The following is a 162131-nucleotide window of genomic DNA, read 5'->3' as shown; positions in this document are numbered from 1 at the left end:
CGAATGAAGGAGCCAAAACAAAATAAATTGGCACTGACATTCATCGGCACACTGTTGAGTTCTCAAAGAACACACGCACACCCAAAAACCTCGGCCTATTCAGCCGGTGCATCCGGGGGCTTGTTCGTACTTGTCCTACTGTACACGCACCCGAAGGTGCTCAGTACCGCAGGTGGTCCGCTACCGGCGTCCAACCTCGTGACCGTCGTAGTGACCGGTTCGGCGTCCGCCTCGCTGACAAGGAGAAATTTACGCACTCCGCGGGGCCACGTCAAATCGCCTGGACAGCACCCCGCGGGCGGGGCGAACCTGCTGGTCAGAGCCCGGCAGCGCCGCTCCCGCTGGTCTCATGCTGGCACGAACCGCCCCACCGGGCGATATGGCCTGCGTCACCGGCCTACGGACGCGCCTCGCGCGGCAGGCCCAGCACCCGCTCGGAGATGATGTTGCGCTGCACCTCGTTGGACCCGCCGTAGATGGTGTCGGCCCGGGTGAACAGGAAGAGTCGCTGCAGCTCGTCGAGCTCCAGGTGCTCCGGGTCGTGCAGGTTGTTGGGCACGCCCTCGCTCGTGGCGTCCGGGCCGACCAGCGACGCCGCACCCTGCACCTGCATGGCCAGCTCGCCGAGGTTGCGGTGCCAGTTCGCCCAGAGCAGCTTGGCGGCCGAGGCCTCCCCGCCACTGCCCCCGGTGTCCACCGTCGCGAGGGTGCGGACGGCGTGGGCCCGGATGACGTGCAGCTCCAGCCAGGCGCGGGCGATGCGCTCGCGCACCACCGGGTTGGTGTCCGCCCCGTTGGCCCGGGCGAGCGCCACGACCGCCTCGAGCTCCCGGCGGAAGCCGATCTGCTGGCCGAGCGTGGATACCCCGCGCTCGAACTGCAGCAGCCCCATGGCGACCTTCCAGCCCTCGCCGGGCTCGCCGACCACCAGCTCGGCCTCGGTCTCGGCGTCGTCGAAGAAGACCTCGTTGAACTCCGAGGTCCCGGTGAGCTGCTGGATGGGGCGGATGGTGACGCCAGGCTGGTCCAGCGGGACGAGCAGGAAGCTCAGCCCCTTGTGCCGCTGCGAGCCGGGCTCGGTGCGGCAGATGACGAACGCCCACTGCGCCACGTGGGCCAGCGACGTCCACACCTTCTGCCCGTTGATCACCCACTTGCCCCCCTCCAGGCGGGCGGTGGTGGAGACGTTGGCGAGGTCGGAACCGGCGCCGGGCTCGGAGTACCCCTGCGCCCAGAGCTCGGTGACGTTCTTGATGCCGGGCAGGAAGCGCTTCTTCTGCTCCTCCGTGCCGAAGGCGATGAGCGTGGGCCCGAGCAGCTCCTCGCCCACGTGGCTCACCCGTGCCGGCGCGTTGGCCCGGGCGTACTCCTGGTGGAACAGCACCTGCTGCTCCAGCGTCGCGGCCCGCCCACCGTGCTCGGTGGGCCAGCCCAGGCACGTCCAGCCGGCCGCGGCCAGGTGGCGGTCCCAGGCCAGCCGGTCCTCGAAGAACTCGTGCTCGCTGCCGGGCCCGCCCTTGCCACGCAGGTCCGCAAACCTGCCGGTCAGGTTCTCCTCGAGCCACTGCCCGACCTCGTGGGCGAGGACCTCGTCCTCCGCACGCTCCTGGGTCGTCACCGTCTGATCCTTCCGCCTGAACCGCTCGCCAGTCACCCCGGCAATGCCCTGCTACGGTAACCTACCAAGCACTTGCTAGGTATCGGAGGAACGGTGGCTACGGACACAGGGGATGGCGCTGTCCCGACCACGCCGCACGCGCTGCGGCGCGCCGCAGCACGGTGGGGCGGACGCACGGCGGTCGCGGACGTCCAGCCCGGACAGGACGTGCGGCTGACCTGGTCGGAGCTGCTCGAGGAGGTTCGCTCCTTCGCCGGCGCGCTGGTCGGCAGCGGCGTGCAGGCCGGGGACCGGGTGGCGGTCTGGGCGCCCAACACCCACCACTGGATCATCGCGGCGCTGGGCGTGCACTACGCCGGCGCGACGCTCATCCCGGTGAACACCCGGTACACCGGCGCCGAGACGCTCGACCTGGTCCAGCGGTCGCACTCCGTGGCGCTCGTCGTGGCCGGGACGTTCCTCAGGTCCGACCGGCTGGCCGAGCTGCGCGCCGCCGCGGACGGTGACCTCGCCGCCGCCGCCGAGCTGCACACCATCGTGCGCGTCCCGCTGGGCGCTGCCGACGCCCCGGTGGAGGGCGTGCTGGAGTGGGACGACTTCCTGGCCACCGGCACCGACGAGCTGCGCACGCAGGCCGACGGCCGCGCCGACGCCCTCACCGGTGACGACATCGCCGACATCCTGTTCACCTCCGGCACCACCGGACGCAGCAAGGGCGTGCTGGCCACCCACCAGCAGGGTGTCACCGTCGGCCGGCTCTGGGGCGCCATCGGCGACATGACCGAGGACGACCGCTACCTCATCGCCAGCCCGTTCTTCCACTCCTACGGCTACAAGGCCGGGATCCTGGTCTGCCTCTACTACGGCGCCACCATGATTCCGCTGTCGGTGTACTCCCCCACCGCCGCCATGGCACTGATCCAGGACGAGCGCGCCACCGTCTTCCCCGGCGCCCCGACCATCTTCCAGACGATCCTGGACGCCCCCGAGCGGGCCGACCACGACCTCAGCTCGCTGCGCTTCGCCACCACCGGCGCGGCCATCGTCCCGGTGGTGCTCATGGAGCGCATGCAGGCCGAGCTGGGCTTCGAGGTGGTCGTCACCGCCTACGGGCTGACCGAGACCAGCGGGTTCGTCAGCACCTGCCTGCCCGGCGACGACGACGTCACCGTGGCCACCACGTGCGGCCGAGCCATCGAGGGCATGGAGATGCGGCTGTCCGAGCAGGGGGAGCTGCTGGTGCGCGGCCCGCTGGTGATGAAGGGCTACCTGGACGACCCGGAGGCGACGGCGCAGACCATCGACCCGGACGGCTGGCTGCACACCGGCGACGTCGGCACCATCGACGAGCAGGGCTACCTGCGCATCACCGACCGGCTCAAGGACATGTACATCTCCGGCGGGTTCAACGTCTACCCCGCCGAGGTCGAGCAGGCGCTCGCCCGCCTCGACGGCGTGGTGGAGTCCGCGGTCATCGGCGTGCCCGACCACCGCCTGGGCGAGGTGGGGCGCGCGTTCGTGCGGGTCCGGCCCGGCTCCGCACTCACCGCGGACGACGTCATCGCCTACAGCAAGGAGAAGCTCGCGGGCTTCAAGGTGCCCCGCTCGGTGGTGCTCGTGGACGAGTTCCCCCGCAACGCCGGCGGCAAGATCCTCAAGCGCGAGCTGCGCCGGGACTGACCATGGTGGTGCCGGCGGAACCGCCGTAGCATCCCAACCAAGCACTTGCTAGGTAGTAGTTGTGCACGGCACACGGAACGGACGGACATGACCCACGCTTCCATCCCCGCCCCACTGAGCCAGGACGAGCTCGGGCCCGACACCCAGCCCGTCGCCTACGAGGTGGCCGACGGGGTCGCCTACGTCAGCCTGAACCGCCCCGAGTTCCGCAACGCCCAGAACTCGGTGATGACCTACTCGCTGGACAACGCCTTCATCAAGGCCGTCGAGGACGCCTCGGTCAAGGTCATCGTGCTGCGCGCCAAGGGCAAGCACTTCTCCGCCGGCCACGACATCGGCACGCCCGAGCGCGACCTCCACGTGCAGTACGAGAACAAGGCCGCGCTGCACTGGGACCACACCGACCGCAGCGGCGGAGACCAGCGCCTGGCCCGCGAGCTCGAGGTCTACCTGGGCATGTGCCGCCGCTGGCGGGAGATCCCCAAGCCGGTGATCGCCCAGGTGCACGGCGCCTGCATCGCTGGCGGGCTGATGCTCGCCTGGATCTGCGACTTCATCGTGGCCTCCGACGACGCCTTCTTCTCCGACCCTGTGGTGCGGATGGGCATCCCCGGCGTGGAGTACTTCGCTCACGCCTTCGTGCTCGGCCCGCGCCGGGCCAAGGAGATCCTCTACACCGGCGAGCGCTTCAGCGCCGCCAAGGCCGAGCAGTGGGGCATGGTCAACCACGTCGTGCCGCGCGAGGAGCTCGAGGCCAAGGTCGCCTCCATCGCCGCGAACATCGCCGAGATGCCGCAGCTGGGCCTGTCGCTGACCAAGAAGGCCGTGAACATCTGCGAGGACCAGATGGGCCTGCGCAACGCGATGGACTCGGTGTTCGGGTGGCACCACTTCGCCCACTCCGCCAACGCCGAGGCCGACGGCGACTCCCTGGGCGGGATGGACGCCCGCTCCATGCGCGACTCCGCGAAGAAGGGGCAGTAACCGTGGACCTGCAGTTCGACGACGCCACCACGGCGTTTCGTCACGAGGTGCGCAGCTGGCTGCAGGCGAACGTGCCTGCCGAGCCGCTGCCGTCGATGGACACCGCCGAAGGCTTCGAGGCCCACCGGCAGTGGGAGCGCCGGCTCGCCGACGCCGGCCTGGCCGTCGTCTCCTGGCCCAAGGCCTACGGCGGCCGCGACGCGTCGCTGCTGGAGTGGGTGATCTTCGAGGAGGAGTACTACCGCTCCGGTGCCCCCGCACGGGTGAGCCAGAACGGCATCTTCCTGCTGGCCCCCACCCTGTTCGAGCACGCCAAGCCCGAGCAGCTCGACCGGATCATGCCCCGCATGGCTCGCTCGGAGGACATCTGGGCGCAGGCGTGGTCGGAGCCGGAGTCCGGCAGCGACCTGGCCAGCCTGCGCTCCACCGCCAAGCGGGTGGACGGCGGCTGGGTGCTCAACGGGCAGAAGACCTGGAGCTCGCGCGCCAGCTTCGCCGACTGGGGGTTCGGGCTGTTCCGCAGCGACCCCGAGGCCGGCAAGCACAAGGGCATCACCTACTTCATGTTCGACCTGCGCGCGCCGGGCGTCACCGTTCGCCCGATCGCCCAGCTCGACGGTGAGCCCGGCTTCGCCGAGCTGTTCCTGGAGGACGTGTTCGTCCCCGACTCCCCCGAGGACCCCGCGTCCTCCGGCGTGATCGGCGAGGTGAACAACGGCTGGAAGGTGGCCATGAGCACCGCGGCCAACGAGCGTGGCCTCTCGCTGCGCTCGCCCGGCCGCTTCCTCGCCACCGTCGACCGGCTGCTCGCGCTGCGGGCCCGCCAGGCCGACACCGTGAGCACCGCCGTGGACGAGCAGATCGTGGACGCCTGGATCGGCGCGCGCGCCTACCAGCTGTCCACCTTCGGCACCGTGACCCGCCTGGCCGACGGTGGCCAGCTGGGCCTGGAGTCCTCCATCAACAAGGTGTTCTGGTCGGAGTGGGACATCGCGACCCACGAGACCGCCCTGGAGCTGCAGGCCGCCGACGCCGAGCTGGCCGACGGCTGGACCGACGGCTACCTCTTCTCCCTGTCCGGCCCGATCTACGCCGGCACCAACGAGATCCAGAAGAACGTCATCGCCGAGCGGCTGCTCGGCCTACCGAGGGGCGACCGATGAGATTCGTCCTTGAGCCGGAGCACAAGGAGCTCGGTGCCAGCATCGACTCGATGCTGGCCAAGTCCGACCTGCCCGCCGTGGTCCGCGCCTGGGGCGCTGGCGACACCGAGCCCGGCCGCAAGGTCTGGGCACGGCTGGCCGAGACCGGCGTCAACGGCCTGGTCATCGACGAGGACCACGGTGGCTTCGGCGCCGGGGCCGTGGAGATGATCGTGGCGGTGGAGCAGCTGGGCCGCCACTGCGTGCCCGGACCGGTCGCCGAGACCGTCGCGGCCGCGCCGGCCCTGCTGGCCGCCGCGGGACTGACCGACCGCCTGGAGAGCCTGGCCGAGGGCCAGCTGGCCACCCTGGCGTGGGCGCCGCACGTGCCCTTCGCGGTGGACGCCGGCGTCGCCGACCTGACCCTGCTGGTGGACGCCGACGGCGCGCTGGCCGTGGGTGAGCCCGGTGCCGCGAAGCAGTCGGTGGACCCGGCGCGCAGCCTGTTCCCGCTGACCGCGGGCGCGAGCCTGGCCACCGGTGTGGACACCACCCGGGCGTTCGACCTGGCCGCGCTGGCCACCGCCGCCCAGCTGCAGGGCCTGGGCCAGACCATGCTGTCGATCAGCACGGAGTACGCCAAGGCGCGCAAGCAGTTCGGCCGCGAGATCGGCAGCTTCCAGGCCATCAAGCACCACCTGGCCGAGGTCGCGATCGCCCTGGAGATGGCCCGCCCGCTGCTGCTCGGCGCGGCACTGGCCGTGGACGGCGTCAGCGACGTGGAGCGCGCTGCGGACGTCTCGCGGGACGTCTCCGCCGCCAAGATCGCCTGCGGCGCTGCGGCCAACCGCGCGGCCCGCACGGCGCTGCAGGTGATGGGTGCCATCGGTTACACCCAGGAGCACGACCTGTCGCTGTACCTGACCCGCACGCGCGCACTGCTCACCTCGTGGGGCACCCCCGCGGTGCACCGGGCCCGCGTGCTGGCGGCGGTGTCCGCGGCGGAGCCGGCATGAGCTCACCGGTGACCGACTCCCCGGGCATCGACACCGAGGAGCAGGCCGACCTGCGCGCGTCCGTGCGCGACCTGCTGAGCAAGCACTCCGACTCCGCCGCGGTGCGCAAGGCCATCCAGGCCGAGCAGCGCCACGACACTGCGCTGTGGGAGCGGCTGTGCCAGCAGGTGGGGGTGGCTGCGCTGGCCGTCCCCGAGACCTACGACGGCGTGGGCGCCACGTTCATGGAGTGCCACGTGGTGCAGGAGGAGCTGGGTCGCCGGCTCGCTCCCACCCCGATGCTGGGCTCGGCGGTGCTGGCCGTGCAGGCCCTGCTGCTCTCCGGCGACGACGCAGCCTGCGCCCGCCTGCTGCCCGGCATCGCCTCCGGTGAGTCCACCGTGGCGGTGTGCTGGGCCAGCGCGGCCGGCTGGGACACCCCTGGGGTGGCGGTGCGGGATGGCGTGCTGCACGGCAGCGCCCACTACGTGCTCGACGGCGAGCATGCCGACGTGCTGCTGGTGCTCGCCACCGACGGCGCGGCGATCTCGCTGCACGAGGTGGCGGCGGACGCCGAGGGCGTGCGCCGGACGGCACGACCCAGCATGGACCCCACCCGCGGGCTGTCCACGGTGGACTTCGACGGCGTGGCCGCCACCCGGCTGTCCGCACCGGAGAACCTGGCCGAGAAGCTGCGCACCGTCGCGGTGGTGGCGGTGTCGGCCGAGCAGGTCGGCGGCGCGCAGGCCGTGCTGGACCTGACGGTGGCCTACACCAAGGACCGCAGGCAGTTCGGCCGGCAGATCGGCTCCTTCCAGGCGCTGAAGCACCGGATGGCGGACATGTACGTGCTGGTGGAGAGCGCGCGATCGATCTCCTACGCCGCTGCCGACGCCGTCTCCCGGGGCACCGCCGACGCTGCAGAGCTGGCGGCGACGGCCAAGGTGTACTGCTCCGAGGCGTTCAGCACGGTGGCGGGCGAGGCGATCCAGCTGCACGGCGGCATCGGCATCACCTGGGAGCACGACGCGCAGCTGTACTTCAAGCGCGCACACGGCACCGCCCAGCTGTTCGGCCAGCCGTCCGAGCACCTGCTGCGGCTGGAGTCGATGGCCGGGCTGTAGGTGGTGTGCACGTCCCCTGGGGCGGCGTCTGGGCAGCGGTTGCTGCTGCCTGGCGCCGCCCTTGGTGCGTCTGCAAGTACACCCAAGCCCTGTCGCTGGACAGGTGTCTGGACTAGGGTCTGGAAAAGCCCCTGAGCACCGAGGAGAGCACGTGAAGCACGGCATCACCCTGTTCACCAGCGACCGGGGCATCACCCCGGCTGCTGCGGCGCGCGCCGCCGAGGAGCACGGGTTCGACTCGTTCTACGTCCCCGAGCACACCCACATCCCGGTCAAGCGGGAGGCGGCGCACCCACGCACCGGTGACTCCTCGCTGCCCGACGACCGCTACATGCGCACCCTGGACCCCTGGGTTGCGCTGGCCACCGCAGCGTCGGTGACCGAGCGCATCCGCCTGGGCACCGGGGTGGCGCTGCCGGTGGAGAGCGACGCCATCACCCTGGCCAAGACGATCGCCTCGCTGGACCACCTCTCCGGCGGCCGGGTGACCCTGGGCGTCGGCTACGGCTGGAACCTCGACGAGCTCACCGACCACGGGGTCCCGCTGGCCAAGAAGCGGACCATGCTCCGGGAGTACCTGGAGGGGATGCAGGCGCTGTGGTCGCAGGAGCAGGCCTCCTACGACGGGGAGTTCCTCAGCTTCGGACCGTCCTGGGCGTGGCCCAAGCCGGTGCAGCAGCCGCGCGTGCCGGTGCTCGTGGGCGCGGCGGGCACGGACAAGAACTTCGCGTGGATCGTGCGCTCGGCCGACGGCTGGCTCACCACGCCGGCCCAGGAGGGCGTGGAGGAGCGGGTGCCGGTGCTGCAGCAGATGTGGCGCGACGCCGGACGGGAGGGCGCCCCACAGGTGGCGGTGCTCGACGGCAAGCCCGACCCGGAGAAGCTGGCGCGCTGGGCCGAGCTGGGTGTCACCGAGACCATCTACGGCCTGCCGGACAAGCCGGAGGCCGACGTGGTGGCCTACCTCGGCCGGCTGGCCGGCAAGCTGGGCCGAACCCCGGTGGCCAGCGCCTGACCCTCCGCTTGGTGGTACTTGCAGACGTACCGTGCCGCAGGTTGGTACGTCTGCAAGTACCCCCTAGAGCACGGTGAGCGGCAGCGGGATCCCGCGATCGGCGAACGCGAAGTCGGCGCCGGTGCTGAAGCGGGTGATCCGCACCTCCGACGCCTCCTTGGCCGGCTCCTCCGCCACCCGCACGCCGACGGTCAGCGCCTGCTCGTCCTCCGCCAGCACCTCCACGGCGAAGTGCGGGTTGACCCCGCGCACCAGCGCGTGCAGCGCCTCGAGGTGCTCGCCGTCCACCAGCGTGGGCCAGGCACCGTCGGCGTCCGCGGCGGCCTGACGGCCCAGCCGGAGCTCGAGGCGGGCGCCGTGCACCACCTCGGCGTCCACGTACTGGTGCGGGTTGACCAGCGGGTGCACCGTCAGCACGGTGGCCAGCGCGGCGAGGTCGTCGCCCAGCTCCAGCGCGTCGCGCAGCCGCTCGGCGGTGAGCCCGGCGATGCCGGTGAGCTGCTTGCGGGCGATCTCCCGCACGCTGGCCTCATCGGTACGAGCCCGCAGCGAGCGCAGGAAGCCCAGCGTGAGCAGCTGCTGCTGCAGGCACACCTCCTCGGCCATCCGCACCAGCGCCGATTGGGAGAAGTCGCCGAAGCGCAGGTCGCTGAGGAGCGGCCCGGCGTAGTCGTGGTGGCCCTCCCCCGCGGAGCTGATCGGAGTGAGCTCCAGCCCCGCGGCCGCGGACTTCTCGATGGCGCGCAGCCCGTCGGGCACGGCTGGCGGCGTGTGCGACTCGTGGATGACCACCGTCCACGCGCAGTGCGGGTGCCGGCCCGCCGGGTCGCGCGGCGGTCGGTGGATCGGCCGCACCTGGGCGCGGTCGTTGGTGGCCAGCGCGGTGGCGTCGAAGGTGGGATCCTCGATGTCGTGGCACATGCCACGGACGTACTCCTCGCCCATCGGCTCCACGTCCATCAGGGCACCGCAGTGGTCCAGCCAGAACTCGCCGTGGTCGTGGTCGTCCACCCGGAAGCGGAAGTCCATGAACTGCGGTGGCGCCCCGATGTCCAGCTGCAGGCCCTTGAAGATGGTCTCCACGCTGTCGCCGGTGAAGCCCAGCGCCTGCTGCATGCGCCGGGTGTAGATGGGGCTGGAGCTCTGCCACTCCTCGATGGCCACCTCGACCATGGCCTCCCGGCCGAACGCGCCGATGACGTGCGCCATGCCGGAGCGGTCGATGAGCTGCCCGGTGAGCAGCAGCTCGGGCAGCAGCACCGCCAGCTGCTCGCGGCTGAGCGCGGCGAACGGCGACGTCGCGGCGGGAGCCGCGCGCAGCGGGCTCACCACAGCGGGACCGGGGCCTGCCCCACCCGGTACCAGCCGGGCAGTCGGCCCTTGCCGGAGCGCGCGATCCGCTCGTTCATCCCGTCCGAGAGCGCGTTGGCGGTGATCATCTCCAGGAACAGGTGGGAGACGTTGCCGAAGTCGAAGAAGTCCCGCTGCCAGGACCACTGGAAGTTGCCGCCGTAGCGGAACCAGCTGCCGCCGATGCCGTGCACCTCGTAGGGCGTCCCGTCCGGGCGCCTCCGGTCTGCGGTCTGCTTCCACAGCCCGATCACGTTGCCGGTGCGATCGTCCACCACCACCTCCTGGTACGGGTACTCCCAGCCCTCCAGGCCGAACATCTCCTGGCCCAGGGCGATCTCCCGGATCTCGTCCCGGCCGACCGCCATGAAGTCGTCCTTGGGGCCGTAGTTCCAGCCGTAGGTGGCGTCCTCGGTGTACATCTCGGCCAGCGGCTTCCAGTCCCGCTTCTCCTCGCAGCGCTTGTTCTCGTCGATCCAGCGCTGCACCATCTCGTCGAGCTCGGCGCGGTCAAACGGGGCCATCGGGGGTCTCCTTCAGGTTGGCGTCGCCGGACTCCTCCAGGCGCAGCGCACGGGTGGGGCAGTAGCGGACGGCCTGCTCGACGTCCTCGCGCAGGCTCTCGGCCGGTTCCGGCTCGAGGATGTGGACCTTCTCGTTCTTGGGCACGGTGAACACGTCGGGCGCCTCGAGCGCGCACATGGCGTGGCCCTGGCAGAGATCGAGGTCGACGGTCACCTTCATCAGCTCACCCGCCTCCGGTACCGCACCCGGCAGGGCTGCTCCAGCTGGACGACCATCTTGGAGTGGTCGTTGCGGTAGGACTCCGCGGGCTGGGCCATCTCGAACTCGTAGTCGCGCAGCAGCCCGGAGAAGATCGCCTTGAGCTGCATCATCGCGAACGCCGCCCCCACGCAGCGGTGCCGTCCGGCCCCGAACGGGATCCAGGTCCACCGGTTGACGATGTCCTCCTGGTTGGGGTCGATGTAGCGCTCCGGGTTGAACAGGTCGGGCTCGGGGAAGTCCTCGGCGATCCGGTTGGAGATGGCCGGGGTGGCCGCGACCAGGTCGTTCTCCGCGATCCGGTAGCCACCGACCTCGAAGTCACCCCGCGCCAGGCGCAGCAGGATGATCAGCGGCGGGTGCAGCCGCAGGGTCTCCTTGAGCACCGACTCCAGCACCGGGATCTGCCGCAGCGCGCGGAAGCTGATGTCGGAGCCGTCGGAGTAGAGCTCGTCCAGCTCGGAGACGACCTTCTTCATCTGGTCGGGGTGGCGCAGCAGCTCGATCAGCGTCCAGGCGGCGGTGCCGGAGGTGGTGTGGTGCCCGGCGAACATCATCGAGATGAAGATGCCGGTGATCTCGTCGGCGGTGAAGCGCTCCGTGCCGTCCTCGTCCTTGATGGACACCAGGACGTCGAGCATGTCCCGGTCCTCCTTGCCGGCGGGCGGGTTGGCGATGCGGCCGACCATGATCTCCTGCACCAGCGCGACCAGCGCCACCCGCGCCTGGTCCCGGCGGCGGAAGCTCTCGATGTCGGCGTAGGGATCGACGAAGGCCAGCGCGTCGGTTCCCTGCTCCAGCTCGTGGTACAGGTGGGCGAAGCGGTCGTCGAGCTGCTCCCGGAACTTCTGCCCGATGAGGCAGGCAGAGGAGGTGTAGATGGTCAGCTCGGCGAAGAAGTCGAGCAGGTCGATCTCCCCGGACTCCCCCCACTGCGCGACCATCCGGTCGACCTCAGCGGCGATGGTGGCGGCGTGGCCGCGCATCTGCTCGCCGCGCAGGGCCTGGTTGTGCAGCATCTCCTTGCGCCGCTCCGGGCTGGCGTCGAACACCACGCCCTCGCCGAAGATCGGCTTCATGAACGGGTAGGCCGCCTGCTGGTCGAGGTCCTCGTCGGAGGAGCGGAAGAAGAACTCGTTGGCCTCGGCGCCGGAGAGCAGCACCACGTTGCGCTCGGCCAGCTGGAAGGTGCCGACGTCGCCGCACTCCTCGCGCACCCGCCGCATCAGGGCGATCGGGTCGGTGCGGAGCTCGTCGAGGTGGCCGTGCTCGGTCTGTCCGCCGGAGACACGCTGGGGAACGGAGGTGGTCATCGGTTGTCCTTTGCTGGGTCGTCCTGGCGCAGGGGCGCCTCGGGCTGGACCTCGACGAGGACCAGGTGTGCCCCGCGCGGGGTGGAGACCACGGTGGCCACGGCCGCCGCGATGTCGCTGGCGCGCAGGAAGTACGGGTGGCGGGCGAAGCCCCACTTCTCCCAGTCCGCGATCAGCGGGTCGATCACCTCCGACGGTGCGTTCATGCCCATGGCGGTCTGGGTGGGCCCCGGCCGGACGACGGAGGCTCGGACGCCGGTGCCCTCCAGCTCCATCCGCATCTGGTGGGCGAGCGCCTCGACACCGGTCTTGGCCCCGTTGTAGGCCCCCATCCGGGGGCGGGGCTGGTCGGCGCAGTCCGACCCGATCACCACGAAGTCGCCCCGGCGACGCTCGATCATCCCCGGCAGCAGCCGGTGCGCCAGCCGCTGCGTGCCCACCAGGTGCACGTTCACCTGGAGCTCGAAGCGCTCGGGGTCCATCTCGTGCACCAGCGCGAAGTCCTGGTCGCCGGCCCCGGAGAGCACGATCTCGGCCGGGCCGATCGCGGCCTCCGCCGCGGTGGCGAACTCCTGCACCGACTCCGTTGAGGAGACGTCGAGGTAGTGCGCGAAGGCCTCTCCGCCGTCGGCCCGGATCTTCTCCGCGAGCACCTGGCACTCGGCCACCCGGCGAGCCCCCAGGGCGACGGGATGGCCCAGCTCGGCCAGCGCGTGCGCGGTGGCCGCGCCGATCCCCGACGACGCACCGGTGATGTAGGCCGGGCGCCGGGGTGGGTTGGGCTGGAACCTAGGCATCAGTCACCTGCTGTTCTGGACACATGTCTGGACAGTAACCCAGTTACTCGGGCCGGGCAACGGTTTCCGCAGCGCCGAACCTCAACGCGCGTGGATGCGCACCGGCATCTCCTTGATGCCGTTGATGAAGTTGGACCGGAGGCGGCGCACGGGGCCGGTGGGCTCCACCCGGTCGATGCGCTCAGCCATCACCTCGAAGAGCACCTTCAGCTCCAGCCGAGCCAGGTGGGTGCCCAGGCAGTAGTGCGCTCCACCGCCGCCGAAGGCGAGGTGCAGGTTGGCGTCGCGGCTGATGTCGAAGCGGAAGGGGTCGGGGAAGACCGACTCGTCCCGGTTGGCGCTGGGGTAGAAGATGACCACCTTGTCGCCGGCTGCCACCGGCTGCTCGCCGATCAGGCAGTCCCGGGTGGCGGTGCGCCGGAAGTCCATCACCGGGCTCACCCAGCGCAGCACCTCCTCCACCGCCGAGCCGACCAGCTCCGGGCGCTCCTGCAGCAGGCGCCACTGCTCGGGGTGGTCGATGAAGGCCTGCATGCCGCCGGCCGTGGCGTTGCGAGTGGTCTCGTTGCCGGCGATCACCAGCAGGACGAAGAACATGTTGAACTCCATCTCGCTGATCACGTCGCCGTGCTCGTCCGGCTGGACCAGCTTGGTGACGATGTCCTCGCGAGGCTCCAGCCGGCGCTGGGCCGCCAGCTCGTTGGCGTAGAGGAAGATCTCCATCGCCGCCATCTCGCCGTCGGCCTCGGTGGTGCCGAACTCCGGGTCGTCGAAGCCGATCATCCGGTTGGACCAGTCGTAGAGCTTGTCCACCTCCTCGGCGGGTGCGCCGAGGAGGGCGGCGATGACCTCCAGCGGAAGCGGCGAGGCGGCACCCCGCACGAAGTCCACGTCACCCTGCTCCAGCAGGCGGTCCACGATGCGCGTGCAGATCTCCCGGATGTGCTCCTCCAGCGTGGCGATCACCCGCGGGGTGAAGCCGCGGGAGACCAGCAGCCTCAGGCGGGTGTGGTCCGGCGGGTCGAGGTTGATCAGCATGGCGGCCTGCTTGGCGCGGGCCTCCTCGTCGAAGTCGTCGATCTGGGTGGTGCCCGCGGCGCAGGAGAACGTGGCGATGTCGCGGGAGACGGCCACCACGTCGGCGTGACGGGTGACGGCCCAGAAGCCGCTGCCGCCCTCCTCCGGCTGCCAGTACACCGGGCAGCTGGTGCGCAGCTCGGTGAAGAAGTCGTGCGGCACGGCCTCGGCGTAGACGCCAGCGTCCTTCAGGTCCGGCACGGGGGTTCGGTCAGAGACGAAAGCAGTCATGGTCAACCTCGGCAGCGTGGGGTGTGATCTAGCCAACACCGTTAAACTACACAGATTAGTTTAGAAGGGAAGGCATGCTGACCCTGAACGAGCCGGGAGGCCACCGATGAGCGCACCGCGCGCGCCGCGACGCCGAACCCTGAACCGCGACAAGGTTATCCGCGCCGCGGTCGAGGTGATTGACGAGCTGGGCTGGGACCAGCTGTCGATGACCAGCCTCTCCGCCCGCGTCGGCGTGGTGGTCCCGTCCCTGTACAACCACGTGCGCAGCCTGGACGACGTGCGCGGCGCCGTGCAGGTGCGCACCATGGCCGAGCTGGGCGAGCAGCTTCGCGCGGCTGCGCTCGGTCGCACCGGAACCGAGGGCATCACGGCCCTGGCCGACACCCTGCGCACGTTCGCCACCACCCACCCGCAGCGCTACCAGGCGCTGACTGCCGCCCCGGTGGAGCGCACCGAGCTGGTGGTGGCGGCGCTGGACGTGAACACGGTGCTCAGCGAGATGCTCCTGTCCTGCGGTGTGCCGCCGGAGGAGTCGCTGCAGGCCGCGGTGTCGCTCTTTGCCGCGCTGCACGGCTTCGCCACCCTGGTCAACAGCGGCTTCCTGGGTGACGAGCTGGACCTGGAGCTGATCTACGACACGGTGCTGCGCGCCGCGCTGAGCGGCATCGCCCCCGCGCGCGCCACCGACCGGCGACCCCCACCGGTCGGCTAGGCGCGCACCGTCACCCGCACCGGCAGGGTGGCGAAGCCGCGCACGTTGGAGGAGTGCACCCGGCGGGCGCTGGCCTCGTCCACCTCGAAGCTCTCCACCCGGCGCACCAGCTCGGTGAGCGCGATGTTGGCCTCCAGCCGGGCCATGTGCGCACCCAGGCAGAAGTGGGTGCCGCCGCCGAAGCTGGCCAGGTTGTTGTCGTGGTCGCGGCCGATGCGGAAGGTGTCGGCGTCGGCGAAGACGGTGGAGTCCCGGTTGGCCGAGCCCACCAGCAGCAGCACCTGGGCTCCGGCGGGCACCGTCTGTCCGTAGTAGGTGAGGTCGACCTTGGCGGTGCGCGCCAACATCTGGCTGGAGGTGTCGTAGCGCAGCGTCTCCTCCGTCCACTCCGGAACCCGGGCGGGGTCGGCGAACGGCTTGGCCAGCTCGTCGGGGTTGCGGAAGCCCCAGCTGAGCGCGTTGCCCAACAGCTTGGTGGTGGTCTCGTTGCCGGCCACCACCATGAGGAACATGAAGCCGATGATCTCGTCGTCGGTGAGCCGGTCACCGTCCAGCTCGGCGTCCAGCAGGGCCGAGGTGAGGTCGTCGGTGCGCTTGGTGCGTCGCTCGGCCAGCATGTCCGCGTAGTAGCCGACCAGGTGCAGGGACGCCTCCATCGCCGGCACCGGGACGTCCTGCACGCCCTCCTCGCGATGCATCACCAGGTCGGCCAGGCGACGCAGCTCGGCCCGGTCAGCCTCGGGCACGCCCATCAGCTCGGAGATGACGTCCATCGGGAGCTTGCCGGCCACCTCCTCGATGAAGTCGAACTCCCCCTGGGCCAGCGCAGGCTCGAGGTGCTGGCGGGTGAGCTCGAGGATGCGCCCGGACAGCTCCTGCACCCGCCGCGGCGTGAAGCCCTTGGAGACCAGCCGACGCATCCGCTGGTGGCGGGGGTCGTCCAGGGCGAGGAAGGACATGGTCTTGTGCGCGTGCGGACCGTAGGCGGCCGGGTCGAGCGAGACACCGTTGGCGCTGGAGAGCCGCTCGGCGTCGCGGAAGCCCGCCATCACGTCGACGTGGCGCGACAGCGCCCAGAAGTCGAGGTCGGGGTTGTAGTACAGCGGCGCCTCGTCGCGCAGCCGCTCGTAGGTGGGGTAGGGGTCCTCGTGGATCGCGTAGTCGTACGGGCTGAAGGCCAGCGGCGGTCTGGTGGTCGTGGTGCTCGCGGTCTCGGTCATCGTCACTCCCCTGTCGGGCCGGCCCGGGTGCCGACGCCTGCGGTGTTGGGCACGACCAGGGCGGCCGCAGCCTCGAGCCGGTCGGCCACGGTGGTGTAGGACCCGTAGCCCATCCCCGCGCGCACCAGGGCGCCGGAGTAGAGCATCTCCAGCGTCTCCAGCTCGGCCGGCGTGTGGTCGGGACCGAGCGCGTCGGCCAGCTGGCGGCGGATGGTCAGGCCGATGCGGGCGCGCAGGTGCTCCACGTCCGGGTCACCACCCAGCAGCGCCGCCGTCACCGCCCCGGCCAGCTCGGGCTCGTCGGCCACCAGCAGCGCGATCTTGCGCAGCACCGCCGCCACCCGGCCGGTGCGGTCGTCGGTGGCGGGCTCCGGGTCCGGTGCGGCCGCCAGGGTGCGCCAGAACATCTCCGCCACCAGGTGCTCCTTGGAGGAGAAGTACGTGTAGGCCGTGGCCGGGGCCACCCCGGCGCGGGAGGCGACCAGGCGCACGGTGAGCCCGCTGAAGCCGACCTCGCGCAGCACGTCGAGGGCGGCCTTGGTGAGCCGGTCGACGGTGTCGGCCTGCTTCTCGGTGAGGCGCCTGCGGGTCGACTCGTTGTTCACACTACTAGACACGTGTCCAGACACTACTACAGCGCATGCGCCTGCGCACCATTGCGCGGCTCTCACCCGTGGACTACGGTCCAGACACATGTCCAGAAACCACGGCGGTGCGCGATGACCACGACCACGACCCCGCTCCGGCCGGGCCCCACGGAGAGCTCCTTCCTCCTCGTCGACGGCAAGCTCGTGCCCGGCGCGGGCGGGGTGTTCGACATCCTCAACCCAGCCACCGAGGAGGTCATCGGCCAGGCCGCCGACGCCACCGCCCAGGACATGGACGCCGCGATCGCCGCCGCCCGCCGCGCCTTCGACGAGACCGACTGGTCCCGGGACGTGCAGCTGCGGGTGCGCTGCCTGCGCCAGCTGCAGCAGGCGCTGCTGAACCACCTGGAGGAGCTGCGGGAGATCACCATCGCCGAGGTGGGCGCACCCCGCTTCCTCACCTCCGGCCCCCAGCTGGAGCTGCCCATCCAGTACCTCGGCTACTACGCCGACCTGGCGGAGTCCTACGCGTGGCGGCAGGAGCTCGGGGTGGCTGAGCCGATGGGGGTGCGCACCAACCGCTACGTGCTCAAGGAGCCGGTGGGCGTGGTCGGTGCCATCACCCCGTGGAACTTCCCGCACCAGATCAACTTCGCCAAGCTGGCCCCCGCGCTGGCCGCGGGAAACACGGTGGTCCTCAAGCCCGCCCCGGACACCCCGTGGTGCGCCGCCCTGGTCGGCCGCATCATCGCCGAGGAGACCGACATCCCCGCCGGGGTGGTCAACGTGATCACCTCCACCGACCACTCCGTGGGTGCGCAGCTGGCCACCGACCCGCGGGTGGACCTGGTGTCGTTCACCGGTTCCACCGCCACCGGCACCGCGGTGATGACCGCGGCGGCCCAGACGCTGAAGAAGGTCTTCCTGGAGCTGGGCGGCAAGTCCGCGTTCATCGTGCTCGACGACGCCGACGTGGCCGGCGCCTGCACCATGGCGGCGTTCACCGTGTGCACCCACGCGGGCCAGGGCTGCGCCCTCACCACCCGCCTGCTGGTCCCCCGGGAGCGCTACGACGAGGCGGTCAAGGCCACCGCCGACACCATGGCGGGACTGCGTGCCGGCGACCCGGACAGCAGCCGCACCATCTGTGGTCCGCTGATCTCCGCCCGCCAGCGCGACCGCGTGGAGGGCTACCTGCGCCTGGCCACCGAGGAGGGCGGCACCATCGCCGCCGGCGGCGGCCGGCCGGCCGACAAGGAGCACGGCTTCTTCATCGAGCCCACCCTCGTCGCCGGGCTGGACAACACCGCCCGCACCGCCCGCGAGGAGATCTTCGGCCCGGTGCTGGTGATCCTGCCGCACGACGGCGACGAGGACGCCGTGCGCATCGCCAACGACTCCCCCTACGGCCTCTCCGGCGAGGTCTACGGCACCGACCCCGACCGGCTCGCCGCGGTCGTCGCCGGGGTGCGCACCGGAACCCTGGGGGTCAACGGCGGGGTCTGGTACGGCATCGACGCGCCCTTCGGCGGCTACAAGGCCTCCGGCATCGGCCGCGAGATGGGCGTGGCGGGCTTCGAGGAGTACCTGGAGACCAAGCTCGTCGCCGAGCCGGCCTCCTGATGCGCCCGCGCGCAGCCACGCACACCCCCGACCACCGCCCCACCCAGTGCACCAAGGAGATCCACGGATGAACCGCTTCGAGGGAAAGACCGCCATCGTGACCGGCGCCGCGCAGGGCATCGGGGAGGCCTACGCCCGCGCGCTCGCCGCCGAGGGCGCCTCCGTGGTGGTGGCCGACCTCAACCGCGAGCTGGGCGAGGCGGTGGCCAAGCAGATCACCAGCGACGGTGGCACCGCGGTGTTCCAGGAGGTCGACGTGGCCGACGAGGCCTCCGCGAAGGCGCTGGCCGAGGCGGCGGTGCAGGCCTACGGCGGCATCGACTACCTGGTGAACAACGCCGCCATCTACGGCGGCATGCAGCTGGACTTCCTGATCACCGTGCCGTGGGACTACTACAAGAAGTTCATGAGCGTGAACTTCGACGGTGCGCTGAACGTGACCCGGGCGGTGTACCCGCACATGGCCGAGCGCGGGGGTGGCGCCATCGTCAACCAGTCCTCCACCGCGGCGTGGTTGTACTCCGGCTTCTACGGCCTGGCCAAGGTGGGCGTGAACGGGATGACCCAGCAGCTGGCCACCGAGATCGGTCCGGCCAACGTGCGCATCAACGCCATCGCCCCGGGTCCCATCGACACCGAGGCCACCCGCACCGTCACCCCGGGCACCATCGTCAAGGACATGGTGAAGGCGCTGCCGCTCAAGCGCATCGGCACCCCGCAGGACCTGGTGGGCATGTGCCTGTTCCTGCTCTCCGACGAGGCCGGCTGGGTCACCGGGCAGATCTTCAACGTCGACGGTGGCCAGGTCATCCGGTCATGACTGCGGCACAGCGCCCGGTGGGCTACATCGGCCTGGGCAACATCGGTGCGCCGATGGCCAAGCGCCTGCTGGCGTGGCCCGGCGGGCTGGCCGTCTTCGACACCCGCACCGAGGCGGTCGAGCCGTTCGTGCAGGCCGGCGCCACCGCCGCCGCCAGCCCCCGTGAGGTGGCCCAGGCCGCCGACCTGGTCTGCGTCACGGTGGTCAACGACGAGCAGGTGCGCCAGGTGCTCACCGGCCCGGACGGGATCCTGGCCGGCGCAGCCCCGGGCACGGTGGTGGCGGTGCACTCCACCATCAGCGACGCCACCGCGGTCGAGCTGGCCGCGGTGTGCGCCGAGGCCGGGGTGGACCTGGTGGACGCCCCGGTCAGCGGCGGCGCGGCCGGCGCGGCCACCGGCGCCCTCGCGGTGATGGTGGGCGGCAGCGAGCGGGCCTTCGCGGCCGTGCGCGAGCCCTTCGGCCTGATCGGTGAGCTGGTGCTGCACGCAGGGGAGGTGGGCGCAGGAACCCGGATGAAGCTGGCGCGCAACCTGTTGCACTTCGTGGCCTTCACCGCCGTCACCGAGGCCGCCCAGCTGGCGGAGGCGGCGGGGCTCAACCTCGTCGACCTCGGCAAGGTGGTGCGCCACTCCGACGCCCTCACCGGCGGCGCCGGGGCGATCATGCACCGCGACACCGCGGCACCGGTGGCCGACAGCGACGGCTGGCACGCCATCCTCAGCCACGTGCGCAACCTCGGCGAGAAGGACCTGTCCCTCGCGCTGGACCTGGGCGAGCGCACCAAGGTGGACCTGCCCCTGGCCCGGCTGGCGCTGGCCCGGCTCGGGCCCGGACTCGGGGTGGGCCAGGGCAGCACCGCCCGAGAAGCAGCAGCAGACCAGGAGCAGCAGTGAGCGGAGAAGCAGCAGTGGACGCACCAGGCACAGAGACCAGCGCCGAGCGGCGGGCTCGCGGGCTCGAGATGATGGAGCAGGTCTACGGCTTCACCATGCAGGACGGCCCCGGCGCGCACTTCGCCGCCACCGCCGACCACCTCTTCGCCGACATCTGGTCGCGGCCGGGGCTGAGCATCCGGGACCGCCGCCTGCTGCTGCTCGGAGCACTGACCGCACAGGGCCAGATCGACGTCGCGGAGATCCAGGTGGGTGCGGCACTGCACAATGAGGAGCTAGACGAGACGCAGCTCCGCGAGATCGCGCTCTTCCTGTGCCACTACGTCGGTTGGGCGCAGGGGACCAAGCTGGACGCGATGGTGGGGCGCGTGGCCGCCAACCGAAAGTAGGACCGCTGACCGTGAGCACCCAGACCCTGCCCATCGAGCTGGTGGACCTGGCCGAGCAGACCCCGGGCTTCATGCCGATCGACGAGGGCACCGCCCTGCACGAGGCGGCCCTGGCCTACCTGGGCGACGGGGTGGGGGTGGAGATCGGCACCTACTGCGGCCGTTCCACCGTCTACCTCGGCGCCGCGGCCAAGGCGGTGGGCGCCACCGTGGTGACGGTGGACCACCACCGCGGCTCGGAGGAGCACCAGCCTGGCTGGGAGTACCACGACCCGACGTTCATCGACGCCCACACCGGCCGGTTCGACACCTCCACGCGGCTGCGCCACACCTTGGCCGACGCCGGGCTGGAGGAGCACGTGGTCACGGTGGTGGCCGCGTCCACCCAGGTGTCGGCGTTCTGGCGCACCCCGCTGTCGCTGCTGTTCATCGACGGCGGGCACAGCAGCGAGGCAGCGCAGGCCGACTTCTCCGGCTGGGCGCCGTGGGTGGCGGTGGGTGGCGCGCTGGTCATCCACGACGTCTTCCCCGACCCCGCCGACGGCGGCCGTCCCCCGTACGAGATCTACCAGCGCGCGCTGGCCACCGGTGACTTCAAGGAGGTCTCCGTGCAGGGCTCGCTGCGGGTGCTCGAGCGCACCAGCGGTCAGACCGGGGAGCCGCTGGCGTAGCAGTGGTCGCCGCAGCTGTCCGGCCCGAGCTCGGCGGCCGGCAGCGCGGCGTCGCGGAACAGCCCGGCACCAGGAGTGGCGCCGGCGAGCGCGTCGGCGGCCAGGATGACCGCAGCGCTGGTCCAGGAGCTCTTCTCCTCGGGCCAGCGCTTGCCGTCGGCGTAGACCAGCCCGGTCCAGTAGGAGCCGTCCGGGTCGCGCAGGTGCTGCATGTTGGTGAACAGCTCCAGCGCCTCCCCCCGCCGGCCCATGGCGTCCAGCGCCAGCACCAGCTCGCAGGTCTCCGCACCGGTCACCCACGGCTTGTGGTCCACGCAGCGGATGCCCAGGCCGGCCACCACGAAGTCGTCCCAGCGCTCGGCGATCAGCTCGGCGGCCTGCTCACCGCGCACCGCTCCGCCCAGCACCGGGTAGTACCAGTCCATGGAGAACTCGGGCTTGGGCGTGAACGCCTCCGGGTGGCGGCGCAGGGCGTGGCCCAGCTGGTACAGCGCCACCTCCCACTCCGGCTGCGGGTCGTCCAGCTCCTCGGCCAGCAGCACCGCGCAGCGCAGGCTCTGGTGGATGCTGGCGGAGCCGGTGAGCAGCGCCTCGGTGAGCACCCCGCCCGGGCCGCAGGCCCAGTAGATCTCCCCGCCCGGGGCCTGCAGCTGCAGCACCAGGTCGATCGCTGCCCGCACCGCCGGCCACAGCCGGGCCGTGCGAGCGGCGTCGCCGCGCACCAGGTGCTGGTGCCAGGCCGCCACCGCGAGGTAGGCACAGAAGTTGCTGTCGGTGCCGGCGTTCTCCACCGTGGTGCCGCGCACCTGCATCGGCCAGGAGCCGTCGGCGCGCTGGGTGCGCAGCGACCACTCCAGGGCCGCGTCGGCCTCCTCGTCCAGGCCCAGCGTGGTCAGCGCCATGGCCGACTCCAGGTGGTCCCACGGATCGGTCTGCCCGCCAGGGAACCACGGGATGGCACCGGAGGGCTCCTGCATGACCGCGATCGCCCGTCCGGTCTGCACCGCCTGCTCGGCGGTGAGCACTCCGGGCACCGCGGGCGCCGGGTGCCGGTCCGACCGGGGCGTCGGCTGTCGACGCCGCAGGTCAGACGGCCGCAACGGGGACCTTCGGCTTGCTGAGGTAGAACACCACGCTCTTGCCGATCACCGGGTTGAGCAGCTTCTCCGCGGTCCGGGTCAGCCACGGGCCCTTCATCAGGTCCCAGACCAGCATCTGGTGGTAGGCCTTGGGCAGCGGGTGCTCCTGCTTGTCCACCCCGACGGCACACTTGAGCCACCAGTACGGCGAGTGCAGCGCGTGGGCGTGGTGGACGTGCTCCACCGTCAGGTTGGCCGCCTCCAGCTTGGCGGCGAGCTCGTCGGCGCGGTAGATGCGGACGTGGCCGCCCTCCACCTCGTGGTAGGCGTCCGAGAGCGCCCAGCAGATCTTCTCCGGGAAGTACCGCGGGACGGTCACCGCGGCCACGCCGCCGGGCTTGAGGATGCGGGTGAGCTCGGCGATGGCCCGCTCGTCCTCGGGGACGTGCTCGAGCACCTCGGAGATCAGCACCACGTCGAAGGACTCGTCCTCGTAGGGCAGGGCGAGGGCGTCACCCACCTCGGTGCGAGCCGTGGCCCCCTCGGGGACCTCGCCCTCCAGCTCCATGGCCCCGAACATGTCCGCGACCGCGGCCATGTCCGACTCGCTCTGGTCGAAGGCGATGACGTCGGCGCCGCGGCGGTACAGCTCGAAGGAGTGCCGTCCGGCTCCGGCCCCGATGTCGATGACCTTGTCTCCCGGCTTGACGCCCAGACGATCGAAGTCGACGGTCAGCATGCTGTGCGTGGCTCCTTCTGCTCCCCAGTGCCGTTCTCCTGGTGGAACCGGTCGATGGTGGTGGCGTAGAACTGCGCGGTGCGGGCCGCCACGGCGGCCCAGCTGTAGCGCTCCAGGACGCGGGCGCGTCCCGCGGTGCCCATCCGCTCCCGCAGCGCGGCGTCGTCGAGCAGGGTGGCCAGCGCGCCGGCCAGCGCCTCGGAGTCGCCGGGCTCCACGAGCAGGGCCGCGTCACCGTGCTCGCCGACGACCTCGGGCAGCGCCCCGGTGCGGGTGGCTACCAGCGGGGTACCGCAGGACATCGCCTCCACGGCGGGCAGCGAGAACCCCTCGTACAGCGAGGGCACGGCGGCGACCTCGGCCGAGGCCATCAGCCGACCCAGCTCGTCGTCGTCCACCCCGGACACCGTCTGCACGATGTCGGCGATGCCCAGCTGCTCGATCAGCCGCGCGGAGCGACCCGCCGGGTCCAGCTTGGACACCAGCACCAGCTCCACGGTGCGCTCGGTGCGGAGCTTCGCCACGGCCTCCAGCAGGTTGGCCACGCCCTTCAGCGGCATGTCCGCGCTGGCGATGCAGGCGATGCGCCCGGGCACCCGGGGCGTGCTCGGCGGGGCGAAGATCTCGGTGTCCACGCCCAGCGGGATGGTCTGCAGCCGACCGTCCGGCACGTCGAAGGCGGTGCGGATGTCCTGCTCGGAGGACTTGGAGACGGTGAGCAGCGCGGGGATCCGCCGGGCCACCCGGCCTTGCATGCGCAGGAATCCGTACCAGCGGCGCAGGCTGAGCTTGCGGCGGCCGCGCGCGGCAGCGAGGTCGACGTCGCGGTCGCGGGTGATGGGGTGGTGGATGGTGGCCACCAGCGGCAGCCCGGCCTTGACCAGGCGGAGCAGGCCGTAGCCGAGGCTCTGGTTGTCGTGCACCACGTCGAACTCCGCGGCCCGCTTCCCCAGCAGCCGCGCGGCCCGCAGGCTGAACGTGAGCGGCTCCGGGAACCCGGCAGTCCACATGGTGGCGACCTCGAGCACGTCGATGCCGTCACGGATCTCCCGCAGGTGCGGCGTGCGGAACGGGTCGGGGTCGCGGTAGAGGTCCAGGCTGGGGACCTTGGTCAGCGCCACGCCCGGGTCCAGCTCGGGGTAGGGCTGGCCGGAGAACACCTCGACGGTGTGGCCCAGCGAGACGAGCTCACGGCTGAGGTGGCGCACGTACACGCCCTGTCCCCCGCAGTGCGGCTTGCTTCGGTAGGACAGGAGTGCGATCCGCACTGCTCACCTCAATCCCTCGGGTCGGTGTGATCGGCTCCACTTTAGAACACGTTCACCCTGGGTCCGGGCATCGCCCTGGGCCAGTCAGCCGCGCGGCGCTGCCCGTCGACCCGCGGCAGGTGGGGCCACGAGTCCGGACTAGACCCAGTCGTCGTGCCGCGGCCAGGTGAGGAAGGCCTCCAGGTCGGTCCGCTCGGGCGCGGGGCCGGTGTCCCCGAGGTCCACCGAGGTGTACGCGCCCCGGTAGAACAGCAGCGGACGCTCGTGCCCCAGCTGGCCCAGCGTCTGCACCCGGCCCACCACGATGTCGTGGTCTCCGCCAGAGTGCACGTCCTCGATCACGCAGTCCACCCAGGTCAGCACGCCGTCGAGCACCGGAGAACCGCCCGGCGACGGGAACCAGGTCAACCCGGCGAACTTGTCCTCGGCGCGGGAGCCGAACACCGAGCTGACGTCGCGCTGGTGGTCGGCGAGGACGTTCACGCAGAACCGGCCCGAGCTGCGGATGGCCGCCCAGGCCCGGGACAGCCTGCCCGGGCAGAAGGTCACCAGCGGCGGGTCCAGCGAGAGCGCGGCGAAGGACTGGCAGGCGAAGCCCACCGGCACCCCGTCGGCGACCGCAGTGACCACGGTGACGCCGGTGGCGAACTGGCCGAGGACGGTGCGGAAGCGGGTGGAGTCGAAGGCAGCGTCGGTCAGGCTCACTGCTGGCCCCGGACGCTGAAGTCGTGTCCCCACAGCGACACCGCGGTGCTCTCCCTGGCGATCCAGCCCTCGTCCTCCACCTGCAGGCCCTCGCAGCCGAACTCGACGTCGAAGCCGCCCGGGGTCTTCATGTAGAAGGAGAGCATCTGGTCGTTGACGTGCCGGCCCAGCGTCGCCGACATCGGCACCTTGCGGCGCAGCGCGCGGTCCAGGGTGAGTCCGACGTCGTCGGAGTGCTCCACCTCGATCATCAGGTGCACGATGCCGCTGGGGGTGGGCATGGGCAGGAAGGCCAGGCTGTGGTGGCGCGGGTTGCAGCCGAAGAAGCGCAGCCACGCCGGCTCGCTGTCCGGGGCCCGGCCGACGAACTCCGGAGCCAGCCGCATGGAGTCGCGCAGCCGGAACCCGAGCACGTCGCGGTAGAAGGTCAGCGCGGCGGCGTCGTCGCCGGTGGACAGCACCACGTGGCCCAGGCCCTGCTCGCCGGTGACGAAGCGGTGCCCGTAGGGGCTGACCACCCGGCGGTGCTCCAGGGCCGCGCCGTGAAACGCCTCCAGGGTGTTGCCCGAGGGGTCGGCGAAGCTGATCAGCCCGACCACCCGACGGTCGGCCAGCTGCTCAGCGGTGCCCTCCTTGAACGGGACCCCGGCGGCGTCCAGGCGGGCGCGGACGTCGTCCAGCTCGGCAGCGTTGGCGGTCTCCCAGCCGGAGAGCTGCAGCCGGTCGTGCTCGCCGGGGACGATGACCAGCCGGGCCGGGAAGTCGTCCATCCGCAGGTACAGCGCCGCCGGATCGGCACCCTTGCCCTCCACCATGCCGAGGACCTTGAGGCCGTACTCCCGCCACGCGGCCATGTCGGTGGTCTCGATGCGCATGTACGCCAGCGAACGGATCCCCATCACGTCACTCCCACTCCGAAGTCGGTCGAACGGTCGGCGAGCGCGGACGGGCCGGCTCGGTCCTGCGTGGCCCCTGTCTAGACCATCGAGTCGGTGATCGGCAGCCCGAACTCGCCACTGCCGTACATCACGTAGGCCCGCTCGGGCTCGTTGGCGGCGTGCACCCGGCCAGCGTGGGCGTCGCGCCAGAAGCGCTGGATGGGCGTGCCGTTCTGCAGCGCGCTGGCGCCGGAGTTCTCGAACAGCCGGTCCACCGCCCCGATGGCGCGGCCGGTGCCGCGCACCTGGTCCCTGCGGGCCCGCAGGCGCAACGACATCGGCACCTCCTGGCCGGCAGCGAGCAGCGCGTGCTCGGCGGCCACGTTGCCCGCGAGCTGCAGCCAGGCGGCGTCGATGTCGCTGGCGGCCTCGGCGATGCGGACCTTGGCGAACGGGTCGTCCCTGGCCTTCTCCCCCGCGAACGCGGCCCGCACCCGCTTGCCCTGGTGCTCCACGTGTGCGGCGTAGGCACCCGCGGCCATGCCCACGATGGGAGTGCTGATGGTGGTGGGGTGGATGGTGCCCCAGGGCATCTTGTACAGCGCGGCGGTGTTCTCCACCAGGCCCGGGGCGGTGCCGCTGCTCATGTCCATGAAGCTGAGCACGCGGTGGGCCGGGACGAAGACGTCGTTGATGACGATGTCGTTGCTACCGGTGCCGCGCAGGCCGACGACGTCCCAGACGTCGTTGACGGTGTAGTCCGGCCGGGGCACCAGGAAGGTGCAGAAGTCCACCGGCTTGCCGTCACCGTTGAGCACCGGGCCCCCCACCATCACCCAGGTGGCGTGGTCGCAGCCGGAGGACCACGACCACTTGCCGGTGAGCCGGTAGCCGCCCTCGGTGATCACGCCCTTGCCCATGGGGGCGTAGGAGGAGGAGATGCGGGTGTCCGGGTTCTCCCCCCACACGTCCTCCTGCGCCTGCCTGGGGAACAGCGCCAGGTGCCAGTTGTGCACCCCGATGATGGAGGAGACCCAGCCGGTGGAGCCGCACGCGGCGGCGATCTCCTTGACCACCGAGTAGAACGTCACCGGGTCTGCCTCGTGGCCGCCGTAGGTCTTCGGCTGCAGCAACCGGAAGAAGCCGAGCTCCTGCAGCTCCTTGATGCTCGCGTCGGGGATGCGACGCAGGTCCTCCGCCTCCTGCGCACGCACCCGAAACGCCGGGAGCAGCGTGCTCACACCGGCCAGGACGTCGTGTCCGACTACTTCGCTCATCCCGTGCTCCCGTGTCTGGCCGGGGTGCCTGGCGACCGTGCGGCACCGTCTGCTGCGGCCCAGACTAGAACATGTTCCAATTCGTGTCGAGGCCACTCGCGCTGGCGATTTGGCCACCCATTCTGTAACGTGTTCTACCACCAGATCGGCCCTAGCTCGGAGGCACCAAGATGACCCAGACCAGCAGCACCGCACACGACACCGACGAGGTGCGGCAGATCGACGTCGGCGAGCTGCAGACGCGCTTCGCCCGCGGCTGGCACTGCATCGGCCTGGCCGACACCTTCCGCGACGGCAAGCCGCACTCCATCGAGGCCTTCGGCCAGAAGCTCGTGGTCTTCGCCGGCGAGGACGGCAAGATCAGCGTGCTCGACGCCTACTGCCGCCACATGGGTGGTGACCTCTCCCAGGGTGAGGTCAAGGGCAACACGGTGGCCTGCCCGTTCCACGACTGGCGCTGGGGCGGCGACGGCAAGTGCAAGGCCGTGCCCTACGCCAAGCGTGTCCCGCTGCGCGCCCGCACCGCCGCCTGGACCACCATGGAGCAGAACCAGCAGCTCTTCGTGTGGAACGACCCGGAGGGCAACCCGCCACCGGCGGAGGTCACCATCCCCCGCATCGAGGGCGCCTTCAGCGACGAGTGGACCGACTGGACCTGGGAGACGCTGGTCATCGAGGGCTCCAACTGCCGCGAGATCATCGACAACGTCGTGGACATGGCGCACTTCTTCTACGTGCACTACGCCTTCCCGCTGTACTTCAAGAACATCTTCGAGGGCCACATCGCCTCGCAGTACATGAACAGCCGCGGCCGCCCCGACATCGGCATGTCCACCCAGTACGCCGGCACCGAGACGCTGGTCGAGTCCGAGGCCGCCTACTACGGCCCCTCGTACATGATCAACCCGCTGGTCAACAAGTACGGCGGCTACGAGGTGGACAGCGTGCTCATCAACTGCCACTACCCCGTCTCCGCCAACAAGTTCGTGCTGCAGTACGGGGTCATCGTCAAGAAGCCCCAGGGCGTGAGCGACGAGACCGCCGCGAAGCTCGCCCGCAAGTTCGCCGAGGGCGTGGGCGAGGGGTTCATGCAGGACGTGGAGATCTGGAAGAACAAGACCAAGATCGAGAACCCGCTGCTGACCGAGGAGGACGGCCCGGTCTACCAGCTGCGTCGCTGGTACGAGCAGTTCTACGTCGACGTCGACCAGGTCACCGACGAGATGACCCAGCGCTTCGAGTTCGAGGTGGACACCACCCACGCGAACGAGAACTGGGAGGCCGAGGTGCAGGAGAACATGCGGCGGATGCAGGCCGAGGCCGAGGCCGCCAAGACCTCCCAGGAGGTCTGAGCACCATGGCCGACACCGCCACCTGGGCCAAGGCACCCAGCTTCGCCAACCAGCGCGAGGTCGCCGAGCGCCTGCACGCTGAGACTGAGGCTGACAAGCTGCTGTACACCACGGCAGGATTGCAGCCCGTCGACTGCGGGACCTGCGGGACGCGCGTGCTGGTGAAGAAGAACAGCAAGCAGCACACCAGCATCCAGTGGACGACACGCGCGAAGGAGAGCTGTCCCGAGCTGCGGGCCGGAACGAGCACGGGGTCGATGACCGCGCTGCCCGACACCTGCCCCAGACTGAGGGCCAGCATCAGCTACGCAGTGGCCGAAGGCATGCTGCAGGTGGGCGACCCCGACGGGGAAGCCGGAAACAGGAGTGACAGTGACTGAGACGGTGACCGCCGAGTCGGTGCCCACAGGGGCACACTCGCACCTGCTGCGAGTGCTCGACGTCGTCGAGGAGACCCACGACGCCCGGTCGCTGGTCTTCGAGATCCCGGCCGAGGCCAAGGAGCGCTTCGCCTACGAGCCGGGGCAGTTCCTCACGCTGCGCATCCCCAGCGACCAGACCGGCTCGGTGGCGCGCTGCTATTCGTTGTCCAGCTCGCCCCACACCGACGGCGTGCTCAAGGTGACTGCCAAGCGCACCTCCGACGGCTACGGGTCCAACTGGTTGTGCGACCACGTGACCGTGGGCATGACCATCGAGGTCCTGCCGCCCGCCGGACTGTTCGTGCCCAAGTCGCTGGACGACGACTTCCTGCTGCTCGCCGCGGGCAGCGGCGTCACCCCGGTGATGGCCATCCTCAAGTCGGCTCTCGCCAAGGGCGACGGCCAGGTGGTGCTGCTCTACGCCAACCGGGACGAGAAGTCGGTGATCTTCGCCGACGAGCTGCGCGAGCTGGCCGCCGAGCACCCGCACCGGCTGCGGGTCATCCACTGGCTGGAGAGCGTGCAGGGCCTGCCCTCCCGCGCCCAGCTGGAGGAGCTGTCCCGGCCGTTCATCGGCTACCAGGCGTTCATCTGCGGGCCGGGCCCGTTCATGGACGTGGCCACGCACGCGCTGCGCGAGCTGGGCATGGACCGACACCAGATCCACGTCGAGCTGTTCAAGTCGTTGATCGGCGACCCCTTCGCGCCGACGCAGCAGGAGGTGTCCGCCGAGGATGCCGGCACGGCAGCCACCGTCGAGGTGGACCTCGACGGCACGGTGCACAGCCTGGAGTGGCCGGCCGACACCCTGCTGCTGGACCTGCTGCTGGAGAAGGGCATCGACGCGCCGTTCTCCTGCCGCCAGGGCGCGTGCAGCGCCTGCGCCTGCATCGTCAAGGAGGGCGAGGTGAAGATGCTGGTCAACGAGATCCTGGACGACCAAGACCTCGCGGACGGCTTCGTGCTCGCCTGCCAGGCCCTGCCGATGACCGACACGGTCAAGGTCACCTACTCCGAGTAGGCCGCCACGCGGTCGGCCGACCACCGCGGGACGCCCGGTTGCCGCACGGCGACCGGGCGTCCTGCGTGCCGGCCCCGCCGCCCCCAGGCCACCCGATACTGGAACAGGTTCCACTGCCTGCGCAGGGCCATCGTGCCTGTTCGTGCGCCTAGGATGGCGATCCTGAGCGCAACAGCTACAACCTGTTGCAGCCCGACCAAGTGGAGGATCCATGGGTGCGAACGAGGCCGAGCAGACGCCGACCGACACCAGCAGCGCGGCGCCCGCGCCCGCGCCCGCGCGCGGCCAGGACGAGACCTACGACGTGGTCGTCGTGGGCAGCGGGGCGGCTGGCATGACCGCGGCGCTCGCGGCGGCCAAGCAGGGCCTGTCGGTGGTGCTGGTGGAGAAGGCCAAGCACTTCGGCGGCTCCACCGCCCGGTCCGGCGGCGGCGTCTGGATCCCCAACAACGAGGCGCTCAAGGCCTCCGGGGTCACCGACGACACTCCCGCGGCGGCGCGCACCTACCTGCTGAGCATCATCGGCAAGGACGTGCCCGTGGAGCGCATCGACGCCTACCTCGACCGCGGCCCGGAGATGCTGTCGTTCGTGCTCCGCAACAGCCCGCTCAAGCTGACCTGGGTGCCCAACTACTCCGACTACTACCCCGAAGCGCCCGGTGGTCGCCTGGGCGGCCGCTCCGTGGAGCCCAAGCCGTTCGACCTGAAGAAGCTGGGCAAGGAGGCCAAGAACCTCGAGCCCGACGTGGCGAAGGCACCGCTGGGCGTGGTGGTGACCCAGGCTGACTTCAAGTGGCTGAACCTGATGATGCGCAACCCCCGCGGTCCCGCACGGGTGCTGCGGGTGGGTGCCCGCTGGATGTACAGCCGCGCCACCGGCAAGGCTCTCGTCGGACGCGGCCAGGCGCTGGCCGGTGGGCTGCGCGCGGGGCTGCTGGACGCCGGCGTGCCGGTGCTGCTGGACACCCCGATGCGCGACCTGGTGAGCACCAACGGCCGGGTCACCGGCGTGGAGGTGCTGCGGGAGGGCGCGATGTCCGTGCTGCACGCCCGTCACGGCGTCATCGTCACCAGCGGCGGCTTCGACCACAACGACGAGATGCGCAAGAAGTACCAGCGCGCCCCGATCGGCACCGAGTGGACGGTGGGCGCCAAGGCCAACACCGGTGACGGCATCCTGGCGGGACAGAAGCTGGGCGCTGCGCTGGACCTCATGGACGACGCCTGGTGGGGCCCGTCCATCCCGCTGACCGGCGGGCCCTGGTTCTGCCTGGCCGAGCGCACCCTGCCCGGCGGCATCATGGTCAACACCCGCGGCAAGCGGTTCTTCAACGAGGCTGCGCCCTACGTGGAGGCCGTGCACCGCATGTACGGCGGTGAGCACGGCCAGGGCGAGGGTCCGGGCGAGAACGTGCCGGCCTGGATGATCATCGACACCCGCTACCGCAACCGGTACATGTTCGCCGGCCTGCAGCCGCGCGCACCGTTCCCCGGCCGCTGGCTCAAGGCGGGTGTCATCGTCAAGGGCGCCACCATCGCCGAGCTGGCCGAGCGCATCGAGGTGCCCGCCGACGTGCTCAGCGAGACCGTCGAGCGCTTCAACGGCTTCGCCGCCAAGGGCAAGGACGAGGACTTCGGCCGCGGTGACAGCGGCTACGACCTGTACTACGGCGACCCCCGCAACAAGCCCAACGCCACGCTCGGCGCGCTCGAGGTCGGACCGTTCTACGCGGTGAAGATCGTGCCCGGTGACCTCGGCACCAAGGGCGGCATGCGCACCGACGTCAACGGCCGAGTGCTGCGCGAGGACGGCTCGGCCATCGAGGGCCTCTACGCTGCGGGCAACGCCTCCGGGCCGGTGATGGGCCACACCTACGCCGGGCCGGGCGCCACCATCGGCCCTGCGATGACCTTCGGCTACCTCGCCGCTCTGGACATCGCCGCCCGCAAGGCCGGCAACAAGCCCGACAACAACGACACGAAGGCGGCCACCAGTGCCCATTGATCTCTCCGTCGCACTCGGCGCGGAGCTTCCCGAGCAGACCTTCTCCTGGACCGCCTCCGACGTCCAGCTCTACCAGCTGGGCGTGGGAGCCGGGGCGCACAGCCTGGACCCCCAGGAGCTGGCCTACGTGCTGGAGGACCGGCTGCAGGTGCTGCCGACCTTCGCCACCGTGGCCGCCAGCTTCCACGCCACCGAGGCCCCCAAGGTCTCCTTCCCGGGCGTGGAGATCGACCTGGCCAAGGTGGTGCACGGACACCAGAAGGTGACGGTGCACCGCCCGATCCCCACCGCGGGCACGGCGACCACCCGCACCCGCATCGCCGAGGTGTGGGACAAGGGCAAGGCCGCCGTCATCATCCAGGAGGGCGAGACCGTGGACGCCGACGGCAACCCGCTGTGGACCACCCGGTCGGGCATCTTCGCCCGGGGCGAGGGCGGCTTCGGCGGCGAGCGGGGCCCCTCCGACAAGGTGGAGCTGCCCGACCGGGCGCCCGACCACGTGGTGGAGTCGCCGATCCTGCCGCAGCAGGCGCTGCTGTACCGCCTGTGCGGCGACCGCAACCCGTTGCACTCCGACCCCGAGTTCGCCAAGGCGGCCGGCTTCGACAAGCCCATCCTGCACGGGCTGTGCTCCTACGGGGTGGCCGGCAAGGCCGTGGTGGACGCCGTGCTCGGGGGCGACACCAGCAAGGTGGCCTCCTTCGGGGTGCGCTTTGCCGGCGTGCTGTTCCCGGGCGAGACGCTGCGCACCCGGATCTGGGAGGACGACGGCCAGTACCTGGTCACCGCCAGCGTGGTGGAGCGCGACGACGCCCCGGTGCTCGCCGACGGTGTACTGACCACCGCCTGAGCCTGCGAGGCACCACCGCCGACCTGACTGCGGCCCCCACCCGATCCGGGCGGGGGCCGCAGTCGTCGGTCGGGCCGCACCATGGCCGGCCGCGAGCTCAGGCGTGCGCGCGCGAGGGCAGGGTGAGGATCTCGGCGCCGTCACCGGTGATGGCGATGGTGTGCTCGCTGTGGGCGGTCCGGCAGCCGGTCGCGCTGCGCAGCGTCCACCCGTCGGCGTCGGTGACGAGCTCTGCGGTGTCGGCCATGACCCACGGCTCCAGCGCGAGCAGCAGGCCGGGGCGCAGCTTGTACCCACGGCCGGGCCGTCCGGTGTTCGCCACGTGCGGGTCCTGGTGCATCGTCGAGCCGATGCCGTGACCGCCGAACTCGGTGTTCACCGGGTACCCCGCCTCGCGCAGGACCGTCCCGATGGCGTGGGAGATGTCCCCGATGCGGGCTCCCGGGCCGGCAGCGGCGATCCCCGCGTGCAGCGCGCGCTCGGTGGCCTCGATCATCGCGACGCTCTCCGGGGGCTGCGCGTCGCCCACGATGAAGCTGATGGCGGCATCGGCAGCGACGCCGTCCTTGGTGACGGCGAGGTCCAGCGTCAGCAGGTCGCCGTCGGCGAGGGCGTAGTCGTGCGGCAGGCCGTGCAGCACGGCGTCGTTCACTCCCGTGCAGATGTAGTGGCCGAACGGCCCGCGCCCGAAGGACGGCGCGTAGTCGACGTAGCAGGACAGCGCCCCGGCGTCGGCGATCAGGGCCTGGGCCCACCGGTCGATCTCCAGGAGGTTGGTGCCGACTGCGCTGCGGCCCCTGAGGGTCTGCAAGATGTCCGCGACCAGCGCACCCGCCTCCTTCGCGCGGGCCAGCTGGGAGGGGTTCAGGATCTCGATCACGTGGCGCGTTCCTCACGGGTAGCCAACAACTATCCCGGCCATGGTATCCCGGTACTAGAATTGGCGTCATGGTCAGGTTGCCGCTCACCCCCGCAGAGCTCGAGCGCGGACAGCGCCTGGGTGCGGTGCTCCGCCGGGCCAGGGGGGCGCGCTCGATGCTGGAGACCGCGCTCGATGCCGGTGTGTCGCCGGAGACCCTGCGCAAGATCGAGTCGGGCCGCGTGGCCACCCCGTCCTTCCCGACTGTCGCCGCGATCGCCGGCGTTCTCGGCCTCTCCCTGGACGCGGTCTGGGGCGAGGTCAACCAGCCCGAGGGCGGCGGGGGGCCAGCTCGCGCCAAGCGACTGGCCTCGCAGCTCGCAGTCCCGCTGCCGGACTAGCGGGGCAGGCCGAGGATGCGCTCGGCGGCCACGTTGAGCAGGATCTGGGTGGTGCCGCCGGCGATGGACAGGCAGCGGTCGTTGAGGAAGGTGCGCAGCAGCGGGCCCGCCTCGGCGGCGTCCGGGCCGAGCAGCTCCAGCGCTGCCTCCGACAGCGCCTGGCGGTGCCGCACCCCCACCAGCTTGCGCACGCTCGACTCCGGGCCGGGGTCCTGCCCGTCCAGCTGGCGCAGCGTGGTGCGCACCTCCAGCACCGACTGGGCCTGCCCCTCGCTCACCAGCACGCCCAGGGTCTCCCGCACGCTCTGGTCCGTGTCCAGCCCGCGCTCGGCGACCAGCTGCAGCAGCGCCTCCACCCCCTCCCCGAGGCTGGAGCCGCCACCCATCGCCACCCGCTCGTTGGCCAGCGTGGTCCGGGCCAGCTTCCAGCCGCCGTCGACCTCGCCGACCACCGCGTCGTCGGGCACGAGGACGTCGTCCAGGAACACCTCGTTGAACAGGGCGTCGCCGGTGATCTCCCGCAGCGGGCGGATGTCGATGCCCGGAGTGCTCATGTCCACCAGGAAGTAGGTGATGCCGCGGTGCTTGGGCACGTCGGGGTTGGTGCGGGCCAGGCAGATGGCCCAGGTGGCCTGCTTTGCCAGCGAGGTCCACACCTTCTGCCCGGACAGCCTCCAGCCGCCGTCCACCCGCACCGCCCTGGTGCGCAGCGCGGCCAGGTCCGAGCCCGCGCCGGGCTCGCTGAACAGCTGGCACCAGCGCACCTCGCCGGTGAGGGTGGGCCCCACGAAGCGCTCCACCTGCTCCGGGGTGCCGTGCTCCAGGATGGTCGGCACGGCCCAGGCGCCGATGACGATGTCCGGCCGGCTCACCCCGGCCCGGGCCAGCTCCTCGTCGATCAGCAGCTGCTGGGCAGGGCTGGCGTCCAGGCCCTGCGGGCGCGGCCAGTGCGGGGCGAGGAAGCCGGCGTCCACCAGGCCCTGGCGCTGCTCACCGGGTGCCATCGCCGCGATCTGCTCGGCCTGCCGGCGCACGTCGGCGCGGCCGGCCTCCGTCTGCTCCCCCAGGTCGACGCCGAGCGAGCGCCGGGTCCCGCCGAGGGCGAGGTCGGCGGTGCGCCGGCGCCAGCGGCCGCTGCCGCCGAGCAGCTGGCGCAGCACCAGCGCACGGCGCAGGTAGTAGTGCGCGTCGTGCTCCCAGGTGAAGCCGATGCCGCCGAGCACCTGGATGCAGTCCTTGGCGTTGTCCACCCCCGCGTCCAGCGCGGCGGCCGCGGCGACCGCCACGGCCAGCGCCCGCTCGGCGGCGGCGTTCCCGGTGCCGGGCCCCTCGGTGGCGGCGTCCCAGGCCGTGGCCGCGTCCCAGGCGACCGCGGTGGCCAGCGACTCCCGGGTGAGCATCTCCGCGCACAGGTGCTTGACGGCCTGGAAGGAGCCGATCGGCCGACCGAACTGCTCGCGCACCCGGGCGTACTCGGTGGCCGTCCGCAGGCACCAGCCCGCGACGCCGGCTGACTCCGCGGCGAACAGGCAGGCGGCCAGGTCGCGCACCTCCGCCGAGCTGATTCGCTCCAGCTGCCGCTCGGCCGGCACGCGCACCTGCTCCAGGCGCACGTGGGCCAGGCTGCGGGAGAGGTCGCTGGCCTGGCGCGGGTCCAGGTGCACCCCCGGCGTTCCGGCGTCGAGGACGAACCACACCTCGTCGGCGCCGACCGCGGTGCCCAGCACCAGGGCGGTGTCCGCGTCCGCGCCCAGCACCGGCCCGACCGAGCCGCTCACCACCAGCGCGCCGTCGGCGTCCCGCTCGGCGACCAGGGAGCCCGCCTCCAGGGCAACCGCCAGGCTGAGCGCACCCTCGGCCAGCGCGGGCAGCAGCTTCTGGGCGGCTGGGGCCCCGGAGCGCAGCAGCACCTGCCCCGCCAGCACGGTGCCCACCAGCGGGCCGGGCACGAGCGCGGCGGCGGCCGCCTCCACCACCACCGCCAGGTCCACGGTGGTGCCGCCAGCGCCACCGAGCTCCTCCGGCAGCCCCACCGCGAGGAACCCCAGCTCGGCGAAGGAGCTCCAGGCGGCGCGGGGCGCGTCCTGCTCAGTGCGGACCGCGTCCGCCGGGTGCGCCCGGTCGGCCCAGGCCTGGATGGCGTCCTGCACGGCGCGCTGCTCGTCGGTGGTGGCGATCGACACTGAGTTCACTCCTGATGAGGAATTGCACGGAGAGAGCGATAAGATTTCCCCACAGGGTAGAACGTGTTCCAGTCTTCTGCCGGGCAGTGCCACCCCACGCGTGTTAGGAACTCAGCATGGCTACCAAGCCGACCGACGACGGATCGGGCTCCTCGGCCCAGCGGGAGCGGCGCAAGCGAATCCTGGACGCCACGCTCGCGCTGTCCTCCAAGGGTGGCTACGACGCCGTGCAGATGCGCGCGGTGGCGGAGAAGGCCGACGTCGCGGTAGGCACGTTGTACCGGTACTTCCCCTCCAAGATCCACCTGCTGGTCTCCGCCCTGGAGCGCGAGCTGCAGCGGCTGCACGAGCGCGCCTCGCGGCTGCCCGCCCCCGGCGACACCGCCTACGAGCGGGCCCGCCGCATCCTGCGCCAGACCACCAACGGCATGCAGCGCGACCCGAACACCACCGAGGCCATGACCCGGGCGTTCATGTTCGCCGACGCCTCGGTGTCCGCCGAGGTGGATGCCGTGGGCCGGCTGATGGACACGATGTTCGCCAAGGCGATGTTCTCCGCCGAGCCCACCGACGAGCAGCGCGCGGTGGCCCGCGTGATCAGCGACGTGTGGCTGGCCAACCTGGTTGCCTGGGTCACCCGGCGGGCCTCGGCCACCGACGTGGCCAACCGACTCGACCTCACCGCCCGCCTGCTGCTCAGCCACGAGGACGTCACCTCGCCCCCCGAGTCCACCGCGCCCGCACACCCCACTGCGCCCGCCGAGTCCACCGCGCCCGCCGACCCCACTGCCTGAGCCACCCGGGCGGTCACCGCCCAGCCGGTTCGGGCGCCCTCGCGGCCCAGCCCACGTAAGTTCTCTGCCATGGGACTGCCCGTCGACCTCTGTGCCGCGCTCGAGACGATCGCCGCCACCCCGCGGCTGCTGGTGACGTCGGACTACGACGGCACCATCGCGCCGTTCGTGAGCGACCCCAGCCAGGCCTTCCCGCGCGAGGACGCCATCGAGCTGCTCAACGCCCTGGCCGACCTGCCCGACACCGCCGTGGCGCTGGTCTCCGGGCGCGCCAGGGACGACCTGGCGGTGCTGTCCGGCGCCGGTGCCGACGTGCAGCTGGTGGGCAGCCACGGCGCGGAGTTCGCCGCGGGCTTCACCCGGCCCCAGGGGCCCGCCGAGCGGGACCTGCACCGGCGGCTGCACGCCACCCTGCAGGCCATCGCGGCTGACCGACCCGGAGTCAGCCTGGAGGTGAAGCCGGCCAGCATCGCCGTGCACGTGCGCAACGCCGCCATGGACGTGGGCAAGCAGGTGCTGGAGCTGGTGCGCCTGGGCCCCGCCACCTGGTCAGGGGTGCAGGTCACCGAGGGCAAGGCGGTGATCGAGCTGGCCGTCATCGAGACCGACAAGGGGCTGGCCCTGAACCTGCTGCGCGAGCAGCACGAGGCGACCGCCGTGGTGTTCTTCGGCGACGACGTGACCGACGAGAAGGCGTTCCGGGTGCTCCGCGCGGACGACGTGGGCGTGAAGGTCGGCGAGGGCGTCAGCGCCGCCCGCTACCGGGTGGGCGAGATCGACGACGTGCTGTCAGCGCTGCGGGTGCTGCTGGACCTCCGCAGCGCCTGACCAGCCAGCGCCTGCCCCGCGCAGCGCCTGCCCCGCGCAGCGCCTGACCAGGCTCCGCAGGCCCGCCGGGGGTCAGGCCTGTCGGCGGCGCCGGGCGATCTCGGCCAGCACCACGCCGGTGGCCACCGACGCGTTGAGGCTCTCCACCGGGCCGGCCATCGGGATGCTCAACGTGGCGTCGCAGCTCTCCCGCACCAGGCGCGAGAGCCCCTTGCCCTCCGAGCCCACCACGATGACCAGCGGCTCGGTGGCGGCGGCGAAGTCGTCCAGGCTGGTGTCGCCCTCGGCGTCCAGGCCGACCACGGTGATGCCCTTGCCCGCCCAGTCCTTGAGGGTGCGGGTGAGGTTGGTGGCGCGGGCGACCGGCAGCCGGGCGGCGGTCCCGGCGCTGGTGCGCCAGGCCACGGCCGTGACGCTGGCGCTGCGCCGCTGCGGGATCACCACGCCGTGGCCGCCGAACGCCGCCACCGAGCGAATCACCGCCCCGAGGTTGCGCGGGTCGGTCACGTTGTCCAGCGCGACCAGCAGCGGGGCCCCGCCGTCGGCCCGGGAGCGGGAGAGCAGGTCGTCGGGGTGGGCGTAGGTGTAGGCCGGAACCTGCAGACCCACGCCCTGGTGCAGCCCGTTGTTGCTCATCCGGTCGAGGTCGGTGCGGGGCACCTCGAGGATGGCGATGCCGTGCTCGGAGGCGTAGCGCACGCTCTCGTCCAGGCGCTCGTCGGACTCGGTGCCCACTGCGATGTAGAGCGCGGTGGCCGGCACGCCGGCGCGCAGGCACTCCACCACGGGGTTGCGGCCCAGCACGGTCTCCGGCCCGTCCACGGGCTTGCCCGCGGGGCGGCCCCGGCCACCGCTGCTGGGGCGGCCCCCGGTCTGCGCGGCCTTCGCCTTGGCCTTGGCGCGGCGGTGCGCGGCGTGCTTGGTGCGCTCCTCCGCGGGCGGGGTGGCGCCGCGGGGCTCGAGACCCCGGCGGCGCTGACCGCCGGAGCCGACGGTGGCGCCCTTCTTGGCGTCGCCCTTGCGCACCGCGCCGCGGCGCGAGGAGTTGCCTGCCATCAGTGGACCTCTTCCTGTGGTGCTGCAGTCCGCTGCTGAGCATCTGTGTCTGGTTGCCCGGGGGAGCCCGGTGCGGGGGTGGTGGTGGTGCTGAGTGCCGGGGCCGCGTCGCGGATGCTCCACTGCGGGCCGTCGGGGGTGTCGGTGACCTCCACGCCTGCGGCCGCGAGGCGGTCGCGCACGGCGTCGGCGGTGGCGAAGTCCCTGGCGGCACGGGCGGCCTGCCTGCGCTCGAGCTCGGCGCCCACCAGCACCTCCAGCGCGTGGTCGGTGCCCGCGGAGTGCTCGGCCGCCGCCCAGTGCGGGTGCAGCGGGTCGACGCCGAGGATGTCCAACATGGCCCGCACGCTCGCCGCCGCCTCCAGGGCCGCGGCGTGCTCGCCGGCCTCCAGGGCGGTGTTGCCCTCCCGGACGCGCCCGTGCACCACGGCCAGCGCGGCCGGGACACCGAGGTCGTCGTCCATGGCAGCGGCGAACTCGGCCGTCACCTCGCCGACGGGCGGGGCGCTGACGCGCTCCCGCACCCGGTGCACGAACGACTCGCAGCGCCGGTAGCCGGCCGCGGCCTCCTGCAGTGCCTGCTCGGAGAACTCGATCATCGAGCGGTAGTGGGCGCCGCCGAGGTAGTAGCGCAGCTCCTGCGGCCGGATGCGCTTGAGCACCTCGGGCACCGAGAGCACGTTGCCCAGCGACTTGGACATCTTCTCCCCGCCCAGGGTCACCCAGCCGTTGTGCATCCAGCAGGAGGCGAACCCGTCACCGGCCGCGCGGCTCTGCGCCTGCTCGTTCTCGTGGTGGGGGAACACCAGGTCCAGGCCGCCGCAGTGGATGTCGAACTGCGGCCCGAGGTAGGCGCGTGCCATCGCCGAGCACTCCAGGTGCCAGCCGGGACGACCGTGGCCCCACGGGGTGGGCCAGGAGGGCTCGCCGGGCTTGGCGGCCTTCCAGAGGGTGAAGTCGCGGGGGTCGCGCTTGCCGGCGGCCGAGGTCTCGCCCTGGTGCACGTCGTCCAGGCGGTGCCCGGAGAGCTCCCCGTAGGCGGGGTAGCTGACCACGTCGAAGTACACGTTGCCCTCGGCGGCGTAGGCGTGGCCGGTGTCGAGGAGGCGCTGCATCAGCTCGATCATCTGGGTGACGTGTCCGGTGGCGCGCGGGGACACCGAGGGCGGCAGCACCCCGAGGGCGGCGTAGGCGTCGTCGAAGGCGCGCTCGTGCGTCGCGGCCCACTCCCACCACGGCCGGCCGTGGTCGGCGGCCTTGGTGAGGATCTTGTCGTCGATGTCGGTGACGTTGCGGACGAACAGCACGTCGCTGCCGTTGTGCGCCAGCCAGCGGCGCAGCACGTCGAAGGCGACGCCGCTGCGCACGTGCCCGATGTGCGGGACCCCTTGCACGGTGGCGCCGCACAGGTAGATGGACGCCTGCCCCGGCTTCAGCGGGACGAACTCACGCAGCGTGCGCGTGGCGGTGTCGTACAGGTGCAGGCTCACAACGGGCCATGCTACCGGCCTGCCTCAGCCCGCAGACGCCACCAGCAGCGCGGTTGCGGTGGCAGCCACGCCCTCGCCGCGGCCGGTGAGCCCCAGCCCGTCGGTGGTGGTGGCCGAGACCGACACGGGCCCACCGAGGACCTCCGACAGCAGGGTCTGCGCCTCCACACGGCGCGGACCCACCTTGGGGGTGTTGCCAATCACCTGGACGGCGGCGTTGCCCAGCTGCCAGCCGGCGTCGGTGAGCAGTCGGCGCACCTCGGTGAGCAGCTGCACGCCGGAGGCGCCGGCCCACTCGGGCCGGCCGGTGCCGAACACCGCACCCAGGTCACCCAGGCCGGCGGCCGACAGCAGGGCGTCGCACAGCGCGTGGCAGGCGACGTCGCCGTCGGAGTGCCCGGCCATGCCGTCCACCCCGGGGAACAGCAGCCCGGCCACCCAGCACTCCCGACCGGGCTCCACCGGGTGCACGTCGGTGCCGATGCCTACCCGCACGGGGTCGTCCTCACTGCTCGGCCAGCAGGGCCTGGGCCAGCCGCAGGTCCAGCGGGGTGGTGATCTTGAAGGCCAGCGGGTCGCCGGGCACCGTGTGCACCGGCGAGCCGCCACGCTCCACGAGCGCGGCGTCGTCGGTGGCGATCAGCTGTTGGGCGTGGGCCGTGCGCAGCACGTCCACGTGAAATCCCTGCGGGGTCTGCACCGCCCGCAGGGTGGCTCGCTCCGGGGTGGCGGTGACCAGCCCGGCGGCGTCCACCACCTTGATGGTGTCGGCCACCGGCAGGGCCGGCACCACGGCCACGGCCCCGGCGCGCAGGGCGTTCACCACGTCACAGGCCAGCTCCACCGGGGCGAGCGCACGGGCGGCGTCATGCACCAGCACGTACCGGGCACCCGGCACCGCCTGCACGGCAGCGGCTAGCCCGGCGCGCACCGACTCCGAGCGCTCCGCACCGCCGGCGACCACCAGCGTCGCCTCGTCCGCGTACTGCTCGGCGACCTCCGACACGAGGTCGGGGGCGACGACGATCACCACGAGGGCGAGGCCGTCGACGCCGAGCAGCACGTCGACGCTGCGTCGCAGCAGCGTCTTGCCCGCCAGCTGCACGAACGCCTTGGGCACGTCCGAACCGAGCCGCAGCCCGAGACCCGCGGCCGGCACGACCGCGACGACCTCACCCACGCCGGGCGTCCGGCTAGGAGGCCTCGACAAGAATCTCGTTGAGGATGCTGGTCGCCTTCTCCTCGTCAGTGCCCTCGGCGAGCGCGAGCTCGCCCACCAGGATCTGCCGAGCCTTGGCCAGCATGCGCTTCTCGCCGGCCGACAGCCCGCGGTCCTCCTCGCGCCGCCAGAGGTCGCGCACGACCTCGGCCACCTTGTTCACGTCACCAGAGGCGAGCTTCTCGAGGTTGGCCTTGTACCGCCGGGACCAGTTGGTCGGCTCCTCGGTGTGCGGGGCGCGGAGCACCTCGAACACCTTGTCCAGGCCCTCCTGGCCCACCACGTCACGGACGCCCACGTACTCGGCGTTGCCGGACGGCACGCGAACGGTCAAGTCGCCCTGTGCAACCTTGAGAACTAGGTATTCTTTTTCCTCACCCTTGATGGTGCGCGTCTCGATTGCCTCGATGAGCGCAGCACCGTGGTGGGGGTAAACGACAGTCTCGCCGACCTTGAAAATCATCTGCTCGCAGCCCCTTTCGCTCCCAGCAGTCTAGCATGCGGCTGACCTGCAGGTTGAACGTCTTCGCAGGTCAGGGGCCTAGGATCGGGAGCGTGGCCCCTGCGACGGGGGTTGACAACCCGCCCCGAACGTGCCTAATCGACCCGGTCTGACCGATGCACTACCACAACCACTAGTCTGCCTGTTCGAGTCGAGGCGCAACCGCGCTCGTACGGCGATCGATCGGCCCCGGGCCGCGCACCGTCTGAGAGGACGCACAGTGATCTGGTTGGGAAGCTCGGCGAGCCCCATGAGAAGTTCCGTGAAGGCCGCCATTGGCGCCGCGCTGGCCGTGGGTTCGGTCACCCTGCTTGCCGGCTGTGGCGCCGGGCAGGTCAACACCATCGGCAGCCAGGTTGCCGCCGTCAACGGCGCCACCGCCCGCGTCGGCGAGCTGACGGTGCTCGACGCCACCATCGCCGCCCCGGTCGGCGAGCAGTACTACTACCGGTCCGGCGAGAGCGCCCCGCTGCTCTTCACCATCGCGAACCCCAGCGTGCAGGGCGACAAGCTGGTCTCGGTCAGCAGCGCTGCCGCCCAGGAGGTGACGCTCTCCGGCGCCACCGACATCGGCGCGGGCACCAACCTGGTCGCCACCGCGCCGAACAGCTCCCAGCCCAGCGCCGCCGCAGTGGCCCCGGGCCGCTCGACGGACAAGGAGGGCCAGCTCACGGCCACCCTCGAGGGCCTCAAGCAGGACGTCGGCCCCGGCCCGACGGTGGACGTCACCTTCACCTTCGAGCGCGCCGGCCAGATCACGCTGCCCGTGCCGATGGGCGCACCGGCCACCACCGAGCGCCCCACCCCCAAGGCATCGACCGGCGAGCACTCCGACAGCAAGGGCGGTCACTGACCGCCGCTCGACCCCAGCTGAAGACGCAGCCCCGACGCCCCACGGCGCCGGGGCTGTGTCAGTTCAGTCGGGCATTGCGTCTGGGTGGGGCATTGCGTCTGGGTCGGGCACGGCGTCTGGGTCGGGCACGGCGTCCGGGTCGGGCACGGCGTCCGGGTCGGGCACGGCGTCCGGGCCTGTCGGGGGCGCCGCCTAGCCTGACCCGGTGGCCAAACCCCGGAGCACCTTTCGCTGCGCCCAGTGCGCGCACACCCTGAGCAAGTGGGTCGGCCGCTGCCCCGAGTGCGGCGAGTGGGGCTCGATCGCCGAGGCCCCGGCGCTGACCTCGGTCGGCGGTCGCAGCTCCGCCACCGCACTGGTCCCGGCCACTCCCGCGGTCCCGATGACCGAGGTCGACCTGCAGACCGCGACGGTGCGGCCCACCGGGGTGGCCGAGCTGGACCGGGTGCTCGGGGGCGGCATGGTGCCGGGCGCGGTGGTGCTGCTGGCCGGTGAGCCCGGCGTGGGCAAGTCCACCCTGCTGCTGGAGGTGGTGCGCCAGTGGGCACCGGGCAGCAAGGCCCTCTACGTCACCGGCGAGGAGTCGGCCGCGCAGGTGCGGCTGCGGGCCGAGCGGACCGACGCCGTGCACCCCGAGGTGTACCTGGCGGCGGAGACCGACCTGGCCACCGTGCTCAGCCACGTCGACCAGGTGCAGCCCGAACTGCTCATCGTCGACTCGGTGCAGACCATGTACGCCGCCGACGTGGACGGCGTGCCCGGCGGCGTCACCCAGGTGCGCGCCATCACCGCCGCGCTCACCTCGCTGGCCAAGGCCCGCGGGCTGCCGATCATCCTGGTCGGCCACGTCACCAAGGACGGTGCGGTGGCCGGGCCCCGCTCGCTGGAGCACCTGGTGGACGTGGTCCTGCACTTCGAGGGCGACAAGCACTCCACCCTACGGATGGTGCGGGGGGTGAAGAACCGCTTCGGGGCTGCCGACGAGGTGGGCTGCTTCGAGCTGCGGGCCGACGGCATCCACGGCGTCAGCGACCCCTCCGGGCTCTTCCTGCACCACCAGGGGGCCGCCGTGCCCGGAACGGCCGTCACCGTGGCCGTGGAGGGCAAGCGGCCCCTGCTGTGCGAGGTGCAGGCCCTGGTGGCCCCGTCCAGCCAGGCCACCCCGCGCCGCGCGGTGAGCGGGCTGGACTCCTCCCGCGTGGCGATGATCCTGGCCGTGCTCGAGCGCCGTGGCGGGGTGAAGGTCTCCGACGCCGAGGTCTACACCGCCACGGTCGGCGGCATGCGGGTCACCGAGCCGGCCGCTGACCTGGCCCTGGCGCTGGCCGTCGCCTCGGCCGCGAGCGACCGGGCCCTGCCCAGCAACCTGGTGGTCATCGGTGAGCTGGGCCTGGCCGGCGAGGTCAGGAGGGTCGCCGGCACCGATCGCCGGGTGACCGAGGCGCGCCGGCTGGGATTCACCCACGCCCTCGTCCCGCCCGACTCCGGGCCCATGCCGCCGGGGGTGCGGACCACCGTTGTGGCCGACATCCCTAGCGCGCTACGAGTGCTCTTCGGCTGATCAGGCACGATAGGCAACAACGCGGCGCCCGGGGGCGCCTGACCGGGTGCAACGAGGGGACAGTGAGTGGCTGAGCAGCCGATGTCGGCGCTGCGCACGACCTTGGCCCGCCTCGCGCCGGGCACGGGGCTGCGGGAGGGCCTCGAGCGCATCCTGCGGGGCCGCACCGGGGCGCTCATCGTGCTGGGCTACGACGAGCTGGTGGAGACCATCAGCGACGGCGGGTTCGAGCTGGACATCGAGTTCGCCCCGCCCCGCCTGCGCGAGCTGTCCAAGATGGACGGCGCCGTGGTGCTCTCCACCGACGCCACCCGCATCCTGCGCGCCAACGTGCAGCTGGTGCCCGACTACACCGTGCCCACCGGCGAGACCGGTACCCGGCACCGGGCCGCGGAGCGCACCGCGGTGCAGACCGGTTACCCCGTGGTCTCGGTCAGCCAGTCCATGGGCATCATCAGCGTCTACGTCGACGGCGTTCGCCACGTGCTGGACGACTCGGCCACCATCCTGTCCCGCGCGAACCAGGCGCTGGACACCCTGGAGCGGTACAAGTCACGCCTGGACGAGGTCACCCAGCAGCTGTCCGCGCTGGAGATCGAGGACTTCGTCACCCTGCGCGACGCCATGACGGTGGTGCAGCGCCTGGAGATGGTGCGGCGCATCTCCGCCGAGATCACCGGCGACGTGGTGGAGCTGGGCACCAACGGGCGGCTGCTGGCCCTGCAGCTGGCCGAGCTGGCCGGCGGCACGGACAACGACCGCGAGCTGGTGGTGCGCGACTACCTGCCCGGCGACGACGTGCAGCACGCCGCCCTGGGGCCGGTGCTCGACGCGCTCGACGCGCTGACCCCGCAGGACCTCATCGACCTCACCACCCTGGCCCGGGCGTTCGGGCTGCCCGGCTCGGTGGACAGCCTGGACATGCCGATGTCGCCGCGCGGCTACCGGCTGCTGGCCCGAGTCCCCCGGCTGCCCGGCCCCGTCATCGAGCGGCTGGTGGATGCCTTCGGCTCGTTGCAGGCGCTGCTGGCCGCCACCGCCGACGAGCTGCAGACGGTGGACGGGGTGGGCGAGGCGCGGGCCCGCTACGTCCGGGAGGGGCTGTCCCGCCTGGCGGAGTCCAGCATCGTGGAGCGCTACGGGTAGCAGCACTGCTGCTGCACTCGCCCCCACTGGGTTCACTCCACTGGGTTCACTCCACTGGGTTCACTCCACGATCGCGAAGGGCACCGGCGGGCTCTGCCGTGCCCCCAGCACCGCCATCACCAGGTAGCGGTCCGGCGGGACCGGCGTGCGCGGCGTGGCGCACCCCTCGGTGGAGGTGTTGGTGGACCACTGGGCGCTGTAGACCACCTGCTCCCCGGGAGCCAGCGCGCGGGCCTCGGTGGTGGTGCCTGGCGAGCAGTCGCTGCTCGACCACACCCGGGCCTTGTCGGCGGCGCGGTAGACCACCACCTGCTGCCGGTTGGGGCTCACGTCCAGCGCGCAGGGCTCGGTGCTGGTGTTGCTGAAGAGCAGCCGGAACACCGGCTGGGTGCCGCGCGGGTAACCAGGGGCGGCGGACTCGGCCCGGACCTCCACCGCGGAGTCGCTGCAGGGCGGCACCGGCACCCCGTCGCTGCCCAGCACCACCGGCGCGGGGCGGGGTGCCGTCGGGGGCTGCGTGGGGGCGGCTGCAGCGGTCTCCGAGGGCGCCGTGGCGGTGCCCGCGGTGGACGGGGCGGGGGTGTCCGAGGGCGCGACGGGGGTCGGCGGCAGGGTGAGTCTTGCGGTGGCGGGCTGCGGAGCTCCTGGCGAGGAGCCGAGCACGGACGTGAGCAGCCACACCACGGCCACCATCACGACCACTGCCGCTCCGACCAGCGCAGCGCGTCGTCGCAGGTAGACGTCTCGGGACTCCGGTCCCACGGGCTTGAGCACGAGCCGAAGGTAGCGTCCGACCCCCGGGTGCAGGGTGCAGCACCCCCGCGTGTCGCACGTACGGTTCTGCCGTGGACTCCGACGTGCTCAACACCTGGTTCGCCGCGACGGCGCGGGCGCTGCCGTGGCGGGAGCCCGGGACCACCGCCTGGGGGGTGCTGATGAGCGAGGTGATGCTCCAGCAGACGCCCGTGGCGCGGGTGGCGCCGGTGTGGCTGCAATGGGTGCAGCAGTGGCCGACGCCCGCCGACATGGCCGCGGCGTCGCCGGCCGAGGTGCTCCGCGCCTGGGGCCGGCTGGGCTACCCGCGCCGCGCCGTCCGGCTGCACGCCTGCGCCACCGCGATCGTCGAGCGCCACGACGGGGTGGTGCCCAGCGACGTGGACACCCTGCTGACCCTGCCCGGCATCGGCGCCTACACCGCCAGGGCGGTGTGCTGCTTCGCCCACGGTCAGCGGGTGCCGGTGGTGGACACCAACGTGCGCCGGGTGGTGGCTCGGGCCGTGCACGGGCGCGCCGAGCCCGGCCTGCCCTCGACCACCCGTGACCTGGCCGACGTGGCCGCGATGCTGCCCGAGGACGTGCCCAGCGCCGCCGTGTTCTCCGCGGCGCTGATGGAGCTGGGCGCCACCGTGTGCACCGCCCGCAACCCCGGCTGCCCGCAGTGCCCGGTGCGTCAGGAGTGCCGGTGGGTGGCGCTGGGCCGCCCGGCCAGCACCGAGCCCCGCCGTCCCGGGCAGCGCTTCGCCGGTACCGACCGACAGGTGCGCGGGCTGCTGATGGAGGTGCTGCGCACCAGCACCACGCCGGTGCAGCGGACGCAGCTGGACGTGGTCTGGCCGGCTGACCCCGTGCAGCGCGACCGTGCGCTGGGTTCCTTGCTCACCGACGGGCTGGTGGAGCAGACCGCCGCCGGTCTGTTCGCACTGGCCGGCGAGGGCGAGCCGGCCACCAGCTAGCCCGCTGGCAGCGAGCGCAGCAGCCCCTCCACCGCCGCTTGGTAGGCCTGTGGCGCGTCGTCGTGCACCAGGTGCCCGGCGCCGGCCACCACCAGGTGCGTGCACGGCGCCGCAGCCACCTCAGCCATCTGCGCCATCTGCCCGGGCGGGGTGAAGGAGTGCTCCGCCTCCAGCAGCAGGCTGGGCGCCCGCACGGCCTGCCACTGCGCCCAGTGGTCCCGGCTGCCCCAGTGCTCGGCGATGGCGAACCAGTGCGCCAGCTCGCCGTGCAGGTGCCAGCCGTCGGAGCGGTGGTCGAAGCTCTCCAGGAAGTAGCGCCCGGCCACCGGACCGAAGAACGCCAGCACCTCGTCCGGGTCGGTGAAGGGCACGGGCCACTGCTCCAGCTGCGCCATCCAGCCCACGGCGGTGCGCCCCCGGAAGTCCGGTGCCATGTCCTCCACCACCAGCGCGCGCACCAGCTCGGGGCGGGTCCCCGCCAGGCACCAGGCGTGCAGGCCACCCATGGAGTGCCCGAGCACCGCGACCGGGCCGGCGTCGATGCGCTCCACCGCGGCGGCGGCGTCAGCGACGAAGCGCTCGGTGTGCCAGGGGCCCCGCGCTGGCGCGTCGCCGTGGCCGGCGGCGTCCAGGGCCCAGACGTGGCCGTGCTCGCGCAGCCACGGCAGGCAGCGAACCCAGGTGCGGGCCCGTCCCATCAGCCCGTGGAGCAGGAGGATGGGCGGGCCGGCACCCCCGTAGTCGTGCAGCACGAGGCAGGACGCTACCCACCACCGGCGCGCACCCGCCCGCAGGTAACCTCGCGCCATGGCTGTTGTGAAGATCAACGCGATCGAGGTCCCCGAGGGCGCCGGAGCCGAGCTGGAGAAGCGCTTCGCGGCGCGGGCCGGAGCGGTGGAGGGCTCACCCGGCTTCCTCGGCTTCGAGCTGCTGCGCCCGACCGGCGGCGACAGCCGGTACTTCGTCTACACCCGCTGGGAGGACGAGGCCTCCTACCAGGCCTGGGCCGAGGGCTCGGGCATGGCGGCACACGCCGGCGAGCGGGCCAAGCCCGTGGCCACCGGTGCCTCGCTGCTGGAGTTCGACGTGGTGCTGCACGTCGACCCCAGCTGAGCACACGCTCACCCCTGGATCCGGTTGCGGTGGGGGGCAGGTAGTTCCGTCGCTGCGCGCGCCTTATCGTGTGCCGACAAGTCCTCAGCCCCTGAAGGGTCCTCCGATGCACCTGCGCCCTGCGGCAGCCGCGCTGCTTGCTGCCACCACCGTGCTCGTCGGCGCGGGTTGCAGCTCCGCCGAGCCGGGCGAGGCGGTTGCCGACCCCGCTGCGGCGGAGACGAGCCCCGCGGCACCGGCTGGCGAGGTCGGCCGGGCCCAGGCCGGCGGCTGGAAGGCGAGCGTGCTCGGCGTCGAGGACCCGTACACCAACCCGACGTCGATCTTCAAGCCGGCGGCCGGCACCCGGTGGATCGCCCTGGACGTGGAGGTCACCAACCTCACCGGGCAGGTGAAGATGGTGCCCACCATGCTCGGGTTCGGTCTCTACGACGGTGACACCAGGCTGACCGCGCCGGTGGGCCAGGGGTCTCTGTCGGACACCCTGGAGCCCAACGCCTCCAAGCGCGGCAAGCTGGTCTACCAGCTGCCGGCGGAGCAGCCCACCCGCGGGCTCACGCTGGTGGTGCGCGGCGACCTCGGCACCAGCAGCGAGCGCTCCCCGATCACCCTGCCCTGACGGCGCCTACAGCTTGCGCAGCTCGGGCAACAGCTCGGCCTCGGCCCACCGGATGAAGTCGGCCTGGGATCCGCGCCCGACCTGCGCCAGCGCCACCTCGGTGTACCCGGCCTCCACGTAGGGCCGCACGGCCTCGACGAAGAGCTCCACGTCCGGGCCACAGGCGATCGACTCGGCCACGTCCGCCGGACGAGTGTTGGCCGAGGCCGCCGCGAACGCCGCGGTGCCGGGCAGCTCGGAGTTGACCTTCCAGCCCAGGCTGAACCAGCGCATCAGCTCGTGCGCCCGCTCCACCGCGGTGTCCCGGTCGGGGTCGTAGCAGACCGGAACCTGGCCGACCCGGGGCTTGCCGGCACCGCCGGCCAGGTCGAACGCCTCCCCCAGCGAAGCCTTGGGCTCGGTGCCGATCATCACGTCGGCCAGCTCGCCGGCCAGCTCGCACGACTGCGGCCCGGAGACCGCCACCCCGATCTTGGGTGGCGGCGTGCCCACGTCCCACAGCTTGGCCGAGTCGACCTGGTAGTGGTCGCCGCGGTAGCTGAGGTACCCGCCGGTGAACAGCGCCTGGATGATCTGGATGGCCTCGGCCAGCATCTCGTGGCGGACGTTCACCGGGGGCCACCCACCACCGGTGACGTGCTCGTTGAGGTTCTCCCCGGAGCCCAGCCCCAGGGTGAACCGGCCGTCGGCGAGCAGGTCGACGGTGGCGGCCATCTGGGCGACCACCGTCGGGTGGTAGCGCTTGATGGGGCAGGTCACGTAGGTCATCAGGTCGATGGTGTCGGTGGCCTGGGCGACCGCGCCGAGCACGGAGAACACGAACGGCGCGTGGCCCTGGGCGTCCAGCCACGGGAAGTAGTGGTCGCTGGCGACGGCGAGGTCGAAGCCGGCCTGCTCCGCAGCCACCGCGTTGGCCACCAGGTCCTTGGGCGATGCCTGCTCCCCGAGCAGGGTGTAGCCGATGCGCACCATCAGGGCTTCCTCCCCAGCAGCGCCACCAGCTGGTCCATCGGGTTGTCCGAGCTGGTCTCCACCGGCGGGCCGAACACCGACGCACCGGCGAGGTTGTTGTCGCGGACGTAGGCCAGCACGTGCAGCACCGCAGCCGGGTCTGGCGTGTCGTCCGGCACGCCGGCGCCCCTGGCCAGGTCCCAGGCGTGCACGGTGAGGTCCAGCAGCATCTGCTCGGCGTACTCCCCGGCCGGGGTGGGCCCGAAGGACAGGTCCACCGTGGTGTCGTCGGACGCCGCCGCCCACGCCTCCCGGGAGGCGATCTCCACGGTGTCCCACGTACCTGCCGGGTCGTCGCCCAGGACGTCGCCGTCGTAGGCGTCACCCACCTGGGCCATGGTCTCCCCGGCGAGCAGGCGCGGCGCCCACAGGTGCTCGGCCGTCACGTGGTTGAGCAGGTCGCGCACCGTCCAGTCCGTGCACGGCGTCTGGTTGGTCCACGCGTCGTCGGGCAGCTGGTGCACCACCCTCGTGAAGTGGTCGAACCCCTCCTGGAGCAGCTCGCGGGCAGGGGCTTCGTCGGGAGTTGCCATGTCCCCTGTCTACCGGTGCCGAGCTGCGCACGCATCCGGAGGCGCCCCAGGCACCGGCCACGGCGGCGTGCCCGGACGCACGACACCGCCGCACCCTCGAAGGGGTGCGACGGTGTCGGGTTCGTGCAGGCGCCGCGGGTGGCTACTCGGAGCTGGACTCCGAGGTGTTGCCGCCCTCAGCCGCCTTGGCCAGGTCGATCGGCGGTGCGTCGGGAACCGAGTCGGGCTTGGCCTCGCCGCGGAAGGTGAACTTCGCGTCCTCCCCCGTGCCCTCGCCGTCCCAGTTCTCCACGTCCACGACCACGATCTGGCCGGGCTGGATCTCGCCGAAGAGGATCTTCTCCGACAGCTGGTCCTCGATCTCGCGCTGGATGGTGCGACGCAGCGGCCGTGCACCCAGCACCGGGTCGAAGCCCCGCTTGGCGAGCAGCTGCTTCGCCTGGTCGGTGATCTCGATCCCCATGTCCTTGTTCTTCAGCGCCGTCTCGACCCGGGTGATCATCAGGTCGACCATCTGCACGATCTCGTCCGAGGTCAGCTGGTGGAAGACCACGATGTCGTCGATGCGGTTGAGGAACTCCGGGCGGAAGTGCTTCTTCAGCTCGTCGTTGACCTTCTGCTTCATCCGGTCGTAGTTGGAGTCAGCACCCGATCCGCTGGAGAACCCGAGACCGACCGCCTTGGAGATGTCGCTGGTGCCCAGGTTGGACGTGAAGATGAGCACGGTGTTCTTGAAGTCCACCGTGCGGCCCTGACCGTCAGTGAGACGGCCGTCCTCGAGAACCTGCAGGAGCGTGTTGTAGATCTCCTGGTGCGCCTTTTCGATCTCGTCGAACAGCACCACGCTGAATGGCTTGCGGCGCACCTTCTCGGTGAGCTGTCCGCCCTCTTCGTAACCGACGTATCCGGGCGGGGCGCCAAACAGCCGAGACGCTGTGAAGCGGTCGTGAAACTCGCCCATGTCGATCTGGATGAGTGCGTCGTCGTCACCGAAGAGGAAGTTCGCCAGCGCCTTGCTCAGCTCGGTCTTTCCCACACCGGACGGGCCGGCGAAGATGAACGAGCCACTGGGCCGCTTCGGGTCCTTCAGTCCGGCGCGCGTGCGACGAATTGCCTTGGCAACAGACGTGACTGCCTCACGCTGACCAATGATGCGCTTGTGGAGCTCGTCCTCCATGCGCAGCAGCCGAGTGGTCTCCTCCTCGGTCAGCTTGAACACCGGAATACCGGTCCAGTTGCCCAGGACCTCCGCGATCTGCTCGTCGTCGACCTCGGCCACGACGTCCAGGTCACCGGCACGCCACTGCTTCTCGCGCTCGCTCTTCTGGCTGAGCAGCTGCTTCTCGGTGTCCCGCAGGCTGGCGGCCTTCTCGAAGTCCTGCGCGTCGATCGCGGACTCCTTCTCCCGACGCGTGTTCGCGATCTTCTCGTCGAACTCCCGCAGGTCCGGCGGCGCGGTCATCCGGCGGATGCGCATCCGGGCACCGGCCTCGTCGATCAGGTCGATCGCCTTGTCCGGCAGGAAGCGGTCGGAGATGTAGCGGTCGGCCAGCGTGGACGCCGCCACCAGGGCGCCGTCGGTGATGGAGACGCGGTGGTGCGCCTCGTACCGGTCACGCAGACCCTTGAGGATCTCGATGGTGTGCTCGACGCTGGGCTCGCCCACCTGCACGGGCTGGAAGCGCCGCTCCAGGGCGGCGTCCTTCTCCACGTACTTGCGGTACTCGTCCAGGGTGGTGGCACCGATGGTCTGCAGCTCACCGCGAGCCAGCATCGGCTTGAGGATGGAGGCCGCGTCGATCGCGCCCTCGGCCGCACCGGCACCGACGAGGGTGTGGATCTCGTCGATGAACAGGATGATGTCGCCGCGGGTGCGGATCTCCTTGAGCACCTTCTTCAGGCGCTCCTCGAAGTCGCCGCGGTAGCGGCTGCCGGCCACCAGCGAACCGAGGTCCAGGGTGTACAGCTGCTTGTCGGTGAGCGTCTCGGGGACCTCGCCGGTGACGATGGCCTGCGCGAGGCCCTCGACCACGGCGGTCTTGCCGACGCCCGGCTCACCGATGAGGCACGGGTTGTTCTTGGTGCGCCGCGACAGCACCTGCATGACCCGCTCGATCTCCTTCTCCCGCCCGATGACCGGGTCGAGCTTGCCCTCGCGGGCAGCCTGGGTGAGGTTGCGACCGAACTGGTCGAGCACCAGCGACGTGGACGGGGTGCCCTCGCTGCCGCGCCCGCCGGACTCCGCGGGCTCCTTGCCCTGGTAGCCCGACAGCAGCTGGATGACCTGCTGACGGACCCGGTTGAGGTCGGCGCCGAGCTTGACCAGCACCTGCGCGGCGACACCCTCACCCTCGCGGATGAGACCGAGCAGGATGTGCTCGGTGCCGATGTAGTTGTGGCCGAGCTGCAGGGCCTCCCGGAGGGAGAGCTCCAGCACCTTCTTGGCACGCGGGGTGAACGGGATGTGCCCGGACGGCGCCTGCTGGCCCTGGCCGATGATCTCCTCGACCTGGCTGCGCACACCCTCGAGGGAGATGCCGAGCGACTCCAGCGACTTGGCGGCGACACCCTCACCCTCGTGGATGAGGCCGAGCAAGATGTGCTCGGTACCGATGTAGTTGTGGTTGAGCATCCGGGCTTCTTCTTGAGCCAGGACGACGACGCGCCTGGCGCGGTCAGTGAACCTCTCGAACATGGCGCTCCTCACACTCCTGCTGCGGTGTCCGCCACGACGTGTCTCGCCACGGGGAACGTCCGCCTACTCTAGTGGGCCGCTTGCAGCCACGTGGCGCTCACGGGGTCTTTAACAGCGACTCACCGGTCCAACGCACCGGCCCCACCAAGCGATCCCGTTCTCGCTACGCCCAGGGCGAACAGCGAAGGACCCCCGCCCAGGAAGGGCAGGGGTCCGTCGTGCTGCTGCTCGGGAGCGCTCAGCTGGCCTGGTGGTAGGCCTCGATGATCGCGGCCGGGATGCGGCCGCGGTCGGAGACCTCGTGGCCGGAACGGCGGGCCCACTCGCGGATCGCGGCACTCTGCTCGCGGTCCACCGAGGCGCGGCCCTTGGTGGTCGATCCACGAGAAGTGCGCTTGCGTCCACTTTCCTTGCGGGCGTGCGCAATCCACATTGCGAAGTCGTTGCGGAGCTTCTGCGCATTGTCCGCGGATAGGTCGATCGAGTAGTTCACACCGTCCACAGAAAACTCGACAGTCTCGTCAGCAGCGAGCTCGTCGTCGATGTCGTCAACGAATGTGACGGTGACCTTTTGCGACATTAGTCGACTTCCTTTTCCCTCATGTTGATCGGTGTCACCGAGAGTAGCGCAATTCAGCCGCCGGGTCGAACCAGCGGAAACAGGATCGTGTCCCGGATCCCGCGCCCAGTAAGCGCCATCAGCAACCGGTCGACACCCATTCCGGTTCCCGTTGTGGGCGGCATCGCATACTCCATGGCGGTAAGGAAGTCCTCGTCCAGCCGCATGGCCTCGTCATCACCTGCTGCAGCCAGGCGCATCTGCTGCACAAAGCGCTCTCGCTGCACCACTGGATCAACCAGCTCGGAATATCCGGTGGCGAGCTCGAAACCGCGCACATACAGATCCCATTTCTCGACAACACCGTCAATTGTGCGGTGCTGCCGAGTCAAAGGTGAAGTCTCCACAGGGAAGTCGCGCACGAAGGTGGGTGCGACGAGGTCGTCGCCGACCAGGTGCTCCCACAGCTCCTCGACCAGCTTGCCGTGCCCGTGCGCCGGATCGACCGGCATCTCCACCCGCTCGGCCAATGCACGCAGCTGCTCCACGCTGGTGGCCGGCGTCACTTCCTCGCCGATCGCGGCGGAGAGGGAGGGATACATCTCCAGCGTGGTCCACTCACCACTGAGGTCGTACTCCGTGCCGTCGGCGAGAGTGACCACCTGGGTGCCGAACGCAGCCTGCGCCACTTCCTGCACCAGCTCGCGGGTCATTCGGGCGGAGTCGTCGTAGGTGCCGTAGGCCTCGTAGGTCTCCAGCATCGCGAACTCCGGGGAGTGCGAGGAGTCCACACCCTCGTTGCGGAAGTTCCGGTTGATCTCGAACACCTTGTCGATGCCCCCGACCACGCACCGCTTGAGGAACAGCTCCGGGGCGATGCGCAGGTAGAGGTCCAGGTCCAGGGCGTTGGAGTGGGTGACGAACGGGCGTGCGGCCGCGCCCCCGTGCAGGGTCTGCAGCATGGGGGTCTCCACCTCCAGGAAGCCGCGCTGCTCCAGGGAGCGGCGCAGCTCGCGCACCACGGTGCTGCGGTGGCGGACCATGTCGCGCGCGGCCGGGCGCACGATCAGGTCCACGTAGCGCTGGCGGATGCGGGTCTCCTCGCTCAGCTCCTTGTGCGCCACGGGCAGCGGCCGCAGGCTCTTGGCCGCCATCCGCCACTCGTCGGCCATCACGCTGAGCTCACCGCGGCGGGAGGTGATCACCTCGCCGTGCACGAAGACGTGGTCGCCGAGGTCGACGTCGGCCTTCCAGGCGGCGAGGGACTCCTCACCGACGCCGGCCAGGCTGAGCATCGCCTGCAGCTGGGTTCCGTCGCCCTCCTGCAGGGTGGCGAAGCAGAGCTTTCCGGTGTTGCGGATGAACATCACCCGGCCGGCGACCCCGACCTGCTCGCCGGTGGCGGTGTCCGGCTCCAGGCCCTGGTGGGCGGCGCGGACCTCGGCGAGGGTGTGCGTGCGGGGCACCGCGACCGGGTAGGGGTCGAGGCCCTCGGCGAGCATCCGTTCCCGTTTGCCCTGCCGGATCCGCATCTGCTCGGGAAGGTCGTCAGAGGAATGCGGCTGCGCGGCGTCGGTCACGGGTCCCCAGCCTAGCTACGGTGCGTCAGCGTCCTGCACCACACGCACCCCGGGCACCGCGAGCGACGTCAGCGGTCGGTGAGCACGTCCACCAGCCCCGCGGCCTGCAGCTGCTGGTAGCCGCCGACGAGGTCGGTGGCCCGGTGCAGGCCCAGCTGCTGCAGGGCGGCGGCGGCCAGGCTGGAGGTGTAGCCCTGCGAGCACATCACCACCCAGGCGACGTCGTGGTCGACGGCTTCCGGCAGCCGGGCGTCGCTGGCGGGGTCACAGCGCCACTCCAGCACGTTGCGCTCGATCACCAGGGCGCCGGGCAGCTCGCCCTCCTCGGCGCGCTGGGCGGCGGGGCGGATGTCCACCACCACCGAGCCCGCACGCACGGCCGCGGGCAGCTGCTCCGCGCTGAGTCGGTCCAGCCGGGCGCGGGCCTGCTCCAGCAGCTCGTCGATGGTCATGGTGGTGGCCCTCCCGGTCGGCGGTGTGCGCGGGTCAGGCACGGTGCTCAGACCCGAGCGGAGATGCGGTCCAGGTTGCGCTCGTAGACCAGCCGGAGGCCGGTCAGCGTCAGGAACGCCTCGTGGTGGGTGATGGTGCGGCACTCGGTGACCATCAGCGGTGCCAGGCCCCCGGTGGCCAGCACCGTCACCGGCGGTCCAGCCGTGCCGAGCTCGGCGATGATTCGCCCGACCAGCCCGTCGACCTGTCCGGCGAAGCCGTAGACCACGCCGGACTGCAGGCACTCGACGGTGTTCTTGCCGATCACCGAGCGGGGCCGGACCAGCTCCACCTTGCGCAGCGCCGCGGCGCGGTTGGTGAGGGCGTCCATGGAGACCTCGATGCCCGGGGCCAGCGCCCCGCCGAGGAACTCCCCGCGGGCGGAGACCACGTCGATGTTGGTGGAGGTGCCGAAGTCGACGACGACGCAGGCGGTGCCGAACAGGTGGTGCGCGGCCAGGGTGTTGACCACCCGGTCGGCACCCACCTCCTTGGGGTTGTCCACCAGCAGCGGCACCCCGGTGCGCACCCCCGGCTGCACGATGACCTGGGGGATGCCGGCCCAGTAGCGCTCGAGCATGCTGCGCAGCTCGCGCAGCAGGGACGGCACCGTGGACAGCCCGGCCACCCCGGTGATCTCCGGCAGGTACCTGCCGATGAGCCCGCGCATGATCAGCGCCATCTCGTCAGCGGTCATCCGGGCGTCGGTGCGCATCCGCCAGTTGTGCACCAGGACCGCGTCGGCGCCGGTCCCCTCGAAGAGCCCGAGCGCGACGTTGGTGTTGCCGATGTCGACGGTGAGCAGCACCGGGCTAGACCGACAGCAGCTCGTCAGCGGGTCGACTGCCGGAGGTGAGACCGGAGCCGGCCGGGGCGTGCGCCGGGTCGGCACCGAGCTCGACGACCTGGTTGTCACTGCCCACGAAGACCACCTTGGGCTGGTACGTGCGGCACTCCTCGGCGTCCATCACCCCGTAGGAGATGAGGATGACCAGGTCGCCGGGGTGCACCAGGTGCGCGGCAGCACCGTTGATCCCGATCACGCCGCTGCCTCGCGGGCCGGGGATGACGTAGGTCTCCAGGCGGGCGCCGTTGGTGACGTCCACGATGGCCACCTGTTCACCCTCGAGGAGGTCGGCGGCATCCATCAGGTCCTGGTCGATGGTGACCGAGCCGACGTAGTGCAGGTCAGCCTGGGTGACGGTGGCGCGGTGGATCTTGGACTTCAGCATGGTGCGGAACATGGGTTTTCCTCCCGGTCAGAGCTGGTTCGCATGGTGTTCGTTGCCCAACGCCACTCCGACGTTGTCGATGAGGCGGGTGGAGCCCACCCGGGCTGCCACCAGCAGCCGACCGGCTCCGTGCTCGGGCGGCGGTCCGAGGTGCGGGTCCCGGACCTCCAGGTAGTCGACCGATATGTCCGGTTCAGTGTCGAGCACGGCACGCGCCGTGGCAACAGCTTGGGCCGCCCCGTCTCGGGCGGCGTGCGCGCCGGCCACCAGCGCGGCCGACAGCACCGTGGCCGCACGCCGCTGGTCGGCGGTGAGGTAGGCGTTGCGCGAGGACAGGGCCAGCCCGTCGGGCTCGCGGATGGTGGGCACCCCGACGACGCGGACGTCCATGTCCAGGTCGCGCACCATCTGCCGGATCAGGGTGAGCTGCTGGTAGTCCTTCTCCCCGAAGAGGGCGACGTGGGGACCGACGATGTTGAAGAGCTTGTTGACCACGGTGAGCATGCCGGCGAAGTGGGTGGGCCGCGAGACGCCCTCGAGCTCGGCGCCCAGCGGGCCGGGCACCACGGTGGTGCGAGCGCCTCCGTGCGGGTACATCTGTGCGGCCGACGGCGCGAACACCAGCTGGACGCCGGCCTCGCGGAGCAGCTCCACGTCGCGGTCCAGGGTGCGCGGGTAGGCGTCGAGGTCCTCGCCGGGCCCGAACTGCAGCGGGTTGACGAAGATGGAGACCACCACCACCGCCGCGGGCACGCACCTGGCCTCGCGCACCAGCTCCAGGTGACCGGCGTGCAGCGCGCCCATGGTGGGCACCAGGACCAGCTGGCGGCCGGTCCCCCGCAGCGCTCGGGTGACCCGCCGGAGCTCGGCCGGGTCGTGGTAGACGGTGGTCGCCGTCAGGTCGAGCGTCATGCCAGCTCCTCCAGGATTGCGCGCGCCGCGGTGGCGCTGATCAGGCCGTCCTCGCGCGCCCGCTGGGCGGTGCGCCGGGACAGGGCACGGTAGGCCGCGCCCACGCCGGCGTCGGCGTCGGTCAGCACGGCCAGGTGGGTGGCCACCGCCTCGGCGTCACCGCGGGCGACCGGGCCGGTGAGCGCGCGGTCGCCGTGGCGCAGGGCGTTGTCCAGCGCGGCGGACAGCAGCGGGGCCAGCACGCGCTCGGCTGGGGTGGTGTTGCCGGCGGTGATGGACTCCAGCACGCTGACCGCGTCACGCACCAGGGTGACCAGGTGGTTGGCGCCGTGAGCCAGGGCGGCGTGGTAGAGCGGGCGGTCGGTCTCGGCGATGCGCACCGGCTCCGCCCCCACCTCCAGCACCAGCGCCTCGGCCACCGTCCAGCCCGCGTCGTCGGCGGCGGTGACGCCGAAGCAACAGCTGGCCAGGCGGGCGGTGTCCTCGTCGCGGCCGGTGAAGGTCATCGCGGGGTGCAGGGCCAGCGGCAGCGCCCCCAGTGCGGCGAGCGGGGCGAGCACGTCCACCCCACGGGCACCGGCGGTGTGCACCACGATCTGGCCCGGGCGCACCGAGCCGGTGGCGGCCAGGCCGCGGACCAGGCCAGGCAGCTCGACGTCGGGCACGGCCAGCACCAGCAGGTCGGCGCGGGCGGCCACCTCGTCCGGCGTGGTGACCTCGGCGCTGGGCAGGCGCTGCGCGGCGCGGCGCAGCGACTGCTCGGAGATGGCGGAGGCGGCGACGACGCGGTGTCCGGAGAGCTCGAGAGCGGCACCGAGGGCAGTGCCCACCCGGCCGGCTGACACGACCCCCACCGCGAGGCGGGGCCGACCCTGGGCGCGGCGGTGCGCACCAGTGAATTCGGCTGAACTCACCGTTGTCCTCTCTGTCGTTCCAGTCCTGCTGAGCAGGTACCGGACGTCGTCGGGGCAAAGCGTAGGCCCACCCGCCGCGTCGTGGCGGCCCGAGGTGACTCGACTCACTGGGGCAGAGTTGATCTCGTGCCCCCCACCCCGCGCTGGACCGACTGGGAGCAGGCGTGGGAGCAGGCGCTGTACGGGCCCGCCGGTTTCGTGCACGCCGCCGGCCCGCCCGAGGCGCACTTCCGGACCTCGGTGCACGTGGGCACGGTGCTGGCCGAGGCAATGCTGGAGCTGCTGCGGCGCACCGACCACGCCCTGCAGCGCCCGGCCCGCCTGGACGTGGTGGATCTCGGCGCCGGTGGTGGGCAGCTGCTGGCCGCGGTGTGGGAGCTGGCCGAGCGGGACCTGCGTCGCCGGCTGCGCCCGGTGGCGGTGGACCTGCGCGCGGCGCCGCCGGGGTGGGCGCTGCCGTGGCGCTCGACCCTGCCCGCGACCATCACCGGCCTGGTGGTGGCGCACGAGTGGCTGGACGCGCTGGCCTGCCCGGTGGTGCAGCGCCACGGCGCGGTGGTGCACCGGCTGGAGGTCGCCCCCGACGGCCAGGAGCGGCTCGGCCCACCGGTGGCCGCCCCCGAGCTGGCCTGGCTGCGGCGCTGGTGGCCGCTGGCCGACGGCGAGCGCGCCGAGGTGGGCCTGCCGCGGGAGCGGGCGTGGGTGCAGGTGCGGCGGCGGTTGCGCGCCGGGGCGTCGCTGGCGGTGGACTACGGGCACGTGCGCGGCACCCGCCCGGCCGCGGGGACGCTGTCGGCCTACCGCGCGGGGCGGCAGGTGCGGCCGGTGCCCGACGGCACCTGCGACCTCACCGCCCACGTCGCGCTGGACGCGGTGGCCGCGCTCGCCCCCGGCAGCACCACCACCCAGGCCGAGGCGCTGGGGTCGCTGGCCGGGGGGACGCTGGCCGGGGGGTCGCTGGCCGGGGGGACGCCGCCGGGGCAGCCGTGGCTGCAGCAGGCCGTGCGGGCCGGGCAGCTGGCCGAGCTCACCGACCCCGACGGGCTTGGCGGTTTCGGCTGGGTGCTGCACCCCACCCACGTGGACCTGCGGCTCTAGCCTGGGGCACGATCGCGGATGTGGACCGCACCCTCACCGTCGGCATCGGCTCCGCGACCGAGCACCTCGGGGTGGACCAGGTGGTGGACCTCGGACCGCTGCACCCGGCCGCGCACGGCGCCTACCGGTTGCGCCTGCGCGTGGGTCCGGACGCGGTGGTGCGCGAGGCGGTGCCGCTGGTGGGCCACCTGCACCGTGGTGCGGAGAAGCTGTACGAGGTGCGTGACTACCGCCAGGTGATGGCGCTGGCCAACCGGCACGACTGGTGGGCGGCCTTCGCCAACGAGCTGCTGGTGGCGCACGCCGTGGAGCAGATGACCGGCATGACGCCGCCGCCGCGGGCGGTGCAGCTGCGGGTGCTGCTGTGCGAGCTCACCCGCGCCATGGCCCACCTGGGCTTCCTGACCCCGCTGACCCGCGACCCCACCGCACCCGGCACCAACACCGCCGGCACCGACGCCGCAGTGGCAGGGCGCGAGGCGCTGCAGCGGGTGCTGGAGGAAGCCTCCGGCGGGCGCATCCACTTCATGGCCAACCGGGTGGGTGGGCTGCGCGAGGACGTGCCCGCCGCCTGGTTCGACCACGTCGCCGCCGCGCTGGACACGGTGACCACCGCCGCGGCAGCCATCAGCGCGTGCACCGTCGAGGACGCGGAGTTCGTGGGCAGGCACACCGGGGTGGGGGTGCTGAGCCTGGCCGACGCCACCGCACTGGGCGTGAGCGGTCCGGTGGGGCGGGCCAGCGGCCTGGACGTGGACCTGCGCCGCGACGACCCCGCGCCCGGCTACGACCAGCTCGCCCCGCTGCGCACCATCACCCGCACCACCGGCGACGCCCTGGCCCGGGTGGCCTGCCAGCTGGACGAGGTGACCCTGGCGGTGCAGCTGGCCCGGCAGTGCCTGGTCGACGTCCCCGACGGGCCGGTGAACGTGCGCCTGCCCAGCACCATCGCCCCGCCGGAGGGCTCGGTGTACGTGTGGGGCGAGGCACCGCTGGGCATCGCCGGGGTGCACCTGGTGTCGCGCGGCGAGCGCACTCCCTGGCGGCTGCGGCTGCGCACCGCGTCGTTCAACAACGTGCAGGCGCTGTCGTGCCTGCTGCCCGGGACGTCGCTGGAGCACCTGCCGGTCGCGCTGGCCTCGTTCGCCGTGGTGGTCGGCGACATCGACAAGTAGCGGTGGCGGCTGGTGCTCAGTCGCCGGTGCGGCGGCGGCGACGGCCACCGGGGACAGAGCCGCCGTAGGCCGCGATCAGCTCGGTGACCGACCGGCCCGCCGAGTGCGCCCCGTCCGGCTCGTCGGTGGAGGGCTCCGCGGTGGTGGGCTCGTCGGTGGCGGGCTCCGCGGTGGTGGGCTCGTCGGTGGCGGGCTCCGCGCTGGTGTCCAGGTCTGCGGTGTCCAGGTCTGCGGTGTCCAGGTCGGCGGGGTCCAGGTCTGCGGCCGGCTCGGCGGACCACCCCGGCTCGGTCGGCTCGGAGTACTCGGTGGGCTCGACGTCCACCACGTCGTCGTCGATGCCCACGCCGTGGGCCTCCAGCGTCGCCGGTCCGGTGGTGAGCAGCGTGGTGTCGCCGCGGGAGAGCACCCGGGTGGACTCCGCGTGCAGCGACACCCGCTCCACCAGCATCTGGCCGTCGAACAGCGCCGAGAGCGTCTCGCGCAGCGCCCTGATCTCCGCGCGCAGCTCAGCCAGCTCGTCGGTGGCCTCCGCCCGCACCTGCTCGCTGATCTCCGCGCGCAAGGTGCGCTGCAGCACCAGCTGCTGCTCCTGGCGGGCGTTCAGCTCACGGGCCAGCTCCAGCTCGTAGATCTTCTGCTGCTCGTCTGCTCGCGCGTCGCTCAGCGCCGCCTCCCGGCGGTACCGGGTGAGGGCGATGCCGCACAGCATGGCCACCCAGGCCAGCACCACGACCGCCAGCCGCAGCAGCGGGGCCGAGCTGGAGAACACCAGCAGCGCACTGCCGGCCACGGCGAGCACGAGGGCCGCTCCCAGCGCGAGCTGGGCGGGGGTGCGAGCCGGGGCGCCGGCTGCGGCACGGGGGTGTGCGCGGTCGGCGAGCTGCGTCATGCGCGTGACGATACCTGCGGGAGAAGCGATTTGGGCTTGAGAAGTGGCTGGCAGCGGGCTTGGGCCGGTCAGTCGTCGCGGTCGTCGGGGCGGGCCGGCTCGTCGTCGTGCGGCGTCCGGCAGCACTGCTCCAGCCACAGCGCCGCGGCCACCAGCAGCAGCGAGCTGACCACGCCGATGGCTGCGCCGGGCAGGTCCTGGGCCGCCGCGGTGAGCACGGCGCGGTTCTGCGCGGTGTAGAGCAACAGCCCGCCCCACAGCCCGGCCATCAGCGACCCCACCAGGGACGACGCCTTGGCCAGCGCCACCGAGCGGGCGGCCATCAGCGGATCGAGCAGCCGGGCGTCGTCGCGGCGCTCGCCCCGGCGCTGGATGCGCGAGCGCAGCACGAAGGCCAGCACCAGCTCGGCGACGGCCAGCGCCAGCAGGGTGAGCCCGGCGAAGCGGGGCAGCGGGGGGATGGAGCCGTAGCTGGTGCGCACCAGCAGCCAGCTCGCCAGCGCGGCCACCACCAGGATGGTCAACAGGTCCTGCCAGCGGGTGAACCTCACGCCAGCACCAGCCGCTGGTCGTCGCTGCGGTGCACCCCGGCGCGCTCGGCGGCGGGCAGGGCGGCCAGCAGGTCGGCGACCGGGCCACGGCCGGTGAGCACCGCGGCAGGGTCGACCTCCAGCCAGGGCAGCAGCACGAAGGCCCGCTCGTGGGCACGTGGGTGGGGCAGCAGCAGCCGGGGGTCGTCGCTGTGCAACCCGTCGCAGTCCAGCACGTCGACGTCCAGGCTGCGCGGGCCCCAGTGCTGCACCCGCTCGCGGTGTGCGCGGGCCTCCAGCTGCTGGCCCCGCCGGAGCCAGCCCCAGCAGTCGGTGCCGGCGTCGGAGACCAGCAGCACGGCGTTGAGGAAGTCCGCCTGCTCCACCCCGCCCCACGGAGCGGTGACGTACACCGAGGAACAGGCGGTGACGGCGGGGCCGAGCTCGTCCAGCACCAGCTGCAGGTGAGCGAGCCGGTCGCCGAGGTTGGAGCCGATGGACAGCACCGCGGTGCTCACGGCTGCACCGGCCCGCGGGTGCGGTGCACCACCACGGCCACGTCGGCGAAGGTCAGCGGGATGGGCGCCGACGGCTTGTGCAGGCGCACCTGCACCCCGCGCACCCGCGGGTCGCCGGCCAGCACCGCCTCGGCGATCTCGTGGGCGACCGTCTCGATGAGGTCGCGGCTGGGTCCGGCCACCACGCTCGCTGCCTGCTGGGCCAGCGCGCCGTAGTCGAGGGTGTCGGCCAGGTCGTCGGTGCGCGCAGCCGGGGCGAGGTCGGCCCACACGGTGAGGTCGACCAGGAAGTCCTGGCCGTCGCGCTTCTCGTGGGCGAACACGCCGTGGTTGCCCCGCACCCGCAGGCCGGTCAGCTCGATGCGGTCGCCGTCGGCGCTGGGAGCGCTCATGCGGTGGCCGAGCCTCGTTGCCAGGCGCCGGCCACGGCCACCGCGTCCACCGAGGCCTGCACGTCGTGCACCCGCACGCCCCAGGCGCCGTGGGTGGCCGCCAGCGCGCTGAGCACCGCGGTGGCCACCTCCCGGCCGGCGGCCGGGCGCGGGGTGCCGTCAGCGTCGGCCAGCAGCGCACCCAGAAACCGCTTGCGAGAGGCGCCGACCAACACGGGCAGCCCGGTGGCGACGAAGTCAGGCAGCGCGCGCAGCAGCGCCCAGTTGTGGTCACCGGTCTTGGCGAAGCCCAGGCCGGGGTCGATGACCAGCCGGCTGGGGTCCACCCCGGCCCGCACCGCCTCCTCCACCCGGGCCATCAGCTCGGTCCGCACGTCGGCCACCACGTCGTCGTAGGTGGCCAGCTGGGCCATGGTGTCGCTGTGCGCCCGCCAGTGCATCAGCACCCAGGTGGCGCCGGTCTCGGCCACCACCCGGGCCATGTCCGGGTCGGCCTTGCCGCCGGAGACGTCGTTGATGATGGTGGCGCCCGCGGCGACGGCGGCCGCGGCGACGCTGGCGCGCATGGTGTCCACGCTCACCGGCACACCCTCGGCGCACAGCGCCGCCACCACGGGAACCACCCGCTCGGTCTCGGCCGCGGCGTCCACCCGCTGCGCACCGGGCCGGGTGGACTCCCCGCCGACGTCGACCACGTCCGCACCGGCACGGCGCAGCTCCACGCCGTGCGCGATCGCCGCACCCCGGTCGAGGTAGCGGCCACCGTCGGAGAACGAGTCGGAGGTGACGTTGAGGATGCCCATCACCTGGCAGCGCTGCCCGGCGGTGCTCGTGGCGAAGGTCATCGGCCGCGGATCAGCGACAGCGCCTCCGCGCGGGAGGGCGCCGAGGTCTTGAACTGCCCGCGCACCGCCGAGGTGGTGGTGGTGGAACCAGGCTTGCGGATGCCGCGCATGGCCATGCACAGGTGCTCGGCCTCCATCACCACGATCACCCCACGCGGGTCGAGGCGGCGCATCAGCGCGTCGGCCACCTGACCGGTGAGCCGCTCCTGCACCTGGGGCCGCTTGGCGTAGAGGTCCACCACGCGCGCCAGCTTGGACAGGCCGGTGACGCGGCCGTGGTGGCCGGGGATGTAGCCGACGTGGGCCACCCCGTGGAAGGGCACCAGGTGGTGCTCGCAGGTGGAGTACATCGGGATGTCCTTGACCAGCACCAGCTCGTCGTGGCCCTCGTCGAAGGTGGTGGCCAGCACCTCGTCGGGGTCGGTGTAGAGGCCGGCGAACATCTCCCGGTACGCGCGGGCCACCCGTTCCGGCGTCTCCTTGAGCCCGGCGCGGTCGGGGTCCTCCCCCACCGCGAGCAGCAGCTCGCGCACCGCGTTGGCCGCGCGGACGTGGTCGAAGGTGTCACTCCCCGGCACCGCGGGCCCCCTCACCGGCACGGCAGGCGACTCGGCAGGGACAGGGGTGGGCACGTCGGGCCTCCAAGTTCGATCGGCTGTCAGCAACGGTCCCCCGGACCAGCACCACGACCATCAGTCGCGGCGGTGCTGGGCTCCCCCACCGTCGCCGGCGTCGCCCTGCCCCCCGTTGCCCTCGGGGGCATCGTAGTAGCCGTTGCCGGCGGGCTGGCCGTTGTCCTGCCGGCCCTGCCCCTGGTCGCCGTAACCCTGGTCGCCATGACCCTGGTTCCCGTAGCCCGGGGTCGCCGGCTGCTGTGCGTCGCCCTGCCACGGCCCGTTCGGCTGGGGACGGTCGTTGCCTCGCTGCGGGGGCCAGCCGGGGGCCGACCACCCGGGAGGGGCGCCGTAGTCCGGGCGGGAGCCGCTGCGCGGCGGCGAGCTATAGCCGCCGGGCGAGCTGCCGTAGGAACCCTGGTTTCCGGGAGAGCCCTGGTTGCCGTAGGAGCCCTGGTTGCCCTGCCCCCACTGGCCGGTCTGGCCGCCCTGGTTGGGGTAGCCGCCCTGGTTGCTCTGCTGGCCGTAGCTGCCGGCACCCACCGGCTCCGTCTGCTTGCGGAAGTACGGCTCCGGCGGGGCCGGGGGCCACGGCTCGCCGCGCTCCATCGCCAGCTCGCCCGGAGTCTTCACCGGCGGCTTGTCCGAGGGGGTGCGTCCACCGAAGTCGTTGAACGCAGTGATCCGCGGACGCTTCTGCACGTCGGCGAAGACCCGCTGCAGGTCCTTGCGGTTGAGCGTCTCGGTCTCCAGCAGCTCTGCGGCCAGCTCGTCGAGCACGTCCCGGTAGGTGTTCAGGATCTCCCACGCCTCGGTGTGCGCGGCCTCGATGAGCGCCCGCACCTCCTCGTCGATCTCGTGGGCGACCTCGAGGGAGTAGTCGCTCTGGGTGCCCATGGTGCGGCCCAGGAAGGGGTCGCCCTGCTCCTGGCCGTAGCGCACCGCGCCGAGGCGCGAGCTCATGCCGTACTCGGTGACCATGGCGCGGGCGATCTTGGTGGCCTGGTCGATGTCCGACGACGCTCCGGTGGTGGGCTCGTGGAAGACCAGCTCCTCGGCGGCGCGGCCACCCATGGCCATCACCAGCCGAGCCAGCATCTCCGAGCGGGTCATCAGGCCCTTGTCGTCCTCGGGCACGGCCAGGGCGTGGCCGCCGGTGCGCCCGCGGGCCAGGATCGTCACCTTGTACACCGGCTCGATGTCCGGCATCGCCCACGCAGCCAGCGCGTGACCACCCTCGTGGTAGGCGGTGATCTTCTTCTCGTGCTCGCTGATGATGCGGCTCTTGCGGCGGGGCCCGCCGATGACGCGGTCGACCGACTCCTCCAGCGCGGCGCCGGTGATGACGTTGCCGTTCTCGCGCGCGGTGAGCAGGGCCGCCTCGTTGAGGACGTTGGCCAGGTCGGCGCCGGACATGCCCACGGTGCGCTTGGCCAGGCCGTCCAGGTCGGCGTCGCCGGCGATCGGCTTGCCCGCGGAGTGCACCCTGAGGATCGCGCGGCGCCCGGCCAGGTCGGGTGCGGCCACCGGGATCTGCCGGTCGAAGCGACCCGGGCGCAGCAGCGCGGGGTCGAGGATGTCGGGCCGGTTGGTGGCGGCGATGAGGATGACGCCAGTGCGGGCACCGAAGCCGTCCATCTCCACCAGCAGCTGGTTCAGGGTCTGCTCCCGCTCGTCGTGGCCGCCGCCCATGCCGGCGCCGCGCTGGCGGCCGACCGCGTCGATCTCGTCCACGAAGATGATGCAGGGGCTGTTCTGCTTGGCCTGCTCGAACAGGTCACGCACCCGGGAGGCACCGACACCGACGAACATCTCCACGAAGTCCGAGCCGGAGATGGTGAAGAAGGGCACGCCCGCCTCGCCGGCGACGGCCCGAGCCAGCAGCGTCTTGCCGGTTCCGGGCGGACCGTAGAGCAGCACGCCCTTGGGGATCTTGGCGCCCAGGGCCTGGTAGCGGCCCGGGTTCTGCAGGAAGTCCTTGATCTCGTAGAGCTCCTCCACCGCCTCGTCGGCACCGGCGACGTCGGCGAAGGTGGTCTTGGGAGTGTCCTTGCTCAGCTGCTTGGCCTTGGACTTGCCAAAGCCCATCACGCCGCCGCGGCCGCCGCCCTGCATGCGGTTCATGACGAAGAACAGCAGACCCATGATCAGCAGGATCGGCAGCATGAACGACAGGATCGAGACCAGGAAGCTCTGCTGGGTGACCGTGGTGGAGTAGCTGGCGAGCCGGGCGTCCTGGACGTCGTTGAAGATCTCCTCCGCCGCACCCGAGGGGTACTTGGTGATGATCTTCTCGTCGCCGTCGACGGGCTGCTTCAGGGTCAGCCGCAGCTGCTGCTCGCGGTCGTCGATCTGGGCGGACTCGGCGTTGCCGTCGGCGAGCTGCTGCAGCGCCACCGAGGTGTCCACCGACTTGTAGCCCCGGGTGTTGTCGCCGAAGTAGCTGAACGCGAAGATGACCAGCAGGACACCGGCAACGATGGCCAGGGTGCGGTACAAAGGCTTACGTGTCATACAGCTGCGGCCGGTGCGGCCTCGTCCTTCCAGGAGCCAGGATCTCCGGAGACATCCAGAGAGATTCCCAGGCTACCTTGATGGCGGGAACCTGACATTTCAGTCGCTGTACACCTTGGGGTCCAGGGTGCCGATGTAGGGCAGGTCGCGGTAGCGCTCGGCGTAGTCCAGGCCGTAGCCCACGACGAACTCGTTGGGGATCTCGAAGCCGACGTGCGCGACGTCGACCGCGGCGCGCACCGCGTCGGGCTTGCGCAGCAGGGTGCACACCTGCAGCGAGGCGGGGTTGCGCGAGGCGAGGTTGCGCAGCAGCCACGACAGCGTCAGCCCAGAGTCGATGATGTCCTCCACGATGAGCACCCGGCGGCCGGTGATGTCGCGGTCGAGGTCCTTGAGGATGCGCACCACGCCCGAGGACGAGGTGGCCGAGCCGTAGGAGCTGACGGCCATGAACTCCAGCTGCACCGGCACCGGCAGGATGCGGGCGAGGTCTGTCATGAACATCACGGCACCCTTGAGCACCCCCACCAGCACCAGGTCGTCAGCGGCGTCCGCCGGCTCGTTGGCGGCAATGGCCGCGGCGAGCTCGTGGGTCCGCTCGCGGATGCGCTCCTCGGAGATCAGCACCGAAGAGATATCGCCCTCATACACCGCGTCGACTCCTTGGCTGTTCGTGTGAGACTTGTTGGGCTGCAGGTTCTTCGCCTGCGAACGGCGCGGATCCGGCCTGCCGGGGGGCGCGAACCGTCTCCGACCGCGCCGGCTGGGACTGCACCGAGAGCCTGCCATGCCGGCGCGACACCACCAAGTGGCCACCGACGGAGACCCCGCCCTGCCCGCGCCACGCGCCCAGCAGCTCGTCGGCCCAGCGCAGCTGGCGGTCGGTGAGCGCGGTGGCGCCGTGTGCGGTGAGCCACTGCCGCAGCACCCGGCGGCGGAGGGCGGCCGGGGCGGGGGTGAGCACCTCGGCATCCAGCTCGGGCCCGCGCAGCGCCTGGGTGGCCAGCTCGGCAGCCAGGGCGTCGAGGGCGTCGCAGTCCTCGCGCAGCTGGGTGGCGGTGCGCCCCAGCGCCTCGGCCACGCCGCCGGCGAGCACGTCCTCCAGCAGCGGCAGCACCTCGTGGCGCAGCCGCACGCGGGTGAAGCCTGGGTCGTCGTTGTGCGGGTCGTGGTGCGGGTGCAGCCCCAGCGCCTGGCACGCCGCCAGGGTGACGCCACGGTGCACGCCCAGCAGCGGGCGACCCCACGGCGCGTCCCAGGGCCGCATGCCGGCCACCGAGCGCGGCCCCGAGCCACGGCCCAGCCCCAGCAGCACGGTCTCGGCCTGGTCGTCGAGGGTGTGCCCCAGCAGCATGGGTGAGCCGGCGGTGCGCAGCGCCTGGTAGCGCGCGCGGCGGGCGGCGGCCTCGAGCCCGCCGGTGCCCACCACCTCCACGGTGCGCACCTGCACCTCGGCGGCACCCAGGGCGCGCGCCTGTGCCGCGGCGGTGGCGGCGGTGCGGGCGCTGTCCGGCTGCAGCTGGTGGTCGACCACCAGCACGCTCACCCGTGGCGCCTCGTGCACGGCGGCGGCGGTGAGCGCCAGGGAGTCGGCGCCGCCGGAGCAGGCCACCACCACCGGGGCCTGCGGGGCGTGCTCGGCCAGCCAGCGGCGCACCGCCACCCGGGTCTCCGCGACGGCCGGGTCCGGCCCCCTCATGCCAGCACCCGGTTGATCCAGCGCTGCGGGTCGGTGATCTCGGCGTCCACCGGCAGTGCGGCGGCGCTGGACCACACCTGGTTGAACCCGGCCATGCCCTCGCGGCCCACCACGTGCTCGACGAAGACCTTGCCCCGCTCGTACTGGGCGATCTTGGCGTCGATGCCGAGCAGCGCCCGGAGCACCCGCTGCACCGGGTTGGCCGGGCGGGCGCGACGCCGGTCGAAGCCAGCACGGATGTGGCGCACCGAGGGCACCACCGCGGGCCCGACGGCGTCCATCACGTGGTCGGCGTGGCCCTCCAGCAGGGTGCCCAGTGCCATCAGCTTCTGCAGGGCCTCCCGCTGGGGTGGCGCCTGCAGCGCGCCGAGCAGCCCCACCACCCCGTCCGGGCCGGTGCCCTCCCGCGCCACCGAGCGCAGCACTCCGCTGAGCCGGCCGGCCAGCTCGCCCAGTGGCGCGTCCAGGCCCGTGGTCAGGGTGGTGACGGTGGCGGCCATGTGGTCCACCAGCCACGGGGTGGCGGTGAACTGCACCCGGTGGGTCACCTCGTGCAGGCACACCCACAGCCGGAAGTCGGCGGGGTCGACCTGCAGGGCGCGCTCGGTGGCCACCACGTTGGGCGCCACCAGGAGCAGGGAGCCGCCGCCGACCGGGTCGTCGTCGGCGCCGGTGGCCGGGGCGAACGGGTCGTACTGGCCGAGCACGGCCGAGGCCAGGTACGACAGCACCACCCCCACCTGCAGGCCCGCGGTGCGTCCGGACAACCCGGGGCCCGGGCCGCCCGGACGCACGGCGGTACCGGTCAGCGCGCCCATCGAGGTGGCGGCCGCGGCGGCCCAGCGCGGCCGGTCCAGGACCTGGGCGGCGGGCACGGGCACGCCGTCGGCCAGGCCGGTGACCGCACGCACCGGGAGCTCGGCACGGCCGGCGGCGTCGTGCAGCTCGGCGACGACCTCGGTGGCCTGCTGGGGGCTGACGACCGGGCCGGGGCGGACCAGCCGCTGGGCCGTGCGGCCCGCGAGCCGCCAGTCCACCACCGGGGCCTGGGCGGTCATCGGCAGCCGCAGGTCCGCAGGGTGGCCGCGATGGCGTCGAGGGCGGGGCGGGTGTCCGCGGTGGCCGCGCCGTTGGCGATCAGGGCGAAGGTCAGCACCCGGCCGTCGACGTCGGTGACGGTTCCAGCGAGGGAGTTCACCCCCGTCAGTGTGCCCGTCTTGGCCCGCACCCACCCGGCGCCGGTCTTGGCGACGGGGCCGCCGTAGCGGTCGGTCAGCGTGCCGCTCACCCCGGCCACGGGCAGGGAGGCGAGGATCGGGCGCAGCGCGTCCGCGTGCGGGCCGTTGCCCGCGGCCATCCGCACCACGTCGGCCAGCACCCGCGCCGGCGCACGGTTGAGGATGGAGAGGCCACTGGTGTCCTGCATGATCAGGCTGTTGGTGTTGACGCCCACCTCGGACAGCGTCGTGGCCACGGCCGATGCCGCCCCCACGAAGGACTGGGGCTGACCCTTGGCGGCGGCGATCTCCCGGCCCAGCGCCTCGGCGACCACGTTGTCGGACCGCTCGGTGAGCTGCTGGATGCGGATCCGCAGCGGCGCCGAGCTGACCACGGCCAGCTCCTGCGCCCCGGGTGCGGCCACCCCGGCGGTCACCGCCTGCGCGGGCACGCCCAGCCGCTGGGCGAAGACCCGGGCGGTGTCCAGGGCGGGGGTCGCCGAGCGCGGCGACTCCTCCTTGCTCGGGTCGAGCCGGCCCCCCTCCAGCATCAGCGGCTCCATCGGCGCGATGTAGCCCTCGCCGACGTCGGCGCCGATCCAGCCGGTGGCCAGCGGCGGGCCGGCGTACGCGCTCGTGTCCACCACCACCGAGGACACCTGGATGCCCTTGGCCCGCACCTGGTTGACCAGGTCGTCCAGGTGCGCCGCCTGCGGGTAGTACCCCTGGGTGCCCACCGGGGCTGCGGTGAGGGTGACGTCACCGCCGCCCACCAGCACCACCTGGCCGGGCACCGCAGAGCTCATCACCCGGGTCTGCACGGTGTGGTCCGGGCCCAGCGCCAGCAGCGCGCCGGCCACGGTCAGCACCTTGGAGGTGGAGGCGGGCAGCTGCGGCACGTCGGGGCTGGACTGCCACAGCACGGCGCCGGTCTCGGCGTCGTCCACCCGCCCGGTCAGCGTGCCCAGCGAGGGATCGGTGACCAGCGGGGCGAGCGTGGCGGCCAGCCCGGCTGGGGTGGGGATCGGGGCGTCGGAGGACGCAGGCTTGATCTGCGGGCTGACCTGGACCGGCGCCGGCGGGGCACTGGTGCCCGCCGCCGAAGCCGTGCTGGAGTCCCGGTCGGAGGTGCGCACGACCACCAGGACGGCGATCACCACCACCAGCACCACGAGGACCAGTCCGGCGGCTTGCCGGAGCGCCCGTCTACGCCGCACGAACCCACCTCTCACACCTGGGCCGCGCCGTTTGCCGACCTGCTTCACCGTTCGGCGACCCTGGTACGTCAGACTAGCGTCGAGAAGTCACATCCCAGTCAACCCACTCACTAAGCGAGGGCGCGTGGAATTCGACGTCACCATTGAGATCCCCAAGGGTCAGCGCAACAAGTACGAGATGGACCACGAGTCCGGGCGGATCCGGTTGGACCGCACGCTCTTCACGGCCACCCAGTACCCGGCTGACTACGGGTTCATCGACGACACCCTCGGCGAGGACGGCGACCCGCTGGACGCCCTCGTCCTGCTGCCGGAGCCCACGTTCCCCGGCTGCCTGATCCGCTGCCGCGCGGTCGCCATGTTCCGGATGACCGACGAGGCCGGCGGCGACGACAAGGTGCTCTGCGTCCCCGCCACCGACCCGCGGTTCTCCTACATGCAGGACATCGACGACGTGTCGAGCTTCTACCGCCTGGAGATCAAGCACTTCTTCGAGGTCTACAAGGACCTGGAGCCGGGCAAGAGCGTCGAGGGGGCCGACTGGGTCGGTCGGGCCGACGCCGAGAAGGAGATCGCGGCGTCGTTCCAGCGCCAGAAGGACAACCCGGGGCACTAGCCGGCACTGAGCCGGCGCGGCTCCACGCCCGCCGCACCGCCCGCCGAGGGGCTGGGCACGCCGATCACCGGCTGCCCAGCCCCTTCGGCGTGCCTGGGGCTTGCTGGAGCCTGGGGCCTGCTCAGGCGGTGCTGCTCCCGCTCTGCGGCGCCGCGGCGGCCGCGTCCCGCTCGGCCTGCTGGGCGGCGAGGCCGGACATGGTGCGCAGCGGCACCTCCTTGACGAGCCAGACCAGCACGAAGCCGACGATCATCAGCGCGCTGACGGCCAGGAACACGTGGTCCATCGCAGCCGAGAAGCCGACCTTGAACGGTTCGGCCAGCACCGGGTCGAGGCGCTGGATGAACGAGGTGTCCACCAGGGCCGCCCCGGCCACCGCGGGGTCACCGGCCGCCATGCCCTGGGCGAGGTGTGCCTGTGCGGGGTCCGCGCCCTGCGCCGCCGCCTGCACCGCGCTGCGGAAGCCGGGGTCGGTCGAGGCGGTGGTCAGCGCTGCCGACGTCGCGGGCGTGAGCTGGGAGAACAGCAGGGACAGGAACACCGCGACCCCCAGCGTCGCGCCGATCTGGCGGAAGAAGGTGGCCGCCGAGGTGGACACCCCCATGTCCCTGGGCGGCATGGCGTTCTGGATCGCCAGCGTCAGCGGTTGCATCATGCAGCCCAGTCCCAGTCCGAAGGTGGCCATCATGGTCATGGTCAGCCAGAGCGGGGTGTCCGCGCGCACGAGGTGCAGGGCGAACATGCCCGCGCTCATCAGTGCCGTGCCCACCAGCGGGAAGATCTTGTAGCGCCCGGTCCGCGAGATCAGCTGCCCGGAGACGATGGAGGCGAGCATCATGGCGCCGACCATCGGCAGCACCTGGTAGCCGGCCAGCGTGGGCGAGGAGCCCTTGACCACCTGCAGGTACTGCGGGATGAGCGAGATCCCGCCGAACATCCCCGCTCCGGCGATCACGCTGACGGCGATGCACAGCGAGAACAGTCGGTTGCGGAAGAAGCGCAGGGGGATCAGCGCCTCGTCGCCCATCCGGACCTCGGCCAGCACGAAGGCAGCCACCCCCAGCACCCCCACCGCGTAGCAGCACAGCGCAGCCGGGGACGACCAGCCCCAGGTGCGGCCCTGCTCGGCGACCACCAGCAGCGGAACCACCCCGACGCTCAGCAGCGTCGCTCCCCACCAGTCGACCTTGGCCTCGCGGTGGTGCACCGGCAGGTTGAGCACCCGCCACACCACCAGCAGAGCCAGCACGCCCAGGGGCACGTTGAGGTAGAACACCCAGCGCCAGCCGGTGACGCCGAGCAGCGACGGCTGTCCGGCCAGCACCCCGCCGAGCACCGGGCCGAGCACGCTGGCGGTGGCGAACACGGCCAGGAAGTACCCCTGGTACCGCGCCCGCTCCCGCGGCGGCACGATGTCGCCGATGATGGCCAGGGCCATGGACATCAGCCCGCCGGCACCCACTCCCTGCACCGCGCGGAAGGCGGCCAGCTCGTACATCGACGTGGCGATGCCGCAGAGCATCGACCCCACCACGAAGATCGTGATGGCCAGCATGAAGAAGGGCTTGCGCCCGTGCAGGTCGGAGAGCTTGCCGTACAGCGGCGTCGTGATGGTGGACGTGACGAGGTAGGCGGTGGTGACCCAGGCCAGCACCGAGTAGCCCTGCAGGTCGTCGGCGATGGTGCGCACCGCGGTGGAGACGATGGTCTGGTCCAGCGCGGCCAGGAACATGCCCAGCACCAGGCCGGACAGGATGGTGAGGATCTGACGGTGGGTGAAGACCCCGGTCTCCGGCGAGCCCGGTCCGGACGCCGCTGGCGTCGCCTGGGTGGTGGGCATGGATCCCCTTCCGGGACCGCGGACTACAGCAGCTGTCCGACGCAAGGGTGCGTGCGGATCGGCGACCGTGCAAGGTGGTCAGGTGTCCTAGATGGGCAGACACGCCGACCGTTGGGGCCGCGGGCAGGCGCGCTCTAGGCTGAGCGCATGGAAGATGTCCTGAACGTCCTGCACGTCGTCACCGGCGTCTTCATCGTCGGCCCCATGGCGATCCTGCCGCACACCGCGCTGCGCGCGGTCCGCAACGGAGATGCCGCGCAGGTGCGGTCGCTGGCGCAGTCGACCAACATCATGACGCTGGCCTCGGTGCTGGTGGTCATCTTCGGGTTCGGGCTGGTGTCGGTGGTCGACTACGACCTCTCGTTCACCACTCCGTGGATCCTCATCTCGATCATCCTCTACGTGATCGCCCTGGTGCTCAGCCTGGTGATGGTGGTTCCGGCGCTGCAGAAGGCCGCCGACACCCTGCAGCCCGCGGGCGTGGCAGCCACCGCCGGCAGCGAGGCCACGGCACCGCGTGGCGGCAGCCCGGACTACGGCCGCATCGCGATGAGCTCGGGGATCGTCTCGCTGCTGCTCGTCGCCATCGTGGTGCTGATGGTGGTCAAGCCCGGCTGACGCCGCTCGCTCGGCCCGGGGCGGGTTGGTAGCAGCTGCAGACGGTGCGGGGCGCGCTTGGTGGTACTTGCAGACGCACCTACCGGCGGATGAGCCCGCGGGCAGTCGCGGCGGCGACCGCGGCGGTGCGGGAGTCGACGCCCAGCTTGGTGTAGATGTGCACCAGGTGGGACTTAACCGTCGCCTGGCTGAGGAACAGCCGGCGGCTGATCTCCAGGTTGGACAACCCGTCCGCCACCAGCTGCAGCACCTCGATCTCGCGCAGGCTCAGTGCCGTGTCGGGCGAGCGGACCCGCTCCATCAGCCGCAGCGCGATGGCCGGGGCCAGCGTCGACCTCCCCTCCGCAGCCGCCCGCACCGCCGCGCCCAGCTCCTCCGGCGGGGCGTCCTTGAGCAGGTACCCGACGGCGCCTGCCTCAATGGCCGCCACGATGTCCGCCTCGGTGTCGTAGGTGGTCAGCACCAGCACCCGGGGTGCCTGCTCACTCGCGGTGATCAACCTGGTGGCCTCGCTGCCGTGCATCCCCACGCCGAACTGCAGGTCCATCAGCACCACGTCCACGTCCAGCTCGGCGGCCAGCTCGACCGCCTGCTCCGCCGTCGTGGCCTCGGCGAGGACCTCGAAGTCAGACTCGGTCTCCAGCACCGCGCGCAGGCCCGCCCGCACCACCGGGTGGTCGTCGGCCAGCAGCAGCCGGATCATCGGACGACGCCGACCGGCAGGGTGACGGCCACGGCGGTCCCCCGCCCCGGCGCAGACTCCACCGCCAGCGTCCCCGCCAGCGCGGTGGCCCGAGCACGCATGGACGACAACCCGAAGCCGCGCAGCTCGTCCCCGCCGACCGGCACGGGCCCCTCCGGCTCGAACCCGACGCCGTCGTCCACCACGTCCAGGGCCACCTCCGACTCCATGTAGCTCAGCGTCACCCCGATCCGGGTGGCCTGGGCGTGCTCCACGGCGTTGGCCAGCGCGGCCTGGGCGATGCGCAACAGGGCCACCTCGTGGCTGGCCGGCAGCTCGGTGACCCTGCCGGACACCCGGCACTGCACGAGCAGCCCGCTGTCTCGCTCGGTGCGGGCGCACAGCCGTTCCAGCGCGGCGGGCAGCGCGTCGCGCTCCAGGTCGGCCGGGGTGAGGGCGCGGACGAAGCGGCGCGCCTCCTCCAGGTTGTCCACCGCGGTGCGACGCGCCTGCTCCACGTGCCCCAGTGCGACGCCGGGATGCTCGGGCAGCGTTCGCTCGGCGGCCCGCAGCAGCAGCTGGATGCTGGACAGCCCCTGGGCGAGGGTGTCGTGGATCTCCTGCGCCAGCCGTTGCCGCTCGGAGAGCACCCCGGCGGTGCGCTCGGCGGTGGCCAGCTCCTCGCGGGCCGCGGTCAGCTCGTCCACCAGCCGCCGGCGCTGCTCGCTCTCCCGGTACAGCGCCTGGTAGCCGAGCACCACCGCCACGGCCACCGCCGCACCCAGCGTCGGTCCGATGACGATGCCCAGCGCCAACCGGCCCTGGTGCCAGGCGATGCCGACGATCGCCGCCGCGTCGGAGACGACCACTGCGGCGAGGCCCCAGCGCAGCGGGAGCAGGTGCAGCTGCAGGAAGAACAGCGGGAAGACGAGGTAGGCCGCCTCCCGGCTGAGCCCGAGCAGCACCAGCCACACCCCGCAGACCAGCACCAGCCAGGCGGCGGCCGCGGACTCCGAGCGACCGACGGCGGGCCAGACCGCCCCGGCGGCGTAGAGCACGCCGAGCAGCACGGCCACGGCGACGGTGGCCCCCAGGTGCGGTGAGCCCTCCGTGACCGCACGGACGACGACCAGGACCAGCAGCCCGGCGACCAGCAGGTGCATGCAGTACCGCAGCACGCGCAGGACCGGGGTGAGCGAGGAGGGATCCACAACGGCTCAAGGCTAGGCGCGGTCCTGTGCCGGGGCATCAACCGAAAGGTGGAGCGCCAGGACGTCACTGCGGCCACCCAGGGGCAACCTCTGGCTCGATGCCCAGCGCCCCAGTGCACGGCGAGGGTTGACCTGGTCGCCGGGCACCCCGCCCGGCCCGTCAACGGAAGGGTCGCGAGTCGTGTTCGTCGCCTGGAGAGATCTTCGTTCTGCCAAGGGGCGCTTCGCCCTCATGGGCACCGTCATCGTGCTGATCACCCTGCTGGCCGGTCTGCTGTCCGGCCTCACCGCAGGTCTGGGCAAGGAGACCACCTCCGCCGTCACCGGCCTGTCCGCAGACCACCTGGCCTTCTCGGCCCCGGCCGACGGCCAGGAGGTGTCCTTCACCGACACCGTCGTCACCGAGTCGACCTGGCGGCAGTGGGCGCAGGTGCCGGGCGTGAGCCGAGCCGATCCCCTCGGTATCGCCACCGTCAAGGCCGTGGCCGGACCCCGCAGCGCAGCCGTGTCCGCGTTCGGCGTGGAGCCCGGCTCACCGCTGGCCCCCAGCGCCACGCAGATCGACCCCACCACCACGGTGCTCTCCACCCACGCTGCGGCCGAGCTCGACGTGCGTGCGGGCGACCGCATCAGCCTGGGCGGGCAGCAGGTCACCGTCGGGGCAGTCTCCGGGGACGCCTCCTACAACCACGTCCCGGTGGTGTTCACCGACCTGACCACGTGGCAGCGGCTCTCCGGCGGGTCTCCAGCCGGGGAGCAGCGAGCCACGGTGGTCGGGCTGACCACCAGCTCCACCGACGGGCTCGCCGCCGCGGACGCCCGGTTGGGCACCCAGACCGTGGCCCGCGACGACGCCAAGGCCGCGATCAGTGCCTACAACGCGGAGAACGGCTCGCTGAAGCTGATGCGCATCTTTCTGTTCGCCATCTCCGGCCTGGTGATCGGCGCGTTCTTCACGGTCTGGACCATCCAGCGCAGCGGTGACGTGGCGGTGCTCAAGGCACTGGGCGCGTCCACCGGGTACCTGCTCTACGACGCGCTGGGCCAGGCGCTGGCCCTGCTGCTGGTGGGCACCGCGGTGGGTGCCGGGCTGGCCGCACTGCTCGGCGTCGCCATCGGCGGCACCATCCCCTTCCTGCTCACCGCGGGCAGCATCGCGCTGCCGGCCGTGGTCATCGTCGCCCTCGGCCTGCTCGGAGCCGCCCTGTCCGTCAAGCGCATCACCTCTGTCGACCCCCTCACCGCCCTCGGGAGCGCACGATGAGCCTCACCCTCGACCACGTCACCCTCACCTACCCCGACGGCCGCTCGCGCCTGACCGCCCTGGACGACGTCAGCCTCCAGGTGCCTGCCGGGACCATGACCGCCGTCATCGGCCCTTCCGGCTCCGGCAAGTCCAGCCTGCTGGCGGTGGCCGCCACGCTGATCACCCCGGACCGCGGCGAGGTGGTGCTGGACGGTGCCTCCACCGCGGGGCTGTCCCGCGCCGCGCTCACCGCGCTGCGCCGGGAGAAGGTGGGCATGGTCTTCCAGCAGCCCAACCTGCTGCCCGCGCTGACCGCGGCCGAGCAGCTGGAGGTGATCGGCCACCTCGACCCGCGTGCCACCGAGGACCCGGCCGTCCGCGCCAGGGAGCTGCTGGAGGCGGTGGGACTGAGCACGCAGGCCGGCCGGCGCCCGCACCAGCTCTCCGGCGGTGAGCGCCAGCGGGTGAACATCGCCCGGGCGCTGATGAACAACCCCGCTGTGCTGCTGGTGGACGAGCCCACGAGCGCACTGGACACCGAGCGCGGCGCGGCCATCCTCGAGCTGATCCTGCGGCTGACCCACCAGAACGCCACCGCCACGGTGCTCGTCACGCACGACCGCTCGCACCTGGTGGCGCTGGACCAGGTGGTGGAGATGACCGACGGACGCCTGCGCACCCCGGCCGCGGCCTGAGCACCCCCGTCGCCCCCACGTTCCCCTGAGCACAAAGGACTCGTCTTCCGTGAAGAAGCTGTACTACGCCGCACTCACCTACCTGGTGCTCGGTCTCCTCGCCGGGCTCTACTACCGCGAGCTCACCAAGGGACACCCGGACTTCGCGGGCTTCACCCAGCTGTCCGTGGTGCACACCCACCTGCTCGCGCTGGGCATGCTGTTCTTCCTTGCGCTGCTGTCGCTGGAGAAGCAGCTCGCCCTCTCCGCGCACAAGCTGTTCGTGCCGTTCTTCTGGGTCTACAACGCCGGGCTCGCCCTCACCGTGGCGATGCTGACCACCCACGGCACCATGACCGTGCTGAGCACCGCGGAGGAGGACATCTCCCCGGCCATCTCCGGCATGGCCGGCATGGGCCACGTCGTCCTGACGGTCGGGCTGGTGCTGCTGTTCGTGCTGCTCAAGCAGACGGTGCTGACACCGGGGGGCGGCCGGTCGCGCCTCTCGGACGGCCCACGAGCGCGCGGCCAGCTGAGCCGCTCAGCACTGCACCCACCAACGCCCAACCGCCGTCCCAGCTCGAGCCGGGACGGCGGTTGGTAGCGGTTGCAGACCCCGCGGGGGCAGGTAGGGCGTACTTGCAGACGCCCCTACTTGCCCTTGAACTCGGGCGCGCGCTGGGCGAAGACGGCCTGGATCGCCTCGCCGAGGTCCTCCGAGGCGAGGAACGCGGAGTTCCACGCGGCCACGTAGCGCAGCCCCGAGGCGACCCGCGCGGCGCGCTCCTGGTCCAGCACGTCCTTGATGCCGTGCACCACCAGCGGCGGGTTGCCCGCGATCTCCTTGGCGGTGGCGTGCGCGGCGGCGAGCACGGCCTCGGCGTCAGGGAGCACGTCGTTGACCAGGCCGATGCGCTCGGCGCGGGCGGCGTCGATATCGCGACCGGTCAGCGCCAGCTCGCGCAGGTGGCCGTCGCCGATGATCGCCGGCAGCCGCTGCAGGCTGCCCATGTCGGCCACGATGGCCACCTTCACCTCGCGGATGCTGAAGGACGCGTCGGCGCTGGCGTAGCGGACGTCGCAGGCGGCGATGAGGTCGACGCCGCCCCCGATGCAGCGGCCCTGCACGGCGGCGATCACCGGCTTGCGGCAGTCGGCGACGGCGTTCAGCGCCTTCTGCATCTTCTTGATGTCGTCGTAGAGCGCGGTGCGCGGGCCGGCGAGCAGGTTCTCCCCGCTCATCACCGGGCCGAGCGTCTCCCCCATCGCTGCCAGGTCGAGCCCGTAGGAGAAGTTGCGCCCGGAGCCGGCGACCACCACGGCGCGCACCTTGGGGTCGGCGTCGAGCTCAGCGAACACCTGCGGCATCTCGGCCCAGAAGTCCGGGCCCATCGCGTTGTGCTTGCCCGGCCCGACCAGGGTCACCTGCGCGACGCTCCCGGTGCGGTCGACGGTTACGGACTTCCAGGCGCTCTCAGTCATGCGGACACTGTATTGGGGGCACGGAGCCCCACGTCCACCGGCGAGCGTCCACCCAGCACCGTCCTTCCCGCCCGCCCCACCGGTTGGGGCGACTTTGGTTGCGGCACAACGCAGCACCGTTGGGTGGCGCGTCGCGGCCCGGCTTGCGCCGGGTCGCCCACCGCACTGGCTTGTACGTTTGGTGCAGAGCCCCTGCGTTCTGGTGAGTGCAACACCCTCGAGCGAGCGCCCCGGGCGAGCGGTGGCGAGGCGGGGGAGACCGACATGGCGACTGACCACGGCGACCGCTCGGCGACGGCCGAGCTCGAGCTGGCACCGACCCGGGACACCGGGCGCACGGCGATCGTCCTCGGCGGCCTGGTGGTGCTGGGCGTGCTGATCCTGCAGCTCGGCTTCATCCTCAGCTACGTGGGTGCGTTCCACGACCCAGCACCGCGGGACGTGGACATCGCCGTGGTGGGCCCGGCTCCGGCGGCGGAGCAGACCGTCGCGGCGCTGGGGTCGCTGCCCGGGCACCCGCTGAGCCCGAGCACCACCACCAGCGTGGAGCAGGCCCGCTCGATGGTGGCCAACCGCGACGTGGAGTCGGCACTGGTCCTGGGGCCGGACGGCAGGGACACCCTGCTCGTGGCCAGCGCCGCCAGCACCTCGGTGGCCGACGCCGTGGAGACCGTGGTGACGCAGTTCGCCGCCGCCCAGCAGCGCACCGTCACCGTGGACGACCTGGTGCCCATCAGCTCCGGGGACAACCGCGGCCTCTCCGACTTCTACATCGCCGTCGGCTGGGTGGTGGGCGGTTACCTGCTGGCCACCGTGATGGAGCTGGTCGCCGGCAGCTCCCGCGCCCCTCGGACGGCAGCGCGGCGGCTGCTCGTCGCCGTCGGCTACGCCGTGCTGTCGGGCATCGGCACCGCCATCATCGTGGAGCCGGTGCTCGGTGTGTACTCCGGGCACTTCTGGTCACTGGCTGCGCTCGGCGCCCTGGTGGTCTTCGCCACCTTCGCCTTCACCCTCTTCCTCGAGGCGGCGCTGGACTTCGTGGGCATCGGGCTGGTGATCGGGCTGTTCGTGGTGCTGGGCAACCCCAGCGCCGGCGGCGCCTACGGCACCCAGCTGATCCCCCCGTTCTGGGCCGCGATCGGTCCGTGGCTCACGCCCGGCGCCGCCACCAGCGGCGTCCGCAACATCGCCTACTTCCACGGAACCGAGATGGCGCAACCGCTGTGGGTGCTCTTCGGCTACGCCGTGGTCGGCGTGGTGGGGGCGATGGTGGCCGCGACGTACTTCGATCGCCGCGCACGACGGAAGCAGTCGCCGAGCGACACCACCGCGGCCACCGGGGCCACCGTCGCGATCTGAGGGCGTGGCGAGGACGGCTTGCCAGGCGCCGGGAACAGATCCTTATCGGGTATCGTTGTCATCACCAATAAGGCAGGTGTCTCAGACACCTGGTGTCGACGTGCCGCCAGTGCAGGAGCAAACCGTGCGAAAGATCCACCGGGCCGCGTGCGCCGCCCTCGTCGGGACCGTGCTGGTCCTCACCGGGTGCGCCACCAGCCCCTCCACCCCGAGCGCCTCCGGCAGCGAGCCCGGCAAGACGATCACCGTGGTGGCCGCGGAGAACTTCTGGGGCCTGCTGGCCGACCAGCTCGGTGGCGACAAGGTGGACGTGCACAGCATCGTCAGCTCCCCCGGCGCCGACCCGCACGACTACGAGGCCACCGCCTCCGACGCCCGCGCCATCGCCACCGCCGACCTGACCGTGGTCAACGGACTCGGCTACGACGGCTGGGCCGACGACCTGGCCGCAGCCAACCCCGCCCCCAACCGGGCCAACCTCAACGTGGGCTCGGTGCTGGCGCTGCCCGACGATGCCAACCCGCACCGCTGGTACAACCCCGCCGACGTGGCCAAGGTCGCGGAGAGCATCACCGCCGCCTACAAGAAGATCAGCCCCGACCAGGCCGGCTACTTCGACACCCAGCTGCAGGCCTTCAGCACCACCGCGATGGCGGAGTACGACAAGGTGGCCACCGAGATCCGCACCACCTTCGGCGGCACCCCGGTGGGCGGCTCGGAGAGCGTCCTGGAGATGCTCGTGCCCTCCCTCGGCCTCGACCTCGTCACCCCGCCCGGCTTCCTCAGCGCGGTGAGCCACGGCGACGAGCCGACGGTGGCGGACAAGACCACCGCGGACCAGCAGATCCGCAGCGGCGCCATCAAGGCCTACGTCTACAACGCCCAGAACGCCTCCCCCGACGTGCAGCAGCAGGTGGACGCCGCCCGCGCCCAGGGCATCCCGGTCACCACCGTCACCGAGACCCCGCCCGCGGGCACGCAGAGCTGGCAGCAGTGGCAGACCGACCAGCTCGTGGCGCTGCGCGACGCGCTGTCGGCCAGCAGCGCACGATGACGAGCGGCGCCACTGCCACTGCGGACCCGGTGCTGCAGCTGCGCGGCGCTGCGGTGCGCCGCGGCGCCACCACGCTGTGGGACGGCCTGGACGTCACCGTCGCCGCCGGGGAGTTCGTCGCGGTGCTGGGCCCCAACGGCGTCGGCAAGTCCACCCTGGTCAAGGCCGCGCTCGGGCAGGTCCGCCTGTCCGCCGGCGAGGTCAGCGTGCTCGGCCAGTCCCCGCCCGGGGCGAACCGGCAGATCGGCTACCTCCCGCAGCGGCGCAGCTTCGACCGCAGCCTGCGGGTGCGCGGCACCGACGTGGTGCGCCTGGGCCTGGACGGCAGCCGGTGGGGCTTCCCGCTGCCGGGCCGCCGCCGCTTCAGCGCCGCCGCGCGCGCCGCGGAGGAGCGGGTGCGCCACGTGGTGGAGATGGTGGGGGCGCAGGACTACGCCGACCGCCCCATCGGCCGGCTGTCCGGTGGTGAGCAGCAGCGCCTGCTCATCGCCCAGGCACTGGTCTCGCGCCCCCGGCTGCTGCTGCTGGACGAGCCGCTGGACTCCCTCGACCTGCCCAACCAGGCGTCGGTGGCGGCCCTGATCTCCCGCATCTGCCACGAGCACGACGTGGCGGTGGTGATGGTCGCCCACGACGTCAACCCGATCCTGAGCTACCTCGACCAGGTGGTGTACCTCGCTCAGCACGGCGCCGCCGCCGGCCCCGCCCACGAGGTGATCACCAGCGACACCCTCACCCGGCTGTACGGCACCCAGGTGGAGGTGCTGACCACCTCCGACGGTGGGCTGGTGGTGGTGGGTGAGCCCCAGGCGCCGTCGCTGCACGCGCCGCGGCACTCCGACCCGGCCGGACACCGCCACTGATGCAGCCGGTGCTCACCTGGAACCTGGTGGAGGACGTCCGCCAGATGTTCCAGTTCCCGTTCATGGTCAACGCCTTCCGCGCCGGCACCATCGTCGCGGTGCTGGCCGGGCTGGTCGGCTGGTTCATGGTGCTGCGCCGGCAGAGCTTCGCCGGCCACACCCTGGCCGTGGTGGGCTTCCCCGGTGCCGCGGGCGCGGTGCTGCTGGGCGTCAGCGCCACCTACGGCCTGCTCGCCTTCGCCGTGGCGGCGGCCCTGGTGATCGCCGCCATCCCGGGCTCGCGCTCCGGCGGCTACAGCGAGGAGTCCGCGGTCACCGGCACCGTGCAGGCCTTCGCGCTGGCCTGCGGCTTCCTCTTCCTCAGCCTGCACGGCGGCCAGCTGGGCGGGGTGAACAACCTGCTGTTCGGCAGCTTCCTGGGCATCACCGCGGCGCAGGTGCAGGTGCTGGCCGTGATCGCCGTGGTGGCGGTGGCCATCCTCGCCGCCATCGCCCGGCCGCTGCTGTTCGCCTCGGTCGACCCGGACGTGGCCGCCGCGCGCGGGGTGCCGGTGCGGGCCCTGGGTGCGGGCTTCCTGGTCCTGCTCGGCGTGGCCGCGGGCGCGGCCGCCCAGATCACCGGCAGCCTGCTGGTGTTCGCGCTGCTGGTGGCGCCCGCCGCCACCGCCCAGCTGATCACCGCTCGCCCAGTGGTCAGCGCCGGCCTGGCCGTGCTGATCGGGGTGCTCACCACCTGGGCCTCGCTGTTCGTCGCGTACTACCTGGACTACCCCATCGGCTTCTTCATCACCTCCATCGCCTTCGCCGGGTACCTGCTGGTCGCCGGCGGCACCTGGGCGCGGGGCGCCCTCGCCGGGGACGACCGGTGAGCGCCACCGTGCTGGCCGCCGAGGGCGGTATGCTGGCCCAGCCGTTCGTGCGGCACGCGCTGCTGGCCGGCATCCCCATCGCCGCGCTGTCCGGAGTGGTCGGGTTCTTCATGGTGCTGCGCAACCAGGTCTTCACCGGCGACGCCCTCAGCCACGTGGCCTTCACCGGGGCGGCGCTGGCCCTGGCGCTCGGGGTGGACCTGCGGCTGGGCCTGGTGGTGGCCACCGTCGCGGTGGGTGCGCTGCTCGGCGTGCTGGGCAACCGCGGCCGAGCCGACGACGTGGTCACCGGCACGGTGTTCGCCTGGATCCTGGGCATCGGCGTGCTGGCCCTGTCCCTCTACACCGCCAGCGAGCGCTCCGCGGTGGGCGGGGCCGCCGGGGTGAGCGTGCTGTTCGGGTCGATCTTCGGCCTCAGCGCCGCCAGCGCGTGGACCGCGGCCGGGGTGGCCGGGGGGCTGCTGGTGCTCACCCTGCTCATCGCCCGCCCCCTGCTGTTCGCCAGCCTCGATCCCGCGGTGGCTGCGGCGCGACGGGTGCCGGTGCGAGCGCTGGGCGTGGGCTTCCTGGTGGTGGTGGGCCTGACCGCCGCCGAGGCCACCCAGGCCGTGGGGGCGCTGCTGCTGCTGGGTCTGCTCGCGGCCCCGGCCGGCGCGGCGCTGCGGCTCGCCGACCGGCCGTGGGTGGCGCTGGCGCTGGCCCCGGTCATCGCGGTGGGCTCCATGGTGGGCGGGCTGGTGCTCAGCTACGCCTTCCCGTCGCTGCCGCCGAGCTTCAGCATCCTGGCCCTGGCCACCGCCTGTTACGCCCTGAGCTTCCTGCGGGGCTCCGGCCGGGCCGCGCGGGCCTGACCGTCAGGCGGGAGCAGGCCGGACACACCCGGCTCCCGCTGCCAGGATCGGCGCACGGCGTCCACGTGGCGCACCGGTCGACCTGAGGAGCCCCCCGTGGGACCACTGTCCGGCTACACCGTGCTCGAGATGGCGGGCATCGGGCCGGCCCCGTTCGCCGGGATGGTGCTGGCCGACCTGGGCGCCGACGTCATCTGCCTGCACCGTGCCAGCGCAGCGGGTAGCCGACCCACCGACGAGGAGGTGACCGGGCGCGGTCGGCGCTCCGTCGCGGTCGACCTCAAGCACCCGGACGGCCCGGCCACGGTGCTGCGGCTGGTGGAGAGCGCGGACGCGCTGATCGAGGGCTTTCGGCCCGGGGTGATGGAGCGCCTGGGCCTGGGGCCGCAGGAGTGCCTGGCCCGCAACCCCAGGCTGGTGTTCGGCCGGATGACCGGCTGGGGCCAGGACGGCCCGCTCGCCCACACCGCCGGGCACGACATCAGCTACATCTCGCTGTCCGGCGCGCTGTCGGCCATCGGCCGCGCCGGACAGGCCCCGGTGCCGCCGCTGAACCTGGTGGGCGACTACGGCGGCGGCGCGATGCTGCTGGCCACCGGCGTGCTGGCCGCGCTGCTGGCGGTGGCCCGCGGGGGCGAGGGGCAGGTGGTGGACGCGGCCATGGTGGACGGCTCGGCGCTGCTGCTGGCGCCCATCATGGGCGGGCACTCCCGCGGCGCGTGGGGCCCGCGCGGGACCAACCTGCTGGACACCGGCAGCCCGTTCTACGACGTCTACGAGACCGCCGACGGCGAGCACGTGTCGGTGGGGCCGATCGAGCCGCAGTTCTTCGCCGAGCTGGTTGCCCGCCTCGGCCTGGGCGAGCTGCCCGCCCCGCAGCACGACCGCGCCGGCTGGCCCGAGCTGCGGGCCCGGCTCACCGCGGCCTTCGCCGCGCAGCCCCGCGCGCACTGGGAGGAGGTCTTCGCCGGCAGCGACGCCTGCGTGGTGCCGGTGCTGTCGATGGCCGAGGCCCCGCAGCACCCGCACAACGTGGCCCGCAACACCTTCTTCACCGCCGACGGCATCACCCAGCCCTCACCGGCCCCGCGGTTCTCCGCCACCTCGCTGGACACCCCGACACCGCAGCCGGTGGTCGGCGCCGACACCCGTGCGGTGCTGCTGGGCAGCGGCTTGTCCGAGGAGCAGGTGCAGGCGCTGCTGAGCTCCGGCGCGGTGGCCGAGGGCTAGCCAGGCAGGTCGGCGTCAGGCGCTCTCGGAGCCGGCGCGCTCGGCCGACACCTCGCTCTCGGCCTGCTCCTCACCCACCACGTCCGGGGCCGCCTCGTCGGCCAGCGCCACCGCGTTCTCCACCGACTCCCCGCGGCCCAGCGCCTCGTCCCACACCACCATCCAGGCCGCGCGCTGCTCGTCGGTCCAGTCCGAGCGCTCCTGCAGCGCCAGGTCCTTGAGCGACTCCGCCGCCTGCACCCGCTCGGCGGCCAGCGCCTCCACCCGGGCGATGACGTCGGCCGGCCACACCGCGCGGGACTCGTGGCTGTAGTGCATCCACACCGCGTCGATCACGTCCTGGTGGGCGAAGCCGTCCAGCAGCGCCAGCCACGGGTGCGGGCCGCTGCCGGGGTCCTGAGGTTCTCGGGCGGACTGGTCGACACCCCCGCGGATGCGCAGCACCTCGGCGATGGTCTCGTTGTCGACCTGCTTGACTCCGCCGATCATGGCTGTCCCCCAACGCCGGTCCGACTCAGTGGCGTGACCGTACCGCCGGACCGGCGCCCGCGCAGGGCTAGCCGTTGATCAGCTACTCGTTCATCTCGTAGGTGCCGGAGAGGGCGGCCACCTGCTGCCACACGCGGTCGAAGCGGGCGGTGTCGGTGGCGGGCTTGCGCACGTGCGCCAGCGCCCAGCGCTGCTGCGCCTCCGTGGACGACGCCTTGCCGTGCAGCTGCACCGCGCAGGCGGAGAAGTCGCGCACCAGCACGTCGAAGACCTGGTCCAGCACGTCGTGGTCCAGGCCGGCCAGCTCGGCCTGCTCCAGCACCAGCTGGCCGTAGACCACCAGGGTGAACAGCTGGCCCACCACCAGCTGGAAGTCCAGGTCCTTGGCCTGCTCGGCGTCCGGGGCGCACTCGGTCAGGAAGCGGACCAGGCCGTCGGCCTGCTCGGTGAACACCGCGACGTTGGGCACCTCGGCAAAGCCCTGGTAGGCGGTGCGCCAGTCGTGGAAGGTGACCTTGCCCAGCCCCCGGGCGGGGCCCTGGCGGAAGAAGAACGCGTCGTCACCGGCGTCGTGGCGCTGCGGCACCGGCGGGTAGTCCTGCGGGTTGAGCAGGTAGCTGGGCATGAACTTCAGCACCAGCGCCAGGTTCACCTGCACGGTGCCCTCCAGCTTGGGCAGTGCTCGGATGTCGCGGGTGGCCATCCTGAAGTAGGCGTCCTTCTCGAAGCCCTTGGCCGCGATGACGTCCCACAGCAGGTCGATCACCCGCTCGCCCTCGCTGGTCACCTTCATCTTGGTGATCGGGTTGAACAGCAGGTAGCGGCGGTCCTCGGGGGTGGCGGTGCGGAAGTAGTCCACGGCGCGGTCGCTGAACAGCTTCATGGCCACGGTGCGGGCGTAGGCGTCGACGAAGCCGGCCCGCACGTGCGGGAAGTCGGTGACCGGGTGGCCGTAGAGGACGCGGTTGTGCGCGTGCGTGATCGCCTCGTAGAAGGCGTGCTCGCTGATGCCGATGGAGGCGGTGCAGAGGTTGAACTTGCCGACGTTGACGGTGTTCAGCGCCGCGCTGAAGGCCTCCGGCCCGGTGTGCAGCACGTCGACCTCGCGCACCGGGTAGTCGCGCAGCTCGAAGGCGCTGACGAACATCTGGGACGGGACCACGTTCTTGACCAGGTGGAAGGCGGGGTGCTGGCTGTCCACCGCGAAGAACACGTAGCCGTCGGGGCCCTCGACGTCGGCGCGACGGCCGAACACCGACACCATCCCGGCGACGTTGCCGTTGCCGATGTAGTACTTCTCGCCGCTGGCGGTGAATCCTCCGTCTGGCTGGGGGGTGAGCACCATGTCGGTGGAGTAGACGTCGGCGCCGTGGGACTTCTCCGACAGCCCGAAGGCGAACACCGCGCCGTCGTCGAGCAGGGCGGCGGCCCGGCGGCGGGCGTCGGCGTTCTCGCTCATCCAGATGGGGCCGAGGCCGAGGATGGTGACCTGCCAGGCGTACCAGTACTGCAGGCCGTAGAAGCCCAGCACCTCGCTGAGGGCGGCGTTGCGGGTGGCGTCCCAGCGCTTGTCCGGGTGCCCGTCGGCCTCGGCGGCCGGGGTCTGGAAGGTGGCGAAGAGCTTCTCCCGCCGCACGAAGTCCAGGAACTCCGTGTACCAGACGCCGCTGAGGTCGTCGGCGATCAGCTGGTCCTTGCCCCGCGCCTCGAACCAGTCGATGGTGGCCCGCAGCAGGCGCCGGGACTCGACGTCCAGGTGCGTCGGGTCGTAGGTGCTCGGGTTGAACAGCAGCTCGCTCACGGGGGCCTTCCTCAGTGGTCGTCCGGGGTGGGGACGACCCGAGGTTACCCGCCGGTAACTTCGCTGCTGCCGGCCGCGGGGCGCCGGGTCAGAAGCCGGTGGAGCTGACGCCGGCGAGCTGCTCCACCACCAGCGAGACGTGCTCCACCATGCGCTCGGTGGAGATGGTGAAGCCGTCGCGCAGCCACCGCTGGTAGAGGTAGGCCACTGCCCCGAAGGTGGCCAGCGCGTCCAGCTCCACGTCCAGCTCGTCCACCCGGCCGCGCTCGGTGCCGAAGCTGGCCGCCACCGCGGCGATGGGGGCGGTGAACTCGCTGACCAGCTCCGCGCCACGACGGATCAGCTCCGGGGCGGCCAGCGACTCCACGAACATCACCCGGGCCCGCCGGGGGTCGTCGCGGACGTAGCGGGTGAACACCCGCACCAGCTCGCGGATCAGCTCGGCCCGGTTGCTCGCTCCCGCCGACAGCGTCTGCAGCACCGCGTCCCGGGCCCGCAGCGCCACCATGTCCAGCACCGCCACCAGCAGCTGCTCACGGTTGCGGAAGCTCTCGTAGAAGTAGCGCTCGGTGAGCTCGGCCTCGCGGCACACCCCACGCATGGTCACCGCGGCCGCGCCCTCGGTGCCCAGGATCTGCAGGCCGGCCTCGAGCAGCTTGGCGCGGCGCTCCGCCTGGCGCTGCTCGGGCTGCTGCCCGCGCCACGGCCGCTTGGGGCCGGGTTCCACCGCCGCCTCCCGCACCGAGTCCATCAGCCCATCCTCCCACCGGCACCTGGTGCGGCCGGCGGTCCCGGCAGCCGTGGCGGTGGGGGTGTCGGCGAGGTCACGCCGAGACGGTCGCGGTGGCCGGGGTGGTGGCGCTCGGCGTGCGCACCCGGCCGCGCAGCAGGTCCGCGGCCCGCTCCCCGATCATGATGGCCGGCGCGTTGGTGTGGCCGCGGATGATCTCCGGCATCACCGAGGCGTCGGCCACCCGCAGGCCGTCGATGCCGCGCACCCGCAGCTCGGGATCGACCACCGACTGCTCGTCGCTGCCCATCCGGCACGTGCCCACCGGGTGATACAGCGTCTGGGTGTAGCGCTCCGCAGCAGCCACCAGCCGCTCCACGGGGTCACCGCCGGGGGGCTGCAGGTACTCGCCGGTGCAGTGCCGGGCCAGGGCGGGCATGCTCAGCAGCTCCTCGGCCAGGCCCAGCCCGGTGAGCAGCGCCTGCCGGTCCAGTCCCTCGGGGTCGGACAGGTAGCGCGGGTCGATCTTGGCGGCGGCGAACGGGTCGGCCGAGGCCAGGGTGATCTCGCCCCGGCTGTGCGGGCTCAGCAGGATCGGGCCGACGGTCATCCCGTGCGCGGTGGGCTCGGTGAGGCCCTGCCCGACGAACGGGGCTGGGGCGAAGAGCATCTCCAGGTCGGGCAGCGCCAGCTCGGGGCGGCTGCGGACGAAGCCGTAGGCCTCGCCGACGTTGGAGGTGAGCATCCCGCGGCGCCGGGTGAAGTAGGCCAGCAGGTGCTTGGCCTCGGTGGCGGTGAACATCGACTCCGGCCCCTGCGAGCCGACCACCAGGGCCGCGCACAGGTGGTCGGCCAGGTTCTGGCCCACCTCGGCGGCGTCGCGCACCACCTCGATGCCGTGCGAGCGCAGGTGCTCGGCCGGGCCGATGCCGGAGAGCATGAGCAGCTGCGGGGTGTTGATCGACCCACCGGAGAGCACCACCTCGCGGCGCACCTGCGCGCGGCGGTGCACGCCGTCGAGCACGTAGGTGACGCCGGTGGCGCGCCGGCCGGTGAGGTTCACCCGGGTGACGTGCGCGCCGGTACGCACCGTGAGGTTGGGGCGGCTGCGGGCCGGCTTGAGGTAGGCCGCGGCGGTGCTGCAGCGCTGCCCGCGGCGCTGGGTGACCTCGGTGGCGGTGAAGCCCTCCGGGGTGTCGCGGTTGGCCCGGTCGTCCACCCGGTGACCCGCCTCGCCCGCGGCGAGCAGGAAGGCGGTGGTCAGCGGGTTGGTGGAGCGCTGCGTGCTGACGGGCATCGGACCGCCCACGCCGTGCCCCTCGCCCGGCAGGTTGTTCACGTCCTCGATGCGCTCGAAGTAGCCGCGCACCGACTCGTAGGACCAGCCCGGGCCGGCCTGCTCCGCCCAGCCGTCGTAGTCGGCGGCGGAGCCGCGCACCCACATCATGGCGTTCATCGACGAGCTGCCGCCGAGCATCTTCCCGCGCGGCCAGTACAGCCGGCGCCCGGCCAGGCCCGGCTGCGGCTCGGTCCAGTAGTCCCAGTCGCGCTCGGTGCGGAACAGCTGGGGGAAGGCCGCAGGGATGCTCACCGCGGTGACGTTGTCCCGCGGGCCCGCCTCCAGCAGCAGCACCGAGGTGGCGGGGTCCTCGCTGAGCCGGGCGGCGACGACGGCGCCAGCCGACCCCGAGCCCACCACGACGTAGTCAAAGGTGTCGGACACGGACGATCTCCTCATGGTCGGCGAACGGGTCGGGCCAGGGCAGGACGCAGTGGGGCAGGACGCAGTGGGGCAGGACGGGCGAGCTCAGGAGCGGCGCACGTGGCGCAGCCCGATGACGCGAGGCAGCAGCGCGGTGATGGCCTTGGCCCGCCCGAAGCTCAGCAGCTTCACCCCGGGCAGCGGAAAGCGCTGGGAAGCAATGCCCTTGGTGCGGGAGAACTCGCGCAGACCCTCGGGACCGTGGATGCGCCCGAAGCCGCTGGCCCCGGTGCCGCCCAGCGGCAGCGACGGGATGCCGGCAAAGCCGATCACCGAGTTCACCGACACCACGCCGGTGTCCAGGCGCCGGGCCAGCTCGGCGCCGCGCGCCTGGGAGAACACCGCCCCACCCAGCCCGTACTGGGAGTCGTTTGCCAGGCGCACCGCCTCGTCCATGTCGTCCACCGTGGTGACGGTGAGCGTGGGGCCGAAGGTCTCCTCCCGCACCGCGAGGCTGTCCTCGGGGGCGTCCAGGATGACCACCGGGGAGATGTAGCGCTCGCCGACGGAGTCCAGCCCACCCACCACGGCCGTGCCGCCGCGCTCGAGGGCGTCGGCGACGTGGCTGCGGACCACGTCCACCTGCGCGGGCATGGTCATCGGCCCGTAGCTGGCGCCGTCCTCGGAGCCCGGGTGCACCTGCGCCAGCGCCTTCTGCAGCTCGGCCACCAGCTGGTCACGCACCGAGCGGTGCACGTACACCCGCTCCACGCCGACGCAGGTCTGCCCGCTGTTGCCCATGGCGCCCCAGGCGATGGCGTCGGCGGCGGCGGGCACGTCGGCGTCGGCGGCCACCAGCGCGGCGTCCTTGCCGCCCAGCTCCATCACCACCGGGGTGAGGTTCTGGGCCGCGGCCATCATCACCCGGCGGCCGGTGGCGGTGGAGCCGGTGAAGGCCACCTTGTTCACCGCCGACGCTGCCAGTGCCGCCCCGGTGGGACCGAAGCCGTGCACCACCGACAGCACCCCCTCGGGGGCGTCGGGGTTGGCCGCGGCGAAGGCCTTGACGTACCAGTCGCCCACCGCGGGGGTGTGCTCGCTGGGCTTGAACACCACGGTGTTGCCCGCCGCCAGGGCCAGCGCGATGGAGCCGGACGGGGTGTACATGGGGTAGTTCCACGGCCCGATCACTCCGACCACGCCGTAGGGCACGAAGGAGGTGGTGGCGGAGAAGTTCGCCAGCAGCAGGCCCGGGCGGTGGCTCTGGTCGGCCAGCACCTTGGCGGCGTGCTTGGCCGCCCAGTCCAGGTGCTCCAGCGTCATCAGCAGCTCGATCGTGGCGTCGGGGCGGGGCTTGCCGTTCTCCCGGTGCAGCAGGTCCACCGCCTCGTCGCGGTGCGCCGCCATCCACGACGCCCAGCGCAGCAGGTGCCGGCGCCGCCCGGCGAAGCCCTGCTCCTGCCACCACGGCGCCGCCTCGTGTGCGCGGGCGACCGCGGCGTCCACGGCGGCCGGCCCGTCCACGGCGAAGCGGGCCACGCTGGCGTCGGTGGCGGGGTTGAGGGACTCCACGAAGGCGGGACCCTGCTCGGTGCCGTCCTGGGCAGGGCTGGCCTGGGCGGCGCTCGTCTGGGTGGGCTCGCTGACGGTGCTCATGCCACATCTCCATCGTCGGATCGGGTGGTGCTGGTTGGTGCAGGTGAGGGCAGCGCTGGTGAGGCGAACGCCTCGGCCGGGGCGAGCACCACGTCGGCGCACAGCGACGGGTCGTCGGAGAAGGGCAGGTGCCCGCACCCGCGCAGGGTGACGTGCCGGGCCTGCGGCAGCAGCGCCCGGGCCACCTCGGCCTGGCGCGGCAGCAGCACCGCGTCCCTGCTGCCCCAGGCCACCGTCACCGGGATGTCGGCGAGCCCGCCGGCCGGGCGCGGGTGACGCGTGAGGTCGTAGGTGGCGAAGCCCTTGCGGGCCTCGGTGAAGCGGGTGGCGCCGATGAGCCCGTCGAGGTCACCCACGGCGGCCTCCGGCGAGACCTGCCACGGGCGGCCGAAGAACGGTCCGAAGAGCGCGGCGCGGCCGGCGGCGGTCTGCGCGGCGGGGGTGATCACCGGACGCAGCGCCCGGCCCACCACCCGCATGGTGGTGACCACCGACTGGCACCACACCCGGCCGGGGCCGGTCCAGTACCCGACCGGCGCAAAGGCCGTGACCTGGCCGGCCGCCCCGCGCCGGCCGAGCTCCATGGCGATGCCGCCACCCATCGAGCTGCCCACCACGTGCGGGCGGGTGATGCCGAGCTCGTCGAGCAGCTGGGCGACCCACGCGGCGTAGCCGTCCACGGTGGAGGCGACCCCGGCCACCGCGGGGGTGGCTCCGAAGCCGGGCAGGTCCAGGGCGAGCACCTCGTGCTCGGCGGCCAGGGCGTCGATGATCGGCTCGAACACCTGCCAGCGGCTGCCGATGCCGTGGATCAGCACGATCGGTGGGCCGTGGCCCGCCCGGTGGTAGCTGGTGCCGTTCGGCAGCGCGTCGGTGCGCCCCATCGCGTCCTCCCAAATGTTGACATCACGCACTGTTGACAGCGGGTGATGTCGATGTCATGTTAGTCGACACCACTGCCTCGATTGATGTCAAGCATGGCGCCGAAGAGCCGTGGGTGCGCGCCGCAGGAGGACTGCATGAACCAGCGACAGCCGACCTACCGAAAGCCCACCGCGCTGATCATCGGCACCGGCTTCGGGGGGATCGCGGCGGCCATCGAGATCGGCACGGCCGGCTACGACTACACCGTCCTGGAGAAGGCCGACGACGTGGGCGGGGTGTGGCGGGAGAACACCTATCCCGGCGCCGGCTGCGACATCCCCTCCCCGCTGTACTCCTTCTCCTACGAGCCCAATCCCGAGTGGCCCAAGCGGTTCTCGCTGCAGCCGGACATCCTGGCCTACCTGCAGCGCACCGCCACCAAGCACGGCGTGCGCGAGCGCACCCACTTCGGGGTGGAGGTGACCAGCGCGGAGTTCGACGCGGCGGCCGGGCAGTGGCGGGTGCACACCAGCACCGGGGAGACCTTCTCCGCCGACGTGCTGGTCCCCGCCGTCGGCCAGCTCTCCCGTCCCGCCATGCCCCGCATCCCCGGGATCGACACCTTCACCGGGCACTCCTTCCACTCCGCCCGCTGGGACCACAGCCGCGACCTCACCGGCGACCGGGTGGCGGTGATCGGCACCGGCGCCAGCGCCGTCCAGCTCGTGCCGCAGATCCAGCCCCGCGTGTCGCACCTGAGCCTGTTCCAGCGCTCGGCGCCGTTCGTCCTGCCGCGACCGGACCGCACCTACACGCGGGCGCACCACGCCGCCTTCCGCCGGCTGCCCACCACCCAGCTGCTCGGCCGGGGCACGGTGTGGGCGCTGGCCGAGGCGATGACCCTGGGCTTCACCACCGTGCCCGCCCTGGGTGCAGCCATCCGCCAGACCTGCCTGACCCACCTGCGCATGACGGTGCGGGACAAGACGCTGCGGGCCAAGCTGACGCCGGACTACCCGGTGGGCTGCAAGCGGGTGCTGTTCTCCAGCAGCTACCTGCCCGCGCTCACCCAGCGCAACGTGGAGGTGGTCACCGACGCCATCACCGAGATCACCCCGCGGGGCGTGCGCACCGCCGACGGCGCCGAGCACGAGGTGGACACCATCATCTACGGCACCGGGTTCACCGCCACCGAGTTCCTCGCCCCGATGACCATCACCGGGCTGGACGGCCAGCAGCTGAGCGAGCACTGGCGCGACGGCGCGCGGGCCTACCTGGGCATGACCGTGCCGGGCTTTCCCAACCTGTTCCTGATGTACGGGCCCAACACCAACCTGGGCGCCGGCTCCATCGTCTACATGCAGGAGTGCCAGGCCCGCTACCTGCGCCAGGCCATGCGCCGGCTGGAGGTGGGCGGACCGGGCTACCTGGACGTGCGCCCGGAGGTGGAGGCGCGCTTCGACGCGGAGATCCAGGGCCGGGTGCAGGGCGGGGTGTGGACGCTGTGCGACAGCTGGTACCGCAACCCCAGCGGCCGGGTGACGGCGAACTGGCCGGGCCGGGTGGCGGAGTACCGCGACCGCACGGAGGTCTTCGACGCCGACAGCTACCGCCACGTCAGCGTCGACGCCCCGGTGGCCGTGGCATGAGCGCGGTGTCGAACGTGGCGGCGACGGACGTGGCGGCCACCAGCACCGAGCCGCGCCCGCTCGGCCCGGAGTCGATGACCTGGTACCGCTTCGGCGACTGGCGCACCACCCTGCTCACCCTGTGGGCCGGTGCGCTGCAGGCGATGCACCCGGTGATCGACACCGCGCTGGTGCAGCACTCGGACGTCTTCGACAACGAGACCGCGCGGCTGGCCCGCTCGTCGGCGCCCATCGTCGGGGCGCTGTACGACCCCACCGGGGAGGTGGCGCGCCGGGTGCGCAGCTTCCACACCGAGATCCGGGGCGAGACCGCCGAGGGGCAGCGCTACCACGCCCTGGCGCCGGAGCCCTTCTACTGGGCGCACGCCACGTTCCTCTACACCCAGTACGTGTGGGCGGAGTACTTCGGCGACCCGCTGACCGAGGCGCAGAAGGAGCAGCTCTACGCCGAGTCGGTGCAGTGGTACGCCCTGTACGGCATGCCGATGCAGGACGTGCCCGCCACCTGGGCCGACTTCCTGCGGTACTGGGACCACGTGGTCACCGACGTGCTGGTGGACTCGGAGACGGTGCGCCGGTCCCGGGCCCTCAACGACCGGATGCCGGAGCGGCCCACCGAGCGCATCCCGCGGCTGGTGTGGCTGCTGGCCGGGCCCAAGCTCAACCGGCTGCTGGCCTGGGTCACCCGGGGCACGCTGCCGCCGGTGGCTCGACGCAAGCTCGGCTGGGACTGGAGCGCCGAGGACGAGCGCCGGCTGCGCCGATTCGGCACCGTCGTCCGCGTCGCCTTCCGGCTGCTGCCCCCCACGTGGCGGCTGTCACCGGCGGCCCGCGCCGCCATCCGCCGCCACTCCTGAGCGCAGCCCCGGCCAACCCGGTGGCAGGATCGGCGAAACACCACCGCAGATGACGGCCACGGACGGTGAGGGAGACCGACGGTGAGCACCGAGAGCCTCCTGCCCCGCCCAGGCCGACCGGGTCCCTCGTCGCGGGTGACCGTCCCGCTGCCCTACCTGTCGGAGTCGGTGCGCCGCTTCATGGCGCGCGAGTCGGGCAGCGCGGCGCTGCTGCTCGGCGCCACCCTGGCCGCGCTGGTGTGGGCCAACCTCCCCGGCCACACCTACGCCTCCTTCTGGCACACCGTGACGTCGGTGCAGGTGGGGTCGTGGTCGTTGGCGCTGGACCTGGAGCACCTGGTCAACGACGGGGCGATGGCCCTCTTCTTCCTGGTGGTGGGCCTGGAGATCAGCCGGGAGCTGACCGTCGGGGAGCTGCGCGACGCCCGCACGGTGGTGGTGCCCGCCGTGGGCGCGCTGGGTGGCCTGGTGCTGCCGGCACTGATCTACCTGGCCTTCGAGCCCAGCGGTCCCGCCGCGGCCGGCTGGGGCATCCCCATGTCCACCGACACCGCGTTCCTGCTGGGGGTGCTGGCCCTGTTCGGCCCGCGCTGCCCCGACCAGCTGCGGCTGTTCCTGCTCACCCTGGCCATCGTGGACGACATCGGCGCCATCGTGGTGATGGCGGTGTTCTACACCGACCACGTCTCGGTGGTGGCGCTGCTGGTGGCCGCGGCGCTGGTGGTGGCGCTGGTGGTGCTGCGCCAGGCGCAGGTGTGGCAGCTGACGCCGTACCTGCTGGTGGGGCTCGGGCTGTGGCTGGCCGTCTACGAGTCGGGCGTGCACCCCACGCTGGCGGGCGTGCTGGTCGGCCTGCTCGTGCCGGCCGCCGCGGTCGGGCCCGAGGCCCGCAAGCACCTGCCGTTCTACGGGCGGGCGGTGCTCGAGAACGCCGATCCGCGGCGGGTGCGACTGGCCACCGCCGCCGCCCGGGCCACCGTCTCGGCCAACCACCGGCTGCAGGACGCGCTGCACCCGGTGAGCGCGTACCTGGTGCTGCCGCTGTTCGCGCTGGCCAACGCCGGGGTGCTGCTGAGCTGGGACGCGCTGCGGGACGCCGCGCAGTCCGGGGTGACCATCGGCATCGTGGTGGCCCTGGTCGCCGGGAACGCGGTGGGCATCTCGCTGACCGCGGGGCTGGTGCTGCGCATGGGGGTGGGCACCCTGGCCGGGCGGGTGCGCTACGGGCACCTGGTGGGTGGGGCGATGCTGGCGGGCATCGGGTTCACCATCTCGCTGTTCATCACCGGGCTGGCCTTCGACGACCAGCAGCTGCGCCAGGAGGCGAAGATCGGCGTGCTCGTCGGGTCGCTGGTGGCGGCGGTGCTGGGCTCGCTGGTGCTGCGCGTGCTGGGTGAGCGGCTGCCGCTGTGCGAGGTGAGCGACCCCGACGGCCCACCGCCGCTGCCGTCCGGGCCGTGGGTGGACCCCACCGCCCGCACCCGGTCGTGAGCCCTCAGACCAGCGCGGCCTGCAGCGCCCGCAGCTCGGTGCGCCCGGTGTAGATGCGCCCGTTGATGAACAGCGTGGGCGTGCCCCGCGCGCCGTCGGCGATCCCCGCCGCGTAGTCGGCCTGCACTGCGGGCTGGAACGCCTGCGCGGCCTCCCCCGTCACCGGACCCGCGCCCACCTTGTCGGCCAGGCTCTGCAGGTCCGGGTCGCGCAGGTGGTCCTGGTGGGTGAAGAGCAGCGCGTGCAGCTGCCAGAAGTGCTCCCCGGACGCCTCCGCCGCCAGCGCTGCGGTGAGCGCGAAGGGATGCACCTCGAACAGCGGGAAGTGCCGGAACACCAGCCGCACCGCGCCGTCGGAGGTGTCCACCAGCTCGCGCAGCACCGGCGCCGCCGCCCCGCAGTACGGGCACTCGAAGTCGCCGTACTCCACCACGGTGATCGGGGCGGTCACGTTGCCGTAGACGTGCCGGTACAGGTCGATCTCGCCGTTCATCAGCCCACCGTATCGCCGGTGAGCGCGTCCACCAGCCCCCAGGCGAGCGCGGTCGCGGCGTCCAGCGCCACGCCGGTGGCGCACAGGTGGAAGGCTCGCCACCGGCCGATGCGGCGCGGCAGGCTCGCCGTTCCACCGGCCCCTGGGATCAGCCCCATCCCCACCTCCGGCAGCCGGAACACCGTGCCGGGGTGGGCGAGCACCCGCCCGGCCAGGGCCGGCAGCTCGATCCCCGCACCGATGCAGCTGCCGTGCAGGTGCACCGTGGTTCGCTCGGCCAGCCGGTGCAGCAGCCGGCCGGCCCCGCCGCGGGTGCGCACCAGGTGGGCGGTGGCCAGGTCGGGCGTGGTGCCGAACTCGTCCAGGTCACCGCCGGCGGAGAACACCGGACCGGCCCCGTCGAGCACCACCTGCAGCGTCTCCTCGTGCACGGCCAGGCGCAGCGCCTCCACCAGGCTGTCGCGCAGCTGGGCGCCGTAGGCGTTGCGCCGCTCGGGCCGGTTGAGCGTCAGGTGCAGGGTGTCGCCGGCACGGCGCACCAGCAGCGGCGGCCGCACGGCCGGTGGTGGCAGCGGCCGCGGTCCGCGCTCGCCCAGCCAGTGGGCGAAGTCGGGCCCGCCCAGCAGGGTGGAGTACGCGTAGGACTCCACGTCCAGCGCGGCGTCCACGCTGAGGTGCTCCGAGGTCCGCAGCACCTGGCCGAGCACCAGCACCGGCTGGGGGTGGACGGTGACCGCGGCCTGCAGCAGCGTCAGCGCGGCGGCGGGGTCAGCGCTGGGCACGACGGTGCGTCCGCCCGTCGGGGCCAGCGTGGTGTCCAGGGCCTCGGTCAGCACGGCGAGCGCCGGGGGCACCTGGCCCCGGGTGCGCACCCCCACCAGCAGCCGGTCGACGCTGCCGGCCCGCTCGGCGGCCCGGCGGGCGGTGTCGGCGCCGGTGGGCACGTCGAGGTCGACGACCACCAGGGGGTCGACGAGGCCAGCGCCGTCCAGCAGCGGCGGCCACTCGGCGGCGCCGTCGGCCAGCTCGCGTGGGGTGAGTCGTCGCAGCGGGGACGCCATGCGCGAACCCCCTTCTCCGGCCGACTCGCGGTGCCTGACCTGTGGCGGAGCGTAACATCGCCGCTGTGCCGGGACCGCTGCCCACAGGTCCACACCAGACTGCACCGGGCAGCCGAGAAGTGGTGCGCGACTGGGCCGCCAGCGGGGTCCTCGCGCTCACCGGGCACCGGGACGGGCCGCCGCTGCTGCCGCCCGGCCACGCCGCCACCACCGCCCGCCGGCTCGCCTCCTGGATCGCCGACGCCACCTGCGGGACGGTGCAGGTGGACGGGGGCGCGCTGCTCGCCGAGCGCGCCGCCCTCACTGGCCACCAGCGCCAGGGCGCGACCTCGCTGGGCGGCAGCTGCAGGCTGCTGCCCACCGCCGACGGCTGGGCGGCCGTCTCGTGCGCCCGGCCCGGCGACCCGCTGCTGCTGGGTGCCCTGGTGGGCGAGACGCTGGGCGAGGACCCGTGGCCCACGGTGGCGGCCTGGCTGCGCGTCACCGCCGGCGCCGAGCTGGCCGAGCGAGCCGAGCTGCTGGGCGTGCCGGCCGCACCGGTGCACCCCCGCGCTGCGGCGCCGCTCTGGCCCGCGCGTCCCCGACCGGTGGCCGGGCTGCTGGTGGTGGACTTCAGCGCGCTGTGGGCGGGACCGCTGTGCGCGCACCTGCTGGGCCTGGCCGGGGCGCGGGTGGTCACGGTGGAGACCCCGCAGCGTCCCGACGGCGCGCGCCGCGGCAACCCCGACTTCTACCGCCTGCTGCACGGCGGGCACGCCTCGGTGGTGCTCGACCCCGCCACCGCCGGGGGCCGCCAGTCCCTGCAGGCCCTGGTGCGACGGGCCGACATCGTCATCGAGTCCTCTCGTCCGCGGGCACTGACCCGGTTCGGGTTGAGCGCCGCGGAGCACGTGTCCGGCGGCGGCACCTGGGTCTCCATCACCGCGGCCGGTCGGGCGAGTGATCGCGTCGGCTTCGGCGACGACGTGGCGGCGTCCAGCGGCCTGGTGGCCCACGACGCGGCCGGGCGTCCGGTGTTCGTGGGTGACGCCCTGGCCGATCCGCTCACCGGCCTGACCGCGGCGGCGCTGGCGATGTCCGACCCACCGGGCGGCGGCGGGGCGCTGTGGGACGTGTCGATGGCCGACGTGGTCGCGGCCACCCTGAGCGGGCCGGCACCGGGGGGACGAGTGGTGCGGGGCGAGCACGGCTGGGTGGTGCGGGGTGAGGAGGACGTGCCGGTGGCGCTGCCGCGGGCCCGGCCGCCACGCGGGCTCGCGCCGACCAGCGGGGCGAGCACCAACGAGGTGCTGCGCGACCTCGGGATCGCCGCACCGTGACCAGCCTGCTGCTGCGCGGCTGTGAGGTGGACGGCCAGGCCGGGGTGGACGTCCAGGTGGTGGCGGGAGTGGTGGCCGAGGTGGGCCGTGGCCTGCAGCCGGCCCCAGGGCGCCTCGTGGTGGACGCCCGCGGCGGTGCCCTGCTGCCCGGGCTGGCCGACCACCACCTGCACCTGCATGCTCTGGCCGCCCACGCGCAGTCCGTCCGGTGTGGACGGTGCACCGACGCCACCGGCCTGGCCCGGGCCCTGCACGCCGCGGCCGGTGACCCCCACGGCTGGGTGCGCGGGGTCGGCTACCACGAGGGGGTGGCCGGCGACCTCGACCGCGACACCCTGGACGCCCTCTGCGCGCAGCGCCCGGTGCGGCTGCAGCACCGCAGCGGCGCGCTGTGGGTGCTCAACAACCTGGCCGCCGCCGCCGTCGGGCTGGACACCGCCGCCCACCCGGGGGTGGAGCGCGACACCGCCGGACGGCCCACCGGACGGGTGTGGCGTGCTGACGACTGGCTGCGCGAGCGGCTGCCGGCCAGCGGTCCGCCCCCGCTGTCGGGCGTGGGCGCGGACCTGTCCCGGTTGGGCATCACCGCGGTCACCGACGCCTCCCCCGACCTGGCCGAGCAGTCGGTGCGCGCGATCGCCGAGGCGGTGCAGGGTGGTCAGCTCCCGCAACGGGTGCAGCTGCTGGGCGCCCCGACCGGGATGGCTGCGACCGAGCGCCTCACCGTGGGCCCGTACAAGATCGTGCTCGCCGACTCCGGGCTGCCCGAGCCGTCCGCGCTGGCCGCGCTGGTGACCGAGGTGCACGGCCAGGGGCGGCCGATCGCGGCGCACTGCGTGTCCCGGGAGGCGCTGCTGATCCTGCTCGCGGCGCTCGAGGAGGTGGGAGCGAGACCGGGCGACCGCGTCGAGCACGCGGCACTCGTGCCGGTGGAGAGCCTCACCGAGCTGCGCCGGCACGGCCTGCGGGTGATCACCCAACCGGGCTTCCTCGCCGACCGCGGCGATGACTACCTCGCCCACGTCGACGCCCGCGACCTCCCCGACCTGTACCGCTGCCGCATGCTGCTCGACGCCGGGGTGCCACTGGCGCTGTCCAGCGACGCCCCCTACGGGCCGCTGGACCCGTGGGCGGCGCTGGCCGCGGCGGTCACCCGACACGCAGAGTCCGGCGCGGTGGTCGGTGCCGCCGAACGACTGACCCCGGCCGAGGCGCTGGCCGGCTACCTCGGGCCGCTGGACGACCCCGGCGGCCCGGCGCGCCGCGTCCGTCCGGGCGTACCGGCTGACCTGGTGCTGCTGCACGCCCCGCTGGCCGAGGTGCTGGCCGCACCCCGCGCCGACGCCGTGCGGATGACCCTGGTGGGTGGCGAGCGGGTGTTCGGCTGAGCTACTGGTGGCGCACCTGGAGGTGGTGGTGGTCGGCCAGCGAGATGGTCGCCACGCCCACCACGGCGCCGACGAGCACGCCCACCAGGGTGTCGCCCACCCGGTCCAGCGCCATGCTCGGGCCGAACGGGCTGCCCAGCGACGCCAGCAGCAGCGCCATCGGCGTGACCCCCACCTGCACCAGCAGGTAGCTGCGGGCGACCATCAGCTCCACCAGCAGCTGCAGCAGCACGGCGATCGCGGCCAGCGGCCAGTAGCCCAGGTCCAGCGCCAGCAGACCAGCCGCGACCAGCCCGCCGACCACGTTGCCGGACAGACGCTGCACGCCCCGCTGCAGGGTGCTGTGGTAGGTCAGGCCCTGCAGTGCCGCCATCGCCCCCATCCCCGCCCACAGCGGGTGAGCCAGGCCCAGCTCCACCGCGAGCAGCCCGGCCAGTGCCGCGCCCGCCAGCACCCGGACGGACCCGCGCAGCAGATCCGCGTCCGCCAGGCGGCGCAACGACTGGGCGAGCAGTCCCGGTGTGCGGGCCGGGGTGCCCAGCTGGTCGGCGTGGGCGAGCAGGTCCGCGTCCAGGTGCTCGGTGTCCAGCGGGGTGGGGCGCAGCCGGCGCAGGGCCGGCTCGTGGCGGGTGAGCCGCTGGCGCTCCGCGAGGTCGTCGGTGGCCAGCACCTGCTCGGCCTGGTCCAGCAGGGCCCACAGCACGCGGCGGCGGGGGTCGGTGCGGGGGCCGGCCGGGCTCCACGCGACGGTGGTGCGAGCAGCAGCGATGGCCTGCCGCACCGGCTCGACGCTCGCCCCCGGCGCGTGGCGGTCGAGGGCACCGAGCGCTCGGGCCACGGCCAGGCGTGCAGGCCCCAGCGGCAGCCAGAGCGCCCCGACCAGGCAGCAGGCCGCGCCCACCGCCACGCCCAGGCCGGTGGCCAGGGTGACCCGTCCGACGTCGGCGGCGCTGTCGGCGAAGCCGGCTCCGGCCGAGGCGGCGAACATCATGATCACCGGTCCGGGGCCGAGGATGCGGAAGGCCGTGAGCACCACCAGCGCCACCGCGCCCAGCACGGCGAGCACCCCCACCTGCACGCCGATGGGCGCCTCCACGGCACCCAGCCCGCCGCCCACCGCGGTGCTGACGACGAGCAGCAGCCCCACCAGCACCAGGCGCCGCGCCAGGTAGGGGTAGGCCTCGTAGCGGCAGAACGCCGAGCACAGCGAGCCCAGGGTGGCGATGGCCGCCAGCTGCTGCTCGCCCACCAGTCCACCGACGCACAGGGTCACCAGCATGGCCACGGCGACCCGCAGGGCTGGCACGATGGCCGCGTCGGCGGGGCGGACAGCGAGCACGTCCCGCCAGGCGTGCGGGGACCAGGCGTGCGCCAGGGCGCTCCGGGTGTGCTGGACTCGGGCGGTGGTCATCGACGCGGGAACCGGCACTCCGCTAATAATACACCGGTAAACTATCCCTGAAACGTATTCGCGCCGCCGTGCTGGAAGCAGGACCTCCCATGACTACCGACTCCGGCTCCACCGGGGACTTCGTCGACCGCGCCCGGGCGGCGTGGGCCGAGGCCAGCCCGACGCTGGACACCTCGTCGATGGAGCTGATCGCCCGGATGGGGCGCATCGCGGCACTGTGGCACCAGGCGCAGGAGCGTCGGCTGCGCCCGGCCGGCGTCTCGCGCACCGAGCTCGACCTGCTGTGCTCGCTGGCCCGTGCGGATCGTCCGCTGCGGGCCAGTGAGGTCACTGCCGCCACGCTGCTGAGCAACGCCTCCACCACCAAGCTGACCACCCGGCTGGCCGAGGCGGGCCTGGTGCGGCGCTCGCGGGGTGAGCGCGACGCCCGGGTGGTGCTGCTGGAGCTGACCGAGGCCGGGCGCACGCTGGTGGAGCGGGAGCTGCCGGCCTGCCTGGCAATGGACGAGAGCCTGCTGGCCGGGCTGGACACCGGTGATCGGGAGCAGCTGGAGGCGGCGTTGCGGCTGGTGCTGCGCCACACCGAGGATGCCGCGCGGCTGGACTAGTCGTCAGCGAACGCCTCGACCCGCTGCAGCGTCACCTCGGCCCGGTCTCCCGACCACCAGGCCGCCCGTCCCGGCGATTGCAGTGCCAGCGCGGCCACCGTGGCGTCAGTGCGAGCCCAGAGCTGGTGGCAGAGGCCGATAATCATGTCGCGGGACTCCTGGGCGGTGGACCAGAGGTCCGTGTTGGGCTCGGCATCAGCATCCGCCCACGGCGCGGCGACCCCGGACGGTCCGGCGAACGTCTCGCCGAAGTAGCCCAGCTCTACGTGGGCGAGGTGCTTCACCAACCCAGCAGGTTGGTACCGGTGGGGGTGAGCGGCCGTCGTACGTCGCGCTCGGACAGCCCGTCCAGCTTCCACAGCATCGTGTCGCGTGCGCTCTGCAGGTAGCTCTGCAGCACGGCCTTGTCGTCGGCGTTGCCCATGACTGGAGCAGGACACCTCGCATCGCCAGAAGGGTCGTGGCACACGAGATGATGCGGAGCCGGAGCGGGATCGACCACCCAACCCACGGATTTCTAACACGACAGCCTTCATGCTGGACCCTGGCTGCTATCCCAAAGCAAATGTTGATCGAAAATTCTTACGACACAACCAGTTTCCCGTTAATTGGTCGTTGAAATGCGGCAGGCTGACGCCATGGTTCTGAACTTGACACTCGCCGACCGAGTTGACGCCCCACCCGGGCAGGCATTCGCCCGCGGTCGCACCTGGTACGGGTGGGACCCTTCGAGGAGTCCGACAGAGGTCTGGGAGGCCAACCGAGGCGAGTGGCGACTCGGCGAACCGTTCGAGCACGAGACCTACGTGAGCTGGGCATACAGAGGCGAGGTTGTGCTGGTCGGCTACCTGACCGGCAAGGAGCCCGTCGGCACCGGCAGAGGGAGCAAGTGGGCCGTCACTGGCGGCGTTCTCCCAGTCGACCACCCGGCATCGGCTGCACTCATGGGGCACCCAATGCCGAGCAACCGGAACCCGGTCGCATACGTCGACCTGCCCGCGATCGACAGCATCCCCGTCGACTCTCCTAGCGCTCCGCCCGACCCACACCGGCCAAGCTGGTTGCTGACGTGGAACCCTGCCAAGGGTGGCTTTCAAGGACTTGAGGAGATTATCGAGGCAGTCGCCCTAACCGGACGGTTCCGCGACCGCTGGAGCGTGGGATCACGCAAGACTGGAGTCAAGGTCGGCGACCGATTGTTCCTGCTGGCTTTGGGTCCCGAGGCAGGCATCGTCGGCACCGCGTGGGCAACATCCCGCGTCTTCGAAGGCGACCACTGGGACGAGGAGCACGGCGGCGTAGCCAACTACGTCCGCCTCGACTGGGACACGCTGGTTCCCCTAGCCGAGCGCCTTCCGCGTGACCTCCTACGTGGAACGTTGCCCAACGTCGCGGCTGACTGGAGTCCCCGTGGGGGCGGCGTCGAACTCGACCACCACGAGGCGACCGTACTCGCCAAGGCGTGGGCCGACCATCTCAACGACCCCGATGCGGGAGCGACCATCCGTGGAGGCGATGGCCCCGACGAGGCAGGTGGCGGACAGGGATACCAAGGCGACGCCGAACGCCGCAAGAAGTGTGAAGACGCCGCCCAGGCGCGGCTCGAACAGCACTACCGCGACTTGGGGTACGAAGTCCGGGACGTCCGGTACAAGGAGCATTACGACGCGCTCGCCACCCGACAGGACGAGGTGGTCTACCTCGAGGCCAAGGGAACCACCACCGCTGGAAAATCGGTCATTGTCTCCAAGCACGAGGTGGAGTGGGCGCGGGAGCATGCCGGACAGTGCGTCATGGGGGTTTGGTCAGGCATCGTGTTCGACTGCACCGGCGATGTCGATCGCGCTCGGGGCGCCTTCAGTGTCTTTCCATGGGAGCCAGACGGCGGAACGCTCACGCCGCGCGACTTCGACTGGTCGCCACCCGATGCTCCTACGACATAACGCGCTAGAAAGCCCCTGGTCCGGGGATGACCCAAGGACGCAACGTGTGCCGAGCAGCGCCCGGTTGAGTTCGTGAAGGCCCGCGGACGCAGCGCGGCTGGACTAGCGGGGGGATGGGGATGGTGGAGCCGCCTGTCGGAATCGAACCGACGACCTTCTCATTACGAGTGAGATGCTCTACCGACTGAGCTAAGGCGGCGTGCCCCTGAGGGCGCGGCAAGTGTAGCGAGCCCCTGGGCTGCGGGCCCAACCCGGGCTCCTAGCGGACAGCTGATCCCAGCGTGGCCACCATCGCGTCCACCGCGATGCGCGGCTTGACGTTGGCGGCGAGGGCCTCCCGGCAGGCCAGCACGGCCTCCAGGCAGCGCAGCAGCCCCTCCGGCGTCGACCGGGCCACCAGCTGGCCCACCGCGTCCGCCTGGTCGGGGTGGGTGGCGCTGACCTGGGCTCCGCAGGCGCGGGCGAGGGCGTCGCGGTAGTAGCCGGCCAGGTCCACCAGGGCGCGGTCCATGGCGTCGCGCTGGGCCCGGGTGGCCCGCGACTTCTGCCGACGCTCCAGGTCCTTGAGCACCCCGGCCGAGCCGCGCAGCGCCCCCACCGCCCCCTTGCCGGTGCCGCCGGCGCCCAGGGCGGTGCGCATCTCCTCGGTCTCCGCGGCGTCACGGCCGGCGGAGGCGGCCTTGGCCTCCGCCTCGGCGGCCGCCACCAGGTCCTCCGCCGCGGCGTAGGCGGTGCGCGGGCTGGTGGCGGCGTGCGGGATCTGCAGCACCGCGGCGCGGCGCTGGCGGGCGTCGCCGTCGGTGGCCAGGCGCCGGGCCCGGCCCACGTGCCCACCGCCGACCGAGGCTGCCCACTGCGCACGCTCGGGCTCCAGGCCGTCGCGCTCGCGCAGCACCTGGGCGATGGCGTCAGCCGACGGGGTGCGCAGGGCCACGTGCCGGCAGCGCGAGCGCAGCGTCACCGAGATGTCCTGCGGGTCCACCGACGGCGCGCACAGCAGGAACACGGTACGCGGCGGGGGCTCCTCCACCACCTTGAGCAGCGCGTTGGCCGCGCCCTCGGTGAGCCGGTCGGCGTCCTCCACCACCACCACCTGCCAGCGGCCGGTGCTGGGCCGGCGCGAGGCGATCTGCACGATGGCCCGCATCTCGGCCACCCCGATGGTGAGGCCCTCGGGGATCACCCGGCGCACGTCGCCGTGGGTGCCGGCCAGCACGGTGTGGCAGGCCTGGCACACCCCGCAGCCAGGCTCGCCCGGTGCGGTGCACTCCAGCGCCGCCGCGAAGCACAGCGCGGCCACCGAGCGACCGGAGCCGGGCGGGCCGGTGAACAGCCAGGCGTGCGTCATGGCCGAGTCGCCACCGGCCGCGGCGGTCGCCGACCGGGCGGCCGTGGCAGCAGCTGACAGTCCGTCGACCACGGCCTGCTGGCCGACGAGCCGGTCGAAGACTCCGCTCACCTGAACTCCACCTCTTGCCTCGTGCCCGTGCTACTTCTCGGCAGCGACCTTCTTGGCTGCAGCCTTCTTGGCGGGCGCCTTCTTGGCCGCCGCCTTCTTCGCCGGGGCCTTCTTGGCGGGCGACTTCTTGGGTGCCGGACCCCGGGCCCGACGCTCGGCGAGCAGCTCGATGGCCCGCTCGTCGGTCAGGCTCTCCACCGCGTCGCCCTTGCGCAGGCTGGCGTTGGTCTCACCGTCGGTGACGTAGGGACCGAAGCGGCCCTCCTTGATCACCATCGGCTGGTCGGTGTTGGGGTCCTTGCCCAGCTCGCGCAGCGGCGGCTTGGCCGCACCCTGCCGCCCCCGCCGCTTGGGCTCGGCGTAGATCTTCAGCGCCTCCTCCAGGGTGACGGTGAACATCTGCTCCTCGTCGGTGAGCGAACGGGAGTCGGTGCCGCGCTTGAGGTACGGGCCGTAGCGGCCGTTCTGCGCGGTGATCTCCTCTCCGTTGTCCGGGTCCACGCCCACCACCCGGGGCAGCGACAGCAGCCGCAGGGCGTCCTCCAGCGTCACCGTGGACAGGTCCATCGACTTCAGCAGCGAGGCGGTGCGCGGCTTGGGGCCGGTCGCCTTCTTCGCCGTCTTCTTGGCCGGTGTCTTCTTGGCGGCGGTCTTCTTGGCTGCGGTCTTGGTTGCCGTCTTGGTCGCGGTCGTCGCGGCCGGCTCCTCGGCCGCCACCGCCGGCGCCTCTGCCTCGGCCGGTGGCTCGGGCAGCAGCTCGGTGACGTAGGGGCCGAAGCGGCCCTCCTTGGCCACGATCTCGTGCCCGCTGATGGGGTCGGTGCCGAGCTTGCGGCCCTCCTGCGGCGTGGCGAACAGCTTCTCCGCCACCTCCAGGGTCAGCTCGTCGGGCGAGAGGTCATCGGGCAGGTTGGCCCGCTGCGACTCCGGCTCACCGGACTCGCCGGTGACGGTGCGCTCCAGGTACGGGCCAAAGCGCCCCACCCGGACGTAGACCGCTCGGCCCTCGGAGTCGTCGAACATCCGGATGGAGTTGACCTCGCGGGCGTCGATGCCCTCCAGGTTCACCCCCACCAGCTTCTTCAGCCCACCGGTGCGGGCCACGGAGTCGGCGTCGCCGTCCTGGCCGCCGAAGTAGAAGGAGGTGAGCCAGTCGATGCGGCTCTCCCGGCCCCCGGCGATGCTGTCGAGGTCGTCCTCCATGGAGGCGGTGAAGTTGTAGTCCACCAACCTGCCGAAGTGCCCCTCCAGCAGCCCGATGACGGCGAAGGCCACCCACGACGGCACCAGCGCGCTGCCCCGCTTGTAGACGTAGCCGCGGTCCTGGATGGTCTTGATGATGGCCGCGTAGGTGGAGGGGCGACCGATGCCCATCTCCTCCATCGCCTTGACCAGGCTCGGCTCGGTGTAGCGCGCCGGGGGGCTGGTGGTGTGGCCGTCGGCCTCGAGGTCGGCGGCGGTCACCACGTGGCCCTCGGTCAGCTGCGGCAGCCGCGACTCGGCGTCGTCGGCGGCGGCGTCGGAGCTGTCCTCCACCGTCTCCACGTAGGCCTTCAGGAAGCCGGCGAAGGTGATGGTGCGGCCGGAGGCGGCGAACACGCACTCCTCGCCGGTGCCGGCGGTGCCGCTGATGCGCAGGCTCAGCGTGGTGCCGCGCACGTCGGCCATCTGGGAGGCGATGGTGCGCTGCCAGATCAGCTCGTAGAGGCGGTACTCGTCCTGGGTGAGCGTGGAGTGCAGCTCGCCCGGGGTCTGGAAGCGCTCCCCGGCGGGGCGGATCGCCTCGTGCGCCTCCTGGGAGTTCTTCACCTTCTTGGTGTACTGGCGCGGCTGCGGGTGCACGTAGGCCTCGCCGTAGAGCTCGCGGGCCTGGGTGCGGGCTGCGCTGATGGCCGACTCCGACAGCGTGGTGGAGTCGGTGCGCATGTAGGTGATGTAGCCGTTCTCGTACAGCCCCTGGGCGATGCGCATGGTCCGGTCGCTGGAGAAGCGCAGCTTGCGGCCGGCCTCCTGCTGCAGCGTGGAGGTCATGAACGGCGCGTAGGGACGGCGCGTGTACGGCTTGTCCTCGGCGGAGGTGACGGTGAGCCCGACACCCTGCATCGCCTCGGCCAGCCGGCGGGCGTGCGCCTCGTCCAGCACCGTGACGGTGGAGGAGGACTTCACCTGGCCGTCGGGGCCGAAGTCGCGGCCGGTGGCCACCCGGGCGCCGTCGACGCTGTACAGCCGCGCGCCGAAGGTCTGCGGGGTGGCGTCGGCGCCGGCGTCCATGGTGGCGGAGATGTCCCAGTACGAGGCGGAGCGGAACGCCATGCGCTCCCGCTCGCGCTGCACGATGATGCGGGTGGCCACCGACTGCACGCGGCCGGCCGACAGCCGCGGCATGACCTTCTTCCACAGCACGGGGCTGACCTCGTAGCCGTAGAGGCGGTCGAGGATGCGGCGGGTCTCCTGGGCGTCGACCAGGTCGGTGTCCAGCTCGCGGGTGTTGGCGGCGGCCTCGCGGATCGCGCTCTCGGTGACCTCGTGGAACACCATGCGGCGCACCGGCACCTTGGGCTTGAGGGTCTCCTGCAGGTGCCAGGCGATGGCCTCGCCCTCGCGGTCGGGGTCAGTGGCGAGGTAGAGCTCGTCCACGTCGGCCAGCAGCCGCTTGAGCTCGGCGACCTTGCTCTTCTTGTCCGGGCTGACGACGTAGAGGGCGGCGAAGTCGTGGTCGACGTCCACGCCCAGCCGGGCCCAGCCCTCGCCCTTGTACTTGGCGGGAACGTCGGCGGCACCACGGGGGAGGTCGCGGATGTGCCCGCTGGAAGCCTCGACGACGTAGTCAGCACCCAGGTAGGGGGCGATCTTGCGCGCCTTGGTGGGTGACTCGACGATCACCAACCGGCGCGTGCCGCTGCCTGCCGCCTTGCTGCGTGTTGCCAACTAGATCCGCACCTTCCTGCTGCCCCCGACGTGCCACGCGCTCACTGCCCGAGCCCTGCGGCAAGCACAGAGTGGCACACGACGCCCACAACCACAGTAGGCGGCCGGGTGCGGTGCGCTCTGAGTCTCAGCGCTTCGCGACCGGCCAGTACCCGCTGGCGGGCACTGCCGACGGTGCCGAACCCAGCATCTCGCTCAGGCGCAGCACCCGTCGCCGCCCGCTCACCCGCAGGCTCGGGCCACCCCCACGGGCGCCCAGCAGGATGGAGGCGAGGCCGGCGCGGGCCAGCGCGGCGGCCGCGGCCTGGTGGGTGTCCGGCGCGTGCGGGTCCAGCCCCAGGACGTAGTCGTTGTCCTGGCAGCGGCCCGCTGCCAGGGCCCACGCGCGCAGCGCCCGGCCGTCGGGCACCCAGCCGCGGGGCACGGCCTTGACCGCCCCCTTGGTCCAGGCCCGGCCCAGCGCGGCCAGCCCGTCGGAGCCACCGGTGCGCACCAGCGGCGCACCCTGCTCGGAGACGTCCGTCTCAGCCGTGAGTCCGGTCTCCCGGATCAGCTCAGCCACCGCGACGGCACGCCACGGGGCATCGAGCACCACCGACACGCGCGTGCGCCCCCCAGCGCGGAACGCCTGCCCGTGCGCGACCAGCAGCCCCGCCAGGTCGCTCACCGCGGGCACGGCCATGTCCGCAGAGAAGAAGGACAGCTGGTCGGTCACCGCCGGCCCTGCCCTCGACAGCTGGTGTTGCCCCGCATCGTTCATGTCCCCCGGTTGTGTGCTGAGCTGACGCGGCACGGTCGACGGGCCCGCCGGCGCCCGTGCCCAGAAATGACTGAGCCCCCACCGTCGAGGACGGTGGGGGCTCAGTGAAGCTGAGTGGGAAAACTCAGAGGGCGCGGACGCCCGTCGCCTGGGGACCCTTGGTGCCCTGGCCGACCTCGAACTCCACGCGCTGGTTCTCCTCGAGGGTGCGGAAGCCGCTGCCCGAGATCTCGGAGTAGTGCACGAAGACGTCAGCCGAACCGTCCTCGGGGGCGATGAAGCCAAACCCCTTCTCCGCGTTGAACCACTTCACAGTTCCCTGTGCCATGCCTGTATCTCCTCTTGCAAAATGATTTCAGTCGGCCGCACGTACGACCTACCGGGTCGGTAACGAGTGGGCCCCCCGAAAGACACCACACCCGCAACACCGATCCTGCGAGCGCGTGTGCTTTCTCAAGACCTCACGAACACAGAAGCTGCGACCGAGTACAAGTGAACCACGATCTTCGCCTCGGCGACACCCCACGGGCAGAAATCACCCCAAATCTCTGTGATGCACACCCCATCCGCGCCGCTCGGGGGTGCTCGTGCAGGGGTGCGGGCGGGACTAGGGTCGCACCCAGATGACTACCTCTCTGCCCTGCTCACCCGGCACGTACGGCTCCGAGCTGCTCGACCGGGTGCTGGCCGGCGTTCCCGGCGCACAGTCACCTGTGACGCACGTCGCACAGCTGCCTGCCCGGGTGGCTGCCCACACCGCCTGGCCCGGCTGGGTGACGCCCGCCCTGGTGTCCGCGCTCGGCAAGCGAGGGGTGGCCCAGCCGTGGACCCACCAGAGCACCGCGGCCACGCTGGCCCACTCCGGGCAGCACGTGGTGGTGGCCACCGGCACCGCGTCGGGCAAGTCGCTGGCCTACCAGCTCCCTGTGCTCACCGCGCTGGCCCAGGACCCGCGGGCCACCGCGCTGTACCTCTCTCCCACCAAGGCCCTGGGCGCGGACCAGCTGCGCTCGGCGCAGGCGCTGGGCGACCGGGAGGTGCGGGCGGCGATGTTCGACGGCGACACCCCGCTGGACGAGCGCGACTGGGTGCGGGCGCACTCGCGCTGGGTGTTCACCAACCCGGACATGCTGCACCGCGGGGTGCTGCCCCGGCACGAGCGCTGGGTGCGCTTCCTGCGCCGGCTGCGCTACGTGGTGGTGGACGAGTGCCACTCCTACCGCGGGGTGTTCGGCTCGCACGTGGCCCTGGTGCTGCGCCGGCTGCAGCGGCTGTGCGCGCGCTACGGCTCCGAGCCGGTGTTCATCCTGGCCAGCGCCACCTCCGCCGACCCAGGTCCCGCGGCGTCGCGGCTGGTGGGTGCACCGGTGGTGGCGGTGACCGAGGACGGCTCGCCGCACGGACCGCGCACGGTGGCGCTGTGGGAGCCGCCGCTGCTGGCCGAGGTGACCGGGGAGAACGGCGCCCCGGTGCGCCGGCCCGCGGGCACCGAGGCCGCACGGATCATGAGCGACCTGGTGGTGGAGGGCGCCCGCACCATGACGTTCGTGCGCTCCCGCCGGGGGGCGGAGCTGACCGCCCTGGGCGCGCAGCGCGCGCTGGCACAGGTCGACCCCGCGCTGGCCGGGCGGGTGGCCGCCTACCGGGCCGGCTACCTGGCCGAGGACCGCCGCAAGCTGGAGCGCTCGCTCAACGACGGCACGCTGCTGGGGGTGGCCACCACCAACGCGCTGGAGCTGGGGGTGGACGTGGCCGGCCTGGACGCGGTGGTGGTGGCGGGCTTTCCCGGCACGGTGGCGTCGTTCTGGCAGCAGGCCGGCCGGGCCGGACGGCGCGGCGAGGGCTCGCTGGTGGTGCTGGTGGCCCGGGACGACCCGCTGGACACCTACCTGGTGCACCACCCCGCGGCGCTGCTGGACCGCCCGGTGGAGGCGGCGGTGACCGACCCGACCAATCCCTACATCCTCGGCCCGCACCTGGCCTGCGCCGCGGCCGAGCAGCCGCTGACCGACGCCGAGGTGGAGCAGCTGTGGGGCTCGCCCACCGAGCTGCTGGCCGAGCTGTGCGAGCTGGGCGTGCTGCGCCGACGCCCGCGCGGCTGGTACCTGGCCGCGGGGCAGCACCCGCACCAGGAGCTGGACCTGCGTGGTTCCGGTGGCCTGCTGGTGGCGGTGGTGGAGGAGTCCACCGGCCGGATGCTGGGCACGGTGGAGAACGGGCAGGCGCCGGCCCAGGTGCACCCCGGCGCGGTGCACCTGCACCAGGGTGAGTCGTACGTGGTGGACGCCCTGGACCTGGAGCACGGGGTGGCGCTGGTGCACGCGGAGGACCCCGACTGGTCCACCTCGGCCCGGGAGGCCAGTGACATCGCCATCGTCAAGGTGCTGGAGCAGACCAACCACGGCGAGGTGTCGGTGGCACTGACCGAGGTGGACGTGACCAGCCAGGTGACCGGCTACCTGCGCCGGGCGCCGTCGGGGGAGGTGCTGGAGTCGGTGGAGCTGGACATGCCGGCGAACACGCTGCGCACCCGCGCGGTGATGTACACCGTCACCGAGGAGCTGCTGTCCCGCGCCGGGGTGGCCGCGGCCGACGTGCCGGGCTCGCTGCACGCCGCCGAGCACGCCGCCATCGGGCTGCTGCCGCTGGTGGCCACCTGCGACCGCGGCGACATCGGCGGGGTGTCCACGGCGCTGCACCCCGACACCGGGCTGCCCACGGTGTTCGTGCACGACGGCCACCCCGGTGGGGCGGGCTTCGCCGACCGCGGGCACACCGAGCTGCCGCGATGGCTGCAGGCCACCCGGGACGCGATCGCGGCGTGCGAGTGCACCAGCGGCTGCCCGTCCTGCGTGCAGTCGCCCAAGTGCGGCAACGGCAACAACCCGCTGGACAAGGCGGGCGCGGTGCGGGTGCTCGACGCCGTGCTCGCCGCGATCTCCGCCTAGCCACCTCCGCCCAGCCCCCGCTCACTCGCCCTGCACCGGGCCGGCGCGGGCTCGGCCGTGGGCGGAGCCCAGCGAGGCGGGTCCGGCGGCGTCCACCTCCACCACCGCGTCCCAGCCGTCCAGGCGGCACGACGCCAGGCTCACGTCCATCCCGTCGGTGACCACCGCCGCCCGCCCACAAGCAGCGGCCTCCCCCTCCAGCACGTGGCTCGCCGCGGCCAGCGCCGCGAGGTCGGCAGCGGCCTCCGCACGGTGGCGGGCGCCGACTGCAGCACCGAGCTGCACCACCACGCCGACCACCACCAGCAGCGTGGCCATGCCCAGCACCGTCCACACGGTGGCCGAACCCCGCTCGTTCACGGCCCGACCAGCGCGGCGCTGGGTTCTCCGGCAGAGGGCTCCAGCACCGCCACCGCCTCCCCGGAGATGTCGACCGCGGGCAGCAGGGCACTGGTGGCCTCCACTCGCACCACCACGGTGTCACCCTCGGTGCGCACCGACACCGCCGCTCCGCGGGGCGCCACCTGCTCGGCCACCGACACCGCCCGCTCTCCCTCTCCCCGCGCCGTCAGCCGGGCCGCCTCCCGCGCAGCGTCGAGGCACTGCACGTGCATCGCCACCGCGAGCACCGCGCCCATCCCCGCCACCAGCACCACGGTGAGCGAGGACAGCGCGATGGCTGCCTCCACCGTGACCCCGCCACGGTCATCGCGGACGGCGGCCCGACCGACGGCTCGCATCAGACGCTGGTGGACAGCGCTCGCTGCACCAGGCCGGTGAGCGCACCGACCACCGAGTCACCGGTGACCACGGTGTAGAGCACCGCCCCGAAGGCTGCGGCGGCGATGGTGCCGATGGCGTACTCGGCCGTGGACATCCCGTCGTCCTGCGCCGCTGCCAGCAGCAGCCTGGTGGTCAGCCGCTGCTTGAGGCTGATCGTCTCCCCCGTGCCCTTCGCTCCTGCACCGTCCTGCTTCCGCACGTCCTGCGTGGTTCTGGTCATCACGTCCCCCTTCTGCGCACCGTGGACCGTCCACGGTGGACAACTCGTGGCTCAGACAAGCCCGCCCTGCAGCAGCGGCCCGGCCAGCCCCACCACCACCGGCGCGACGCCGAGGCAGACGAAGGCCGGCAGGAAGCACAGCCCCAGCGGCCCGGCCACCAGCACGCCCGCGCGTTCGGCCCCCGCGGCCGCGCTGTCCTCGGCGGCCGCCCGCTGCAGCTCGGCCAGCTCGGCCACGCCCCCGGCCAGCGACGCACCGGAGCGCCCGGAGCGGCGGGCGAGCCGGGCGAGCGGCTCGGTGTCCTCCTGCTCCGCCGCCGCGGCCCAGGCCGCTGCCGGGTCGGCACCCAGCCGGAGCAGCTCGCCCGCCTGGCGCAGCGCCGCAGCCATAGCCGGGGGCGCCGAGGGGGCCACCACCAGCACGGCGGTGGCCACCGGCAGCCCGGAGTACAGGCACGCGGCCAGCAGGTCGTAGGCACCCGCCGCACCCAGCCGGTCTGGCGGAGTGGCGGGACCGCGACTGACTCGGCGCATCCCCACGTAGCCACCCGCCGCCAGCAGCACCCCGCAGGTCGCTCCGGCAGCACCGCCGACGCCCAGCACGGCCGCGAGCCCCAGCAGTACAGCCACCACCACCGGGGCCACCGCGTCAGCCCGACTCGACCGGCTCGGGTCCGCGGCGCTGAGCAGGGCCTGCACCCGGGCGCGGGACGGCACCGTGGGCGCCGCCAGCAGAGCCAGCGCGAGCAGCACCGCCGTGGCCGTCACCGCACGGCCCTGGCCGTGATGCGCCCGGTCCAGGCCAGGCCCGCGCAGATCAGCACCGTGCCGGTGACCAGCAGCAGTCCGCCGGTGGTGTCGCGCAGCAGCAGCCGCACGGGGTGCGCGCCGATCGCCTGGCCCAGCGCGATGCCCAGCAGCGGCAGACCCGCGAGCACCGCGGCCGTGGAGCGGGCACCGGCCAGCCCGGCCTCGGTGCGGCTGCGAAAGCGCAACCGGCCCGCGAGGTCGCGGCGCACCGCCTCGAGCAGCTCGGCCAGCGCCACCCCGCGCTCGTCGGCCACCCGCCACGCGGCGGCCACCCGGTCCAGCTCGGCGTCCAGCCCGGGTCGGCGCGAGCGCAACCCGGACGCGGCGCTGGCACCCAGCCGGGCGCGGGCAGCGGCCTCGGCGAGCACCACCGACACCGGACCACTGACCTCCGCAGCCGCCGCGGCGCACGCTGCTGCCGGGTGGGCGCCCACCCGCAGCTCGCCGACCAGCACCTCCAGCGCCGCGACCAGCGTGGCAGAGGCCAGCGCGTCCTCGCGGGACCGTCGGCGCAGCCGCCAGCGCCGGTGGGCGGTGACCGCCAGCAGCAGCGCCGCCACGGCCGGCAGCGGTCCGCCCGCCAGCACGCCGACGCTCGCAGCGGCCACAGCCACCCCGGCCGCCGACAGCGTCGGGAGGCGGCGTGCCGCAGCTGCGTCGTGGCCCAGCCCACGCAGCCGCGCTCGGGCACCGCTGTCGGGCAGCACGAGCAGGGCGGCTGCGAGGGCGAGGGTGGCGGTCACAGCGGCACCCCGCGCTGGGCGAGCAGCTCGACCAGCAGCCCCATGCCCGCGCCGGCGCCGTCGTCGCGGGTCCACGCCCGCAGCACCGAGACGGTGCCGCCGGGTGAGCGGGTGAGCACGCCGATGCCGGTCAACCCCCTGGCCCCGTCGGCGCCGCGGTGCACGTGCAGCACCACCTGCACCGCGGCGGCCAGCTGGCTGTGCAGCGCGCTGGCCCCCAGCCCGCCCAGCGCGGCCAGTGCCTCCAGCCGGGCGGGCACCTCCTGCGGGGAGTTGGCGTGCACCGTGCCCGCTCCCCCGTCGTGCCCGGTGTTCAGGGCGGTGAGCAGGTCCACCACCTCCGCGCCGCGGACCTCCCCCACCACCACCCGGTCCGGCCGCATCCGCAGGGCTTGGCGCACCAGCTGGCGCACGGTCACCTCACCGACGCCCTCCACGTTGGGCGCACGCGCGACCAGGCGGACCACGTGCGGGTGCTGGGGCGCCAGCTCGGCAGCGTCCTCCACGCAGACGATGCGCTCGGCGGCGTCCACCCGGGCGAGCAGGGCGGCCAGCAGGGTCGTCTTGCCGGCGCCGGTGCCGCCGACCACGAGGAAGGCCAGGCGCGCGGACACGATGGCCGCCAGCAGCTGCGCGCCCTCCACGCTGACGGCGCCGCCGGCCACCAACGCGTCCAGGCCCTGGGTTGCCGGGCGCAGCACCCGCAGCGACAGGCAGGTGCCATCGGCGGCGACGGGTGGCAGCACCGCGTGCAGCCGAACCCCGGCCCCGCCGTAGCCCGCGTCGGGCAGCCGACCGTCCACCCACGGCTGAGCCTCGTCCAGCCGGCGCCCGGCCGACAGCGCCAGCCGCTGGGCCAGGCGGCGGACGGCGGCCTCGTCGGCGAAGCGCACCTCGCTGCGCCGCAGCCCGGCGCCGCGGTCCACCCACACCGCGTCCGGCGCGGTGACCAGGACGTCGGCGACGTCAGGCTCGTGCAGCAGCCCCTCCAGCGGCCCGGCACCGGAGAGCTCGGTCTGCAGCATCCGCAGCGCGGCGAGCAGGTCGGTGTCCCCGAGCACCCCACCGGACTCTGCGCGGATCGCCGCGGCCACCACCGCCGGGCTCAGCTCCCCGGGAACCTCGGCCAGGCGGTGGCGCACCCGGTCCAGGAGCTCCTCGCGCTCCAGCAGCGCGCTCACGCCGCCCACCCGCGGCCACCGGCGGTCTCCAGCGCGGCGAGCACCTGCCGGGCCGCGCTGAACAGCGGCGAGCGCCGCGTCTCGCTGAGCCCACCCCGCTCCAGCGCTGCACCCAGCCCCGGCTGCGGGCGCATGGTCGTCAGCAGCGGCAGCCCCAGGGCCTGCCCGACGTCGACCGCGCGGAGACCACCGGGTGCCGGGCCGCGCACCACCAGCTGCAGCCCTGCGCCGTGCGCCCCCAGCGCCTGCACCAGGGCGGCGGCTGCGGCGCACGCCCGCACCTCGGCCGGTACCACCAGCACAGCCAGGTCCGCGCGGTCGAGCACTGCGGCGGTGACCGGGCCCGGGTCTCGCGGCAGGTCGCACACCACCACCTCGCCACCCCTCGCCCCGGCGTCCACCACTGCCGCCACCGCCTCGGCCGAGGGGACGCTCTCCTGCCGCCCGCAGGAGAGCACCGTGAGCAGACCGCGGGCGTCGGCGCTGGGCAGCGCCTCCCGCAGCGCACCGGCCGCCACCCTGCCGCCGGTCAGGGCCACCCCGGACCACCGCAGGCCCGCGCGGTCCTCGGCTCCGAGCACCAGGTCCAACCCGCCGCCCAGGCGGTCGCAGTCGACCAGCAGGCAGCGGTGAGCCTCCGCCACCGCTGCGGTGGCCACCGCAGCCGCGAGCACCGAGGCCCCCGCTCCGCCGCGTCCGCCGAGCACGGCGACCACCAGCCCGGCGCCAGCCGAAGTCTCCTGCTGCTCGCTCATCAGGTGCACCAGGAACCGCTCGCCCTCGGGCAGGGTCACCACGTGCTCCGCCCCCACCGCCACGGCGCTGCGCCAGGGCTCGTCGCCCACCGGTCCCTCGCCCAGCACCACCACCCCGGGTCGGCGCGGCAGCCCGGTCGCGACGCAGCCCTGTGCCGCCCGGTCGTCGAGCAGCACCAGCGGCGCGCTGCCCCAGGACAGCCGCGCCCCGCCGGGGTCCAGGCAGAGCTCCAGCTCGCAGCCCGCGGCGGCAGCCAGGCGCAGCGCCTCCTCCTGCAGCGACTCGGCGGACAGCAGAGCGAGGATCCGTGGGGCCGTGGTGGTCATGACAGTCAGCGTGGGCGGACTCCCCCGCGAGCCCTGTGGTGCGGCTGTGACCTGTGGATGACTCCGCCCGCTGTGGACAGGGCCACCCGGCACGCCCCAGAAGTCCCCGTCCCAGTGATCACTGAGGCACCGCGGCACCACGACGAGCGCTGAGTGGCAGGATCCGGACGATGGAGCTGCAGGACTTCCTGGACCACGTGAACCGCGGCGCGCTGATCGAAGCCGGCTCCGAACAACACCAGTTCATGCACGGCGCCGCCCAGGAGGCGCTGCGGACCGTGGCCGAGATCAACACCGGATACCGCACCCCCGAGGAGGTGCGCGCCCTGCTGGCTCGACTCACCGGAAAGACCGTGCACGAGTCAGTCGCTGTCTTCCCGCCGTTCTACAGCGAGTTCGGCAAGAACCTCACCCTGGGCAAGGACGTCTTCATCAACATCGGCTGCCGCTTCCAGGACACCGGCGGCATCACCGTTGGGGACGGTGCGCTCATCGGCCACGGCAGCACCCTGACGACGCTCAACCACGGGATCAACCCCGACCAGCGCGCGGACATGTCCCCGGCGCCGGTCGTGATCGGCCGCAAGGTGTGGCTCGGTGCTGGGGTGACCGTCGTCCCGGGCGTGACGGTCGGTGACGGCGCGATCGTGGGAGCTGGTTCGGTCGTGACCAAGGACGTGCCGGCCAACGCGATCGTCGCTGGCGTGCCGGCCAAGCTCATCCGCATGACCGGGTACGACGCCTTCCCGAGCGGGTGAGCGAGCAACGCGCCGTCGAGCGGCTGATCAGCTACAGCGACGCGGTCGTGGCCATCGCCGCCACGCTGCTGGTGCTGCCGCTGGTGGACATCGCGCCCGAGGTGCAGGCCAGACCGCTCGGTGAGGTGCTCGCCGACCACCGCAGCCAGCTGCTCGCGTTCGTGCTCAGCTTCGTGGTGATCGGCCGCTTCTGGGCGGCCCACCACCGCCTGTTCCAACCGCTGCGGGGACACACGCCGGCACTGGTGTGGCTGAACATGCTGTGGCTGCTCAGCATCGTGTTCCTGCCGTTTCCCACCCAGGTGGTGGCCACGCTCGACGGTCAGCACCGTGGAGCGGTGGGCCTCTACATCGGCACCATGCTGGTGACCAGCGCGGCGGGGTTGGCGATGGCGGTGCTGATGAGTCGTGACGAGGCACTGACGGCCCCGAGCGAGCGCACCGGGCTCGGCGTCCTGCACGCAGCGAGCGCCGCGGTCGCGCTGGCCGCAGCGCTGGCGCTCGGGGTGGCCGTGCCGACCGTGGGGCTGTGGGCCCTGCTCCTGCTGGTCCTGCAGGGGCCGCTGCTGCGGCTGTTCCTGCGGATGCGGTAACGCTGGAGGTCGGGACTCCGAAATACAGGAGAACTCGTCCTTGACGACAGCGTCCGGAAGTTAAGGGACGACCCCCGCCAGGGGGGAGGGGCGGGGGTCGTCGAGCTCAGCCCCGGGGGGTCGGGCTGAGCACACCTGGAACAAGTCCAGGCGACGTCGACTCTACCCCCAAAACTTCGACACATGCACCACCCGTGTCGATACTTCCCCGGCCGATGTCGGGGCCGCGCCCTATGCTGCCTCGTGTGACCGCTGCCGTGCCCACCAACCAGCGCCCGGTAGCGGCGTTCTTCGACCTGGACAAGACGATCATCGCCAAGTCCAGCACGCTGGCCTTCAGCCGCCCGTTCTTCCACGAGGGCCTGATCAACCGCCGAGCAGTGCTCAAGAGCAGCTACGCGCAGTTCCTCTTCCTGCTCGCCGGCGCCGACGCCGACCAGGTGGAGCGCATGCGTGCCCACCTCACCTCCCTCTGCGCGGGCTGGGACGTCAAGCAGGTCCGGGCCATCGTCGAGGAGACGCTGCACGACGTGGTCGACCCGCTGGTCTACGTCGAGGCCGCCGAGCTCATCACCGAGCACAAGGCGCGGGGCCACGACGTGGTGGTGGTGTCGACGTCGGGCGACGAGATGGTCACCCCCATCGCCCGGATGGTCGGTGCTGACCACAGCGTGGCCACCCGCATGGTGGAGGCCGACGGGCGCTACACCGGCGAGGTCGACTTCTACTGCTACGGCGAGGCCAAGGCGGAGGCGATCCGACGGCTCGCCGACGAGCGCGGCTACGACCTCGAGGCCAGCTACGCCTACAGCGACTCCTCCACCGACCTGCCGATGCTCACCGCGGTCGGGCACCCCACCGCCGTCAACCCCGACCGGCTGCTGCGCAAGGAGGCCACCCAGCGGGGCTGGCCGATGCTCACCTTCTCCGCACCGGTGCCGTTGCGAGCCCGCATCCCCACGGCCTCCTCCTCCGCCGTCGCCACCGCCGCGGTAGGGCTGGGCGCCGCGGCGGCCGGCGCCACCTGGTACGGCCTCGCCCGCCGTCGCCGCGGGCGCTGATCCGCCACCAGCACGGGGCAGGAGTCGTTGCCCGAAGAGTCTTGATGTGGGCGAAATCACGGCGTAGAACTGAGGGCAGAGCCGCGAACCGGCCACGGTGGGATCGGATGAGAAGGTCTCACCCCCCACTCGAGGCTCGACGCGAAACGCTCGGAACCCACGCGCAGGCCGACGACAAAGGCAGCGTGGCAGGGCCTGCGACAGTCGACAGATGTCCTCTGACGCCGAGGCCTACCAACTCCGCGCACCGTGCACGCTTGGTACCCGAGCTGCTCGTGACCGTGAACGGCGTCCCGGCCACCCCTGGCGGGGCGTCGTTCCGCGTGCGCGGGGCGAGGCGGGCTAGCGGCCCAGCTCGGCGAGCTTGCGGAAGTCCCAGCTGACGATCTTGGTCGGCACCAGCCGGTGCCACGCGTGCTTGCCGTCGTGCGGCAGCTCGTCCAGACCGAAGTACTTCTGGGCGAAGCTGCGCTCCATCGGCACCAGCACCTCGTCGGGCGCACCGGTGCGGGGCACCTCGCCCACCACCTCGACGCTGCCGTGCAGCTCCACCCCGCGCAGCTCCAGGTAGTCGTGACCGTCGTCCACCACCACCGCCACCCGGGGGTCACGAGCCAGGTTCGCCCAGCGCTTGCTGCGGGTGATGCTCTGCATCCACAGCGCCTCGCCGTCCCAGATGAACCACAGCGGTGACACGTGCGGGGCGCCGTCGGCGCTGACGGTGGCCATCCGGCAGGTGCGCTGCTCGGCCAGGAACGCGTCTCGCTCGGGCGCAGACATGGCGATCTTGCGGCCGCGCTTCTGCTCTGCAGCACTCACGGAAATCTCCTTCACGTCCGTGGCCGATCCTGGGTGACGCGGACCACAACTGCTCCGGAGCGTAGGGCACTAGCCCGGGTGGGCGTCGGCGATGGAGGTCGCCTCGCGCGCACCGGCCTCCAGCGCGGCACAGCAGCTGAGCACCCACGTGGCGATGCCGTCGGCACTGCCGGCGGCGAAGGCGGCCGCCTCGTCGCGGTACTGGGCCGGACGGCGCATCCAGTACACCTCGGGCACCGTGAGGTTCTTCGGGTCCAGCCCGGTGCTCACCGCCACCAGCCGGGAGGCGGCACGGGCGACCACCCCGTCGGCGGTGCCGAAGGGCGCCAGCGTGACCAGCTCGCCGTGCAGCACCGCGGCGAGCACCGCGGCCGGGACCTTGGTGCCCCCGGTGACCAGCTGGGCCAGCAGGTCCAGCCGCTGGGCCACCCCGGCGCCCGGGCGCGGCCGGCCCAGCGCGTCGGGATCGCTCAGCCCGGACGCGGCCAGCAGGTGCAGCCGCGCCAGCACCTGTAGCGGGGCCCGGCTCCACACCCGCAGGGTGGCCTCCAGGGCGGTGCCGTCCAGCGCCGCTGCCACCCGCACCGAGCCGGCGAGCACGGGGTCGGCCACCTCGCCGTCGGAGTCCTCCGCCGGCAGCTCGGGCGCACCACCATCGAGGGTGGCCGACGCACGGGCGGCCCGGATGGAGGCCTCGGTGGCTGAGAGCGGGAAGCCCCGCCGGTTCGCGCGGTGGCGGTGCACCTCGGCGATCGCCGCCCCGGCAGACTCGGCGGCCTCGGCCACACCAGGAAGCCGCAGGATCGGCACCAGGGGGTCGTCGGCGGAGGGTTGCGCGGAGGAACGAGCGGCGGCAGACACGTCGAGTAACGCTACCGGCGTGCACCGCCACTACCGCACGGAGTTGCGCCACGTCACCCCCACCTACGGTCGCCGGTGTGACGCACGACGCATATGTTGATCTCATGACCCCCAGCGCTGAGACCCCCCACGCCGAGACCGAGGTGTTCGCACCGACCCCCGAGTTCGCCGCGCAGGCCAACGCCGGCACCGAGCTGCAGGCGCTGGCCGACGCCGACCGGGACGCCTTCTGGGCCGAGCAGGCCCGGCGCCTGCACTGGCACGAGCCGTTCGAGCAGGTCCTGGACTGGACCGACGCCCCGGTGGCCAAGTGGTTCGTCGACGGCAAGCTCAACGTCGCCTACAACTGCGTGGACCGCCACGTGGAGGCCGGCAACGGCGACCGGGTGGCCATCCACTGGGAGGGCGAGCCCGGCGACTCCCGCGACATCACCTACCGCGACCTGCTCGCCGAGGTCAGCCGCGCCGCCAACACCTTCGTCGAGCTGGGCCTGGTCACCGGCGACCGGGTGGCCATCTACATGCCGATGATCCCCGAGGCCATCGTCTCCATGCTGGCCTGCGCCCGGCTCGGCCTCACCCACTCCGTGGTGTTCGCCGGGTTCTCCGCCGGCGCGCTGCGCTCCCGGATCGACGACGCCGAGGCGCGCCTGGTCATCACCACCGACGGGCAGTGGCGCCGCGGCAAGGCTGCCCCGCTCAAGGCCGCGGTGGACGAGGCGGTGGACGGAGCCAAGTCGGTCGAGCACGTGCTGGTGGTCAACCGCACCGACTCCGAGGTGGCCTGGACCGAGGGCCGTGACCTGTGGTGGCACGAGACGGTCGCACAGGCCTCACCCGAGCACACCTGCGAGGCCTTCGACTCCGAGCACCCGCTGTTCGTGCTCTACACCTCCGGCACCACCGGCAAGCCCAAGGGCATCATCCACACCTCCGGCGGGTACCTGACGCAGACGTCGTACACCCACCACTACGTCTTCGACCACAAGCCGGGCCAGGACGTCTACTGGTGCACCGCCGACATCGGCTGGGTCACCGGGCACTCCTACATCGTCTACGGACCGCTCAGCAACGGTGCCACCCAGGTGGTCTACGAGGGCACCCCCAACTCCCCCGACGAGCACCGGCACTGGAACATCGTGGAGAAGTACCAGGTCTCCATCTACTACACCGCCCCCACGCTGGTGCGCACGTTCATGAAGTGGGGCCGCGAGATCCCCGACGCCCACGACCTGTCGTCACTGCGGGTGCTGGGCAGCGTGGGCGAGCCGATCAACCCCGAGGCCTGGCTCTGGTACCACGAGGTGATCGGTGGCGGCCGCTGCCCGATCGTGGACACCTGGTGGCAGACCGAGACCGGCGCCATCATGATCTCCCCGCTGCCCGGCGTCACCGCCTGCAAGCCCGGCTCCGCCATGGCCACCGTGCCCGGCATCTCCGCCGCCGTGGTGGACGAGGAGGCCAACGTGCTGCACGCCGAGGACGGCGAGGTCTCCGGCTACCTGGTGCTCGACCAGCCCTGGCCGGCGATGCTCCGCGGCATCTGGGGTGACATGGAGCGGTACAAGGACACCTACTGGTCGCGCTACGCCGAGCAGGGCTGGTACTTCGCCGGGGACGGCGCCAAGATCGACACCGACGGCGCCATCTGGCTGCTCGGCCGGGTGGACGACGTCATGAACGTCTCCGGGCACCGCATCTCCACCACCGAGGTGGAGTCGGCGCTGGTCAGCCACCACGCCGTGGCCGAGGCCGCCGTGGTGGGCGCCTCGGACGAGACCACCGGGCAGGGCATCGTGGCGTTCGTGATCCTGCGCGGCGGCCAGGACGACGGCGGCGAGGAGCTGGTGGCCGAGCTGCGCAACCACGTCGGCAAGGAGATCGGCCCCATCGCCAAGCCCCGCCAGGTCCTGGTGGTGCCGGAGCTGCCCAAGACCCGCAGCGGCAAGATCATGCGCCGGCTGCTGCGCGACATCGCGGAGAACCGCGAGGTGGGCGACGTGTCCACACTGGCCGACTCCACCGTGATGGACCTCATCTCCTCTGGACTGAACAAGCCCTCCTGAGCCGCGATGCACACCACGGGTTGGTCGCGGGCAGTGCCTGATCGGCTTGTCCGCGACCAACCGTGGCACCATGACCCCTGACGAGCGGTGGCCGGGCCTTGCGCCGTGGCGCCCACAAGACGCACGTGGAGGGGCGAGTTGAGCACTAGCGACCGCAGCACCGGCCAACGCAGCACGGGAGAGGGAGTGCCCACCACGGTGGCCTCCATCCCGCTGTCCGAGATCGACCGGGGCAACCCCAGCATCGGGACGCTGGTGAAGGACGCCACCGCGCAGGTCTCCACCCTGGTGCGCGCCGAGGTGGAGCTGGCCAAGCAGGAGGTGACCGCCGAGGTCAAGAAGGGCGTGCAGGGCAGCATCTTCTTCGTCATCGCCCTCACCGTCGCGCTGTTCAGCGCGTTCTTCCTGTTCTTCACCATCGCCGAGGTCATCGACATCTGGCTGCCGCGCTCGGCTGCCTTCGGCATCGTCTTCGCGCTCATGGTCGTGGTGGCCGCGGTGTTCGGCCTGCTCGGCTACCGCAAGGTGCGCAAGGTCCGCAAGCCCGAGAAGACCATCGACGCGATCAAGGACAACGCGAAGATCGTCAAGCGCGCGAGCTGAGATGTCCCCGCTGGATCCCTCCAGCGTCCGGATCGAGGGTCCCTGGACGCACCGCGACGTGCACGCCAACGGGATCCGCTTCCACGTCGCCGAGGTTGACGGCCGTGACGGCTCCGGCCCGCTGGTGCTGCTGCTGCACGGGTTCCCGGAGTTCTGGTGGAGCTGGCGGCACCAGCTGACCGGGCTGGCCGAGCAGGGTGCCCGGGTGGTCGCGGTGGACCTGCGTGGTTACGGCGACTCCGACAAGCCGCCCCGCGGCTACGACGGCTGGACCCTCGCCGGCGACGTCGCCGGGCTGATCCGGGCCCTGGGCGAGACCAGCGCGGTGCTGGTCGGCCACGACTGGGGCGGGCTCATCGCCTGGTCCACCGCCACCCTGCACTCGCGGCTGGTCCGTGGGCTCGCCGTGCTCGGGGCCCCGCACCCGGTGGCCCTGCGCCGGGCGCTGCGCAGCGGCGGCGCCCAGGCCAAGGCACTGCGCCACGCCGCCGCCTACCAGCTGCCTCGCTGGCCGGAGCGCACGCTGCCCGCCGACGACGCCGCCGCCATCGGACGGGTGCTGCGGGAGTGGTCCGGTCCGGACTGGGCCGCCTCCCCCGAGTTCGCCGAGGTGGCCCGCTGCAACCAGCAGGCCATGCAGGTGCCCGGGGTGGTGCACTCCGCGATGGAGTACTACCGCTGGGCCATGCGCAGCCAGCTGCGCAGCGACGGCCACCGCTTCAGCGTGGAGCTGGACCGGCCGCTGACCATCCCCGTGCTGCAGCTGCACGGCGAGCTCGACCCCTGCCTGCTGCCCGCGACCGCAGCGGCGTCCGGCCCGTGGGCGCCCTACCGCGACTACCACCTGCTGCCGGGCGTGGGCCACTTCGTGCACCAGGAGGCCCCGGAGCGCACCAACGCGCTGCTGGCCGGCTTCCTGCAGCGACTGCCCTAGCGCCGGTCGGGCGCGGCGCTCCCGGCTCAGGACGCGGTGCAGGTGCCGGTGGCCACCGGGCGGTCCAGCCCCGCTGCGGCCGCCACCTCGTCGCGCACCTCCGGGCCGGTGAGCACGTAGCCGGTGTCGGCGTTGTCCAGGGCAGCGCCGAACACCACCCCCAGCACGAAGCCGTTGGTGTCGATCATCGGCCCGCCGGAGTTGCCGCTGCGAATCTGGCCGCGGACGGTGTAGACGTCGCGCACCACGGTGGAGTCGTCGTAGATGTTGGGCCCGCGCAGGGAGATCTCCGAGCGCACCCGGGCCGGGGTGGCGGTGTAGGGCCCGTCCAGGGGGTAGCCGAGCACGATCGCCGACTCCCCGGTGGTGGCCGGTTCCTGGGCCAGGGAGAGCACCGGCGCCGTGAGCCCCGGCACGGCGAGCACCGCGAGGTCGCTCTGCGGGTCGTAGAGCACCACGGTGGCCGACAGCTGGCCGCCGGCGGTCTCCACCGCCACCTTGTTGGCCCCGGCGATCACGTGGGCGTTGGTCATCACCCGCTGCGGGGCCACCACGAACCCGGTGCCCTCCAGGCCGCGCGAGCACGACGGCGCGGCGGCCCGCACCTTGAGCACGCTGGCCCGGGTGCGCTGCACCACCTGGCTGGCCTGCACCTCGGTGTCCGGGGCCTCCACCTCGGTGATGGGGGTGCGGGCGAACGGGCTGAGCACGGTGGGCAGCCCGGAGGTGTCCAGCAGGTCGCCGAACTCCGAGGGCAGCCGCTGAGCGCTGTCGGGCAGCACGTCGTTGACCTCGCCGAGCACCCGCGAGTCACGCACCGCGCTGGCCAGGTCGGCGTCGCCGGCGGAGGCCAGCGGGACCGCCAGCAGCCACGCGGCGATGAGCACGGCCGCCGCCTGCACCGCCGCGCCCAGCGCGCTGTCCACCACTCGCACTGCGGCGACGCGCATGGTGCCGCGGATGGTGCGCCCCACCAGCACCCCGAGGGTCTCCCCCACGGCGATGAGCATCACCACCACGCCGACACCGACGGCGATCCGGGCGGCGGCGCCGTCCACCATCTCCACGAAGGTGGGCGCCAGCCGCAGGCCGACCACCGCGCCCAGCAGCACGCCGGCGAAGGCCAGCAGCGAGACGGCCACCCCCTGCCGCCAGCCCGACGCCGCGGCCAGCAGCGCCAGCACGATGACCAGCAGGTCCACCCAGTTCACGCGGTCACCTCGGGCTCGGGGTCGGTGCCGGTGCGCCGCAGCACGGTGTCCAGGTCACGGACGTCGCCGGTGTCCCAGGGGCGGTCCCAGCCGGCCAGCGACGACAGGGTGGCCAGCAGACCGCCGGTGAAGCCCCAGACCAGCAACCCGTCCACGGTGAAGGCGGGGCTGGTGTAGCCGGAGGGGTGGTGCAGCTGGAAGCGGTTGGCCGGGTCGAGCAGGGTGCGCAGCGGGATGCGCTCCACGCGGGCGGCCTCGGCAGGGTCGACCACGCGGACCGGGCTGGGCTGGGCCCAGTGTGCGAGCACCGGGGTGACCCGGAAGCCCGACGGCGGGACGTTCAGCTCGGGCAGCAGGGCCAGCGGGTGCACTCCCGAGGCGTCCAGGCCGGTCTCCTCCTCCGCCTCGCGCAGCGCCGCGCCCACCGGTCCGTCGTCGCCGGGATCGAGGGCTCCGCCGGGGAAGGCCACCTGGCCGCTGTGGGTGCGCATCGAGCTGGCGCGCTCCAGCAGCAGCACGTCGGCGTCGTCCACGTCGTGACCGGAGAACAGCATGAGCACGGCCGCGGGACGCGCGGAGACCGGCGGCGTGCGCATCCGGGTCAGGTCGGCCATGGACACGTCCTGCAGGGTGCGCAGCAACCCCTCGAGCAACGGAGGAACGTGCACCTCCGGCCCAGCCAGCCGCACGGTCATACCTGCACCCCCAACCACCGGTCGACTGCGCTGGCGACCTGGTCCACGCTGCTGAACGCGACCGCGAGCACTTGCGCGACAGTTCCATCCGCCCGCAGCAGCACAGTAACGGGGTAGGCCGCCGGCGCCCCGGCAAGCGCGCCCAGGCGTTGCTGGGAGTCCTGCACCGAGGCCAGGTGCACCCCGTAGTCGCGCATCGCCTGCAGCCCGCGCAGCTGGTTGGGGTCGCTGTGCACGGTCAGCACCGCCACCTCCGGCTCGGCTCGCGCGGCGAACTCGGCCATCACCGGCAGCTCCTTGGCGCAGGGGCCGCACCACCAGGCCCACAGGTTGAGCACCGCCGGTCGTCCACCCAGCGCGGTGGCCAGGTCCACCGTCTGCCCGCCGGCCAGGCACTGCAGCCGCAGGTCAGCCAGCGGGCCGGTGCTGCGCGGGCCGTCGGCGGCAGGACAGGGGTCGAGGTTGGCGGCCGCCGCGACCTCGGCGAGCCGGGCAGGGTCTTGCTGCTGGGTGGCCTGGGTTCCGGCGGAGCCCGGCACCGGCGCGGAGTCGGTCCGGGGCCACAGCGCGGCCACCAGGGCCAGCACCACGGCCACGCCGACGATGTTCCACCGCACCGTGGGACTCAGCAGCGCGGCTCGCAGTCGCGTCATGCAGGCTGCTGCCCGGCGAGCGCCAGCAGGTGCTCAGCCTCCGGCCCACGCACCAGCTTGGCGGCGGCGGCGGGATCGGTGGGGCCGGTGCCGTAGGCGGGGCAGTCAGCCGCCAGCACGCACACCCCGCACGCCGGGTTGCGCGAGTGGCACACCCGGCGGCCGTGGAAGATCACCCGGTGCGAGAGCACTGTCCAGTCGCGACGCTCGAACAGCGCGCCCACGGCGTGCTCCACCTTCACCGGGTCCTCCTCGGCGGTCCAGCCCCAGCGGCGCACCAGCCGTCCGAAGTGGGTGTCCACGGTGATGCCCGGCACCCCGAAGGCGTTGCCCAAGATCACGTTCGCGGTCTTGCGGCCGATGCCGGGCAGCGCCACCAGCTCGGGCAGCGTGCTCGGCAGCACCCCGTCGTGCTGCTCCACCACCGTCTGGGCCAGACCGAGCAGCGACGACGCCTTGTTGCGGTAGAAGCCGGTCTGGCGGATCAGCTCCTCCAGCTCGGTGCGGTCGGCCCCGGCCAGGGCGTACACGTCGGGGTAGCGGGCGAACAGCGCCGGCGTCACCTGGTTGACCTTCTTGTCGGTGCACTGGGCGGACAAGATGGTGGCCACCGCCAGCTGCAGCGGCGTGCTGAAGTCCAGCTCGCAGTAGACGTGCGGGAACGCCACGCCCAGCGCCCTGTTCATCCGGCGCGCTCGGCGCACCAGCCCCAGCCGCGTCTCCGCAGCGCGGCTGCGGGCCAGTCCTCTCGTCACAGCCACACAGTACGTAGCCGTGGCCGCCGCGGGTCACGGCTCGGTCACCGTGCGCCCTCCGCGGGAGAGCGGCCAGTGAGATGGGGGATACTCGCAAGCATGGAGGGCCTCGCTGTTGTCATCTTCCCGGTGCTGCTGATGTTCTTCGCGCTGTCCATGGAGCGGGTCGAGTCGCGGTTGCGTCGCAGCTCCGTGGGTGGTGAGGACCTCGAGCAGTTCTTCGCTCAGGCGAGCGACGACGAGGTCAACACCTTTGTCCGCGAGGGGCTGCCGCGCAGCATGGACGTCTTCCGCATTCGCCGTCGCCGGGCGGGCCGTCGGGCGCGCCGTCGCCAGGCCAAGGTCGCGGCCACCGCGACCGGGCTGGGTGCGCAATCCCACTGACCGACGTGGTGTGATGCCAGTGACATCAGCGCACTAAGATGGTTGGTCCCGGCATCAACGTCGGCGCGCACCCGGGCAAAACCTGTGCGGCTGGTGATCGAAAGAGGAGTGGTAGTGGACACGGACACGGACGAGGTGCTCGCCAGGGCGGGCATCTTCCAGGGCGTCGAGCCCGCAGCGGTGCAGGCGCTGACGCATCAGCTGCAGCCGGTGGACTTCCCCCGCGGTCACACCATCTTCAACGAGGGTGAGCCTGGCGACCGGCTCTACATCATCATCTCGGGCAAGGTGAAGATCGGTCGGCGCTCGCCGGACGGCCGCGAGAACCTGCTGACCATCATGGGCCCCTCGGACATGTTCGGTGAGCTGTCGATCTTCGACCCCGGCCCCCGCACGTCCGGCGCCACCACGGTCACCGAGGTGCGCGCGGTGAGCATGGACCGCTCCGCGCTGAAGTCCTGGATCACCCAGCGCCCGGAGATCGCCGAGCAGCTGCTGCGCGTGCTGGCCCGCCGGCTGCGCCGCACCAACAACAACCTGGCGGACCTCATCTTCACCGACGTCCCCGGCCGCGTCGCCAAGGCCCTGCTGCAGCTGGCCCAGCGCTTCGGCACCCAGGAGGCTGGCGCGCTGCGGGTCACCCACGACCTCACCCAGGAGGAGATCGCCCAGCTGGTCGGCGCCTCCCGCGAGACGGTCAACAAGGCCCTCGCCGACTTCGCCCAGCGCGGCTGGCTGCGCCTGGAGGGCAAGAGCGTGCTCATCTCCGACCCCGAGCGCCTGGCTCGCCGCGCGCGCTAGCCGCTGACGTCCGGGAGCCGGTGAGCACCACCCCCGCTCAGGCTCCCGGTCGGGCCGCGCCCGCCACCCAGGGCATTCGGCACCACCGCACCACCCGTGCTCTCATTGGGCACATGACAGCTGAGAACCCCGTGCAGAACGTCACCTTTCCGAGCAACGGCTCGACCGCCCACGGCTACCTGAAGCTCCCGGAGTCGGGCAGCGGCCCCGGTGTGATCGTGATCCAGGAGTGGTGGGGCCTGACCACCCACATCGCGGACGTGACCGACCGGCTGGCCGCAGCGGGCTTCGTGGCGCTGGCACCCGACCTCTACGGCGGTGCCACCGCCCACGACGCCGACGAGGCCGGCGAGCTGATGCAGAAGCTGCCCGTGGACCAGGCCGCCCGTGACCTCTCCGGTGCGGTGGACTTCCTGCTGGGCAACGACGCCGTCACCTCCGACAAGGTCGGCGTGGTCGGCTTCTGCATGGGCGGTGGCTTCGTCATCTCGATGGCGGCGCAGCTCGGCGACAAGATCGCCGTGGCCGTGCCCTTCTACGGCATCCTGCAGACCGAGCCGGACTTCACCAACCTCACCGCCCGGATGGTCGGCCACTTCGGCACCCACGACCAGATGATCTCCGAGGAGGCGCTGGGCGAGCTGGAGGCCAAGATCACCGAGGGCAGCGGTCGCGCCCCGGAGTTCTACCGCTACGACGCCGGGCACGCGTTCTTCAACGACGAGAACCTGATGGGCACCTACGACGCCGACAAGGCCAAGCTGGCCTGGGACCGCACCCTGGACGCGCTGCACGCCGAGCTCGGCTAGGGGCGTCTGCAAGTACCACCAAGCGCGCCCGGTCGCGTCTGCAACCGCTACCCACCGCCGTCCGCGCACCCCGCGGGCGGCGGTGGCTGCGTGCGGGGCCACCCAGGACGGTGCGCGCTAGCGCAGGTAGTCCAGCTGGGCCCGCACCGACCACTCCGCCGCCGGCCACAGCGTCTGGTCCACGTCGGCGTACACCAGCTCCACCACCTGCCGGGGCGTGGCGTCGGCGCCCAGCGTCTGCAGCGCGCCGCGCACCTGCTCGAGGCGCTCCTCGCGGTGGGCCAGGTAGTACTGCACCGCGGCACGGGCGTCGGGCAGGTCGGGCCCGTGCCCGGGCAGCACGGTGGCCCCCTCGGGCAGCTCGGCCAGCATCCGCAGCGACTCCAGGTACGGGCCCAGCGCACCGTCCGGCGGCGCGATCACCGTGGTGCCGCGGCCGAGCACCGTGTCCCCGGTGAGGACGCTGCCGCGCTCGCCGTCGCCGTCGAGCACCAGGCACACCGAGTCCGCAGTGTGGCCCGGAGTGGCCAGCACCCGCAGCTCCACACCCGCGGCGGCCACCACGTCCCCCTCCGCGAGCCCCTCCGAGCCCAGCCGCAGCGCGGGGTCCACCGCGCGCACCACGGAGCCGGTCAGCTCGGCGAACCGCTTGGCTCCCGCGGCGTGGTCGACGTGGCCGTGGGTGAGCACCGTGGCCACCACGTCACCGACCGCCGCCACCCGCCGCAAGTGCGCCTCGTCGTCCGGTCCGGGGTCCACCACCACGCACTGCTCGGAGCCGGGCGCGCGCAGCACCCAGGTGTTGGTGCCCTCCAGGGTCATCACCGAGGGGTTCTCGCAGAGCAGCACCGCCGCGCTGGGGGTCACCTGTCGCAGCTGCCCGTACGCCGGGTGCACCAGGCTCATGACGCGTCCTGGGCCGACTGGCGACCGAGGCCCACCGGGTAGTCGTCCCCGCCGGGAAACTCGATGCGCACCGCGGTGCCGTCCGACACCAGCCTGGGGGCCACCGGGTCCAGGTCGCGCTCCGCGCCGAGCACCCCGGCCACGTCGCCGCAGGCGTCGAGCTCCCGGAGCGTGGACCAGGTGGGAGGCAGCAGTCCCCGCCGGCCCTGCTGCCAGTCGGCGATGGCGTCCTGTGGCCGCTGCCAGCCGGCGTCGGAGGCCTCGGTGGTCACGCCGTCGGCGATCTGCCCCTGCGGCATGGCGGCCACGAAGAAGCGGGTGTCGTAGCGGCGGGTCTCCGCCTCGGGGGTGATCCAGTTGGACCAGGGACGCACCAGGTCGGCGCGCAGCACCAGCCCTTCGCGGGCGAGGAACTGCGCGAACGACAGCTCGCGGTTTACCAGCGCCTGCCGGGCCGGCCCGTAGCCGGAGGTGTCGGCGACGACGGTGTCGGCCGTGGGGCCGGCGAGCAGCACGCCGCACTCCTCGAAGGTCTCCCGGACGGCTGCACACACCAGGGCGGCTGCCGTGCTCTCCGGGCAGCGGAAGCGCTCGGCCCACCAGCTCGGCGGCGGTCCCACCCAGCCGAGGTCGGTCTCCGCGTCGCGCGCGTCCACACCACCACCGGGAAACACCGTCATCCCGCCGGCGAAGGCCATCGCGGTGGTGCGGTGCAGGAGGAAGACCTCCATGCCGGCATCGGTGTCGCGCACCAGCGCAATGGTGGAGGCGTCCCGCAGCGGGGTTGCCGGAGCAGCGTCTGGTGAGGTCACCTTCGTGATGCTACGTCCGGCGGTGTCGCCGTCGTCACAGCATCAGACGAGCACGGCGGCCGGCGCCAGCACCTCGACGACGAGCTCCACCTCGACGGGGGCGTTCATCGGCAGCTCGGCCACCCCCACGGCGGAGCGGGCGTGCTGGCCGGCCTCCTCGAAGACCTCGCCCAGCAGCTCCGAGGCACCGTTGACCACGCCGGGCTGGCCGGTGAAGCCCTCGGCGGAGGCGACGAAGCCGACGACCTTGACCACCCGCACCACGGAGTCGATGCCGACGAGGGCGTGCACGGCCGCCAGCGCGTTGAGGGCGCAGGCCCGGGCGAGCTCCTTGGCCTGCTCGGGGCTCACCGCGTCGCCGACCTTGCCGGTGCCGGCGAGGGCGCCGTCGACGAAGGGCAGCTGGCCGGAGGTGTAGACGAAGCTGCCCGAGCGCACCGCGGGCACGTAGGCGGCCACCGGCGCCGCGACCGGCGGGAGGGTGATGCCGAGGAAGGACAGCCGGGTGGACCAGTCAGCCATCGGGGTGCCCGCTCAGCCCTGGGAGGAGCGCGGGCGCTTGAGGTAGGCGACGTGCTGCTCGCCGGTGGGCCCGGGCAGCACCGCGACGAGCTCCCAGCCGTCGGCACCCCACTGGTCGAGAATCTGCTTGGTGGCGTGCGTGAGCAGCGGAACTGTGGCGTATTCCCAGGTGGTCATGCGCTCACTGTACGGCGCGCATAGAGTGCTGCGCGTGCCTGCAACCGACACGACTACTGCTGCGGCCGCCGAGACCCACTGGCCCGCCGCAGCCGCCCAGGCCCGCCTGCACGTGGTCTCCGGCAAGGGCGGAACCGGAAAGTCCACTGTGGCGGCCTCCCTCGCCCTGGCCCTCGCCGCGGGCGGGCGCAAGGTGCTGCTGGTGGAGGTGGAGGGGCGGCAGGGCATCGCGCAGATGTTCGACACGCCCCCGCTGCCCCACGAGGAGAAGCGGATCGCGGTGGCGGCCGACGGCGGCGAGGTGCGCGCACTGGCCATCGACGTCGAGACGGCTCTGCTGGAGTACCTCGACATGTTCTACAACCTCGGCTTCGCCGGCCGGGCGATGCGCCGGGTGGGTGCCATCGAGTTCGCCACCACCCTGGCGCCGGGCCTGCGCGACGTGCTGCTCACCGGCAAGATCAAGGAGTGCGTGGTGCGCACCGAGAAGAACGGGCGCCGCACCTACGACGCGGTGGTCGTCGACGCACCACCGACCGGCCGGGTGGTCAACTTCCTCGACGTCACCCGGGCCATGGCCGACCTGGCCAAGAGCGGTCCCATCCGCGCGCAGAGCGAGGGCGTCATCGAGCTGCTGCACTCCGACCAGACGGTGGTGCACCTGGTGACGCTGCTGGAGGAGCTGCCCGTGCAGGAGACCCTGGACGCGCTCGAGGAGCTGCGGGCGGCCGACCTGCGCACCGGTGCGGTGATCGTCAACCGCGCCAAGGCCCACGAGCTGCCCGAGGACGCCCTGCAGGCTGCGGCCGACGGAGCGGTGGACACCGAGGCCCTCCGCGCCGGGCTGGACGTCGCCGGCATCAAGCTCAGCGACGACGACATCGCGGGGCTGGTCACCCAGACCGTGCAGCACGCCCTGCGCGTGCGCACCGAGCAGGCCAGTCGAGCTCGGCTGGCCAAGGCAGGAGCCGAGATGGTGGAGCTGCCCGCGCTGGCCGACGGGGTGGATCTCGGTGCCCTGTACGAGCTCGCCGAGGTTCTCGCTGAGCAGGGTGTGCGATGAGCGCCAAGAAGGCCCCGGTGCCCACCAACGCCGCCGCCACCAACACCACGGCCATCGAGGCCACCGCCGCAGGGTCGGGGCTGCTGGACGTGGGCGCGCTGCTGTCCAACGAGAAGACGAAGGTCATCGTGGTGTGCGGTGCCGGCGGCGTCGGCAAGACCACCACCGCGGCCGCGCTGGCGCTGCGCGCTGCCGAGCAGGGCCGCCGCGCGGTGGTGCTGACCATCGACCCCGCGCGGCGGCTGGCTCAGGCCCTGGGTGTGGCCGAGCTGACCAACACCCCGCAGCGGGTGGACCTCACCGGCGACAAGGACGACGAGCCCGAGCACGGCGGTGAGCTGCACGCGATGATGCTGGACATGCGTCGCACGTTCGACGAGATGGTGCTGGAGAACGCCGAGCCCGGCCGGGCCGAGGCCATCCTGTCCAACCCCTTCTACCAGACCATCGCCACCTCGTTCTCCGGGACGCAGGAGTACATGGCCATGGAGAAGCTGGGCCAGCTGGCGGCCTCCGGGCAGTGGGACCTCATCGTGGTCGACACCCCACCCTCGCGCTCGGCGCTGGACTTCCTCGACGCCCCGCAGCGGCTGTCGGCGTTCCTGGACGGCCGGATGATCCGGCTGCTCTCCGCCCCTGCCCGCGCCGGCGGGTTGGGGCTGCGCAAGGTGGTGGGCGGCGCGGTGGGCCTGGCCGCCAAGGGGGTGTCCACCATCATCGGCGGACAGATGCTCAACGACGCCGCCGCCTTCGTGCAGGCCTTCGAGACGATGTTCGGCAGCTTCCGTGAGCGATCCAAGGCCACCTACGAGCTGCTGCGCCGTCCGGGTACCGCGTTCATGGTGATCTCCGCACCCGAGCCCGACGCCCTGCGCGAGGCCGCGTACTTCGTCGACCGGCTCTCCACCGAGAACATGCCGCTGGTGGGGCTGGTGCTCAACCGCACTCATCCCACCCTGGTGGAGCTCAGCCCCGCGCTGGCCGAGGAGGCCGCCGGCACGCTGGAGAAGACCGGGGACAACGCCCTGGCCGCCGGTGCGCTGCGGGTGCATGCCGACCAGGCGGTGACCGCCGAGCGGGAGGTGCACCTGCTCAGCCGGTTCACCCACGCCCACCCGAGGGTGCCGCTGATCGGCGTGCCCGCCCTGCCCTTCGAGGTGGCTGACCTGGACGCGCTGCGCGCGCTGGGCGACGAGCTCACCGGGGCCGGCTAGCCCAGCCCGGTACGGGCTGGGCTAGCCGACCTGGGCTAGCCGACCTGGGCGACCGGGTGGCCGGCCTCGACCCGCTCCAGGTGCTCGCGCCACGAGCGCACGTCCGGCCGAGCCTTGAGCAGGGCGCGGCGCTCTCGCTCGGTCAGTCCGCCCCACACGCCGAAGGGCACCTGGTGGTCGAGGGCGTCGGCCAGGCACTCCAGCTGCACCGGGCAGGGCCGGCAGATCGCCTTGGCCGCCCGTTGCTCGGCGCCCTGCACGAACAGCTCCTCCGGGTCGACCCCGGTGCACGCCGCCTGGGCCGTCCACGCCGCGCGCTCGTCGCCGGCCAACGGTTGCTCTGGTCTCCGCACAGCTGATCCCCCCTCGTCAACTACCTGTGTCGATCTGCGCCCGCCGCTCCCCTGCGGCACCCAGGCGTGTGTGACGCATCGCTAACCACCTGGGTTCCACAGTGTCGCAGTGACGCTCGCCATTCGGTAGTCCCCTGAGGGTGAGATCCCTGCTTTGCCAGGGTCCTTGCGTACCCTGTGCCTGTGGCTCCAGCTAATCCCTTTGTCAGGCTCGCCGGCTGCTGTCTCATCGCGGGGGTCCTGCTCGCAGGTCTGCTCTTCCCTGCCGTGGGCGGCGCGGGCCTGCTCTCGAACAAGATGAGTGACACCGTCGACAGCGTCTCCACCGAGCTAGCCCAAGGTGAGGCGCCCCAGACGACCACGATGCTCGACAACCAGGGCAACCCCATCGCCTACCTCTACGACCCGGCCGGCCGGCGCACCGTGGTCGAGGCGGACCAGATCTCCGACGCGATGAAACTGGCCATCGTGTCCGTCGAGGACCGGCGCTTCTTCGACCACCAGGGCGTGGACTGGCGGGGAACCTTCCGCGCCTTCCTCACCAACACCTCCTCGGGCGAGACCCAGCAGGGCGCCTCGACGCTCACCCAGCAGTACGTGAAGAACTACATGCTGCTGGTAGTGGCCCAGAACGACGCCGAGCGCCAGGAGGCCACCGAGGCGACCTCGGCACGCAAGCTCAAGGAGATCCGCATCGCCCTGGCCCTGGACAAGGAGCTGGGCAAGGAGGAGATCCTCACCCGGTACCTGAACCTGGTGCCCTTCGGCTCCGGGGCCTACGGCATCCAGTCGGCGGCACAGACCTACTTCGGCGTGGACGCCAAGGACCTCAAGGTCCCGCAGGCCGCCATGCTCGCCGGGATGGTGCAGCGCAGCTCGGTCACCCCCTACACCAACCCCGAGGCCGTGCTGGCTCGCCGCAACGTCGTGCTGGACACCATGCAGACCAACGGCGTGCTCAACGCCCAGGACACCGCTGCCGCCAAGGCATCCCCGCTGGGGGTGCTGCCCAAGCCCAACAGCACCAACAACGGGTGCATGGGCGTGGGCGACTCGGCCAGCAACGGGTTCTTCTGCAAGTACGTGGTGGACTACCTCGCCGACGCCGGCATCAGCCCGGACCAGGTGAACAAGGGCGGCTACACCATCAAGACCACGCTCGACCCGGTGGTGCAGGCCTCGGCCAAGGCGGCGGTGAACAAGTTCGCCCCGGCCGACCTGCCCAAGATCTCCAGCGTCATGAACATCATCCAGCCGGGCCAGACCGACCACAAGGTGCTGGCGATGGCCAGCAGCCGTACCTACGGCCTGGACTCCGCCCGGAAGGAGACCTCCTTCCCGCAGACGCACACGCTGGAGAGCGACGGCGCGGGATCGATCTTCAAGGTGTTCACCACGGCTGCCGCGATGGAGCAGGGCATGGGCATCAACACCGTGCTCGACTCCCCGCAGACCGTGCGGGTCAGCGGGGTGGGCGTGGGTGGCTGCGAGGACGGCAGCAAGGACTACTGCGTCAAGAACTACAACGAGTCCTACAAGCTGAAGTACACGGTGACCGACGCCCTGGCCTTCTCCCCCAACACCGCCTTCGTCAAGCTGATCGCCGCCACCGGCGTCGCCCCGACGGTGGACATGGCGGTGAAGCTGGGCCTGCGCTCCTACGCCACCACCCCCGCCAGCCCGGCCACCCCGAACATCTCCATCGCGGAGAAGCTGAAGGCGGAGGGCTCCGCGTCCTTCACCCTGGGCCCGGTGCAGGTGAACCCGCTGGAGATGGCCAACGTGGCGGCCACCATCGCCTCCGGCGGGGTGTGGTGCCCGCCCAACCCGATCGACTCGATCACCGACTCCAAGGGGCAGCCGGTCAAGGTCAGCTCCCCCGCCTGCGAGCAGGTGGTCGAGCCCGGCCTGGCGCACGCCCTGGCCAACGCGATGAGCAAGGACGACACCATCGGCACCGCGGCGGGTGCGGCCAAGACCGTCGGCTGGGACCTGCCGATGTCAGCCAAGACCGGCACCACCGACCGCGAGTACTCCTCAGCGTTCCTCGGCTTCACCAACACCCTGGCCGGGGCCAACCTGGTGTTCGACGACTCCGGCAACCCGGGCGGCATCTGCCACGACCCGCTGCGCAGCTGCGTCAAGCCCGACCTCACCGGTGGTCAGGAACCCGCGCGCACCTGGTTCGCGGCGATGAAGCCGATCGCCCTCAACTACGGGCCCGTGGTGCTGCCCCCGGTGGACGAGAAGTACCTGAACGGCAGCGGCAAGGGCGCCGTGCCCAGCGTCAAGGGCCTGACCGTCGGCGACGCGTCCAAGCGGCTCACCGATCTTGGCTTCAAGGTGGCCCAGACCGATCAGCCCAACGGCTCCACCAAGGGCACCGTGGTGGACCAGAGCGTCACCGGCACCGCCCAGCCCGGCTCGACGGTCACCCTGTCGGTGAGCACCGGGCAGGCCCCCTCCGGCCGGTCGACGTCGCCGGCACCCGGGTCGGCCCCCGGGTCGGCGTCGTCGTCCCCGGGTGGCTCGAGCGGCTCGGGTGGGTCTGCTCCCCAGCAGACCATCCAGGTTCCGGTGCCGGGAGTGCCGCCGATCGTGCTGCCGCCCGGCGTGGTCATCCCGGGCATCCCGCCCGGCTAGGCCGTCCCCGAACGCCACGCGAGGCGCGTCCCCACTGGGGACGCGCCTCGCGTCGTCTCTGCCCTCGACGGTTTTCGGGTCCCGGCGGAGGTCCGCCGGTCGCGTCTCAGCCCGCCAGCGCCGCCCGCACCGCGGCGGAGAGCCGCTTGCCGTCGGCCCGGCCCGCGGCCAGCGCGCCGGCCTCCTTCATGACCTGCCCCATCTGGCGCTGACCGGGCTGCTCTCCGGTGGTCTCCGCCACCGCTGCCACCGCGCGCGCCACCACGTCGTCCACCTCGGCGTCGCTGAGCTGGGTGGGCAGGTAGGCGTCGATCACCTGCGCCTCGGCGCGCTCCTTGTCCGCCAGCTCGCCTCGCCCGGCCCCGTCGAACGCCTCGGCCGACTCGCCGCGCTTCTTGGACTCCCGCGCCAGCACCCGCAGCACGTCCTCGTCCGTGAGCTCGCGGGCCTGCTTGCCCGACACCTCCTCGTACTGCAGCGCCGAGAGCACCATTCGCAGCGTGGACACGGTGAGCGCGTCCTTGGCCTTCATCGCCGTCGTGAGGTCTGCCTTGATGCGTTGCTTCAGCTCTGCCATGTGCTCTGACGTTACGCGGCAAAGGGGGCGTCGTACCCTAAAGGTGTGTCCCCCAGCTCCCGCACCCCGCTAGTCGCCCTGGCCGCCGCAGGAACCGTCGCCGCAGGCGTCGGCTACGCCGCGGGCATCGAGCGCAACGCCTTCGCGCTGCGCGAGGTCACCCTGCCCGTGCTGGACCCGGGGTCGCCGACCCTGCGGGTGCTGCACCTGTCCGACCTGCACATGATGCCCAACCAGCGCCGCAAGCAGGCGTGGGTGCGCGCCCTCGACGAGCTCAACCCCGACCTGGTGGTCAACACCGGCGACAACCTCGCCCACCCCAGCGCGGTGCCCGCCGTGGTGCAGGCCCTCGGACCGCTGCTCGACCGGCCCGGCCTGTTCGTCTTCGGCAGCAACGACTACTTCGGGCCGCAGCCGAAGAACCCGTTCAAGTACTTCCGCACCAACCACAAGCGGGTGCACGGTGTCGCGCTGCCCTGGCAGGACCTGCGGGCGGCGTTCACCGAGCGCGGTTGGCTGGACCTCACCCACGTGCGCCGCGAGCTCGAGGTGGCCGGGGTGCGCGTCGCCGCCGCCGGGGTGGACGACCCGCACATCGAGCGCGACCGGTACGCCACCATCGCCGGCCGGGCCCCCACCGAGGTGGAGCTGCGGCTGGGCCTGACGCACTCCCCCGAGCCCCGCGTGCTGGATGCCTTCGCCACCGACGGGTACGACCTGGTGCTGGCCGGGCACACCCACGGCGGGCAGCTGTGCGTCCCCTTCCACGGTGCCCTTGTCACCAACTGCGAGCTGGACAGCAGCCGGGCCAAGGGGGCCTCGCACTGGGGGGCGCACACCTGGCTGCACGTCTCCGCCGGGCTGGGCACCTCGCCCTACGCGCCGGTGCGCTTCGCGTGCCGCCCCGAGGCGAGCCTGCTCACCCTGGTTCCCGCTTCGCGAGGTGGAGCTGCGCATGCGGGGCAGAGCGCTATTGACGATCTACACTTCAACGGTGACTCCTCAGCAGCGCCCCACGAAGGTGCGGCGCCGTAGGGCGCCGGAAGACGCGCGCAAGGAGATCTTGGCGGGCGCCGAGGAGTTTCTTCGCGACAACCCCTGGCACGACCTGACTATCGACCGGGTGATGGCGTGCACCACGCTGTCCCGCCCCTCGTTCTACGTGCACTTCACCGACCGGCTCGACCTGCTGGCCCAGCTGGGTGCGGCGGTGACGGTGACCCTGGCCGAGCGCAGCGACCGCGCGCAGTGGCTGGCCGGGGAGGGCAGCCCCGCCACCATCTCCCGCCAGGCCATCGAGGGGCTGGTCGCGCTGTACCGCGAGCACGGCACGCTGATCAACGCGCTGGTGGAGGCCTCCTACCACGAGACCGCCATCAAGGAGGGCCGCACGGAGGTGGAGGATCGCTTCGCTGCAGCCACCGCCGGGCGCATCCGCGAGGAGATCGCCGCCGGCCGTGCCCCGGAGTGCAACGCCGACCTGGTCGCCCAGGCCCTGACGCTGCTCACCGAGTCGACCCTGATCCGCTGGTACGGCGTGGCCCACCCCACGGTGGCCCCCGAGGACGCGGCGGACGCCCTGCTGCGCATCTGGGTCGGGGCGATCTACGGCACCACGCTCGAGGAGATCGAGCGGCGCTGGCCGGAAGAGCCGGCCGCCACGTCGTAGGGCGGACCGTCTAGGGGGTACCCGGTCAACGACGCCAGGAACATCCGCTAGACTTGGCGAGCCGCACCGGGGTGTGGCGCAGCTTGGTAGCGCGCTTCGTTCGGGACGAAGAGGGCGCAGGTTCAAATCCTGTCACCCCGACCAGTGCAGTACGCAGAGGCCCTAGCCGGTTCGCCGGCCAGGGCCTCTGCTGTTTCTGCTGGCTACAGGCCCAGGGCGGAGCAGCCGGGGCTGGCCCGCAGCGCCGAGAGCATCGCCGGGCTGCTGCCCGAGCGCAGTGACGCCACCCCAGAGCTCGCGGTGGTCTGCACCTGCTGCCGGGCCTGCTGCGCCAGGCTGACCAGGGCCAGCGGGTTGTTGGGGTCGACCGCACGAGCCTGGCCGAGGTACGTCTGGGCGGATCCGACGCCCGCTCGCAGGGCCTGGGCGAAGCCGGCGATGCCCGCGGCGGACTGGGCGTCCGGGGCGGGGCCGAGCGAGCTCACCGCGCTGAGCGAGGCGTTGCCCTGGGCGACAGCCTCGCCCAGGATGCGCACCGCGAGGTCCTTGGCCTGCTGTCCGTTGGTGATCCCGGAGAGGTCGGGATTCTGGTAGCGCTCCTTCAGCGAGTACAGCGGGGTGACCGCGCCGCACACCTGGTTGGCGTAGGCACTGACGGCCTGACCACTGGCCGGGGGAGCGGCCGGGGCTGCGGGACTGCCGGTGCCGGCGCTCCCGGCTCCACCCGGCCCGGTGCCACCCGGGCCCGGAGCTGCGCCCGGTGCTGCCGTGCCGGTGGACCCACCGGTCGCCGGGGCGCCGGGGGTGGCCTCGCCGGCCGCGGTGGGCGTGGGCACGCCCGCCGTGGTGCTGCTGGCGTCCGGGCTGGGTACGGCGGTCGCCGTCGCAGCGTCCTGGGTGGTGGCGGGCAGGGCGCTGGTGGGGCCCTCCCCGTCCAGCGAGCTGGTGTCGGACCCGCAGCCGGCCAGCACGGCCGCGGCCAGCACCCCGGAGGCCAGGACGACGGTGCCACGGAGAACGGTTCTCTGACTCATGAGCCACATCATGCCTGGTCCACCCACCGTCCCCGGTGAGCCAGCCCACAGCCGACGGCGACCGATGAGTTTGCCGGTCAGCCGCGGTCAGAAGGGCAGGAGGACACGACAACACGGAGGGACCACCCATGCGCGCCCTGATCAGCACCGCCTTCCTCTCGCTCGACGGCGTCATGGAAGCCCCGGGCGGCGAACCCGGCTACCGCAACGCCGGGTGGAGCTTCAAGGACGTGGAGTTCCTCCCCGAGGCGTACGAGATCAAGGGCCGGGAGCAGGAGGAAGCCACTGCGATGCTGCTGGGCCGGACCAGCTACGAGGCGTTCAGTCCGGTGTGGCCCGACATGGAGGACTTCGCTGACTACAACGTGATGCCGAAGTACGTCGTCTCCACCACGCTGACCGAGGACCAGCTGGCGTCAGGCTGGGGCGAGACCACGATCCTGCGCTCGCCCGAGGAGGTCGCCGCGCTGAAGGAGACCGAGGGCGGCCCGATCATCGTCCACGGCAGCGCGTCGCTGAACCACGCTCTCTCCGACGCCGGGCTGGTGGATCGATACCACCTGCTCGTCTTCCCGCTCCTGCTCGGAGCCGGCAAGCGGCTCTTCAGCGCGGCGGACAAGGACACCCAGAGGCTGGCGCTCGTCGAGCACGAGGTCTACGCCAACGGTGTGCAGAAGAACGTCTGGGACGTCCTCCGCTGACCGGCTCCCGCACTGCGCGGGGATGGGGTGCATCGCGGCTGGCATCATCGCGGGGGTGACGACCCAGCATCCCGCAGCACCCGTGCCCGAGACCCTGTTCGACGACCCCGCGGCCGAGGCACGCTGGCGGGCCCGGTTCACCGCCCCGCGGATCAGCCTGCCGGACTGGGCGCTGCACGCTCCCGACCGCAACGTGTTCTCCTCCAACGCCTCCGGGACCTGGGAGATCTACACCTGGGACCGGCTCACCGACCTGCGTCGCCAGGTCACCGACCGCCCCTCGGGCACGCACGGAGCGACCATCAGCCCGGACGGCGCCCACGTGTGGTGGTTCGACGACACCGACGGCGACGAGTTCGGGCACTGGGTGGCGGAGCCCTTCGCCGGCCGACCCACCGACTGGACCCCGCAGCAAGCGGTCGCGGGCACCACCGCCGGGTACCCGGCGGGACTGGAGCTGGGCAGCAAGATCACCGCCATCGCCGCCTCGACCGACGAGGGCACCACCATCTGGGCCACCGCGGACCGCACCCGCGCGGCAGCCACCCAGGTGGTCTACGCCCATGCCCAGGACGCGGGCACCGGCGCGCTCTCGCGCGACGAGACGCTGCTGGCCATCCACCACTCCGAGCACGGCGACTCCCGCCACCCCGCGCTGCGGGTGTTCCGGCTGGCCGCCGACGGCTCGGTGACCGAGACGGTGGCCGAGCTGCACGACGGCGAGGGCAAGGGCCTGGACGCGCTCGCCTTCGCCCCGGTGGAGGGCGACACCCGGCTGCTGGTCAACCACGAGCGCCGGGGCCGCGACGAGCTCGTGATCTGGGACGTGGCCACCGGCGAGCAGACCGAGCTGGCCATCGACCTGCCGGGCGACCTCAGCGGCGACTTCTACCTCGACGCCACCGCCCTGGTGGTGGTGCACACCCACGCCGGCCGCTCCACCCTGCACCGCTACGACCTCATCACCGGTGCGCTGTCGGACCTGGACACCCCGCCCGGCAGCATCGGCGGCGCCGACGCCCGTCCGGACGCCTCGGTGGAGTACTCCTGGTCCAGCGCCGAGCAGCCGTCCATGGTGCGGGTGCGCTACGCCGACGGCACCGACGCCGTGCTGCTCACCCCGCCCGACGCCGACCCCGCGCCCGCCTCGCAGCCGCTGGAGGACGCCTGGGTGGGGGACGTGCACGCCCTGGTGGCCCGCCCGGCCGGGGCCGACGGCCCGCTGCCCACCGTGTTCAGCCTGCACGGCGGGCCGCACGCTGCTGACGAGGACCGCTACTCCGCGATGCGGGCCACCTGGCTGGACGCCGGGTTCGCGGTGGTGCACGTGAACTACCGCGGCTCCACCGGCTACGGCAGCGCCTGGCGCGACGCCATCGAGGGACGTCCCGGCCTCACCGAGCTGGCCGACGTCGCGGCCGTGCAGGACTGGGCGGTGGCCTCCGGGCTGGCCGACCCGGACCGGTGCGTGGTGGAGGGCTGGTCGTGGGGCGGCTACCTGAGCCTGCTGGCCGCGGGCACCCAGCCCGACCGGTGGGCGGCAGTCATCGCGGGCGTGCCGGTGGCCGACTACCTGGCGGCCTTCGCCGACGAGATGGAGCCGCTGCGCGCCTACGACCGCGCACTGTTCGGCGGCTCCCCCGAGGAGCTGCCCGAGCTCTACGCCGAGTGCTCCCCGCTGACCTACGTCGACGCGGTGCGCGCCCCGGTGCTGATCCTGGCCGGCGAGAACGACCCGCGCTGCCCCATCCGCCAGGTGGACAACTACCTGGACGGCCTGGCTGCCGGCGGCAAGCGCTACGAGATGGTCCGCTACGACGCCGGGCACGGGTCGCTGGTGGTGGCCGAGCTGGTGCAGCACGTGGCCACCGAGGTGGACTTCGCCCGGCGGGTGCTCGGCCTCGGCTGACTCGGCTCACACCTGTCGGCGGCCTCCGCGGTGTGGTTCCCTGGTCAGCACCGGGCGAGGGGGACCAGCGTGGCCCAGGGCAGCACACCACAGATCCAGTCGCCGCTGAAGATCGTGGGCATCGGCGGTTCCACCCGCAGCGGGTCGCAGAGCGAGCGGGCCCTGCGGGTGGTGCTGGCCGCCGCGCGCGAGCTGGGCGCGGAGACCACCGTCGTCACCGGCGCCGACCTGGTGATGCCGTTCTACGATCCCGCCCTCACCGAGCGCACCGACGCCGCCCGCGCCCTGGTGGACGCGGTGCGCGAGGCCGACGGCGTGGTGCTGTCCAGCCCCGGCTACCACGGGACGATCTCCGGTCTGGTCAAGAACGCCCTGGACTACGTGGAGGACCTGCGCCAGGACGCCCGCCCCTACCTGGACGGGCGGGCGGTGGGCTGCGTGGCCACCGCCTACGGCTGGCAGGCCTCGGTCACCACGCTGACCGCGCTGCGGTCGGTGGTGCACGCGCTGCGCGGCTGGCCCACCCCGCTGGGGGCGGCCGTGAACTCCGCCGTCGCCCGCTTCGACGACGACGGCGGCGTCAGCGACGCCACCGTGGCGAACAACCTGGGGCTGCTGGCCGCCCAGGTGGTCGGCTTCGCCCGGCAGCAGCCGGGCCGGCCGCTGGGCAGCGAGGCAGGGCGCTAGACCTTCGCAGCCTGGCAGGCGGCGCAGCAGCCCCAGAAGACCAGCTCTGCCTCGTCCACGACGAAGCCGTGGTCCTCCGAGGGCGTCAGGCAGGGTGCCGCGCCGGTGGCACAGTCGATGTCGGCGATCGCCCCACAGGACCGGCACACCTGGTGGTGGTGGTTGTCCCCGGCCCTGGTCTCGTACAGCGCCGGGTACCCGGCCGGCTCGATGCGTCGGACCAGTCCGTGCTGGACGCAGACCCGCAGCACGTCGTAGACGGCCTGGGTGGAGACGCGACCATGTGCCTCACGCACCCACGAGGCCACCATGTCGGCGGTCGAGTGCGGGTGCTCCTGCAGCGCGGTCAGCACCGCCACCCGGGGAGCGGTCACCCGCAGCCCCACCTGGCGCAGCATGGCGCGAGGGTCGAGGTGAGCGGTTTGCAGGTCCATCTGCCCGAGTGTCCGCGTCTCTTTGGAACCGTGCAAGTCTGTCCTCACGGTCCACACCCCCCCGGGGGCGACTCAGCCTGCGGCAGCGAGCAGCTCCGCGATCTGCACGGTGTTCAGCGCGGCACCCTTGCGGAGGTTGTCGCCGCTGACGAACAGGGTCAGTCCCCGCCCGTCGGGCACGCCCTCGTCCTGGCGCAACCGGCCGACCAGGCTCACGTCGCCGCCGGCGGCAGCCAGCGGGGTGGGCACGTCGACCAGCTGCACTCCCGCAGCGTCAGCCAGCAGCTCCCGAGCCCGCTCCACCGACAGCGGCCGGTCGAACTCCGCGCTGATGGACAGCGAGTGGCCGGTGAACACCGGGACCCGCACACAGGTGCCGGACACCAGCAGCTCGGGGATGCCGAGGATCTTGCGGCTCTCGTGGCGCAGCTTCTGCTCCTCGTCGGTCTCGAAGGAGCCGTCGTCGACCAGCTTGCCGGCCATGGGCAGCACGTTGAACGCGATCGGGGCCACGTAGTTGTTCGGGGCGGGGAACTCCACCGCGCCACCGTCGTGGGTGAGCTGCGCGGCGTCGGCCGCCACGGCCTGCACCTGCGACTCCAGCTCGGCGACGCCGGACAGGCCGCTGCCGGAGACCGCCTGGTAGGTGCTGACCACCAGGCGGCGCAGACCGGCCTCGTCGTGCAGCACCTTGAGCACCGGCATGGCGGCCATGGTGGTGCAGTTGGGGTTGGCGATGATGCCCTTGGGCAGGTTCTGCAGGTCCTGCGGGTTGACCTCGCTGACCACCAGCGGCACCTCGGGGTCGCGGCGCCACGCCGAGGAGTTGTCCACCACGGTGACGCCGGCAGCGGCGAAGCGCGGTGCCTGCGCCCGGGAGGTGGTGGCTCCGGCGGAGAACAGCGCCACGTCGAGCCCGCTGGGGTCGGCGGTGGCCGCGTCCTCCACCACGATCTCCCCGTCCCGCCACGGCAGCTTGGTGCCCGCCGAGCGCGCGGAGGCGAAGAAGCGCAGCTCCGCCAGCGGGAAGTCACGCTCGTCCAGCAGTCGGCGCATCACGGCACCGACCTGCCCGGTGGCGCCGACCACGCCGACGCGCAGGCCGGCACCCGAGTCGTGGGCGCTCATCGGCCCGTGCCCCCGTAGACCACGGCCTCGTCCTCGCCGCCCAGCTCGAAGGCGCCGTGGATGGCCTGCACCGCGTCGTCGAGCTGGGTGTCCTTGCACAGCACCGAGATGCGGATCTCCGAGGTGGAGATGATGTCGATGTTCACCCCCGCCTTGGCCAGCGCCTCGCAGAAGGTGGCGGTGACGCCGGGGTGGCTGCGCATGCCGGCCCCGATCAGCGACACCTTGCCCACGTGGTCGTCGTAGAGCACCTGGGTGAAGCCGATCTCCGCCTGCAGCTTGGTCAGCTTCTCCACGGCGGTGGGGCCGTCGCTGCGCGGCAGCGTGAAGGTGATGTCGGTGGTTCCGGTGGAGGCGCCGGAGATGTTCTGCAGCACCATGTCGATGTCGATCTCGGCGTCGGCGACGGCACGGAAGACCTGCGCGGCCTTGCCGGGGCTGTCCGGCAGACCGACGACGGTGACCTTGGCCTCGGACCGGTCGTGCGAGACGCCGGTGAGAATTGCCTGCTCCAATGGAATGTCCTTAATCGATCCGGACACCACGGTGCCCGGCTTGGTCGAGTAGGAGGAACGCACGTGCACGGGAACGTTGTAGCGCCGGGCGTACTCCACGCAGCGCAGCATCAGCACCTTGGTGCCCGCCGCGGCCATCTCCAGCATCTCCTCGTAGGTGACGGACTCGAGGCGCTTGGCGTCCGGGACGATGCGCGGGTCGGCGGAGAACACGCCGTCGACGTCGGTGTAGATCTCGCAGACGTCGGCCTCCAGCGCCGCGGCCAGCGCCACGGCGGTGGTGTCCGACCCGCCGCGCCCCAGGGTGGTGACGTCCTTGCTGTCCTGGCTCACGCCCTGGAACCCGGCGACCAGCACGATCGAGCCCTCGTCCAGCGCGGCGCGGACCCGGCCCGGGGTGACGTCGATGATGCGAGCCTTGCCGTGCGAGCCGTCGGTGATGACGCCGGCCTGGGAGCCGGTGAAGCTGCGGGCCTCGGCACCGAGGGAGTGGATGGCCATGGCCACCAGCGCGTTGGAGATGCGCTCGCCAGAGGTGAGCAGCATGTCCATCTCGCGGGCCGGGGGCACCGGCGACACCTGGCGGGCGAGGTCGAGGAGCTCGTCGGTGGTGTCGCCCATGGCGGACACCACCACGACCACGTCGTCGCCAGCCTTCTTTCGGTCGACGATCCGCTCGGCCACGCGTCGGATCCGCTCGGCGCTGCCGACCGATGATCCGCCGTACTTCTGCACGACGAGCGCCACGCCGTCAACCTCCTGGAATGGTCGAGCTCAGGGTGAATGTCCGGGCCGACTCTACCGATGCCGCGCGGCGGCGGTGGCGCTCGCACCGCAGCCAGGTGGTTCAGCGACCGCGTGTGCCCTGTTCAGGAGGGGTGTGGGCGGCTGTCCACGAAGGATCTCAGGGCGCCACCACCGGCGAGTAGCGCGAGGCGTCGCCGGCCACCACGCGGCTGTGCTCACCGCTCGGGCTCACCGGCACGTCACCGGCCAGGGTCACTCGGTGCAGCCGGCGGTACTGGTTGTCGTAGTCGGCCACCGCGTAGTGCTGGGTGCTGCGGTTGTCCCAGAGGGCCACGTCGCCGAGCTCCCAGCTCCAGCGCACCGTGTTCTCCAGCCGGGTGATGCGGTCCTGCAGCAGCGTGTAGACGGCCTGGGACTCCTTGGTGCCCAGCCCCACCAGGGCCTTGACGAACTGGCCCAGCAGCAGCGACCGCTCGCCGGTCTCCGGGTGCACCCGCACCACCGGGTGCACCGTCTCGTAGTAGGAGGACTGGAACTCCGCGCGGTGGGCGGCCACCGCGGCGCTGCGCACCTGCTCGGCGGCCTCCGCCGCGTAGTCGTAGACGTTGGTGTGCACCGCCCACAGGGTGTCGGCCAGTGCCCGCAGCGGGGCGGGCAGCTGCGCGTAGGCAGCCACCGTGGAGGCCCAGGTGGTGGTGCCGCCGTAGGGCGGCAGGGCGATCGCCCGCAGCACCGACGCCTTGGGCACGCGGTCGACGAAGGTGACGTCGGTGTGCCAGCTGTTGGCGGTGCCGTGCTCGGAGTCGATGGGCAGCACGTCTGCTCCCAGCGAGGCCACCGTGGGGTGTGCCGCGGTGGGCACGCCGAGCAGGCTGGCGAACGCCCGCTGGCCCGCGTCGTCCAGGTGGTGCTGGCCGCGGAAGAACAGCACCTCGTGCTCCAGCAGGGCCCGGTTGATCGCGCGCACGGTCTCCGCATCCAGGTCACCACCCAGCGCCACCCCTTCCACCCGGGCCCCGATGTGGGCGCCGAGCTTCACCACCCGCAGGTCGGTGGTGGTGGTGCTGGTGCTGGTGCTGGTGCTGGTGCGGGTGTGGTCGGCGAGCGTCATGGTGCGACCTTTCGGGGTGCGGGTGGGACCGCCCTCCAGGTCACCCGCTGAGCGCTCTCCCGCCAAGGGTTGGCCGCACGCTGATTTGAACTCGCGAACCGCTCAGGAGGCGCCTGCGGGCGCGGGGTCGCCGGAGATGAACGGGGTGCGCACCACCTGGGAGCCGTCCAGGGCGCGAGGGGTGAGCAGGCCGCGGCGCTCCAGGACCGGGCGCACGCCCTCGCCGAACTGGTAGGTCTCCTCCAGGTGGGGGTAGCCGGAGAGGATGAAGTGGTCGCAACCCACCGCGGCGTACTCCGCGATGCGCTCGGCCACCTCCTCGTGCGAGCCCACCAGCGCGGTTCCCGCCCCACCACGCACCAGGCCCACGCCGGTCCACAGGTTGGGCGAGATCTCCAGGGCACGGGCGTCTCCGCTGCCGGTGTAGCTGGACCCGCCGCCGTGCAGCTCGAGCATCCGGCGCTGACCCTCTGACTCCGAGCGGGCCAGGTTGCGCTGGGCCGTGGCCACCGTCTCCGGGTCGAGCGCGCCGAGCAGGCGGTCGGCCTCGGCCCAGGCCTGCTCGGCGGTGTCGCGGCTGATCACGTGCAGCCGAATGCCGTAGTCGAGGGTGCGCCCCTGCGCCTGTGCCAGCCCGCGGATCCAGTCGATCTTGGTGGCGACCGCGGCGGGCGGCTCACCCCAGGTGAGGTAGGTGTCGGCGAACTGCGCGGCCACCGTGCCCGCCGCCGGGGACGACCCGCCGAAGAAGATCGGCGGCACCGGGTCGGGAAAGCGGCCCAGCACGGCGTTCTCCACCTGCACGTGCTCGCCGGAGAAGGTGACCGGGCCGGTGTTGGCCCACAGGCGGCGGATGACGTCGAGGAACTCCCCGCACCGGGCGTAGCGCTGCTCCTTGTCGTGGAAGTCGCCGTAGGTGCGCTGCTCGGCGGACTCCCCACCGGTGACCACGTTGAGCAGCAACCGGCCCTGCGACTGCCACTGGAACGTGGCCGCCATCTGCGCGGCCAGCGTGGGGCTCATCAGGCCCGGGCGCAGCGCGACCAGGAACTTCAGCGTCTCGGTGGCGTCGATCATCATCGCCGTGGTCAGCCACGCGTCCTCGCACCACTGCCCGGTGGGGGTGAGCACCGCCTCGAAGCCGTTGGTCTCCGCAGCCGCGCCGATCTGGTTCAGGTACTTCAGCGTCGCGGGTCGGTCCCCGGACATGGAGCTGCCGTGGCCCCCGGCCATCAGGTTGCGGGAGTCCCCGTAGGTGGGGAGGAACCAGTGGAAGCGCAGCGACATCAGGGCCTCTTCGACGACGGGTCAGAACTAGCCCAGTCAAGAGCATCTCAGCGCGGCCGCGCACCTCTGCACGCAGTTTTTCTCTGCGTGATTTGAACTCGACGCCGGCGGCAGCGACCACGTTAGCGTCGCCCTTCCCTGCCCGAACCACCCCCGCGATTGGCTGCGCATGACCACTCTGTCCGACGTCCAGCCGACGCCGGGAGGTGCGGACGAGAGCGCCGAGGACCGGCGCAAGCGGCTGCGCACCGTCGTGGCCGCCAGCCTGCTCGGCACCACCATCGAGTGGTACGACTTCTTCCTCTACGCCACCGCGGCCAGCCTGGTCTTCAACAAGATCTTCTTCCCCGACACCAGCTCCACCGTGGGCACGATGCTCGCCTTCGCCACCTTCGCGGTCGGCTTCGTGGTGCGCCCGGTCGGCGGGGTGGTCTTCGGCCACGTCGGCGACCGCATCGGCCGCAAGAAGACCCTGGCGCTGACCATGGTGCTGATGGGCGTGGCCACCGCCCTGATGGGCGTGCTGCCCACCACCGCCCAGATCGGCGTGCTGGCACCCATCCTGCTGCTGCTGCTGCGGGTGCTGCAGGGCTTCGCCCTCGGCGGGGAGTGGGCCGGCGCGGTGCTGCTGGCGGTGGAGCACAGCCCGCCGGGCAAGCGGGGCCGCTTCGGCTCCATCCCCCAGATCGGCCTGGCCCTGGGCCTGGCCCTGGGCACCGGGGTGTTCGCGCTGCTGCAGGTGGTCTTCGACGAGGAGCAGTTCCTCAGCTACGGCTGGCGCATCGCGTTCCTGCTGAGCCTGGTGCTGGTGGTGGTGGGCATCGTGGTCCGCCTGGCGGTGGAGGAGACCCCCGCCTTCCGGGAGGTCGAGCACCTGCAGCAGCGCTCCACCGCGCCGTTCAAGCAGGTCTTCACCGGCCGTCGCAACATCCGCAACAGCATCCTCGGGCTGCTGTCCCGGTGGGGCGAGGGCGCGGCGTTCAACACCTGGGGCGTCTTCGCCATCACCTACGCCACCGGCACGCTGGCCATGAACAAGGTGTCGGTGCTGCTGGCGGTGACGGTGGCCTCGCTGGTGATGGCCGTGCTGCTGCCGGTCTCCGGGCTGCTGGTGGAGCGCCACGGCGCCCAGCGGGTGTACCTGGCCGGCATCGCCGCCTACGGCGTGCTGGTGTTCCCGGTGTTCGCGCTGTTCCACACGGGCAACCTGGCGCTGTTCGGGCTGGGCCTGATCCTGGTGTTCGGCATCGTGCACGCGCTGTTCTACGGCGCCCAGGGCACCCTCTACGCCAGCCTGTACCCCACCGAGATCCGCTACACCGGCCTGTCGGTGGTGTATCAGTTCTCCGGCATCTACGCCTCGGGCCTCACCCCGCTGATCCTCACCTCGCTGATCGCGGCCACCAACGGGGCGCCGTGGCTGGCCTGCGGGTTCCTGGTGGCCACCTCGGTGATCAGCGTGGTCGCGACGGTGCTGATCCGCCCGCGTGACCTTCACCTGTAGCGCCGATCGCTGCTAGATTCGCTGCCATGTCCTGGAACCCCGTGCGCGTCACCTACGTGACCGTCGCGCTGGGGTGCCGGCTGCCTCGACCGCGAGCGCTCGGAGACCGAGTGGCGCACTGTCCCGGCTGCTGCTGAGTGCCCTCGGCACCACACAGCCGCCCGACGTCGCCCATCCCTCCCCCGCGACCAGTCGTCGCACCCCGAGCGGAGCCGCCAGCTCCCCGTGGGGCCGGCGGTCGCACGCCGCTCCCTGAGGACCCATGACCGCCGCCTTGCACCAGCCCACCAGCCCGACTGCGTCACCCGTAGCCACCCGCCGCCTGCACGTGAGCACCCCGTCGCTGCAGCTCTCCACCACGCCCGCTGCCGCGGTGTTCCGCACCGTCCGCCTGCGGGGACCGCTGTTTCGCGACGCCGTGGCCACGGCCACCGGGCTGAGCAGCGCCACGGTCAACCGCCAGGTCGGTGCGCTGCTCGCCGCCGGCCTGCTGCGCGAGCGTGCCGACCTCTCCCCCGCGGGGGCCATCGGCCGGCCCCGGCTGCCCGTGGAGGTCAACCACACCGCCTTCGTCACCGTGGGGCTGCACATCGGCTTCAAGGTCACCGTGGTGACCGCGCACGACCTGCACGGACGCATCATCGGTGGACTGCAGCTGACCACGGTCCCCGACCCCGGTGCCAGCGTGCCCGAGATCCTCCGCGCGATCGGCCTGCGAACCAAGCGGTTCCTGGCCCGCTGGGCGAGCCGGCGGGTGCTGTGGGCCGGCGTGGCCATCGGCGGCCGGGTGCACCCCAACGGCCGGGTCGACCACCCACGGCTGGGGTGGACCGACGCCCCGGTCGGGGAGGTGCTCAGCGCCAGCCTGGGCCTGCCGGTCTCGGTGGCCCCGCACGTGGAGGCGATGGCGGCAGCCGAGCTGATGCTCACGCCGGAGACCAGTCCCCGCGAGTCCACGCTGTACTTCTACGCCCGCGAGATGGTCGGGGTGTCGCTCACCATCAACGGCGCGGTGCACACCCCCACGTCGGGTCCGGGCACGCTGGGGCACCTGCCCACCGGTGGCACCACCCTGCTGGACCCCCGTCGCACCGGCCGCCTCGAGGCCGCGGTGGGTGACACCGGGCTGGTCGACGCCGCGGTGGCCGTGGGCCTGGCGGTGACCGACATCGCCCAGCTGCACGAGCAGGCTGCGGCGGGGCAGCCGATGGCCGTGGCCCTGCTCAGCGAGCGCGCCCTGGTGCTCGGCCGGGCGGTGGGCCTGATCAGCGACATCATCAACCCCGACCACATCATCCTGGGCGGCCAGGCCTTCACCGACGCTCCGCAGACGCTGCGCGAGGTGGCCGCGGCCATCAACACGCACTCGGCTGCACCGCAGCGCGACGTGCGGGTGACGGCTGCCGGCGAGCACGTCCAGCAGCAGGCCGCCGGCGCGGTGTCGCTGGCCGCGGTGTTCTCCGAACCCCTTGCAGCGCTGCGCCACACCGCCCTCTAACGTCGGAGCCGCGGCCCACCACGGCGCGTCTTGCGCCCGCGGGTATCGTGGCGGGCATGCAGCGTGCGCTCCTGCTTAGCCGCCGCGACGGGGTCTGAGTCCAGACTGGCTCCCCGGCGCGGGTTCTTGGCGCACGCGCCGTGCCGGTCGATCACCCGCCACACCTTCGGAGCCCCACGCACATGCCAAACCATGACTCCTTCGTCTCCACCGGTGCGTCCAGGACCGGACGCATCAACACCCCGTCCCGGCCTGCCCCGGCCGACCAGCCCCGGTGGAACACCCAGCGTGGCTCGTCGATGCCCACGCACCGGTACCGCTCCTTCGCCGACGAGGTCGAGCGCATCTCCCTGCCCGACCGCACCTGGCCGGAGAAGGTCATCGACCGGGCACCGCTGTGGGGCGCGGTGGACCTGCGCGACGGCAACCAGGCGCTGATCGACCCGATGAGCCCGGCCCGCAAGCGCCGGATGTTCGACCTGCTGGTCTCCATGGGCTACAAGGAGATCGAGGTGGGCTTCCCGGCCGCGAGCCAGACCGACTTCGACTTCGTCCGCGAGCTGGTCACCGAGAACGCCATCCCCGACGACGTCACCATCCAGGTGCTCAGCCAATGCCGCCCGGAGCTGATCGAGCGCACCTTCGCCGCGTGCGAGGGCGCCGAGCGCGCCATCGTGCACATCTACAACTCCACCTCGATCCTGCAGCGCCGCGTGGTGTTCCGCGCCGACCGTCCGGCCATCACCAAGATCGCCACGGACGGCGCCGAGCTCACCCTGCGGCTGGCCGAGCGCTACCCCGACACCCAGTGGCGCTGGCAGTACTCGCCGGAGTCGTTCACCGGCACCGAGCTGGGCTACGCCGCCGAGATCTGCAACGCCGTCACCGAGATCTGGCAGCCCACCCCCGACCAGCCGGCGATCATCAACCTGCCCGCCACCGTGGAGATGGCCACGCCCAACGTCTACGCCGACTCCATCGAGTGGATGCACCGCAACCTGGCGCGGCGCGACTCGGTGATCCTCAGCCTGCACCCGCACAACGACCGCGGCACCGGGGTGGCCGCCGCCGAGCTGGGCTACCTGGCCGGCGCCGACCGCATCGAGGGCTGCCTGTTCGGCAACGGGGAGCGCACCGGCAACGTCTGCCTGGTCACCCTGGGCCTGAACCTGCTCAGCCGCGGCGTCGACCCGCAGATCGACTTCTCCGACATCGACGAGGTGCGGCGCACGGTCGAGTACTGCAACCAGCTGCCGGTGCCCGAGCGCCACCCCTACGGTGGCGACCTGGTCTACACCGCCTTCTCCGGCTCGCACCAGGACGCCATCAACAAGGGCCTGGACGCGATGAAGGTGGCCGCTGACGAGGCGGACTCCACCGTGGAGGACATCACCTGGGAGGTGCCCTACCTGCCGATCGACCCCAAGGACGTGGGCCGCACCTACGAAGCCGTCATCCGGGTCAACTCGCAGTCGGGCAAGGGCGGCGTCGCCTACATCATGAAGACCGACCACCAGCTGACGCTGCCGCGCCGGCTGCAGATCGAGTTCTCCCAGAGCGTCCAGCGGGTCACCGACAACGAGGGGGGCGAGGTCAGCCCCAAGGCGATGTGGGACGTCTTCTCCGAGGACTACCTGGACCTGGTGAGCCCGCTGGAGCGCATCAGCCAGAAGGTCACTGCCGCCGAGACCGACGACGGGCTGGACACCATCACCGCGAAGGTGCTGCTCAACGGCGCGGAGCACGAGATCACCGGCACCGGCAACGGCCCGGTCGCGGCCTTCGTCGACGCCCTGGGTGAGCTGGACTTCGACGTGCGGGTGCTGGACTACTCCGAGCACGCCATGTCCGCCGGCGGGGACGCCAGCGCGGCGGCGTACGTGGAGTGCGCGGTGGGCGAGACCGTCGTCTGGGGGGTGGGCATCGCGCCCTCCATCACCACGGCCTCGCTGCGAGCGGTGCTCTCCGCGGTGAACCGGGCGGCCAGTCGGGCCTGACCCACCCATCGCGCCCGCGCGAGCGGCACAGGACAGAGCTGACCCCCGGCGCCTCGCGCCGGGGGTCAGCTGTCTGTCGGGGGTGGCGCGGCCAGGCTAGCTCTGGCGGGCCTTCCGCGCGGCCTCGTCGGCGGCGATCTGACGGTCGGCCTTCTCCTTCTGCAGCTCGGCGAAGGTGGCCTTGTCCACCGGCGCAGCAGGCGCGGCAGGCTCGCTCACCAGGCTGGTCTCGTCACCGGGGGCGGCCGGCACTAGGTCGATCGCCTCGAGCGCGGCCGCGGCGTCGGCGCGGGCGTTCTCCGCCTCGATCTTCTCGGTGAGGGCGTCCGGGTCGAGCACTGGCGCGGGACGCACCTGCGGGGCGGGCTTCACCGGCTCGGCGGTGGGGACAGGGCGCGGCTCGTCCTTGGGCAGGGTGGTGCTCGCCGCCTTGGCCGCGGCGTCCTGCAGGGTGGGCGCGGGCTTGTCGGCGGGGGCGGGCTTCTCGCCGTCGCCCTTGAGGCGGGTGCCACGCTCGATCAACGACTCGTCCTGCAGCACCATGCCCACCAGCTGGTCAGCGGTGCCCAGCAGGCGCGAGGTGGTGGCCCGCGGCTCGGCGCCGGCCGGCACGAACCGGTCGATCACCTGCTCCTGCACCAGCGTGAGCGGCAGGCGCACGGCGGTGTAGGCCGGGCGCAGCGCAGTGAGTGCCAAGCTCGAGACGTTCACAGGCGATCATCTCCATCTCGCGGTGTCCGCGACATCGGGGGGGTGCAGGGCGGGCGTACGCACAGCTGCAGGCGGACCACCGCGAAAGGGCCGTCGTGCACCCTCAGCAAGGCCCACCAGCAAGATTCGAACGCTACCCATGTCTGGAGCACCCCGCCACCGGGTGAGCCGACCCGGCAGCCGCCTCGCCCGGCGGCTACATCGCCCGGCGACCCGACAGCGCCCGGCCCAGAGTCACCTCGTCGGCGAACTCCAGGTCACCACCCATCGGCAGCCCGGACGCCAGCCGGGTGACGCTCAGTCCCGGGAAGTCACGCATCATCCGCACCAGGTAGGTGGCGGTGGCCTCGCCCTCGGTGTTGGGGTCGGTGGCGATGATCACCTCGGTGACGTCGACGCCGTCCTCCTGGTTGCCCAGCCGGGCCAGCAGCTCCCGGATGCGCAGCTGGTCGGGGCCCACCCCCGACATGGGATCCAGCGCCCCGCCCAGCACGTGGTAGCGCCCCCGGAACTCCCGGGTGCGCTCCACCGCCTGCACGTCCTTGGGCTCCTCCACCACGCAGATGATGCTGCGGTCACGACGCAGGTCGGCGCAGATGCGGCAGGTCTCCTTCTCCGAGACGGTGCCGCACACCACGCAGAACTGGACGCCGTCGCGCACCTTCTGCAGGGCAGCCTGCAGCCGCGCGATGTCCGCCGGCTCCACCGTCAACAGGTGGAAGGCGATGCGCTGCGCACTCTTGGGGCCCACGCCGGGCAACCTGCCCAGCTCGTCGATCAGGTCCTGAACCGGGCCTTCATACATTCGGGTCGAGCACTCACATTCCCGGCAGGCCCAGCCCGCCGCCGCCACCAGCCAGCGGTCCCATCAGCTGGGCCGCCTTCTCCTGCGCCTTCTGGCTGGCGTCGGCGATGGCACCGATCACCAGGTCCTGCAGCGTCTCCACGTCCTCGGGGTCGACCACCTTGGGGTCGATGCCGAGGGCGATCACGTCACCAGTGCCCGTCACCGTCGCCGTCACCAGGCCGCCGCCGGCCTGGCCGGTGATCTGCGTCTGCGCCAGCTCGGCCTGGGCGCTCATGAGCTGTTCCTGCATCTTCTGTGCCTGCTGCATCAGCTGCTGCATGTCGGGCTGGCCACCGGGTTGCACGGATTCAGGTCCTCTCGGTGAGACGCACGCGAGTCCAGGCCGGACTCGTGCCGACAGCGCGGGGGGTCGGCTGTCGGTTCCCGAGGGTAGTCCGCAGCAGACCGCGCAGCGCCATCCGCCGTCGGTGGCGGGTCGAGACTCACCGGCGCGAGACATGCGCCGGACCACCGTGCGGGTCTAACCTGACACGAGTGCAAACGCCTGTGCCCGCCGCCACGGGAGACACCGCCGGCCACGACGCCGCCGTGCGGCAGCTGATCGCCTCCTACCGGGCCATTCCTCGCGATGCCACTGTGCGCCTGGCCAAGAAGACCTCCAACCTCTTCCGCGCCCGGGCTGCCGCCAACGCCCCTGGGCTCGACGTCTCCGGGCTCACCGGCGTCCTGCACGTCGACCCGGTGAACCGCACCGCCGACGTCGCCGGCATGTGCACCTACGAGGACCTGGTCGCCGCGACCCTCCCGCACGGGCTGGCTCCGCTGGTGGTGCCCCAGCTGAAGACGATCACCCTGGGCGGGGCGGTCACCGGGCTGGGCATCGAGTCGACCAGCTTCCGCAACGGGCTGCCGCACGAGTCGGTGCTGGAGATGGACATCCTCACCGGTGCGGGCGAGGTGCTCACCGTGACGCCCGACGGCGAGCACACCGACCTCTTCCACGGCTTCCCCAACTCCTACGGCACGCTCGGCTACTGCACCCGGCTGCGCATCGAGCTGGAGCCGGTGCAGCCCTACGTGGCGCTGCGGCACCTGCGCTTCACCGACCTCGACCAGCTGCAGCAGCAGATGGACCGCATCGCCTCCGCCGGGGAGCACGACGGCGTGCGGGTGGACTACCTCGACGGGGTGGTCTTCACCGCCGCGGAGAGCTACCTGACCCTGGGCACCCTCACCGCCGAGCCAGGTCCGGTCAGCGACTACACAGGCCGGAACATCTACTACCGCTCCCTCCAGCAGCGCAGCACCGACCGGCTGACCATCCACGACTACCTGTGGCGCTGGGACACCGACTGGTTCTGGTGCTCCCGCGCGTTCGGGGCGCAGAACCCCACGATCCGCCGCTGCTGGCCCAAGCGACTGCTGCGCAGCTCCTTCTACTGGAAGCTGATCGCGCTGGACCACAAGTACGACGTGGCCGACCGGCTGGAGGCCCGCAAGGGCCGGCCCCCGCGCGAGCGCGTGGTGCAGGACGTCGAGGTACCCATCGAGCGCACGGCGGACTTCCTGCGGTGGTTCCTGGACACCATCCCCATCGAGCCGCTGTGGCTGTGCCCGCTGCGGCTGCGCGAGGTCGCTGGGGCCACCGGCACCGAGGCCGGCCGGCGCACCTGGCCGCTGTACCCGTTGCACCCGGGCCGGACGTACGTCAACGTGGGCTTCTGGTCGTCCGTCCCGGTGGATCCGGCCGGGCCGGAGGGCGCGACGAACCGCAAGATCGAGGAGATCGTCACCGAGTTCGACGGCCACAAGTCGTTGTACTCCGACTCCTACTACACCCCAGAGACGTTCGCCGAGCTCTACGGCGACAGCACCTACCGGGCGCTCAAGCGGCGCTACGACCCCGAGTCAAGGCTGCTCGACCTTTACGCGAAGGCTGTGCGGAGGAAGTAGGACAGATGACCACCTTGCGGAAGCCCCCGGTCCGGTCGCACCGGACGCCTGCACCGAAGATGAACCTCGCCGACATCGTCGAGACCCTGGCCGACGGACGAGTCCCGGTGCGCTTCACCGCCTACGACGGCAGCGCCACCGGGCCCGAGAACGCCGAGATCGGGCTGCACCTGACCGCCCCGCGCGGCACCACCTACCTCGCCACCGCACCCGGCGACCTGGGCATGGTCCGCGCCTACATCGCCGGCGACCTGCAGATCAGCGGCGTGCACCCGGGTGATCCCTACCCCGTGCTGCGCACGATGATGGACGACGTCAAGCTGCAGCGCCCCTCGCCCGCCGTGCTCGCGCAGATCACCCGGTCGCTGGGCTGGGAGCTGCTCAAGCCGGTGGCCCCGCCGCCCCAGGAGACCTTGCCGCGCTGGCGGCGCATCGCCAACGGGCTGCGGCACTCCAGGACCCGCGACGCCGAGGCGATCAGCAAGCACTACGACGTCTCCAACGCCTTCTACGAGCACGTCCTGGGCCCGTCCATGACCTACACCTGCGCCACCTACGCCACCCCGCAGACCTCGCTGGAGGACGCCCAGGAAGCCAAGTACCAGCTGGTCTTCGACAAGCTCGGCCTGCAGCCCGGCATGCGGCTGCTGGACATCGGCTGCGGCTGGGGCGGCATGGTGCGCTTCGCGGCCCGCCGCGGCGTGCACGCCATCGGTGCCACGCTCTCGGCCCAGCAGGCGCAGTGGGCGCGCGAGGCGATCGCGGCCGAGGGGCTGACCGAGCTCGCCGAGGTGCGGTTCATGGACTACCGCGACGTGCCCGAGACCGGCTTCGACGCCATCTCCTCCATCGGCCTCACCGAGCACATCGGCATCGACCAGTACCCGGCCTACTTCGCCACCCTGCGCGACACGCTGCGCCCGGGCGGACGCCTGCTCAACCACTGCATCACCCGCCCGCACAACGACCGGCGAGTGAAGACCGGCCAGTTCATCGACCGCTACGTCTTCCCCGACGGCGAGCTGATCGGCTCGGGCACCATCATCAGCGAGATCCAGGACGTCGGCCTGGAGGTGCGCCACGAGGAGAACCTGCGGGAGCACTACGGGCTGACCCTGCGCGACTGGAACCGCAACCTGGTGGAGCACTGGGACGAGTGCGTGACCGAGGTCGGCGAGGGCACCGCCAAGCTGTGGGGGCTGTACATGGCCGGGTCCCGGCTCGGCTTCGAGCGCAACGTGGTGCAGCTGCACCAGGTGCTGGCGGTCAAGGTCGGCGAGAAGGGCGACGCGGCCGTGCCGCTGCGCCCGTGGTGGAGCGGTTAGCCCGTGCAGATCACCGAGCTGCTCGACGTCAGGACCTGGCGGGCTTTCGACGTCGACGACTCCGGCCGCGTGCTGGCCGGCTGGGACGACTCCGGGTCGGTCCAGCTGGTGGAGCTGTCGCCGGACGGCCCGCCCACCGTGCTCACCGACCTGCCCGGGTCGTGCTCGGGGCGCTACCTGCCCGGGGAGCGCACCATCGTGGTGCAGCACGACGACGGCGGCAACGAGCGTGCCCAGCTGTCCTTGCTGCACCCCGACCGTGCGTGGGAGGACGGGAGCCTCGAGCTGACGCCGCTGGTGCACGACCCGGACTACATCCACTCCCTGGCCGGGGTGCTGCCCGGTCGGGTGGTCTACCGGACCAACCGTGGCAACGGGGTGGACTTCGAGGTGGTGCTGCGCAACGTCAGCAGCGGCGTCGAAGAGGTCGTCTACTCCGGCGGTGGCAACGTCTCCTCGGTGGCGGTGTCGCCAGACTCCCGCTACACCCTGGTGGTGCTGGTGGGGGCGCAGCCGGTGTCCACCCAGCTGGTGCTGGTGGACACCCTGGCCGTCACCGCCGACCAGCGGGTGCGGGCGCTCACCGCCGCCGACGAGCACGCGGCCTACGAGAACGCCCACTGGCTGCCGGACTCCTCGGGCTTCGTGCTCACCAGCAACCACGGCCGGGACCTGGCCGCCCTCGCCCGCTACGACGTGCACGACGAGCGGTTGACGTGGCTGGTGACCGACGACGAGCACGAGCTGACCGGCTGGCTGTCCCCCGACGGCGCCACCCTGCTGGTGGAGCGCAACGCCGAGGGCTGGAGCGAGCTGGCGCTGCACGACGGGCGCACCGGCGAGCACCTGCGCGACCTGGCCCTGCCCACCCCGGGCGTGGTCACCTCGCCCTACCCCGACCCGCGGTTCAGCCCGGACGGGGCGACGGTGGTGCTGTCGCTGGCGGCGCCGTCGGTGCCCGGTGACGTGCTGGTGCTGGACGTGGCGACCGCGGAGATCCGTGCGCTCACCGACTCCGGAGCCGCGCTGGACGGGCCGGTGTCGGTGCCGCAGGTGCACCGGGTGCCGGCCGCCGACGGCGAGCAGATCCCCTGCTTCACCTATCCCCCGACGGCACCAACGGCGCTGGCCGGCTCGGCGGTGCTGGTGGTGCACGGCGGCCCGGAGGGGCAGAGCCGCCCGCTGTTCAGCCCCGTCGTCGTGGCGCTGACCGCCGCCGGGCACACCGTGGTGGTGCCCAACGTGCGCGG

Annotated in this window: 159 protein-coding genes, 2 tRNA genes and 2 pseudogenes (1 of these 163 only partly in view); 71 read left to right on the top strand and 92 right to left on the bottom strand. The window is 72.4% G+C overall.

Going from position 1 to position 162131, the window contains the following annotated elements; translation table 11 throughout:
* Positions 1-397: 397 nt before the first annotated feature.
* The gene (locus tag AC3YO9_RS06600; protein ID WP_127781898.1) at positions 398-1618 is read right to left on the bottom strand and encodes an acyl-CoA dehydrogenase family protein; all 1221 of its coding nucleotides are present in this window, start codon (positions 1616-1618) and stop codon (positions 398-400) included.
* A 93-nt stretch (positions 1619-1711) separates the two neighbouring features.
* Between AC3YO9_RS06600 and AC3YO9_RS06595 the strand changes: the two genes are divergently transcribed.
* From AC3YO9_RS06595 to AC3YO9_RS06570, 6 genes are all read left to right on the top strand, one after another.
* Positions 1712-3298, top strand: a complete 1587-nt coding sequence (locus AC3YO9_RS06595; RefSeq protein WP_489982538.1) for a FadD3 family acyl-CoA ligase — start codon at positions 1712-1714, stop codon at positions 3296-3298.
* An 87-nt stretch (positions 3299-3385) separates the two neighbouring features.
* A complete protein-coding gene (locus AC3YO9_RS06590; protein ID WP_489982537.1) occupies positions 3386-4282 on the top strand; it encodes an enoyl-CoA hydratase in 897 nt (298 codons plus the stop codon).
* A gap of 2 nt (positions 4283-4284) precedes the next feature.
* The gene (locus AC3YO9_RS06585) at positions 4285-5445 is read left to right on the top strand and encodes an acyl-CoA dehydrogenase family protein (RefSeq protein WP_127781895.1); all 1161 of its coding nucleotides are present in this window, start codon (positions 4285-4287) and stop codon (positions 5443-5445) included.
* Positions 5442-6440, top strand: a complete 999-nt coding sequence (locus tag AC3YO9_RS06580; RefSeq protein WP_127781894.1) for an acyl-CoA dehydrogenase family protein — start codon at positions 5442-5444, stop codon at positions 6438-6440. The genes AC3YO9_RS06585 and AC3YO9_RS06580 overlap by 4 nt, the downstream gene beginning before the upstream one ends.
* The gene (locus AC3YO9_RS06575; RefSeq protein WP_489982536.1) at positions 6437-7543 is read left to right on the top strand and encodes an acyl-CoA dehydrogenase family protein; all 1107 of its coding nucleotides are present in this window, start codon (positions 6437-6439) and stop codon (positions 7541-7543) included. The genes AC3YO9_RS06580 and AC3YO9_RS06575 overlap by 4 nt, the downstream gene beginning before the upstream one ends.
* A 151-nt stretch (positions 7544-7694) precedes the next feature.
* Positions 7695-8558, top strand: coding sequence for an LLM class F420-dependent oxidoreductase (locus tag AC3YO9_RS06570; RefSeq protein WP_489982535.1), 864 nt, complete (start codon positions 7695-7697; stop codon positions 8556-8558).
* Between the two features lie 63 nt (positions 8559-8621).
* Here AC3YO9_RS06570 and AC3YO9_RS06565 read toward each other — a convergent pair whose 3' ends face one another.
* The 6 genes from AC3YO9_RS06565 to AC3YO9_RS06540 form a co-directional block, all read right to left on the bottom strand.
* On the bottom strand, positions 8622-9890 hold the full coding sequence (locus AC3YO9_RS06565; RefSeq protein WP_489982534.1) for a hypothetical protein: 1269 nt from the start codon (positions 9888-9890) through the stop codon (positions 8622-8624).
* Entirely contained in the window at positions 9884-10432 is a 549-nt protein-coding gene (locus tag AC3YO9_RS06560) for a nuclear transport factor 2 family protein (protein ID WP_489982533.1), read from the bottom strand. Before AC3YO9_RS06560 ends, AC3YO9_RS06565 begins: the two co-directional genes overlap by 7 nt.
* Positions 10419-10652: a ferredoxin gene (locus AC3YO9_RS06555; RefSeq protein WP_127781890.1), complete on the bottom strand. Its 234-nt coding sequence runs from the start codon at positions 10650-10652 to the stop codon at positions 10419-10421. The genes AC3YO9_RS06560 and AC3YO9_RS06555 overlap by 14 nt, the downstream gene beginning before the upstream one ends.
* Positions 10652-12004: a cytochrome P450 gene (locus tag AC3YO9_RS06550; protein WP_127781889.1), complete on the bottom strand. Its 1353-nt coding sequence runs from the start codon at positions 12002-12004 to the stop codon at positions 10652-10654. Before AC3YO9_RS06550 ends, AC3YO9_RS06555 begins: the two co-directional genes overlap by 1 nt.
* On the bottom strand, positions 12001-12801 hold the full coding sequence (locus AC3YO9_RS06545; protein ID WP_127781888.1) for an SDR family oxidoreductase: 801 nt from the start codon (positions 12799-12801) through the stop codon (positions 12001-12003). The genes AC3YO9_RS06550 and AC3YO9_RS06545 overlap by 4 nt, the downstream gene beginning before the upstream one ends.
* Positions 12802-12882: 81 nt before the next feature.
* Positions 12883-14109 carry a cytochrome P450 gene (locus AC3YO9_RS06540; RefSeq protein WP_489982532.1) on the bottom strand — a complete coding sequence of 409 codons (1227 nt, stop codon included), beginning with the start codon at positions 14107-14109 and terminating at the stop codon, positions 12883-12885.
* A 106-nt stretch (positions 14110-14215) separates the two neighbouring features.
* Here AC3YO9_RS06540 and AC3YO9_RS06535 point away from each other — a divergent pair, with 106 nt between their 5' ends.
* A complete protein-coding gene (locus tag AC3YO9_RS06535; RefSeq protein ID WP_489982531.1) occupies positions 14216-14824 on the top strand; it encodes a TetR/AcrR family transcriptional regulator in 609 nt (202 codons plus the stop codon).
* On the opposite strand, the gene AC3YO9_RS06530 is transcribed toward AC3YO9_RS06535, so the two are convergent.
* Complete coding sequence (locus tag AC3YO9_RS06530; protein WP_489982530.1) at positions 14821-16044, bottom strand: cytochrome P450; 1224 nt, start codon at positions 16042-16044, stop codon at positions 14821-14823. The genes AC3YO9_RS06535 and AC3YO9_RS06530 overlap by 4 nt on opposite strands.
* A 2-nt stretch (positions 16045-16046) precedes the next feature.
* On the bottom strand, positions 16047-16649 hold the full coding sequence (locus AC3YO9_RS06525; protein WP_127784589.1) for a TetR/AcrR family transcriptional regulator: 603 nt from the start codon (positions 16647-16649) through the stop codon (positions 16047-16049).
* 114 nt (positions 16650-16763) lie between these two features.
* On the opposite strand from AC3YO9_RS06525, the gene AC3YO9_RS06520 reads away from it, so the two are divergent.
* The 5 genes from AC3YO9_RS06520 to AC3YO9_RS06500 all read left to right on the top strand — a co-directional run bounded on the left by AC3YO9_RS06520 (position 16764) and on the right by AC3YO9_RS06500 (position 21030).
* Positions 16764-18254 carry an aldehyde dehydrogenase gene (locus AC3YO9_RS06520; RefSeq protein ID WP_489982529.1) on the top strand — a complete coding sequence of 497 codons (1491 nt, stop codon included), beginning with the start codon at positions 16764-16766 and terminating at the stop codon, positions 18252-18254.
* 67 nt (positions 18255-18321) lie between these two features.
* The gene (locus tag AC3YO9_RS06515; RefSeq protein WP_127781883.1) at positions 18322-19074 is read left to right on the top strand and encodes an SDR family oxidoreductase; all 753 of its coding nucleotides are present in this window, start codon (positions 18322-18324) and stop codon (positions 19072-19074) included.
* A complete protein-coding gene (locus AC3YO9_RS06510) occupies positions 19071-19970 on the top strand; it encodes an NAD(P)-dependent oxidoreductase (protein WP_489982528.1) in 900 nt (299 codons plus the stop codon). Before AC3YO9_RS06515 ends, AC3YO9_RS06510 begins: the two co-directional genes overlap by 4 nt.
* A gap of 68 nt (positions 19971-20038) precedes the next feature.
* A complete protein-coding gene (locus AC3YO9_RS06505) occupies positions 20039-20359 on the top strand; it encodes a carboxymuconolactone decarboxylase family protein (protein ID WP_127784588.1) in 321 nt (106 codons plus the stop codon).
* Positions 20360-20370: 11 nt separating this feature from the next.
* Positions 20371-21030, top strand: a complete 660-nt coding sequence (locus AC3YO9_RS06500; protein ID WP_489982527.1) for a class I SAM-dependent methyltransferase — start codon at positions 20371-20373, stop codon at positions 21028-21030.
* Here AC3YO9_RS06500 and AC3YO9_RS06495 read toward each other — a convergent pair.
* The 6 genes from AC3YO9_RS06495 to hsaA form a co-directional block, all read right to left on the bottom strand.
* Positions 21006-22064 (bottom strand): prenyltransferase/squalene oxidase repeat-containing protein, encoded by a 1059-nt coding sequence (locus tag AC3YO9_RS06495; protein ID WP_489982526.1) that lies wholly within the window; start codon positions 22062-22064, stop codon positions 21006-21008. The genes AC3YO9_RS06500 and AC3YO9_RS06495 overlap by 25 nt on opposite strands.
* Before the next feature lie 52 nt (positions 22065-22116).
* Complete coding sequence (locus tag AC3YO9_RS06490; RefSeq protein ID WP_489982525.1) at positions 22117-22848, bottom strand: class I SAM-dependent methyltransferase; 732 nt, start codon at positions 22846-22848, stop codon at positions 22117-22119.
* Positions 22842-24116, bottom strand: a complete 1275-nt coding sequence (locus tag AC3YO9_RS06485) for a glycosyltransferase family 4 protein (protein ID WP_127781879.1) — start codon at positions 24114-24116, stop codon at positions 22842-22844. Before AC3YO9_RS06485 ends, AC3YO9_RS06490 begins: the two co-directional genes overlap by 7 nt.
* A 138-nt stretch (positions 24117-24254) precedes the next feature.
* Positions 24255-24815: a 3-hydroxy-9,10-secoandrosta-1,3,5(10)-triene-9,17-dione monooxygenase reductase subunit gene (gene hsaB / locus AC3YO9_RS06480; protein WP_206518171.1), complete on the bottom strand. Its 561-nt coding sequence runs from the start codon at positions 24813-24815 to the stop codon at positions 24255-24257.
* Positions 24816-24817: 2 nt separating this feature from the next.
* On the bottom strand, positions 24818-25720 hold the full coding sequence (gene hsaC / locus AC3YO9_RS06475; RefSeq protein WP_489982524.1) for an iron-dependent extradiol dioxygenase HsaC: 903 nt from the start codon (positions 25718-25720) through the stop codon (positions 24818-24820).
* Between the two features lie 77 nt (positions 25721-25797).
* Positions 25798-26976, bottom strand: a complete 1179-nt coding sequence (hsaA, locus tag AC3YO9_RS06470; RefSeq protein ID WP_489982523.1) for a 3-hydroxy-9,10-secoandrosta-1,3,5(10)-triene-9,17-dione monooxygenase oxygenase subunit — start codon at positions 26974-26976, stop codon at positions 25798-25800.
* Positions 26977-27146: 170 nt separating this feature from the next.
* Between hsaA and AC3YO9_RS06465 the strand changes: the two genes are divergently transcribed.
* From AC3YO9_RS06465 to AC3YO9_RS06445, 5 genes are all read left to right on the top strand, one after another.
* Positions 27147-28328, top strand: a complete 1182-nt coding sequence (locus AC3YO9_RS06465) for a 3-ketosteroid-9-alpha-monooxygenase, oxygenase component (RefSeq protein WP_489982522.1) — start codon at positions 27147-27149, stop codon at positions 28326-28328.
* Positions 28329-28333: 5 nt separating this feature from the next.
* Positions 28334-28708 carry a hypothetical protein gene (locus tag AC3YO9_RS06460; protein WP_127781874.1) on the top strand — a complete coding sequence of 125 codons (375 nt, stop codon included), beginning with the start codon at positions 28334-28336 and terminating at the stop codon, positions 28706-28708.
* 4 nt (positions 28709-28712) lie between these two features.
* Complete coding sequence (locus AC3YO9_RS06455; RefSeq protein ID WP_127784586.1) at positions 28713-29771, top strand: 2Fe-2S iron-sulfur cluster-binding protein; 1059 nt, start codon at positions 28713-28715, stop codon at positions 29769-29771.
* A gap of 211 nt (positions 29772-29982) precedes the next feature.
* Positions 29983-31776, top strand: coding sequence for a 3-oxosteroid 1-dehydrogenase (gene kstD / locus AC3YO9_RS06450; RefSeq protein ID WP_489982521.1), 1794 nt, complete (start codon positions 29983-29985; stop codon positions 31774-31776).
* Positions 31766-32626: a MaoC/PaaZ C-terminal domain-containing protein gene (locus AC3YO9_RS06445; protein WP_489982520.1), complete on the top strand. Its 861-nt coding sequence runs from the start codon at positions 31766-31768 to the stop codon at positions 32624-32626. Before kstD ends, AC3YO9_RS06445 begins: the two co-directional genes overlap by 11 nt.
* Positions 32627-32723: 97 nt before the next feature.
* Here the strand turns inward: AC3YO9_RS06445 and map are convergent, their stop codons facing one another.
* The gene (map, locus tag AC3YO9_RS06440; protein ID WP_489982519.1) at positions 32724-33506 is read right to left on the bottom strand and encodes a type I methionyl aminopeptidase; all 783 of its coding nucleotides are present in this window, start codon (positions 33504-33506) and stop codon (positions 32724-32726) included.
* Positions 33507-33574: 68 nt separating this feature from the next.
* Between map and AC3YO9_RS06435 the strand changes: the two genes are divergently transcribed.
* A complete protein-coding gene (locus AC3YO9_RS06435; protein WP_489982518.1) occupies positions 33575-33886 on the top strand; it encodes a helix-turn-helix domain-containing protein in 312 nt (103 codons plus the stop codon).
* Here AC3YO9_RS06435 and AC3YO9_RS06430 read toward each other — a convergent pair.
* The gene (locus tag AC3YO9_RS06430) at positions 33883-36069 is read right to left on the bottom strand and encodes an acyl-CoA dehydrogenase family protein (protein ID WP_489982517.1); all 2187 of its coding nucleotides are present in this window, start codon (positions 36067-36069) and stop codon (positions 33883-33885) included. The genes AC3YO9_RS06435 and AC3YO9_RS06430 overlap by 4 nt on opposite strands.
* Before the next feature lie 116 nt (positions 36070-36185).
* On the opposite strand from AC3YO9_RS06430, the gene kstR reads away from it, so the two are divergent.
* The gene (gene kstR, locus AC3YO9_RS06425) at positions 36186-36863 is read left to right on the top strand and encodes a cholesterol catabolism transcriptional regulator KstR (protein ID WP_489982516.1); all 678 of its coding nucleotides are present in this window, start codon (positions 36186-36188) and stop codon (positions 36861-36863) included.
* A 69-nt stretch (positions 36864-36932) separates the two neighbouring features.
* Positions 36933-37691 (top strand): trehalose-phosphatase, encoded by a 759-nt coding sequence (otsB, locus tag AC3YO9_RS06420; RefSeq protein WP_489982515.1) that lies wholly within the window; start codon positions 36933-36935, stop codon positions 37689-37691.
* A 72-nt stretch (positions 37692-37763) separates the two neighbouring features.
* Here otsB and rlmB read toward each other — a convergent pair whose 3' ends face one another.
* From rlmB to AC3YO9_RS06395, 5 genes and pseudogenes are all read right to left on the bottom strand, one after another.
* Entirely contained in the window at positions 37764-38747 is a 984-nt protein-coding gene (gene rlmB, locus AC3YO9_RS06415) for a 23S rRNA (guanosine(2251)-2'-O)-methyltransferase RlmB (RefSeq protein WP_489982514.1), read from the bottom strand.
* A 110-nt stretch (positions 38748-38857) separates the two neighbouring features.
* Positions 38858-40237, bottom strand: a pseudogene (cysS, locus tag AC3YO9_RS06410) (cysteine--tRNA ligase); the annotation flags it as partial.
* 24 nt (positions 40238-40261) lie between these two features.
* Positions 40262-40732: a 2-C-methyl-D-erythritol 2,4-cyclodiphosphate synthase gene (gene ispF / locus AC3YO9_RS06405; protein ID WP_127781864.1), complete on the bottom strand. Its 471-nt coding sequence runs from the start codon at positions 40730-40732 to the stop codon at positions 40262-40264.
* A 10-nt stretch (positions 40733-40742) separates the two neighbouring features.
* Complete coding sequence (ispD, locus tag AC3YO9_RS06400; RefSeq protein ID WP_489982513.1) at positions 40743-41417, bottom strand: 2-C-methyl-D-erythritol 4-phosphate cytidylyltransferase; 675 nt, start codon at positions 41415-41417, stop codon at positions 40743-40745.
* A 13-nt stretch (positions 41418-41430) separates the two neighbouring features.
* The gene (locus tag AC3YO9_RS06395) at positions 41431-41919 is read right to left on the bottom strand and encodes a CarD family transcriptional regulator (RefSeq protein WP_127781862.1); all 489 of its coding nucleotides are present in this window, start codon (positions 41917-41919) and stop codon (positions 41431-41433) included.
* 289 nt (positions 41920-42208) lie between these two features.
* On the opposite strand from AC3YO9_RS06395, the gene AC3YO9_RS06390 reads away from it, so the two are divergent.
* The 3 genes from AC3YO9_RS06390 to disA all read left to right on the top strand — a co-directional run bounded on the left by AC3YO9_RS06390 (position 42209) and on the right by disA (position 45518).
* A complete protein-coding gene (locus AC3YO9_RS06390) occupies positions 42209-42811 on the top strand; it encodes a copper chaperone PCu(A)C domain-containing protein (RefSeq protein ID WP_489982512.1) in 603 nt (200 codons plus the stop codon).
* A gap of 205 nt (positions 42812-43016) precedes the next feature.
* Complete coding sequence (gene radA, locus AC3YO9_RS06385; RefSeq protein WP_127781860.1) at positions 43017-44372, top strand: DNA repair protein RadA; 1356 nt, start codon at positions 43017-43019, stop codon at positions 44370-44372.
* 81 nt (positions 44373-44453) lie between these two features.
* On the top strand, positions 44454-45518 hold the full coding sequence (disA, locus tag AC3YO9_RS06380) for a DNA integrity scanning diadenylate cyclase DisA (protein WP_127784585.1): 1065 nt from the start codon (positions 44454-44456) through the stop codon (positions 45516-45518).
* 60 nt (positions 45519-45578) lie between these two features.
* Here the strand turns inward: disA and AC3YO9_RS06375 are convergent, their stop codons facing one another.
* On the bottom strand, positions 45579-46292 hold the full coding sequence (locus tag AC3YO9_RS06375; RefSeq protein WP_489982511.1) for a hypothetical protein: 714 nt from the start codon (positions 46290-46292) through the stop codon (positions 45579-45581).
* A gap of 71 nt (positions 46293-46363) precedes the next feature.
* Between AC3YO9_RS06375 and AC3YO9_RS06370 the strand changes: the two genes are divergently transcribed.
* Positions 46364-47251: an HhH-GPD family protein gene (locus AC3YO9_RS06370; RefSeq protein WP_489982510.1), complete on the top strand. Its 888-nt coding sequence runs from the start codon at positions 46364-46366 to the stop codon at positions 47249-47251.
* On the opposite strand, the gene AC3YO9_RS06365 is transcribed toward AC3YO9_RS06370, so the two are convergent.
* Positions 47248-48003, bottom strand: a complete 756-nt coding sequence (locus tag AC3YO9_RS06365) for an alpha/beta fold hydrolase (RefSeq protein WP_489982509.1) — start codon at positions 48001-48003, stop codon at positions 47248-47250. The genes AC3YO9_RS06370 and AC3YO9_RS06365 overlap by 4 nt on opposite strands.
* 55 nt (positions 48004-48058) lie before the next feature.
* Between AC3YO9_RS06365 and AC3YO9_RS06360 the strand changes: the two genes are divergently transcribed.
* Positions 48059-48364 carry an antibiotic biosynthesis monooxygenase family protein gene (locus AC3YO9_RS06360; RefSeq protein WP_127781856.1) on the top strand — a complete coding sequence of 102 codons (306 nt, stop codon included), beginning with the start codon at positions 48059-48061 and terminating at the stop codon, positions 48362-48364.
* Positions 48365-48470: 106 nt separating this feature from the next.
* Positions 48471-48983: a DUF4352 domain-containing protein gene (locus tag AC3YO9_RS06355; RefSeq protein WP_489982508.1), complete on the top strand. Its 513-nt coding sequence runs from the start codon at positions 48471-48473 to the stop codon at positions 48981-48983.
* Positions 48984-48989: 6 nt separating this feature from the next.
* On the opposite strand, the gene AC3YO9_RS06350 is transcribed toward AC3YO9_RS06355, so the two are convergent.
* The 10 genes from AC3YO9_RS06350 to AC3YO9_RS06305 all read right to left on the bottom strand — a co-directional run bounded on the left by AC3YO9_RS06350 (position 48990) and on the right by AC3YO9_RS06305 (position 58911).
* Positions 48990-49955 (bottom strand): TIGR03557 family F420-dependent LLM class oxidoreductase, encoded by a 966-nt coding sequence (locus tag AC3YO9_RS06350; protein ID WP_489982507.1) that lies wholly within the window; start codon positions 49953-49955, stop codon positions 48990-48992.
* Entirely contained in the window at positions 49955-50527 is a 573-nt protein-coding gene (locus AC3YO9_RS06345) for a TIGR03086 family metal-binding protein (protein WP_489982506.1), read from the bottom strand. Before AC3YO9_RS06345 ends, AC3YO9_RS06350 begins: the two co-directional genes overlap by 1 nt.
* 142 nt (positions 50528-50669) lie before the next feature.
* Positions 50670-53222, bottom strand: a complete 2553-nt coding sequence (locus tag AC3YO9_RS06340; RefSeq protein WP_127781852.1) for an ATP-dependent Clp protease ATP-binding subunit — start codon at positions 53220-53222, stop codon at positions 50670-50672.
* Positions 53223-53460: 238 nt separating this feature from the next.
* A complete protein-coding gene (locus AC3YO9_RS06335) occupies positions 53461-53802 on the bottom strand; it encodes a histone-like nucleoid-structuring protein Lsr2 (RefSeq protein ID WP_127781851.1) in 342 nt (113 codons plus the stop codon).
* Positions 53803-53855: 53 nt separating this feature from the next.
* On the bottom strand, positions 53856-55313 hold the full coding sequence (gene lysS, locus AC3YO9_RS06330; protein WP_489982587.1) for a lysine--tRNA ligase: 1458 nt from the start codon (positions 55311-55313) through the stop codon (positions 53856-53858).
* A 116-nt stretch (positions 55314-55429) separates the two neighbouring features.
* Positions 55430-55813 carry a rhodanese-like domain-containing protein gene (locus AC3YO9_RS06325; RefSeq protein ID WP_489982505.1) on the bottom strand — a complete coding sequence of 128 codons (384 nt, stop codon included), beginning with the start codon at positions 55811-55813 and terminating at the stop codon, positions 55430-55432.
* A 47-nt stretch (positions 55814-55860) separates the two neighbouring features.
* A complete protein-coding gene (locus AC3YO9_RS06320; protein ID WP_489982504.1) occupies positions 55861-56661 on the bottom strand; it encodes a type III pantothenate kinase in 801 nt (266 codons plus the stop codon).
* Positions 56662-56665: 4 nt separating this feature from the next.
* Complete coding sequence (gene panD, locus AC3YO9_RS06315; RefSeq protein WP_127781847.1) at positions 56666-57097, bottom strand: aspartate 1-decarboxylase; 432 nt, start codon at positions 57095-57097, stop codon at positions 56666-56668.
* Positions 57098-57112: 15 nt separating this feature from the next.
* The gene (gene panC, locus AC3YO9_RS06310; RefSeq protein WP_489982503.1) at positions 57113-57997 is read right to left on the bottom strand and encodes a pantoate--beta-alanine ligase; all 885 of its coding nucleotides are present in this window, start codon (positions 57995-57997) and stop codon (positions 57113-57115) included.
* Positions 57994-58911, bottom strand: coding sequence for a Rossmann-like and DUF2520 domain-containing protein (locus AC3YO9_RS06305; RefSeq protein ID WP_489982502.1), 918 nt, complete (start codon positions 58909-58911; stop codon positions 57994-57996). The genes panC and AC3YO9_RS06305 overlap by 4 nt, the downstream gene beginning before the upstream one ends.
* Before the next feature lie 126 nt (positions 58912-59037).
* Between AC3YO9_RS06305 and AC3YO9_RS06300 the strand changes: the two genes are divergently transcribed.
* Positions 59038-60009, top strand: coding sequence for an SAM-dependent methyltransferase (locus tag AC3YO9_RS06300; RefSeq protein ID WP_489982501.1), 972 nt, complete (start codon positions 59038-59040; stop codon positions 60007-60009).
* A gap of 20 nt (positions 60010-60029) precedes the next feature.
* A complete protein-coding gene (locus AC3YO9_RS06295) occupies positions 60030-61184 on the top strand; it encodes an NADH-quinone oxidoreductase subunit D-related protein (RefSeq protein ID WP_489982500.1) in 1155 nt (384 codons plus the stop codon).
* Positions 61185-61200: 16 nt separating this feature from the next.
* On the opposite strand, the gene AC3YO9_RS06290 is transcribed toward AC3YO9_RS06295, so the two are convergent.
* From AC3YO9_RS06290 to dacB, 11 genes are all read right to left on the bottom strand, one after another.
* Positions 61201-62076, bottom strand: a complete 876-nt coding sequence (locus AC3YO9_RS06290; protein ID WP_489982499.1) for a DUF6779 domain-containing protein — start codon at positions 62074-62076, stop codon at positions 61201-61203.
* Positions 62077-62144: 68 nt separating this feature from the next.
* The gene (locus tag AC3YO9_RS06285; protein ID WP_127781842.1) at positions 62145-62627 is read right to left on the bottom strand and encodes a DUF3180 domain-containing protein; all 483 of its coding nucleotides are present in this window, start codon (positions 62625-62627) and stop codon (positions 62145-62147) included.
* On the bottom strand, positions 62624-63124 hold the full coding sequence (folK, locus tag AC3YO9_RS06280; protein WP_489982498.1) for a 2-amino-4-hydroxy-6-hydroxymethyldihydropteridine diphosphokinase: 501 nt from the start codon (positions 63122-63124) through the stop codon (positions 62624-62626). The genes AC3YO9_RS06285 and folK overlap by 4 nt, the downstream gene beginning before the upstream one ends.
* A complete protein-coding gene (folB, locus tag AC3YO9_RS06275) occupies positions 63121-63516 on the bottom strand; it encodes a dihydroneopterin aldolase (RefSeq protein ID WP_489982497.1) in 396 nt (131 codons plus the stop codon). The genes folK and folB overlap by 4 nt, the downstream gene beginning before the upstream one ends.
* The gene (folP, locus tag AC3YO9_RS06270; protein ID WP_489982496.1) at positions 63513-64361 is read right to left on the bottom strand and encodes a dihydropteroate synthase; all 849 of its coding nucleotides are present in this window, start codon (positions 64359-64361) and stop codon (positions 63513-63515) included. The genes folB and folP overlap by 4 nt, the downstream gene beginning before the upstream one ends.
* Positions 64358-64939 carry a GTP cyclohydrolase I FolE gene (gene folE, locus AC3YO9_RS06265; protein ID WP_241249613.1) on the bottom strand — a complete coding sequence of 194 codons (582 nt, stop codon included), beginning with the start codon at positions 64937-64939 and terminating at the stop codon, positions 64358-64360. Before folE ends, folP begins: the two co-directional genes overlap by 4 nt.
* A gap of 114 nt (positions 64940-65053) precedes the next feature.
* Complete coding sequence (gene ftsH / locus AC3YO9_RS06260; RefSeq protein ID WP_489982495.1) at positions 65054-67489, bottom strand: ATP-dependent zinc metalloprotease FtsH; 2436 nt, start codon at positions 67487-67489, stop codon at positions 65054-65056.
* A gap of 99 nt (positions 67490-67588) precedes the next feature.
* Positions 67589-68140: a hypoxanthine phosphoribosyltransferase gene (gene hpt / locus AC3YO9_RS06255; protein ID WP_127781838.1), complete on the bottom strand. Its 552-nt coding sequence runs from the start codon at positions 68138-68140 to the stop codon at positions 67589-67591.
* Positions 68133-69188, bottom strand: a complete 1056-nt coding sequence (gene tilS / locus AC3YO9_RS06250) for a tRNA lysidine(34) synthetase TilS (protein WP_489982494.1) — start codon at positions 69186-69188, stop codon at positions 68133-68135. The genes hpt and tilS overlap by 8 nt, the downstream gene beginning before the upstream one ends.
* On the bottom strand, positions 69185-70246 hold the full coding sequence (locus AC3YO9_RS06245) for a zinc-dependent metalloprotease (protein WP_489982493.1): 1062 nt from the start codon (positions 70244-70246) through the stop codon (positions 69185-69187). Before AC3YO9_RS06245 ends, tilS begins: the two co-directional genes overlap by 4 nt.
* A complete protein-coding gene (dacB, locus tag AC3YO9_RS06240; protein WP_489982492.1) occupies positions 70243-71622 on the bottom strand; it encodes a D-alanyl-D-alanine carboxypeptidase/D-alanyl-D-alanine endopeptidase in 1380 nt (459 codons plus the stop codon). The genes AC3YO9_RS06245 and dacB overlap by 4 nt, the downstream gene beginning before the upstream one ends.
* A gap of 124 nt (positions 71623-71746) precedes the next feature.
* Here dacB and AC3YO9_RS06235 point away from each other — a divergent pair, with 124 nt between their 5' ends.
* Positions 71747-72238, top strand: a complete 492-nt coding sequence (locus tag AC3YO9_RS06235; RefSeq protein ID WP_127781835.1) for an inorganic diphosphatase — start codon at positions 71747-71749, stop codon at positions 72236-72238.
* 121 nt (positions 72239-72359) lie between these two features.
* Here AC3YO9_RS06235 and AC3YO9_RS06230 read toward each other — a convergent pair whose 3' ends face one another.
* Complete coding sequence (locus AC3YO9_RS06230; protein WP_489982491.1) at positions 72360-74078, bottom strand: MDR family MFS transporter; 1719 nt, start codon at positions 74076-74078, stop codon at positions 72360-72362.
* Between the two features lie 147 nt (positions 74079-74225).
* Here AC3YO9_RS06230 and AC3YO9_RS06225 point away from each other — a divergent pair, with 147 nt between their 5' ends.
* Entirely contained in the window at positions 74226-74696 is a 471-nt protein-coding gene (locus AC3YO9_RS06225; RefSeq protein ID WP_127781833.1) for a DUF2269 family protein, read from the top strand.
* Between the two features lie 79 nt (positions 74697-74775).
* On the opposite strand, the gene AC3YO9_RS06220 is transcribed toward AC3YO9_RS06225, so the two are convergent.
* Together AC3YO9_RS06220 and AC3YO9_RS06215 are read right to left on the bottom strand one after the other, a co-directional pair.
* Positions 74776-75399, bottom strand: coding sequence for a response regulator (locus tag AC3YO9_RS06220; protein ID WP_489982490.1), 624 nt, complete (start codon positions 75397-75399; stop codon positions 74776-74778).
* Positions 75396-76589 carry a sensor histidine kinase gene (locus AC3YO9_RS06215; protein ID WP_489982489.1) on the bottom strand — a complete coding sequence of 398 codons (1194 nt, stop codon included), beginning with the start codon at positions 76587-76589 and terminating at the stop codon, positions 75396-75398. The genes AC3YO9_RS06220 and AC3YO9_RS06215 overlap by 4 nt, the downstream gene beginning before the upstream one ends.
* A gap of 232 nt (positions 76590-76821) precedes the next feature.
* On the opposite strand from AC3YO9_RS06215, the gene AC3YO9_RS06210 reads away from it, so the two are divergent.
* From AC3YO9_RS06210 to AC3YO9_RS06200, 3 genes are read left to right on the top strand one after another with little or no spacing between them, the layout of a single operon-like run.
* Positions 76822-77853 (top strand): ABC transporter permease, encoded by a 1032-nt coding sequence (locus AC3YO9_RS06210; protein WP_489982488.1) that lies wholly within the window; start codon positions 76822-76824, stop codon positions 77851-77853.
* Positions 77850-78530 (top strand): ABC transporter ATP-binding protein, encoded by a 681-nt coding sequence (locus AC3YO9_RS06205; RefSeq protein ID WP_489982487.1) that lies wholly within the window; start codon positions 77850-77852, stop codon positions 78528-78530. Before AC3YO9_RS06210 ends, AC3YO9_RS06205 begins: the two co-directional genes overlap by 4 nt.
* Before the next feature lie 49 nt (positions 78531-78579).
* Positions 78580-79113, top strand: a complete 534-nt coding sequence (locus AC3YO9_RS06200) for a DUF2871 domain-containing protein (RefSeq protein ID WP_489982486.1) — start codon at positions 78580-78582, stop codon at positions 79111-79113.
* Positions 79114-79160: 47 nt separating this feature from the next.
* Here the strand turns inward: AC3YO9_RS06200 and AC3YO9_RS06195 are convergent, their stop codons facing one another.
* A complete protein-coding gene (locus tag AC3YO9_RS06195; protein ID WP_489982485.1) occupies positions 79161-79991 on the bottom strand; it encodes a crotonase/enoyl-CoA hydratase family protein in 831 nt (276 codons plus the stop codon).
* A 264-nt stretch (positions 79992-80255) separates the two neighbouring features.
* Here AC3YO9_RS06195 and AC3YO9_RS06190 point away from each other — a divergent pair, with 264 nt between their 5' ends.
* The 6 genes from AC3YO9_RS06190 (at position 80256) to AC3YO9_RS06165 (ending at position 86217) form a co-directional block, all read left to right on the top strand.
* Positions 80256-81350, top strand: a complete 1095-nt coding sequence (locus AC3YO9_RS06190) for an ABC-2 transporter permease (protein WP_489982484.1) — start codon at positions 80256-80258, stop codon at positions 81348-81350.
* Positions 81351-81474: 124 nt separating this feature from the next.
* The gene (locus AC3YO9_RS06185; RefSeq protein ID WP_489982483.1) at positions 81475-82404 is read left to right on the top strand and encodes a metal ABC transporter solute-binding protein, Zn/Mn family; all 930 of its coding nucleotides are present in this window, start codon (positions 81475-81477) and stop codon (positions 82402-82404) included.
* Complete coding sequence (locus AC3YO9_RS06180; RefSeq protein WP_127781829.1) at positions 82401-83267, top strand: metal ABC transporter ATP-binding protein; 867 nt, start codon at positions 82401-82403, stop codon at positions 83265-83267. The genes AC3YO9_RS06185 and AC3YO9_RS06180 overlap by 4 nt, the downstream gene beginning before the upstream one ends.
* Entirely contained in the window at positions 83267-84136 is an 870-nt protein-coding gene (locus AC3YO9_RS06175; protein ID WP_489982482.1) for a metal ABC transporter permease, read from the top strand. The genes AC3YO9_RS06180 and AC3YO9_RS06175 overlap by 1 nt, the downstream gene beginning before the upstream one ends.
* Complete coding sequence (locus AC3YO9_RS06170; protein ID WP_489982481.1) at positions 84133-84987, top strand: metal ABC transporter permease; 855 nt, start codon at positions 84133-84135, stop codon at positions 84985-84987. Before AC3YO9_RS06175 ends, AC3YO9_RS06170 begins: the two co-directional genes overlap by 4 nt.
* Before the next feature lie 96 nt (positions 84988-85083).
* Positions 85084-86217, top strand: coding sequence for a CaiB/BaiF CoA transferase family protein (locus AC3YO9_RS06165; protein ID WP_489982480.1), 1134 nt, complete (start codon positions 85084-85086; stop codon positions 86215-86217).
* A gap of 15 nt (positions 86218-86232) precedes the next feature.
* Here the strand turns inward: AC3YO9_RS06165 and AC3YO9_RS06160 are convergent, their stop codons facing one another.
* The 6 genes from AC3YO9_RS06160 to AC3YO9_RS06135 form a co-directional block, all read right to left on the bottom strand.
* Positions 86233-86706, bottom strand: coding sequence for a hypothetical protein (locus AC3YO9_RS06160; protein ID WP_489982479.1), 474 nt, complete (start codon positions 86704-86706; stop codon positions 86233-86235).
* An 82-nt stretch (positions 86707-86788) separates the two neighbouring features.
* Entirely contained in the window at positions 86789-88507 is a 1719-nt protein-coding gene (locus tag AC3YO9_RS06155; RefSeq protein ID WP_489982478.1) for an acyl-CoA dehydrogenase family protein, read from the bottom strand.
* An 88-nt stretch (positions 88508-88595) separates the two neighbouring features.
* Positions 88596-89258, bottom strand: a complete 663-nt coding sequence (locus AC3YO9_RS06150) for a TetR/AcrR family transcriptional regulator (protein WP_127781825.1) — start codon at positions 89256-89258, stop codon at positions 88596-88598.
* A gap of 73 nt (positions 89259-89331) precedes the next feature.
* Positions 89332-90960, bottom strand: a complete 1629-nt coding sequence (locus tag AC3YO9_RS06145) for a GMC family oxidoreductase (protein ID WP_489982477.1) — start codon at positions 90958-90960, stop codon at positions 89332-89334.
* Between the two features lie 84 nt (positions 90961-91044).
* Complete coding sequence (locus tag AC3YO9_RS06140; protein ID WP_489982476.1) at positions 91045-92595, bottom strand: aldehyde dehydrogenase family protein; 1551 nt, start codon at positions 92593-92595, stop codon at positions 91045-91047.
* Positions 92592-93479: an alpha/beta fold hydrolase gene (locus AC3YO9_RS06135; protein WP_489982475.1), complete on the bottom strand. Its 888-nt coding sequence runs from the start codon at positions 93477-93479 to the stop codon at positions 92592-92594. Before AC3YO9_RS06135 ends, AC3YO9_RS06140 begins: the two co-directional genes overlap by 4 nt.
* Before the next feature lie 135 nt (positions 93480-93614).
* Between AC3YO9_RS06135 and AC3YO9_RS06130 the strand changes: the two genes are divergently transcribed.
* The 3 genes from AC3YO9_RS06130 (at position 93615) to nhaA (ending at position 97456) form a co-directional block, all read left to right on the top strand.
* On the top strand, positions 93615-95108 hold the full coding sequence (locus tag AC3YO9_RS06130) for a flavin-containing monooxygenase (protein ID WP_489982474.1): 1494 nt from the start codon (positions 93615-93617) through the stop codon (positions 95106-95108).
* Entirely contained in the window at positions 95105-95965 is an 861-nt protein-coding gene (locus AC3YO9_RS06125; RefSeq protein ID WP_489982473.1) for an oxygenase MpaB family protein, read from the top strand. The genes AC3YO9_RS06130 and AC3YO9_RS06125 overlap by 4 nt, the downstream gene beginning before the upstream one ends.
* An 81-nt stretch (positions 95966-96046) precedes the next feature.
* Complete coding sequence (gene nhaA, locus AC3YO9_RS06120; protein ID WP_489982472.1) at positions 96047-97456, top strand: Na+/H+ antiporter NhaA; 1410 nt, start codon at positions 96047-96049, stop codon at positions 97454-97456.
* Between the two features lie 4 nt (positions 97457-97460).
* Here nhaA and AC3YO9_RS06115 read toward each other — a convergent pair whose 3' ends face one another.
* Positions 97461-97949 carry a DsbA family protein gene (locus AC3YO9_RS06115; protein WP_127781819.1) on the bottom strand — a complete coding sequence of 163 codons (489 nt, stop codon included), beginning with the start codon at positions 97947-97949 and terminating at the stop codon, positions 97461-97463.
* Complete coding sequence (locus AC3YO9_RS06110) at positions 97949-99010, bottom strand: enoyl-CoA hydratase/isomerase family protein (RefSeq protein WP_489982471.1); 1062 nt, start codon at positions 99008-99010, stop codon at positions 97949-97951. Before AC3YO9_RS06110 ends, AC3YO9_RS06115 begins: the two co-directional genes overlap by 1 nt.
* A 122-nt stretch (positions 99011-99132) precedes the next feature.
* Here AC3YO9_RS06110 and AC3YO9_RS06105 point away from each other — a divergent pair, with 122 nt between their 5' ends.
* Both AC3YO9_RS06105 and AC3YO9_RS06100 read left to right on the top strand, forming a co-directional pair.
* A complete protein-coding gene (locus tag AC3YO9_RS06105; RefSeq protein WP_489982470.1) occupies positions 99133-100329 on the top strand; it encodes a CoA transferase in 1197 nt (398 codons plus the stop codon).
* Positions 100326-101717, top strand: coding sequence for an amidohydrolase family protein (locus tag AC3YO9_RS06100; protein WP_489982469.1), 1392 nt, complete (start codon positions 100326-100328; stop codon positions 101715-101717). The genes AC3YO9_RS06105 and AC3YO9_RS06100 overlap by 4 nt, the downstream gene beginning before the upstream one ends.
* 1 nt (position 101718) lies before the next feature.
* Here the strand turns inward: AC3YO9_RS06100 and AC3YO9_RS06095 are convergent, their stop codons facing one another.
* The gene (locus AC3YO9_RS06095; RefSeq protein ID WP_489982468.1) at positions 101719-103146 is read right to left on the bottom strand and encodes an FUSC family protein; all 1428 of its coding nucleotides are present in this window, start codon (positions 103144-103146) and stop codon (positions 101719-101721) included.
* Positions 103147-103217: 71 nt separating this feature from the next.
* Here AC3YO9_RS06095 and AC3YO9_RS06090 point away from each other — a divergent pair, with 71 nt between their 5' ends.
* Positions 103218-103736, top strand: a complete 519-nt coding sequence (locus AC3YO9_RS06090; protein WP_489982467.1) for a MarR family winged helix-turn-helix transcriptional regulator — start codon at positions 103218-103220, stop codon at positions 103734-103736.
* Here AC3YO9_RS06090 and AC3YO9_RS06085 read toward each other — a convergent pair.
* Positions 103733-104100 (bottom strand): annotated as a pseudogene (locus AC3YO9_RS06085) (mycothiol transferase). The gene AC3YO9_RS06090 and the pseudogene AC3YO9_RS06085 overlap by 4 nt on opposite strands.
* 274 nt (positions 104101-104374) lie before the next feature.
* Between AC3YO9_RS06085 and AC3YO9_RS06080 the strand changes: the two are divergent.
* Positions 104375-105679, top strand: a complete 1305-nt coding sequence (locus tag AC3YO9_RS06080; RefSeq protein WP_489982466.1) for a protein NO VEIN domain-containing protein — start codon at positions 104375-104377, stop codon at positions 105677-105679.
* A gap of 123 nt (positions 105680-105802) precedes the next feature.
* On the opposite strand, the gene AC3YO9_RS06075 is transcribed toward AC3YO9_RS06080, so the two are convergent.
* The 5 genes from AC3YO9_RS06075 to AC3YO9_RS06055 all read right to left on the bottom strand — a co-directional run bounded on the left by AC3YO9_RS06075 (position 105803) and on the right by AC3YO9_RS06055 (position 111154).
* A tRNA-Thr gene (locus AC3YO9_RS06075) sits at positions 105803-105878 on the bottom strand.
* 60 nt (positions 105879-105938) lie between these two features.
* A complete protein-coding gene (locus tag AC3YO9_RS06070; protein WP_489982465.1) occupies positions 105939-107138 on the bottom strand; it encodes a DNA polymerase III subunit delta' in 1200 nt (399 codons plus the stop codon).
* Positions 107139-107168: 30 nt separating this feature from the next.
* Entirely contained in the window at positions 107169-110066 is a 2898-nt protein-coding gene (gene topA / locus AC3YO9_RS06065) for a type I DNA topoisomerase (protein ID WP_489982464.1), read from the bottom strand.
* A gap of 127 nt (positions 110067-110193) precedes the next feature.
* Positions 110194-110748, bottom strand: a complete 555-nt coding sequence (locus tag AC3YO9_RS06060) for a hypothetical protein (RefSeq protein ID WP_489982586.1) — start codon at positions 110746-110748, stop codon at positions 110194-110196.
* Between the two features lie 202 nt (positions 110749-110950).
* Entirely contained in the window at positions 110951-111154 is a 204-nt protein-coding gene (locus AC3YO9_RS06055; protein WP_127781809.1) for a cold-shock protein, read from the bottom strand.
* Between the two features lie 295 nt (positions 111155-111449).
* Here AC3YO9_RS06055 and AC3YO9_RS06050 point away from each other — a divergent pair, with 295 nt between their 5' ends.
* The gene (locus tag AC3YO9_RS06050; protein WP_489982463.1) at positions 111450-113774 is read left to right on the top strand and encodes a DEAD/DEAH box helicase; all 2325 of its coding nucleotides are present in this window, start codon (positions 111450-111452) and stop codon (positions 113772-113774) included.
* Positions 113775-113795: 21 nt separating this feature from the next.
* Here AC3YO9_RS06050 and AC3YO9_RS06045 read toward each other — a convergent pair whose 3' ends face one another.
* From AC3YO9_RS06045 to ssd, 7 genes are all read right to left on the bottom strand, one after another.
* Positions 113796-114134, bottom strand: a complete 339-nt coding sequence (locus tag AC3YO9_RS06045; RefSeq protein ID WP_489982462.1) for an Rv3654c family TadE-like protein — start codon at positions 114132-114134, stop codon at positions 113796-113798.
* A complete protein-coding gene (locus AC3YO9_RS06040; RefSeq protein ID WP_489982461.1) occupies positions 114131-114514 on the bottom strand; it encodes a TadE family type IV pilus minor pilin in 384 nt (127 codons plus the stop codon). Before AC3YO9_RS06040 ends, AC3YO9_RS06045 begins: the two co-directional genes overlap by 4 nt.
* Positions 114514-114711, bottom strand: coding sequence for a DUF4244 domain-containing protein (locus AC3YO9_RS06035; protein ID WP_127784577.1), 198 nt, complete (start codon positions 114709-114711; stop codon positions 114514-114516). The genes AC3YO9_RS06040 and AC3YO9_RS06035 overlap by 1 nt, the downstream gene beginning before the upstream one ends.
* Positions 114712-114828: 117 nt before the next feature.
* Positions 114829-115410 carry a type II secretion system F family protein gene (locus tag AC3YO9_RS06030; RefSeq protein WP_489982585.1) on the bottom strand — a complete coding sequence of 194 codons (582 nt, stop codon included), beginning with the start codon at positions 115408-115410 and terminating at the stop codon, positions 114829-114831.
* A gap of 131 nt (positions 115411-115541) precedes the next feature.
* On the bottom strand, positions 115542-116330 hold the full coding sequence (locus tag AC3YO9_RS06025) for a type II secretion system F family protein (protein ID WP_489982460.1): 789 nt from the start codon (positions 116328-116330) through the stop codon (positions 115542-115544).
* Entirely contained in the window at positions 116327-117520 is a 1194-nt protein-coding gene (locus tag AC3YO9_RS06020; protein ID WP_127781804.1) for a TadA family conjugal transfer-associated ATPase, read from the bottom strand. The genes AC3YO9_RS06025 and AC3YO9_RS06020 overlap by 4 nt, the downstream gene beginning before the upstream one ends.
* Positions 117508-118593, bottom strand: a complete 1086-nt coding sequence (gene ssd, locus AC3YO9_RS06015; protein ID WP_489982459.1) for a septum site-determining protein Ssd — start codon at positions 118591-118593, stop codon at positions 117508-117510. The genes AC3YO9_RS06020 and ssd overlap by 13 nt, the downstream gene beginning before the upstream one ends.
* Positions 118594-118763: 170 nt before the next feature.
* Here ssd and AC3YO9_RS06010 point away from each other — a divergent pair, with 170 nt between their 5' ends.
* The 3 genes from AC3YO9_RS06010 to AC3YO9_RS06000 all read left to right on the top strand — a co-directional run bounded on the left by AC3YO9_RS06010 (position 118764) and on the right by AC3YO9_RS06000 (position 121005).
* On the top strand, positions 118764-119351 hold the full coding sequence (locus AC3YO9_RS06010) for a DapH/DapD/GlmU-related protein (protein ID WP_489982458.1): 588 nt from the start codon (positions 118764-118766) through the stop codon (positions 119349-119351).
* The gene (locus AC3YO9_RS06005; protein ID WP_489982457.1) at positions 119348-119944 is read left to right on the top strand and encodes a TMEM175 family protein; all 597 of its coding nucleotides are present in this window, start codon (positions 119348-119350) and stop codon (positions 119942-119944) included. The genes AC3YO9_RS06010 and AC3YO9_RS06005 overlap by 4 nt, the downstream gene beginning before the upstream one ends.
* A 233-nt stretch (positions 119945-120177) precedes the next feature.
* Positions 120178-121005 carry an HAD family hydrolase gene (locus AC3YO9_RS06000; RefSeq protein WP_489982456.1) on the top strand — a complete coding sequence of 276 codons (828 nt, stop codon included), beginning with the start codon at positions 120178-120180 and terminating at the stop codon, positions 121003-121005.
* A 342-nt stretch (positions 121006-121347) separates the two neighbouring features.
* On the opposite strand, the gene AC3YO9_RS05995 is transcribed toward AC3YO9_RS06000, so the two are convergent.
* Both AC3YO9_RS05995 and AC3YO9_RS05990 read right to left on the bottom strand, forming a co-directional pair.
* Complete coding sequence (locus AC3YO9_RS05995; protein ID WP_127784575.1) at positions 121348-121785, bottom strand: pyridoxamine 5'-phosphate oxidase family protein; 438 nt, start codon at positions 121783-121785, stop codon at positions 121348-121350.
* Positions 121786-121893: 108 nt separating this feature from the next.
* Positions 121894-122685, bottom strand: a complete 792-nt coding sequence (locus AC3YO9_RS05990) for a Fic family protein (protein ID WP_489982455.1) — start codon at positions 122683-122685, stop codon at positions 121894-121896.
* 104 nt (positions 122686-122789) lie between these two features.
* On the opposite strand from AC3YO9_RS05990, the gene acs reads away from it, so the two are divergent.
* From acs to AC3YO9_RS05975, 3 genes are all read left to right on the top strand, one after another.
* The gene (gene acs / locus AC3YO9_RS05985) at positions 122790-124751 is read left to right on the top strand and encodes an acetate--CoA ligase (RefSeq protein ID WP_489982454.1); all 1962 of its coding nucleotides are present in this window, start codon (positions 122790-122792) and stop codon (positions 124749-124751) included.
* 138 nt (positions 124752-124889) lie between these two features.
* A complete protein-coding gene (locus AC3YO9_RS05980; RefSeq protein WP_127781797.1) occupies positions 124890-125354 on the top strand; it encodes a phage holin family protein in 465 nt (154 codons plus the stop codon).
* 1 nt (position 125355) lies between these two features.
* Positions 125356-126288: an alpha/beta fold hydrolase gene (locus tag AC3YO9_RS05975; RefSeq protein ID WP_489982453.1), complete on the top strand. Its 933-nt coding sequence runs from the start codon at positions 125356-125358 to the stop codon at positions 126286-126288.
* A 26-nt stretch (positions 126289-126314) separates the two neighbouring features.
* Here the strand turns inward: AC3YO9_RS05975 and AC3YO9_RS05970 are convergent, their stop codons facing one another.
* From AC3YO9_RS05970 to nth, 4 genes are read right to left on the bottom strand one after another with little or no spacing between them, the layout of a single operon-like run.
* A complete protein-coding gene (locus AC3YO9_RS05970) occupies positions 126315-127499 on the bottom strand; it encodes a MarP family serine protease (RefSeq protein ID WP_127781795.1) in 1185 nt (394 codons plus the stop codon).
* Positions 127496-128194: an NUDIX hydrolase gene (locus tag AC3YO9_RS05965; protein ID WP_489982452.1), complete on the bottom strand. Its 699-nt coding sequence runs from the start codon at positions 128192-128194 to the stop codon at positions 127496-127498. Before AC3YO9_RS05965 ends, AC3YO9_RS05970 begins: the two co-directional genes overlap by 4 nt.
* Positions 128191-128847 (bottom strand): TlpA disulfide reductase family protein, encoded by a 657-nt coding sequence (locus tag AC3YO9_RS05960; protein ID WP_127781793.1) that lies wholly within the window; start codon positions 128845-128847, stop codon positions 128191-128193. The genes AC3YO9_RS05965 and AC3YO9_RS05960 overlap by 4 nt, the downstream gene beginning before the upstream one ends.
* Positions 128844-129533 (bottom strand): endonuclease III, encoded by a 690-nt coding sequence (nth, locus tag AC3YO9_RS05955; RefSeq protein ID WP_127784574.1) that lies wholly within the window; start codon positions 129531-129533, stop codon positions 128844-128846. The genes AC3YO9_RS05960 and nth overlap by 4 nt, the downstream gene beginning before the upstream one ends.
* A 168-nt stretch (positions 129534-129701) precedes the next feature.
* Here nth and AC3YO9_RS05950 point away from each other — a divergent pair, with 168 nt between their 5' ends.
* The 3 genes from AC3YO9_RS05950 (at position 129702) to AC3YO9_RS05940 (ending at position 131596) form a co-directional block, all read left to right on the top strand.
* The gene (locus AC3YO9_RS05950; protein WP_241249565.1) at positions 129702-129986 is read left to right on the top strand and encodes a hypothetical protein; all 285 of its coding nucleotides are present in this window, start codon (positions 129702-129704) and stop codon (positions 129984-129986) included.
* A gap of 114 nt (positions 129987-130100) precedes the next feature.
* A complete protein-coding gene (locus AC3YO9_RS05945; protein WP_127781792.1) occupies positions 130101-130787 on the top strand; it encodes a Crp/Fnr family transcriptional regulator in 687 nt (228 codons plus the stop codon).
* A gap of 113 nt (positions 130788-130900) precedes the next feature.
* Positions 130901-131596, top strand: coding sequence for a dienelactone hydrolase family protein (locus AC3YO9_RS05940; protein ID WP_127781791.1), 696 nt, complete (start codon positions 130901-130903; stop codon positions 131594-131596).
* Between the two features lie 117 nt (positions 131597-131713).
* On the opposite strand, the gene AC3YO9_RS05935 is transcribed toward AC3YO9_RS05940, so the two are convergent.
* The 4 genes from AC3YO9_RS05935 to sp36 are packed head-to-tail and all read right to left on the bottom strand — an operon-like array spanning position 131714 to position 134013.
* Entirely contained in the window at positions 131714-132502 is a 789-nt protein-coding gene (locus AC3YO9_RS05935; protein WP_489982451.1) for an MBL fold metallo-hydrolase, read from the bottom strand.
* Entirely contained in the window at positions 132499-133314 is an 816-nt protein-coding gene (locus AC3YO9_RS05930; protein ID WP_489982450.1) for an NUDIX hydrolase, read from the bottom strand. Before AC3YO9_RS05930 ends, AC3YO9_RS05935 begins: the two co-directional genes overlap by 4 nt.
* 42 nt (positions 133315-133356) lie before the next feature.
* On the bottom strand, positions 133357-133836 hold the full coding sequence (locus AC3YO9_RS05925) for a RidA family protein (protein WP_489982449.1): 480 nt from the start codon (positions 133834-133836) through the stop codon (positions 133357-133359).
* 12 nt (positions 133837-133848) lie between these two features.
* Positions 133849-134013: a Sp36 family protein gene (gene sp36 / locus AC3YO9_RS05920; RefSeq protein WP_127781787.1), complete on the bottom strand. Its 165-nt coding sequence runs from the start codon at positions 134011-134013 to the stop codon at positions 133849-133851.
* Between sp36 and bagA the strand changes: the two genes are divergently transcribed.
* Both bagA and bagB read left to right on the top strand, forming a co-directional pair.
* Entirely contained in the window at positions 134012-135076 is a 1065-nt protein-coding gene (gene bagA / locus AC3YO9_RS05915; RefSeq protein ID WP_489982448.1) for an ATPase BagA, read from the top strand. The two genes, sp36 and bagA, sit on opposite strands and share 2 nt — an antisense overlap.
* Positions 135073-136290 carry an ATPase BagB gene (gene bagB / locus AC3YO9_RS05910; RefSeq protein WP_489982447.1) on the top strand — a complete coding sequence of 406 codons (1218 nt, stop codon included), beginning with the start codon at positions 135073-135075 and terminating at the stop codon, positions 136288-136290. The genes bagA and bagB overlap by 4 nt, the downstream gene beginning before the upstream one ends.
* 35 nt (positions 136291-136325) lie before the next feature.
* Here the strand turns inward: bagB and AC3YO9_RS05905 are convergent, their stop codons facing one another.
* Entirely contained in the window at positions 136326-136643 is a 318-nt protein-coding gene (locus AC3YO9_RS05905) for a WhiB family transcriptional regulator (protein WP_346773859.1), read from the bottom strand.
* A gap of 297 nt (positions 136644-136940) precedes the next feature.
* On the opposite strand from AC3YO9_RS05905, the gene AC3YO9_RS05900 reads away from it, so the two are divergent.
* On the top strand, positions 136941-139286 hold the full coding sequence (locus AC3YO9_RS05900) for a penicillin-binding protein (protein ID WP_127781784.1): 2346 nt from the start codon (positions 136941-136943) through the stop codon (positions 139284-139286).
* 106 nt (positions 139287-139392) lie between these two features.
* Here the strand turns inward: AC3YO9_RS05900 and AC3YO9_RS05895 are convergent, their stop codons facing one another.
* On the bottom strand, positions 139393-139863 hold the full coding sequence (locus AC3YO9_RS05895) for a GatB/YqeY domain-containing protein (RefSeq protein WP_127781783.1): 471 nt from the start codon (positions 139861-139863) through the stop codon (positions 139393-139395).
* Positions 139864-139908: 45 nt separating this feature from the next.
* On the opposite strand from AC3YO9_RS05895, the gene AC3YO9_RS05890 reads away from it, so the two are divergent.
* The 3 genes from AC3YO9_RS05890 to AC3YO9_RS05880 all read left to right on the top strand — a co-directional run bounded on the left by AC3YO9_RS05890 (position 139909) and on the right by AC3YO9_RS05880 (position 141676).
* Complete coding sequence (locus AC3YO9_RS05890; RefSeq protein ID WP_127781782.1) at positions 139909-140898, top strand: metallophosphoesterase; 990 nt, start codon at positions 139909-139911, stop codon at positions 140896-140898.
* Positions 140858-141532 (top strand): TetR/AcrR family transcriptional regulator, encoded by a 675-nt coding sequence (locus tag AC3YO9_RS05885; protein WP_489982446.1) that lies wholly within the window; start codon positions 140858-140860, stop codon positions 141530-141532. The genes AC3YO9_RS05890 and AC3YO9_RS05885 overlap by 41 nt, the downstream gene beginning before the upstream one ends.
* 67 nt (positions 141533-141599) lie before the next feature.
* Positions 141600-141676 (top strand) — tRNA-Pro (locus tag AC3YO9_RS05880).
* A 59-nt stretch (positions 141677-141735) separates the two neighbouring features.
* Here the strand turns inward: AC3YO9_RS05880 and AC3YO9_RS05875 are convergent.
* Positions 141736-142566, bottom strand: a complete 831-nt coding sequence (locus AC3YO9_RS05875; protein ID WP_489982445.1) for a hypothetical protein — start codon at positions 142564-142566, stop codon at positions 141736-141738.
* Positions 142567-142694: 128 nt separating this feature from the next.
* Here AC3YO9_RS05875 and AC3YO9_RS05870 point away from each other — a divergent pair, with 128 nt between their 5' ends.
* From AC3YO9_RS05870 to AC3YO9_RS05860, 3 genes are all read left to right on the top strand, one after another.
* Positions 142695-143267 carry a dihydrofolate reductase family protein gene (locus AC3YO9_RS05870; RefSeq protein WP_489982444.1) on the top strand — a complete coding sequence of 191 codons (573 nt, stop codon included), beginning with the start codon at positions 142695-142697 and terminating at the stop codon, positions 143265-143267.
* A 55-nt stretch (positions 143268-143322) separates the two neighbouring features.
* A complete protein-coding gene (locus tag AC3YO9_RS05865; RefSeq protein ID WP_489982443.1) occupies positions 143323-145176 on the top strand; it encodes an alpha/beta hydrolase family protein in 1854 nt (617 codons plus the stop codon).
* Between the two features lie 69 nt (positions 145177-145245).
* Complete coding sequence (locus AC3YO9_RS05860; RefSeq protein ID WP_489982442.1) at positions 145246-145863, top strand: NADPH-dependent FMN reductase; 618 nt, start codon at positions 145246-145248, stop codon at positions 145861-145863.
* Here the strand turns inward: AC3YO9_RS05860 and AC3YO9_RS05855 are convergent.
* From AC3YO9_RS05855 to AC3YO9_RS05835, 5 genes are all read right to left on the bottom strand, one after another.
* A complete protein-coding gene (locus AC3YO9_RS05855; RefSeq protein WP_127781777.1) occupies positions 145860-146297 on the bottom strand; it encodes a Fur family transcriptional regulator in 438 nt (145 codons plus the stop codon). The two genes, AC3YO9_RS05860 and AC3YO9_RS05855, sit on opposite strands and share 4 nt — an antisense overlap.
* Positions 146298-146369: 72 nt before the next feature.
* Entirely contained in the window at positions 146370-147425 is a 1056-nt protein-coding gene (locus AC3YO9_RS05850) for an aspartate-semialdehyde dehydrogenase (RefSeq protein WP_489982441.1), read from the bottom strand.
* The gene (locus AC3YO9_RS05845; protein WP_127781775.1) at positions 147422-148687 is read right to left on the bottom strand and encodes an aspartate kinase; all 1266 of its coding nucleotides are present in this window, start codon (positions 148685-148687) and stop codon (positions 147422-147424) included. Before AC3YO9_RS05845 ends, AC3YO9_RS05850 begins: the two co-directional genes overlap by 4 nt.
* A 157-nt stretch (positions 148688-148844) precedes the next feature.
* On the bottom strand, positions 148845-149798 hold the full coding sequence (locus tag AC3YO9_RS05840) for a TauD/TfdA dioxygenase family protein (RefSeq protein ID WP_489982440.1): 954 nt from the start codon (positions 149796-149798) through the stop codon (positions 148845-148847).
* Between the two features lie 102 nt (positions 149799-149900).
* On the bottom strand, positions 149901-151085 hold the full coding sequence (locus AC3YO9_RS05835; RefSeq protein WP_489982439.1) for an LLM class flavin-dependent oxidoreductase: 1185 nt from the start codon (positions 151083-151085) through the stop codon (positions 149901-149903).
* Positions 151086-151254: 169 nt separating this feature from the next.
* On the opposite strand from AC3YO9_RS05835, the gene AC3YO9_RS05830 reads away from it, so the two are divergent.
* The 3 genes from AC3YO9_RS05830 to leuA all read left to right on the top strand — a co-directional run bounded on the left by AC3YO9_RS05830 (position 151255) and on the right by leuA (position 156084).
* Entirely contained in the window at positions 151255-152589 is a 1335-nt protein-coding gene (locus tag AC3YO9_RS05830) for an MFS transporter (RefSeq protein WP_127781772.1), read from the top strand.
* 262 nt (positions 152590-152851) lie between these two features.
* A complete protein-coding gene (locus AC3YO9_RS05825; RefSeq protein WP_489982438.1) occupies positions 152852-154087 on the top strand; it encodes an ROK family protein in 1236 nt (411 codons plus the stop codon).
* A gap of 182 nt (positions 154088-154269) precedes the next feature.
* Entirely contained in the window at positions 154270-156084 is a 1815-nt protein-coding gene (gene leuA / locus AC3YO9_RS05820) for a 2-isopropylmalate synthase (RefSeq protein WP_127781770.1), read from the top strand.
* Positions 156085-156180: 96 nt separating this feature from the next.
* Here leuA and AC3YO9_RS05815 read toward each other — a convergent pair whose 3' ends face one another.
* The 3 genes from AC3YO9_RS05815 to AC3YO9_RS05805 all read right to left on the bottom strand — a co-directional run bounded on the left by AC3YO9_RS05815 (position 156181) and on the right by AC3YO9_RS05805 (position 157946).
* Positions 156181-156780 carry a hypothetical protein gene (locus AC3YO9_RS05815; protein ID WP_489982437.1) on the bottom strand — a complete coding sequence of 200 codons (600 nt, stop codon included), beginning with the start codon at positions 156778-156780 and terminating at the stop codon, positions 156181-156183.
* Between the two features lie 211 nt (positions 156781-156991).
* Entirely contained in the window at positions 156992-157600 is a 609-nt protein-coding gene (gene recR, locus AC3YO9_RS05810; RefSeq protein WP_127781768.1) for a recombination mediator RecR, read from the bottom strand.
* A gap of 13 nt (positions 157601-157613) precedes the next feature.
* Entirely contained in the window at positions 157614-157946 is a 333-nt protein-coding gene (locus AC3YO9_RS05805) for a YbaB/EbfC family nucleoid-associated protein (RefSeq protein ID WP_127781767.1), read from the bottom strand.
* A gap of 191 nt (positions 157947-158137) precedes the next feature.
* Between AC3YO9_RS05805 and AC3YO9_RS05800 the strand changes: the two genes are divergently transcribed.
* The 3 genes in view from AC3YO9_RS05800 to AC3YO9_RS05790 are tightly spaced (at most 5 nt apart) and all read left to right on the top strand, a layout consistent with a single transcriptional unit that may run on beyond the window.
* Entirely contained in the window at positions 158138-159556 is a 1419-nt protein-coding gene (locus AC3YO9_RS05800) for an FAD-binding oxidoreductase (protein WP_489982436.1), read from the top strand.
* A 5-nt stretch (positions 159557-159561) separates the two neighbouring features.
* Positions 159562-160881, top strand: a complete 1320-nt coding sequence (locus AC3YO9_RS05795) for a class I SAM-dependent methyltransferase (RefSeq protein ID WP_489982435.1) — start codon at positions 159562-159564, stop codon at positions 160879-160881.
* A 3-nt stretch (positions 160882-160884) separates the two neighbouring features.
* Positions 160885-162131, top strand: the 5' portion of a protein-coding gene (locus AC3YO9_RS05790; protein ID WP_489982434.1) for a S9 family peptidase. The gene runs 559 nt beyond the window's last position; only the first 1247 of its 1806 coding nucleotides appear in the window; it begins with the start codon at positions 160885-160887; its stop codon lies off the right edge, out of view.

This window comes from Rhodococcus sp. Z6_132, from assembly GCF_058133635.1.
This window is presented reverse-complemented; position numbering and strand designations above follow the sequence as displayed.

What these genes read in the sequence shown, in the direction of transcription:
- kstR (WP_489982516.1), top strand. Translation starts at nt 36,186, where the DNA reads ATGGCTACCAAGCCGACCGACGACGGATCGGGCTCCTCGGCCCAGCGG.
- AC3YO9_RS06535 (WP_489982531.1), top strand. Translation starts at nt 14,216, where the DNA reads ATGAGCGCACCGCGCGCGCCGCGACGCCGAACCCTGAACCGCGACAAG.
- recR (WP_127781768.1), bottom strand. Translation starts at nt 157,600, where the DNA reads ATGTATGAAGGCCCGGTTCAGGACCTGATCGACGAGCTGGGCAGGTTG.
- AC3YO9_RS06395 (WP_127781862.1), bottom strand. Translation starts at nt 41,919, where the DNA reads ATGATTTTCAAGGTCGGCGAGACTGTCGTTTACCCCCACCACGGTGCT.
- AC3YO9_RS06530 (WP_489982530.1), bottom strand. Translation starts at nt 16,044, where the DNA reads ATGACCGAGACCGCGAGCACCACGACCACCAGACCGCCGCTGGCCTTC.
- AC3YO9_RS05835 (WP_489982439.1), bottom strand. Translation starts at nt 151,085, where the DNA reads ATGTCGCTGCGCTTCCACTGGTTCCTCCCCACCTACGGGGACTCCCGC.
- AC3YO9_RS06180 (WP_127781829.1), top strand. Translation starts at nt 82,401, where the DNA reads ATGACGAGCGGCGCCACTGCCACTGCGGACCCGGTGCTGCAGCTGCGC.
- bagA (WP_489982448.1), top strand. Translation starts at nt 134,012, where the DNA reads ATGCGCTCACTGTACGGCGCGCATAGAGTGCTGCGCGTGCCTGCAACC.
- AC3YO9_RS05925 (WP_489982449.1), bottom strand. Translation starts at nt 133,836, where the DNA reads ATGGCTGACTGGTCCACCCGGCTGTCCTTCCTCGGCATCACCCTCCCG.
- AC3YO9_RS06350 (WP_489982507.1), bottom strand. Translation starts at nt 49,955, where the DNA reads ATGGTGCGCATCGGCTACACCCTGCTCGGGGAGCAGGCATCGCCCAAG.
- panC (WP_489982503.1), bottom strand. Translation starts at nt 57,997, where the DNA reads ATGACGCTCGACCTGACGGCGACCACCGTCTACCACGACCCGGCCGAG.
- AC3YO9_RS06090 (WP_489982467.1), top strand. Translation starts at nt 103,218, where the DNA reads ATGACTACCGACTCCGGCTCCACCGGGGACTTCGTCGACCGCGCCCGG.
- sp36 (WP_127781787.1), bottom strand. Translation starts at nt 134,013, where the DNA reads ATGACCACCTGGGAATACGCCACAGTTCCGCTGCTCACGCACGCCACC.
- AC3YO9_RS06460 (WP_127781874.1), top strand. Translation starts at nt 28,334, where the DNA reads ATGGCCGACACCGCCACCTGGGCCAAGGCACCCAGCTTCGCCAACCAG.
- lysS (WP_489982587.1), bottom strand. Translation starts at nt 55,313, where the DNA reads ATGCGGATCCGGCAGGGCAAACGGGAACGGATGCTCGCCGAGGGCCTC.
- AC3YO9_RS06540 (WP_489982532.1), bottom strand. Translation starts at nt 14,109, where the DNA reads ATGACTGCTTTCGTCTCTGACCGAACCCCCGTGCCGGACCTGAAGGAC.
- AC3YO9_RS06175 (WP_489982482.1), top strand. Translation starts at nt 83,267, where the DNA reads ATGCAGCCGGTGCTCACCTGGAACCTGGTGGAGGACGTCCGCCAGATG.
- disA (WP_127784585.1), top strand. Translation starts at nt 44,454, where the DNA reads ATGTCGGCGCTGCGCACGACCTTGGCCCGCCTCGCGCCGGGCACGGGG.
- AC3YO9_RS06205 (WP_489982487.1), top strand. Translation starts at nt 77,850, where the DNA reads ATGAGCCTCACCCTCGACCACGTCACCCTCACCTACCCCGACGGCCGC.
- AC3YO9_RS06435 (WP_489982518.1), top strand. Translation starts at nt 33,575, where the DNA reads ATGGTCAGGTTGCCGCTCACCCCCGCAGAGCTCGAGCGCGGACAGCGC.
- AC3YO9_RS05895 (WP_127781783.1), bottom strand. Translation starts at nt 139,863, where the DNA reads ATGGCAGAGCTGAAGCAACGCATCAAGGCAGACCTCACGACGGCGATG.
- AC3YO9_RS06060 (WP_489982586.1), bottom strand. Translation starts at nt 110,748, where the DNA reads ATGGCCGTGCCCGCGGTGAGCGACCTGGCGGGGCTGCTGGTCGCGCAC.
- panD (WP_127781847.1), bottom strand. Translation starts at nt 57,097, where the DNA reads ATGTTCCGCACCATGCTGAAGTCCAAGATCCACCGCGCCACCGTCACC.
- AC3YO9_RS05830 (WP_127781772.1), top strand. Translation starts at nt 151,255, where the DNA reads ATGACCACTCTGTCCGACGTCCAGCCGACGCCGGGAGGTGCGGACGAG.
- AC3YO9_RS06390 (WP_489982512.1), top strand. Translation starts at nt 42,209, where the DNA reads ATGAGAAGTTCCGTGAAGGCCGCCATTGGCGCCGCGCTGGCCGTGGGT.
- AC3YO9_RS05825 (WP_489982438.1), top strand. Translation starts at nt 152,852, where the DNA reads ATGACCGCCGCCTTGCACCAGCCCACCAGCCCGACTGCGTCACCCGTA.
- AC3YO9_RS05855 (WP_127781777.1), bottom strand. Translation starts at nt 146,297, where the DNA reads ATGGACCTGCAAACCGCTCACCTCGACCCTCGCGCCATGCTGCGCCAG.
- AC3YO9_RS06325 (WP_489982505.1), bottom strand. Translation starts at nt 55,813, where the DNA reads ATGACCATCGACGAGCTGCTGGAGCAGGCCCGCGCCCGGCTGGACCGA.
- AC3YO9_RS06360 (WP_127781856.1), top strand. Translation starts at nt 48,059, where the DNA reads ATGGCTGTTGTGAAGATCAACGCGATCGAGGTCCCCGAGGGCGCCGGA.
- rlmB (WP_489982514.1), bottom strand. Translation starts at nt 38,747, where the DNA reads ATGGCAGGCAACTCCTCGCGCCGCGGCGCGGTGCGCAAGGGCGACGCC.
- nth (WP_127784574.1), bottom strand. Translation starts at nt 129,533, where the DNA reads ATGAACAGGGCGCTGGGCGTGGCGTTCCCGCACGTCTACTGCGAGCTG.
- AC3YO9_RS06575 (WP_489982536.1), top strand. Translation starts at nt 6,437, where the DNA reads ATGAGCTCACCGGTGACCGACTCCCCGGGCATCGACACCGAGGAGCAG.
- AC3YO9_RS06490 (WP_489982525.1), bottom strand. Translation starts at nt 22,848, where the DNA reads ATGCTGACCGTCGACTTCGATCGTCTGGGCGTCAAGCCGGGAGACAAG.
- AC3YO9_RS06580 (WP_127781894.1), top strand. Translation starts at nt 5,442, where the DNA reads ATGAGATTCGTCCTTGAGCCGGAGCACAAGGAGCTCGGTGCCAGCATC.
- AC3YO9_RS05975 (WP_489982453.1), top strand. Translation starts at nt 125,356, where the DNA reads ATGTCCCCGCTGGATCCCTCCAGCGTCCGGATCGAGGGTCCCTGGACG.
- AC3YO9_RS05870 (WP_489982444.1), top strand. Translation starts at nt 142,695, where the DNA reads ATGCGCGCCCTGATCAGCACCGCCTTCCTCTCGCTCGACGGCGTCATG.
- AC3YO9_RS06125 (WP_489982473.1), top strand. Translation starts at nt 95,105, where the DNA reads ATGAGCGCGGTGTCGAACGTGGCGGCGACGGACGTGGCGGCCACCAGC.
- AC3YO9_RS06550 (WP_127781889.1), bottom strand. Translation starts at nt 12,004, where the DNA reads ATGACCACCTCCGTTCCCCAGCGTGTCTCCGGCGGACAGACCGAGCAC.
- AC3YO9_RS06140 (WP_489982476.1), bottom strand. Translation starts at nt 92,595, where the DNA reads ATGAGCACCGTCAGCGAGCCCACCCAGACGAGCGCCGCCCAGGCCAGC.
- AC3YO9_RS06290 (WP_489982499.1), bottom strand. Translation starts at nt 62,076, where the DNA reads ATGACGCAGCTCGCCGACCGCGCACACCCCCGTGCCGCAGCCGGCGCC.
- kstD (WP_489982521.1), top strand. Translation starts at nt 29,983, where the DNA reads ATGGGTGCGAACGAGGCCGAGCAGACGCCGACCGACACCAGCAGCGCG.
- AC3YO9_RS05875 (WP_489982445.1), bottom strand. Translation starts at nt 142,566, where the DNA reads ATGAGTCAGAGAACCGTTCTCCGTGGCACCGTCGTCCTGGCCTCCGGG.
- tilS (WP_489982494.1), bottom strand. Translation starts at nt 69,188, where the DNA reads ATGAGGGGGCCGGACCCGGCCGTCGCGGAGACCCGGGTGGCGGTGCGC.
- AC3YO9_RS06515 (WP_127781883.1), top strand. Translation starts at nt 18,322, where the DNA reads ATGAACCGCTTCGAGGGAAAGACCGCCATCGTGACCGGCGCCGCGCAG.
- AC3YO9_RS06245 (WP_489982493.1), bottom strand. Translation starts at nt 70,246, where the DNA reads ATGACCGCCCAGGCCCCGGTGGTGGACTGGCGGCTCGCGGGCCGCACG.
- ftsH (WP_489982495.1), bottom strand. Translation starts at nt 67,489, where the DNA reads ATGACACGTAAGCCTTTGTACCGCACCCTGGCCATCGTTGCCGGTGTC.
- ssd (WP_489982459.1), bottom strand. Translation starts at nt 118,593, where the DNA reads ATGACCACCACGGCCCCACGGATCCTCGCTCTGCTGTCCGCCGAGTCG.
- AC3YO9_RS06000 (WP_489982456.1), top strand. Translation starts at nt 120,178, where the DNA reads ATGCTGCCTCGTGTGACCGCTGCCGTGCCCACCAACCAGCGCCCGGTA.
- AC3YO9_RS05900 (WP_127781784.1), top strand. Translation starts at nt 136,941, where the DNA reads ATGAGTGACACCGTCGACAGCGTCTCCACCGAGCTAGCCCAAGGTGAG.
- AC3YO9_RS06465 (WP_489982522.1), top strand. Translation starts at nt 27,147, where the DNA reads ATGACCCAGACCAGCAGCACCGCACACGACACCGACGAGGTGCGGCAG.
- AC3YO9_RS06560 (WP_489982533.1), bottom strand. Translation starts at nt 10,432, where the DNA reads ATGGCCCCGTTTGACCGCGCCGAGCTCGACGAGATGGTGCAGCGCTGG.
- AC3YO9_RS06115 (WP_127781819.1), bottom strand. Translation starts at nt 97,949, where the DNA reads ATGAACGGCGAGATCGACCTGTACCGGCACGTCTACGGCAACGTGACC.
- AC3YO9_RS06340 (WP_127781852.1), bottom strand. Translation starts at nt 53,222, where the DNA reads ATGTTCGAGAGGTTCACTGACCGCGCCAGGCGCGTCGTCGTCCTGGCT.
- folP (WP_489982496.1), bottom strand. Translation starts at nt 64,361, where the DNA reads ATGACCTTCGCCACGAGCACCGCCGGGCAGCGCTGCCAGGTGATGGGC.
- AC3YO9_RS06220 (WP_489982490.1), bottom strand. Translation starts at nt 75,399, where the DNA reads ATGATCCGGCTGCTGCTGGCCGACGACCACCCGGTGGTGCGGGCGGGC.
- AC3YO9_RS06225 (WP_127781833.1), top strand. Translation starts at nt 74,226, where the DNA reads ATGGAAGATGTCCTGAACGTCCTGCACGTCGTCACCGGCGTCTTCATC.
- AC3YO9_RS06210 (WP_489982488.1), top strand. Translation starts at nt 76,822, where the DNA reads ATGGGCACCGTCATCGTGCTGATCACCCTGCTGGCCGGTCTGCTGTCC.
- AC3YO9_RS05960 (WP_127781793.1), bottom strand. Translation starts at nt 128,847, where the DNA reads ATGACGCGACTGCGAGCCGCGCTGCTGAGTCCCACGGTGCGGTGGAAC.
- AC3YO9_RS05940 (WP_127781791.1), top strand. Translation starts at nt 130,901, where the DNA reads ATGACAGCTGAGAACCCCGTGCAGAACGTCACCTTTCCGAGCAACGGC.
- AC3YO9_RS05935 (WP_489982451.1), bottom strand. Translation starts at nt 132,502, where the DNA reads ATGAGCCTGGTGCACCCGGCGTACGGGCAGCTGCGACAGGTGACCCCC.
- AC3YO9_RS06195 (WP_489982485.1), bottom strand. Translation starts at nt 79,991, where the DNA reads ATGACTGAGAGCGCCTGGAAGTCCGTAACCGTCGACCGCACCGGGAGC.
- AC3YO9_RS06335 (WP_127781851.1), bottom strand. Translation starts at nt 53,802, where the DNA reads ATGTCGCAAAAGGTCACCGTCACATTCGTTGACGACATCGACGACGAG.
- AC3YO9_RS06590 (WP_489982537.1), top strand. Translation starts at nt 3,386, where the DNA reads ATGACCCACGCTTCCATCCCCGCCCCACTGAGCCAGGACGAGCTCGGG.
- AC3YO9_RS06010 (WP_489982458.1), top strand. Translation starts at nt 118,764, where the DNA reads ATGGAGCTGCAGGACTTCCTGGACCACGTGAACCGCGGCGCGCTGATC.
- AC3YO9_RS06230 (WP_489982491.1), bottom strand. Translation starts at nt 74,078, where the DNA reads ATGCCCACCACCCAGGCGACGCCAGCGGCGTCCGGACCGGGCTCGCCG.
- AC3YO9_RS06190 (WP_489982484.1), top strand. Translation starts at nt 80,256, where the DNA reads ATGGCGACTGACCACGGCGACCGCTCGGCGACGGCCGAGCTCGAGCTG.
- AC3YO9_RS05995 (WP_127784575.1), bottom strand. Translation starts at nt 121,785, where the DNA reads ATGTCTGCGCCCGAGCGAGACGCGTTCCTGGCCGAGCAGCGCACCTGC.
- AC3YO9_RS05965 (WP_489982452.1), bottom strand. Translation starts at nt 128,194, where the DNA reads ATGACCGTGCGGCTGGCTGGGCCGGAGGTGCACGTTCCTCCGTTGCTC.
- AC3YO9_RS05795 (WP_489982435.1), top strand. Translation starts at nt 159,562, where the DNA reads ATGACCACCTTGCGGAAGCCCCCGGTCCGGTCGCACCGGACGCCTGCA.
- AC3YO9_RS06135 (WP_489982475.1), bottom strand. Translation starts at nt 93,479, where the DNA reads ATGGGGCGCACCGACGCGCTGCCGAACGGCACCAGCTACCACCGGGCG.
- AC3YO9_RS06505 (WP_127784588.1), top strand. Translation starts at nt 20,039, where the DNA reads ATGATGGAGCAGGTCTACGGCTTCACCATGCAGGACGGCCCCGGCGCG.
- bagB (WP_489982447.1), top strand. Translation starts at nt 135,073, where the DNA reads ATGAGCGCCAAGAAGGCCCCGGTGCCCACCAACGCCGCCGCCACCAAC.
- leuA (WP_127781770.1), top strand. Translation starts at nt 154,270, where the DNA reads ATGCCAAACCATGACTCCTTCGTCTCCACCGGTGCGTCCAGGACCGGA.
- AC3YO9_RS06510 (WP_489982528.1), top strand. Translation starts at nt 19,071, where the DNA reads ATGACTGCGGCACAGCGCCCGGTGGGCTACATCGGCCTGGGCAACATC.
- folB (WP_489982497.1), bottom strand. Translation starts at nt 63,516, where the DNA reads ATGAGCGCTCCCAGCGCCGACGGCGACCGCATCGAGCTGACCGGCCTG.
- AC3YO9_RS06160 (WP_489982479.1), bottom strand. Translation starts at nt 86,706, where the DNA reads ATGATCGGCGGAGTCAAGCAGGTCGACAACGAGACCATCGCCGAGGTG.
- AC3YO9_RS06520 (WP_489982529.1), top strand. Translation starts at nt 16,764, where the DNA reads ATGACCACGACCACGACCCCGCTCCGGCCGGGCCCCACGGAGAGCTCC.
- AC3YO9_RS06150 (WP_127781825.1), bottom strand. Translation starts at nt 89,258, where the DNA reads ATGGACTCGGTGCGGGAGGCGGCGGTGGAACCCGGCCCCAAGCGGCCG.
- AC3YO9_RS06130 (WP_489982474.1), top strand. Translation starts at nt 93,615, where the DNA reads ATGAACCAGCGACAGCCGACCTACCGAAAGCCCACCGCGCTGATCATC.
- AC3YO9_RS05950 (WP_241249565.1), top strand. Translation starts at nt 129,702, where the DNA reads ATGGAGGGCCTCGCTGTTGTCATCTTCCCGGTGCTGCTGATGTTCTTC.
- AC3YO9_RS06355 (WP_489982508.1), top strand. Translation starts at nt 48,471, where the DNA reads ATGCACCTGCGCCCTGCGGCAGCCGCGCTGCTTGCTGCCACCACCGTG.
- AC3YO9_RS06050 (WP_489982463.1), top strand. Translation starts at nt 111,450, where the DNA reads ATGACTACCTCTCTGCCCTGCTCACCCGGCACGTACGGCTCCGAGCTG.
- AC3YO9_RS06555 (WP_127781890.1), bottom strand. Translation starts at nt 10,652, where the DNA reads ATGAAGGTGACCGTCGACCTCGATCTCTGCCAGGGCCACGCCATGTGC.
- AC3YO9_RS06345 (WP_489982506.1), bottom strand. Translation starts at nt 50,527, where the DNA reads ATGGCAACTCCCGACGAAGCCCCTGCCCGCGAGCTGCTCCAGGAGGGG.
- AC3YO9_RS05850 (WP_489982441.1), bottom strand. Translation starts at nt 147,425, where the DNA reads ATGAGCGCCCACGACTCGGGTGCCGGCCTGCGCGTCGGCGTGGTCGGC.
- AC3YO9_RS06110 (WP_489982471.1), bottom strand. Translation starts at nt 99,010, where the DNA reads ATGGCGTCCCCGCTGCGACGACTCACCCCACGCGAGCTGGCCGACGGC.
- AC3YO9_RS05840 (WP_489982440.1), bottom strand. Translation starts at nt 149,798, where the DNA reads ATGACGCTCGCCGACCACACCCGCACCAGCACCAGCACCAGCACCAGC.
- AC3YO9_RS06080 (WP_489982466.1), top strand. Translation starts at nt 104,375, where the DNA reads ATGGTTCTGAACTTGACACTCGCCGACCGAGTTGACGCCCCACCCGGG.
- AC3YO9_RS06040 (WP_489982461.1), bottom strand. Translation starts at nt 114,514, where the DNA reads ATGCGAGCCGTCGGTCGGGCCGCCGTCCGCGATGACCGTGGCGGGGTC.
- hsaC (WP_489982524.1), bottom strand. Translation starts at nt 25,720, where the DNA reads ATGGGGATCCGTTCGCTGGCGTACATGCGCATCGAGACCACCGACATG.
- AC3YO9_RS06055 (WP_127781809.1), bottom strand. Translation starts at nt 111,154, where the DNA reads ATGGCACAGGGAACTGTGAAGTGGTTCAACGCGGAGAAGGGGTTTGGC.
- hsaA (WP_489982523.1), bottom strand. Translation starts at nt 26,976, where the DNA reads ATGAGCGAAGTAGTCGGACACGACGTCCTGGCCGGTGTGAGCACGCTG.
- AC3YO9_RS06545 (WP_127781888.1), bottom strand. Translation starts at nt 12,801, where the DNA reads ATGCCTAGGTTCCAGCCCAACCCACCCCGGCGCCCGGCCTACATCACC.
- otsB (WP_489982515.1), top strand. Translation starts at nt 36,933, where the DNA reads ATGGGACTGCCCGTCGACCTCTGTGCCGCGCTCGAGACGATCGCCGCC.
- acs (WP_489982454.1), top strand. Translation starts at nt 122,790, where the DNA reads ATGACCCCCAGCGCTGAGACCCCCCACGCCGAGACCGAGGTGTTCGCA.